This is a genomic window from Paenibacillus taichungensis, from assembly GCF_003287275.1.
Lineage (GTDB): Bacteria > Bacillota > Bacilli > Paenibacillales > Paenibacillaceae > Paenibacillus > Paenibacillus taichungensis_A.
This window is the reverse complement of the sequence record NZ_QEVW01000017.1, coordinates 1-212,322: the sequence shown is the minus strand read 5'-3', so window position 1 is coordinate 212,322 and position 212,322 is coordinate 1. Positions and strand designations below refer to the sequence as shown.

The window sequence follows — 212,322 nt, the reverse complement described above, 5'->3', positions numbered from 1 at the left end:
ATCGTGTCATCCCGATTTTTATTTGCGGGTGTAGTTCAATGGTAGAACTTTAGCCTTCCAAGCTAATAGCGTGGGTTCGATTCCCATCACCCGCTTTATGATTCATTGAAAAGTCTCTGTATATACAGGGACTTTTCTTTTATATATAGAAACAACATCTCATTATAATCCTATCTCCTCTGTATTCGTTTGATAAGTGAAAGAATACCTCGAACCCCTCATTAAATTCTGCTAAAAGAATTAAAAAAATTATAAATACACTCTTTAATTTATTGCGTCACTGTGATAAAGTATACAAAAGCTTGCTTTGCCGGTCATGTTTCTTTATGTTTCGTCTGGTTTGTAATAATGGAAATTCTTGCAGATACGAAACCATTCAGGTGCAGCAAACATTCCCAGTCTAACTGTATATTTATGAATAATATAGAATAGATATGAGTTATTCGGGTAATGAAAAGTACGTGAAAAAGGTATCATTCGACAGCATTTGACCATTAATCGAAGCAGAACAAGAAAATGAATAATAAAGCGTGTTTTTATGCTGTAAATCAGGGTAAATCCCCATTTTTACTAGTAGAAAAATAAAGATTTTCGTACCAATTTATTGTATGATGTTATGAAGGTGTCAAATTTACGTGTACGAATGGAACGATCAGATGGGAGGATAAGCATGACTGAAACTATGGTAACCGCCAGCAAAAGCCAATCCAACAACCTGCTTCGGCGAGACGTGCGGTTCCTGGGCAATATACTCGGAGAAGTTCTTGTCCATCAAGGAGGCACGGAGCTTCTAGATATCGTTGAGAAGATTCGGGAAACGAGCAAATCGTTGCGTGCAGAGTTCTTGCCAGAACTTTATGCAGAGTTCAAAACGATGATCCAGGAATTAGACTCGGAAAATCGCCATCAGGTGATTCGAGCTTTTGCGATTTATTTTCAATTAGTTAACATTGCTGAACAAAACCATCGGATCCGGCGTAAACGGGATTATGAACGTTCTGCAGGGGACGCTGTGCAGCCAGGGTCGATTGAAAAAGCAGTACAAGATCTGAAGGAACGCGGACTGTCTCACACGGAAGTAGAGGATATTCTAGACGAGTTATCGCTGGAATTGGTGATGACAGCTCATCCAACCGAAGCTATGCGTCGGGTTATACTGGACATCCACAAGCGGATATCCGAAGATGTCATGTCACTTGATAATCCTACGCTGACGTTGCGTGAACGTGAACAGTTGCGGGAGAAGCTGCTGAACGAAGTCATTACACTATGGCAGACTGATGAGCTTCGTGACCGTAAACCGACTGTGCTTGATGAAGTACGGAACGGTATGTATTACTTTCATGAAACGTTGTTCCATGTACTTCCGGATGTATACCAGGAGCTTGAACGCTGCCTGAATAAATTTTATCCTGACCATGACTGGCATGTGCCGACGTATTTGCGGTTCGGTTCCTGGATCGGTGGAGACCGGGATGGAAATCCTTCGGTAACTTCAGATGTAACATGGCAGACACTATTGATGCAGCGTAAGCTCGCTTTACGTGAGTATCAACGGATTATGATTGAACTTATGGGACATCTCAGCTTCAGCACGAACATCATCCACGTATCGGATGAGCTGGTGCAGTCGATTGAGCAAGACCGTAGTTGTGTAACGTTGAAAAAAGTGGATATGTGGCGAAATGAAAAAGAGCCATATCGCATTAAATTGGCATATATGATTGCCAAGCTGAACAATGTCCTGGATGAGAACAAAGTAGGACAGCCTGACCGCTATGACAGCGCTCAAGGACTGATGGATGATCTGATGATTATCGATCGCAGCCTGCGTCATCACTTTGCAGACTATGTAGCAGATACGACCATTCGCAAAATGATTCGTCAAGTGGAGCTGTTCGGATTCCATACAGCTGCTTTGGATGTGCGTCAGCACAGCAAAGAGCATGAAAATGCAATGTCAGAGATTTTGGCCAAGATGAACATCGTAGAAGACTATGCTCGTTTGACTGAAGATGGCAAAATCGATTTGCTGGCTCGTTTGCTGGATGATCCTCGTCCGCTGACTTCCCCTTATCACCAATACACAGAGGGGACCAAAGAGACTCTGGATGTATTCCGTACGATCAAACGTGCTCAGAGCGAGTTTGGGGCCGGTTGTATCACAAGCTACCTGATTAGTATGACCCAAGGAGCAAGTGATCTGCTTGAAGTTATGGTATTTGCCAAAGAAGTAGGTTTGTTCCGCAAAGAACATAACGGTGAAGTGGTATCTACGCTTCAAGCGGTTCCATTGTTTGAAACCATTGATGATCTTCATGCCGCTTCGGAAATTATGGAGAAGCTGTTCAACCTTCCGGTATATCGCGCAAGTGTGAGTGGGCGGAATGAACTGCATGAAATCATGTTGGGATACTCGGACAGCAACAAGGATGGCGGGGTTGTTACAGCCAACTGGGAGCTGCGAGTGGCGATGAATGCTATCACTGCTGTTGGTAATAAACACGGCGTTAAACTGAAGTTCTTCCATGGTAGAGGTGGAGCGCTTGGACGTGGAGGCATGCCTCTCAACCGCAGTATTCTTGCTCAACCACCACACACGATTGGTGGGGGTATCAAGATTACAGAGCAGGGTGAGGTTATCTCTTCCCGCTACTCCCTTCAGGGAATTGCATACCGCAGTCTTGAGCAGGCTACATCGGCTTTGATTACAGCTGCACTAAACGGTTTGGAGCCGCAAGAATCGGCATCAGAGCGTCATTGGGATAGCATCATCAAAGATATTTCTGAAGTATCCCTGACGAAATACCAAGATCTCATTTTCCGTGATCCAGACTTCTTTACTTTCTTCAAGGAATCGACACCGCTGCCTGAGGTTGGGGAACTGAATATTGGTTCACGTCCATCCAAACGGAAAAACAGCGACAAGTTCGAGGACCTGAGAGCGATCCCTTGGGTATTTGCCTGGACTCAAAGTCGTTATTTGCTTCCCGCATGGTATGCGGCAGGAACGGGACTGCAAAGTTACTATCAGGATAAAGAAGAAAATCTGGTTGTCCTGAAAGAAATGTATGAAAACTTCCCATTCTTCCGTACACTAATTGATACGGTGCAGATGGCTATTGCCAAAGCAGATCTGGTTATTGCGAAGGAATACTCGGCCATGACTTCCAATGAGGAAGCACGTGATCGCATCTATGGTCAGATTGAATCTGAATTCAAACTTACCAAAGAGCTGATTCTGAAAATTACCGGAGAAGCTGAAATTCTGGATGATGTACCGGTGATTCAAGAGTCGATCCGACTTCGTAATCCGTATGTCGATCCTTTGTCCTACATGCAGGTCCAACTTCTGAGTGAGCTCAGAGATATGCGTGAGCGTGGCGAGGATGACACAGAGTTGCTGCGTGAAGTGCTGCTTACGATTAACGGCATTGCTGCAGGACTTCGGAATACGGGCTGATCATTAACCTGCTTAACAATATATGAAGTGATTTTTCCAGCCATATAGATAGTAAAAGCTTAATTCTTTCCTCAGCTCGAGTGAGAGATGAAACGGGACTCCTTCGGGAGTTCCCGTTTTTACTGTTTTTGGCGGATATTTTCCGGCACAGTCTTGATTTTTGACCAAAGTTGATTTACGATTTGATTGGTGAATTACAAGTGTGGACGGGTATCAGAAGGCGGAAGACCCATCAGCATGTCTGGGGGAATAAGGGTGGACAATTTGGAGAACAGGCTTGTTAAGCTGGTACTGAAGGGTGACCAGCGAGCCTTTGCAGAAATCGTTGAATTATACAAGGACAAGCTGTTTCATCTGGCATACCGGATGCTGAACAATCGTCATGAAGCCGAAGACGTTGTGCAGGAGACGTTTTTACGTGTGTTTCGCAATATGGAGAAGTATGATCCGAATCAGAAGTTCTCAACCTGGATTTATCGGATTGCAACCAATCTGTGTATTGACCGCTTACGGCGGAAGAAACCATCTTACTCACTGGATGCTGAACTAAATGATCAGGAAGGATCTGACGGTTATGCGATGCTTCCAAGTGATGATCGTACACCAGAGAGTGAAGCACTTTTGTCTGAAACACAGACACTAATCCGTGAAGCGATTGACAGTTTGCCGGCCAAGTATAAATCAGTCATGGTTTTGAGATATTTACAGGACTTGTCGCTACAGGAAATCAGTGATGTGACAGGTATGCCCGTAACAACGATTAAGACTCGTGTTCATCGGGGGCGTGATTTTTTGCGTAAAAAACTGGAGTATAAGTTGTAAATGTAAAACGTCTGTATTTTGGGCGAATTTATTTGAAACATATCCGAAACGGATGCGTATGTAATGTATGCAAGTCTTATGCGTGCTTTTTGGCAATGCAAGGACTAAGTGATCTAAGAAAGGATTGGCTCTCATATGGATTGCAACTCGGCCGTCTCTTTAATGCATGAATGTTTGGATGAGTCGTTGTCCCCGGCCCAGAAGGTTGAACTGAAAAGTCATCTTGTGACCTGTCCGGATTGTCGCATGCGCTTTAAAGAGTTGGAACAGACGGAAATGCTACTCTTTGCCATGAAACACTATTCACCGTCTGCCTCGGATGAGCTGACCAATCGAATTATGAATGCTCTGCCCCAGCCCAAGAGACAGCAAGTATGGCTCAAATGGGTCAAAGGACATCCCGCGCTGACGGCGGCAGCCTTCTTTTTGGTCGTGATGCTCTTTAGCGCCTGGAATTTCTGGAATCAGAATAACGAAATGGTCGTTAAGGGAAATAATCTGGACCAGATCGTGATTGAAGGAAACACGGTTATTGTTCCGGAGGGCAAGTCCATTGCTGGCGATCTTACGATAGAGAATGGAACTGCTCAGGTATACGGTGATGTAAATGGCAATCTAACGGTCATCGACGGACAGTTGTATCAGGCTTCAACGGCACATATTTCCGGTCAGGTGAAAAGTATTGATCAGGCGCTGGACTGGTTCTGGTACAAAATAACCAATATGGTAAATGAAGTGGCTTATCGCTAAAACAGGGTAATTTCTTCAATGGTATATACCAAGCAGGGTACCTCCAGATTGCTGGGGTACTCTTTTTTTATCTGATAATTTGTAATTTATGGGATTTGTGTTGTTTATGCGCAGTTTGTGACTCCCGTAACTTGCAACATGAACGTTAACGTTATAACCTAGATACTAAAGAGAACATACTACTACATATAGATAAGCTTTTTGCATAAATTCAAAGAGCGTCTTTCAATCAGCAAAATATAGATCAAAATGATTCTATTCGTCGCTGGTTAAATCAGAGTGCTCGTTTCTGGCCAACTTTTGTACCTGAGAGTGAGTCTGAATGGATTATGTAAATGCGAGAAAAGGATTAATTAAATCCTAATGGGTTAATATGAGAGCAGGGTTTACTCATCAATGGGGATAGCGGGGGCTGGCTTATGAACTATTTTGCTGACTTAACGTGGAAAGAGTCCATTAAGGACGTTATCGATATATTGATCGTTACCTATATTATGTACAAATTGATTTTGCTTGTGCGGGGCACCCGTGCAGTTCAGTTGCTTAAAGGTATTCTGTTCCTTGTAGTGATCTGGGCACTAAGTACATGGCTAAACCTTTACACGCTCAAATGGCTGATGAACCAGATGTTTACGTTTGGTGTCGTTGCGGTCTTTATTATCTTCCAACCGGAACTGCGCCGTGGTCTGGAGCAATTGGGTCGAGGTAAACTGTTTGGACGCTCGGCAGCAGCAAGTGATGAAGAATTAACGGTTTTAATTGGTGAGATTATTAAGTCCGTAAATTATTTGTCACGACGTAAAATTGGTGCACTGGTTGTATTTGAACGAGAAACAGGTCTGAACGATTACACGGAGTCCGGCATTCAGATGCAATCTCTGGTCAGCTCAGAGCTGATGATTAACATTTTTATTCCGAATACACCGCTCCATGATGGAGCCGTCATTATACAGGGCAAACAGATTTCGGCGGCAGCCTGTTATTTGCCTTTGTCCGAGAATCCGTTTATCAGCAAAGAGCTAGGAACGCGTCACCGTGCAGCAATTGGGATTACCGAGGTTGCAGATGCGATCTGTTTGGTTGTTTCGGAGGAGACGGGACAAGTGTCGCTTGCGATGAATGGACAAGTTGTTCGTGATATTAAGGAAGAATCGTTGATTGCCAAACTGTACGAAGAACTGCGTCCAACATCCAATCTAACTAAAAAGAATGGTTGGACTACCTTCTGGAAACGGAAGGGGGGACGTAAAAATGGATAAATGGTTCAATAACAACAATTTTGCCAAGATTCTCGCTTTGGCGGTGAGTTTGTTGCTCTGGTTCATGATACATCTGGATGAAGTACCAACTACGCCAACGATCACGACAGGGACAACTAATAAAGTTGTGGAGCGTACTGTGCCTGTTCAGCCTTATGGACTCGACAGTAACTCCTATGTACTTACTTCATTAAGTACGGATGAGGTACGTCTGGAGATTAAAGGGCAGCGTTCGATGTTAACTTCGATTTTTACGAATGATGATTATAAGGTGCTAGTGGATCTTAGTCAGGTGAAAGATGGGTCCAATACGTTACCGCTAGTACCCGATCTGCCTTCTGGGGTTGAGGTAGTCAGCATGGAGCCTTCCATGGTTACGGTCAACGTGGAGAAATTGGGCACAAAATCCTTCAATGTGAATATTGTACCCGAAGGAGAACCATCAACCGGATATAACGCTGGAACGCCCGTTGTTGAACCTTCAGGTCCAGTTAAGGTAACTCTGCCGGAAGGGCAACTTGACGCCGTAGAGAAGGTTCAGGGCAGTGTGAGCGTGAAGGATGCGAAGGATGACGTAACGCAGAAAAAAGTGAAGCTTCAGGCATATGATGCGGAAGGCAAGGTCATTGAAAATGCGATTGTTACTCCAGAAACCGTTGAAGTTCGTATTCCAGTCAGTCAGCCCTATACAACTGTGCCCTTAAGAATCAAATATTCGGGACAGCTGCCAGAGGGAATGGTGCTCTCCACGGTTGAGCCAAGCGTGAAAGAAGTCTCGGTTTACGGAACAGAAGATGTGCTTGCGGGTATACAGTCCTACGACCAAGTAACCCTTGATCTTACACAGTTCAATGAGGCAGGAACGTCGACAGTTAACGTGGACTTGACGCCGCCTCCCGGTTTTGAGAAAATCGAGCCTAGTTCGATTCAGCTTAAGGTGACGGTATCGCCTTACGATGAGCTTCAGGAGACGACCAAAGTATTTCCGAACGTACCCATTACGCTTACTGACGCGGGGAACGGGCTGGAAGGGACACTGGTTACTCCCAAAAGTGGTGGCTTGAATATTACGCTTAGGGGTTCTTCAACGATGCTTGAAGGTCTAAGTAGCGATGATATCAAGCTGACTGCGGATCTTGCTGGACTTGCAGTAGGTACGCATGAAATAAAGCTTGAGGCTGACCTGCCTCGTTTTGCCAAACTGGATGAATCATCAGTTGATCTTAGCGCTACCGTCAAAATTAGCGAAAAGGCTGATGATACGACGGTTGCTCCAGGCGAGGATCCGAATGATGAAGGAACGCTGGGGCCTGACCCTTCACCAGCCGAAGTCGAGAATGGAGATACCGAAACTGCTCCTGGAGAAGAAGAAACAGAATCGAATACGGACAATCAGGAGCAGAGCCAGCAGGGGAATACCAGTCGAGGCAACTCCAATAACAGCGGTAGCAGTAATAGTGGCTCCAATCCGTAAAAGAAAATGTTCAGATCAGAATTTTAAAAATAACGTTTATGCTCTTATATGATGCGAATAGAAGGAGTTAGATCATGGGGAAATATTTTGGTACAGATGGCGTAAGAGGTGTTGCCAATAAAGAGTTAACGGCGGAGCTGGCTTACAGCATCGGACGTTGTGGTGGTTATGTACTTGCAGGTGGTGTGGAAAGACCAAAAGTGGTTATCGGTATGGATACCCGAATCTCGGGACTTATGCTGGAATCCGCACTGGTTGCAGGTTTGCTGTCCATTGGCGCCGATGTAATTCGTCTGGGTGTTGTATCCACTCCTGGAGTGGCGTATATTGCTCGTCTGCTGAAAGCCGATGCAGGGGTAATGATCTCGGCTTCCCACAATCCGGTTGAGGATAATGGAATTAAATTTTTCGGGGGAGATGGCTTCAAGCTGTCCGATGAGACGGAGAACCGGATCGAAGAACTGATGGATGCAGAAACGGATCAATTGCCGCGTCCTGTAGGTGGTGGTTTGGGGACCGTTACTGTGGATGAAGAATCCCGTTATCGCTATTTGGACTACCTGAAAACAACGGTAAACGAATCGTTCTCAGGACTCAAAATTGTTTTGGACTGTGCTAACGGAGCAGCTTATGAGCTGGCACCCAAATTGTTCAGAGAACTTGGTGCAGAAGTCATTGCCATTGGCGCTGAGCCTAACGGCCTGAATATCAATGAGCAATGCGGATCAACTCATCCGGAGCATTTGAAACAAGAGGTGCTGAAACATAATGCGGATCTGGGCCTTGCTTTTGACGGGGATGCGGATCGTCTGATTGCTATTGATGAGACAGGAGCTGAGGTTGATGGTGACTTCATTCTGTGCATCTGTGGTGATGCGATGAATCGTGCAGGCAAGCTGAAAGACAGTACCGTGGTATCTACCGTAATGAGTAACATCGGATTCTACAAAGCAACGGAGAAACTGGCACTGAAAACAGCAAAGACTGCTGTGGGTGACCGCTATGTCATGGAAGAAATGCGCCGTGGGGGTTATAACCTGGGTGGAGAGCAATCCGGTCATGTTATTTTCCTGGATTACAACACAACAGGCGACGGCATGCTGACAGCGATTCAGCTTGTGGACACGATGAAGGCTTCCGGTAAAAAACTGAGTGAACTTAAGGCGCTGATGACCCAGTACCCACAAGTATTGGTGAACGTGCGTGTTGAAGATAAGAGCAAATACGAGGGCAATTCTGCGATTGAGCAAGCTATTGCTACAGTGGAGCAGCATCTGGGCGATAATGGACGTGTACTTGTTCGTGCGTCCGGAACCGAATCCCTGATCCGCGTTATGGCGGAAGGACCAGATAAGGATGAACTTGAACAATTCGTATCTCAAATTGCAGATGTTGTGCAAAAAGAACTGGTATAGGACCTGATCTATAGGCCTTCCAAGCACGGTTGTTTCAAGGGAATCACTGTCTCATAAGGTTTAATCTAACAGGGTTTATGCCATACAAATCCATATTCCTACGTCCCGGCCTAGTGAGACCATGGGTCTGTTTATCCGGTCGGGATTGTGGGTAAATATGCCGAAATTGTCACAGGTACTTTGCTCCATTGCAAAATGAACCTGACGTGCATATAATGAGTGGAGTCGTCATTCAGACACAGAAAGTGAGGATCGTAAGGTACTAGTTACACAAGCGCCAGAGCTTGAAGTTGCGCGGGAAGGATTTTGATCGGTATGAATCTTGAAATAATGAAGATGCTACTGAGCAAGATCGACGGCAATCAAGCTGACGAGGTGGAGGTGTTCGGATTGTTCGGCGGGGACCTCCCGGTGATGCACCAGAGCCGTGAACCGGATTGCGGAAAATGGATGGGTGACTGTCCACACAACGCGCCGGTAGGTGCAAGATTCAACTAAAATTCAAATGAATGTGCGCGAAGAGCGTGAACAGTGCGCGGACGGGAAAATGATGTACATTCATGATTGCATCTAATAACAGCTTATGACTGCGGAGCGGCAAGAGGCTGCTCTGATCATTGATAATTGAATAATTGAAAGTTTTCATGATACGTTAGGCAATCATTTTCATTTTTTCGATATGCCGTGCCAGCCTGTTTCTCTTCGTGACACAGTATTCATATACAATCGGAGGAAATAAACTATGTGCGGTATTGTTGGATATATTGGTAATAAGAACACCCAATCGGTATTGGTCGAAGGATTGAAGAAACTCGAGTATCGTGGTTATGATTCTGCAGGTATCGCGGTATTTACACCAGAAGGTCTGCAAATCACGAAAGCTCTTGGTCGTCTTGCAAACCTTGAAGCTAAGCTGGATGGTGCACCACTGGTAGGTAATGCCGGAATCGGACACACACGTTGGGCTACTCATGGTAAACCATCGGATGAGAACTCTCATCCACACACGGATGGAAGCCAGAAGTTCTCTGTTGTGCATAACGGTATTATTGAGAACTACCTGGATCTGAAGGACGAATTGATGGCTCAAGGTCACACGTTCACTTCCGAGACAGATACTGAGGTTATTTCTCACCTGATCGCACGTGAATACAATGGTGATATCGTTAAAACAGTGCAAAAAGTGATCACGTTGTTGCGTGGCGCATTCGCACTGGGTGTATTGACAGAGCATGAGCCTGAGAAACTCGTAGCTGTGCGTCAAGCAAGCCCATTGATTATTGGTATTGGTGAAGGCGAGAACTTCATTGGTTCCGACATCCCGGCAATTCTGGAACATACACGTAACGTGTACATTCTGAATGATGGTGAAATGGCTGTATTGACACATGATGCTGTCGAATTGATGACGATTGAAGGTAACTTTATTTCTCGGGAAATGATTCGTGTCGATTGGGATGCTGTAACCGCAGAAAAAGGCGGATTCGAGCACTTCATGCTGAAAGAAATTCATGAGCAACCAAAAGCATATCGTGATACAATGCTGGGTCGCATCGATAATGAAAGCAAAAAGGTTCAACTTCCTGAGTTGAAAATGACTGAAGAACAAATCAAAAATATCCGTAACGTTCAAATCATCGCTTGTGGTACAGCGTACCATGCAGGTCTGGTTGGACGTACTGTAATCGAGCAACTGGTACGTATTCCGGTAGAAACAGATGTTGCTTCCGAATACCGCTATCGTTCCCCGATCGTAAGCAAAGATACACTTGTGATCGTGGTGAGCCAATCTGGTGAAACGGCTGATACACTTGCTGCACTGCGCGAAGCACAGTCGAATGGTGCACATGTACTCGCCATCACTAACGTTGTAGGCAGCTCTATTGCACGTGATGCTGATGATGTGATTGCAACACTGGCAGGACCTGAAATTGCTGTAGCTTCCACTAAAGCGTACACTTCGCAATTGATTGCGTTCAACCTGCTGGGTCTGTACCTTGCACAAGTTCGTGGCACACAAACAGCAGAAGAGATTGCTCACACGCTCGCAGCAATGCAAGCATTGCCTGAGCAAGTGGAATCCATGCTGGAGCAAGCGGAAGCCATTAAAGGATATGCAGAGCAAATTTCCAAACATGAACATCTCTTCTTCATCGGCCGCGGTCTGGATTATGCAGTAGCACAAGAAGGTTCGTTGAAACTGAAAGAGATCTCTTATATCCACTCCGAAGCGTATGCTGCGGGTGAGTTGAAACATGGTACGCTCGCATTGATCGAGGACGGTATCCCTGTCATTGCTCTGGCAACGCAGGAGAACGTTCTGGAGAAAACTGTGAGCAACATCAAAGAAGTGAAAGCACGTGGCGCAGACGTACTGGCAATTACGTACGAAGAGCACGTAGCACCATTGCTGAAATCCGTTGACCAAGCGTTTGCAATTCCTAAGACGTTGCCACTGCTTAGCCCGGCTCTGTCCGTTGTAGCATTGCAATTGCTGGCATACTACGCTTCCCTGGCACTGGGTCACGATGTGGATAAACCACGTAACCTGGCGAAAAGCGTAACGGTAGAGTAAGGGATTTATCCTTAATCTCAACAACGATGTTAAATCATAATATTTAAAAAAGGGTCCTGATGATTAATAGTCATTAGGACCCTTTTTGCTATGCAATAAAATCAAATTATCTGTGTCCAGACCAACTAATATAAAGGCATTGTCCTCTGTGATAAGAAAGCAAAACTTTTGTTGAATATAGGGAGTAAAGGGAGAATAACAATACAGGACTCTCTGATTTAATTGGAATCAATAGAGTACAAACCGTTCTGCAATGAAATGCTCCCAGTTTGCCCAGTTTCAACTTTTACCTCAGTGGCAAATACCCCGGGTTTGCGTCCGTCTGGGAACCAGGGCATCTCTTTGTCAATTACAATAAACATGCCTTCCGCGTCACCGATGGGGGCAAATTGTTTTCCGTCTCCGGCAAAGGGTTCAAGGTGATACTGTCCATTCATTTTGTTTATCGTATTGGGTACATCATCGACAGGCAGGCCGATCTCGCTAATGCATAGCAGCTGCCTGGAATCAAAGGTTTCTTGGACTGCATTATCCAACGAATGGTGAGCGATGAACTCCATCAAATTACCACTCGGGTCATAGAAATAGAAAGCAGTCGCATCCCAATAGGGGAAATAGAACTCATCTTTATCGTCCTTGGAAAGCAAAGGAATGTTTCGATCTTGAACCCACTTCTTGGCTTCAGCAAGTTGGTTTGTCGGAATCGTAAATGCCACATGATAGAAGGGCTTTTCCTGACCAGAAGTTTGCTGAAATGAAAAGAGCGAATTTCCTGTGCGAAACGATATGGACGATGTACTTTCCTCCAGCAGCTCCAACTCCAATAACGTACCGTAAAACTGCTTCATGGCCTCCATTTGATGGGTGAACAAGTTAACCTCTTTTATTTGCATTCAAGTCACTCTCCCTCTGAGCTTATCCTTGATTAAAATAATCAATGGTTTTCTCAATAAATGCTTTGGCAGATTGGGTCAGGTAACGATCGGACCGATGAATGATCTCAAAGTGACGGTAAGGGGCATCGTCCGTGATACGGATGATGCGAAGTGTCGGTTCATTCATTGCCTTGATCAGTGGATAGGGCAGCACTGTTCCGCCAACGTTAGCTTTGACCAGACTAATAATGGAGGTTGCTGAACTTGTCTCCATGATCGTATTCAAGGTAAAGCCATATTTGCGACAATAGCCATCAACCAGTTCTCTGCCTGTGAACCCTTCCGGGAACATTACGGTCTGAATATCGCGCAGTTCCTTAATTCCAATCTCATTTCGTTCAGCCCAAGCGTGGTTCTCCGAAACGACGAGTACGTATTCTTCGCTGCACAAGGGAATGCGGACAAGACGGTCATCAGAAATCGAAGTGAGCTCAATGCCGATGTCGACTTCGTTATCCAGCACTTGATTCAATACATAAATGGAAGAAACAACCTTTAATTTCACCTTTGGAAAATGGGCATGAAAATGAACGAGCAGTGGAGTAAGACGGTAGTCCAAATCGGACGGTAGGACTCCAATCACCAGCTTGCCTCGCTGATCATTACGGAATTCAGCTAACGCATCCTGGGTATTCTGTAAATGACGAACCATTTGTATACAATGCTCCAGGAACAGTGTCCCGGCCTGGGTCATCACAATCTTTTTACCTACCCGGTCGAACAAGGGAACGCCTAACTCATCCTCCAACGCTCGAATCTGTTGACTCAAGGTAGGTTGAGAAATGCCGATTTTATCTGCTGCGCGTGTAAAATGGAGTTCCTCACAAACGACGATAAAGTTCTCCATTTGACGTATTTCCATATGCCTCTCCTCTAATCATTGGTTTTTATAATCATTTTAATAGAAACTATTGTATTGTTCAATCATTCTAATGCTTCTATACTAGTCTTGCACCACAAAAAGATCTACAGCCTGGATCATGAGTGAATGCAACTATATAACAATACATGAGGTGATCCATAGTGAAACTATTTTATATTGTTCTGGCGCTTATTCTGGCTTCATTGAATTTGCGACCACCCATTACATCCATTTCACCACTAATGAGTACCATACAAAGTGATCTGGGTATTAGCGGAATTACCGCAAGTCTGTTAACTACGCTTCCCGTATTATGTATGGGTATATTCGCTCCATTTTCCTTAAAGCTGAGCAGGAGGTGGGGGAATGAGGGCGCGATTGTTTTGGCTCTAATCCTTATTGGAATTGGTACGGCATTGCGGTTGTTCGTGGGTGCAGCGCCTCTGATGATGTTTACTTCATTTCTATCCGGTGTAGGGATTGCATTAGCCGGACCACTGTTGTCCAGCTTTATCAAGCAGTACTTCCCTACGAGAGTTGCTGCCATGGTGGGGCTTTACTCTACAGCAATGGTCGTGGGGGCCAGCTTTAGTGTTGGGCTATCGGTTCCCCTTCAAAATATCCTGGGAGGGTCGTGGAAGGGTTCACTATCGGTATGGGCATTACTTGCAGCAATTGCTTTACCGATCTGGATGAGATTAGCCTTGGTAGCACGAAAAGATCGACAATCGGGGCAGATTTCTACTGTGAACGTAGAAGCTCTTCCAGTGAAAAATATACGAGCGTGGCTGCTGACATTATTCTTCGGACTGATGGCAGCGATTTTCTATTCATTGACTGCATGGCTTGCGCCTGCGATCCAGAGCCAGGGATACACAAAAGAGACTGCCGGCAGCATCCAAACGTTATTTACGTTGATTTCATTGCCGTCTACGTTATTCATTCCAATGCTTGTTCACCGTTACCAAAGACGTGTATTCTGGCTTGTTGGATGTGCGTTAATGGAGTTGATAGGTGTCCTAATGCTGAACCTGTCCGTTAGTCCTTGGCTGGCTGCGATACCACTCGGCATTGGGGCCGGGGGACTGTTTCCGATCGCTCTGATGCTGCCCATTGATGAGACGAATAACGCTCAGGAAGCCAGCGCCTGGTCAGCCATGACTCAATCGGGCGGTTACATTCTGGGCGCCCTCGGTCCACTGGCGATCGGTTGGCTCCATGATACTACGGACAGCTTTGTTCAAGCATTCTATGGTCTGGCTATAATCATCGTGCTGCAAATCATGGTTCAGGTGGTGATAGGCAATAAAAAAAGCTCTCCAGCGGTTCATGATAAATCAGAGTCCAGACTTTGACGATAAAAGATCAATATTGATGTACGATGAGGTCTCTGGAGGATCATCTTCATGCTGGTTCCTGTTGCGGGCACACATTGCAAATGGTTAGTTGGTGGTGGTAGTTAAACATGGTCAAGCAAATCCAGATAGTGCTGTCGTAAGGATTCTTTTAAGTGATCTGGCTCCAAGATCTTAATGGACTTGCCGAAGCTTGCAAGATAACGAATGATGAACTCAAGCTCATGGGCTTCATACGCCCCGACTAAATAGGCGTATCCAGTTTGTCCATTATCAGCTCCAGATTCGTTAATGATCCGCATGGATGGAAACTGTTCTTGCTGGAATAGCTCAACCCCGGCTTCATTGATCAGACATTTAAATGGGATAGCGTTCTCTGATGGTTTCCATAACGAGTGGGCATCCTGTAGATTGAGTTCATTAATACGTGGTATAGGTTCGATATCTGTCGCCTCGGATGAGGTGATTCGGTCACAACGGAATACACGGTACGCCTGTTTATCGAGATCATACGCCTGGCAATACCAGTAGCCTTTCATGGCATAGAGGGCGATTGGCTGAATGGTGCGTATGCTGGGCTGGGGTTTGTCGGGATTTGAGCTGTTATCTGGGGTACTACTACTGCTGCGAATATGTTGATACGTAATCTGTATCACTATATTCGCAGCAGCGGCCATTAATAGAAACTCCAAATGCTCACTATCCCGGATTTGCTCGGTGTGTCTGAAAGAGACCCGATGCTGGATTTGTTCGATAGCCTGTCTCTGGTTTTCGGATAGGGCACTTAGAAACTTCTCGTGAATGGAACGAAAAGAGACCTGAAAGGGCAGGTTGGTAAAGCTGCGCAAGGCCTGCATGGCAAAGTAGAGGGCATGAAGCTCACTCGTATTAAATGAAATGGGAGGCAGCTGCATCTGCTGAAGCAAACGATATCCCCCATAACGTCCATATTCGGTATAAATGGGTGCACCGATTTCCTCCAATGACGCGATGTCTCGTAATGCAGTTCTCTTGGATATCTGAAACTCCTGCATGAGATCTTGCAGGGTGAAGTGCTGTTTTTGATTGATAAAGCGCAGCATCTGGTTCATTCGTTCCGATTTTTTCATAATAGAACCTCTCAATGGTGCCAGAGATTGGCACCTTTATTCGTTATAGTAAACAGTGTAATCCAATCAAACGAAGGAGGCAATACAGATGAATTTTGAAGTGATCCCGTTTCTGTCGATGAATGGTGATGCTGCTGCAGCCATTGCTTTTTATGAGAAGTACCTGGGGGCTGACGTATTATTCAAGAAAAATTACAAAGAGATGAAGGAAATGAATCCAGGGTTTGAGTATCCTGAAGGGCAGGATGAATATATTACACATTCGGTACTCCAGATCGGGGTAAACAAATTGATGATTGCTGAGGAAGAAATGGATACGGGTCGCCCTTGGCAGCTGGGAAACAGCACGTCATTATGCATTCAATCGAAAGATAAAAGTACGATGACAGAGCTGTATAATTCGCTGGTACAACATGAGCAGGTTAAGGTGCTGGTGCCTTATGAACAAAACGAGTTTAGTCCGGGGTATGGAATTGTGCGTGATCCGTTCGGAATCGTCATTCAGCTCTGTGTGACGGTGCATGATTTTTAATGAAGTGAAAATGAATCCGTCATGAGCCTAAAGGATAAATATCCTTTGGGCTCATTTTGAATTATTTGGAAGTTGTGGTTTTCTACTCCCTAAACTTTCTGCAAATGGTTACCGTCCAACTTGGCAAGACGTTTCATCACTTTCTTCAGCATAACGGAGGCTTTGACGCGGAGAGGAAGATCGTTGGATATTTCGATGCTGTACGTACCAGCGAGAATCTGCTCTTTGAGCTCGGCAACCGATGCGCATGGACGATCCAGTACATTGAAGACACTGCCGTATTGCAGGCACTGGTGGGTATCACTTCCGGCTGTGATGGGTTTACCGAGGGACTGGGCGAATGGTTCAACCTGTCCGCGACACGTCTCGATGCCGTATTGGTACAAATCCTTGGCGTTTAGATCAAAGGCATCCAGACGCAGCAACAAATCGCGGTCCAGCTGATGCAGGGGAGTAGACTCTCGGAAAGGGTGTGCGCCAATTTTCAGCAGAGGCCAGGCTTCGGCCATATCCAGCAGTTCTGCAAAAGGAATGAATGAACCTTTGGCTGTATATGGTTCCAGACCGACGCGGACGGCAAGGATATGTTCTTTTTGACCCACCAGCAAAATATGTCCTGTCTCCTGAATGTCCACTTCCATACCGGGAAAAATGCGCAGTCCATCTGCATCGTAGTACTCGCCGTTGTATGGATAGAGACGATCCAGCGTCTCATAGACCTCGTAGAAGTTGCGGGTGTTAAAATGTTCGGTGAGCGCGAGGGCTTCGAGCCCGCTTGCTTTGGCTTCGTTGACCATTTCGGTGAAGTAATCAACCGAGAAATCAGAGTTTTTGGATAATTTGCCGTGTGTATGAAGATCAATGCGCATAGAAGACACTCCTTTATTCCATGAATGGTTAATGGTATGAATAGTTACAGCATTTTATTTTGAATTACAGAATCTCGTAATACCCGCCGACCCAGAACAGCAATGTAACATAGATTACCGATCCGGCGAGAAATCCGAGGTCACGTGAGCTGATTTTCAGATGAGCCAGCTTCAGGCGTTTGGACTCGGGATGCTTCATGCCGTACGAGAATCCGCGTGTCTCCAGTGCTTCCACGGTTGTGCGGGAACGTTTGGCGGTAGCCAGCATGAGCGGGAAGAAAGATACAACGAACAGCTTCATATAATAGACAACGAGCCGCCAGTAGAGCCATCCGTGCCGGGAGGGAACCTGACCCCGCAATCTGTAGGACAGCATGATATTGCGGAATTCACCGAACAGCACCGGCAATATGCGGTAAGCATAAGAGAGGCTGAAGGAGAACGTTGCAGGCATGCCGAGCGCAAGCAACCCATCACCGATCCGTTCCGGGTCCATGCCCGAAAAGACGGTGATACTTGCGAGTGAGACGATCGACAGCTTCAGGGTGAGCAGCAGCAAAGGGAATGCAGATTCCAGATTGCCACCAAAGAACAGTGAGATGATAAACATCCACCCGACCTGGCCGATTAAGCCCAGGCAAAGAATGATAATGATAAAAGGAGCGGCTCTGGACAGTATGGTGGTCGTCACCATCAATAGAAACATGCCGAGCAGCACAGTTCCGTTATGAACAAACCAGGGGACGATGGCGAAAAAGAGATACCAGATCAGCATGACACGCGGATCAATCCGCGACAGGCTGGCATGCCCGCTGCCATATACCGTATTCATCAGCTCAAGCTGAATGCGTTCAATGGATATTTTGTCAAACCAGTTGCGGACGAGCTGCATGATGCATATCCTCCTTGGTGATTGATTGATTCAACAGGCTGTCAACAAAGGCCTCGGTTGTCGGTGAAAGTGTAGGCAGTCCCATCCGATGGGAGAGCTCCATGATCTGGGTAAGTGCAAGCCCGGAGCGGCGCAGAAGGGATTCATCTGCAAACACGTCGGCAGGTGTGCCATCTGCTTCCACCTGGCCATTGTGAAGCACAATAACACGACTGGCCCACTGGGTAACCAGCTGCATATCATGCGTGGCAATGACGGTTGTTTGCACATGCTGATCCAGCTCATTCAGCACACCTATCAGTTCCTCGCGAGTGGCGAGGTCCAGATTGGCGGTAGGCTCATCCAGCAGCATAAGTGAAGGCTTCATGGCTGCACCGATGGCAAGTGTGACACGTCGCTGTTGTCCACCACTGAGAAGCCGGGCACCCCTCTCTTGCAGCGGAGTAAGCCGGAAACGCTCCAATACATGTGCAATTTGCAGGTCAGCTTCCGGGATACGACGGTTCTTCAGGAAATACGCGACTTCTTTGCGGACACTGTCTTCGATAAACATCTCGGAAGAGTTCTGAAAAATATAGGCGACCTTACCCGCCAGCTGCTCCAAAGAGGAACGGTGCGTAACTTCACCCAGAACACTGACACTGCCTTCCTGTGGCAGGCTAATGCCAGCCATCATCTTCAATAAGGAGGATTTGCCGGCACCATTATTGCCAATCAAGGCAATCCGTTCTCCTTCATGGAGTGAAATATTAACACCACGAATGACTTCATGTTCTTTTTTGCCCAGTCCTCTGTAACGTAGCCGAGTTTGATGAAACTGAACGATAGGAATCAATGGTTCAGCAGCGGAAGCAATCGTTAGGCCCTCGGAGTGCATCATCTGATTGGGAACGTCGGGTACCAAATCCAAATAGGATGATGGTTCATTTTGTAAAGAATCGGATGGCATATACGGGTAATGTTCGGCAAAATAAACGTTTGCTTCTTCCACAGTAATTGGGAAGCGATGTCCTGGATCTGAGGGGTTCGCATTTGTTTTTTGGCCCTGAGATATTTCCGCAGCCTGAACAGCTGCCCGTGTCACCTCAGGAGGCTGAATGCCAAGTCGCTCCAGATCGCTAATGCGATTCAAACCTTCCCTAACAGGGAGGTTCCACAAGACCCGGCCCTTGTCCATCAATACCACATTTGCGCAGAAGTTGGCGATAAATTCAGTATGGTGTTCGATGACGATAATCGTCTTGCCATATTCCGTATTCAATCTGGAAAGGCACTCATAGATAAGTCTTGCATGCTGCGGGTCAAGCTGTGAGACAGGTTCATCCACGATTAGGATATCGGGGTCGAGCGACAGAGCTCCGGCCAGGGCGAGCAGATGTTTCTGCCCACCGCTCAATTCCCAGATGTATCGGTTATGAATGGCATCCAGGCCACACATGGCGAGTGCGCGTTCACCGAGCTCCCGATAGTTGGGCAGGCCGTAATTGAGTGGTGCAAAGCAAGCCTCGTCCAAAACGGTGGGCCGCACGAGCTGGTTGTCGAAATCCTGATAGACGTAACCGATCTTTCTGGACAGGTCTGCAACACTCCGGCCTTCGGCTGACATGCCAAGAACATGGACTTCACCGGAGAAGTCTCCTGTGTAGAATTGGGGAATAAGGCCATTAAACAACTTGCACAGAGTGGATTTGCCGCAACCGTTGCCCCCGATAATGGCTGTGAAACTGCCTCTTGGGAGTTCAAGCGAAGCTCCGATCAGGACAGGTTCTTCCGAGCCAGGATACGTAAAGATGACATTTTGAATGGAAATGGCGGAATCCGATGCGGAAACAGGAGCTGATGTGGACATTTCATTATGCATAAGGGCGGTTCTCCGTACCGGGTACCGTTTTATTTTTGCTTCGTTTAGCGCGCATGATCATTAATGTTACCACGGCAACCAATGCAGCAGCCCCGATACTAATCCATATAGAAGCCGAACCATATTGATCTGCATAGTCCGTCTCCCAAACCGCGAAGTTGATATCCATTTCGGATAGGGATTCCGCACCAAAGGCGAGCGCAAGCAGCAGCACACCAATCAGGATCAGTTTCGGACGAAAAAAGCCGATGCCTTCATATTTCATCCCTGGATTACGAGGTTTAATGCCGAGGAGTGGTTCAATTTTGCCATAGAGCAGGGGTACGAGATACAGCGTAGGCAACAGAGCGAATAGGATGCCTGAGAACAACACGTCATTTAAAAAGCCAACCCCTTCAATCAGAACAACACTTTCCGCAAGACCAGGCACGGCTTCCAACTGCTCTACACCAATCCACACTTTACCGATATCCACCAGTGAACTGAGGAACTGATGAATGATGACTCCTGTCATGGCTGCGATTCCGACCTGTCTGCGATTGCGTGGATCACTGACCATACGTCCTGCGACATACATGGCGAAGGAAAAGGTAATGAATTTCTCCAGCTCGCCCAGTCCGCCGAATTGCCCCAGCATCAGCTCTCCGAAGATCACTTCGCCAAGAGCCGCGCCAAGGGCAGCAATCATGGGGTGGAACAAAATGCAAAGTGTCAGCGGAATGAAGGCAAAGTACTCAACAGATAATTCAATCGGTCCAAGCTGGAGCTTGGGAATAAGCTCTGTGAACATGTTGGACAAGCCGTACAGTGACATGGAAAGCACAAACACCATCATTTTCTGTGAAGACGTCAGCGTATAACGCTCAGTCATCTTCTTCATCGATACATACCTCCCTGAAAGTTGGTGATCATCATAGCCACAGTCTAGGGGCAGAGTATTAACGGGAAAGAAGACATTTGTAAATCAAATGTAATTTTTATTACATAATCTAAAATTAATGAAAAAAATATTACATACATAACCCACTCCTTGTTCTCTCAACTGATATACTGAGTGCAGAGCGAGAAAAGGAGTGCATACGGAATGAATTTGTTTACTCATAAAGAACAGCTGTCGCCAGGCCATCTAAAAATTGCTGATTTTGTTGAGCGGAATCCGGAAGATATTCTGTTCATGACGGAACAGGAGATTGCCGACAGGCTGGGAGTCAGTATTGCAACCGTATCCCGCTTCTGGCGGGCGGTTGGATATGATAATGCCAAAGCGTTTAAAATCCGGCTTCGTACATCCGAAGACACTACACCTGCCCTCAAATTAAATAAAACCATATCCCGCATGGATACGGACAGCCTTCCTGTTCAGTTACTAGAGGCCTCTGTTAGCCACTTGCAGGAGACGTTGTCCCATATGAAGCAGGGGGATCTGGAGCACGCAGCAGCCATCCTTGCAGAAGCACGAAGAGTATATGTATATGCTCCAGGGCCCTCCGCAGGATTGGCAGAATTATTGTCCTTTCGGCTATCCCGATTCGGATTGACGGTCATCCATCTAGCCGGAGGTGGTCATGAAATATTGGAAACACTGATGCACATGCAGCGGGAGGATGTTGTGCTGCTGATGTGCTTTACAAGACTCTTGCCTGAAGCAGAAGTCATTCTGGATTATGCCAGAGATACGGGCAGCAAAGCCGTACTTGTAACAGATCGGGAAGACCTCTTATATGGCTTGGCGACGGAGTTATCTTTTTATGTCAGCAGAGGGGAGCTTGGTGAATTTCATTCCATGGTTACTCCGCTCCTCTTAATGGAGCAGTTGGTGCTGGCGGTGGGATTGAGGCAGAAGGAGCAGGCGTTGTCCAAGCTGGAGTTACTCGCTGATCTGCGGATTCGGTATGCTGACAAATTGCCGCGAGGCTGATAGATGAATAGGGCAGCTTAATAGACAGAAACGACTACAGATAACATCAGAAGTATGGAAGGGTATACCATAATTAGGGGCGGTTAATCCGCCTCTTTTTGTGTTAGAATTTGCTCATGAAATATAATGTTTAGACAGTTAGTTTATTGGGTATAAAAAGTCAAACCGCAATGTATTTTTGTTAATTGATTTGGGAGTGATCCAATTGACTGCAATTGGAGTATACAATAATAGAGTCGTCTCTATTCAGTTGAGTACATAATTGCACTACAGCAGGAACTGCCAGAATGAGAACGGTTTAATCATGGGAAGAGTCAGGGAGTGGGGATTGCTTTGCCTATAGTAGATGTGGAAAAAAAAGATGTTGTTACCGATGCGTTGGTCATTAAGGCGATGGAGAAAAGTCTGGCTATCATTCGATTCGATATGGATCGTCGGGTTACTTATGTAAATGAAGTCTTTGCCCAGACGATGGGCTATACCGTAGCGGAGATGTACGGTATGCAGCATGAGCAATTTTGTTTCGACGAGTTCGCGAAAAGCCCTGACTATAACGCATTTTGGAGCAGTATTTTTAACGGTACTAGCTTCCAGGACAAGGTTGAACGCAAGGATGCAAAGGGAAATCCCGTATGGCTTGAGGCGACATATATGCCTGTCTATGATGAGTTGAATCAGAATATTTTGGGTGTGTCCAAAATAGCTACCAATATCACAATCCGTCAAAATAATATTACAGCTGTAGTTAACGAACTGAAGACGATGTCACATGATTTGAATGAACATGCTGATATCGGTATTGAGCGAAGCCGTGAGCTGATGTCCAGTATCACGTATATATCTGAAGTTTCTGCCCACAACCGAGCGACACTGAGTCATTTGCAAGAACAGGCTCGTTCTATCCAGGGAGTTGTTAAAACGATCCGCGAAATTGCGTCGCAGACTCAGCTGTTGGCTCTGAACGCTGCAATTGAAGCGGCGCATGCGGGCGAATATGGGCGCGGGTTCGATGTAGTAGCCAAGGAAGTACGCAAACTATCGGCCATGGTCGAAAATTCCATTAATGAGATTCGGGATAGTGTGAATGGGATAACGAAAGAGATTACGAACATTTCTGGGGGAACACAGAAGGTAGAAGGATATGTGGAGCGAAGCCAGCAGCAGATCGAGGTCGCACTGAATGATTTTACAACCATTGCGGCGTCTGCACATCTACTGGATGAGAAGGCACAGCACGTAACCAAAATCGTATAGACAAGGAAAACTCCATAACCCTGTAGGGAAGCGGGTGCCAATAGAGGCATCTGCTTTTTTGTCGTTCAAAAAAACGGGAATTATTGTGAGCAATCGGGGAAACAATACTCAAAGTTACCAAGAAAGTCTAGATAATGGGGTGAGCCGGATGTGGTCGAAAATACTTGCTTATTTGCCGGAGTGGCCAATTTGGGGACAGGCCTTTTTATTATTTTTGATACCGATATTGTACATGAAGGGGTATCAGTGGTTGCGATCATCCTTAAAGAAAGGAACCTTTACCAATAAAGATCAACAAAATCAGAATGCATCAATCATTTCTTCTTCGGACGAAGAGACTGGAAATTACGCAAATATACGGCTGACCGGGGATTATGCTAAAGATCTGATAAGTGTAAAAACAACGTTTGGGCAAAATTCAGACGTATGTATACGAGAGTTTATGATAAGAGGAACGAATACACCCGCAGCTGTCATTTTCGTGGAAGGGTTAGTTGATCATGATCGGTTAGATACTCACATCTTCACGCCCCTTATGATTAAGGGGGTTCCCGATTCAGAGCGGAATATATTTGAAGTACCAAGAGATGAAAATGAGGTCAAAGCTTACGTGAAAAGTAGTCTTTTGCCTGTTGGTGAACTTCAGGAAGCGGAGACGCTGCAACAAGCGGCGCAAGCGGTTCTTAACGGCAAAAATGCTCTATTTATTGAAGGAGTGGCCAGTGCTCTTCTTGTTGGCTCAGCCAAAGGGAAAAGTCGTAGCCTTGAAGAGCCGGTATCTGAGGCACTGCTTCGTGGGCCAAGAATCGGTTTTACGGAGCGGTTAAGTGATAATACCGGAATATTGCGGCAATTCGGAGGCAATAATGAGTTGTTTATGATCAAACATCAGGTGGGAGCCAGGGTTAAGAGGGATCTGGTTATTGCGTATATCGCAGATATTGCCAATGCCGAGCTGGTCACCGAGGTGGAAAAACGAATCCAGAACCTGGACATGGATATCATGCTTGAATCCGGTTATGTGGAACAATTGATTGAAGATGATGAACTGAGTCCTTTTCAACAGATTCAGAATACAGAGAGGCCCGACCGTGTAGTCAGTGGGTTGTTAGAGGGGCGTGTAGCTATTTTACTGGATGGGACACCATTTGCATTAATAGTACCATCGACCTTTAGCATGCTGCTTCAATCTCCCGAAGATTATTACGAGCGCTGGATTCCGGGGACGTTTCTGCGTATGCTTCGTTTCTTGGCTGCTACGATTGCACTGCTAGCACCTGCTTTGTATATCTCCTTTATTTCATTCCATCCGGGTCTTATTCCGACCAAGCTCGCTTTAACCATTATTCAAACTAGACAAGGTGTGCCTTTCCCGTCTGTTATTGAGGCGCTGATTATGGAAACCTCGATTGAAATTTTGCGGGAAGCAGGCATACGTCTACCCAAGCCAATTGGGCCAGCAATGGGTATCGTAGGTGGTCTAATTATTGGGGATGCCGCCGTACAGGCCGGAATTGTCAGCCCGTTTCTGGTTATTGTTGTGGCAGTCACTGCGATTTCTTCGTTCTCCATCCCTACATATAGTGCCGGGATAACACTTCGTATATTGCGTTTTGTAGGAATGTTCAGTGCGGCGACCTATGGATTGTTTGGGGTAGTCATGTTTTTCTTGTTGCTCTGCAGTCATCTCGTTCGGTTAAAGAGCTTTGGAGTACCTTATGTCACTCCGGCTGTACCTTACAGCTTATCGGATTGGAAAGATTTCTTTATCCGAGCACCTTTAGGAATGATGAAGAAGCGTCCAAGTATGATGCATCCAAAAGACCCTGATCGCAAAAAGTAGGCATATCGGATATTCAGGAGGTGAACCATGAATCGTAAACAAGACCAACTGACGACAGTTCAAGCCGCAGCCTTTATCATCAACTACATGTTGGGTGCAGGAATCCTCACACTTCCTCGAACCACGGTGACGGCTGCAGGTACGCCTGACGTATGGATTTCAATAATATTGTCCGGTCTGTTCGTTATGTTGATGGGGATAATCCTGGTGACTCTGTGCCGACGATTTCCAGGGAAGACGGTTTTCCAATTCACTGAGGAAATTACGGGAAAGTGGATTGCTTATATCTTGGGAGTAATAATCATCGCATATTTCATTACTATCTCTGCCTTTGAAATCAGGGTGATGGCTGATGTCACCGGTTTATATTTATTGGAGGGAACCCCGGTATGGGCCATTGTCATGGTGTTTATGTGGATCGGTTTTTATCTGATCTCAGGTGGTGTCAATTCGATGGCTCGCTTGTATGAGATCATTTTGCCCATTACGCTAATTCTTTTTGTGCTGGCCATTTTTCTGAGCAGTAACCTGTTTGAAATCAATAATTTGAGACCTGTGTTGGGAGAGGGGATTATGCCTGTTATTAAAGGTCTTAAGCCTACGACTTTAGCGTATACAGGTTATGAAATCATGTTTGTAGTGATGGCTTTTATGAGAAATCCGGAAAAGGGAAAGAAGGCCATGGTCTGGGGCATCCTTATTCCTATGGGCATCTACTTGATCACCTTGGTTATGGTCATTGGCAGCTTATCCATTGAAGGCATGAAAACAAGAACGTGGCCAACCCTTGACTTGATGCGCAGCTTTGAAATCGAAGGTCTGGTCTTCGAGCGATTCGAATCCTTGTTGCTGGTTATCTGGATTATGCAGATTTTCTCTACTTCTACCATTACCCATTATGCTGCTTCTCTCGGATGTTCACAATTGTTTAAGAAAAAACTGCTACCATTTATGATCATTTTGCTTCCCATCATTTACATCATTGCTATGCTACCAGAGAATGCGAACGACACGTTCAAACTAGGCGATGCTGTCGGGAATGTATCCATATATTTGTTTGGGGTTGTACCACTTTTGCTTCTGTTGTTGAGTATGATCCGAAAAAAAGGAGGAAAGTACAATTGAGCAGCTTCAGAAGGCAGTTCACCATTTTGTTAACATTGTTGCTGCTATTGTTTACGTCTGGATGCTGGAGCAGTAAAGAAATCGAAGATCTAAGTGTTTATGTGGGTTTAGGGCTTGACGTGGCTGACGAATCAAAATTTGAAAAGAGTATTAATCAACAAGGGGGTCATTATCCCAAGAATAACAATTTTACAGCTACCGTACAGATCGTTCCGCGAATTGGACCCAAACAGGAAAATCAAAAAAATGCCGGTGCTTCCGTGGGGCAGTCTTTTTTGAATGAAAGGTTAACCGGAGATTCCCTGTTTCAGATCTTTCGTCAGTTTGCTCTAAGAAGAGACCGTCCACTTATTGGTCATCATTTAAAGGTCATTGTTGTTTCCCATGAATTGACCAAGAAATATAGCCTGGAGCAGCTACTTGATTTTATTTTGCGAGATAATGATATCCGTCCTAGCTCCCTTGTTCTGGTAAGTCATGGAACAGCCTTGGAAGCTCTTAGCTCCAAGGAGCCGGGTGAGATCCCAGCGTTTTATTTGAAGGGGGTGGTGGCTAACTCATACCGCTCCAACAAGATTCTCCCTCCAGTATCTCTCGCGAAACTTGACGGGAAGATGCAGTCAGGAGCAAGCTTTTTACTGCAAAATGTCCTTACAGCTGAAGGTGAGCATAAATTCTCAGGGGCAGAGATCTATAAAGGAAAAACGAAAAAGTGGATCGGATCCTTAAATCAGATTGAACTTGAAGGATTGTCCTGGATAACTGGTGAGGCCCAAGAAGGAGCGGTGAAATCGTACGCTCCGCCTAAGGGGCATACGGTAACGTACGAAATCAAGTCTAGCAAGAGTAAAATTACGCCAAAAGTTCAAGGCGATAACATTTCTTTTCATGTAAAGATTGAATCAGAAGGCCAACTGATGGAAGATTGGAGTGCTCCAGAGATTCCTTCAACAGATGAGTACATTCAGGGTTTGGAGGTACAGTTTGCGGATACCGTCAAAGAACAAATACATCAGGTTATGGGTAAAATGCAGAATACCTATCGGGTGGAAGTAGCCGGATTTGGAGAGCAGTTAAGGATCAAATATCCTAAAGTATGGACAAAGGTCAAAAAAAACTGGGATGAAACGTTTAGTCAAATTCCCGTGACATATGATGTGAAGTTGAATATTAAAGATTCCGGTTCATCGACGGATTAAAAAAATGAGGGGGAAGTCGAATTCCCCCTCACGAAATGTTAATCTTTTGCCTACGTTTATTCAATAACCAACATACGAGGGGATGCTTCACGAATAACTCTTGATGAGAACCAGGAGCCAAGAGCTGCTGCGCTAATGCTTAGAAAAGCGAACAAAATAATGCCTCCCCAATTTAAAATAAGTGGAAGATATACGATGCCATACCCAGAAAGGACCGTCTCAAGTAGCATAGGTAGTACATACACACCTACTAAGGTACCCAGTACCGCTCCAATGGTGGACAAAATCGTAATTCCCATGGCAACCGACGATCGAATGCGACGAGATGTCATGCCGATGGATTTGTAGATTCCGTACGTTCTGCTTTCTTTGCGGATACTGATCCGGCAGGTACTGAAAATAATAATGAATGTAGCAAGGATAAACAATAACCCAATTAAGCTGATAGGATAGACGAAGATGTCAGCGGCTTCTGCATAGACCGAATCGAGCAGTGTTTTTTGGGTTACGACTGAAGCGGAAGCTTTGAATTGCTCATTTAATTCACCTGCAACCACATCGGCTTGCGCTGGATCTATTAAATTGATGAAAATGGCATCGAAATCACCGTAAGACGGGTTCACCGTTCTCATGGCATCGATGGTAATCCGACCTGATACGGACATGTTGGCGATCGCTTGATAGATCCCGGTGATGATGAAAGTGCGTTTTTTTCCCTCAATGTAAAGTTCCATGAGGTCACCGAGTTCTTTATTTAATGTCTTAGCGACACTTACACCAATGGCAACTTCATTCGCTTGACGAGGATTATCTCCTTTTAGCGTCTCAAACCCAAGCTCCTGATAACTTCCGTCGAGTACACTCAGATATAGGCTGGTGGATTGGCCCTGCATTTCTGATGTAGATTCTGGACTAACTACTCCGGTAATGTTTCCTTGCCACCCTACAGTTCTAATCCTCGAGTCCTTTCCTAACACTTGCTTCAGCTCAGCCTGGGGAAAAGTATTTTTGTTAACAACGACAGCTGCGATATGGGCGTTGTCATAACCCCATTGAGCGGCAGTCTGATAAATTCCAGTAATGCTGGTCAATAGAACATACCCCAGCACCAGTACGGAGGAAGCCATTGTGGTCAGCAGCAGCATCAAAACAGAACTTTTGGTGTTCTTGATCAAATTGCGAATTCCGATGACCACGGTTACAGGCAAACGGGCAAAACCGACCCAATTACCTAATGGCGAATTTATCCGGTTTGTCATGCGAGCATGATCCGTCTCTGACATTCCATAGCGGATGGCTTGAACAGGCTCGATGCTGCGTGTTTTTTTTGCATACAGAATGACAAATAATATTACCAGTGAAAACAGGGACACACCTACTAACATGGCTTCACTAATGCCGTTAATCTCAATATGACGATTGCCTACCTGAAGGGAAGACACGGAGATATTAATGATAAATTTCGATACCACTACGCTCAGTGTGATGCCCGGGAGAATGGCAACAACGGATAGTAAGGAGTACTGCATAACATATGTACATATGGTTCTGTTTGAAGTGAGGCCCAGTGACTTGAGAATGCCGATCGTTTTATAGTTGGCCAGAATAGCATCCGAAATCGTGAATCCGATAGTAATAAGGGCGATTACAAGCATAACAATACCTAGGAATATCATGATGAATCCAATGATTTGGTTGATGATCAGATAGAAAGAGGAGATGCTCTCGAACTCCATCTTGGTTTCCAGGAAAGGAGTTCCCTTCTCGTTCACGTAACGTTCCCAATAGCTTGGATTGGTGCTGTAATCGTCGAAATGGATACCCATCATATAATTGTCTTTACCCGCGATTGAATCGAAATCCGTTTGATAATCTGTGGGATTCATCCACACGCGTGCTGTGTTGGTGAAGGGGGCTCCATATGGCACATCGACCACAATGCCGGATACCTTCAGATCAAGTGTGCTGGAACCTGTCTTGAAGCCTATCGTATCTCCTGCCGAGATACTGTAGGCATTGGCCAATGAAGTCGGAATCCAGACCGTACCTTGCTCAGGAACAGCGCTTGAAGTTCCATATGAAAAAATGAGTTCATCCACATCCCATGGGGGTGGAGGGGTGTCAAGCATGTAAAGATAAACGTTGGGAATATCCGTACCCTTAAGGGCGATGCCTGATAATGTTCGATAGGTCAGTAATGGAGATACTTCGATTCCTTCCTGAGCAGCCCACCATTGATGTACATCGTTGGGATCATTCAACCCTTTCTCAAACGTCAGAATCTGATGAGATCCATTAGCTTGATCATGCATTTCCTTAAATTGATTACCTGTGTTGGTCAGGATGATGACCGCCGTAGATACAAGGAGTGTAGAAAGCAGAATCAGCAGAGCGATAAATAGGTTTTGGATTTTACTTCTGCTCAGGTAAGAGAGGCTCAGTTTCAACATGGCAGCCATAGATTACTCCTTCCCCGACACAAAAGCAAAGACCATCGATTCCCGATCCTGGATCTGATTTTCATCATATTTCTCAAACTCCATAATGCCGCCAACCTTACCATCCCGGATGAAAATAAGCCGATCTGCCCGACAGGCTGCCTTGATATCATGTGTAACCATGACAACAGATTGTCCTTTTCGGTTGATATCGGTCAAGATATCCAACACGGCATTGCCATGTTCATAATTCAAGCTTCCAGTAGGTTCATCGGCAAAGAGGATATCCGGAGAATTGATTAGAGCACGTGCAATGGCAGCCCTTTGCTGCTGACCTCCCGAAGTCTGAGAAGGAAGTCGATTACGCTGACCGTCAATATCCATGGCATTCATTAGTTGAGAGGTTCTTGTTTGTACTTCGTTTTTCTTAGTTCCGGCAATATACCCCGGCAATGCGATATTTTCTTTGATGGAAAGGTCAGGGACCAGATTGATGCTCTGATAGATATATCCGATCCTGCGGATACGGAAGTCGGACATTTTCCGTTCACTGTAGGCGTCAATACGTTGATCCCGAAAATAGACTTCGCCGGCGGTCACATGGTCAAGCCCGCTCATCAGATAGAGTAATGTTGATTTGCCTGAACCGGAATTACCCATGATGACTGTGAAGTCCCCTTCATAAATATCAAGATCGACGTTGCGAATGGCATGATATTGTTCACTGCCCGTATTGTACGTCTTGCACAGATTCTGTGCACGAATGATGGTTTTTTTCGCCACGTATGATCACTCCCGATTGTAATATAGGGTTCATTCTAAAGGAGGGATATTGATGAAGCCTTATCAAATTATGAATAAAGTATTACAGGCACCATATGACCAGACAGGGTCTCTTATTCACTTAGCAGATTGGGAGATTAAACTGAAAGGTTGTCCCCTGTCCTTCTTTGCTTGAAAAGGAGATATGTCCTCCGTGCGCCTCAATAATGCTTTTGCAGATAGACAAACCTAGGCCTGTCCCTTCGTGAGCGTTTCGGTTTGACCAGGAAGTCTGGCCTTTAAAATAACGTTCAAAAACAAAAGGCATGTCCTGTGCACGTATTCCCTGACCTGAATCAGCGATTGTAACGTTGAGTTGGTCGGATTCCAGCTCTACATTTATACGAATGGCGTCTCCCGGAGAAGTATGTTTAAGAGCGTTCGAGACTAGATTGGAAATGACTTGTTCAATTCGAACAGTGTCCATTTGGATTAATACATTAGGAATGTTTTTGGGTGCTTCATAGATCATTCCACTGGTTAGAACAACATGTCCAATCGGTTGTAACATACGCTCAAAGGCGGGGCTGCTATATACTTCATAAGGCTCCACAGAAATCTGCCCCAGCTCCTGCAATGCATGAACAAGCAGGTCCTCGACAAGACGGGCTGTTTTGTCCGTATTGGTCTGCATGACTTTCATATACTCCATCAGAGTTTCTTTATCGGAGCATATTCCTTCCAGAATAGCTTCTATGTAGGCTCTTACTGTTGTAATCGGTGTTTTGATATCGTGAGAAATATTTGTAATGAGTTCTTTTTGCGCAGTTTCCTGCCGGATACGAAGTTCGCTTAAATGCATAATTTCTGTACGCATCAGATCAAACATGGCGTATAGTTCGCTCATCTCATCCATGCGGTTATACTGTATCGGTTCACTATATTTCCCTTTGAGAATGGATTCGGCATGTTGCTTCAACTGATGAATGGGGGAGAGCAGATGTGTCTTAAATTTTCTCTTCATCAACACCAGATAAATGCCAAGAATCAGGGAAGTAATCAAAAGTGTACCCAAAATAAAGAAAGGGAATATCACCGTTTCATTCACCATAACTATTGCCTTAGGAATCGTGAAGAGGGCATTGCCAATCTGGCTTCCTTCGGGACCAGCCATAATAGGGAAAGCGATGTTAAGCGAATCGTTTCCATTCGTGGCCTGTACGGTATGATTCAGATCATAATGCAGGGCTGATCGCAGATTGGCTTGTTTTCCTTCGGAGGTGGGAGAAGAGGATAGCAATATAGTCCCATCCAATCCAACATAGGAAAGCTCAACCCCATTTTCCTTGACGATGGAAAGAAGATGTTCTCGTACTCTTGTTTCCTGCAGGAGATCAATGTTCTGCTCCAAGTTGAGCAGGATGGGGTTAACCCGGAGACGAACTTGCTGGATCGACACTGTAGACTCAGTCGAATTTCGGTTTTCTAGCAGATTAAGAAATAAAACCAGACTGCTTCCGACCAGAATCAACAGGAGGATGAATGTTGTTTTGAGCCATCGTGCGGACCATGTGTTCAGTGACATGTGGCCTCCTCCAAACTTTGCCTATTCATGATTGAATTTGTATCCGACGCCCCAGACGGTCTTCAGAACAACAGGATGGGAAGGGTCCGCCTCAATTTTTTCTCTCAGTCTGCGAATATACACGGTAACCGTATTTTCATCCCCATATGCAGCATATCCCCAGATTGCATCCAGCAATTGAGACTTGGAGAAGACCTGGTTTTTATTGCTCGCCAGATAGTGCAGCAGCTCGAATTCCTTGGCGGAAAGAGAAACCTCGTTACCTTCTAGGGTAACTTTATAGGCTTTCTTGTCAATTTCCAGGTTAGCCAGACGTAGCAGATCTGTTCTGTCCTGCTCGCTCGCTAAAGCTAAACTGTCATATCGTCTAAAGTGGGCATTAATTCGTGCGAGTAATTCACTCAGGGAGAAGGGTTTGGTCATATAGTCATCCGCCCCAAACCCAAGGCCAAGAACCTTGTCTGTATCGCTGCCTCGTGCACTCAATATGAGAATGGGAATGTTGTTTCTCCGCCGAATTTCCCGACATACATCGATCCCGTCGATATCTGGAAGCATGATATCCAGAATAATATAATCCGGCTGCAACATGTCCATCATCTGCAACCCGTCTTGTCCATTGCTGGCCACTGCCGCTTCATACTGATTTTTGGTTAAATAATCTCGCAAAATGCGCGAAATATCATGTTCGTCTTCAATAATTAGGATTTTACGTTTGGTTTCCATTGAAATCTCTCCAAATAGTAGAGTGGTAGAGTATAAGACTAACCTATGTATGAATCTGTAAGAATACTATATTTTAACTATACAGGTTTGTTTTCGTGAAGTCATGGGAACTACAAGAGGTTTTTTTGAAAGAAAGCAGCCGATTGAAAATCAGCTGCTCTCATCATGAAGAAAAAAGAGGATCGAGCCACAACTATATTTATAAATGCTCCAAATCGATGGATTGATGAGCCTGGGATTTGAGATATTCGGCCGGGGACATTCCAAAATGGGATCGGAACACCCTGTGAAAATAGGAATAGCTTGCAAAGCCGCATGTTTCGGCAATATGCTCCAAGGTCATATCACTGTACTTCATACGCTCCAAGGCAGCGTTCAGCCGAATCTCAATCGCATACTGGATCATCGTTTGGCCATAGTGCTCCTTGAACAATCGCACTGCACGAGACAGGCTTAGTCCTGCGTAGCGGGCGGCTTCTTCGAGTTTGAATGTGACGGTGGCATGCTCTTCAATGAATCGTTTTAGCTTCAGTGTCGAGGAAACAGAACGATCCGTCTGGATATTCTCCTTGATGGCTCGATCGATATACAGACACAAACCGCGCAGCAGTGCATCACTCAGTTCTATATTTTCCTCCAGCGGACCACGGCGTTTCTCCAGGAGCATATTGCGCCAGAGGCTGACCAATTTATCATCCAGCCCAATGTGGCTCACAGTAGATCGATGGTGACGCTTCCACCAGCTATCAATCCATTCCCCTTCACAGAACAAATAATAGTCTCCGCTGGATAACCTGCCCTCCTTATGAGGTTCTTCTACCACGAGGTGATAGTCGTCTCCGGGTTTAAGCAGTAGTAAATCGCCGCCAATCATCTTAAATTCTTCATCCTGCACATATACCTTGCAAGAGCCTTCGGTTTGCAGACGGAACAGATAAGTCTGCAATTCGCCCTTCATATTATGGTTAAACGCCTTATAGTGATAGGAATAGTCACAGATCAGTACTGAGGTTTCCAAAAGATGTAATCCTCCAAATTTAAAAATTTGATCAGATAGTTCATGTTCTGACGATATTGTATATGTTCATTCTAGCCTGTTTTGCGTTAGGATGATACCAGATAGAGCAATGAAAGCAAATTTGAGAGCAGAGGTGCATCTATTATGAAAAAACTTAATATTGGTTTGCAATTGTTTACACTCCGTGATGAAACTGCAGCAGATTTCCGTGGAACTTTGCGCAAGGTAGCAGAGCTTGGTTATGAAGGTGTCGAATTCGCCGGATATGGTGACATTCCTGCCGAAGAAATGAAAGCGCTATTGGATGAGCTTGGACTGAAAGGTTTCAGCAGCCACGTTTCATTGCATGCTATGCGTGAAAATCTGCAACAACAAATCGACTACCTCAAAACTATTGGGGCTCAATATATGATCTGCCCTTACCTGATGCCTGAAGATCGTCCAGAGAATGCAGAAGGCTGGACCAAACTGTTCAACGAATTGCAACAATATGGTGCAGAAGCGACTAAACAGGGTCTGATCTTCGGTTATCATAACCATGATTTCGAATTCCACGGTCAGGTTGGCGACGAAAATGCCTTTGATGCAATGTTTGTTCAAACGACGCCTGAAGCGGTTCAAGTGGAAATGGACGTATGTTGGGTACAATTTGCCGGACAAAATCCGATTGAGTACATCAACAAATACGCAGGTCGTCTGCCGTTGCTTCATTTGAAAGACTTCAGCAAAGACGAACAGGGCCAGATGAAGACACTGGAACTGGGACAAGGTTCCGTTGATCTGCCAGCTGTTATTGAAGCGGCTACAAGTGCAGGTGTAGAATGGCTGATCGTGGAACAGGACGTTTGCCAGAATCCACCGCTTGAAAGCGTAGCCAACAGCCATAACTGGCTGAAGCAGAATTACTTGAACCAATTCTAATTTATTTGTCAAAGGAGACATTTGTACATGAGTAAAATTAAAGTTGCTGTATTCGGCTGTGGAGCCATTGCCGAGCGCAGACATATTCCAGAATACGCTGCCAATGAGAACGTAGAACTTGTCGCTTTTGCCGATCCGATCGTGGAGCGTGCGGAGAAGATGGCCGAAACTTACGGCGGTAAAGCTTACTCCAGCTACGAAGAATTGCTTGCAAGCGAAGAAGTGGATGCAGTCAGCGTTTGTACGCCGAACTACCTGCATGCATCGATGGCCATTGCTGCTGCGAATGCCGGCAAACATGTACTAGTGGAAAAACCGATGGCGGTTACAACCGAAGAAGGCGAGCAAATGATTGAAGCTGCCAAGAAAAACGGTGTGTATCTGATGGTTGGACACAACCAGCGCTTGATGCCTCCACACGTGAAAGCCAAAGAAATTTTGGATTCCGGCAAACTGGGTAAAGTCCTGAATTTCCGTACTTCCTTTGGTCATCCGGGTCCGGAAGGCTGGAGCGTAGACGGTGCAGAAAGCTGGTTCTTTCGCAAAGAAGAAGCAATTATGGGAGCCATGGGTGACCTTGGTGTGCACAAGTCGGACTTTATCCGTTATTTGCTGGATGATGAAGTGTCCGAAGTGGCTGGTTTCATCAGCACACTGCATAAGGAAAATACCAAAGTGGACGATAACGCAACTTGCCTGCTTCGCATGAAGAGCGGTGCAATTGGTACACTGGTAGCGAGCTGGACACAATACAGAGCAGGAGATAACAGTACGGTTCTGTGGTGTGAAAACGGTGTGATGAAGATCGGAACGGTAGAAGGCGACGAGGTTATCGTTGAGCTGACTAACGGTACGGTTGAGACATACAAAGTTGGCGCAATGGCTACCAACGAGAAACAAGTACCAAGCGGCGTTATTGATGCTTTTGTAGAATCAATTGTAACGCAAACACCTCCAAGCATTTCCGGCGAAGAAGGTCTGCGTTCCCTGCAAGTGATTCTGGCAGCGTTCGAATCTGAGAAAACGGGTCAGATCGTGAAGCTGTAATCGTAACGATATCATTATCATTAATTTAATTAGTGTGACTATCTCATATTAAAAAGGGGCTTACCTCCAGAGAAATATTTCTGGCGGGTAGTCTCTTTTTATTACTTTTTTCATGACAATCAGCTATACGTAACAGAGGACAGCGGAACCCGGTGTTTGGCGATATGCGGGGCACAACGAGCGACGATTTGTTGTTTTGCAGCATGTTATTATGTTTGAACGGTTAACTGGCATTCCAAAAAGGACTGACCACTCCGCTACATCGCGGAAGAGTCAGTCCCTTAATCTTTAAGCTTGATTCAAAACGTATATGTCCGTATTAGATGCTAGGCTTCACATCACTGCCGAGATCCAGCCATGCGACTTCTTCAGGAGATAGGGTGATACGTGATCCTTCGTCACAGGAGAGCAATTCTGCCTGATTCTGGGCACCTATCAACGCACAGGTTGGAAACGGCTGATTCAATACATAAGCGAGAGCAATCTGGATGGGGGAAGTCTTTTTCGACTCGGCCAGCTGTTCAGCACGGTGCAACCGTTCCCAGTTGCCGTCACTGTAAAACACACGAACCAGATCTTCATTGTCCCGAACTTCAGGTGTGAAACGTCCAGTAAAGAATCCACGGGCTTGGGATGACCAGGAGAGCAATGGAAGCTTAGTGCGTTCATGCCATGCCAGTGTTTCTTCGTCTGCCGATACACAGCCTGCCCAGAACGGTTCGTTCGCTTTGGCAAGACTGAGATTCGGACTGCTGAAAGTGAAACCTTTCAGACCATTGGCAGCTGCATATGCATTAGCTTCTTCTAGCCGCTGCCAAGTCCAGTTGGAGGCGCCGATCGCGCCGATTTTGCCGGATTCAATATGTTCATTCAACGCTTCGAGAATCGCGCCAACAGGGATGTTTGGATCATCCCGATGCAGAGCATAGAGCTCCACATGTTCCGTTTGCAGCCGCTCCAGACTGGTAAGAAGGTCACTACGGATAGCATCAGCATTAACACGTGGGCCGTTCTGGTCATGATGCGCACCCTTGGTCAAAATAACAATCTCGTTACGGTTACCACGTTCCTGCATATAACGTCCGAGCACTTCTTCACTCTGCCCGCCACAATAAATATGTGCGGAGTCAACGGTATTACCGCCAATCGCCAGGAATGCATCCATGTTCGTAGCTGCTTTCTCATAGGAATCATGGTAAAAATAATCAGTTCCTTTAATCAATCGGGAGATAGGTTTTCCTGCACCAGCAATTTCAATGTATTCCATAATTCAGTTCATCCTCTCTTCTTATAGTGTAATACGTGTACGTTCTTCTGCTGAACGAAGACAAGCTTCGAGTACTTTCATATTGGCTATAGCATCGGATGGATCGAAACGCAGAGCCTTACCTTGAAGCACAGCCCGTGCCATATCGTCGCCCTGGAGGGAGTAGTGATTCACCTGTGGGACTTCAATCTCCTTACGCTCACCGTCAACAGTTACGAAGAAGTTGGAGCTGCGATCCCGATTGCTGATAAAGGCAGAAGGAACCTCAATGATGCCATCCGATCCAAGTACCTCCAGTGTGTTGCGGAAGGCTGCCCACATGCTGCTGTCAAAGGTGACGCCAATATGATTGTCGAACTCAAGCAAGCCGGAAGCCATCATATCCACATGACCATGCTCAGGGGAGAACATGCCAATGACGGTTGCCGCCGAAGGCTCTTGGCCAAGCAGCAAGCGTGCAGCACTGATGGAATAACAGCCGATATCATACAGCGCACCGCCGCCCCAATCACGCCGAAAGCGAACATTACCTGTTGAGCCTGAACTGTTGAACGAAAATGTACTATGAATGCCGCGGATCTCACCAATTTCTCCGCTGGCGATAATATCCTTAATCTGATCATATCGTGGATGGTGTCGGTACATGAGAGCTTCAGCGAGATGCACACCAGCGTCTTCGCAGGCTTGCACCATTTCCTGAGCTTCCTGCTCCGTCAGTGCCAACGGTTTCTCACACAAAATATGTTTACCAGCTTCTGCGGCGCGGAGTGTCCACTCCCGGTGCAGATGGTTCGGAAGCGGAATGTAGACCGCATCAATGGAATCGTCAGCAAGCAAAGCTTCATAGCTGCCATAAGCTTGAGCAATGCCGAGTTTGTCAGCAGTTTGTTTTGCTTTTTCTTCATCTCGACTAGCAATGGCAGTCACTTCATTCAACTCGGATTGCTGCAAACCTGGAATAACGGATCCTACGGCAATGCTAGCGCTACCAAGAATTCCCCAGCGCAGTTTTCGATCTGAATTCATTTGTTGTTTCCTCCTATGAATGAATGTATATTGTGATTATAAGTAATAGATGGATGAATGAAAATGATAATATATTGAAATGAGTTAACACAATATTGTTTAGAAAAGAGAATGGGCCATGATGAGACAGACTGTACTGCTAACCTTGCAGGATATTCCATATTTTTGTTATCCAGAATCTGTTGGACTTTATGTTGACCACCCTGAGCACACCGTATTACGTGAGGCTGGCGCACTTAACAACTTCAATATTCACTACGTTGCTGCGGGCAAGGGGTACGTGGAAGTGGAGGGAGTAGTGCATGAGCTACGTGCGGGTCAGGCTGTACTGTACTTCCCACTGCAGCGGCAGCATTACTACAGCAGCGAAGATGATCCATGGGATGTGCGTTGGGTTCATTTTTACGGTGAACGCCTGCATGATTATATGATTGAGCGGGGGTTGCACCGCAATCTGTTGTGGACGCTGCGTCAGCAGGCGCCATGGGAAGAAGCGCATATGGCCCTACTAAATGAAGCCGAGCAGAACCGGATGCTGCGTCCTGCCCAACTATCTACCCTGACCTACGCTGTGCTGGCTGAGTTCGTGCAGCATGCGGTTCCATTGAAAAGCACACGCACAAGCAAGGCTGAGAGTCGTATCCTTGGACTGCTTCCACAGATGCAGCAGGAGGCATGCCAACCGTTTTTGTTGCAGGATTGGGCGGATATGGCGGGTGTAAGTTCATATTACTTTTGCAAAATGTTTAAAAGTGCTGTGGAGATGACCCCGATGGAATTTATAACTCGTTCACGGTTGCAGATGGCAAAGCAATGGCTTCTGGAACGCCCGACGGCCAACATTGGACAGATCGCAGAGGAGGCGGGGTATCCCAATGCCAGTTATTTTAACCGCCAGTTTTTAGCCCATGAAGGCATGACTCCGACGGATTATCGGGGGCTTTACCACAGTTAAATGTAATGATGTCCGTTTGTTTGATTCTGCGGGAATCTTCAACGTTTGACAGAGCGTTCAATCAAGTCTATTATAGATAAATTAAATCCGTATATAATGAGGTGCCCTCATGAAATATTCGAAAGCTACAAACTATGCCCTCCACACCATGCTTTTTCTGGTTGCGACCGAACCGGAGCAACTGGTCAGTGTACATCAATTAGCTGAGATGCAAAAAGTATCTCCAACCTATTTGTCTAAAATATTGACCAAGCTGGTCAAAGCCGGCATGATCGAATCGACTTCGGGTGCCAATGGTGGTTATCGGCTTAGCCGGAAGAATCCGGATCCTTCATTTCTGGAGATTATCCATGCCATTGAGGGACAGGCTTCCCTGTTCGAATGCTCGCAGGATCATAATGAAGGCTGCCTGATTCAGCAGGTGATGGTCCGTGCGGAAGAAGAGATGGAGAGTTATTTGCACAATAAAAAAATGTCTGAGCTGGCTGCTCAAATGAAAGCTGCACATTCCGTATAACCTGAATCGGAGGTCCAGTTGATCCTATCGCTGCGCCCGTTGAAGCGCGAATTATAAAAAAATCCTTCTCTCCCCGTTTAAGGGAGTTGGAGGGTTTTTTTTGCTGTGCATGGATGAGGATTGATCCGAGTGCTTCAACGATAGGGAAGATAGTTAATATACAAACGTATAATATGCCATTGTACCTAATATAAGTGGAATGGTACAATAAGGAAGAAAATTATTAATACATATTTGCTTACATCTTAGATTTCTGGAGGGACAACACATGAGCCAATCAACCATTACAGAACTGGAACAACTGCTTGCACTGGAAAACATTCGGAACACCAAAGCGCGCTATTGCCGTTATATTGATACGAAGCAGTGGGATACATTAGGTGAAGTGTTCGCTCCGGATGCCGTAGCTGATTTCAGTACAGAAGGCAATCCAATCCCGGTATTGACAGGTCGGGACACCATCGTTCAAGTATTCCGGGATTTGGTGGATGTTGCCGTAACTGTGCATCATGTACATAGCGCTGAAGTTGAATTTGTATCCGAGAATGAAGCCAAAGTCATCTCTCCAATGGAAGATTGGGTGACGTTCCCTGAAGGCAAAGACAATAAATCCTTTCATGGATTTGGACATTACCATGAAACGTTTGTCAAAATCGATGGTCAATGGCTCATCCAGCATACTAGCCTGAAGCGTCTTCGTCTGGATCTATTTGAATAGTGTTTGTATTCACATAAAAGAATATTGAAACGATGATAAACAAACCCCCAAGAGCGCTATAGCTGCGTCCTCTTGGGGGTTTGTTTTGTTCAAGCTTTTACGTTCACTCAGTCTTGCATGCGGATTTGCTTAGAGTGAAAGGGTCTGACGTTTTTCTTTTGATAATTGTTGTGTGACAACAAGCATACCTAATGAAATCAGAACAAGGATTAGACATACCCAATAGGAATTCCGATACCCCCACACTCCGGCTGTCCATCCCCCGACCAGACTACCAAATAATCTTCCCAACGTGGAGGCATTGGAATAGAGAGTTGACGCATAGCCGGGCATGGACGGAAGCAGATCCTGCATGTAACTGATTCCGATAGCAGAGATAACGGCAACAAAGAATGCGAGCAATAGTTGTCCGGCCAGCAAGTGCCACAGTTCCGTAGAGAACAAAACTATTACATAATAAGCGGCACCCATAAGGGAACCCCATAACATGAGTGAGCGGTTGGGGTATTTTGAGGCGAGCAGACCCAAACCTAGCATAATCGGAATTTCAAGCCCCGCGCATAAACTGGAGATCCAGCCAACTTCCCGGGTTCCCCCGCCCAGATGGTGAATAATGAACAGAGAAGCATTCAGGTTATTCATCCAATGTGCCATATACAGAAGTGTGGTAATGAGAAAAGGCATATAGATTCTTGCATCCTGATGTAATTTCATGTGTATGCTACCCGAGGATGCACGAATGGAAGAAGGCTCGGGAGCTTTTTTTAACAGAAAGAAAAATAATACCGCATTGATCAGAAAAATAAAACACGTTGAACTGAAAATGCCGATGTACCCAATATACGCAATCAGTAAAGTTCCGATTAAAGGTCCCGTAATAAACCCCAATGAAAATGCGGAGCGCAGGGTTGAATTGGCCACAGCATGATCGACATCTGTTGCGGAATTAACCGCTTCTCTTGCAGCTGCGAACAATTGTGGCATGGCGGGAGATCCGAGTGCAGTCATTATCGTCATATAAATAAATAATAAAGTGAAATCGTGAATCCACAGATACCCTGCAAAAGCAAGAGCGTTGCAAATCATGGCAGACACCAGAATTTTTTTGCGAGCCCCGGGTTGATCCGATCGTCTGGCGATCCAGGAACTGAACAGCACACCCGCCATAAGTGTTACAGCAGTGAATAATCCGAATGTTGCAATGGATACTTCGAGGCGGGTTGTAAAGTAGACCGCAAGAAAGGGCGCGCTGATTGAAATAGCCATACCTTGCAACAACATACAAACGAGGAACAGCCGGTATGTAGGGATACGAAATAGTGAATTAAACTGTTGAAGCTTCATGTGCGAAAGACATCCCCTTGATTTTATCATTTTCAAAAAAATCTATACGATCTGTTTATAATATAAGAATAACAGAGATAAAGTAATACGTATTCATATCTTATAGTCTAATAACAAACAAAAAAGCCAGAGATCAGACCCTATCGGTCCAATCCTGGCTTTCTTATAGAATTTATTATAAGTAAGAACCTGTATAACCTGCTTAATGTGAAGCGACAGTTTCCTTCCGTGCCTGCATTCTCAGATACACCTGGGAAAAAACAATGGATGCCAGAGCAACCACAGTCATACCCCAGAAAATATTAGTGTACGCCGAGGCTAATGGCAATTGCTGCATGGCTGTCAATGCGACACCAGTTACGGCAACACTAAATGCTCCGCTGAAGAACTGGCTAAGCTGGAATAGTCCCATGCCAGCACCAACCTGATCCATCGTCAGATTGCCCGACAACTCATTGGATACACTCGTTGTTAGTGCAGAGAAGCCTACGCTAAGTAGAATGTATACAGCCATAATGGCATAGATGCTGTCGTCTGCAAAAAGAGCAAACAATCCAGCAGCAGCGAGCAGTAACCATGGTGCGAACTTGAGCAGTTGTGTATTGCCGTGCCGGTCAATCATGCGGCCAATTCGATTGGATAACAGCATGGATACAATTGCACCCGGGAAGATGACGAGCCCGGACTGGGCCGGAGTCAGGCCATACAGATGTGCCAGAACTTGCGGCAGCAGGAACAGCGTCGAGAAATTGTTAATATACGATACAATCCCCAGTGAGCTGAGCATCATATATTTTTTGTTTTTGAACAGAGCTGGTTGTACAAAGGGATCAGCCGCACGGCGAATTCGTAACCAGAACAGGACGAGTGCAGCCGCACCAACAACGAGGGTTACCCATTCACGTGAAGTCAGGAATAGCAGGACGCCGGTTGTTCCGATCGCCAGTAACAGCGCGCCTAGCAAGTCGAATGAACCCTTTTGCGGCATCTCACTTGGAAGCAGTTTGAAAAATACAGGGATCAGAAACAAGGTTAGTCCGGTAACGATAAACAGATCATGCCATCCGAGAAACTGTGTAATACTACCGCCGATCACAGGTCCAAGTCCAAGACCCAGTGAGCTGGCCGACATGACAACAGCCATGGATTTACCCCGGCGGTCACTTGGAATGTAACGAGTAATAAGAACGATAGCCAGCCCTGGTACAGAAGCTGCACCCGCGGCCTGAATCAGACGTGCAATGAGCAGAAGGATAAAATGGTTACTGAAGAAACCAAGAACGGATGCTGCACCAAGCAGTGTAAGACCGGTCGTAAACAGGGTGCGAATCGGAACAAAATCCGATAGACGTGAGAACGTGATCGAGGAAATAGCAAAAACGATGGAATAGCCGGTGACAATCCAGGAAGAAGAGACAGATGAGAGCATAAATTCAGCTGCAATTTTGGGCAGGGCCAGATTGAACATCATCGTATTCATAACGACAAGGACAACCGTGAAACCAAGCAGACTTACGATTAACCCTTCCTGTATTCCTGCTGTCCGTTCCCCAGATGATGCAGTTGCGGTGTTGTTCATAAAAACCTCCTAGATTGATGTGCATTTCGCAATATTTCAGAAATGGTGTGTAACATTTGCAAAATGTGGTATAGAGTGAATCCCATGCCTGACAGCAGGGGATACATAAACGAAATAGGTTTGTAAGTTCGATTGGTATCGAACATTAGAAATATATCATGGAACTATGCTAAAATACAATGGATAGTCTGAAAAAAAGGAGACTTCAACGATGAAAATTTTACACCATCCCCAAGTGGAGGATATTGAACTTTCTTCCGTTTTGTACGCTTTAAGTGATCCCATCCGTCTTGGGATTGTAACGGAAGCGGCCAGAAATGGTGAGCAGCCATGCAGTCATTTTCGTGCACCTGTTGTGAAATCCACGATGTCACACCATATTCGGACCCTGCGGGAAGCCGGAGTCATTCGGGTGAGAGTACAAGGTACACAGCATTTCCTGACGCTAAGATCTGAGGATCTGGAAGTGCGTTTTCCTGGTCTGTTACAGCCTTTGTTACAAGCGGCAGCTCAGTCCGAAATACATGATTCCTAAATAATGTCCTTTCTTCAAGTTGAAGAGGGGACATTTTTTTATGTTTGGCCTGTTCCATACTGCTGCGACATTCTATGTCGTACCATGCCCCCTATAATAACGGTGAACACACAAACCATATCGAAAAGAGGTTCACAAACGTTGGCAAAAACAAAAAGAGGACGCGTCCTGTGGAATCTACCATCCCGAGGAAGAGGAACATGCCCGGTGTGCAGCAGCACCCGGATTAAATTGTTGTATTCGCAAACGAAAACAGATGGTACGAGTCTGAAAGTATGCAAGAAATGCTCCAAAGCCGTGCAGTCCAGAGTGGACAAAGTAACCGTATAACATAACAGGCCTGTTCTTCGGAACGGGCCATGTCTTTTGGTATAATACAATTACTAAATACGGAACGAGCCAGGGGGCGGGGAAATGAGCAATATGCATCGTATTCATTGGTTTGACGAGCAGATTCGGAGTGGACGTTTTCCGAACAGCAGCTGGCTGGCACGTGAATTTGAAATATCCCGGCGCCAAGCCCAGCGTGATATTGAATATATGGCGATTTCTCTACGTGCCCCCCTGGTGTATATAGCAAAATATCGGGGGTATTGTTACGAGGATCAGACCTACCGGCTGCCCCATTTATATATGACGGAAGAAGAACAGCAGGTGCTTAAGTATCTGGCACATCGTTACAGGCATTACAATTATGATCAGTCGGATGCGGTGAAGCGTGTGGCGCATTTGCTGGAGCGTTTTACGCTTGAGAAACAGCAGACGGGGAGCAGTCAGCTTCCTGTGTTTAAAGCAGATCCGCAACAGCTTCAGTCCTTTGAGATTTTGTCCCATGCGATTGCCGAATCCCGCAAAGTACATATCCATTACAAAGATCATGCCGGAGAAAGGCAATTTACCTGGTGCCCATTGAAGATGGTGTCCCAGTTCAACGCCGATTATGTCGTTGGCTATGAATTCGACCCTTTACAGCAAACGGCTATCCGGCTGGAGGGCATGATTCATGTGCAGATGACGAACGATACGTTTCAGTGTCAGACAGACGGTTTGCTGGGGGGATGGGAAGAGTCGATGCCTGTCCGTAAACCGTTTGTCGCTAAGATAAGAATGAGAGAAGTGCAGCACACAGAGCTGTGGCAAGGATATCGGATTCGGGAGAATCAAGATCAGGTCCACTGGATTGAATTTTATGATACGGAGGCGTTCTTACAGCATTTGTTCGTTACCGAGTGGGAGGAACTGTTGTCTCCAACGTGGCTTAGACGAAAGCTCCAGCAAAGTGCTGAAGGAATAATCGACAGGCTTGCAATGAGCTCAAGGCAAACCTGAATTGGAACAACCATAGAGAGGAGATTTTTTTTGACTGAAGTTGCGTTAGACAACCTGATCATGAAGCGGGAGTCCAAATCGTATGTGGATAGCCTACACGCTGTATTGACCCATGCGGGTCTGTTTCAGGGTTCCAAGTATGTGCTCGCTGGATATACGGGTATGGCATTCAAACTTTCAGTGCATCGCAGACTGCTGCCCATGTCCGTTACAGCCTATGGTCAATGGGGAGAATCTCATCGCCCTGGGATCGATAACTTGGGGATATTCACGATCTGGGATGGGGGGCGGACACGTCATCCCACATTCGGGTATTACCAGAGGGATGCGGTAAATTGGGTGAAGCGCAGTCTGGATGGGGGCGTAGGAGTTATCTACTGGATTCCGGAATTTGGTGTTATTCATGGGTATGATGACAGTGATCGCATCTTTTATGTGCAAGATGGCTGGAGCAAGGAACCACAGATTATGCTGTATGACAATTTCGGATTAAACTTCACCGGGTTCTGGTACTGTCAGGTCTTTGGTGATCAGGTACATATCCCTGAACAAGAGATGCTGTTGGAATCATTGAGATTGGCGATTGAGGATTGGGATATCCCTTATCGTCTACTGCCTGATCGGAATATCGTTTCGGGCAGAATGGCGTATGATGTGTGGGTAGAGGCCCTTCGGAGTGGAGATTACGATGAATCGGGTGCTGTGTATATTTTGCAATCCTATTGCCAGTCCCGAACTGAAATTCAGTTGTATTTGCAGGATGCGCGGGGGATATGGACCGAGCTGGACCAAGCCCATGCGTGTTATGAACAGCTTGGAGCACTGATTATTCAGATGAAGGGATGCATGATTCAGGAACATAACAGATGGATTATGCAGGCAGACACCACAGAGAAGCTGGCACAGATTTTATTGGAAGCGAAAGCATTGGAAGAGCAGGCTGTTGATTATTTTCGTTTGATATCCCTAAAGTATCCAGATCGTAAACGTACCACTGTGCCACGTTGGGGAGCACATTCGGCAAGGTAGGGGAGGGAGGATAAGGTGATGGGGAGTAAAACTCTGCCGGAGTTGATTCGTTTTGCACAGACTCAGAATTTGGCGGATGAACAACTATACTGGAGCGGCGCAGGCTCGTACCTCGATGCGATGTATCGTATTCTAATACACAAGCAGTGGACGAATTTACCGCGTCACATGATTGCGGGCATGACTGCAAATGTGTTTCGTCTGGTGGTAGATCGGCGTCTAACGACAGAATCGATCTCGGCGTACAATTGGATGGCCGAGAACTTTGTAGCTGCTGATTTCATTGGTGTGACAGCGAGTCAGTCAGGGGGATTTTCGTTCGTGCCAACCTTTCCGCTCTATCAGAAGCAGGCCCTGCTGGATATCAAGGCTTCCATTGACCGGGGTGTAGGTGCTATTCTGTGGCATGATCAGTTTGTTATTTGTGCTGGATATGATGATGGGGAGCAGGTGCTGTTCATTTGTGAGAGTCAAGAAAATGAAGTCATTCGTCTGCCCTATGATTCTTTTGGTCGAAACAGTACACCATACTGGTACTATCAGGTTCTTGAATCTCATACAACCGTAGACATATGGGAAGTGTGCAAAGAATCATTAATTCAGGCTGTGTACAAATGGGAAACCCATGACTATATGCTGCCTCCTCAGGATTACGCATGTGGACCCGCTGCTTATGCAGCCATTGCTGATGCCCTACAATCTGATGCATATGAAACCGATCAAGCTGCCATGGTTCTGCGCTATTATGCTAATTCAAGAAAGGATATGGCCTCCTATGTTGGAGAGCTTAAGCATTTGTCCAATCAGATGAATCAAGTGGTACAGGAGTATGCGTTACTTGCAGACCTATATGCTCAGATGATGGAGAAGGTTAAGGATTCAACAGCGTGGGATGCGAAAGAACCGGGGCATGTGCAAAAGGTGATCTGTCTGATCGAGCAAGCAGGGGAAACGGAACAGCGTGCCATCGATGCCATTAAGCAGGCATTCCCAGAGACGATTGGCAATCGTTTTGAGGATATTGGATTAAGATGAATGGAATAGTGCAATTACTTCAAAATAGAAAAAGTACAGACAAAACCGGAAATGACGCTGAGAGCAGTCGTTCCCGGTCTTATTTGCGTTTATCTTAGCCACATCTATGCCGTAATGACGGTCCACATACAATAGCTGAACTAGCATTCATAATCTCGCATGAGCCTCAATTCGGGTTGGCCCCGATGGATTGCGGCGGAGCCAACATTCTGGCTATATTGTTGAAGCTTTCCTGCCAATCGGCCGTGATGATGCTCCCGATATAACCATCTGGGCGAATCAAGACCAGCGTTTCGCTGGTAATACCGTAGGTACGGGTCAACTTGCCGCTGGAGTCATGGAGGATCTTCTGATCTGATTCGTGTGTGGTACCAACGACGTAGCAGTGTAATTCGGCACCGCTGGTTGGCCAGTTTAACTTAGGGAGTAACTTGGCAGCGTTAGGTCCAAAGGCAAGCAAAGTGAAGTGAGGCCCCTGATAGATGTCGAACAGACGTGGTTCCCCACCGGGTCCATTGCAGGGAGCATCTGGCGCCCGGTCACCAACATGAAGTGTTTTGGTGGCCGTTTCTTCGCTAGACGCGAGCGGCCCACCATGGTAAGAAAGTCTAAGCTGTCGCTCCTCGTCTCCACGCTTGAGGCTAGCCAGGCGATTTTTGTCTAGCTTGGCGTATAGCTCGCTGGATTTGCTGAGGACGCGAGCGGCAATCGGTTGACGCTCAGTCTCATAGCTGTCAAGCAACCTCTCGGGTGCCCCAGCAATGACCTGCCCTATTTTCCAACCGAGGTTATAGGCGTCCTGTATACCCGTGTTGAGACCTTGTGCACCGGCCGGGGTGTGCACATGTGCAGCATCGCCTGCAATGAAGACGCGACCCGACCGATAGTGCTCAGCCAGTCGAACGTTGGGACGAAACAGCGAACTCCAGGTAATGTCGTAGAGACGCAAACCTGTGAGTTTGTGGAATTGAGCGGCGAGTGCGCCTTTGTCTAGGTTAGGCTTTTCTTCCGGTGCCAGCCTGATCATAACTTGGAACTGGTCGGAGTGTGGCAGAGGGCAGGCTCCGACAAACGTGCCACGTGTACGTGGCCACATATGCCACCTATTGCGAGACAGTTTGTCGATCGAGCCGTCGATGATGAGTGTACGGTCAGAGTCGGTAGTCTCTCCAATAAATCGGATATCTGCCCCTTTGCGAACGATGCTCGAACCTCCATCTGCTCCGACGAGATATCTGCTGCGAACCTTCTCCCCGGAAGAGAGAGTCACCGTCACTCCATCAGTATCCTGTTCGAATTGCTCCAACCCGTTGTTAAATTCAATGATTAAGCCGAGTTGTTTCAATAGGCGGTGTAAGATGGCATCCGTTCGGTGCTGCGCCAACAGGAGAATGTTTGGATACGGATCGCTCGGTGTTGGTTTATTTTGCTGCTGCATGCGCCATGGCAAAGTTAACGGTCCAATATGAAAACCGGCAAGCGGGTAAGAACTTCCCTCTGACTGAGCCTCTTCCAGCACGCCGAAGTCCTCCAAAATCTCTTGGGTTCTTGGTTGAATTCCCTTGGCACGGGAACCTTGAAAGGGGTGAGGGGCTTTGTCAACGAGTCGGACACGAAGGCCGCGTCGAAGCAGGTCGACTGCAAGAGCGGAGCCAGTCGGTCCAGCTCCAGCGATGAGTACGTCAATATCGTAATGTTGGGTCAGTTGAATCTCCTCCTGATCACCCATATCGCAATGGATGAGATATCGTGCTTTATTTATTGTTTCTATTGAAACTTTTTAATTTCCTGTGAAACAATAATAAGTTAATTTCTCTTTATTGTCAATATTGTTTCCAGGAAACTTTAATTGTAGGACATACCCTGATATACTGGTAAAAAGCTAACCATCGTTGGAGGAAAATTGAATGATCAACCCATCGGATAATCAAAATAAAGATCACTTAATTCAAGAAGTACTGGAAGCAGTGAAAGATATACAGATCAGATTCCAAACAGAAGAAGACGAAGAAAAACAGTGGCTGATCCAAAATAGTCCTAATCCGGCTGTTGAAGAGCTAATCCAAGAAATGACGGTGACAATGCTGCATGTGCTGGATGCGATCGGTACACTTGAACCAGTAAACGGCATAACCATTTCAAAACAATTCGGATTCTCTAAAGGGACTGTCTCCAAGATTACGAGAAGACTCGTGTCTCAAAAAATCATCGTAACCGAGTCACTTCCGGATAACAAAAAAGAAGTTCTATTCCGTACCACATCGCTCGGAAAAGAGATTTATCGTTTGCATCAGGGCCTGCATCATCAGATTGATCTTGGGGTTCATCATTTCTTGCAACGGTATAACGAGGATGAGTTACAGTTTCTCGTAAACACCCTCCAAAAGACGCTGCATACATCATGGATTCATTCGGAGACAGAGGAGGAGACTTATGAATCCGCCCGAAGAGATGCGCCTACAAACAAGGATTCAAAAGCTTATAAGGCTAATAGCTCTTCGTCATTGACCGAGGAAATGGATGAAATCATGTCTATGCTCAACAAGTTGGATTCCCGGAATTTGAAGAAAGCAAAAACCATATTAAATGATGTTTTTTTTGCAGACTATGAGGACTAGCCGCAACATCAGCATATTTCATAAGAAAATGATTTGAAGCGTTCTACGAACAATAAATTAAGGTATAACAAAATACCGGATAAGGCTGATAAGCCTATCCGGTATTTTTTCGTATTTTGCCACATCCGAGTCCATTGCTCATCCTTATTTCAACCTGTACAAGAAAAAATAACCATAAATTCGATTTTGGGGTAATGTGCAGCTCCCTATGTTCCGAATATTATAATAGATGGTCTTTTTTGGATGAAGCATATTGAAGGACAACAGGGGGCGGGAGTATGGTGCATAATCCGGAAACCATTCAGGAATGTATCGAAAAGGCACGACAGAGGCTCTACCAGATTGCAAATTCTCATAAAGAACTGTGGCATCCGGAGGTCATTCGTCAATCGATGGTTCTGGATGAACTCATTAATCAATATAACAATGCCATTCGCGGAAAGACATCCCGAAGTAAATAACAGCGTGTTACAAACCTCGGGATGAAATGATGCGAATGCATTCAGTATACGAACTCTATTCTTTTACAGCCCCAAGCACAATTCCTTTTACAAAGAAACGCTGCAAGAATGGATAAACGAGCAGGATTGGCAGTGCCCCAATAAAGATCTGGGCTGCGTTAACGGTACGCTGCGACATGTTCTGAAGCTGTGTCGCATCGACATTCATATTGGAGAAATCCTGCTGCACGATAATCGTTTGCATCAATGTAGCGAGCGGATATTTGGCTGCGTCATTCATGTAGATCAAACCGTCGAACCAGGAATTCCACTGCCCCACCATCGTAAATAGGGAAATCGTAGCAATGGCCGGCATGGATACAGGCAGATAGATGCGGAACAATGTGGTGATATGGTTGGCACCATCGATGAACGACGCTTCTTCGAGCTCTTTGGGCACGTTACGGAAGAAGTTCATCATGAGAATCAGGTTCCAGACCGCCACAGCGCCCGGCAAAATCAGAGCCCACATGGTGTTGATCAGTCCCAGCTTTTGAATCAGGATATAGGAAGGGATCAGTCCGCCGCTGAACAGCATCGTGAAGATGAAAAACCACGCGTACAGCGAACGTCCCTTGAAATTCAGACTTTCCTTGGATAAAGGATATGCCGTCAGGGTGACCAGCACCATACTAAGCAGCGTACCGAACACGGTACGTTGCACTGAGATCCAGAGCGCGCTGAGAAAGTTACTGTTACCAAACGTTTTGGTATAGGCATCGACTGTAAAATCAATCGGCCAGAGCGTTACCAGATTGGCGGAAGCTGCCGCTTTACCGCTGAAGGAAACCGCCAGAATGTGGACAAGCGGCAGCACACACAGCAGCGAGACGGCCGCGATGAAGAACAGGTTGAAGCCGTTAAATATACGGTATCCGGTCGTTTTGTGATACACCTTAATTCCTCCTTAGAAAATGCGGTAATTGGCGATTTTGTAAGCCATCCGGTAGGCAGTAATAACGAGGAACATGGCGACAAAGGATTTAAACAAACCAACCGCAGTCGCAAAACTCATTTTGCCATTCAAAATACCCATCCGGTAAACAAACGTGTCAATAATATCGCCTTTATCATATACAAGTGGATTGTACAGGTTGAAAATCTGGTCAAATCCAGCATTAAGAATATTCCCCAGTGACAGCGTTCCCACCACAATAATCATCGGCACGAGTGCAGGCAGCGTAATGTGTAGGGTCTGCTTAAGTCGTGTTGCCCCGTCAACTTCAGAAGCTTCGTACAGAGCAGGGTTAATGCCCGCAAGGGCTGCAAGAAAGACAATGGTACCAAATCCGAATTCCTTCCATACATCACTGATGACCACGGTTACACGGAACCAGTCGCCATCTCCCAGAAAGAAGATCGGTTCAATGCCAACGGCCGCCAGAATCTGGTTAATCAGTCCGCCTTCGGGGGAAAGCATGTCCAGCAGGATGCCGCCCAGTACAACCCAAGACAAGAAGTGGGGCAGGTATACCAGCGTTTGTGAGAACCGTTTGAACGTGGAATTCCGTACTTCATTCAGCAAAATAGCAAATACAACAGGGGCCACGAGTCCGGCCACAATCTTCATGGCGGCAATCAGTACTGTGTTCCAGATGACCTGAACACTGTCCGGATATTCGAACATGAATCGGAAGTTATCCCATCCTACCCATTTGGAGCCGGTGAATCCCAGCCATGGTTTGAAATCCTGAAACGCAATAATAATGCCGCCCATAGGCACATAGGCGAACAGCAATGTGAGCAGTACCGAAGGCAGCAGCATCAGATGCAGCGGCCAATTGCGTTTGAAATTCCAGCGGGTACGTTTGCGTGGATTGTGTGTTGCCTGCCGCACCGGCGTATTGGTCGTTAGTGGTTGTTCCATAGCCATCAGGTCCCTCCTTTATATCGTCCAGCCTCTGCATAATGAGGCCAGTCAGCCTCTGCAAATAGTGGAGCAACTGAATTATAGCAATGGAAACGGGTGGGCTATAGAACAACATTTCAAGGCGGATGTTGATTTATTAACTTGTTGAAAACGTATACCGAATAGTGACTCATTTGAAATTCAGTATAGATATGTAAGGGGTTTCAATATAAAATAGGACTTCGATGTGTATCTTTACTTTAATCCGGGACAGGGTGAAGCAATGAAATTTACAGTATTCTCAAAAACAGTTATGCTGCTTGTCTGCTTGCTTGTACCAATCTTGCTGCTCTATACCTACGCGAATCAGGCGAATGTGGACATGGTTGTCGAGGAGAAGCAAAATTCAAGTTTGAATCAATTCAACTATTTTAGCTCTCAGGTGGATAAAAATATTGAACAGCTCTCCCTTTACGGGCTGACTTTACTACGTGATCCAAGCATTTTGCACTATCGTTACATGACGGAATCGACCAGTCAGTATGAGAAAAACAGCATCTATCTCGATATTCTCGACAAATTGTCGCTGTACCAGTCCACCAGCCGCTGGAAGAATGATATTACCATTGTGTTGCCTCAGGCAGAGCTGGTATTATCCACCATGTCGAACCGGACGGTCTTTAATGAGAAGATGTTGAAATTTCCACAGCCAGGCCGATGGCAGTTGAATGAAGGCAGCTTCACTTATTTCTTTACGGATAACTACGAGTGGAATGAAAAACCTGTGGCCACGGATGTACGGACCGTGATGGAAATTAATTTTGACCCGATGAACATTGTTGCCATGCTGGATGATTTTAAGGAGGCACAGGGAGGAGATCCCTTTCTTCTGGTCCCGGGCAACGAGCCACTATTAAATCGCAGTGCAGACCCCGAGCTCGTGGAAGCCGTGATGCGGGACATGCCGCTAACTGAACTGGATAGTGAAGGCAACCATCAACTTGAGGTGGGGGGCAAGAAGTACTTGGTTAGTTATGTGCTCTCCAAACAGCTGAACGGAATTTATGTTAACCCGGTTGTGCTGGATGATTTGCTCACGCCGATGGACAAGAGCCGGAACATGTTCATTACTTCCATTTTGCTGCTGCTCGTGCTCAGTATTGGCGCTGCACTGTTGTTATATCGAAAGGTACAGGTACCGATACAACGTCTGATGAGAGGATTGCAACAGATTCGCAAAGGACAGCTGTCCACACGAATTCCGGTCGATCACTCCCGTGATGAATTCGCGTACCTGACGCAGAGCTTCAATCACATGGCCGAGCAAATTCAGGAGCTGATCGAAAAAGTATACGAGGAACGCATCCGTTCACGAGAAGCGACGCTGAAGCATCTGCAATCACAGATCAATCCTCATTTCCTGTACAATTGTCTGTTTTATATTAAAAATATGACGCAGCTCGGCAACCGTGAAGCGGTTATTGCCATGTCGCTCAGCCTGGGAGATTACTATCGCTACATCACACGTGATGAGAACGATATGACCACCGTGGAGGAGGAAATCCGGTTGTTGGACAATTATTTGTCCATCCAACAGATGCGCACCAACCGTTTGTCGTATGAGATCGCCGTACCGCAAGAACTGATGCAGCAGCACATTCCGAGGCTGCTGATCCAGCCTATCGTGGAGAATGCAGTCATTCACGGCATTGAACCGATGGAGGGAAGCGGTCACATCGTGGTTACAGGCATGGCAGCACAAGAACAAATTGATGGAAGGGAATACACACGGTATAGTTTGTTTGTCGATAATGACGGTGTTACTTTGACGCCGGAAGAGATTGCCGGTCTTGAACGAGAAATCAATGAACCGATGGGTGAAGAAATAGGCACGGGTACCTGGAATGTACACCAACGGCTCGTTACACGATATGGTCATTCTTCAGGGCTTCATTTTGGAGCGATCCCTTACGGGGGTCTCAGTGTGGAAATACGATGGTTTGAGGAGGAATATCCTAATGATGAATCTAATGGTCGTGGATGATGAACATTCAGCGGTGGAATCGATTGCAGCCTCCATACCGTGGAGAGAGCATGGGATTGGGCACGTATATAAGGCGTACTCGGTGAAAGAGGCATTACAGCAAATGACGGCACATCAGGTCCATATTATCATCACCGATATTCGTATGCCTGGCTTGTCCGGACTGGATCTGGTGAGTCATATTCGTCAAAAGTGGGAACGGACCAAATGTATCATTTTATCTGGACACGCATCCTTTGATTATGCGAAGCAGGCACTCCGGCATGGAACAGTGAGTTATCTGCTGAAGCCAGTTCGGGATGAGGAGCTGATTGAAGCTGTGCAGCAGGCTTCCGTCCAGATTCGGCTGGAGGGAGAGAAACAATTGATGCACCAGCGCGCCATGTATTCGGTGAGGGAACATTTACCGGAGAAGCGGGCGGGATTAATGAAGGATGTACTGCTTGGACATAAATTTGCAGAGAGCGAACTTGTAGAGAAACTGGAGCAATTGGAGATTGGCTTCCGTCCCCAGGATAAAATGCAGCTGCTGCTCATCCGTTATGATGACCCACAGCCAACGCACAAGGCATTTCGTCTGATGAAATACGCCATCTCCAACGTGGTGGAAGAGATCTTTGGCAGCAGCTATCATCTCTGCCATACGGACGATGCGTATGATGATCTCGTCTTCATGGCAAGTCCAAAACAGACACAGTCTGAACCTGAACTGCTGATGGGGCGGCTTGGAGAACGGCTGCTTCACAGTGTGAAGCAGTATTTAAACGCGACGATTTCACTGTCAGTCAGCCGGATAGGCCGTTTTCCAGACCAGGTTCCACAATTGTATCATCAGGCTGTAAGTGCCTTGCGCAAGCAGGCGGAAGCGGGCAAAGGCCTGCACCTCAATGCGGCTGCCGGCTCCCATGGAGCAACATTGAAATCACTTTCAGCACTGTATGAGCCACCCGGACTGACCGCACTGCTGGAAGCAGGACGGATGGAGGACGCGAGTCGCAAGATTGATTCAATTTTCGCCGAGTTATCGGATAGTGTGTTCCCGGAGCATGTCTATGTTGCTTTTCACTATCTCGCAGCCGCGTTCTCCTACATGGCTCATCGGGAGGGCAGACAGTTGTCCGATGTCCTTGGTGAGAAGTATCAGCAATTGCTGAAGGACGGCTACGGCGTGTCACTTCGGAGTCTGGAAGCATGGACCCGGAGCGTGATGGAACAATGGGCTCAAAGCACAACCGATACGGGCCAGGAAAGTGGATCGAACATGATCAGACAGGTCCAGCAATGGATTGACCACCATCTGGGTGAAGATCTGTCCTTGCAGGTTATTGCCGGGGAGGTGCATCTGCACCCGGTATACTTGTCCAAAATGTATAAACAATCGACGGGTGAAGGCATCAGTGACTACATTATCCGTTCCCGAATGGAACGTGCTGTTCACTTGCTGAAACACACGGCTATGAAAATATATGAAGTCGGTCAGGAAGTGGGATATAACAATACGCCTTATTTCATTCAAGTATTCCGCAAACATTATGGCCTGACCCCGCAGGATTTTCGGAACGGTTAACAAATCAATATGAACATTGAAATTGTGATATATGTTTGCTTCCCCGGCTGCACTATCCTTTTCATGTAAGGGCATTCAAAGTGATTGAGGAGGGGTTTCATGTATAGAAAAATGATGACTGCATTGCTTGCACTGACGATGGTTGCCGTAACGGCATGCAGTTCGGGGGCAAAGGAAGAACCATCCAAGGAAGCGGCTGCGCCACTTGCGCTGCAAGACGGCAAGTATGAACCTGCGGTTCAGATGAGCTATTTGCGAGCCTGGAATGATGATACAAAGTTCAAGAACGGAGAGACTGCACAGAACAACGTGCATACCAAATGGGCCAAAGAGCGTCTGGGCATCGACCTGACTACACCTTGGGCTGTGTCCGTGACCAATGATGCTTTTTACACGAAGCTTCGTCTCTCCCTGTCGGCTAACGAAGAGCTGCCGGATATCGTCTCCATCCGTGGTGACTACAATCTGGTGCGTGAGTTGATTGAATCGGGTAAATTCGCCGATGCAGGTGAATTGTTCGACAAGTATGCATCCGACACATGGAAAGGGGCTGCTGAATCCGCACCGGAAGAGTGGTACCCGTACATGTATGAAGGCAAACGCTATGGTATTCCGATCTTCGACTATGCCTACAATGGCGACCCGGTCATGTTTATCCGTGAAGACTGGCTGAAGAAGCTGGGACTGGAAGAACCTAAAACGATCGATGAGCTCGTGACGGTGATGGATGCCTTTACGAATCAGGACCCGGATGGCAACGGTAAGAAAGATACGTACGGTCTGACGGTTGGCATGAAAAATGCCCTCAATACCTGGATGACTGAATCTGGCTGGATCTTCGGAATGTATAACACGATGCCAGGACAGTGGAATCTGAATGCAGAAGGAACACTGGAATACGGCTCGGTTCAACCAGGTGTAAAAGAAGGACTTGCAACGATGAAAGAATGGTTGTCCAAAGGTTATCTGCCGAAGGAAGCTGGCGTATATGACGAGATCAAGGCTGCCGAACTGTTTACAGCAGGCAAAGCGGGAATCATTGTCGGACCACACTGGATGCCGAACTGGCCAATCGATGATGTGAAGAAAAATGTGGACGGCGCTACCTACAAAGCAATCGCCCTGCCAACTGGACCAACTGGCGAAAGCCATCACCACGGTTCGGGTGCAAGTAACGGGGTTGTGTTGATCAATAAGGATATGGTAAACCCAGAAATTTTCTTCACGTATCAAAATTATTTGTTCGATAACTTCGCTAATCCAGAAGTGGGCGGGGAGTTTGAACATGGCTTTGCCCAAGGATATGACTTTGATATTGTAGATGGCAAAGTGCTTGGTGAGGCTGAAGTGAAAGATGGGGTATCCCCCCTCAAGTACACAATTACGTATGACGGTGCACGGATTCCAAACCTGATGATGGATACGTTGGCAGAACTTGCTACAGGCAAGGAGCCTGAAACACCATTTGAAAAAAATACGAAAATTGCCAACAAACCTGAAGTATTCGCTGCGGCACAAGTCGTGGTAGCTCATAAGGATGATGCAATCAAGAACAAATTTACGGGTGCACCTACGGATACGATGAAGATGAAGAAAGATGCGCTCGACAAGCTGGAGAAAGATACGTTCAGCAAAATCATTTACGGTCAGGTCGGCATCGATGAATTTGACGCGTTCGTGACAAAATGGAAATCCATGGGCGGCGACCAAATCACAACGGAAGTCAATGAATGGTTCAAAACAGTTAATTAATACCATGAATGATTCACGAGATGAATCATACTAAAGTAATAAAAGAAAGAAGAACTCTTTCGTGAATACACCGGATTTGGGCGTGAAACCGCCTGAATCCGGTGTTTTTGTTTGGTGTGCGGGGATGCATAGACACGTGCGGAAGGGTTTATCCATTAATTTTCTAGGAATACAACCGTGCGTAAGACTTATTGTTTCACAGATGCGTGAGAGAGTAAGATAATAGGTAATATACGAACGTCAATACGTATTTTTAGCATAGATGGTTTGAGGAATGATCTGATAAATGGGAAGGCGGTCGAAGCATGAGTACACTCTATGATCAGGCAATGGAAGAGATGATTGAGGTCATTGAAGAATGGTTTAGTGAACAGTTGAAGCGGGATGACCTGGAAAAGGCTGTGAAGAGAACAACACTACAAACGGGGATCTTTAATGATATTTTGCTGGATTACAGACCTGGACGGACCACGGTAGATAGTGTGGATCTTGGATTGGATGAGGGATTGAAATCGAAGAATCCTGGTCCCTTTACGGAGGAACAGGTGCGGAATGAGATCCAGCCCAAGCTTGTAGAAGTGGTTCAAGAGAACTTGGACAAGCTGGCGGATACACCGTTGATCGACTATCGGTTTACCTTTCGCGGGAAATTCCCAACGACAGAAGGAAAGCTGCAAGTGACCATGCTCGAGTATATCAACGAAGGGAAAAGGCAGCAGTTGCTTGAGCGCATTCATACATACGTAGACCAGAAGCTACTGAAAGGTTCATATCCAACAAAGCCGTTGGAATCCTTTTTTTTGACGCGTCACCTGCTTGATCCAAAATTGTTCCCTGAACTGGATGTAGCGTGGACTATATCGCAATATGATCGCATACAGGAGTTAAATAAAGGACGTCAGGAAGCTCTGGCGGAGCATCGTGGTGATATTATTCGTGCGATAACGTCTTGGGCGGAGAATCATTTTTTGCCACGGTACTTTGATGTACAGCCTTCTGCATACAGTGCCAATGTATATTCACTTAAGCCAGGTGCCTCTTTGGAGGAAGACCAGCCTCAGAGTGAGCATGGGCAGCATGTGGCACAGCCTATTGATCTCCTGTTGTATGCAGCCGTGATGATTCTTCGTTATGAGCCTAGTTACAGTAAACCGAAAGGACTTACCTTCCTGGAGCTGGCGAAACAGCTTGGCAGTAACCGTGCAGCGCGTATGATGACGGAAGGTAGTGGAACCTATGCCAAGGAAGATATTCATGTGAAAAATGAGCAGGTAGAATGCACCGCGAACGATGTGTTCTCGATCATTACCATCATCATTCGCAAGGAAGAAGCAGCTGCCTACGAACAGGCCATTGCTTTTATCACCCGTTTGCTGAAGCAGGGCTTCCCCAAAAGTTACAAGATCAAGCTCAAATCCAGCGTGAAGCAGTATCTGCCTGTTAAAGGGCTTGCGAAGTCGGATACCCATCGATTTTTCGCAAACGCGCAGGAGTACCCAGAGCTGCGTCCGCTGCTTGAAGAATATGCACGTGCAGCGATCGAAGAGTTCGAATTTTATGCGGATACAGAGGGTGAAAAGAACTGTATGCCAGGCAGCTATGCAACATTCGGACTGGGATTGGCAGATAAGCGGTATTTCCCGTTGGTTGAATATTACATGGGGGAAGTGGACGATGAGCACCAGTTGGTACAGGATAAATTCACCGTTGCCTTTGCTGAGACACATGGTGTAACGGAAAGCACGGTACCTGCTTTAGTTGCTTGCCTACGTTGTTCTACGGATTCCCTGAAGCTGAAGATCCAGCCAGAGCTGGAGGATGAGGAGAAGCTTGAACTTCTGGTCCAATCGCTGCAAGGAATGGAAACCTATGAAGTGGAGCGAGCGCTGTATCCGATCTGGGGCAAGATAGAGAAACTTGCAACGCTGGCACGCAAGGCTGATGGTAAACGGAAAGAGTTACTGTTAGAACTGTTAAAGGCCGCAGGGAAGTAAGGATATGCCCGTGAGGGGCTTTTCAAGGCTGATGTGATGTATGAGGATACAAGTAAAGGTGGGGAGATATGGGGCCATTGAATCGGGATGTATGGGAAGGACTGTCCGCTCAGAAAAAGGAGGAGCGGCTGCGTGATTTGCTCAGAAATTTTCCCACAGGTATGAAGTATGAAGGGCTGGAGACATTTGAACGATTCGGTCAGCGAATCGAGACAGGTGTATTTTCGTATGAGGAGCAGACATTTGTGTTTGTGCCTGGTGATCGGGTGACACTTGGCTGGGATCGCTGGCAGGTTGGGATGAACGAGGAGACTTCCGCGGATTTGCTGGAGACCGTCAGTGAGTATGGCGTGGAGGATGTGGATTCTTTTTTGAGTAGCCAGATGTCTCCGGTCAGGGAAGTACACATTGCTCCCATGCTGGTGGAGTGCAGGAACCATCCACTTGGTTGGTTTGAAGTGACGGAAGCTGAAGCGATGGCGCAAGAGAGTTCCTATTTTACAGAAGAGTTGGAGAAGTTTAAGCTGTCCGATCTGAATCAGTATGAACTGCATCAAGAGTTTCGTTTGGTTCGTCAAGGTGAGGCAATACAGATATTTTGGTTCAATGAAGATTTGACGTTGGAATATTTAATCGAGGAAGAAGCAAAAGCGGGTTTTGGTTTGCTTACTGAAGAGGAGTGGGAGTATCTGTACGGAGGGGGGAGCCGTACGTTATTTCCATGGGGAGACAGCTTCGACTACACGATGAAATTGAAGCATTTTGGAAGCCTCGAAGAGGTGGAGGGAATTGTGGACGAATCGGTAGAGCAGAACCCTTCCCTATTAGTAGAGAATGACCGTCCGTATGATTTGGAGCTGCCCAACTTTTTTGGTGTCCAGTTTGCTGGAGATCCCTATAACTATGAGCTTACGCTTGATGCGTCTGGGAACATGATGCCCAAAGGTGGCGACGGTGGCGCGATGATCTGTGGTGGCATGGGTCCGTTGGTCGGTTTCCTACCCGCTGCGGCCGTATACTATCGTGACGGTAATGCAGGGGAGTTGGAATGGGAGGATATGATCGATTATATGAACTATCGGAGAGTGATTCGTTTAGCGGGTTTGTCGGTGTGATCATATTGCAGACAAGTGGCAACAGAAATTTTAAACGAACCATCCTCGATCAGCTGAGGATACCTATAGTCGTTAGTGAAATTAAGACAAAACACACATCAAATCTGCTTTCATAGGAAGAGCAGAATGATGTGTGTTTTATATATCGTTTTATTTTATTTCACTTTTTGCACAGATACAGCCATTTGCTCCAGCTGTGTGTGAGTCAAGGCATTATTTGCCGAGCTAAGGGTTACATAGCGATCATCCAGTTTGAATGTTAGCATGTCGGTTTGATCCGGTGTGTACCACTTGGCGGTAACGCCGTTTGGCAGTTTAACATTTTTGCCATCATAGCTGAAGGAATAGTCTTTAGGTGACACACTGACATTCATGTGATTGAAAACAAAGTTTACACCATCACCGCCAGCAGCCACACTTTTGAATGAATCCCCAGCAATCATGTGTTGTGGTGCGTAAGCAGTCTCGAATCCTTGGAATTTGGCAAAGGCTTTGCGGATGGCAGCTGACTGCTCTTGGGTATATTTCACATCAGCAAAGCCTGTAACACCCTGATCATTGCCTTGAACCTTTTGCACAGATACAGCCACTTGCTGCAACTGAGCCTGAGACAGCTTATGGTCAGGTGAGCTTATTGTGACATAACGATCATCCAGTTTGAACGTGAGCATACCCGTTTGATCCGGTGTGTACCACTTGGCTGTGACACCATTGGACAGTTTTACGTCTTTGCTATTGTAACCGTCTGAATAATCTCTTGGAGACACATCCACTTTCATATGGTTAAAAGTAAAGCTTACTCCATCGCCGCCAGCGCCTACACTTTTAAAAGTATCACCTGCAACCATCTGTTGAGGAGCGTATGCTGTCTCGAAGCCATCGAACTGTGCAAACGCCTTTTGAATAGCTTCTTTTTGAGCTGCACTATAGGTTACGTTGCTCAATGTGGAAGGATTGCTTGGTGCTTCTCCGATGATCACCTGTCCTTTTTTACCGTCATACGATACAGGTACATGCAGCGCATCAGCAATGGCACGTACAGGCAGATAAGTTGAATTGTTGTAAGTGATTGGAGCCAATTTCTTGCCGTTTCCATCAGTCGGTGAGTACGCCGCACCGTCAACATTGAAGCTGATTCCATGGTTGAGGTATGCCGAGATTTTCTCCAGTTGTGTTCCTGCGAATACGCCCGTTGCTCCTGTTAAAGTCATGCCCAGTACCATCATCGTTGCTGCAGATTTCTTCAAGTTTTTCTTCATGTGTATAACTCTCCTTTAAATTGTGTTATTTATAATGGCTTGCTGTCCTTATGGCTTTATATTACCCACTGAACATATCCAGAATAATTCTGAATTATCTCCAACTTGTAAACATGTGTAAGGATCTTGGCATTTGGATGTTGTTATTCACAGAGGAGAGCATTCACATTATAGATATTGGAGAAGCAAGGAGAGAGAAGTGGGAGAGATTGCAGCTGATTTTGAGCAGGGATACACGCAGGAAGGTAATTCTTTTAACAGGGAAGTTCTTTCTGAACTAATGCATACATGGGTGTTTCCTGGACGCTTGGCCATCATAAGAGAGAGGGGAATGGTTCGCCGAACCATCCCATATGTACAACGAAACCTTGAATTACTCGAAAAGTTCAGACATGTACTTTGCTGACTGAGAGTAAGGGCCATTCAGTTCACTAAATACAGGACGAAACCGCCTATGCCGAGAACTATGGCACCAACGTATACATAAGTAAGTTTGCTCAGATTTTGCTTGGTCCTGCGATCATACTCGGGATTGCTGGTCTGATTCGCTTTTGAATTCCCGATGATCATGGTAGCAATTCCACCGAATAGGGCAATACCAACAATTAAAATATAGGGCAGCAATGTCATGCGATGACCTCCTTCATTGAAATCAATCGTTCTGTTCATTGTACTTCAAGTTTACCTTGGATGTAAGTTTTTAATGATAAATAAAGGAAAATAAAGTCCTTCACTTACAGTATGTATGCAGTGCTGAATGGAGTGGATCACTATAATTTTAAAATTTTAAATTTGAGATAAACCTTGTTGTGGCGCGTATTTGCGGCTTTCCTAAGCGGAGGCAGCAATTTTTTTTGCCCAGAGAGGTGATCCAGATTGAAGAACCCTGCGTTACACCCTATGAAGACGACGACGAGGAAACAAAGGATAAACAAAACTAACCGAGGAGTGAACACGTAATGAAAATGAAGAAATTTATCGCACCCATGCTGAGCTTGACGTTATTGATGCCAGGAATTGCCGGGGCTGCTGCAGCACCACAGACACCGATGACTACAATGAAGGCAAGTGTCAATACACCTGCTGCGGACCTGAGAGCGAGCCTGGATCACCTGTTATCCGAACACTTTGCACTCGCAGTAACCGCAATGGCGAAGGCATATGACGGAGCAAAAGATGCAGACGCAGCTTACAAAGCACTCGACCAAAATGCATTGGATATGCAGCCGGCAATCGCTTCCCTTTACGGTGATGCAGGAGCCAAAGAATTCGAACGGATCTTCCGCGCTCATAACAAATATACAGATGATCTTGTGAAAGCAACTAAAATGGGTAACCAGGCTGGAATCAAACAGGCACAGAATAATATCAACGGTTTTGTAGAAGAATTCTCTACATTCTTGAGCACAGCAACGGAAGGCAAATTGCCAAAAGCAGCAGCCAAAAATGCTTTGAAAGTACATGAAGATCTCGTGCAAAAAGTATTTGATGAATATGTCGCTGGTGACTACACAGATGCATACAAAGCTTACCGTGAAGGTTTCAAAGAAATGTTCGACGTGAGTAAAGCACTTTCCACTGCAATCACAACACAAATGCCTGAGAAATTCGAGAACAGCAAAGCGGACACACCAGCTGCTGATCTGAGATCTGCACTGAACCACTTGGCTTCTGAGCACTTCGCTCTGTCGGCTCTGCAAATGCAAGAGCAATATGATGGCCGCACAGCAGCATCCAATGCACTGGTTACGGCTGAAGCTGGAAACACAGCAGATTTCAAAGCAGCGATCGCTTCCATTTACGGTAATGACGGTGCCAACGCGTTCGAGAAAATTTGGGTAACCAACCACGTGAATGCACAAAGCGACTATGTAACAGCCGTTAAAAACAATGATGCAACGGCTCGTGCAGCTGTCGAGAAACGTATTGATGGATTCACAACGGAGTTCGCGACATTCCTGGATTCCGCAACAGCAGGCAACCTGCCAAAAGCTGCCGGACAACAAGCATTGACTACACATGAGAAGCAAGTACAACAAGTGCTGGATCAATATGCTGCAGCTAACTACGAGGGTTCGTACACCACCAACCGTGAAGGCTTCAAAGTAATGTTTGGTGTAGGTCAAGCCCTTGGTAATGCAATCGTGACGCAATTCAATGATAAATTTCAAGAGCAACCCACTACACCGACAATGCCTGGAACAGATACAACAACTGTATGGATGCAGCTGAACAGCAAAACGCTGAAAATCAATGACAAAACAACCAACATGGACACCACGCCAATGCTCTGGAAAAACACAAGCTACATTCCACTGCGCTTCCTGAGCGAAGGGATTGGTGCAACCGTGAAATGGGATAAAAAAGCACAACAAGTAACTGTAATGGCTGGTAATGATACATTGAAATTCTGGGTGAACAACAACGTTATGGAAGTGAACGGTATGAAGAAAAATGTGGGTGCAACGGTCTTTGTTAACAAAGACGGACGTACACAAGTGCCACTGCGTTTCATCGCTGAACTTCTTGGCTGGGATGTAAAATGGGCACAAAAAGATGGCTCGATCACACTGACTAAATCTATGTAATTACTATTTATAAAAGAAGAACGAAAAAAAGCTGCCCCATACGGCAGCTTTTTTTATTGTCATTTCAGTTTTTTACCTACATCTTATTTTGGGACTCAGCCATCCAATTGGTATCACATGGACGCAAAAAGGCCACATCAAAATATTCAAATATTTGGTATAATCAATGGAGTCAGCAACCTCGCCGCAACGTGTTATTGATCACGGTACGGTGGCGGACTGTACATAATCGTAATCACTAGCCCGTTGGAGTCATGTATGTTGTATTATTATTCGGTATGATCAAACAAGAAGAGGGGGTTCAAGCGGATGGACACAGCTTCAAAGCCAGAGCGACGGGCAAAACATATTGATACCCGTCTGTTTATTGCCTGGGCCGTATCAGTCATTGCGACTGGTGGCAGCCTTTATTTCAGTGAGATTAAGGGATACATCCCCTGTGATCTGTGCTGGTTCCAGCGGATCTTCATGTATCCGTTAACGATTTTACTGGGCATTGCCTACTTCAAGGATGACGTGGGAATTACCAAGTATGTTCTTCCGCTGAGTTTCATTGGAGGCGGGATCTCGTTATACCATGTAACGATTCAGCGCATTTACTCAGCTACGGGTAGTTCAGTGGCATGCGGCCAAATTCCGTGTTATACCGATTACTTGAACTGGTTTGGTTTTATCACAATTCCGTTACTTGCACTGATCGCATTTATCATCATTATTGTTATGCTGTGGGGAATTGGAAAAACACCAAAATCTTCTTCATAAGAAAGGACAGATGATTGATGAGCGGACAAGTCCGTTGGTTCATGCCCTTCATCATTCTGATCCTCCTGACTGTGGGTTGTTCGGAACAGAAGCAGTCCCAGTCAGGTGTGATGCCGGAGATGATCAAGGTGAAGCTCATGGTACCGGACAAGGTGTCCATTAAGGAAAATGTTTCCTTGCAAATCCAGCTAACACAAGGGGGGAAGCCTGTGAATGATGCGGACCATGTGCAGTTTCAGATCTGGAATGAACAGGATGAACCCGAGGCACCATCTCTGGAACAAGGCATGATGAGTGCAGAAGAGCTTGAAGCCAAGGGAGCCATCACCGCGAAATCAACAGGTGAAGGATTATACGAAGCAAGCTACGCGTTTGAGCAATCCGGAGTCTATATCGTTCAGGTCCATGTCACTGCTGGTGCAATGCACACCATGCCCCGAACGAAGGTAACTGTAGAAGAATAAATCGATAAATACAGCCCGATAATGTTTACGTACAAGCCACTTCCGGCTGCGTCGTTTATCGGGTTTTTGCATGTGTAATTCGTAGTTATAAATTTCTCATTTTTATACCTTGACCTTGAAGTATACTTCAAGGTTTATCCTTGATGTATTACAACAAGTTGGAGGTAAGATCGATGAGGATTTTGGAATGGATTTTGGTCATGGTGACGGTTATTAGCGCAGTAGTCATACTGATGGCTCCCAAACGTCAGGCAGTGAAAGTGGGTATGTTGTCGGCACTGGCACTGGTTATTCTATTGCATGGGGTAGTCGATCATTTTCGTGTGCAGCTGCTGCCCACCTATATCGTAGCCCTTGTTTTACTGATTGTATTGGCGATTCAACTACGGAAGTCGGGACGCCGTAGGCAGAACACACAAAAATCGAAACGTCGTTCGTGGTTCAAAACCATCTTGGCATCCTTTCTAGTGCTGGCTCTCAGTGCAGGTTCAATTGTGCTGACGTCGCTTTTTCCTGCATTCACGATGCCCGAACCGACAGGTTCATTCGCCATAGGCACCTTTTCACAGCAGTTAACGGATGAATCTCGGGAAGAGACCAAGACGGCTGAAGCTGGTGATAAGCGAGAACTTATGATTAATGTCTGGTATCCTGTAGATCAGGAAACAGCTAAAGGATTACCGCTAGAGCATTATCCTGCCGAATTGGGAGAGGCGATCAGTCTCGTATTTGGAATTCCACCGGTGGTGTTCAGTTATCTTGATACGATTCCCACGCATGTGGTTAAAGGCGCTGAGGTGTCTGCCGCACAGAGCAAGTATCCAGTATTGCTGTTTTCACCTGGAATACGTTCTGCACGCTTTCAAAGTATGACCGCGATTGAGGAGCTGGTAAGCCACGGCTACATTGTTGTTGGAATTGATCATCCATATACCTCTGCTCAAGTGACATTCCCGGATGGACATGTTGCTTCTTATGAACCGGATCCTGACGATCTAACGTCAGAGGAAGTGTATCAACATAATATAGAAGGTGTTGGTATTCGTGCAGCCGACGCAAGCTTTGTACTGGATACGCTCACCCAATGGAATAAACATGATCCGAATCAACTGCTCGAAGGCAAGCTTGATCTGGATCATATCGGTATCTTTGGCCACTCCTATGGTGGTGCGACAACAGCGGAAGCACTGGCGCAGGATAGCCGTTTCAAAGCAGGACTCAGTTTGGAAGGTGGATTCTGGGGAACCGTATCCACGACAGCCTTGCAACAGCCGTTTATGTATATTATGTCAGGGGAAACAGCCAAAAGTTTGGACCCGAACACCACTGCCAAGGATAAAGTGTTTTATCCCGAGTTTGAAACGGATTTGGATCGGGTGATGACAAGCAGTCTCAATGACACGTATTACTTGACCGTGGATCATTTCTTCCATCAGAGTTTCACGGATATTCCGTTAATTTCACCTATCATGTTTGCCAAAGGCATAACACCAGAGCATAATGTGGACATCACAAGATCATATACGTTGGCCTTCTTTGACCGTTACTTGAAGGGAGAAGAGCAGCAGCCTTTGTTGGAAGGGACGTCAGCACGTTTCCCCGAGGCCACTTATGATACCAAGTACACCAAGCTGCGGAGCAATCAGGAGGATTAACGCGGAGATGGATGGAGGAGTATCATGAAAACCATGACAAGAGGAGAGTTAGCCAAACGTACGGGTGTGAGCATGGCAACGCTCAGGTATTACGAGGACAGTGGAATTCTGCCTGCTCCCCGTCGTTCGTCTAACGGATACCGTGTGTATACCGAGGATTATCTGGTTAAAGTCAAATTCATTAAGGATGCTCAATCACTGGGTTATTCCTTAAAGGAAATACAGGATACGTTGCAACTGCTCAGTCAAGAGGACATGGAGAGTGATGCACTAAAAACACTTGTACGTGACCGAATTGAAGAGATTCAGCTGCATATCGATAACCTGCAGCAGATGCAGACACTTCTTGCGGGGTTACTCCTGACGCCAGAGCATGATATTCACAATTACATTGAATCTTTTCGGATCAACAAGGAAGAAGGCAAATCATAAGATAATCCTTTAACCAATAAACACCTTCGAAGATCATCCCTGACGCGTTTGGCGTGAGAGATATCTTTGAAGGTGTCTTTTATGTTCCCGCCTATTCATCACGATTCAAGCAATTCAAAACAGGCCTGCTTCGCGCAGGAAATGGTGCACAATTTCCGTCTGATACTTGATCCGTTCTGAACGGTTCAGACTCCAGCAGGTCTCCACGGTAACCGAGCGGGCTTGAAGTAGGCGAGCTGCGGCTGTTCGTGCTGAACCGGGCAACTCGTGTTGCTTCAGATTGAAATGCCTGTCACGAATGGGAATCGACCGATTCATTCGCCCTATAATTCGTTTACATACCGGAACAGCTCTGCTGCCTGGATTGGTAATCAAGGTTTGTCCCAGTACCCGTGAGCTGCGTTGGGATAATCCATTGGCTTCATGCAGGTCCAGCCACCAGGCGGGTCCATATTGACGGGCAAGCCGAAAGACTGCGGAAGCAAGCGGATGTTTGGCTTTGCCAGAAATATGCCGCGGGAAGGTGCGATTTAAATCAGGTTTTCCTCGACTTTTGTTACGATAAGCCTTCTGATTCACTCGTGGAATAATAATGAGGAGTCCGCGAACCATGTGTCGCCGCCCTGCCATGCAGTCATTAGCCAGCTTCTGCGCAGCGGCCATGCTCGCGGTTTCATTTCCGTGGACTCCCGATGTAATCATGACAACGGGTCCGGGCTTCGTGCCTCGAACGAGGTAATAGGGAGTGGCGTATGCACTGGATGCAGCAAGTGTGTGTTTGGTAACAAGCATGACACTTCACCTCCGCTATTACAGTACGTCATGTCCTTCCTGCATGTAACGGCATTTGAACAGGCTCTCATCCAGTTCTGAATAAATAGGCAAGTTAGTATACTCGGTGAATAATATCCTCGAAATCCGGTTCTTTCATCTCCACATCCTCAATCTCGCCCCATTGTTCGAGCTGCTTCAGAATGTCCATTGTACTCCATTCTTTTCGGTTCACTTCAACAGTGACGATTTGTCCCTCTACCCCTGTAATTTGAATGGCGGATGATATAGCGTCCGGGATATGAAACGAACCTCGATACGTAACTCGGATAAGTGTTGGCAGACCGATGGTGTCGCGCAGAGAAGGGATCGAGCCGTCATACGTAAGTTGACCGTGATTGATCACCATCACCCGACTGCATAGCTGCTCAATGTCGTCCATGTCATGGGTGGTCAGCAAAATCGTTTTGCCAAACTCCTCATTTAATGTACGAAGAAATTGACGAATGTTTCGCTTCGCGTTTACATCCAGTCCAATCGTCGGTTCATCCAGAAAAAGCAGTTCCGGGTCATGCAGCATGGATGCTGCCAGATCAGCACGCATTCGCTGTCCAAGCGAGAGCTTGCGGACAGGCGTAGCCCAGAATGACTCCAAATCCAGCAGCTCGGCAAACTGGGCTAATCGTTTCGTTTTGTCCTCGGCACGGACTCCGTACATCTCGGCCAAAATATCATACGAATCCTTCACGGGCAGATCCCACCAGAGCTGGCTGCGCTGTCCGAACACGACACCGAGGCGTCCAACCGTGCGGCGTCTTTCCTGGTGTGGATTCATACCACCGAGCAATACCTCACCCGAGGTTGGATGAAGGATGCCCGTCAGCATTTTGATCGTGGTGGATTTGCCAGCCCCATTCGGGCCGATATATCCAACAAATTCTCCTTTGCCAATATCAAAGCTAATGTCTCGAACTGCTTCCTTGGACAGATACTCACGTGAAAACAAGGTGCGAAGCCCGGAGAAACGGCCCTCGCGAACCACAGGGGTTTTGAATTCCTTTTGCAGATGCCGCGCTGTAATCATAGTCATGATGATATTCTCCTCCTTAGCTACCTGTACTTTGATATTTGGTTATACCGAATTTCCAGAAACGCAGACTTGCGGCCAGACTCAGGATGGCTACAACGACAATCGCAACAAGAACCCACGCACCTAGTTCGCCGCGAAGCAGATAGAGTGACGGAACATAGTTCACGAAACCCACCGGGATCAAGGTCAGCAGAATGCCAGACATCCATTTGGGATATAGCGTCAGCGGATATTGGGCAGCCGTACGCGCCGCATCCTCAGTGATGGTTTGCAGCTCCTCAATACGTGTGGTCCAGAATCCAAGCGTTGCCGTGGCAAGCCCAATCGAAAAAAGAATAATGGCTCCGGTCAGGATGACGAGCAGGGAGAAGGGGATGACAGTCCAGCCGATCTGTCCGCTATGCATCATGCCGGCCAGAGACCAACAGAGAATAAACCCGCCTTGTAACACTTCACCAGCCATGATGCGGAAGTTCTGTGGCAGTAAGGCCAGCAATACGGGCATCGGACGGGTTAACAGTTGATCGAGTTCGCCGCCGACCAGATATTTTTCCAAATGATGCACTTCGTTGCCAAACGTTCGATACAGCGTCTTGGATAGGGTCATGATCGCGAAAAGGTAACCGATTTCATGAAGGGACCAGCCTTTAATGGCTCCGAATTTGTGAAGCACCAGAGCAACCATCAGAAATTCGGAGATTTGAATCAAGGCGGCCAGAACGGAGGCCATGATGAAATTGAACTTGTATTGCATCCGGCTGCGGATGCTTGTTCGAATGAGCATTTTATATAAAGTAAACCAGGAAGTTGTTTTCATCCGCCCTGCACCTCCACTTTACGGCGCAGTACCTGGGTTATCGCCAGACAGACAAACGTCATGAGGACGCACCAAATCAAGGTTCCCCATAACAAGGAGCCATTTTCATAACCCAGATAGATTCGGGTCGGGACGTAGAGAAGGAAAGGATAGGGAGACAACCAAGCAATTCGTTCCAACCAGTCTGGCAGCCATTCCAGCGGAATGAAGAAACCAGCAAGCAGATTCATCATGGCGTGATTGCCCCAATGCAGCCAGGAGGACTCCGTAGTCCACATCGCGGTGGCGCCAATAATGTAATTCATACAGATGGATAAATAGGATGCGCCGGCAAGACCAATTGCGGCAAATAGCAGGGTTGAAGCTTCTGAGGGCCATTGCAGAGAAAATACGATGGAGAAGAGCAGGTAAATCGGAATGCTTTTGTACACGAACTGGTAGGCAACCTGTCCCCATTCACGTGCCATCAGGTGGGTGAACAGATGAACCGGCCTCATGAGATCAAGTGCGATCTGCCCTGTCCTGACCGAGAGTGGAATACCAAGTCCATTGGTGAGAAAACCCGAGATCCAGAGAGAGGATTGCGTAAACGCAATGTAACTGATCATCCCCTGTGTCCCGTATTCTCCGAGAGAGTGGTCGGCCCCGATGCCGATCCAGAGACAGGCATACATGTAACCGAACATGGCGCTTGCCAGGTTATGTACCATGTGGGCCCCGCGGTATTGCAGGTTCCGGGAGTAGGCTTTGGAAGCCAGAGTGAAATAAAGCATGTGACACCTCCGATAAGTTGGTTGAACGGCGGTTCCGTTCACTTCAGTCAAGGCGAAAAAGAGAGAAGGACAACAGCATACCAATTAATTCCTTCACAGGCAAGACATTTTTTTGGCATATACCGGAAGAAATGAGGCTGTTCATTAATGCGCCACAAGACAGCGGTTTGTCCGTTCCTTTATAATTGGAGAGCAAGAACGCAAACGTTTACAATATAAACTATTCAAATTTTAAATAATCCGCCGGGCATGTGCCTGACGATTGAGGATACAGCTTCAACAATCCGGCAAGAGAGAAGGTTGGAATGAGGAAAATTGCATGGGTCACCGACAGTACGAGCACACTCGATCCGCTATTTGCTGAGCAGAATCATGTTTACATCGTACCTCTGCGCATCGTTTTTGGAGAGGAATGTTATCGGGAGACAGAAGACATCTCATCGGAATTGTTCTATGAGAAACTTGATGGGGCTTCACGCGCAAGCAGTTCACAGCCGCCGATTGGTGAATTTATTGAGCTGTATGAGTCGTTGAAAGGCCAGTACGATGAGATTATTACCATTCATTGCTCCACTGCGCTAAGCGGAACGCTGCACACATCGATGCAGGCTGCCGAAATTGCAGGTGTGACGGTTACCGCCATTGATTCCAGAGCAGGTGCTTATCCGCTGCGGGAGATGATATTGCAAGGACTGGAATGGCAGAAGCAAGGTCAGACAGCTGCCGAAATCAAACTTCACATTGAACAGATGATTGATAATATGTCCTTTTACCTCATTCCGGCCAGTCTTCAGCATTTACACCGCAGTGGGCGTGTGTCCGGGACCCAGCTTATTCTTAGTCAATTGTTGAAAATTCATCTGCTGCTTCGATTCGAAGAGGGCAAAGTGGTTGTGAATGAGAAAATCCGTACGTTCAAACGGGCCAAACAGCGCATGCTGGATGTGCTCAAGGTGGATATGGGGAAAGTGAAGCATGTATGCATCATGCATGCGAACAATCAGGAAGAAGCCGTTACAATCAAACAGCAGATTGCAGATCTGCTTCCCCGCTTGAAGACGGAAATTATGCCTTTTATCCCTGTGGTAGGCATTCATGCAGGTGCGGGAACAATTGGACTGTGCTGGATACGAAGCGAGACGGTATAAAGTAGTTAATGAGGCCCGGCAGGAGGTTCACTTTGAAACATGAAGTGGCGATCCTGCCGGGTTTTTCGTATTTCATTGCCAATTGATGCAAACTGTGAGGTAATAAAGGAAAACGATCAAGTTGGAGGGAATATCGTGTCAAGTTATCGCTTGCTGCTTGTTGAAGATGATCGGTCAATTAGTGAAATGGTCGGTCCTTATTTGGAAAAAGAGGGCTATGACGTCTCTTATGCATATGACGGACTGGAGGCGGAACGTCAATTCAGTCAATCACCGTCAGTTTATGACTTGGTCATTCTCGATCTGATGCTGCCACATAAAAATGGGATGGAAGTGCTCCAGAGCATCCGTGCCACCAGTCTGGTGCCAGTACTCATCCTGTCTGCGAAGGACGGAGAGGTGGACAAAGCCCTTGGCCTGGGATTCGGCGCTGATGATTACTTGAGCAAACCATTCTCATTGATCGAGCTGACCGCCCGGATCAAGGCGGCTATTCGTCGTGCCAACTATACCGCACAACCTGCAGCTGCAACTACTCCGAAGGCACAGCGCATTCACATTGGCGGACTTGTGGTCGATACGGAAACGTATGAAGTTGAGCGTGATGGCATACCTGTAAAACTTACTTCCAAGGAATTTGGCATTCTCAAAATGTTTGTCACCCACCCTGGCAAAGTATTTACCAAGGCTCAAATTTACGCTTCTGTCTGGAATGATCATTATTATGGCGACGAAAATATCATTAATGTTCATATGCGTCGTCTGCGCGAGAAGCTGGAAGTTGACCCCTCCAACCCCCGGTATATCAAAACATTGTGGGGTATCGGTTATAAGCTTGAGGTGGACCCGGCATGACATTGATCTTTGCCTTTTCTACCGGGATCTTGGCTTTTGTCGTCATTCTGTTGAGCGTAAGGTTACATAAACGTAGTACCCATCTAACTTACATACATGAGAAATTGACCACTATTATAGATAAGAACACATTTGAACGCCTGCTTGTCTTCAACAGTGACCCCCAAATCAGCCAGCTCCTTAAGGACATGAATCAGTTACTGGATCATGCACATCGGGCTGAGGCGGGCTATGCCAATCAGGAGAAGGAGATGCGCAACATGCTCTCCAATATCTCTCATGATCTGAAGACGCCGCTTACGGTTGTGCTTGGTTATTGCGAAACGCTGCTGCACAGCACTTCCCTAACGGATCAGGAACGCGCGATCATGACTAGCAAAATCCAGGATAAGGCGCAGGAAGTGCTGCGTCTGATTCATTCCTTTTTTGACCTGGCGAAGCTGGAGTCGGGGGATAACGAGCTTGTACTGTCCAGGGTCAATGTAAGCGAATTGTGTCGATTGAAGATGATTTCTTTTTATGACATGTTAACGAATCTGGGTCTTCGAGTAGAGCTGTCCATCCCGGAAAGCGATATCTTCGTCAAAGGTAATGAGGAAGCGCTGGACCGTGTGCTGGATAATCTGATTACGAATGCCATGAAATATGGAGCGGATGGCAAGGTGCTCGGCCTTTCACTCGACTATTCAATAGGTGAACGAGTGACTCTTAGCATCTGGGATCGGGGCAAGGGTATTCCTGAACAGGAGCACAGCCGTGTATTTGAACGTATGTATACGCTTGAGGATTCCCGTAATCGTCTCTATCAAGGAAGTGGTCTGGGACTGACCATTACGAAGCGATTGGTGGAGCGAATGGGCGGAAGTATTGAGTTGCAAAGCGTACCTTTTGTACGAACTGTATTTTTGGTTTCATTAAAACCTTGTTAGAAGCAGTTTTGAGCTTTCGCGATAAGCTTAAGGTTTTCGTAAGATTTGATTAATAAAAAAGAAGACTTTTCTCTTTACAATACAGATATAAGAACCCGTCAGGGACGAACGTAAAGGAGAATAAGAACATGACATATATTGCGCGGACGATAGGTGTGACCAAGACGTATGCAGGGGCGGAGGTTGTATCCAACGTCAATATGAGTATCAGGCAAGGGGAGATCTACGGGTTTCTTGGTCCGAATGGAGCGGGGAAAACCACGATGATGAAGATGCTCACTAATCTGGTGAAGCCGACTGTAGGCGAGATTGAATTGTTTGGAGAAAAGCTCACGCCTACCTCTTATGAATTGCTGAAACGAATGGGCAGCATCATTGAGTATCCTTTTTTCTACGATAATCTGTCCGCTAAGGAAAATCTGGATCTTCATTGTGAATACATGGGGTTTCATAACAAAAAGGTCATTAACGACATGATGGAAAATGTAGGTCTCAAGGATACAGGCAAGAAGCCTGTCCGTGATTTCTCTCTGGGGATGAAGCAGCGACTTGGCATTGCTCGTGCGCTTATAACAACACCGGAACTGCTCATTCTGGATGAACCGATCAATGGCCTCGATCCGGTAGGAATCAAGGAAATGCGTGATTTGTTCAAACGTCTCAGTTCCCAATATCGTATTACTTTGCTGATCTCCAGTCATATCCTTGGGGAAATTGAACAGGTTGCAGACACCGTTGGGGTCATTCGAAATGGGCGTCTGGTTGAAGAAGTGTCGATGGACAGCATTCGCGGGAGCCACAGCGAATACATTGAGCTGCAAACGTTGGACCCGCGTAAAGCAACCTATGTGCTGGAACATCAGCTGGGGTTGAAAAATTATAAATTGATCGATGACCATACTGTACGCATCTACGATCCGGGCATTGCTCCATCGGAATTGACAGGCAAGCTGATCGGGCATGGCGTTGAGATTGAATCCATTTTCAAACGGGCACATTCATTGGAAGAACACTTCATGAGCTTAATGAAAGGGGATGGGGACGTTGCTTAAACTGATCCAGCTGGAACTGCACAAACATCGGTTTGCCCGAAATTTCAGAACGGTAGGTATCGCCAATCTCGCCCTTATCCTGTTTCTCATCTTGATTGGATTCACCGATCAGGGGGCAGAAGATTACGCTTTTGCCGATTACCACGTCTCCTTCATGTTAATAGATACGTTTGCTAGAGCTGTATTCATCATCTTTGGCGGTGCGCTGATCGCGAAACTGATTATTAGTGAGTATCGAAATAAAACGATGAACGTCATGTTTACCTATCCGATCAAGCGCCAGAAAATCATTGCTGCCAAGCTGATTATTATCTTTGTTTTTACCTTTGTGATGATTTTGTTTACCGATCTGCTGATGGGAGCCTTGCTGGTTATTACAAACCAATTCTACTCCTTCATTCCCGATACGTTGACGATAAGTGATGCACTGGTACTGTTGCTGAAGTACACCATTAGTTCCTTGTCCGCTGCGGGGATGGCTCTGATCCCTCTATTCTTCGGGATGCGCAAACATTCGGTCACGACTACACTGGTATCATCCATTCTGCTTGTTCTTGTAGTATGTTCTGGATTCAACGGGCCTACGTTCTCCATCAACACGCTTATTGTGATCCCACTGACGCTGGGGGCGGTTGGACTGTGGATTGCTTCACTGTCCATGATTCGTCTGGAGACAAAAGATGTGAACTGATTCCTCTGAAAACCATACTCCGTATGGCTTCACATGCCATTGACATCCGCTCGTACAAGGGATAGGATAATGTCAACTGAAGGATGAAGGAGAATGCAACTACCATGACGATTCCAAAAACATTAACAATCGCTGGTTCGGATACGAGCGGCGGTGCCGGGATTCAAGCAGATTTGAAAACTTTTCAGGAGCTTGGCGTGTATGGCATGACTGTGCTTACTACTGTTGTGGCTATGGAGCCTGATACGTGGGATCACCAGGTCTTTCCTGTGGAATTAAATGTAGTCGAGGCTCAACTGCGCACCGTTCTGGATGGCATCGGTTTTGATGCAATGAAGACGGGTATGCTGGGTTCTGTAGACATCATTGAATTGGTTGCGAAGCACATCCGCCGGAGCGGACTGCCACAGATCGTTATCGATCCGGTAATGGTCTGCAAAGGTACGGACGAAGTGCTGCAACCTGAGAATACAGAAGCAATGATCGAATTCCTGTTGCCGGGTGCTGATCTGGTTACCCCGAACCTGTTTGAGGCTTCACAGCTCGCGAAAAGTGGGCTAATCCGCTCCAAGGAGCAGATGGAGTCTGCAGCAGCTGTCATTCACGATCATGGGGCGAAACATGTCCTGATCAAGGACAGAGGCGTTATTAACCCGGGTAAAGCGATGGATCTTCTCTATGACGGAACGAACTACGAATGGTTTGAAGCCGATGTTGTTGGCTCCGGATATACACATGGTGCAGGCTGCACCACATCTGCGGCAATTACCGCAGGTTTGGCGCGCGGTCTTACTGTGAAAGAGGCTGTTCGTGAAGGCAAAGCCTTCGTGACCAAAGCGATTGCTGGTGGATTCCCGCTGAACCGCTTTGTTGGCCCAACGTTGCATGTAGCACACCGACTGGAGAAGTAAAACTGAGCGGTGCGCACGTGTAGTGTGTAATCGCGGAGAAAAACGTGGTCTCAGCCGGAAGTAGCTGTCAATGAGCAGAAGGTTGCTCGTTGACGGCTTCTTTTTTGTGCGAAAACGTATGGAATTTAGTAACTTTTGGTATATATTAATCGTATATAAGATGGAGTTCATTCCAGAACATGGCTGGACACACGGACGACACACGGAATCGTTATGTTAACAACAGAATGCTAAAAGGAGAGTCGGTCATGGTCAGAACAGTGCTTCTTGTGGAAGACGAAAGCCGCATTCGTGAGATTGTGGCCGATTATTTCATAAAAGAACAATGGAACGTTATTGAAGCAGAACATGGGGTGGAGGCGCTGGAATTGCTGGCACTGCATGAAGTGGATCTGGTCATCCTGGATGTGCTGATGCCGGAAATGGATGGATGGACCCTCTGTGGGCATATTCGTTCCCAGTCGACCGTACCTATTATAATGTTGACTGCCCGATCGGAAGATGATGACAAGATTCATGGCTTCCAGCTCGGCGTGGATGATTATGTTACGAAACCATTCAGTCCTCGTGTACTGGTGGCACGTGCAGAGACATTAATGAAGCGGGTAGAGGGCGCCGTTAGCAAGGAGCAGACTGTGATACGGTTTGGAGGCGCAGCACTCGATCCATGGGCACGGCGGCTTGAGAAGGATGGAATCGAAGTGGAGCTTGCTCCCAAAGAATATGACCTTCTGCTGTATTTAACTCGCAATCAGGGAATTGTACTGTCCCGTGATGCCATACTTAATCGGGTATGGGGATATGACTTTGAGGGCGATTCGCGTGTGGTGGATACCCATATCAAAAAGCTTCGCAGCAAACTTGGGGATGAAGCGAAGTGTATCCGAACCGTTATCGGTACCGGTTATCGATTCGAGGCCGAGGCATGAGACGTAACGGTGTAACGATGAAACTGTTTTTGGTCATGGCTGGATTTCTGCTTCTTCTATATGGAACAACCGTGATTGCCCAACTGGTCTGGTTCCCGGACTTTTACCAACATCAGAAAATCAGCAGCATTAAGAAAAAATTAACAAAATTCGAACAACAATATTCCACGGGACATTGGAACGATGTGCAGCTGGCCAAGGAAACCGGAAAGTTCATGCGGCAGAATCAGTCGCATCTGGTCATCCTGACGAATACAGGTAAGCTGGTCAATGACCCATTCCACATCGTGCTTCTGCAAGAGGATGGCAAGCAGGTGAATATATCTTTGTCGTTGTTTATCAACAGTGAGAACGCAGGATGGCTTGCTACACACTTGAAGTATGGTCAGCAATTGACTGTTACAGGCTCAGCAAGTGGAATGAATGATCCTATGGTTTATCCGCTGAAGATAAAGGATCAGAGTTCTGTGGTCAGCGGAACGGAAGATTTTCAGGAGTTAACGGAGCCGGTAGAAGAATGGTCAGGAACATTGAAGGAAGTTGTTCTTCCCAACCTGGGGACATGGAGCCAGAGACAGGGGCTGCTTGTGCAGGCGCTGGATAGCCGCTTCCCGCTGTCTACGGAAGATCAGCTCAGTCTCGCCAACGGGAAAATGATTAATGAGGAATGGACCGATAGCTGGAGTGGTGTGCGAAATGTGCTTACCATTGCTCCGGTGCACAGCTCCGGACCCCAGCAGCAGCTCATTTTTTCCCTGACATCCCTGCAGGAGATGAGGGAGGCGAGTGAAGCTACACAACTATTTTATGCGTATTTTGGTATTGCTGCATTTGTGCTGATTGTGTTCCTTTCACTGCTCCTGTCCCGAATTGTCACCAAGCCATTGCTTGCCCTTAACCATGTTGCCAAAAAGATGTCGACCCTTGATTTCACGGTGAAATCGCCTATCCGCCGCAATGATGAGATTGGCAGTCTGTCCAACAGTCTCAACGCGCTGTCGACGACATTGGGTCAGACTTTGGAAGAACTAAGACAGGCGAATAGTCAGATGCGCACCGATATGGAGATGAAGCAGCGGATTGAACAGCGTCAACGGGAGTTTTTTGCCGATGCATCCCATGAGCTCAAAACGCCAATCAGCATCATCAAAGGGTACTCCGAAGGGTTGAAAGATGGGGTCAGCGAGAGCAAACGTGAGCGTTACATCGAGATTATTGCCGATGAAGCGGTCAAGATGGAAACGATGGTCGAAGAGATGCTGGATCTGGTACGGCTGGAATCCCAAGCGATTAAGCTAAATACTGATGCAGTGGCTCTTGGAGATATGATTGAAGATATTGCCGGACGTCTGGGTCCACAATTGAAGGAAAAGGAACTGGAGGTCGTATTGGTCTCCACCACCGAGCAGACCATTGAGGGAGACCGCAGCAAGTTGGAGCAAGTCATCTACAATATGATGATGAATGCTATACGTCATGCTGTCCCCAAGACCGATATTATGATTGAGATCAGCAGGCCGGAAGGGCAGGTTCGAATCTCCATTGAGAATCAGGGTGAGCAGATTTCGGAAGCGGAGCGGCAGTACATCTGGGAAAGATTCTACCGTGTGGAGCGCTCGCGTAATCGCAAAATGGGGGGGACCGGGCTTGGCCTGGCCATCGCGAAGCAGATTCTCGATTTGCATGGATGCAGTTATGGCGTGGAGAACACGCCGGACGGAGTCCGTTTTTATATTATTTTTCCTAATGCTTAGTACGAAGGGGAGTCAAGTCTATGAAATCTTTACCGTCCATTCTAACGTTGGGCAACTTAACTTCAGGCATGCTGGCTGTCATTATGGCAATTCATGGGGAGTTTGCATTAGCCGTGACGATGATTTGGGTAGCCATGTTCTTTGATCTGTTTGACGGGTTTGCAGCCCGCAAGCTGCATTGCGAGGGGGAATTCGGCAAAGCGCTGGATTCATTGGCTGATGTTGTTTCGTTCGGAACCGCACCCGTGTTGATCCTATATTTGAACTCCATGAATGAGGTAAGTGCACTGGGTATGGCGCTGACAGCATTATTCCCGGTTTGTGGTGCATTGCGTCTCGCCCGTTACAATTGCCAGAAGACAGCAAGCCATGGTTTTGTGGGCATGCCGATTACGTTTGCAGGCGGTCTTATGTCCTTTTTCGCGCTCTGGAGTCCTTATTTTACTCATGGTGTAGCCTATCTTGTCATTATCGTATTATCCGGTCTAATGGTTAGCCAAATCCGATTCCCGTCTCTAAAACAAGTGCTAGCCCCCCATGAGAAGGATATTGTGGAACCGAAATAAGGAGCGAGTCAGTATGGAATTTGCAAGAGAATTTATTGGTCAATATGGTTATTTCGCAATTTATGGACTACTGGCTCTTGGCGTGATTGGCATGCCTATTCCGGATGAGGTGATGATGACCTTTGTCGGTTATCTCGCCTCCATCTCGGTGCTGAATTATTCGGTGTCCATCGTTGTCAGTTTTGGTGGAGCGTTTACTGGAGGTCTTCTGAGTTACACCATTGGCAAGAAGGCTGGTCGGCCACTGGTTGAGAAGTATGGTAAATGGGTCGGGGTCAACGCCAAACGGCTGGGCAGGGTGGAGTCCTGGTTTTTAAAATACGGGTACTGGTCCATCATACTGGGCTACTTCATTCCAGGCATTCGTCATCTGATGTGCTGTTTCTCCGGGATCAGCCGCATGTCTATAGGACGATACGTTCTTGTCTCCAGCATTGGCGCGTTTATATGGTGTGTTGTGTTTATATCGATCGGTTTTTACGTAGGTGTGTTAACTTAAAATGGGACAGCCTGTTATGAACAGGCGAGGATAAAGACCTCTTGTTAATGGAGTGGTCTTTTTTGTTGTGTTTATTTAACTCCCTTGAAAAATGAAAAGCCCACCGCAACATCACGGTGAGCTGATAATAATTTTATTTACCCGCTTAGATGGGATTCCTCAATGCCTTTTTCAACACGAGTTTCCCCTTTTTTGCGTGCAAAGGTGATTTTGAGTAAAGGTGGCGTAACCAGGGTTGTAACGATAACCATAATGACTACACTGGTGAAATATTCAGAATCGAGCAAGCCGGAAGCAAGTCCGGTTGAAGCGATAATAAGAGCAACTTCACCCCGGGAAATCATGCCTGCACCGATGGCGAGAGAAGATGAGCGATCAAATCCGGTCAGACGCGCTCCTGCTCCGCCGCCCAGAAGCTTGGTTACAATGGCAATCAGACTGATGACGATAATGAACCAGATTTGCGAACCCACGCCGTCAAAAGTCACGTTCAAACCGATGCTTACAAAGAATACCGGGACAAAGATTCCGTATGCGATCGGTTCAAGCTTGGTTTCGACCTCATGTTTGAATTTCGTCTGGGAGATGGCAATACCTGCTGCAAAGGCCCCGATAATCCCTGCAACACCCATCCATTCTGCAAAGTACGAAAAGCCAAAACAAATGATTAATCCGGCTGTAATAACGGTCTCCGTGACCTTCAACGGTGCCATCCACTTCATAATACGTGGAACAAGGAACCAGCTGGCAGCGATAATAACAACAAAGAATAACAGCTTCTTGCCAATGAGCAGCGAGATTGAAGTATCGGATGCACCTGTTCCGAGCAAACTCATCATGACAGCGAGGATGACCACTACGAGTACATCGTCGACGACAGCCGCTCCAAGAATCGTTGTACCCTCACGAGAGCTTAGTTGATTCATGTCTTTTAACGTTTGAACCGAGATGCTGACCGAAGTCGCACAGAACAATAGTCCAAAAAACAAAGCATGTGTCTGCGACATGCCAAAAGCAGCGGCAGCTCCATAACCTCCGATGAATGGTAAAATGATACCACCCACGGCAACAGCAAAGGCTGCCTTCCAATTTTTCTTCAACTGCTCCAGATCCGTCTCAAGTCCGGCTATGAACATGAGCAGCAAAACCCCGATTTCAGCCATGTAATGGACGAAATCACTTTGTTGTACCCAACCGAGCAGAGCGGGACCAAGAATAACACCAACAATCAATTTGCCCAGAACCGACGGCTGACCAAGTCTTACGGACAAATCACCAGCCAACTTGGTGAAAATCAAAATAAGTGCAAGAACCAAAATAAATTCCATAGGTGTACTCCTCTCCAGCAGTAGCGTTTATAGGATTACCAGTCCAAGGGGGGATCATTCCAGGCCTCAGGAACAGAAAAAGGCATAAAACAGCGCTTGTAAAAGTGCCGCTTTATGCCTTAAAAAAGACAAGGAGGGCCCTTGGTGACAGGCTCCTCCAGTTCAACGCGTATTTGATTAATTGCATTAATTATACCACAAATACAGGATGGGGTAAACCAGTGAAGGTGGGCTTTTAATGAAAATGGCCTTATGTGGGCATTTTAAGGGTACCTGACGAGCCTTTTTGTTCAGAGTGTTGTCACTTAACAGTCGAGAAATGGCAAGATATAATGAGATAGAACATAGAAGTTAGGATATGAGGAGGATTTTTCATTGGGCAAACAGGACAAAGGGGACCCGAACATTCAATCCAATCAGATTGCCCCGACCAGTAATAAAAACTTTGCAGGTCTTATTATTACCATTTCCATTATCGCCAATGTCATTATTTTATTGTTGTTCTTTGCTCCGTCCATCGGATACAAAGGCGATGTAGCCTTTGATATTACCGTGTTGCCACGGTTCAACGCCGTGTTCAACAGCTTCACCTTCATCTTTTTGCTTGCGGCCTTGATTGCCATTATCAAGCGGAATGTGAAATTGCACAAACGTTTCATTCTTGCTGCATTTTCAACAACCCTTTTATTTCTCGTTACTTATTTGTCGTTTCACTATCTGTCTCCGGAAACGTCCAAATACGGCGGAGAAGGCATCATTCGTTCCATCTATTTCTTCATTCTGATCACACACAGCATCCTGGCAGCGATTATTGTGCCGCTTGCTCTGTTCACTCTGGTATGGGGCTGGACGAATCAATTGAAGAAACACCGTAAAATTGCTCGCTGGACGATGCCTATCTGGCTCTACGTGAGTTCCACGGGTGTAGTTGTATATCTGATGATGGCACCGTACTATTAATAATTTCACATATCATGGGCATATCCGGCTCGCCTTGCGGGTAATGGTTTCATGGAAGGAGGATTCACGCTTATGTACAGAGTCGTATTGATTCGCCATGGACAGAGTATGTGGAACGTGGAGAACCGTTTTACCGGTTGGACAGATGTGGATCTGACGACCGATGGATACGGAGAAGCGCGTAAAGCGGGAAAGATCCTGAAGGAACAGGGTTTTGATTTTGATTATGCTTATGCTTCGGTACTCAAACGCTCCATTCGAACACTGGATATTGCACTGGATGAGATGGACCGGATGTGGATTCCGATCACGAAGACGTGGAAGCTGAACGAACGTCACTATGGTGCACTACAAGGACTGAACAAACAGCAGACTGCGCTGAAGTACGGCGAGGAGCAGGTGAAGGAGTGGAGACGCTCCGTTAGCGTATCTCCTCCAGCACTAGACGATACAGATGAGCGTTATGTTCAGGATCAGGACAAGTATCAAAGGCTGGGCTGCACCATCCCGCGTACCGAGAATTTGATGGATACATCGAAGCGGGTGCTGGAGTATTGGAATGCAGAGATCAAACCGGTTGTGTCAGCGGGCAAAAGGGTGCTCATCTCCGCGCACGGCAATACGCTCCGTTCACTCGTTATGCATCTGGACCAAATGTCCGAAGCAGACGTAATGGCGCTTAATATCCCAACAGGTATTCCCCTGGTCTATGAACTGGATGAAGATCTGCATCCGATCGGACATTTTTACCTCACTGCGGATGGTTCGACGTACAAACATGAGGAAATGACTCATGTCGCACCACCGTCCGATTAATCGGACGATTGTTATGACCAGCAGGCTATACATTAGTAAAGATGAGTTCGACTTATACATCACGTTAGAAAATGGCTCCTGAATTCTTAGGGGCCATTCTTTATGCTTTAATAGCTATTCTCTAATTTTAGCGATTGCATCTGACGTTTCGTTTTTCTCCTACAGGGTAATCTCAAGCAAGACACGATGTACATTAATCCTGAAGGAGGAACAACATATGTCTAAAAAAAGTGGAATTATTGTAACAGCCATTGGAGCAGGCGTGACTTACTTGATGAGGAACAAACAAGCAAGGGATAAGCTGTTCAGTACGGTGTCTGGACTGATGAAAAGTTCAAATTCATCTTCAAAACCGTCTTATGGAAGCAAAAAAGGTTCACGTGTGATATAAAATAGATTTTAATATAGGTGTCAATTAGCGTGAAAGCCCGGAGCTGGTATGGTCCCGGGTTTTTGTGTGCGCTCATATGTCACATGCGATTTTTGCCAGCAAGAATGATACAATGGAAACTTGCAGAACGTATGGAAGGGGATGTACAACATATGAAGAAAAATCGTCTGGGTTCATCCGAACTCATGGTTGGTGAAATTGGGCTAGGCTGTATGTCACTTGGAACCGAAGTGAAACCGGCCGTAGCTTTGATTCATGAAGCATTGGATCGTGGCGTTAATCTTCTGGATACCGCTGACCTGTATGATGCAGGGTTAAACGAAGAAATCGTGGGCCAAGCCATCCAGGGACGCCGGGATCAGGTCATTGTGGCGACCAAGGTTGGTAATCGTCGCATACCGGGAAAAGAAGGCTGGTCATGGGACCCGTCCAAAACCTATATCAAACAAGCTGTACGAGACAGCCTGAAGCGTCTGCAGACGGATTATATTGATCTGTATCAGCTGCATGGTGGCACGCTGGATGATCCAATCGAAGAGACAATTGAAGCCTTTGAGGAACTGAAGAGGGAAGGTCTTATCCGGTATTACGGAATATCCTCCATCCGGCCTAACGTGATTCGTGAGTATGTGCAGAGAGCTTCCATTGTCAGCGTGATGAACCAATACAGCGTTGCGGATCGCCGGGCCGAAGAGGAAGTATTACCTTTATTAGAGCAAAAGGGGATTAGCGTTATCGCTCGTGGACCCGTGGCAAGTGGGGTTCTCGCCGATTCTGGTGCTGCCAAGGCAGATAAGGGTTATTTGGATTATACTCCTGAGGAGTTGCACATCATACGCCAAGGCCTGAGCCGTCTGGTTACAGACAATCGCAGCATGGCTCAAACGGCTATTCGTTATGCTTTGGCGCATCCGGCTGTTGCCGCTGTCGTGCCAGGTGCCAGTTCGAAAGAGCAGTTGTTGCATAATATTGCTGCTTCGGTATCTGCACCACTTACGGCTGCGGAGATTAACGAAATACGGGAGCTCAGTCCCGCCAATCTCTACAAGCAGCACCGTTAAACGTGGGTAGCCTATTTTCAATTGTAACTATACGAGGTACAATGAAGTTCAACCATAAAGAATCAAATAAGGGAGAGAAGACATATGGAAAGAATTCAAAGTGAACAACAATATCGCGATACAATCAATTCTGACGGACTGACCGTCATTAAATTTGATACAACCTGGTGTCCGGATTGCAAAAACCTGGATCGCTTTATCGGGGACGTTATCGACCAGCATGCCGATAAAACCTTCTATGCTCTGGATGCAGAAGAGTTCCTGCCGTTTGCCGAAGAGAACGGTGTACGCGGCATTCCAAGCCTGCTCGTATTCCAAAACGGCAAGAAAATTGCACATCTGCACAGCAAATGGGCAAAAACGCCTGCTCAAATCTCGGAGTACCTACAGACTTTGGAGTCCAAGGTCTAACCATAATCAGTTCGTTTAGATCGCAGTAGTTATATGGAACGCCTCCTATCCCTGATAGGGGGTGTTTTTGTTGATGAGATTGCACAAATTAAAAATGACGACCCGTTTCCGAAAGGAACAGGTCGCCATTGGCTTTTTTGTTACATGACTTGAAGATAGGGTTACATCATTAAAATGATAAAAAATACAGCTGCCAGCACGAAGCGATAGACGGCAAAGACGGTCAGGCTCAGTTTTTTCAAAATGGACAGGAACGTCTTAATGGCAAGCATGGCTACGATAAATGCGGCAATGAATCCAATCGCGAAGATTGGAAAATCGCTGGTATTCAAATGATCGATACTTTTGTATAGATCATACCCTGTGGCTCCAATCATGATCGGCACAGATACCAGGAATGTAAACTCCGCCGCTGCAACTCGGCTTACCCCTGCGAACAGACCGCCTGAGATCGTCGAACCGGAACGGGAGAAGCCTGGCCATAATGCGAGAATCTGAAAAAGACCCACTACAAATGCCTGTTTATACGTAATATCGTCTACATCATGGGTTGTAATGCGTTCGCTGCGGTGGCTCCAACGTTCAGCGACAATCATCAGAATACCACCAATAACAAGACTGTACAGCACCGTTTGTGCTCCAAACAGATGCGCCTTGATCCAATCCCGGAATACAAGTCCAATGACCACGGCTGGAACCATCGCCAAAAAGATATGTATGAGGTTCAGACGGGAGGTGTAGCTCCTTTTGCCTCCGGTGAAGCGGAACATATCAATGAATTTGTTCCAGTACAGCACAACGACAGCTAGTACAGCTCCGAGTTGCACAACCACCTCAAACGTTTTGACTGACTCGTTGTCCTCCGATAATCCCAGCAAGTGGGCAGTCAGAATCATGTGTCCGGTCGAGGACACGGGCAAAAACTCAGTCAAACCTTCGATGATGCCCATAATAATCGATGATATAAAGTCCAATTCTCTTCCTCCTTGAAATGCAGATGACAGCATACAGGCTGTCCTGCGTGACAATGCCCGCTCATTAGAACAAGGCTATCATCTATTATGATCACAAATGCGCTCAACTTCAACTTATGCTCGCAATGAATTGTTTAAAACCATATTGACAAAAACCTAGTTATCCAATAGGATATACATTAACTGACTGACTGATCAATCGGGAGGATAGGCAAATGTCTAAAAACAATCATTTGGAACCCGGAGAAGAACGCCGGGACCAAATTATACGCATAGCGATGGAACGTTTTGCGACCCAGGGCTACCATCAGACGAAAATTTCCGATATCGTCCGGGAAGCGGGCGTCGCTCAAGGCACTTTTTACTGGCACTTTAAAAGCAAGGAAGCCATTGCCTCGGAGATTGTGTTAACCGGCAGGGAGAAGTTGCTTGAAGCGATTGGACAAGGCTACCGCAAGGATGCCGGATCGGTTGAGGATATGGTTAGAGCTTCGGAACGACTGTTTACCGACTTATTCTCTTTTGCAGAGGACAATCGTTATTTTATGGAGTTGTTGCTTAAAGGCATCGTGTCGGAGGATTCGGTACGCCGTCTGGTCGAGGAGACACGCGGTGCAGTAGAACAGGCGTTTCGCCATAACATGCAGCGGGCCATTGAGCTGGGCATGCTGCCGGATTCCATGAATGTACCGCTCCGTGCTGCGCTGCTGGTTAGCATGATTGAAGGCATGATTACACGCTGGCTGTTTGGCTCGGAGGAGCTTCACAGCAAGTTTTCATCAATGTCAGCAACGACGCTCGCTGCGGAGGCGGCAAGCTTTGAGTTTTACGGACTGCTCGGCACATAAAGATGTGCTGGCCCGAAGCTCTAATTTTCAATAACTGGATTAAATATTCACATGATTAAGCCAGCAGCAGGGAATAATGGGTACAACTGCGGTTTAGGAACACAGGAAAAATAAGTTTCAACAAGACATGACTACATGGATGAGAGGAAGTTAATGACATGAATAAAACATATGGAATGAAATTTCGCAAAGGCTGGACTTTAACAGCCCTGCTGCTAATGACCGTGCTGGTACTCAGCGCTTGTGGCAATAAAACCACGGATAATGGAAGCGGCAATGGAGCACAGGCGAACAATGAACTGGAGCAGATCAAGTCTGCTGGCGTCATCAAAGTGGGCATGATGGGCACGTACGCTCCATACAACTTCCTGAACGATAAGAAAGAAATGGATGGCTACGATGCAGATATCGCACGTGAGGTTGCGAAGCGTCTTGGGGTTGAGATTGAATTTGTATCCCAGGAGTTCTCCGGCCTGACACCAAGTCTGCAAGCCAAAAAGCTGGATGCCATCATCAGCCAGATGACGATTACCGATGATCGCAAGAAAGTACTGGATTTCAGTGATCCGTATATAACGAACCAAGTCAAAATTATTGTGAAAAGTGATAACAATGACATTACCAAGCTGGAAGATTTCAAAGGAAAAACGATTGGTGTAGGCCTCGGTACCAATGATGAGACGTATCTGCGTAACGAAGTGCTGCCTAAAGTCGGCAATTTCACTATCAAGACCTATGATGATGTTATCACATCATTGAAAGATCTGGACGCTGGACGGATCGATGCAACGATCAACAACCTGTACGCGCTGAAACCGATTGTAGATGCTAACGGCTTCAACATCAAAGCCGTAGGTGAACCCATCAAGAGTGATCAGGCAGGTATTGCTGTGCGCAAAGACAATCCGGAACTCGTAGCGGCACTGAATGACGCTCTCAAAGGCATGAAAGATGATGGTACGTACAATACCATCTTCAAAAAATGGTTTGGTGAAGAGCCTGCGCAATAATGAACCTGCAAGGCGAAGGGAAGATTGATCTATGGAATTGGTATTTGAGAATATCCCCTTCTTTCTGAAGGGGGCTTACTATACGCTTTATGTAACTGTGATCTCCATGTTTTTTGCCTTTATTATCGGAGTGCTAGTCGCTATCGCTCGTCTGAAGGGTCCGATGTGGCTTAGGTTGATCGCAAGGTTTTATGTATCCATCATGCGGGGAACCCCGCTGCTGGTGCAATTATTCGTTATTTATTTTGGGTTAGTTGATTATGGCGTAACCTTAGGCTCCCTCACGGCAGCTTGTCTAGGGCTTAGTCTTAATGCGGGTGCATTTCTGTCCGAAACGTTCCGTGGAGCAATTCAAGCTGTACCAAAAGGGCAAACGGAGGCCGCATATGCTACAGGCATGACACCCGCTCAAACGATGAGAAGGATTATATTCCCCCAAGCGGTGCGTATCGCGATCCCTCCAATGGGCAATACGTTTATCGGCATGCTGAAAGAAACATCACTTGTGGCAGCCCTCGGGGTTACGGAGTTGCTTCGCTCGGCACAGCTACTGGTCGCGCAATATTACGTGAATATGCCGTTTTATCTGGCGATTGGCGTGATCTACTGGATTATGAGTATCGGATTCTCGGCCATTCTGGAACAAGTGGAGCGCCGGCTGGCCCGGGCTTACTGATAGGAGGGAGAACCGGTGATTACAACAACAGGACTAACCAAACGTTTTGGGAAAAATGAAGTTCTCACAAATATAGATCTGCATGTCGATGCGAAAGATATTGTTGTTCTGCTGGGACCCAGTGGATCAGGCAAAAGTACGCTGCTGCGCTGTCTCAACGGCCTGGAGGAACTCTCTGGCGGCAAGATTGAAGTGAATGGCGTTGTGGTAGATAGTGCCGACTCGCAGCGAATCCAGCGGGCACGGGTACTGGAAATTCGTCGGCAGACCGGCATGGTATTCCAGCAGTTCAATCTGTATCCGCACAAGACAGTGCTTGGCAATGTGATGGAAGGGCTCGTGACTGTGAAAAAAATCAAGCGGGACGAAGCGGCCGAACGCGGCCGGATTCTGCTGGATCGAGTCGGCCTGTCGGACAAGCAGGATGCATATCCATCTCGTTTGTCTGGGGGACAGCAGCAGCGCGTAGCGATTGCCCGCGCACTTGCCATGGAGCCTGAGGTAATGCTGTTTGATGAGCCTACCTCAGCCCTTGATCCCGAACTCGTGGGAGAAGTGCTCTCTGTTATGAAGGAGTTGGCACAGGAAGGCATGACGATGCTGGTCGTTACACATGAGTTGAAGTTTGCCCGGAATGTGGCGAACAAAATCGTCTTTATGGCGGATGGATCGATTGTGGAAGAAGCAAGTCCACAGGCTTTTTTTGAACACCCGACTCAAGAGCGGACACGTCGTTTCTTGCAGCAAATTACTGAATTCTAAGAAAGAAGGATAAACATCATGAATGTAACAACGGTATGGAAAGGCAAACGCGCGTTTACTTCCGAAGGACCCTCTGGCTACGCGGTTGGCATGGATGCCACGGCAGCCTATGGTGGTGACAGCAAGGGTGCAACACCTATGGAATTGTTACTGGCAGGTCTCGGAGGTTGTATGGGGATCGATATCACGATGATTCTGGACGCTTTCCTGGACAAAATTACAGGCATTGAGATTGAAGCACAGGGTAAACGCAGTGAAGGTATGCCGAAAGGTTTTACTGCCATTGACCTGATCTTCAAGGTAGACGGTGATATCCCGGATTACCGGATCTGGAAAGCCATCCAAATGGCTGAAGAGAAGTATTGTGCAGTCTCCGCTTCGCTTAGCGCAGATATTCATCCCAAACTGATATTGAATGGGGTAGACACACCACGTCCATAACGGCATATGGGTAAATGATATATTGAAGAGGCACTTCCAATCAGGGAGTGCCTTTTTTGGCTGTTTTATTATTTAAACCCTTAGGAAGCAACGTCAAGCTGGTTGTTGAGCAAGGTCCCAGATGCCCATGATTTCCGTGATAGCCTGATCAAGCGTTGCATAAGGGACGCCGTCCCGGGCTTGTGTAGAAATCCCCTGCATAAAGGTATCAAATACGGTGGTCAGCATCGAGACATTTGTGGAGGCGGGTAGTTCGCCGATTTCCACTGCACGTTGGATGCATTCCTGCAGGCGGTTGCGAGTCAGCTTTCTTTTATCGCCGGTAATATCACGGATATGATTGTTTTTGGAAGAACATGTGCTGGCTGACAGCACGATTAAACAACCAGATGGATGTGCGCTGTCTGTTTGCATTTTGGCGGTACTTCTTAAAGTTGTCTCGATCGCTTCTCTTGGAGACAGCGTGACATCCGAGAAACTTTCTGTAACCCGTCCAAACGTACCCATATATCGTTCTACCGCTTCTTTATACAGAGCTTCTTTGGATTCAAAGGCTGCATAGAAGCTGGCTGCTGAAATATCCCCCATGACAGCTCGAAGCTGAAGCAATGAGGTGGCCTCGAATCCTTGTTCCCAAAAGAGCATCATTGCCTGCAACAAGGCTTCATCCCGATCAAAAATGCGCGGACGTCCGGTTCTTGCCATAAGAGATTCCCCCTCGTTTTTCTTAATTATATACTAATCGATCCAAAAGTCGTTGACAAGGTGAGAGAGGGTGGATAATATAAGGAATGATCGATCCATAATTCGATTGTTCATCATATATTATCTAAGAAGGAGCTGCACAGATGTCCGATAATTCTTCTCAACGTTTCCCATGGTTAGGGCTGCTGGCCTTGGCTATGGCTGGTTTTATAGCTATTATGACTGAAACTCTTCCCGCGGGGTTGCTGCCGCAAATCAAGGAAGGGCTTCAAGTCTCTGAGGCAGGTGCAGGGCAGCTCGTCACATTTTATGCAGTAGGATCTCTGATTGCCGCTATACCTGTGGCTGTCCTGACAAGGGGCTGGCGACGCCGTCCGCTTTTACTTCTAGCGATTATCGGTTTTCTGATCTTCAACACCGTTACAGCCCTTTCTTCAAACTATGTATTGACACTTGTCGCTCGTTTTTTTGCCGGTGTTGCAGCCGGTGTCTCCTGGGGACTGATTGGCAGCTATGCACTACGTATGGTGCCTGATCATCTCAAGGGAAGGGGAATGGCTGTTGCGATGATTGGAACACCGATTGCGTTATCGTTCGGTGTTCCTGCTGGTACACTGCTCGGTTCCTTTATGGGCTGGCGCTCGGTATTCTGGCTGATGTCGCTGCTCGCGTTTGTACTGATTTTCTGGGTGCTCTGGAAAGTACCCGATTATCCAGGACAGTCTGCTGATCAACGCATTTCTTCAATTAGGGTGCTGCTGACCCCTGGCGTCATTCCCATTCTGGCTGTTGTTCTGGCCTGGATGCTGGCTCATAATATTTTGTACACCTATATTGCTCCTTTCCTTGCCGATGTCGGTCAGGAATCAAAGGTTGGACTTATGTTACTTGTGTTTGGCCTGATGGCATTGGTGGGCATCTGGGTTACAGGTATTCTTATTGATCGTTGGTTGCGTATGCTGGTTCTCATCAGTCTGGCGGGATTTGCTCTGATCTCTCTGGTATTGGGGCTTTGGAGTGAGCACGCTGCCGTTGTTTTTGGTTCAGTTGCGCTCTGGGGTCTGACATTTGGCGGTGCGGCTACACTGTTGCAGACCGCCCTTGCCCAAGCCGCTGGGGAGCAGGGTGTAGATATCGTTATGCCGATTAATACGACTGTGTGGAATCTAGCTATTGCTATTGGTGGATTGGCGGGAGGTGTGCTTTTGAATCAATGGGGAGCCTCGTCCTTTACTTGGGCCATCCTGTTCCTATCACTTGTGGCTCTGATTGTTGCGCTGCGTGCCAAAGGACATGGTTTCCGCTCAGCACGCAGCAGCTAAGCCACCTGTTTTCCTTCCTATATATTAGAAATAGCTATTCAAGTTTCATATTTGTTTGTTTTATCATTCAGCATACAGCCTTTTTTTGAAGCCCTCTTGCAGGGCTTTTGCTGTTATGTGGTATGATGAATTGGAAGGGCAGGCGTAATATGTACTGACCTTTATATGTAAGCGCTTATAAGCGACGGAAGGTGCAGATATGTTTAGAAGGCTCATTCGAACATCCAACAATCTTAAATTAAAGCATAAATTGCTCATATCCTATGTACTTGTCGTCATGATTCCGGTACTGATTATTGGACTTGCTGTAACCGGATACTTTCGTAAGCAAGCGCTGGACAATGCAATAGGACAGACGATCAACAACGTGGAAAAGGTCAAGAGTCAGACCGCCACACTGCTGCGTGTACCCACAGATATTTCCAACATTCTGATGTTCAACAATGAATTAAAGGAAATTGTGAACAAACGCTACGAGAGCGTTGTGGAGCTGACATCGGCGTACCTCGCATACAAAGATTTTCAGGAATACAAGCGTCTGTACCGTGAGGTTGCAGGCATTCGGTTTTACTCGACCAATCCGACGCTGATCAACAATCTGGAGTTCATTCCGGTAGATAAACAGACTGAGGAGAGCTACTGGTACCAGAAAGCGCTGCAAACGACGAGCATCGGTTGGTTCTACATTCCTGACAAGGGAGATAATCCTGTGCACAAGCTTAGTCTGGTACGCAAAGTGCCTTTTGCCGAATATCGGACCGAGGGTGTACTCATGATTGTAATCAATCAGGATGAGCTGAATGGATTGTTACGTCAGGAACCGTTCGAGACGTTGATTACGGACGAACAGGGTTATGTGGTTGCTGCCAAAAATACCGAGCTTGTGGGCAAGACGTTGGACGAGCTTGATTTTGGTGTAGATCTGCAAAACCAGGCCAAAGGTACAATTGAAGCTGATTTTCAGGGTGAGCCGTCCAACATTATCATTGATGAGATTAGTCCTGGATCGAGCATGAATAGCCTGAAGATCATATCCGTTTTTGCCACCAAAAATATTGTCAAAGATGCGAATACCATTAGCATGATCGGTATGCTCTTTATTACGCTCGTGCTGGTCATTGCACTGTTGCTTGTATATATCATTTCATTCCTCACATCGAACCGATTGTTACGCCTTAGCAAACACCTGAATAAGCTCGCACTGGGTGATCTTAACGTTACTTCCCGAATTGACGGAAATGATGAGATCGGGCAACTGTCCAGGCAGTTCAATTACATGGTGAAGAGCATTAATGAACTGATGACTCAAGTGGTAGAGGCAACGGAACAGAACAATCAATTGGAAATCGCGCAGAAAGAGATTAAACTGAAAATGATGGCCAGCCAGATCAATCCTCATTTTTTGTTTAATGCACTGGAGTCGATCCGAATGAAAGCCCATATCAAAGGTGAGGCGGAGATTGCCAATATTGTAAGGCTGCTAGGCAAACTGATGCGCAAGAGTCTTGAGATTGGAAGCGGCAAAACGACGTTCAGAGCCGAACTGGAGATGGTACGTTCTTATCTGGAAATTCAGAAATTCCGTTACGGCGACCGTCTTGCTTTCCAGATCCATATCGATCCGGAGGTGGAGAAGATATACATTCCTCCTTTGATTATTCAGCCTCTGGTTGAGAATGCGATTGTGCATGGTTTGGAAAATAAAGAGGGTACGGTCCGTGTGAATATAAATATTCGTTTGGTGGAGGATGTTGTCCAGGTATGTGTTGATGATGATGGAGCAGGCATTACGCCGGAGCGTCTGACTGAAGTGATGCAGTTCATCTGTGGACCGGAAGAACAGGAAAAGAGCCGGATTGGCATGCGTAACGTACATCAACGTTTAACGTTGACCTATGGTGAGCCATACGGGTTGCAGATTAAGAGTGTATACGGGAAAGGAACAGAGGTTTCTTTCACCTTGCCAGCAGGAGGAGACCAGCATGTATAAAGTGTTATTAGTAGATGATGAACCGAGCATACGTGAAGGACTGACAACGATCATTGATTGGGAAAAATACGGCTTTCAGGTGATTGCTACAGCTGCGAGCGGGCGTGAGGCCATTACCCGCTTCGAAGAGCTGGAACCGGACCTGACGATCATTGATATACGCATGCCCGGCATGACCGGACTGGATGTCATTGAGGAAGTGCGGCAGCACCATCCGGGTTCGCACTTTCTAATCCTGAGTGGATACGCCGATTTTGATTATGCCAAGAAAGCCATTAGTTTTGGTGTGGATGGGTATCTGCTCAAGCCGGTGGATGAAGAGGAGATTATCAGTGAGCTGGAGCGGATCTCTGTGATGCTGACACGGGAACGTGAGACACTGGCCCGCTATGCTGGTGAGGATACAGCCTACCGGGAGCACCAGATTGAAGCATTGCTTTTTGATAGCCTGGAAGGTACGGAAACGATGGAAGCGAATGCTCTAGGATTGAATTGGTCGCAGTATCAGGTCGTGCTGTTGGAGATGCATGCCGAACCTGATTTACAGCGTGGTAGTGTGGTGAAACGCAGACTGGCGGAAGTTTTTGACCAGAAAGATCGGGGTATCGTGTTTTCGTTCCATTCTGGACTGGGACTGTTATGCAAAGAGCCTGTTTTAACTGAACAATCTGCCCAGCGTTTATATGATGAGTTGGAAGGGCTACTGGAAGAATGGGATATTCACATGTATGCCGCTGCAGGTCAACCTGTAAACTCCACCGCAGACATCGCACATTCCTATAATCAGGCCAACGGTGTATTGGGCGGACGTTTCCTGTTCGTGGAACAACGAATTATGTTATGGAACGAAGACGAAAAGAGCAAGATTTCTTCTGAGTCAATTGTTGTCAATGAAGAAGAAAGTGGTGAACCGGATGAAGCTGAGCTGGCGGACAAGCTGTATTATGCGCTCGATATTCGGAGCAGCGAGTCCGTAATGCGTGTGCTGACCGAGATGGAGGAGCGTCTGATTCCGCATCACCAGACAGAACAGACAATTAAAACGGCGTTCTCCCAAGTGTTCTCATTGGCGATTAACAAACTTGCAGCAACCAATCAGCATATGCAATCCCTTATGCAGGAGCATTCCGTTCTCATTACGGAGGTTTACCATCAATTAACGTTGCTGGATCTAAAAGTGATGGCTGCTGAACACCTCAATCGGCTTATTCAACGCATGGGTGGAGGGAGCAAAGACACGGTACTGAAACAGATGATTGAATTTATCCGTCGTAATCCGGGCGAAAATCTCAAGCTTGAGGTTCTCGCAGAGGTATTTAACTACAATAGCAGTTATCTGGGCAAACTGTTCAAAAATCATACCGGGGAATATTTCAATGCATTTCTCGATAAGGTTCGAATGGAGAAAGCAAAGGAACTGCTCGATGAAGGCTTAAAGGTGCATCAGGTTGCAGCGAGGGTGGGGTATGCCAACGTGGATTACTTCCACGGCAAATTCAAGAAGTATGTAGGGGAGTCACCATCTGCTTATAAACATGCAAGAGAGCTTGCCAGATCACAGCCCAAAGATTCTTCAGGAGAGCCTGAACGAGAGTAGTCCATGTTCAGAGGGGCGTACTTCTATCGTTGGTATTTCTCCTGATTAGGTAAAAAACGTTTTCGAACTTATAGTCTATTGAAAGGACCCCCTGAGGTCCTTTTTCTTTTTGGTATGAATTAAAGTAAACGATTTCTATAAAACGTTTTCGGTAATTTCCATTTTCAAATTGAATTTCCTTTTAATTTCATTAATAAATAATAGACAGCGTCATTATCACTAATTTTATAGATATAATATCGGATTTTATAGGGGGATATCTAATTTTTATATGATTTTCTCTAAAATCCAGCTGGTATTTTGAAAACGCTCTATCAGGTATGATTATTTTATAAATCAGAGGAGGGGGAACGGAGATGGAAACGCTAACAGAAAAATCCGCTTCCGCGAAAAAAAGCAGTGACCCCAATCCGTCAACACAAAAACGGCGGAATAGAATTTGGGACAGCATGAAACAGCAAAAGTATCTCTATCTTATGTCATTGCCATTCGTAGTTTGGGTTTTTGTATTTAACTATCTGCCACTATGGGGATGGACGATGGCTTTCCAAAATTATAAACCGGCCAGATCGTTCGGTGATCAAGAGTGGGTTGGTTTTAAACACTTTGTAGAGCTGTTCAGTGATGATCGCTTCTATCTGGTACTTCGAAATACGCTTGCAATGAGCTTGATGGGACTGGTTGTCGGTTTTATCGTGCCGATTTTCTTTGCGATTCTCTTGAATGAGATGAGAGGCATGTTCTTCAAGCGCGCCGTGCAAACGGTATCATATCTGCCTCACTTTGTATCCTGGGTCGTAGTGGCAGGGATTATTACCAAGATGCTCTCCACCGATGGCGGGATTATCAATGACATTTTGGTAAACCTAAACATTATCGATCAGCCGATCCAGTTCATGGCGAAGGGGAACTTGTTCTGGTACATTGTAACCGCTTCAGATATGTGGAAGGAAACCGGCTGGAATGCCATCATCTATCTGGCGGCCATTACCGGTATTGACCAAGAACTTTACGAAGCTTCCCGTGTAGACGGGGCGAACCGTTGGAGACAAATGTGGCATATTACGCTGCCAGGCATTCGGACTACGATCTCTGTACTGTTCATCATGTCTATCGGGCATCTGATCAGTATCGGTTTTGAGAAGCAATTTTTGCTGCAAAACAGTCTGGTGCTAGACTACTCGGAAGTACTTGATCTATACGCGCTCAATTATGGTTTGAATATGGGACGATTCTCGTATGGTACAGCCATAGGCATATTCAACTCCGTTGTCAGTATCATCCTTCTGTTTACAGCGAACGGATTGTTCAAAAAATTCACCAAAGAAAGCATCATGTAGGGAGGGGACGACATTATGGCGAACAAAGCATTCAATGCTACTCGGGGCGATAAGCTGTTCGATATATTCAACATCCTCGCGATGACCCTGGTGCTGATTGTAACACTGTATCCATTCCTGAACGTACTGGCTATCTCACTTAATAACTCGACAGATACCGTACGTGGTGGAATTTACTTGTGGCCACGTGATTTCACATTGCAAAACTACAAAACGATTTTCCAATACGATGGATTGCTGCAAGGTTTGCAGGTATCCATTCTACGTACCATTGTAGGTACGTTGCTCGGCTTGATCAGTTCCTCAATGATCGCATTTACACTGAGTCGTCCTGACTTTAAGTTGAGAAAGTTTGTTTCCACTGCACTTGCACTCACGATGTATTTCTCCGGTGGTCTGATTCCGGTGTACATCCTGATGCGTGACCTGAACCTGATCGGTACGTTCTGGGTATATGTATTGCCAGGTATGATCAGTGCGTTTAACGTGTTCATTATCCGTTCCTTCATTGACGGTTTGCCGTATGCCTTGCAGGAATCTGCGAAGCTGGATGGCGCGAATGACTTTAAGATCTATTACAAAATCATTTTGCCGCTCTGTAAACCGGTTCTTGCAACCATCGCGTTATTCTTGGCTGTAGGCCAGTGGAATGCTTGGTTCGACACGTACCTGTATAATGGTTCGAAGGCGCATCTGACCACGCTCCAGTACGAGTTGATGAAAGTACTGCAAAGTACACAGCAAGGCTCAGGAGCCGGACGGAATGCCAATGATATGGCACAGCAGATGACACAGATTTCACCAGAATCAATCAAGATGGCGATCACGATCGTTGTTACGGTTCCAATCCTGATTGTGTATCCATTCCTGCAAAAGTATTTTGTGGGTGGTATGACATTGGGTGCAGTAAAAGCTTAAGCAAGTTTGTACAGGCCGCCACATAGATAGAGCGGCTGTATAATAAAAGAAGCATCAGAATGCCCGAAGCGCAGCAATTTGGCCTGCGCTTCACCGTATAGGGCTGCGGAGTGGCATTCATGAAGCTATAGACAGGGACAAAAAAGTCCCGGATAGACAGACATATGAAACGGGAGGATTACCATCATGGCAAGAAACAAAATGAAGATTGCACTGGCTCCAGTGCTTGCGATGTCTTTGCTCGCAGGTTGCGGTGGAGGAAACAGCGGCGAAACGTCGTTTAAGGACACAAGCGGTGATACGTCTCCGATTACTTTTGACTTTTTTAGCGTCGATCCCAGTCCGAACTGGAATGGAATGAAGGATGAAGTGGGGAAGGTCCTTACAGAGAAAACAGGAGTAACCCTTAACGGTGAATTTGCCGTAAGTGGTGGTCAGGATAAAGTATCCTTAATGGCAGCAAGCGGAGACTATCCGGATATCGTGTCACCCAAAGGAGAGCTAAGCAAGCTCGTGGATGCTGGGGCGATGGTCGATCTGACTGATCTGATCGAGCAATATGCTCCCAATCTGAAGAAGCTGTATGGTAATTACATGGACCGGCTGAAATATAGCAACGAAGATCAAGGGATTTATGTACTACCTACCTATTATGCGGTAGATCAGAAGTATTTTGATGCAGGCGGCGGATTTGGGATTCAGCAGCGTGTATTGAAAGAGCTGGGATATCCTGAAGTACGTACACTCCAGGATTATGAAAATGTATTAAAAGCATACAAAGAAAAACATCCAACGATTGACGGTCAACCAACGATTCCGTTAACCCTGGACGCAGATGACTGGAGAATCATGATTACGGTAACGAATCCGGGCTTCCAGGCAACAGGGGCTCCGGATGACGGCGAGTACTATATTGATCCTGAGACATATGAGGCAAGTCTGCATTACAAACGTCCGGAAGAGAAAGAGTATTTCCGTTGGTTGAACCATATGTACGCAGAAGGACTGCTCGATCAGGACAGCTTCGTACAGAAAACGGATCAATACAAATCCAAAATTGCAAGTGGACGTGTTCTGGGTGTCATTGACCAGGATTGGGGTTATTCCGATGCGGAGAACGCATTGAAAGCAGCGGGTAAAGATGAAGCGACCTATTCACACTTCCCGGTAACTCTGTCTAAAGATATCAAGGATCATTCCTTCCAGGACCCTGGTTTTGTATCTGGATGGGGTGTAGGGATTACAACATCGAATCCGGACCCGGTTCGTACAATTAAATTCTTTGATTACCTAGCTTCTGAGGAAGGCCAAGTGCTGATGAACTGGGGTATTGAAGGTAAGCAGTACGAAGTGAAAGATGGTAAACGTGTGATTCCGGCGGATATTCAGGACCAAAAAACGAATAATGCTGCCGTATTCCAGAAAGAAACAGGTATTGGCCTCTATACCAATATGTCTGGTCACTATGGAGATGGCGTTAAAGATTCCACCGATAACTATTACACAACGAATTTCCCTGAGCAGATTGTAGCGGCCTATTCCGATGCAGAGAAAGAGACACTCAAAGCATACGGCGCAACAACGTGGAAAGATCTGTTCCCAAGTGAAGATGAGTTCCCGGTTAAACCATGGGGAGCAGCGTACAATATGCCGACTCCAGGAGACTCGAATTACAACGTTATTTTCCAAAAAACACAGGATATTATCCGTAAACGGATCCCAGAAGCAATCCTCAGTTCACCAGAGCAATTTGATGCCATCTATGACGGTATGATTGCTGAACTTAACAAGGCAGGAGCAGAGGACATGGAAAAACAATACACCGAGCTGGTGCAAAGCCGTGTTCAATTGTGGAGCGGTGAAGAGAGCAAGTAATACGTTTTAGCAGAATACTTTTTCGAAAAAAAGGGCCCAGGAAACTGGGTTCTTTTTCATACCTAAAACGTTTTCCGAAAAACGTTTTCAATTTTATGAATTCGCTATTGACAAGGACTTTTAGAGGGATTATTATTCAATTATGAAAGCACTTTCATTGTTGGTTTAGCAAGGCATGTACACGATTCACTTCAGTCAAATTGGGTATGAATTGGTCCACGAATTACTTTGAAAGAGAGAGTGTTTTTCACTTCTTATAGAAAACGCTTTTTATGTTATTAAATCAAACGTTTTACAATCAGAATCACCCGATTACGGTATGTGCAGGTCAGCCTGTTCTACAATAGATAGCTTCATTTTATCCATAAGGGGGATTACACATGAAGGGCAAAACACCAAAAACATTCGCAATGCTTCTGTTAGCCAGCGCTCTTGCCATTACAGCAGGATGCAGTGGTAGCGGAGGAGGAACTACGGCTTCAGAGACACCAACGGACACAGGGGATACGACCAGTCCAATCACCTTTACGTTCTTTGGTGCTGACGCAAGTCCAAACTGGAACAATATGAAGGACGCAGTCGGCCAAGAAATTACGAAACAAACAGGTGTTACAATTGAAGCGGAGTATGATGTGAATAATGGTGGCGACCAGAAGATACCTTTGATGGCTGCCAGCGGTGATTACCCTGATATTATCTATCCTAAAGGTAACTTGTCTAAGCTTGTGGATGCAGGCGCGATGCTTGACCTGACCGATCTGATTGACCAATATGCACCAAACCTGAAGAAAATCTATGGGGACCAGATGAACCGTCTGAAATACAGTTTGGAAGACCAGTCCATTTACACGATCCCAACGAACATGGGTGTAGATAATGTTGCGTTTGACGCAACAGGCGGATTTGAGATTCAGCAGAAGGTATTGAAAGAACTTGGCTACCCAGAAGTGAAAACGCTTGAGGATTATGAGAAAGTTCTGAAAGAATATTATGCTAAACATCCAACCATTGACGGACAGCCGACCATTCCGCTGACCCTGAATGCAGATGACTGGAAAATTATGATCACTGTAACTAATCCAGCCTTCCAGGCAACCGGTGGACCGGATGACGGTGAATATTACATTAACCCTGAAACGTATGAAGCGGTGCTGCACTACAAACGTCCAGAGGAGAAAGAATACTTCCGCTGGTTGAACAAAATGTACAATGAAGGCATCCTGGACAAAGATACATTTGTGCAGAAGGATGACCAATACAAATCCAAAATCGCAAGCGGTCGGGTACTGGGGCTGATTGACCAGGAATGGAACTATGGCGAAGCTGAGAATGCATTGAAATCAGTCAACAATGGCGAGAATACGTACGCTCACTTCTCCGTATCCCTTAACAAGGATATTGTGGACCATACATTCCAACCAACCGGATTCGATGGATATGGCATCGGTATTTCCACAACTGCGAAAGATCCTGTACGTATTATCAAATTCATGGATTGGCTCGCCTCGGATGAAGGCCAGGTGCTGAGAAACTGGGGTATTGAAGGCCAACACTATAATGTTGAAAACGGCAACCGTGTCATCCCTGCTGACGTGCAGGATCGCAAAGTCAATGACAACTCTGCTTTCACCAAAGAAACAGGTATTGGAATGTACAACATCTTCAGCGCTAGATACGGAGATGGTGTCAAAGATTCCACAGGTAACTATTACACAACGAACTTCCCTGAACAGATTCAAGCAGGTTATACTGCCGCAGAGAAGGAAACATTGAAAGCCTATGGCATTACAACGTGGAAAGATTTCTATCCTTCTGAAGATGACTTGAAGCTGAAAGACTGGGGCGCAGCATATAACATGCCAGTACCTTCGGATACGGATTATAACGTAGCGTTCCAGAAAACACAGGATATTGTCCGCAAACGTATTCCTGAAGCGATCCTTGCCAAACCTGAGAACTTCGACAAAGTGTATGATGATCTCCTCGCTGAGCTTGATAAAGCAGGTGCAGTAGAGATGGAGAAACAATACACCGTTTGGATCAAAGAACGTGTAGCTCTGTGGACAGGTAAAGACGTGAAATAATAATGAAAATAAGGCATAATATATGAACATTTTCATTGCAAGAAAGGTCCCTGGAAAGGGGCCTTTTTTGTTGTTGACGTAAGGGGGCGGATAGCATATAATCGTTAATGTAAGCACTTTCAGTAAGCGTTTTAAATTAATTTACGAAAACGTTTTATGTATTTTGTCAGAGAGTTTATATGAGCTAGGTTTTGAGAAAAAGATTACAAATTTAATTTTTTAGTAAGCGCATACAGAAATGTGTCTTACAGCGGTATCCTCAGGCTTAAAGCCTGTTATACAGATAAAACCTTCATAAATAATAGGGGGATTAGACAATGAGAGGCAAAATGAAAGGCAATACACCCAAGACGTTTGCAATGTTGATGCTCGCAAGTGCTATGCTGGTTACAGCTGGATGCGGAAATTCGGGAAGCAAAGAAACCTCCGAGTCCAGTGGAACCGAACCGGTTACCATTACATTCTTTGGTGCGGACGCAAGTCCAACCTGGAACAAGATGCAGGATGCAGTCGGTAAAGAGATTACCAAGCAAACAGGCGTTACAATTGAGGCTGAATACGATGTGAACAATGGTGGCGATCAAAAAATTGCGCTTATGGCTGCCAGTGGTGATTACCCTGATATCGTTTTCCCAAAAGGTAACTTGTCTAAACTTGTAGATGCAGGCGCGATGCTTGACCTGACGGACCTAATTGAGGAGCATGCTCCAAACCTGAAAAAAATATATGGGGATCAGATGAACCGGCTGAAATACAGTTCGGAGGATCAGGCCATTTATACAATCCCAACGAATATGGGTGTTGATAATGTTGCGTTTGATGCAACAGGTGGATTTGAAATTCAGCAAAAAGTACTGAAAGAGCTCGGATACCCTGAAGTGAAAACACTTGAGGATTACGAGAATGTATTGAAAGAATATGTGAAAAAACACCCAACGATTGACGGACAGCCGACCATTCCATTGACGCTGAATGCAGATGATTGGAAAATTATGATTACGGTAACGAACCCGGCATTCCAGGCAACAGGAGCACCGGATGATGGAGAATATTACATCGATCCTGAGACCTATGAAGCTACCCTCCATTACAAACGTCCAGAGGAAAAAGAATATTTCCGCTGGTTGAATCACATGTACAATGAAGGATTGCTGGACAAAGATACATTTGTGCAAAAGGATGACCAATATAAATCCAAAATTGCAAGTGGCCGTGTACTCGGTTTGATTGACCAAGAGTGGAACTACCAAGAGGCTGAAAATGCACTCAAATCAGCGGGCAAAGATGACAGCACATATGCTCACTTCTCTGTATCTTTGAACAAGGACATTGTGGACCATACGTTCCAGCCAACCGGATTTGACGGATATGGTATCGGAATCACAACTTCTGCCAAAGATCCGGTTCGCATTATCAAATTCATGGACTGGCTCGCATCGGACGAAGGACAAGTGCTGAGAAACTGGGGTATCGAAGGCGAACACTACAATGTAGAAGATGGTCAACGGGTGATTCCTCAAGAAATCCAGGATCGTAAAACCAATGACAACTCTAACTTCACCAAAGAAACAGGAATCGGGATGTATGGCGTGTTTAGTGCTAGATACGGTGATGGCGTGAAAGATTCCACGGATAACTATTACACAACGAATTTCCCTGAGCAGATTCAGGCTGGTTATACTGCGGCAGAGAAAGAAACGTTGAAAGCATATGGCATTACAACATGGAAAGATTTCTATCCTTCTGAGGATGATTTGCAACTGAAAGACTGGGGCGCAGCATACAACATGCCTGTACCTTCTGGTACAGATTACAGCGTAACGTTCCAGAAAACTCAGGATATCGTGCGCAAACGTATTCCTGAAGCTGTTCTGACAACAACTGCGAACTTTGATAAAGTGTACGATGATTTCCTCGCAGAGTTGGATAAAGCTGGCGCAGTCGAAATGGAGAAACAGTACACTGTTTGGGTTAAGGATCGTGTTTCCCTGTGGACAGGTAAAGACGTAAAATAACATAGGTTTAAATTAATAGGCGATTAAACAAAAAAAGGCCCTGAGTAAGGGTCTTTTTTGCTGTTCATGTGATGTTCAACATTGACGCAATTTTCGAAATCAAATATAATTTCCTTACTGTAAGCACTTTCAGATAAACGAAGATCAAGCTATGAATCTAAAAGACTTTGGACCTAATGAAATCAGTAATATATCATTTATTTAGTTTTGTTCGAAAACGTTTTAGTAAAGATTTGAAAATAGCTGATACAGGAACAGGAGTTATCTATGTTATCTATGTCCCCGATTAATGAGAGAACAAAAGAAAATCGTCTGTGGTACCGTCAGCCCGCTACTCGCTGGGAAGAGGCTTTGCCTATCGGCAATGGTCGCCTTGGCGGTATGGTGTATGGCGGAGCAGCTGATGAACAAATCCAGCTAAATGAAGATACTTTGTGGTCTGGATTTCCACGTGACACCATTCAGTACAGTAGTCAGCGTTATCTGAAGCAGACCCGTGAACTGATTATGTCCGGGCAATATAGCGAGGCTGAACAATTGCTGAATCGCGAAATGCTGGGACGTGATGTGGAAGCTTTTCAGCCGATGGGTCACTTTAAGTTGCAGCACACTGAACTGGACGGGATCCCGTACGATGAATTTGAGCGGGAGCTTAATCTCCACACCGGTATTACAACCACGAAGTATTCATATCAAGGCATTCGTTACATGCGTGAAGTATATGCCAGTGCGCCTGATGATCTTATGGTCTGTACCATCACTGCTGATCGTGAGGGATCTGTAAACGTTAGCGTTACGTTGGACAGTCCACATCCTTATAACGTTCAGGCTTCGGGCGATGCACTTACACTGTTCAGTCGCTGTCCAAGTCACGTTGAATCGAATTATTTCCGGGATCATCCGGAGTCTGTCATCTACGAAGAAGATCGGGGAACGGCTTATGCTGTGCGATTGGCCGCAACTGCGACGGGTAAGAATACCGAAATATCGGTTATGGAAGGGAGACTTCATATTCAGGGAGCAGATCAGGTTATTTTTTATCTGACAGCGGCGACCGCCTTTGAAGGCTATGATGTGACTCCTGTTAAAGATGATGTGCTTCTGGATCAGGAGTGCAGTGAGGTAATCAATAAAGCAATCGCTCATGGAATGAAAGCACTTCGGGAGCGACATGTGCTGGATCATGTCGCTTTATTTTCAAGAGTATCTATTGATCTAGGCGAATCACCGAATGAAGCATTGCCTACCGATGAACGGCTGCAAGCTTACCAGGCTGGAGCCAAGGATCATGGCTTGGAGGCTCTCTATTTTCAATATGGCAGATATCTATTGATGGGTAGTTCACGTAAAGGAAGCCAGCCTGCCAATCTGCAGGGAATCTGGAATCATCAGGTGGAGCCGCCCTGGCACAGTGATTATACGATTAACATCAATACCGAGATGAATTACTGGCCGGCAGAAGTATGCAACCTGAGTGAATGCCATGAGCCACTGTTTGGCTTGTTGGAGGATCTAAGCGATACCGGGAGAAGGACGGCACGCATTTTGTACGGAGCGCGCGGCTGGACAGCCCATCACAATGTGGATATTTGGAGGACATCCACGCCTACAGGCGGGGACGCAAGTTGGGCGTTCTGGCCAATGGGCGGCGTGTGGTTGACTTCACATTTATGGGAGCATTATCTGTTTACACGTGATCGGCAATTTCTCGCGGAACGCGCGTATCCAATCATGAAGGAAGCGGCACTCTTCTGTCTGGACTGGCTGGTAGAGGGGCCAGACGGATATCTGGTTACCGCTCCATCAACCTCTCCGGAGAACAAGTTCCTTACTGAGGATGGAGAGGCTCGCAGCATCTCCATGGCTTCGACGATGGATATGACATTGATTCGTGAGTTGTTCGATCGATGCATTGAGGCAACCAAACAACTGGATGTGGATCATCAACTGGCGAAGGAGTGGAGCGAGGCACGTAGCAAGCTCTATCCATTCAAGATCGGAAGCGAGGGGCAGCTGCAGGAATGGTTTAAGGATTTTGCCGAATCCGAACCCGGTCATCGTCACGTCTCCCATCTGTATGGTCTGTTTCCGGGGGAGCAGATCAATCGACTGGATACGCCTGAACTGGTGGAAGCAGCGCGAGTGTCACTAGAACGTCGTATCTCAAAAGGTGGCGGGCATACAGGTTGGAGCTGTGCCTGGTTGATCAATCTGTATGCGAGGCTGCTGGATAGCAAGCTTGCACATCAGTTTGTCCGTACGCTGCTGGCTCGATCCACGCATCCTAATCTGTTCGATGATCATCCGCCGTTCCAGATCGATGGCAACTTTGGTGGTACTGCCGGTATTGCCGAGATGCTGTTACAAAGTCATTTGGGTGAATTACATCTGCTGCCAGCCCTGCCTGAAGACTGGGCCAGTGGTAGCGTGAAGGGGCTTCGGGCACGAGGTGGATATACGGTGGCGATTGAGTGGACAGACGGCAGACTGTCAAGCGCCGAAATCAAGGCTGATCACGATGGTTCGATAACCATTCGGAGTGCGCACCCGCTGCGTGTGGAAGGAAACGATCAGGCCAAGGTGCAGCTTACACCTCAGGGTGATTATGTAGTTATTTTAACCATGACCGCAGGACAGACGATCCGCGTGTCATCATGAGACGGAGGAGTAAACGATGACAATTTTTCAATTTCCACAAGATTTCCGCTGGGGAACAGCAACAGCTTCCTATCAAATTGAAGGTGCAGCGCAGGAAGGCGGACGCGGGGTATCCATCTGGGATACGTTTGCCCGTACGCCTGGCAAAGTATTTAACGGAGACAATGGTGATGTGGCTTGTGATAGCTACCACCGTTACGAGGAAGACATCGAGCTGATGAAAAAGCTTGGGATCAATACCTATCGTTTCTCTATCGCCTGGCCGCGTATTATTCCTGATGGAGATGGCGAGATCAATCGGGAAGGATTGGACTTCTATCATCGATTCGTGGATAAGCTGCTTGAAGCGGGAATCGAACCTTTCTGTACGCTGTATCATTGGGACTTACCTCAGACGTTGGAGGATATTGGGGGTTGGGGCAACCGCAGGACGGTGGATGCATTTGTAAAATATGCTGAAGTTATTTTCAAGGAGTTTTCCGGAAAAATTAATTTCTGGCTGACTTTCAATGAACCATGGTGTATTGCATTTTTGTCCAACCTGCTTGGTATTCATGCACCAGGAAATAAGGATCTGCAAACATCCATTAATGTTGCTCACGGACTACTCGTTGCTCACGGTAAAGCTGTTCAGTCTTTCCGTCGTTTGGGTACAACAGGACAGATTGGTATTGCACCCAATGTATGCTGGGCGGAGCCTTACAGCAAATCTCCAGAAGATCAAGCCGCCTGTGATCGGGCGATTGCTCTGAATACGGATTGGTTCCTAGACCCGATCTACAAAGGGGCTTATCCACAATTTATGGTCGACTGGTTTGAAAAGGCAGGGGCCACAGTGCCCATTCAGGAAGGTGATATGGAGATCATCTCGCAACCGATTGATTTGCTGGGCATCAACTATTACACCATGGGCATTAATCGATTCAATCCTGAGGCGGGTGCATTGCAATCCGAAGAGGTCGATATGGGACTGACCAAGACCGATATTGGCTGGCCTGTGGAATCACGCGGACTATATGAATTTATGCACTATTTGCAAAAATACGGAAATGTGGATGTGTACATCACGGAAAATGGTGCTTGCATCAACGATGATTTGGAAAACGGCAAAATTAATGATGATCGCCGGATTGCATACTATGAGCAGCATTTGGCCCAAATTCATCGGATTATCAACGACGGCATTAATCTGAAAGGCTACATGGCTTGGTCTTTGATGGATAACTTTGAGTGGGCGGAAGGGTACCGTATGCGTTTTGGTCTTGTGCATGTGGATTACCGTTCGTTAGTCAGAACACCTAAAGAAAGCTTCTACTGGTATCAGAATGTGATCAAAAATAATTGGTTGGAAACACGAATTTAGGCTGTAACTTCAATGTTGAGGAAGAAGTGTTTGAACCTGATATAAAATAAGTAATAATGTTAGTTCAATTGTTAAATGCAGGGTAACACCTGTTTAATCAGAAAAAAGACGGTACATCGGAAATCCGGTGCACCGTCTTTTTTTGTTATTTATTTTCAGCAAAGAGTGCACATGTTCATGAAGGTTTCATAAGGCTTGAGCTGTTTCATGTTATGAGAAGAGCGTTTTTGGGTTATAAGAAGTAAGAAGAAGTGATCTGGTCCTTGTCAACAGTTAAAATACAAATAAAGTGTCCAAATTGCGAAAGAAATTTGAACATTTGTTGACTAAAAATCATACTGATGTGGTATATTGGTATAAGGAAAGCACTTACAAAAAGGGAAAAGGAAGTGTTTACTATGGCATCGAAGACAGCAATGGTAAGCCAATTGGAGCGCAAAGATAAAAATATGCGGCGTGCAGTGCTAACGATGACAGTTCTGGCTTGGATTGCCCTCATTACGGGAGTAATCATGTGCCTGATTAACCTGAATGATTTTAATGATCGCAACCTCGGATTAATGGTGGGTATCGGTTTCTTGGTGGGTAGTGTATTTATTTATGTAATTGCCAAATCGATTGGACTAGTTCATACACGCCGGGAAGACGAAGGCGCCGATTAAATAATCTTGCGTTAATTCGTTCATAATAAGACTGGATGAGCACCCGGAATCCCGGTCAATAAAGCCCTTTGCGGATTCGTTGATACTGTTCAACGGGACTGCAAAGGGTTTTATTTTGTGACTTGAAGTGTAAAGATTACAATGAGGAAATATCAAGTATGCAAGCGATTTGTGAGAAAAAATTCACACATTTAAGGTGCAAAATCGACAAATTTGTTAACATGAACAAAAAAGTTGCTCATTTCTGATATCTTTAGAAGGAAGAGAGTAGTATACTGTTTTTTCAGTATGAGCGAATTTAAGGAGAGGGGATCAAGATGAACAAGAAACCTAGGTCGCTAATTCGGATAATCATTCCGGTTGTCCTGACGTTGGTTACAATTGCATTGATTGTCTGGCCAATGCTGGCAGGCGGGCAGTACGTTGTTCTGGATCCGAAAGGGCCTATTGGCGCTTCGCAGAGAGATTTGATTGTCATTTCGACAATTCTGTGTGCAGTCGTTATTGTGCCTGTATTGATTTTGTCTGCAGTAATTGTATGGCGTTACCGCGACAAACCGGACAATAAATCTGCATATGAGCCTAACTGGTCTCATAGCACTAAAGCGGAGGCTATCTGGTGGACCGTTCCGATTATCATTATTGGTTTGCTGGCGATTGTAACCATTCGCTACACCTATGATCTGGAACCTTCGAAGCCAATGGCTTCCGAGAAAGCACCGGTGACCATTCAAGTATCTTCACTGGACTGGAAATGGTTGTTTATGTATCCGGAGCAAGGTATTGCAACGGTCAACACGTTGAATATCCCGGCAGACCGGCCCGTAAAATTTGAGCTCACCGCGGATTCACCGATGAACTCGTTCTGGATTCCGCAGCTTGGTGGACAGATTTATACAATGTCGGGTATGGCGATGACCTTGTACTTGCAAGCTGATCATGAAGGTCAATATTGGGGTTCAGGTGCCAACTTTACCGGTGAACATTTTGCCCAAATGCGTTTTGATGTCAATGCTACATCAGATGAAGATTTCGACAAATGGGTGAATGAAGTGAAACTACAATCCCAACCGCTGACGCAAGAAATGTATAAAACACTGGCGGAACCGGGAACAAGCAATGTAGCTTATTATTCTTCCTTCCCAGAAGGATTGTTCCAGGACATCGTGACCAAGTATGTTGTTGATGGTCAAAGTGCTCACAGTAAACACGGTGAAGCTTCTGGTGCCAAAGAGATTACTACGCAAGACGTGGACAAGAGTGCTAACTAAAGATTCGAAAGGAGGCCCCCAATGTTAGAGAGACTTAAGGAGTTTGCATCGGAGTTTTTCGTTACCGGTGATCCGCTGATTTATGGTGCGGACGTAGCGATCGGAATTACGATGATTACCATCGTAGCGGTGCTGACTTATTTCAAAAAATGGGGCTGGCTCTGGCGTAACTGGTTAACTACCGTCGATCATAAAAAGATCGGTATTATGTATATTATTGCTTCCATTATCATGCTTTTCCGTGGTGGTGTGGATGCACTGATGATGCGTCTTCAGCTAGCTATGCCTAACATGGATTTCTTACATCCCGAGCACTATAATCAGGTCTTTACGACTCATGGTACGATCATGATCCTATTCATGGCGATGCCGTTTATGTTCGGTTTATTTAATGTTATTGTACCGCTTCAAATCGGGGCAAGGGACGTTGCGTTCCCATTCCTGAATGCACTGAGCTTCTGGTTATTCTTCCTGGGAGCAATGCTGTTCAACCTGTCCTTCGTTATCGGTGGTTCACCGGACGCAGGCTGGCTCAGTTATCCACCTTTATCGGAGCTATCGCATAGCCCGGGGGTGGGACAAAACTTCTATATATGGGGTATTCAGATTTCGGGTATCGGTTCCCTGGCTACCGGTATCAACTTCCTGGTTACCATCATTAAAATGCGTGCGCCAGGCATGAAATGGATGAAAATGCCGATGTTTACATGGTCGGTATTCTCCACTTGTATTATCATTCTGTTTGCATTCCCAATCTTGACAGTGACACTTGCTTTGCTCTTCCTCGACAGGTTTGCGGGGGCGCATTTCTTCACACTTGATCTGGGCGGTAATCCGATGATGTATATCAACTTGATCTGGATGTGGGGTCACCCTGAGGTATATATCGTTGTCTTGCCGGCATTCGGTGTGTTCTCCGAGATTGTAAGTACATTCTCGAAGAAAAAATTGTTTGGTTACAAATCAATGGTATTTGCGATGCTGATCATTAGCTTCCTGTCCTTCTTTACATGGGCGCATCACTTCTTCACGATGGGTTCGGGAGCAGACGTTAATGCATTCTTCGCCGTTACCACGATGTTGATTGCCATACCAACAGGGGTTAAAATATTTAACTGGCTGTTTACCATGTTCCGGGGAAGGATACGCATGGATACCCCGATGCTATGGACAATAGCATTTATACCATGCTTTATCGTCGGGGGGATGACGGGGGTTATGTTGTCCGTTGCACCTGCTGACTTCCAGTTCCACAACAGTTACTTCCTGATTGCCCACTTCCACCAAGTATTGATTGGTGGTGTAGTATTCGGATACTTCGCAGGTCTGTACTACTGGTGGCCTAAAATGTTTGGATTCCAACTACCTGAAAAACTGGGTAAATGGGCTTTCTGGACTTGGAATATCGGTTTCTATGTCTGCTTCATGCCGCAGTACGCTGTCGGTTTGATGGGTATGACACGTCGTCTGAGCACCTATGGCTGGGATACTGGCTGGTGGGAACTGAACTTTGTATCCACAATCGGGGCATTCCTGATGGGTGTCGGATTCTTGTTCCAGGTTGCACAAATCGCAGACGGCATTCGGAAATACAAAACACTCAAAGCTTCTGGCGACCCTTGGGGTGGTCGTACGCTCGAGTGGTCGATTCCTTCACCTGCTCCTGAATATAACTTCGCCATTACACCGCGCGGAGATGATATTGATGAGTGGTGGGAAGAGAAAGAACGTCGTGCAAAAGGAATTTATCCACCTGAACAGCCGCTTGAGCCGATTCATATGCCTAAGAATTCCGCGATTCCGTTCATTATGTCTATATTCTGGTTCATCGCCGGTTTCGGCTTTGTATTCGGATGGCTGTGGATGGCGATTCTTGGACTCGCTGGCGTAGGAATTTGCATGATCGCTCGTTCATTCTCATACGATACGGATTATTATATTCCGGTTGACGAAATTAAGCGTACCGAAGCGTCGTTAAGGGGGTCGGTATAAATGGCTCAAGCAGCCGCGAAGCACGGTCATGACCATGCACATGATCATGACCATGGTCACCATGACCCGCAAGAATTGAAAATACTCGGATTCTGGTTCTTCCTGATTTCCGACGTTATCCTGTTCTCCGTATTGTTCGCAACCTTTATTGTGTTGCGTGACAATACGGCGGGCGGACCTGTGTTGTCTGAATTGATCAAAATGCCTGGCGTTATTGCCGAAACATTTATCTTGCTTACAAGTTCATTCACAAGTGGACTTGCGGTTCTTGCCATGAATCAGGGCAAGGTGAAGCAATTGATCAGCTGGCTGGCAGTTACAGCTGTTCTGGGTGCGAGCTTTATCGCCCTGGAAGTAACGGAGTTTATTGAGTTGATTCATGAAGGGTTCAGTTATACAACGAGTGCAGCTTCTGGTGCGTTCTTCACCCTTGTGGGTACTCACGGACTTCACGTATCGCTAGGTCTGATCTGGATGATCGGATTAATGCTGCAACTGAAAAAACGTGGAATTACCGATGTAACTCGCGGTAAAATCAACGTAATCAGCTTGTACTGGCACTTCTTGGACGTCGTCTGGATTTTCCTCCTGTCGATCGTCTATCTGATGGGGGTGATGTAGATGGCAGAGCATAACTCACATGAGTCCCATGGCCACGAACAGCATGGTTCACTCAAGTCCTATGTCATCGGCTTCATTCTGTCCGTTGTCCTGACCATTATCCCTTTGGTAGTGGTTCTGAATGACATGATGGGCAGAACAGCAGCGCTGAGTGTCGTTCTGGTAACAGCAGGACTTCAGTTTGTGGTTCAACTCTTCTTCTTCATGCATATCCGTGAATCGGAGAAGCCACGCTGGAATGTAATGGCTTTGATCTTTGGTCTGTTGATCATGTTGACCATCGTTATTGGTTCCATCTGGATCATGTTGAATAATACAGTTGCGCATTAAGTTTTATGCAATAGCTTAAGGGATCTCCCGACTTTATTAAAAGGTCGGGAGATTTTTTTTACCTATTTGATTGAACGGAATGCGGATAGAATAAGGTAATGGGATAGATGAGTTCCGAAAAGGCGAAAATATTGTCGAAAAAAGTTCTTGATTTTTCTTCTCGAATCCGTATACTCAGAAATATAAGTAATCCGAAACGTTTTGGAGGAAAGCAATTGGCTACAATTAAAGACATATCACAAATGACGGGATTTTCGATTACGACCGTATCCAGAGCTTTGAATGGGTACTCGGACGTCAGCGATAGTACGCGCAAACGGATTAAAGAAGCCGCCGAAACCCTGAATTATAGTCCAAATGGTCTTGCGAGAGGCCTGGTCATGAAGGAAACCAAAACGCTGGGGTTGCTCGTATCAGGCATGACGTACAAAAACATCGATAACAACTTTGTTTTCGAAGTGCTTTGCGGTATTAATGATAGCGCTGCCAATTCGGACTATGATCTGATTTTGTTCAGCACGAATACAGCGAAGCAAAAGATGAAAACGTACACACAGCTGTGTAGGGAACGAAAGGTGGATGGTGTCATTCTTCAGGGTGTGAAGACCGATGATCCGTATTTGCAGGAAGTATTGGATAGTGACATTCCTTGTGTATTGATTGATATCCCCATTCACAGTGAGTATGTTGGTTTTGTATCAACGAATCACAAACAAAGTGCACAAACTGCTGTAGAGCACCTTATTGATTTGGGTCATCGGCAGATTGCCATGGTGAACGGTTACCCAGAGGCTTTTGTTTCCAAAGAGCGCTATGAAGGATATTCCGATGCAATGAGCAGCGCAGGATTGAGCTTAAAGCCTGAATGGATCGTAAACGGGAACTTCACGGAAGAGGAAGCACAGCAGCGAACTTCAGAGTTGTTGAAGGCTTATCCGGAAATTACGGCAATCTTTTGTGCAAGCGACATGATGGCTCTGGGTGTAATGAAGGCTGCGAATGAACTAGGTATCTCTATACCGGATGAATTGTCTGTAGTGGGATTTGATGACATTCCGACAGCCGCTTATTTTCAACCACCACTCACCACCATCGGACAGAACATGTATCAGTTGGGACATGAAGCTGCAAACCTCCTGATGGGCATGCTGAGATCGGAAGACAGCCCCAAATTTAATATTTTGCAAAATGAATTGGTTTTGAGATCCTCGACAGCCAAACCAGGTCGCTGAGTTTAGTTGAGAATACGGTTCACGAGGGCTTGCAAAATGAACGAGTTGAAGAGAGCACCGAAATGTTTTATTAAATCCGAAACGTTTCGGTATTATTTTCACTCGAATCCAAAACGTTTCGGATACATCATAAGATAGACATAGGGGGAATACGCATTGCTGAAATACGACGTAGGACAAGGAGAATGGAGTAACTGGCTGGTAACTGAAACCGGGTTTGATCCCGCTCATCAAGGGAAAGGCGAAGCTGTGCTCTCACTTGGAAACGGCTACATGGGACTTCGCTCTGCAACGGACGAGAATTATGTTGGACAGGTGCGGAACTGGTTCGTAGCTGGAACATTCAATAAGTTTGATGAGCATGAAGTAACAGAACTCCCTAATGCAGCAGATGTGACGGAGCTATCTATCACACTGAATGGGGAAAACTTCAGCTTGGAAAAAGGAAGAACGATCAGCTACAGTCGTCAACTGAATCTCAAAAACGGTGAGCTGACCCGTAACGTGGTATGGCAGAGCCCAACAGGAGAAAGTTTTGAACTTCAATTTCGTCGCTTTGTTTCCTTGAGCAACCGTCATCTGGTTGGTTCATCTGTAAGCATCAAGCCACTGGATGGTCAGGCGCGTGTTCACATTGCATCCGGTATTAATGGACAATGGACGAACTCGGGTGCGCAGCATTTCACAGAAGGCGAAAAACGGATATTTGAAAAGACATATATTCAAATGACGTCAACGACGACACAATCCGCTGTTGATTTTGTAACCAATACGGTGCATAACTGGCAGCTGAATGGTGAAAAGGTTGAGCCGGAATTGCGTCAAACGATGGGACGCCGCAAGGTTGGCATCGAAGGTACAGTAACCGTGGAAGCCGGACAATCGGTAACACTGGAAAAAATCTCGAATGTGCATACCAGCCGCGATCTGGTGTACAGCAACGGTGGATATTCACTGGATCAAATGCGTGAATCTGCACTGACAGAACTGAAGCAAGAGTCGCAAAAAGGGTATGATCAGCTATTTCGTGAAAGCGCTAACGCTTGGGCAGATACCTGGTCCACGTACAACATTGAAGTGGATAGCACAAGTGGGTATGACCAGCTTGCCATCCGTTTCGCCATCTATCACCTCGTCATTATGACACCTGCGCATGATAATCGCATGGGAATCGGGGCGAAAGGATTAAGTGGTGAAGGGTACAAGGGACATTCCTTTTGGGATACGGAAATCTTCATCCTTCCATTCTTCATCTACAGCAATCCCAAGATCGCAAGATCCTTGCTGGAATATCGATATCAGGGGTTGGATGGAGCTAGAAGTAAAGCCAAGGAGAACGGATTCGAAGGAGCTATGTATCCTTGGGAAGCAGCCTGGATCGAAGATGGCGAAGTTACACCGGTATGGGGGGATGTAGATATCGTAACCGGAGAACAGACGAAGATCTGGTCCGGCTTCATTGAACAGCATATTACCTCTGACATCGCTTATGCCGTTTGGCATTACGTCCAGTCTACAGGCGATGAGGCGTTCATGGATCAATATGGCTACGAGATCATTTTTGATACAGCAACGTTCTGGGCCAGCCGCCTGGAGTGGGATGAGTCCAAGGGACGCTATCACATCAATGAGGTTGTTGGACCGGATGAGTATAAGGAACATGTGGACAACAATGCATTTACTAATCACATGGCTCATTTCAATATGGAGTTGGCTATTCAATATTATGAACAGCTTCAGCAGGAGAAACCTGAGTTGCTCAAAGCATTGTCTACGAAGCTTAACCTGACATCTGCTCGGGAAGCGTGGAACAAGCTGGATCAAATGTATCTGCCAGGGCCGAATGAACAGGGACTTATTCCGCAAGATGATACTTACTTGCAGAAGAAAGTCATTGATCTTACTCCTTATAAAAATCAGACCAAAGTTGCCAGCATCTTCAATGACTACAACCTGGATCAGGTTGGTGAAATGCAAATTTCGAAGCAGGCTGACATCATGATGCTGTTCTTCCTGCTTGAGAATAAATTTGAACCCGCTATCAAACGTGCGAACTATGACTATTACGAGGAAAAAACATTGCATGATTCCTCATTGTCCCTGTCGACTCACAGTATTCTTGCCAGTGACTTCGGTGATCGTCCGCTCGCATATGATCTTTTCCGCCGGGCGTCCGAGATTGATCTGGGGCCGCATATGCACTCTTCGGATGCAGGCATCCATTCAGCTTCGCTGGGCGGAATATGGGAATGTGTGGTGATGGGATTTGCCGGAGTTCGCATGTTGGATGGCCAGCTTCATCTCGATCCAAAGCTGCCTGAGTCATGGAGCAGTTTGAAATTCCCGCTCTACTGGCAAAACCAGTTGTTGCATATCACAATCACGTCCGAGGGTATTCTAATCGAGAGTGATGCAGAGGAAGAAATTTCTCTCCTTCTGTCCGGTCAGCAAGTTACTTTCAGTAAACGGTTTCAAACCTTGGTTTAATATAAATCCATGTGGGAGGTCATTCAAATGAAAAAAGGGTCCGCAAGTTTGGTCATGATGCTGATTTTGGTATTAGTGTTATCCGCGTGTTCTTCAGGTGGAAGCAACAGTGCGGAAGGCGGAAAAGGAGAAAAGGTAAAACTCACCTTCTCCGTATGGGGAGATGTCAACTCTGGTGCGGATGAAGTGAAGCTTGCGGAAGAGTTCAATGCTGCACACCCGGATATCGAAGTGAAGTTTGAGCCTATTCCAAGTGAAGGTTACGGAACAAAACTCACTACATCCCTGGCAGCAGGTCAGGCACCAGACGTATTCCTGGTTGGTGAAGGTGACTACTACAAATACGTTGATAAAGGCGTAATTGAGCCGCTTGACGATTATTTGAACAAGGACACTTCGTTTAATCTGGATATTTTCCAAAAAGATCTCATTGAAAATATGAAAATCGAAGGCAAACAATACTACTTGCCTAAAGATTTCAACCCACTCGCTCTCTGGTACAACAAACGTATGTTTGACGAAGCGGGAATCCCTTATCCAACAGATGAATGGACGTGGGATGACATGATTGCAACTGCACAAAAACTGACTAAAAAAGATGGCAATAAATATACTCAATTCGGATTCAACGCAGGCAAATGGGAATATCCGATCTATACGTACCTGTGGGATTACGGTACAGACATCGCGAATGAGGATGGAACAGCTGCAGAAGGCTACATGAATAGTGAAAAAACGATAGCGGCAATGGAGCAATATGTATCCTGGTCTCAAGGAGATAGCCGTGTATCCCCGACGCCACTGGATTCCGAGACGCTTGGCGGAGATTCATCGATGTTCATGACAGACAAGCTTGCCATGATGATTACAGGTCGTTGGATCAAAGGTGATCTCGACAAATCCGATGTTCAATATGGTTCTGCACTTATTCCGCAAAATACAGACGGTACTCGTTCAAGCATCATCGCAAGTGCGGGTTGGGCGATCAACGCAGCCGGTAAAAATAAAGAAGCGGCTTACGAACTGGTGAAATGGCTCTCGGGTACAGATGCACAGAAGCTTCGCTCTGCAAACGGTAAAGTACTGCCAGCGACTGTGAAAGAACTGGACGAAGTCAAAGCCAAAGAAGTAGCAGACAAACCGGTCATCGAAATGATGGATTATGCGAAAAAACCGGTAACTATGCGTTCTACAAACGGACCTGTGTTTGTTGAAGAATTCACCAAGGCGCTGGAAAAAGTGCTGCTTGGCAAACAGGATGTCAAAGGCGCTCTGGATGAAGCTGCGAAGAACGTTGACAGCAAAATCAAGTAAAAACCATGCGGGTGAGTCGGCTGCCATGCTGATTCACCCTCTTCATCAAGGAGGCTGCTATGCGTAATTCTAAATCCGAGCGTGCCGGGTATTGGTTCATATTACCCTGGCTTATAGGCTTGTTACTCTTCACCATTGGTCCAATGTTGTTTTCCCTGCTGTTGGCTTTTAGCAAATGGGATATTATTACCGGCGTACAATCGATTGAATGGGTCGGTCTGGATAACTTCAAAACGATGTTTCATGATGAGTTGTTCTATCAATCGTTGAAAGTTACCTTTATTTTCGCTCTGGTATCCGTACCGCTGTATCAAGTGGCATCACTGCTGATCGCCTTGCTGCTGAATATGCGGAACAGAGGGATGAAATTTTTCCGATTGATCTATTTCATGCCATCCGTCATTCCAGCTGTTGCAGCATCAATGATGTGGATTATGATTTTCAATCCGGAATACGGCATTTTGAACCGGGCGCTTGCCTTTTTCGGCATACAGGGGCCAGCTTGGCTTCAAGATCCGAGCTATGCGCTGGGCGCACTGATTGTCATGGGTTTATGGGGCGTCGGCAACACGATCATCATTTATTTGTCTGGCTTGCAGGGAGTTCCCGAAGAGCTGTATGAAGCTGCCAATCTGGATGGTGCGGGACCGTTTCAACGGTTTTTCAACATCACATTGCCTATGATTTCCCCAACAGTGTTCTTCAACGTAATTATGGGGATTATAGGTGGATTCCAGTATTTCACACAAGCATTTGTTATGACCAACGGGGGACCGCTGAACTCGACCTTGTTCTATAACTTGTATCTGTACAATAAAGCTTTTACCGATTTTGAAATGGGTTATGCTTCGGCATTGTCCTGGGTATTGTTCATCATCATTCTGGCGTTTACGCTGCTGGTTATCCGCAGTTCTTCGATGTGGGTCTATTACCAGGGCGATAACGAAAAGGATTGAGAGGAGGACAAATGATGAATCAAGCAACGACACGGAAACCGGTCTACTCGAAACTATTCTCTATGCTCATGCTTCTTGCTGGTGCGGCCGTCGTGCTGATCCCGCTGTTATGGACGTTTGCAACATCTCTTAAAACACCTGCGGAGGTGTTCAAAGATGATTTTTTCCCGGCTGTATGGATGTGGTCTAACTATAAAAATGCCGTTCTGGCCATCCCGTTTTTTACATTTTTGAAAAATACGCTGATTATTCTGATTCCGGTATTAGTCGGTACCGTATTCTCGTCTGCCCTATGTGCGTATGGTTTCGCCCGGTTTAACTTCCGCGGCAAACGCACGCTGTTCCTGGTGCTATTGGCGACGATGATGCTGCCTTCACAGGTAACGATGATCCCGATGTTCATCATGTTCAAGGAAATCGGCTGGGTTGATACATTTTTACCACTCATTATCCCTGCATTCTTCGGTGGCGGAGCGTTTAACATCTTCCTGATCCGCCAGTTCATGCGCGGTATTCCGCGTGATCTCGATGAGTCCGCTTTTGTAGACGGAGCCAATAAAATGCAGATTTTCACTAAAATCATGCTGCCACTTTCCATGCCGCCACTGATTGCCGTATCGATCTTTACCTTTATGGGCGTATGGAATGACTTCCAGGGACCGCTCATTTATCTGAACTCCAGTGAGAAGTATACGCTGGCACTCGGTTTGTCGATGTTTAAAGGGCTTTATAACGTGGAATGGAACATGCTCATGGCTGCAACGATGCTAATTATGCTTCCGCCACTCCTTGTGTTCTTTGTTGCACAAAAATACTTTATTGAAGGCATTTCTATCTCTTCTGCAATCAAGGGCTAATCGTCCGTATTTAATAGAAGAGATACGCGGTGAGCCAAACCGCAGAGGAGGACAACCATGGCCACATTAACAAGCAGACATCCTTTTAATTTGTATTATAACGCAGGTGAATATGTAAAGATTTGCGGTACCCAGGACGGATACTTTCCCGACTTTGGGCATCATATGGCTAACGAAATGGGCGGTGTATGGCTGCATCCGATCAAGCTGCTGGATGGCTTCTGGCTGAAGGTAACCGATCTGGATCGCAACATTGCGGTATGGGCAAGGGCAGACGGATTCACAAGCGAATCCTGGGGCGGAAGCCGGTTCGATTATGATCACGGATTAAGCCACATTCCGGTATCCATTGAACGCAGTCAGTTTGCCCCCGATTATGAAAAAGGCATGGTCGCAGAATATGAGATCAGTGCATACGGCAAAGGAACAACCCGGCTCAAGCTGGAGCTGCTGTCACGTACCGATCTCCGTCCAGTGTGGTATTCCGATGAGATTGGAATTATCCCAGGAGCGGGTGAAACGGCAGAAGCCATTTCTTCGCGCAAGGTTATCGTCAAAGATGATGCCCAAGACTGGTATGCCATGATTGGAAGTGACCTGCCTGGAACGGAAATGACCGTTGGTCCTGAAATTTACGGACCGGAACTGACGGCAGGCAAGGGCACAGGCATCTCTTTTGTAACCGAATGCACGCTGGAGGAGAAGAATGTGTTCCGCTTCCGGTTATTTGTTGCCGGTTCGGAATCGTCCCGTGAAGCCTGTGAGCAGACCTATAGAGTTATTGAACGTGACTACGTAAGCTTGAAAGAGCAGAAGCTGAAGCTTTACGACAAGCTGGATCAGCGCGCAATGCTGACCATTGAAGGCGAAGATGAGCTGAACGAGCAATTTGCCTGGGTGAAGCGCAACAATCAGTGGCTGGTGCAGCAAGTAGATGGAATTGGTCGCGGATTGACGGCAGGTGGACCCACGTATCCGTGGTGGTTCGGCTGTGACAGTACGTATGCACTTCAGGGTGTACTTGCTACAGGAGACCATCAGCTGGTACGGGATACGCTGAATTTGTTGCTGGAGAAATCCAAGGAAGCAAACGGCAATGGACGTTTTGTGCATGAAGTGACCACAATGGGAGCCGTGTCTAATCGCGGCAACACGCAGGAGACGGCACACTATATTGCTTTTGTATGGGAAATGTTCCTGTGGACCGGAGACGATGCACTTCTGCGTGAGCATTATGACTACTGTGTTCAGGGAATCGACTGGCTGCTGGGTGAGATGGACCCGGATGGAGACCTGTTCCCTTCGGGTTACGGCATCATTGAGATTGCCGGCTTGAATATGGAACTGATCGATAGTGCCGTATATACAGCGAAGGCTCTTCAGGCGCTGGAGCACATGAGTCTCTATTTGGGTGAAACGAAGCGGCATCAGACATATCAAAAATTGGCCGAACAAGCGGTACGCGCAGTGAATGATGTGTATTGGTCTGAAAAAGACAGCCTCTATGCGGATGCCGTTGCACCTATTTCCGATATTGTGCCCAAGGTGGATTACATGGTTTCTCTCGCTGAAAAGCAAGGGATCACAGACTACCGGGAGTACGTAGAGGGATTGCTGACAGATGCAGGTGAGAATCAGAAAGATCGCGGTTGGCTGCTAAACAAAAACTGGGTTATTGTCACGCCAATGGAAGCAGGAATTGCCGATCAGGACAAAGCACAGCGTGCGCTGGAAGCGATGCGAAATCGCGACTTCATCGGTGAATACGGTACGTATCTTGCTGCCATGTATAAACAGGGCACGATGACAATCTCTACCGGGGCCCATGCGGTTGCCGAAGCGGCGTACGGGTATCCGGATCACGCCCTGGATTTACTGCGTCGAATGGGGAAAAGCTTCTCACGTGTACTGCCGGGTTCATTCTCGGAGATGTCCCCGGACTACGGCTGTGTAGTGCAGGCGTGGACAATCTATGCACTGGCTGTACCAGTCGTACGGCATTTCTTCGGCGTTCAACCGGAAGCACAGCATCGCCGTATAACCTTGTCACCTGATATGCCGCAAGCATGGGAAAACAAAACATGCAGTCTGAAGCATCTGACGGTAGGCGATGCGGAGTTTGATATTCATTTTGAAACCCGTGAGGGCAAACGTTATGCGAGCATTTCCAACGCATCGGGCTGGACGGTCGTTCTGGACTGGAAGGGCGAAAGACGGGAAAGCAACGAGAAACGAATTGAATGGCAACTATAATGTTCAACTAAACATTTACACGATAACGGAGAGGGCAGAAAAAACCTGAAGAAACGCAGTGTTCGCCTTTATTCCCGGATTTTCCCTTCTGAAAAGGATATCAAAAAAATCTGGGGATAACAGCGATCGGAAGGTTGTTCTGTCATCGGATTGACCAGTGTAAATATCTTTTAGTTGAACTCAACTAGAGCAATGGCATGGGGAGGAACGGGTAATGAAAGGGAACGGAGCACTTCAAGCCGTTATTTTTGATTTGGATGGTGTCATTACTGACACAGCGGAGTACCATTATGTAGCGTGGAAGAAGCTGGGGGAATCGCTGGATATTCCGTTTGATCGGGAGTTCAACGAGCAGTTAAAGGGCATTAGCCGCGGAGAATCGCTGGCGCGAATTTTACGTTTGGGTGGCAAGGAAGATACATTCTCGGCTGAGGAAAAGGAAGAGTTCGCACAGCGTAAAAACGAACATTATGTCTCGTTGCTGGACTCGCTGACACCGGAGCACACTTACCCTGGAATTCGGGAATTGCTGCTAGAGCTGCAAGCCTCCGGCATTCCTGCGGTAATTGCTTCGGCCAGCAAAAATGCCCCTCAAATTCTGAAGGCGCTGGAGTTGGACTCGCTGTTCCGCTTTGTGGTACATCCGGATTCCGTACCCCACGGCAAGCCAGCACCTGATCTGTTCCTGCGCGGAGCGGAAGAAGTGGGTGCTGACGTTAAAGCCTGCATCGGCATCGAGGATGCGCAAGCGGGTATCGAGGCCATCAAATCCGCAGGCATGATCGCCGTGGGTATTGGTGAAGAAGCTGTACTTAAAGGTTCCGGAGCGGACGTGGTGCTGAAGGATACTAAACAGCTTACGCTGTCATTCCTGGAGCGCACGTTGCAGGAGCACAGCCATTAAGCAGAGAAGGGGAGATGCAGCATGAACCGGGCATGGTGGAAAGAAGCCGTTGTATATCAGGTCTACTGGCGGAGCTTCCTGGATGCAAATGGAGACGGCATCGGGGATTTGGAAGGATTGATGCTCAAGCTCGACTATATTAAAAGTCTGGGTATAGATGTCATCTGGCTTAATCCCATCTATGAATCGCCTGACAAAGACAACGGATATGACATAGCAGATTATTACCGAATCATGGCGAAAGCCGGAACGATGGAGCAGTTCAAGCAATTGCTGGACAAGGTCCATGAACTGGGCATGAAGCTCATTATGGATCTGGTGGTCAATCATACATCAGAGCAGCATGCATGGTTTGAAGAATCACGTTCATCTGTCGATCATCCGAAACGTGACTGGTATATATGGAAGCCGGGGAAACCGGATGGTCCACCGAACAACTGGCGCTCCTATTTTGAACCGTCGACCTGGACATATGACGAGCGAACGGGAGAGTATTATTTCCACTCCTTTGCCAAGGAGCAGCCTGATCTGAATTGGGAAAATCCTGAGCTGCGTCAGGAGATTTATCGAATGATGCGTTTCTGGCTGGATCAGGGCATTGATGGCTTCCGCATGGATGTTATTAATCTGCTCGCCAAGCTGGAAGGTTTCCCGGATGCGGAGCACCCGGAGAACATTGATTATCTGGGCAATAATCCGGGTATTCATGAATATTTGCAAGAAATGAACCGGGAAGTTCTCCAGCATTATGACATTATGACTGTAGGCGAAATTCCGTTTGTCACACCTGAGGATGGACTTCTGTATGTGGGTGACAATCGGAAAGAGTTGCATACGTTATTCCACTTCCAGGTGGCGGATGATATGCCTACATGGGATCTGGCACGGTATAAGGAAATTCAGGAAAGCTGGTATGAAGCATTCCGCCATGAAGGTTGGAATTCCCAGTTCCTGAACAATCATGATCACACCCGACAGGTTTCGAGGTACGGCAATGATGGACAATACCGTGTGCAATCCGCCAAACAACTGGCGACCATGATTCATACCCTTCCGGGAACCCCGTATGTTTTCCAGGGAGAGGAGATCGGCATGACGGGTGTCCGGTTCTCTACCATTGATGAATATCACGATATTGCAATGAAGAACAAATATAAGGAAGAGATCGGTAAGGGCCGTGCGCCAGATGAAGTGCTCCACAGTCTTCAGCCGCTGAGCCGGGATAATTCCCGCACACCCATACAGTGGGATGGCAGCAAGCATGCCGGGTTTACCGAAGGGCAGCCGTGGATGCAGGTGAATCCCAACTATGGAGAGATTAATGTGGAGCGGGATTTGGCCGCGCAGGACTCCATATTTGCATATTATCAGCAGCTGATTGCCCTGCGTAAAACGCACGCGGTTATGGTCTATGGAGATTATCGTGACCAATCGTCAGGGGAAGAGCATGTATATGCTTATAGCCGCAGTCTGGATGGAGAGACATGGCTTGTCATTCTCAATCACTCGGACCGGGAGCAGTCCTATCGTCTGCCTGCTTCATTCGCTGATCGAGCCACGAATGCAAGCTTCGTTATTGGCAATCTGGATCGGTCAACCTCGGATGAGGTTAGAGAAGGCACACTTCGGTTGCGTCCTTATGAGGCGCTCATTTACTCCTTATAATATATAGCAAGATCACCAGAGCCTGGCGGGGATTTTCCCGTCGGGTTCTTTTTTTATCCCAACATTGGGGACACTAGTGTTATATTTTTATCTAAGAAAAATGATTTTAGGAGTTGCAATAATGAAGACTAAGGTTATACGTTATTATCGTTTCGGCGAGCCGAACGAAGTGCTGTGCATAGAGGAGAAGGAGTTAGTGCCCCCTGGACCCGGTGAATTAGCGGTCAGGATGCGCGCTCGGCCTATTAATCCTTCAGATGTCATTCCCGTTCGAGGCGCATATCCGCATCGAACGGCATTGCCAGCTGTACCTGGGTTCGAGGGAGTGGGGATCGTGGAGGCAGTAGGACCTGGAGTATCCAATCAACTGTTAGGCCAACGCGTCTTACCGTTGAGAGGCGAGAACACATGGCAAGAGATGGTGAAAACTTTGGATCGACATGCGATCATTGTGCCTGATGAGATTAATGATCAATCGGCAAGTCAGATCTACATTAACCCAATAACAGCTTGGCTAATTTGTAAGGATATACTTCATCTTACGTACGGCGATACCTTGATTGTCAATGCTGGTGGTTCCGCGATTGGGCGAATCTTCGCTCAATTATCGAAGATTCTGGGATTTCATATGATTGCGCTCACAAGAAATGATCGCCATACGGCTGATTTATATCGACTTGGCGCATTTTCGGTCCTGAATACGATGGAGGAGTTGCTACAGGAGAGAATTGCAGAGTTAACGGAGGGACATGGCGCTACTGCGGCCGTCGACTGCATCGGAGGTGCAGACGGAGAGAAGCTCGTAAGTTTTCTAAGGCCGCATGGCACGGTAATCAGCGTCGGACTGCTCTCAGGTATCTCACCGTTATGGCATGAGATGACCCTCGGAACACAAGTCAACGTTAAACTCTTTTGGCTGAAACATTGGGTAGAACGATGTTCGCAAGAACGATGGGAACAGGTATTCAATGAAGTAATTGAGTTAGTTCGAGAAGGTCGACTACTGATGGCAAACATTGGGGCGACGTTTGGATTGGAAAATGTGAAACAGGCCATTGCAGCCTCTGAATTGAGCATCGAGGGAAAGATTCTTCTATTAAGTTAATGCAATAGATTATAAAAATATTGAAGTATAGGACGCTGTTCGTATTATGAGGTTAGCCAATAAATACTGGTTAACCTTTTTTATTTTCAAAAAAAGGTACACAAAAGATACGAAATGAACTAAAATGAACTTATATGAACATTATCTGACTAACGAAAGGAATGGATTAATGATGCAAAACCGTTATGCTGCACACCCGAATGAAGTGAAAAACTATGATACATCCCGTCTGCGCGAGGAATTCCTGATGGAGCAATTGTTTGCCACAGATGAATTGGTAACCGTTTACTCTCATGTGGATCGTTATATTGTAGGAACGGCTGTACCTCAAAGCAAGGATATTGCACTTGAAGTGAATCTGAAGGATATCGGAACGAACTTTTTCCTGGAGCGTCGTGAAATCGGTATCATTAATGTTGGAGGTCATGGAACTGTGACAGCTGACGGCCAAGGCTACGAGATTGGTGCGAAGGAATGCCTGTACATCGGCAGAGGTGTAAAAGAAGTTGTGTTCAAGAGCAACGGCAACGATCAGCCGGCTCAGTTTTATTTTGTATCTACACCAGCTCACCACACGTATCCAACAGTAAAAGCAACGCAAGAACAAGCTCAGCCGAACCACCTCGGTAGTATCGAAAGCTCGAACGAACGGACAATCTACCGTTATATCCACCAGGGAGAAGGCGGAATCCAGAGCTGTCAGCTGGTGATGGGTATTACGGAACTCGACAAGGGCAACATGTGGAATACCATGCCTGCACATACCCACAACCGCCGTTCCGAAGTATACTTATATTTCAACCTGCCGGAAGATGGTGTCGTATTCCATATGATGGGCGAGCCAAACGAAACACGGCATCTGGTTGTACGTGACCGTCAGGCCATCATCTCTCCTAGCTGGTCCATCCACAGTGGTGTCGGTACGAGCAGCTATACGTTCTGTTGGGCAATGGCTGGTGAAAACCAAACGTTCGAGGATATGGACGGCGTGGCGATGAAGGACCTGAAATAGGTGCGTAAATTCCAAAGAAACAGGAAGTTGATCTGTGATGAATCCATTGAAAAGACATGAAAAAATTATGGAGGCTTTGCTGGAGCGGCAGGAAGTCACCGTGAGTGATCTGAGTGAACTGCTACAGGTGACGGGCAAGACCGTTCGGGAGGATCTCGATAAGCTGGAAGGCATGGGATTGCTCGTACGTGTCCACGGGGGTGCGATGCTGGCTCAGAATGACCAGTATGGCATCCTCACGAGTCGTGGTGCTACGGAAAAGCATCATTCGGAGAAGACGGAGATTGCCGAGCGAGCTCTTGCTTATATCCGGCCAGGAGATATTGTTGCGCTGGACGGCGGAAGCACCACGTTGGAGATGGCGAAGCGAATGGATAATCAACCCATTACCGTGGTCACCAATGATCTGTTCATTATTGCTGAGCTGACCAAAAAGGAGCAGGTGCGACTGGTTGTCCCCGGCGGAGCAAGAGTCCGTAATATGCTGGTAGGAGACGATACGGCGGCCTTCATTTCCGGTCTCAACATTCACAAAGCGTTTATCTCAACGACGGCACTTCATCCGGAATTTGGACTTTCCATATATACAGGAGATCTGGTGCCACTAAAAAAAGCAATGATCTCAGCTTCTCAGCAGGTCTATGGCGTCGTGGATCATTATAAATTTGGACAATTTGCCCTTCGGACTTTTGCGCACTGTTCGGAGTTGGACTGCATCATCAGCGACAGTCGGCTGGATGAGGAAACAGCAGCCCTGTACAGGCAAAATGGCATCGAAGTGGATTATCAGAGCTGACCTTCAGTTCCACAGTGGTTACGTGACTGGCGAGGCTGAAGAAAACGGTTTGCAACCCAATAACCATGCGGAGGAATCATTCATGAACCCATTTGATTTAAGCGGACAAGTTGCACTTGTCACTGGCACATCAGGAGGTCTGGGGCAAGGAATGGCGATTGGCCTTGCTGAAGCCGGTGCGGATGTTGTGCTGGTGTCTTACTCCAATCCATCGGAAACAGCCCGTGCCATTGAGGATCTAGGACGCAATGCGTATGTGATTGAAGCTGATTTGAGCCGTGAGGACGAATTGACCGGGGTGTTTGAAAAGGCATTAGCCTTTCAAGGGAGAATTGATATTCTGGTCAATAATGCGGGAATTATTCGTCGTACACCTGCAGCCGATCACGGTCAGCAGGACTGGCATGATGTCATAGGGCTTAACCTGAATACGGTATTTTTCCTGAGCCAGTTGGCTGGCAGACATATGATTGAGCGAGGAAGCGGTAAGATCATTAATATTGCCTCCATGCTGTCTTATCAGGGCGGAATTAACGTGCCAGGATATACGGCCAGTAAACATGGGGTAGCCGGTTTAACGAAAGCACTCGCAAATGAATGGGCAGGCAAAGGTGTTCAAATCAACGGGATTGCACCAGGTTATATGGAAACAGACAATACGACCCAGATTCGCGCCGATGAAAATCGTTATCGTGACATCACGGCACGGATTCCGGCTGGACGCTGGGGAACACCTGAGGATCTGAAAGGTCCGGTTGTTTTTCTGGCATCGGCGGCTTCGGATTATTTGAATGGTCATGTACTGAATGTGGATGGCGGCTGGATGGCTCGTTAACCCTGTCAGCGATCAGATTGCAAAGGAGACAGTGACATGAAACTTGGTATTCTTGCGCATACGTTTGGCAAACAGCCTACAGCACAGCTTGCACAGACCATCGCGGATAACGGATTTAATTCGGTCCAGCTGGCATTAGCCAAGGCGTTGTCGGATGTGGATTCGGCTAATGGCAAGCTGAGCCCTGGACTGGCGAACGAGATCGGAGATCAATTTGCACAGCGCGGAGTCAAGATTGCAGTACTGGGCTGCTACATCAACCCGATTGATCCTGATCCTGTGGCCCGTCGTGCAGACATTGATCGATTCAAGGAGCATCTGCGTTATGCCCGGGATTTTGGTTGCAGCATGGTGGCAACGGAGACCGGGGGCTTGGATACGTATCGCGACTCTCATCCGGACGGATATGAAGAAAAGGCGTGGACGGTGCTGCGAGAGACGGTAGAGGAACTGGCGGAAGAGGCGGAAAAGTGGGGCGTTCATGCGGCGATTGAGCCTGTATCTACTCATACGCTTCATACACGTGAACATATGATCCGCCTGTTTGAAGAAATTCCTTCATCCAATCTGGGCATGCTGTTCGATCCTTGTAATCTGATCAAACAGCCGCATGTGGCTGACCAGTCTGCATTCCTGCGTGAAGTGATGGAAACGCTATATCAGCGTATCATTGTCATTCATGCCAAAGATGTGGCTTTCAATGCGCAGGGTGAGAAGTTCAATCCGGTGCCGGGTGAGGGCATTCTGGATTATCCGTTATTTTTTGAACTATTGAAGACTTATAAACCACACATTGATATTTCACTAGAAGGGGTCACGGCGGAAGAAGCTGTCCCGGCGGCCAAGCATTTACGTGAGATATGGAGTGGCGTTCGGGTATAAACGGTATAAATTCGCGCAGAAGTTCAGCAGGTGATGGTTGAAAAATATCCGGAAAACCTTTGCGGAAGCAAAGGTTTTTTTGGTGTAGCAGTCTTCATCATACATAATTAATATTTCTCATCGGAAAAATCGGAAATACTTCTTTTCAAAAGCGACATCTTGTGAGAGAATATGGAAAACATACGCCACCATGTCATGACAACTAGGGATTTGCCAAACGTATAAGTTAAGGGAGGAAACAGATTTATGTCAAACGAACGTGAGCTTTCATTTGAAACATTGGCAATTCATGCCGGCCAGGAGATTGATCCGACCACCCATGCACGTGCAGTACCGTTGTACCAAACAACATCCTACGGATTCCGTGATACGGAGCATGCAGCCAATCTGTTTGGATTGAAAGAGTTTGGCAATATCTATACACGTCTGATGAATCCGACTACGGATGTGTTCGAACAACGTATTGCTGCACTTGAGGGAGGCGCGGGTGCACTGGCTACCGCTTCCGGTCAGGCAGCGATTACGTTCTCTCTCTTAAACATCGCAGGTGCGGGAGACGAGATTGTTTCCGCAGCGAGTCTGTATGGAGGAACGTACAATCTGTTCTCAACCACACTACCGAAACTTGGCCTGGATGTAAAGTTTGTTGATTCCAGTGATCCTGAAAATTTCCGGGCGGCGATTACGGACAAAACAAAAGCATTGTACGCTGAAACGATCGGTAATCCGCAAGGCAACGTACTGGATATTGAAGCTGTGGCAGCCATCGCCCATGAACATGGCATTCCTTTGATTGTAGACAATACATTCCCAAGTCCATATCTGCTTCGTCCAATCGAGCATGGAGCTGATATTGTCGTTCACTCGGCTACCAAATTTATTGGCGGTCACGGTACTTCCATTGGTGGAGTTATTGTGGACAGTGGCAAATTCGATTGGAAAGCAAGTGGCAAGTTCCCGGGACTGACTGAACCGGATTCCAGCTATCATGGTGTCGTATATACGGAAGCGGTTGGACCGATTGCTTATATTATCAAAGCTCGTGTACAATTGCTGCGCGACTTGGGTGCAACGATCTCACCTTTCAATTCATGGTTGCTCATTCAAGGACTGGAGACACTGCATCTGCGCGTTGAACGTCATAGCAGCAACGCACTGGCTGTGGCGCAATATCTCGAGAAACATGAGGATGTGGAATGGGTAAGCTATGCAGGTTTGCCGAGTCACCCTTCCTATGAACTGGCACAGAAGTATTTGCCGAAAGGGCAGGGAGCCATTCTGACCTTTGGTATCAAAGGCGGCGTGGATGCAGGACGCAAACTGATTGAAAATGTGAAGCTGTTCTCTCACCTTGCCAACGTAGGTGACTCCAAGTCACTGATCATTCACCCGGCAAGTACGACGCACCAACAGCTGACAGAAGATGAGCAGACCGCAGCAGGCGTTAATCCTGAGCTGATTCGTCTATCTGTGGGCACAGAGAATATTCAGGATATCCTCTACGATCTGGAGCAAGCCATTAAGGCTAGCCAGCAATCCAGCGTTAGTGTTTAATTCATCACGTTAATAATTCATTACCACGAGCCGCTTGTCCTTATGGACGAGTGGCTTTTTTTAATTTTACATCGGCTAAGGTGAAAAACCCATTTACAAATGCAAAGCACAGGCATATAATGAAGCGAAAGTTGTATTGGGTAAAAATAATTGCATAAGTACAAAAATGATTATCATTCTCAATCAAAATGATTTGAAAATCATTCAATAACCATGCTGCTGCGGGATTCCCGCAGCAGCATGTGTCATTTTTAGGGTATTAACAATGGCTCTCATTCTCAATACGACTTTAATTCAGGGGACATGGATGCAGCAAAGCGTAATCCACAACCCGACATTCAGAAAGGATTGTGATTCATATGCAAGCGATACACCAACCCATTCAAACCAAAGCAAAAGCTGAACAGCGTTCAGCCAATACACCTGGCCCAGGCAGGGGGCGCAAACCGGACTTTCGGGTCATGCTGCGCAATAAGGAAATGCAAGCTGCATTGGGCAGTGGACTTTTGATGCTTATCGCCTGGGCAACGGCATCATGGTCTAACCCATTATCCGTACTGCTATATATTGTTGCTTATGCCATAGGTGGATGGACCAAGGCCAAAGAAGGCATAGAGACACTGGTCAAGGATCATGATCTCGATGTGAATCTGCTCATGATTGCAGCATCACTCGGAGCGGCAGCTATTGGCTACTGGAATGAAGGGGCCATGCTGATCTTTATTTTTGCGTTAAGTGGTGCACTGGAAAGCTATGCAACGGAGCGTAGTCACAAGGATATTTCATCATTGCTGGCGCTCAAACCGGAAACGGCGCTGCGTATTGAGGACGGTAAAATGAATCTTGTATCCATCGATGATTTGCAGCCGGGGGATCTGTTGCTGGTGAAGCCGGGCGAACTGGTTCCGGCGGATGGTGTCGTGTACCGTGGTAGCTCCTTTATCAATCAGGCCTCGATTACAGGCGAATCCTTACCTGTAGACAAAGCAGCTGGTGACGAAGTATATGCAGGTACCATGAACGGTGAAGGAGCTCTATATGTGGAGGTAACCAAATCCGCTGAAGGATCGCTGTTTGGCAAAATCATTAAGTTGGTGGAAGAGGCGCAGACGGAAGTGCCGGATTCCCAACGCTTTATTGAGCGATTCGAGGGGATATATGCCCGTATTGTTGTTGCCGTAACGGTGCTGGTTATTGCGGGAACACCGCTATTGCTTGGTTGGACATGGAATGAGGCGTTTTACAAAGCAATGGTCTTTCTGGTTGTCGCTTCACCTTGTGCCCTGGTTTCCTCCATTATGCCTGTCATGTTATCAGCGATGTCCAGCAGTGCACGTCGCGGTATTCTTTTCAAAGGTGGCGCTCATGTGGAGAATATGGCCCAGACCCGGGTGGTTGCTTTTGATAAAACAGGAACATTGACGATGGGTACCCCACAGGTGACCGATATTATAACGGCAGACGGATATGACCGGACACAGTTGTTGGGCGCGGTAGCCGCCATCGAGAACCTTTCGATGCACCCACTGGCTCGGGCTATTGTGGAGCAGGCAAACAAGGAGCACATCAACCTCCCGATTGCTGAACAGGTTCAAGCTCTGACAGGCTGGGGGATTGAGGGGAAAGTAGACGGCGTTCTCTGGAAAATTGGCAAAACGGATGAGTTGGATATGCATCATATCAGTGAGGTAAGTAATGCAAATGATATAGAGAAGCGATTGGGTGCTTCAGATATGAATGGTTTTGCTATGTGGCATGGCATACGTACCCAACTTGAGGGAGAAGGCAAAACTGTATCTGCCATAACAGCGAACGGGGATATGGCCGGACTGATCGCGATGAGGGACACTGTGCGCCCACAAGCGGCCGCAGCGGTGAAAATGCTGGAAGCGATGGGTGTGAAAGTGGCTATGCTGACAGGTGATCGTCCCGAATCGGCAGCAGTGATCGCAAGTGAGACAGGTGTGGGTCTGGTATACGCAGGTTTGCTACCCGAAGATAAAGTGAAGCAGGTGCATCTGCTTCGTGAACAGTACGGGCAAGTGCTGATGGTTGGGGATGGTGTGAATGATGCGCCTGCACTTGCAGCGGCAACGGTTGGCATGGGTATGGGGGTATCTGGAAGCGGCACGGCACTGGAAGTAGCAGACGTTGTACTGATGAATGACAATATTGAAGAGATTGCCTGGGTGATCAGGCAGGCTCGCCGAGCCCAGCGGACGGTGAAGCAGAATATGTTTTTTGCCATCACGGTAATTCTGGCTCTAATCGCGGGCAACTTCCTTCAAGATGTTGCATTACCTTTGGGAGTGGTAGGCCATGAAGGTAGCACAATTCTGGTAATTCTGAATGGACTAAAACTGCTGCGATAACAAGGTTGGATTGTATAAGTTGAACAACGCTTCTAATTCCGTTAAATCACACGGCGTTTGAACCTTGGGTCAGCGGGTAATGAAACGAAGAGACGATTCCAGAGGAACGTTCCTCACGGAAATTGACTTAGGGAACGTTGTTATTGAAACATTCATTACCATGCAGTTCGGCAATTTGCCGCTGCAACGACATGACAATAAAGGGAGCTGTGAAATATGGGACGTTACGTACAAGTGGAACCGAATGTGAGTGTATTTGTTGAAGATATTGGTCAAGGAACACCGGTTGTCTTTTTGCACGGCTGGCCTGTCAATTATAAAATGTTCGAATATCAATTAAATGTACTGCCGAATCAAGGCATTCGTGCGATCGCAATCGATTTCAGAGGTTATGGCAAGTCGGATGCTCCGTCCACAGGCTATGACTACGACCGGATGGCGGACGATGTTCGTGCCGTGATTGATGATCTGGAGTTGACCGACGTGGTTCTGGCAGGCTTCTCCATGGGTGGAGCGATTGCCGTGCATTATATGGCCCGCCATGCGGGACATGGTGTATCCAAGCTGGCGCTATTGTCTGCCGCGGCACCAGTGTTCACGCAGCGTGAGGGTTATCCGTATGGATTGACTCCAGCACAGCTCACCGAGCAGATTATTGAGCCGATCTTCGCAGATCGTCCGAAGCTGCTGGAGACGTTTGGCGGCATGTTTTTCGCGAAGGAGCACAGCCAGCCGTTTATGGATTGGTTCCATGCACTCGGTATGGAAGCTTCGTCTTACAGTACCATTAACAGTGCGATTGCCCTGCGGGATGAGGATTTGCGAGGTGACCTGAGTTCGATTCAGGTACCTACAGCCATTTTGCACGGGAAGAAGGATGAGATTTGCCCATTTGAGTTTGCCGAGGAGATGCACAAAGGCATTGCCGGTTCTCAATTGATTGTTTTTGAAGAGAGCGGTCACGGGGCTTTCTATGATGAATTGGAAAAATTCAATGCCGAATTAATTCGTTTTATCAAATCCGGATTGTGATCGTCATACGACCTTTACAGATCGTTCCAACGATTTCATTCAATCTTCATTTGTGAACAAAAAAAGAACCTGGAAGTTCAGCGAGCTGCTGTCCTTTCAGGTTTTTTGCCGTTCATTAATGTGTTCATATGAAGGCTGTTCTTAGTTCTTTCCATTAAAAGAGTTCAGTCAGACCAATCATCGTGATCAGTCCAAGCAAAAAGGAAACCGTTGCCGCCCGTGCATTGCCGTCGCCGTGGCTTTCGGGAATCAATTCCTTGTACACGATGAACATCATCGCACCCGCTGCAAAGGCCAGACCGTAAGGAACCAGGCCGGACACCAGGCTACTGAGTGTGTAACCAATCATGGCTGTAACAATCTCAACTGCACCCGTCAACGTGGCGATACCGAGCGCTTTGAAGCGACCGATGTTCTGATTGACGAGGAAGAGGGCGACCAGGAATCCTTCCGGCGCATTCTGCAATCCAATGGAAAAGGCAATCAGATTGCCAAGTCCTGCGTCACTGCTTGCGTAGCTGACACCTACCGATAGCCCTTCGGGCAGGTTATGCATGGTGATGGCTGCAATGATCATGAAGGCTTTGGCTTCAATTTTGAAAGGCATCTTCTCGGGATTTTCCAGATCCACATGGGGAATCTTCATCTCCAGCACAAGCAGAACCATGCTGCCCAGCATGATACCAAGGGCAAGTACAAACAAATTGGATTGCCCGAGTGCTTCCGGTATGAGATTGTACACCGAGGCAGAGGTCATGATGCCTGCTGCGTAGGCAAGCAAAATATCACGCAGGCGGTGGGTTACTTTGCGCATAAATAGAATAGGTATGGCCCCTAGGCCGGTAGACATGGCTGAGATAAAGCTGCCAATGAGTGCATCGTTCATGCTTCCATTTTCCCTCCTGATGAAGACTTCTTCATAATCGCTGCCGAGCATTGACACCGTACATAAAAGAGATCATAATGAACAACAGATTAGAATGATTATAAATTAGAATTCCGTTTCTGCATAGGTTAATTGTCATAACGGGCAGTTCATGTGGACATGATGTAGGCTTTCGTTCTAGTGTATGCAAAAGCCTTTGCTTTTGATGCCGGAGAGCCTGACCTTTTTGCAGAACCCGGGGGAGGAACTATACATGTATAAATCAATTATTATTGGAACAGGCCCTGCAGGGCTGACAGCAGCAATCTATCTGGCACGTGCCAACTTGAACCCACTCGTTATTGAAGGACCGCAACCTGGTGGTCAACTGACAACAACAACAGAAGTAGAGAACTTCCCAGGTTTCCCTGACGGCATTATGGGTCCTGAACTGATGGACAATATGCGCAAACAAGCAGAACGCTTTGGTGCAGAATTCCGTACAGGCTGGGTAAACAACATCGATATGAGCGAGCGTCCATTCAAAATTCAGGTTGAAGGCATGGGTGAACTCGTATCCGAAACTTTAATCCTGTCTACTGGCGCATCTGCTAAATACCTTGGTATTCCTGGAGAAGAAACGAATGTTGGCCGTGGTGTCAGCACTTGTGCGACATGTGACGGATTCTTCTTCCGTAATAAAGAGATCATCGTTATTGGTGGTGGCGACTCCGCACTGGAGGAAGCGAGCTTCCTGTCCCGTTTCGGTTCCAAAGTGACCCTGGTACACCGTCGTGAAGAACTGCGCGGTTCCAAAATCATGCAGGATCGTGCACGCAGCAACGAGAAAGTGGAAATGGCATTGAACCGTACCCCTCTTGAAGTGCTGGCAGGCGACAACGGCGTAACTGGATTGAAAGTGCTGAACAACGAAACAGGTGAAGAAGAAATTATCCCTGCTAGCGGTGTATTCGTTGCAATTGGTCACACACCAAACACTGGATTCCTGGGTGGACAGATCACAACCGACGAACACGGTTATATTTTGACTACACCGGGCACATCTGAAACCAATATCCCAGGCGTATTCGCATGTGGTGATGTACAGGATACCCGTTACAAACAAGCGATTACAGCTGCAGGTAGTGGATGTATGGCTGCGATGGATACAGAGAAATATATTGAGAGCCTGGAGCACAGCGCAGTAGCCCTGTAAGGGAACTGCTTTGACCAATAGATTAGCTATAAAAAAACAATATGAGGTGAATAAACATGGAAAACGTAATTGTATACACATCAACCAACTGCCCAAACTGCAAATCGGTAAAAAGCTTCCTGGCTGACAAAGGCATCTCTTATGAAGAGCGCAATATCGAGACAAGCGACGAGTTCGCACAACAAGTATGGGATATGGGCGTACGTGCCGTACCACTGACTGTCATTGGAGAACACCGTATTCTGGGTATGAACAAAACTCAATTCGCCAAAGTGTTGGACGCTTAATTTACCCAATATAGGGTAAGTTCAAGTCACATGCAGCTATTCCGGTTCGCGCGAGCCGTTTGAATATATATTGGAGAAGCCTTAGTCCGAATCAGGACTGAGGCTTCTTTTATTTGCAACATGAAAAATCCCCTTTCACAGCTACAACAGAGCACATGTTTCATGAACTCTTTTGTGGATGTAAAAGGGGATTTGACTTTAAAATCAAACATATTTTATCTTATCTAAAAAAAGATACTCATAAAGGTCTGAAATACTACATACACCAGTACGCCTGACAGCATGTACATGAAACCAGCCTTCTTTTTGCTCTGAAACAATCGAAGTATGCCAAGGCTGAACAGCGGCGCAAGCACGATCAGGAACAGGAGTACGGTGACAAACATTTGCGCCGAGATATCTGAAGTATCCACGTAGGTCACGAATTTTCACTCCGTTTCGTCATCGGAATTAACACAGCGACATTCATGCCGCCATGACAAAAATCACATAACCCTATTATACCTCTGGATTTCTTTAACAAAAAGGGAGGAAATGGGGCGAAATGATGTCAATTTTCATCGGTTATTAGACGGACACTCTTATTTTACCTAGAAATTGGGAAATTGCTGAGTAAGCGGCACCAACACGTGTAGAACGACTGCCCAGAGCAGCCCATTCAATCTGCAAACTTCGGCGGTGATAGGGCAACGTTCGCTCCTCCACCACTTGTTTCATCGCCGTTTCAATCCATGGTCCTGCTTCAGAAAGAGGGCCGCCAATAATGATGCGCTCAGGATTGAAACTGTTGACGATATTAGTGATGCCTACTCCCAGTTTACGGCCGATTTCCTCGTATAACTTCAATACATCTTCATGGCCTTGCTGTGCATAATCAATCAATTCCCGTGTCGTATGTGCTGGCAAAAGCAACTGATGATCCGGGTGCTCATAAGCTTTCTCCGAAGCATATAACTCCCAGCAGCCACGATTGCCACAGGAACAAGGTCTGCCTTCTGCTTCAATGGACATATGGCCTGTTTCTCCGGCATACCCCCAAGCTCCTTTATACAGCTCGCCATCCACCATAATGCCTGAACCAATCCCGATGCCTGCACTGATATAGATCAGATGACGAACTCCAATGCCCGCACCAAAATTCAACTCTCCGTGAGCGCCTGCATTCGCTTCATTATCGATCGTCACAGGCAACTCGAAAGCTTCCTCCAGCATGGCGCGTAGCGGGACCTTCTCCCACCCCAGGTTGGGTGCAAACAGCACCGTTCCTTCTTCGTCTACCATGCCCGGAACCCCGATTCCAATACCAATTACCCCGTGAGGGGAGGGAGGGGCTGCCTGAATCAGATGTTCTGCCGCAAGTTTCAACTGTTCAAATACAGAGGGTACATCATGATGTTCCAGCTTCACGGCGTACTCTGTGATGATATGACCTTCCAGATCGGTAAGCACACCCTTTAAGTGTGTCACGCTAAGTTCCAAACCTACGGCATATCCCGATGTACCGCGAAATAGCAACATCAGAGGTTTACGTCCACCGCTGGACTCCCCAGGGCCAATTTCCTGCAGGAGTTCATCATTGATCAGATCGGCAACCAGATTGGATACCGTTGCTTTATTCAGCCCTGTAATCTCGGATACCCGCGCACGGGAGAGGGGGGCATGACGCCGAATCGTATCCAGTACGATCGACTTGTTTATTTTTTTGACCAGCATCTGGTCTCCGGTAATTTTCATATCGATAAGGCACTCCTATTCTTCTATAAAAGGGTTCAGACCCGCAATCCGTAAACAAGCTATTCGACTATTATAGCGTAAACAAACGTGCAAAAAAAATTTTATTTTTACTTTGTTTAACCAATAGACAAAGTATAACTGATGTGTTAGGATAACGTTGTAAACGATTACTTTCAAAACTATTGAGGAGGCATTTTACATGGCCTATTTTGAATCCGTTAATAAAATTTCGTTCGAAGGTAAAGATTCCACGAATCCATTTGCTTTTAAACATTATAACCCGGAAGAAGTTGTAGCCGGCAAATCGATGGAAGAGCACTTCCGTTTCGGCATGGCTTACTGGCATACATTAACAGCGGGCGGTAGTGACCCGTTTGGTGCGGAGACTGCTGTTCGTTCTTGGGATAAATACTCCGGTCTGGACCTCGCGAAAGTACGCGTGGAAGCAGCATTTGAATTTTTGGAAAAAATGAATCTCCCGTTCTTCTGTTTCCACGATGTGGACATCGCACCAGAAGGCAACAGCCTGCGTGAGTTCTACAGCAACATCGATACGATCGTTGACCTGATTGAAGGCCACATGAAATCCAGCGGCAAAAAACTGCTCTGGAATACAGCGAACATGTTCTCCAACCCACGTTTCATGTTTGGTGCAGCTTCCACTTGCAACGCAGATGTGTATGCTCATGCTGCAGCGCAAATCAAGAAAGGTCTGGAAGTGGGTAAACGTCTGGGGGCAGAAAACTATGTGTTCTGGGGCGGTCGTGAAGGTTATGACACATTGCTCAACACAGACATGCAACTGGAGCAAGACAACATTGCTCGCATGTTCCATATGGCTGTAGACTACGCGAAGGAAATTGGCTTTGATGCACAATTCCTGATCGAGCCTAAACCGAAAGAGCCAACCAAGCACCAATATGACTATGATGCAGCGACTTCCATTGCATTCTTGCAAAAATACGGTTTGGACAAACACTTCAAACTGAACCTGGAAGCTAACCATGCAACTTTGGCTGGTCACACATTCGATCACGAAATCCGCGTTGCACGTACAAACGGCATGCTTGGTTCCCTCGATGCCAACCAAGGCGACATGTTGATCGGTTGGGATACGGATGAGTTCCCGGTTGATATGTACGATGCTACATTGACGATGTACGAAGTATTGAAAAATGGCGGTATCGGACGTGGTGGTGTGAACTTCGACGCCAAAGTACGTCGTGGTTCCTTCGAAGCAGACGATCTGTTCCTCGCACACATCGCAGGTATGGATACGTATGCTAAAGGTCTGAAAGTAGCAGCGAAATTGATTGAAGATCGTGTATTCGATGACTTCATCGAAAAACGTTACAGCAGCTTCAGCGAAGGTATCGGTGCAGATGTGGTTGCAGGTAAAGCAACACTGGCTTCCCTTGCAGAATACGCGCTGAACAACGAAAGCCCACGCAAAAACCAATCCGGACGTCAGGAATTGCTGAGAGCAAAACTCAACCAATACATCCTGGCTGACTAATATTGTGTTTCACCTGTGCAAGGCATGGCATGTGACGACCATGCCTGCCCTGTACAAGCTTGTACCACGGAACGCCTGAACAAGCATGACATTCGGACCGTTCCCGACTTTCCCCTGGGAAGGCGGGGACGGTTTTTTGATTAAACAAAAAAAGCGGTTTTTAAATTTTTGATATAAATGAATAATTTGCATGCAGAACGGAGTGAGCAGAAAGGACCCGAGGAAGCGAAGCTAAAAGCTTTCTGAAAGAAAGCTGCATCGGAAGCATACACTTCGCATTTATCCCCGGATTTCACCCTTGCTAAAGGGGATAAAGGAAATCCGGGGGGAACGGCGATCCGAGGGTTTTCTGATCACGGAGTGGCTTCATGCTCAATCGAACTCCATTTATACAACCATGAAAGAAACGAGGGATATCTATGAGTTACGTAATTGGTGTCGATCTGGGAACAAGTGCAGTTAAAACGGTGCTGGTGAACCGTGAAGGGAAAGTAGCGTTTGAAGCTTCCGAGGCTTATCCGCTGTACCAGCCCAAAGCTGGATACAGTGAGCAGAACCCGGAGGATTGGGTAGAACAGACCATTGTGTCGCTGCGCAAATTGCTGGAGGTGTCCGGCGTACATCCTTCGGAAATCGAAGGGCTGAGCTTCTCCGGACAGATGCATGGATTGGTGCTGGTGGATGCCGAAGGTAAACCTCTGCGCAATGCCATCCTGTGGAACGATACACGGACAACGGCTCAGTGCCGCCGCATTGAGAAGGTACTGGATGGCAAACTGCTAAGCATTGCCCGCAACCGTGCACTTGAAGGTTTTACACTGCCCAAAATTCTGTGGGTACAGGAGAACGAACCGGAATTGCTGCAACAGGCGGCCTTGTTCCTGTTGCCGAAGGACTATGTACGGTATCGCCTGACAGGTGATTATGCTATGGATTATTCGGATGCAGCAGGCACTTTGCTGCTGGACGTTGCAGGCAAGCAGTGGAGCAAGGAAATTGCGGAAGCATTTGAACTTCCAGTATCCTTGTGCCCACGTCTTGTGGAGTCTTTTGAAGAAGTGGGCACATTATTGCCTGAGATTGCCGATCAAACCGGACTTGCAGCGGCAACGAAAGTTTATGCAGGTGGTGCCGACAATGCGTGCGGTGCCATTGGCGCAGGCATTCTGAGTGAAGGACAGACGATGTGCAGTATCGGAACGTCCGGGGTAGTGCTTTCCTATGAAGAGCGTAAGGATCTCGATTTTGAAGGCAAAGTGCACTTTTTTAACCATGGCGAGAAAGATGCCTTCTATATTATGGGGGTAACGCTGGCGGCAGGATACAGCCTGTCCTGGTTCAAGGATACTTTTGCAGCTGACAAATCATTTGATGTGCTCTTGCAGGGCATTGATGCGATTCCAGCGGGAAGCAACGGGTTGTTGTTCACGCCTTATATCGTTGGTGAGCGTACACCGCACCCGGATGCAAACATCCGTGGCAGCTTTATTGGCATGGATGCCGGTCATAAGTTGGAGCATTTTGGACGTGCTGTGATGGAGGGCATTACGTTCTCGCTGCGCGAGTCCATCGATATTCTGCGTAACGCTGGCAAAACGGTAAACGAAGTCATCTCCATTGGTGGTGGTGCCAAAAATGAAGCCTGGCTGCAAATGCAGGCCGATGTCTTCAATGCTACCATTGTGAAATTGGAAAGTGAGCAAGGCCCAGCAATGGGAGCGGCGATGCTGGCAGCTTATGGCTGTGGCTGGTTCCCGTCTTTGCAAGAATGTGCAGCAGCGTTCATTCGTCCTGCCAAATCCTATGCACCTAACCCGGAGACGGTTAAGGTGTATGATGGAATATTCGCGCTGTATCAGGATGTGTACGGGCAAACACGCAGCCTGAATGATCGTCTGGCCGCATATCGTTGAGTGTCCGAAGACCTCTTTCTATATCAAGATCTCAATAGGCCATTAACTATTAAGCCAATGAAATATTACATTAAGGAGGCACCTGCCAAAGCGGGTGCCTTTTTGTCATTGTCCACGAAAAGAAGGACATATCGTATTTTGAAGATTTCTAAACGTCATGAAAGGTTTCCCCGCCAGACATAACCCTGTTCCAGGCGCGCATAGATTAGATATTGAGGTTAACAGGGGTTCTACCATTTTAATCATCCATAGCACATCAGTTATTACGCGTGACAGACTCAGCCTGGAGGTGGGGAGTTGGAAGATCGTGAAGCAACCACGAGGCCGCATGTCACCTTGTCCATGATTGTCCGCAATGAGGAGCACAGGTATCTCAGACAGGCGTTGGAGACTCACCGACCATGGATTGATCGTGCGGTGATTATTGACGACGGAAGTACGGACCAAACCGTAGCTTTATGCCAGGAAATGCTGGAGGGAATTCCGCTTACGTTGATTGTGAACCCAGCCTCCCTGTTTGCAGATGAGGTGAGTTTACGCAAACAGCAGTGGGAGACAACAGTAGCTACCGGACCGGAATGGATCTTGAACCTGGATGCGGATGAAATTCTGACAACGGATTTTGGCATTGTTCGGAATCAACTGTTGAGTGGAACGGAGGACGCCATTTATTTCAGGTTGTTTGATATGTGGAGCGATACACATTACCGGGAAGACCAATACTGGCAGGCTCATGCGTATTATCGGCCATTTCTGGTCCGATACCGACCGGAATGGAGTTATGAATGGAAGGAAACGCCGCAGCACTGCGGCCGTTTTCCGCTAACCATCCAGCATTTTGCCTATGGATGTCATTCCTCTCGGGTGAAGCATTATGGTTGGGCGCGTGCAGAGGATCGGATTCGTAAATACGAGCGCTATCAGACACTGGACCCGGATGCGAGATATGGCTGGAAGGAACAGTACGAATCCATTTTGGATGCAGAGCCAAGACTCCTGCAATGGTTGGAATAAGGGAAGGAGGACATTGGATTTGAAGAAGGAAAAGGAAAAAGGAAAAGAAGTGCCAAAGGAAAAGATTCTTATTGCAAGCCCTGTTCGGCAGACGGCCCCGGTACTACGTGAATTTCTCCAGTCCTTGGAATCGCTTGAGCGAACGACGGTAATGACAGACTATCTGTTTGTGGATGACAATGAAGAAGAAGCGGCATCTAATATGCTCCATGAGTTTGCACTTCGGCATGAAGGCAACTTTTTGGATGCCAATGTAGATGAAGAAGATGCCAATCAGGGAAAAGGAATATACAACAAGGATGAGGGTGGGCATTATTGGCGCGACGAACAGATCTGGCGAGTAGCCGGACTGAAAAATCGTATTTTGGCATATGCCCGTGACCGGGAGTACGATGCCGTGTTCCTGATTGATTCCGATCTTGTTCTGCATCCACGTAGTTTGGAACAGCTCGTATCGAATAGGAAGGAGATCATCTCCAATATCTTCTGGACACGATGGCAGCCGGGCACAAGGGAAATGCCACAAGTCTGGTTGCAGGATGAGTATGCCCTGTTTCGCAAGGGAGGCAAACGTAATCCAGAGGAGGAAGCAGAGGACGAAGGTACACAAACGGATGCATTCCTGAGGCAATTACGTACGCCGGGTTGTTTTGAAGTGGGGGGACTTGGGGCATGTACCCTTATTCGCAGGAATGTATTGGAGTCCGGGGTTTCCTATGACCAGATTCCGAACGTATCTTTCTGGGGAGAAGATCGCCATTTTTGTATCCGTGCTCAGGCATTAGGGTTTCGTTTATATGTGGATACACATTTTCCGGCTTATCACATCTACCGACTATCTGAATTGCCGGGAGTAGCTGCTTTTAATCGCAGAGCCATACGAGGAGAGGAATCGATCAGTATTTCGCTGTGTATGATTGTGAAAAATGAAGAGGCTTCCCTTGCCAGATGTCTGGATTCGGTTAATGGGATTGCTGACGAGATTGTGATCGTAGATACGGGTTCGACGGACCAGACACGTCAGATTGCGGCTCGTTATACGGAACGCATTATCGATTTTGAGTGGGTGGATGATTTTGCGGCAGCACGGAACTTTGCCTTTGAACAAGCAAAAAGTGAATATATATTATGGTTGGATGCAGATGATGTGTTTGAAGCGGATGACCGGGTGAAGCTCATTGAACTGAAGCGTTCCCTGGACCCTGCTGTGGATAGTGTTACGATGGATTATCATCTGTCCTTTACGGCGGAGGGCCAGGTGGCATATAGTCTGAGACGGAACCGGCTGGTGCGCAGGGATCGGAATTATCGCTGGATTGGTGCCGTGCATGAATATCTTGAAGTGGCAGGTCATCTACTGCATAGTGACGTTGCAGTCACGCATAAGAAAGATAAGGAATACACAGATCGCAATCTAAAGATTTATCGTAAACGCGAACAGGCAGGGGAGGAATTTTCTCCGCGTGATTTATATTATTTTGGCAATGAACTCAGAGACCACGGGCACCTTGAAGATGCAGTACAGTACTATGGGAAATTTCTGGATACCGGACTGGGATGGGTGGAGGATCAGATTGCAGCATGCCAGAAGATAGCTGATTGCGAGGTAGCACTTGAACATTCGGAAAAGGAAGTCTCGGCATTACTGAGATCCTTTGCCTTTGATTTGCCGAGGGCAGAGATCTGCTGCCGATTGGGTGGATATTTTGCCGACCGTACCGATTACCGCAAAGCCTTATACTGGTATGATCAGGCGACTCGCGCCGTACGCCCGACCGATCCAATGGTAGTATTGAACGAAGCTGCATGGACATGGATGCCGCATTTACAATTGTGTGTGTGTTATGACAGGATGGGCAATCGGGCCAAAGCCAAAGAGCATAATGACATTGCTTTGATGTACCATCCGACACATCCCAGCATGTTGTATAATGATAAGTATTTTAAAGATCTGGAGAAGAAGGATAATGTGCTGGAAAATGCTTAGAACAAACCTCTCTAATGGAGCAAAGAGGATGAATAATCCCTTTTTCCATGGAGAGGTTTTTGTGTTTCCACTTAACTTTATACCGGAGACATTGATGTACACTCTCTCACAAGAAATTGGATCAAATGATTTCATCCAGGGGACGATATGCTTTACAATAGTGACTAACGGAAAAGCGGTGATAACGAATACTTGTCTTCGGCTGCCGAATCTATGAAACAAGGGGAAGTTGGCATGAATCTGACGGAAGTATTATTGGAATCGAGACTGGTAGCTATTGTGCGTGGGATTAGCCGGGAATCTGCTCAGGCAGCAGGGCAAGGGATGACTGATGGCGGAATCCGTTTGATGGAAGTGACACTTAACACACCTGGAGCACATGATATTATTGCAGACTGGCGCGAACGGCATGAGGGTAGGGCTTATATCGGGGCAGGCACGGTACTGAATGTGCAGATGGCTAAAGAAGCCGTTGCAGCAGGTGCTCAATTTCTCGTTTCTCCTAATGTCGATCTGTCTGTTATTGAATATGCTGTAGAACATGGAGTGGAGATCTGGCCCGGTGCGATGACTCCAACGGAGATTGTGGCTGCCTATGAAGCAGGAGCAAAAGCGGTAAAGCTGTTTCCAATGGCGAGTCTGGGTATTCCGTATTTACGTGAAATCAAGGCTCCATTGAATCATATTCCACTGCTTGCAACAGGAGGAGCCACTCTGGATAACATTGCAGATTATTATGTTGCTGGTGCGGCGGCAGTGGGCCTTGGAAGTGCACTTTTGCCACGAGAAGCACTTGCAGCAGGGAACGATGAGCAGATTGCTGCTTGCACTCGTGCATTTGTGGAAATAGCGAAAATCGAGGGTTGAACATTGAAGCTAGCGGAAGTGGATTAGACATATCAGGGTATATATAAGAAGTGCTTTCGGACCATTATATAATATAAGAAGTGATGTGGATTAACGTCCTGTTAACCTTGCTGTCGTATGATGGAGTTAGACCAGAAAACGGAGAGGAGTGACACCAGTGAAAGCTAAAACGATGATTGGCGGGATGATTGCTGTTGCCGCAGTAACTGCAGGTGGTTTATGGAAGGCAGCGGTGAAGAGTCAGACCCCCAAAAAGATTCCGATTACGCTCACACCGCCCATGCCATTTGAGGATATAACCTTCGAGAGTGGAGGCGGGCGAGTGCATGGCTGGTTCATTCCGGCTGGAGCTCATATGCCGAAGCCTTGGCCGTTGGTTATTATTGCACATGGATGGGGCTCCAACCGATCACGTGTCCTCCGTTATGCACGTCCCATTTGGGAAGCAGGTTACGCACTCTTTATGTACGATGTTCGAAGCCATGGAGCCAGTGATCCGGTTAAAGCGGCGTCTGCCTACCTTTTCCGTGATGATCTGTTGTCAGCATTGCAATATACGTCGTCAAGGCCAGAAATTGATCCTGCTGCAATTGGTGTGCTTGGGCACTCCTTGGGCGGACTCGGGACGATCCTTGCTGTAACGGAGGGCATTCCTGTATCAGCGGTGATCACGGACTCCATGCCATCCCAATTCGAGGTTATTGTCAGTTCGGAGCTGAGACGGCGGCGTCTGCCTCTGTTTCCATTGGCCCAGCTGATTCCGCGAATCTGGTTCTGGCGGCTTGGAGAATCTCTGAAAACGTATCGTCAGCGTGATCCAGTCATGCTGCTGAATGAACGGCGCAAGGGAATGCAACTGCCGATGCTTATGGTACATTCCAAAGGAGATAACTTTATTCCACCAAGCGAACTTGAATATTTTATGTCCAAAGCGGATCCGCCTGTAGAGCATCTATGGGTCAATAGTGGAGGCCATAGCTGTTCAGAAGAAGATCCTGCGTTCTGGAATACGGTGATTCCTTTTTTGAAAACTCATGTACAGGTGCAGGCTCAGTCCAATGAACCAGTTATACCGAACGTCAATAAAGATAAAATTCAGCCCACTTGATGCTCAGGCTGATCGTCGAAACGCCAACCCGGTTGGCGTTTTTTTGCTGTTTCTATAAAATATGCAGAAATTCACATTTGTAAAATTGTTGGGAAAATGACGATTAAAAAGGAAGCTTATGGTATCATAGAATAGACTGGCAATATTCATGCGAGGTTATTTTGCATGCATCCTTGTATGAAATTGAAGGGAGAGGTCCAGATTTGAGTTTTGATTGGAAATTTAATGTACGATTCAAAATGTTTACAGCCAAAGCGGCTACAGCAGCCATGGCAACTTTGCTTCTGGCATCACAGACACCAGGGTTTGCAGGCAGCGCGTCGGCAGCGACAGCGGAGCAGGTAACAGAATCCGCAGCGGGGGAAACAGAACAACAACTTGGATTAACAGACAACGAGGTGCCTGAAGGAGCCAAAATCTCCTCCAAGCAAGCCAGCGAGAATATACTGAAATTATTTCCATTGTTAAAAAAGGCGACGATTTCATACGCACGATTTGATTCACCGAATTCTTTTCCACCACCAGATTACAAGGCGTGGGAGATTGGCTTTCAAATTGTTGAAGGAAACCATACGATGGGATTCGGTGCAACGGTACATGCGGGCACGGGGGAAGTGCTAAGCGTACATATGCCTTCTGAATTACTGGATAAGCAGTCTACTGATTCTGAAGTCAAATTGACCAAAGACGAGGCTGAGAAGCATGCAGAGGCATTACTATTCAAAGCTATTCCCGGATTAAAAGAAAATGAGTATGCTCCTCTTGGAGATCTGTACCAATCCAATGCACAGCAATCTTTGTTTGGTAGAACGGAATATCGATATGGTTACCAACTCAAACATGAAGGGTTGCTGTCTGAGGCAGAGACGGTCTACATAAGTGTGGATGAAAGTGGCCTGGTGACAGGCTATTCAAGAAGTACAACGGGAGCTGAATATCCTTCATCGAAGCCTGCAGCATCGGAAGAGAAAGCCAGTCAACGATTTGAGGAGCAGTTTGATGTACAGCTTGCCTATATCTCGACTGATCGTCTATCCTCGCTCAAAGGACAACAGTATTATCTTGGTTATATGCCGAAAAATTCAAGCATGGTTCCGCTGGATGCAAATACACTGGAGCCGATTAACGAAATGACTGGAAAAGCTATTGGAGCTGAAGATTCTTTACAGCAGAATAAACCTTTAAAAGGAAGTGAAGCTCCTTTTGTCGCAGCGAACGGTCAGAAATTAAATGCACAACAGGCCGAGAACATCATTAAAAAGAACTTTGATATTCCGAAAGGTTACAAGTTGGAGCATAGTCAGTTAAGCAAAGGTGAGTATGCGAGTCCTAACAATCAAGTCTGGAGCCTGAGCTGGAGCAATCGAAATGCGAATGTATCCTACATGTTCATGCGAGATATTTCGGCACAGGTAGATGCGTTTACTGGACAGATTTACAGTTACAGCTTGTATCAACGGGTGGAACCGGGCGCAGCGCAGGAGAAACCGGCGGATCAGAATGAGACTAAGTCCGTAACCCGGACACAAGCCGAGAAGCTTGCAATCAACAAGGTGATTGCATTGGTTCCAGGTGCATCAGATCAATTCCGGTTGTCCAGCGTGCTTGAATTTGAAGGTGCACGTACATTTATGTTCCAGCGCTACATGAACGGAATTGCGGTTATGGATGATACAGTACAAGTACAAGTCTTGAAGGATGGGGCCATCAACGAATTTTATACAAGGATTGCTGCAACTCCTGAACAGTTGCCTGGAAACACCAAACCAGCCATCAGTTATGAAAAGGCAAAGGCGACCTATCTGGAAGCATTCAAGTTAACACTGGCATACTCCCGCTACGGTGGTTATGCCTTGAGTACTGGTCAGGTCGTTCCTTCGGGTGTAAACCTGGTTTACCGGCCTACACGAAATGAAAATTCAATTTCCTCCAGTTATGAAGTACTTGATGCTAACACAGGAGAATGGAAGTTTTTATATGGTAGTGGAAATACCGCAGCGAATGTTCAACCTAGTGATATTTCGGGTCATGTGGCGGAGGCTGCGCTTCGGAATATGACTCAACATGCCGTAATTCTTTCAGATGATCAGGGACGTGTATTCCCAGACCGGGTTATCACCAAGGGTGATTGGTTTACCTATCTCGCAAGAGCAGTTAACCCGAATATGGATATGTATTACAGTGGGAACGGGAGTGAGAAGCTATATGCTGACATTACCCCGGAGAGCCCTTATTACCAAGCTGTGCGGACATTGATCGATCAGCGCTGGTTAGCAGGTGCCGACTCTGAAACGAAGCTAAATCCAGAAGAGGAGATGACTCGTGAAGAGCTGGCCGTACTGCTCGTGCGCATTTTGCGCTATGAGAAACTGGCCGGATTCTACACATTGCCATCGGATCTTCCCAATCTGGCAGATGCCAGTGCAGTCAACAATAAGGGAGCTGTGTCCCTAAGCATCAAGCTGGGGTTGTTGCCGTCGATCGAAGGACGCTTCATGCCTGCACGCAAAGTGACGGTTGCCGAAGCAGCTCAGGTATTGGAACGTCTGGCCAAGCTTCAGGGCAAAACGGATACCTTTATGAGCGGCAATCGTTTATATTGATTTGTGTTTGTTGCATAAATACCCGGAAGAGTCATATGATGAGGATAACGGGTAGGTTAGGTTTGTTTTACTGAAGACAGGGGGACCTTCTGCGGAGGGTCTCTTTTGATGCTTTTCGACAAAACTAGAAGCCTGCCGTCAATCCCTTTTGTGATACAATGAGGCATGAGAACTTTGCAAAGAGAGGTGGTATCCTTTCATGGGCAAGCACGGAAAACGAGTGATAACCCTGCTATTGGCTGGTTGTCTTGTCGCTGTGGCACTGCCACATGCAGTCGATCTGGATCAGCTGTACGCGGCGTCGGGAACATCGGACATATCCACGAATACGGAGCTGCGCGAGACGTTGCTTAATGCGATGTCCCAGCGTACGGAGGAACTTGTTTTTACATACAAAGGTAATGTGAAAGGCCTCAAGAAACAGTTGCAGAGCTCTATTGATGAAGCAATGACCAGTGATCCTTATATTCAATATACCGTTAAAAGTTACGCATTTAATTATAAAGGCTCCAATGTATCCGCAGAGGTACATGTGAAGCTGGCATATCGCGAAACGAAGGAACAGACCGATTATGTGAACCGTAAGGTGACCAACGTGCTCAAAGAAATTATATTACCTGGCATGACAAATCATGAGAAAGTTAAAGTCATTCATGACTGGATTGTACTTAACCTTTCCTACGATACATCCTTGCAGAAATATACTGCATACGATGGACTTGTTACCGGCAGTACTGTATGCCAGGGATATTCATTGCTGGCTTATCGCATGCTGGAGCAGGTGGGTATAGAGAACCGGATTGTGGAAGGAACGGCTGGTGAGCAATTACACGCCTGGAATCTCGTCAAGCTGGATGGTAAGTGGTACCATATGGATACAACGTGGGACGATCCTACTCCTGACCGTAAGGGCAAGGTAAGTCACAATTATTATTTGCTCAGTGATGATGAGATGGCACGTGACCATGTCTGGACAGCTAAAGGCAAGTATCCTGCTGCATCTGCCCCCTATCGTGAAGCTTTGCAAACTTTGGTGAAGGCGGGAGGCAGCAAGGCAATTGCGTATCAAAAGCTGTATCATACGCTGGAATATTCGCTATATGATGAAAATGATGCGGTTAGTGGTCATTCCGCGCTAAAAACAAAAGTTCAGAGTGTGCTCAAGGATGGCGGAACCTCACTGACTTTTAGATACAAAGGTACTGAGACAGGGCTAGTAGAGGATTTGCAGGATTTGTATCAGCTTGGCATGAAGTCGATATCGTATTACGTGTCCAACATGGAGGATACCGTCGATCTGCGTGTGAAGATTACCTGGACCATGTGACAACAGCTGAAATGATGAATTTAAACGTGTTTTAAGACAGGGGCGCTTCGTTGAGAAGCGTTCCTTTTTGTGTTAGAAGAACGTCGATTAGAGCGTTGTCTATTTTTTGTATATGTCTCTTTGCTATTCTTTTTGTTGGTATATGCCAACATTACGCAAGAGGGGGATTTGCAAAAAATGAAGAAAAAAGTGAGCATGGTGATCATCGCTTTGTTGCTGATCACGCAAATGATGCAAGGATGGATGTTTACACCAACCCTGCATGCTCAGGATGATATGACAGCAATTGTAACTATGGATACAGCATCAGAAGAAGGCCCAGTAACGGGGAATGGTGATAATGGAGTGTCAATGGATTCTCCCGAGTCTGATGAATCTGCTGAACAGTCAGATCTCAATTCAGAAGCTAAAGTTGATCCGGGTACTCTGGCAATGGCCAATAATGCTGCGGAAGTCATAAAAGATAATTTAATTACAAGTGTTCAAATGTATAATCAGATACCGGAGTATGATGGGAATGGAAATATTAATTTAAAAGGGGAGCGTATCGAAGATATACGACCTAGCGTTAAGGATGCGGTGGCTGTGGTCTTCACATGGGGGCTTCCAAACGATGCCCATACTTATAGTGATGGTTCCACTTTTACTTTTCGTTTACCAGACAAATTCAAAATTGGATCGCAACTAAAAGGGGATTTGGATGGTGGAGTTGGGGAATATGTCGTCAATCCCGATGGAGAGATCACGTTTACGTTTAATGACCGTATCGTAGGTGAGAAGCTGGAGGGGAATTTCTACGTTTGGATCAAGTTCGATGAGAGCAAGATGGATGGCGGCTTGAGGCAGCCAATAGACTTTAGTTCCGTTGGACAAGACATCATTAATGTGCATTTTCAGAATACAGCCATAGATAAACTCACGAAATCGGGTATCGCAAATAAGAATAATTTCAACTCGGATGAGATTGAATGGACTGTCGATTTCAACCAGGGAGAGAAGAGGATTAACAATGCCGTTCTGAATGATACGCTCTCGGCAGGTCCACTTAAGGGGAATATTGAGATTCGCGAATTGGATATTCAATTAGACGGATCTGTCAAAGAAGGAAATACAGTTAGAACAGAAACTCAGTTTCCAATTGCCTTGGGGAATATTGATAAGGCATACCGCGTGAAGTATACAACGAGTATCAAAGCACCAACAACTGCACCTTTTACAAACGTTTTGTATGAAAATAAGGTGGTTCTTACAGGTGATCAGAGCGAGTATGATGAAACTGATATCGGTAGCGTCAAGGTGAGTTTCAATGAGCCTTTGAAAAAATCCGGTCAAGAGAGTGCTTACAATCCAGTGACCCAGACGATCACATGGAAAGTGCAATACAATTACAATCAACAAGAGATTACGCAGGCGAACGCATGGATTGAAGATCGTTTTGACACAACGAAACATGAGTTGATTGATGGTTCGGTAAAAGTACGTCAAGTCGACATCGACGTTGATGGCAAGCCAGCGGGTTCTGCTTTAGTCGATTCCAACGAATACACACTCACAGGAGTGGGTACAGGCTTTGATGATGGCTTTAAATTACAATTTAAAAATGACATTACCAAGGCTTATGAAATTGAATATCAAACCAAAACGATGGATCGCGTCTATAAAGATGGTACGGTAACAAATACGGTCAATATGTATGACGGTACAGAAAAAGAAGGCAAAAGGGACATTCAGGAAATCATTTTTGCGAAAAGTGTTCAAAGTGAAAATTTTAATACCAAGGAGATTGAGTGGAAGATTGTTCTAAACCGTGATTTGAAAGAGATGACGGACATCGTCATTACGGACAATTACGCAGGAAGACATATGAAGCTCATTCCGGGTAGTCTACAAATTAGTGGCGATCAGAAAGATCAATTCGAACTTGAGCCCGTTGCTGATCCAGATGATATACATTTTGAAAAAGGATTCTCTATTCAGTTGAAGGCTGACGGTAAAATCAATAAAGAGCATGTGATTACGTATAAGACCAGCTTTGATCCAACGGCAGGTATGCCAACAAACAATGAATATCGTAACCAGGCTACTTTGAATTGGAAGGAGTCAAATGTACCACAAGCCTCGATTACCAAATCGGCTGTAGTCAAACCGCAAGATTATACGATACAGAACGGCAACAAGAAGGGAGAATACAGCGCGAAGGACAAAACGATCACCTGGACGATTGATGTGAATTATAATTTATATGATATCCAGAACGCTATTCTCAAGGATGCGTATACGGGTAACCAATCTTTTGTAGATGGCTCTTTGAAAGTAAATAAGCTCACACTAGCGGGAGCGAATAATGTCATTGACATTGGTGATGAAGTTGTACTGACAGCAGGGCAATTCCAATTGAACTCGGACGGTACGGGTTTTGCATTAAACCTCGGAAACATTGGAAAGTCAGCCTATCGTGTTGTGTATAAAACCAGTTTGGATGGGAATTTTGCAGTAGAGGGTACGTATTCCAATCATGCTGTCTTAACGGATGGTGAGGGGGGAACGGTACGTTTTGAGAAGTCAGTGTCGGTCATACCTGAACACGGTGGCGTCTACGTACACAAAACAGGACAGCAACTAGGTTCAAGTGATAAAGCTTCTTGGACTGTAAATATCAACCCAAGCCAATCTTATATAGCCGCAGGTTCCGTATTGACAGATACGTTATCAGATAATCAGATTTTGCTTGCAGATACGTTAAAGCTATATGCGACAGATCTGCCTGCGGACAACTCAGGGAATGTGTCCACCAAGGCTCGTTTGGTTGATGCTGATGAGTATGAACTGATTGTGGAAGGCAATACATTTACATTCACCTTTAAGAATGAGATGAAGACTGCTTTTATATTGGAGTATCAATCCTTTATTAATGCCGATAGCGGGGAGAGAATAGGAAATAAAGTTGAATTCGCAGGACAGTCTTCGTCGGTGACGGGGTCAGATCACCAGACAGGTATTCAGGTTTCCATGGCTGGAGCAGGCGGGGGAGCTTCTACAGGTGTTGGCAAAATCAAGATTTATAAAGTGGATGATACAGGCCGTCCTCTTGAGGGAGCCATATTTGCTATCTATAACGCGTCCGGAACGACGCTTCTGGAAACGTTGAAACCAACCGATGTCAATGGAGAGGTCGAGACCTCCAGAAAATACAGATTTAACGATCAAACCAATGGTCTGCCATACAAGTTAAAGGAAGTTTCTGCACCGAACGGCTATTTGATTGATCCGGATTATGGAGCTTCTACAGGGAAAACAATTGATTTCAAAGACCCTGATCAACCCTTTGAAATTATGAATGAAAAAATTCGACAGGGCTTTGAATTAACGAAAATGGATTCTGTGGATTCATCGAAGACGTTGAAAGGAGCAACATTTGAACTCTATTTGAAGAATGGCCCGTCCCGAGATAAAATTACGGAGTTAACTACAGGTGATGATGGAAGGATCGCCAAAGGAAGTCTCGAACCAGGGGACTATGAATTAATAGAAACTGAAGCACCTGCGTACTATCAATTGGATGCAACACCAGTTCCGTTTACAATTGCAGCGAATCAAACCCGGATACTCTCTCTTTCTCATATGAATGTGCAGGGCTCGGGTGGCAAGCTGGTTGTTACAAAAGTGAATGCCAAGGATCATTCCGTATTAAGCGGAATTGAATTTGAACTGCGTGACAGTAACGCTGATGTGATCGCCAAAAAAGTGACGGATCTAAACGGAGTGATTGAGTTTGACAGCTTGCCGTATGGCCCTTATACATTGGTAGAGACCAAGGCAGAAGGTTTCGTTATTGAACAACCTGAAACGGGTGTACCGATTACCAAACCAGAAACTCTATTAACGATTGAAAATAAAGAAAATGACCGTTCCGTTAAGTTGGTTAAATATAACTCAGGCAAATCGCAACATCTGCAAGGCGCCGTTTTTGAATTACGTGCTCAAAGTGCTCTCATGGATGCCAACGGTGTTTGGGAATTCAAAGTGGTTACAGGCATTGATGAAGCCAAACTGATTACCAATTCAAATGGTGAGATTGTGCTGAAAGACCTGAAGCCCAATAAGTATCAGCTGGTTGAAATAAAAGCACCAACAGGGTATAGACTGGACCAAACGCCGGTTGAATTCGAGATTACGGCTAAACAGACGGAAACCGTAGTGGTGGAAAAGATGAATATCGCCATTCCCGTACCGGGGGGGCCAAGCGAGCCTTATAATCCGGGAACGCCAAGTACAGGAACACCGAATCCTGGGACATCAGTGCCAGATCCATCAACACCAGAACCATCAACACCGGACACAACGGTTCCAGGCACGGTGGTAACGCCTGGAACTTCAGAATCAGAGGATGGGACGGATAATCCAACGGAGCCGGATGCTGGAGACTCTCCTTCCAATCCAGGAGGGTCGACTGTTGATGAAGAAGAGCCTTCAGATGTTGCCAATGCTGGCGATGCTATTAGCCCAGGAGCGGATCAAATCTCCTCTCCTGCAGATACGAATGTCGCAGCAACAGAGGAGGAAAGGAAGGATGGTTCTTTCCTAGGCATGCTGCCTAAAACAGGAGAAGAGAGTACATGGGGACACACTCTTGCAGGGGCTCTTATGATTATTCTCGGTAGTATGGGGTACTTGTATCTTCGTCGAAGACAACAGATGAATTCGTAGACGGGAACATGTAACCTCGGACATGACTTTACATCTACACTAAAACACCCCCAGCATAAGCGCTTCGGAGATTCAGAATCACCGCGCGCATGCCAGGGGTGTTTTTGGTTTCTACAGCATGTTTATGGCAGGTCACGCTGAGCAACCTCTGAAGTCACTTGGACGGCTCTTATAATCAGCCGATGCGTTGGATTTACTAATGGATCACAGGTAATCAAGGTGAGCACCTGTCCCAGATGTGGATCCTCAAGTACGGACAAGTCCGTAGGCTCCACAACGGATATCTGATCCACTTTATATTGGATATGGGTCTGATCTGCCAGAGTGACTTTAATCCAATCACCAATCTCCAATTCTCCCATTCGGTTGAACAGGCGTCCTTTTTTGTGAGCACGATGGGCAGCTATCGCTGCATTTCCTTCAGTTCCGATGCGGGCCGTCTCCACAAGATGCGTTGCTGCAACCTTCATATTGCTTTCGGTTGCATCCTCCAGAATGGGCAGTTGCACATCAATCTCATCAATTGTAATAACCCCCAGTGCATGGGGATAACCTTCCTGTTCTTTGTCTTCGGTCTCATCATCGATTGAGTTGGGATCCAGTCTTGCTTGTTCAAAAGAATCATTGATTTTAGTTAGGTCGAGTTGTAGCTGTTTCAGCTCATCCATGACTTTGGCTTGCTGCCAGTCAAAATACTTTTCTTGCAGAAGAGGCAAGAAAAGAAGTAAGATCCCGAGAACAACAAGCATGGAAAAAAAGAATTTCATCGTACGTGTACCCCTTTTGTCCCAAAATAGATTAACTGTTCTATTGTAAACATAGGGACATATACAAAACCTGGACAAATCAAACAGGCAGCCTTTTCTTTCGTTGAGAGAAGGAAGGCTACCTGTTTGATTTCATGGAGTAACCCCATGTTGATCGATATCATTATCTGGGCATAATTAATCTGGTGATGTTGTAAAATCACATTCCTGTAATGGTACAACTTTTGTTTTCTTAATAAATTTATAACCCAGCCATAAGATCAGGAACAGCGGAACGCTTAAATAGGCGACGAGGGCTCCGCTCCAATCAATTTGATCCCCCGTAAACGCCTGATAGTTCTGTCCAATAATGACGATGATACATAACACAAAAGCAAAGATCGGCCCAAATGGGAACCAGCGTGCACGGTAGGGCAGATCGTTTAAATCCCGACCTTGGGCTACATACGCGCGGCGGAAGCGATAATGGCTGATGGCAATGCCGAGCCAGGTGATAAACCCACACATACCAGATGCATTAAGAAGCCAGGTGTACACAATACCATCACCGAAAAGGGAGGCTAGAAAAGCAAGCATACCCACCGCTGTGGTCAAGAGAAGGGCATTCATTGGAATGCCTTTTTTGTTCAGCCGACCGAGGAAGCGAGGCGCTTTGCCATCCCGGGCAAGAGCATACAGGACACGACTTGAAGCATACATGCCTGAATTTCCGGCAGACAGTACAGAGGTCAAAATAACAGCATTCATGACGGAAGCAGCAATAGCCAGACCCGCTTTTTCAAAGACAAGAGTGAACGGACTAACTCCGATGTTATTCAGATCACCTTTAAGCAGATTCGGATGTGTATATGGAATGATCAGACTGATGACTGTAATCGCCAGAATGTAGAAGATCAGAATACGCCAGAACACTTGCCGGATAGCACGAGGGACATTTTCACGCGGATTTTCGCTCTCACCGGCTGCGACACCAATGAGCTCCGTTCCTTGGAAAGAGAACCCTGCAGCCATAAATACACCGAGAACCGCAAAGAATCCGCCATGGAATGGTGCGTCTCCAACAGTAAAGTTGCTGAATCCTACCGCTTCTCCACCGATAATGCCGAAGATCATGAGCACACCAACGGTAAGGAAGATGATTACTGTAGCGACTTTGATAATGGCGAACCAGTATTCCGACTCTCCATATCCTTTAACGGACAACACATTTAGTGCAAAGATTAATACGAGAAACAACAGACTCCACAACATGGATGAACTGTCAGGGAACCAGTATTTGATGAGTACGGTTGCGGCAGCGAGTTCTGCCGCAATGGTGACGGCCCAGTTGTACCAGAAGTTCCAACCCATCGCGAACCCAAGGGCCGGATCGACGAAGCGGGCCGCATACGTATTGAATGAACCGGAGTCGGGCATGAAGGTAGCCAGTTCCCCGAGACTGGTCATTAGAAAGAAGACCATAATGCCGACGGCAGCATAAGCAATCAGTGCACCGCCGGGGCCTGCATTGGAAATGGCGGTTCCGCTTGCGAGGAACAGTCCAGTACCAATGGATCCACCGAGTGCAATCATGGTCATATGCCGTGCGCGTAGTCCTTTTTTCAGGGTAGGTCCTGTTGTAGTTTGGTTGTTGCGGTCTTGCATGGAAACACTCCTTCTTTCAGCGTACTAATGGGTTCAGAACAATGGAAAATAACACAAAAGACCGCAGGCATTAGCCTGCGGTCTTTATTATCAATCGTCCGCACCTCGTCCCAAATGTTTAAGATAGCTCAACACAGAAGAAATCATACCCTCCGAGGAAGGCACATCATGCATCTGTGACAGTTCTGCACCTTTCGGCAACAGCCCCAGCCGCGCTGGACAACGTAAGGAACCGTCCTGCGGGCTTCGGCGGGTGCACCTTTCGGCTGAATTCATAAGCGGCTCCTTAGCGCCTCCTTCAGCGTACTGATCGCACCCGCGACCTCTACCTCATCATCATGGATGAGGTGTATCTATTGTCTATGAAATTATAAATCACAGAACGTAACACTCAATGTTCTGTTGAGTAAACAGACAATCAGTATAACCCCCATGGTATTCCAGTGCAATAACAATTGTTGGATATGAATCGAAAGGACTACTCCGACGTCTTGTTACGCCCAGCCATCTGCTGCCATACGGTTCCGGCTGCCTGTTCCCCGGATTCAATCCGTTCCAGTGCCATTTTGGCTTGCAGGCTGACTTCAAACTCAGGATCTTCGGCTGCCTTCCGCAGAGCTTGCTCAGCTTCTTCGGTTCCCACTTCGTACAAGAAGCGGGCTGCACGCCAGCGTACAAGCTTGCTTTTATCGGATAACGTAGCTGTCATGGCTACAGTTGCTGCAGGATCCCCGATATCGGAGAGGGTATCTCCGGCAGTCCGACGTACAGCGGGTGAACTATCCTGCAGAGCTTCGTACAGCAGCTCCATCGCTTCCGGTGTGCGGATATCACCTAGATATACAACAGCCAGCCTGCGAATCTGCATTTTATTATCATGAAGTGCATGGGCAACGAGTGGCAGTCGTTCCGCTGTAGGCTCCATACCATCAAATGCAGCGTAGCGAACATTCCAGTCCTCATTATGCAGAGCCTCTTCAAGCTCGGCACCATCCAGCTGACGGCGACGTTCCACGAACTCTTCGGAATTGGTGCCGTGCTCAATAGCTTGTTGAATTACGCGTTCCAGACGATCAGGCGGATATGCTGCTTCCAGCTCCTGTTCAACTTCTCTTGCGATTTCAGGCAATTCCCCGTAGCGGACGCCATAATCACTCAGTTTCCGTTCCTTGATCAGCGTAGCGCTGGCGACTTCAGTAACGGCTTTGACGAACCGATCCGAGAGCGAAATCCGCTCTTCCTTGGCACCGGCTTTGACTCGAATTTGCATCGGCACACCTCTGAAGAATTGGACGAATACCTGTGCTTCACCGAAGTGTTCACCAGAGGCATCTTCAGATTCAATCCAGTCCAGATCAATACCCTGCTGGCCAAGACGGCTTTGAACTTCGCCAAGAATGACGGACCAATCCGCATTTCCCTTGCGATCGAGCGCTACGAAGTCGGTTGTGTGGAATACACTTTTTACTCCGGGAATATGAAGCATCTGGCGAATAAACGCCGGAGCAGACCGTTCGTTATCCAGTGTATATGTTCTGCGGATCCCGTCCTCCAGACGTTCGTCCAGATGCAGCATCATCGTATTGGGACTGGGTGTTGGTTCAATGGAAACAATATTCATCGGTTCATAACCTCCTGTACCGGATTCATTCTTAAAGTTCCCGCAATGGACACGGGCATATCCCTATTTTACATGAATTGACGCAAACTGCGAAATGGGTAATGAACCTTACACAGTTTGTGAAGAAGTACGAAGATAGTTAACACTTCTTTTATGTTCATTCATGAACATTTTTAAATGAAGATTGGCACAATAAGAAGAGAGAATGAACTGGAGGTTATTGCTATGGAACCCATTACCGTACTTTCGGACGGAAGTCGTGGTATTGATTATGACAATATGATTGAATTGTTGAATGAGTGGATAATAGACGAGCAGAGGGAGTCCGCAGTAAACAAAGAAAAGAAAGTGGATAGCAAGGGGGAGGGAGAATGGGGCAAAGCTCACTGCTGTATTGTCGATTATCAGGACGCCGGGCAAGCCGTTTCAGCATCAAATGCCATTCGGGCATTTATGCCTCAGATTCCATTACTGGTGATTACGGATTTTCAATGCCTTATTCGCAAGCGTCATTTGCAGCTTGTTACGGGTACAGGTCTGATGAAGATGATCCTATGGCACGAGAAAGAACCAGATAGGCTGATCATGGAAATCCAAAAATGGTTACATTCTTTTGCATACAAAACAAAAACAGCTCAGCCCTCAACTCAGTCGATGAGACGATGACAGAGAGAGGACATGAGCCATTATTTCATTCCGGCGTGTATTAAATGACGTATTTATATCCCGTTCCCCAAACCGTCTTAATATACCTTGGATTTTTGGGGTCGGGTTCAATTTTTTTGCGAAGACTGGAGATGTGTACATCAATTGTGCGGTCCAGATAAGCTCGTTCTGAGCCTTTAATTCGATCCATGAGTTCATTGCGGGTAAACACTTTGCCGGGATTTCGGTACAATTCCTTCATAATTTCAAACTCAATATGAGTGACCTCGATTTCAATGCCATCTACAAACAGAGTTCTTCTGTACTCATTCACACTGACATGTCCGACAACTTCAGCCGGTTTATCCTCTTTTATTGGCTTGTCCGGGTAAGATATAGCCGATCTGCGCAGTAATGCCTTAATACGTGCATCAAGCTCTTTCAGACTAAAGGGTTTACAAAGAAAATCATCTGCACCATTGTGTAATGCTCGGAGCCGATCATTCAGCATGGTGCTGGCCGAGATCATCAATATGGGTACAGTCGAGTGCTGGCGAAACGCATCAACCAGATCATTACCGTCTGTTTCAGGCAGCATCAAGTCAGTGACTACAATATCGGGCTGGAATCGTGGAAAAAGTTGAAGTGCTTCGCGTGCATGATGAACCCGTTCAGTTATGTAACCCTCCTCCTCAAGAAAGAAAGCAATCATGTCGGCCAGATTTTTCTCATCTTCTATAAGAAGAACTTTGATAGACATTGAGGTCACACTCCTGATGAAATGAATTTGTTAAGAAACTTCTAAAAAAATGGCGTAATTTGTGTGGAAATGCTGCAAAAATTTTAATGTTTGTATTCCAGAATATAGGATGCATATGTAGAAAGTTCTATAGAGTTGAGGCCAAACTTCAGTATTTTACCATGAATGAAGAGCATTTGCCGATCATTCAAAATTTCCCAAAGCTACATTGAGTATTAATTACAGTATAATGTATCAGAACGGTTTGAGGGAAATAAAGTAACTCTTACGAGCTTTAATCCATAGGAGGTACCAACGTTGTTGTTGAATGCAAACGTAGAAATTAATCATAAGGACGGCTGCCTATGGACTACATAAGGGTAAATAAGGTGTTGGAGTGGATAGTAATCAAACTCCGTATTCCGTGGTTGGGTACGGCTATACTTATTATCCTGGGTACGTTGGGAACGATCTTTCCGTTGACTCTTTTTTACGGGGTACAGCTGTTGTTCGGCACAGCAGCAACTTTTATTGCCTTGCGCTTACATGGAGCCATATACGGATTCACTACTTTGATAGCAATCTGTACCTTGGGTGTGTTATTCGCGGGTCTAGTCCCAAATAGTTTTTTTATGATTGGCGCTCATACTATTGAATTAATCTGGATGCTGGGATGGCAGATCCGATGGAAGAATGGAAGTGTCATGAAGGCCAATGCTGCATTCTGGGTCGCGATGTTATTGCCAGTGACCTGTTATGGATACATTATGGGCATGAATCTTGAAGAATTAAAATATACCTACATGCATGTCGCTGTGACCAGTATGGTTAACGCGCTGATCGCAGGTATTGTGGTAGATTTCTGGATTACAAATGGCGAGTTGAAGTCGAAACGAACAGGAACCATTCCGCTCACACGAATTGCATTTAAATACGTCGTATCCTTTGTAGTCGTTGTCTCTCTTGTTCTATTATCGGCCGACAGTCGAAGACAGCTAGGTCAGATCAATAACTCCATTGTATCTAATCTAAAACACGCTGCGAATGCCGTTATCAAGGATTTAAATGATCAATATCTAACCGAAGAGAACATGCACCAGAGCATGGAACGTTATCATCATCTGCTGGATGTAAATGTCATCATTCTGGATCCAAATAATAAGGTTGTAGCTTCTGGACTGGATACGCTTCCGCAGGGAAGTTACCTGGATATCAACAAATATCGTTTTCTCAAGCCAGGGGAGAACAGTATCCTATTTCATTCTGGGGATGCTTATTATAGTGACGTGCTTACTCACTGGAAACAGGCATCGTTTATGTATGAAGCAGATATGACCACAAGTACCCCTTATCGAGTTTTTGTTGAGACCAACTCAGCCAATTATTACAAACGTATTGAGGCGATCTATCTGACTACGCTTCAATCTCTGTTTATCATTTTCGTGGTATCCATGATTGTGGCTGCTCCACTTAGCAAGAAAGTCGTAAGTCCAATGAAACGCCTCACACGGATGACAGGCTCCCTTCCCAGACTATTATTTCGTAATGGTAAGATGGATTGGCCGACCAGCCACGTTACCGAAGTGCAGATTCTAATTGGCAATTTGCGCAAAATGGCCGATGTGCTCCTTGAACAATTCGAGCAGATACGTCAGGACAAGCTTACGCTTGAAGATAGGGTCAGAGAACGAACCAAAGAGCTGAAGAATAGTGAAGAAATCAAACGGGCAATCATAGATTCATCTATTGATGCCATTATTGCTGTGGATTTAAACGGACTGATTATTGAGTTTAATCCGGAAGCCGAAAGAATGTTTGGATTGAAACGGGAAGAGGTTGTATTAGAAAAAGAGGCCCCATCCCTTTTTCAGGGAGCGAGCTGTATGGAAATCAAGGAAATGCTGAACCAATGTGAGTATATCCGGGGGAAACGGCATGTCATCGTCGAAGAGATTTCAGGTATTCGCCGGGATGGTTCCGTTTTTCCGATTGAGTACAAAATAGTAGAAATTCAGCTGGGCAATAACGAAATGCTGTATAACTTATTTATCAAGGATATTACCGAGCGGACAAGAGCTGAAGAAGACCGTGTACGTCATGCGCTGGCTCTGGAGAAGCTGAATGCGGAGTTGTTTCATGAAAAAGTTGCCATTCAGGAACAGCGGGATATCAGCGAGCATTTCATTGAATCGGTTCGGGAAGGACTGGTCATGTCTGATCGTTCCGGCACCATCACGATAGTTAACAGAAGAATTGAAGAAATGTTTGGTCTCGGAGATTTTTCGGGCAGATCTATCGTAGATTTAGCCAATGCCATTGATACCCTTGTGTTAACCGCTGATTTCAATTTGGTGGAGCAGACTCGTGCTTTTCTGAACGGAGAACTGGCCTTTGTGGAAGCAGAATTTATATTCAATGATGTGGAAAAGAGTGTATTTTCCCTATACATGAAGCAAATGGATGTTCCCGGTAAAAACCATGGATTTCTTCTGGTGTTCCGTGATCGTACGGAGGAAGAACGCCTGAATCGGATGAAAAACGAACTGATCAGCGTGGTGTCCCATGAGCTTCGTACCCCTGTAGCGACCATTATGGGCTATGTGGAACTAATGATGATGTATGATCTTCCCGCTTCACAGCGTCAGGACTTCATGGAAACCATTTCTTCGGAAGGTGCACGGCTGAGTAGTCTGCTGGATGATGTACTTGATATTCAACGTCTGGACAATGAAGGCATGACCTACCATAAGACGTATGTACCCTTGCTTGAGTTGGTTGAGGGTGTTGCTGAGCAATGGAATATGCAATCCATTCAGCGCATCTATGTACATGCGTTTAATGGAGACTTTTTTGCTTATGCGGACCAGAACCGGATGGTTCAGCTGCTGCATAATTTGGTTGGTAATGCAGTCAAGTACTCACCTGGAGCAGACCGAATTGATATTACGCTGTGGGAAGAAAAAGAATGGTTATGCATCGATGTACGTGATTATGGAATAGGTATTCCAGAGAATGTGCAGGACCTGCTATTTACGAAGTTTTATCGTGTGGACAATTCGGATCATCGTCAGATTGGCGGGACTGGACTGGGACTTTACATTTCACGCAAAATTGTAGAGGACCACCAGGGAACGCTTACCTTTATATCCGCACCTCACAAAGGAAGCACGTTCAAGGTTCGATTGCCTAAGCAAGACGAACTTTTGTAAGGCAAGAGAAGCCTTTATCTAATAGGATGCTTTTATCCTGAAATAGATAAAGGCTTTTTTTGTTTTTCAAAATTTTCCGGATAAAAAAACAACTTCTTTTGCAAACTGTCTATAGAGCCATAATTTGCATGCCATGCAAAAGGGAGGACGGCAGGTCTATGTTCCGTAAACAAGAGAAAACCCTTATTATCGTCTGCCTGGTGGCAGCCGTGATTGTGCTGTATGCCGTTGTCAAAAGTATTATCCGGATTATGAGTTATTGAGCCATACCGTCACACAGGCGATATGAAGTCGTACATAACGATTAAGTGAAAGAGGAGTGTAACCCCATGTCATCCCTGGACCCTGTTCTGCTCAGCCGGATGCTGACCGGTCTAACCTTGTTTGTGCACATCATTTTTGCCTCCATTGGTGTAGGTGTTCCGCTCATGATCGCCTTGGCTGAATGGCGCGGACTGCGCACCAATGATATCCATTACACCTTGCTGGCGCGCAGATGGGCGCGAGGTTTCGTCATTACCGTTGCCGTTGGTGTGGTTACGGGCACCTCAATCGGTTTACAGCTCAGCCTCTTGTGGCCGATGTTCATGCGGGTAGCGGGGCAGGCCATTGCCTTGCCGCTGTTTATGGAGACGTTCGCTTTTTTTGTGGAGGCGATCTTTCTTGGAATCTACCTTTACACATGGGACCGTTTCAAAAAGAAATATACCCATATGTTGCTGTTGATTCCGGTGGCACTGGGATCCTCTGCTTCTGCGATATTCATTACAACAGTGAATTCTTTTATGAACCAACCTCAGGGGTTTACCCTGATTAATGGCATCATGAAGGATATCCATCCGATTGCTGCGATGCTGAATCCAGCTACCCCGACCAAGGTATCTCACGTGCTCGCCTCGTCATACACATTGAGTGCGGGTATATTGGCAGGCATCGCCGCATTCAGCTTGCTTCGGGGTCGGGATCATGTGTATTACAAAAAGGCACTTAAACTTACAACGGTATGTGCGCTCGTATTTGCGGTCAGCACCGTCATGATCGGAGATTCTTCCGGTAAATTTCTAGCGAAATACCAGCCGGAGAAGCTGGCCGCTGCAGAGTGGCATTTCAAAACGATGACGAAAGCGCCGCTGGTCTATGGGGGGATTCTTGATGAGAACAATGAAGTGAAATATGCCATCGAGATTCCCTATGCACTCAGCATACTGGCGGGAAACAGACCGGATACGGAAGTGAAAGGGCTTGAAGAATTTCCGGCCGATCTGAGGCCGCCGTTGTCCATTCACTATATGTTTGACCTGAAAGTGACGACAGGCGTGATCATTCTGCTGATCCCGGTGCTTTATGTGTTCCGCCGCTGGCTGCCAGGGCGCAAGCCTTATCCCAAATGGCTCTTGCTCGGCATCGTCCTGCTTGGGCCACTGGCCATGATTGCCATTGAGCTGGGCTGGATGTTCGCCGAGGTCGGCAGACAGCCATGGATATTGCGCGGCTACATGAAGGTGTCGGAAGCAGCAACAACATCATCCTCCGTAGGCTGGATGCTGGTTCTGTTTATTTTGCTGTACCTGATCCTTTGCTTCTCAGCGATTCGGGTACTCAGCAAGCTTTTCCGTAACAAGGAAGCAGAGAAGGAACTGGAGTCTCTCGGTCTGGAAGGAGGGATCGTGCATTGAGCTTTGAAATTGCAGGCATCGCGATCTTGTGGACGTTTTTGTTTGGATATCTGATTGTGGCTTCAATTGACTTTGGGGCCGGTTTTTTCAGCTTTTACAGCATATTAACCGGACACGAGAACAAAATTCATAACATTATTCAGCGCTATCTCTCACCCGTGTGGGAAGTGACGAATGTGTTTTTGATCTTTTTTGTGGTTGGTCTGGTCGGATTTTATCCGGATAGCGCTTTTTATTATGGGACAGCGTTGCTTGTTCCGGGTTCATTGGCGATTGTGCTGCTTGCGATCCGGGGCGTGTACTACGCCTATAATACCTATGGGAACCATGGGAACAACAGCCGGATCTACATGGCATTGTACGGAGCGACGGGATTGCTGATTCCCGCAGTGTTTTCCACCATTTTGGCGATATCCGAAGGTGGAATTATTGATCAGGTAGGTGATCAGGTTTTTTTTCGCTGGCGTGAGTTTTTGACGAATCCGTATACCTGGTCGGTTGTATTGCTTGCACTGGTAAGTGTGCTCTATATCTCCGCGATGTTTCTTTCCTACTATGCCAAGCGGGCAGAGGATGAGACTGCGTTTGAGGTTCTGCGGGAGTATGCACTCCTTTGGAGTCTGCCTACGATCTTTGCCAGCTTTCTGGCATTTTTGCAAATTAATAAACAGAATCCCGCACACTTTGAGCAGATGTTAAATATCTCATGGATGTTTATCGCATCTTTTATCTGTTTTGTGATCGCCGTCTCGCTGGTATGGAAACGTAAATATTTGGGCTGGTGTTTTATCGCCGTCATGCTGCAGTTTGCCTTTGCCTGGTACGGCTATGGGCGCTCACATCTTCCATACATTCTGTATCCGTACATTAATATTTACGACAGCTTTACGAACAAGACGATGGGTATTGCGCTCATTACGGCGTTCAGCCTGGGACTGCTGGTGCTCATTCCTTCACTCGTGCTCATTATGAAGCTGTTTCTGTTTGATGCCAATTATGTGCGAGGTAATGCTGGCAAAAAGAAAGGATGAGTCCGTTCATGCTTCCCAACATGCTGTTCGTCATGATTCCACGGTTGCTTCTCAGCTCTGACGCGGGGGTAACGGGTATTCCGGGTATAACGGGATTAAGTTTTTTTGAGACTTTTACGATTATGTACGCCCCACCACTGATTATCGTGGCTGCAATTGCGTTTTTGTTCGTCTACTTGGCGAAATGTAAAAATCCAAAGGATTGATTCGTTGGTACGTACTTTCCAATTCGGGGTAATCTTTTGTTAAGATACGAGGAGGGGAGGAGGGCCCTTTCATGCCGAAAATCCGTTATAACAACATTGATAATGTAAGTACGGACAAGACGCTGAAGGAATTCAAGCAATGGAGGGAGCAACGGCGCAGCAAAGTTAAGGATTATTCCTACACCGTGCCCAAGCACCCACCTGAGCTGGATTATCTGCACGCCAACCGGGCTGAAACCACGATTACCTGGATTGGTCATTCCACGTTTTTCATTCAATATCATGGACTAAACATCGTGACAGACCCGGTCTGGGCCGAAAAAATGGGATTTCAGCGCAGACTCGGTGCCCCTGGCATTCCGATTCAGGATATTCCGCCTCTGGATGTCATTTTGATCTCGCATTCACACTATGATCATTTGCATCTCGCATCGCTGCGGAAGTTGGTCACGGCCAAAACACTGCTCATCGTTCCCGATGGTCTCAAGCGCAAAATGGTGCGCAAAGGGTTCCATCGTTGTCATGAGATGAAATGGTGGGAACATATTACGCTTGGCGGTGTCAAAATAACCTTTGTGCCTGCGCAGCACTGGACGCGCCGAACCCTATTCGATACCAATACGTCCCATTGGGGCGGTTATGTATTGGAACAGAATCACCCGGCAGTCATTCCATCCGAGGAGAGTGCCGCGACGAGTGAAGACCGAGATTATAAAAATTCCCGAGCAGCAGGAACGGATGATCCAATAGAAACATCGGCTGATCATTCTCCTGGCGGTCCGCCAGTGATTTATTTTGTAGGGGATACAGGATACTTTCAGGGATTCAAAACGATCGGAGAACGCTTTGACATCGGAGTTACCCTGATGCCAATCGGTGCGTATGACCCGGAATGGTTCATGACATCCCAGCACGTGACGCCGGAAGAAGCGTTACAGGGATTTGTGGAAACGGGTTCCCAGCTTATGGTTCCCATGCATTATGGAACATTTAAGCTGGCGGATGACACACCCAAGGAAGCACTTGATCGAATGGAAGTGGAACGAGAACGACTGGGAATCAATGCAGAACGCATTCGGGTGCTGGGACATGGCGAGACGCTCCGCATCCGGCACGAAGAAAGTAAACAAGACTAACAAAAGTGATCTAGATATGCTAATGTAAGGGTATACCCGCATGAACGGTACATTTACCAAATCTTTAACGATTAAAAAGCGGCCAATTTTCGAATTTGCCGCTTTTTTGTGTTATAATATGGTGCCAGAATAGGCTTCGGGATATTGAATCCATGATTGATGCAAGTTGCTATTCATGCAGTATGCAGAATATTAAATAAAGGATGGTATGCTTAATGATTAGTACAAGCGGCATCACGCTCCGCTACGGAAAACGTGCACTTTTTGAAGATGTGAATATCAAGTTCACGCCAGGCAACTGTTACGGTCTGATCGGCGCCAACGGAGCCGGCAAATCAACATTTTTGAAAATTTTGTCCGGTGAAATTGAAGCAAACTCGGGAGAGGTGCACATCACCCCGGGCGAACGCATGGCCGTTTTGAAGCAAAACCACTTTGAATATGATGAGTATCCGGTTCTCGAAACTGTAATTATGGGCCACGGCCGTCTTTATTCCATCATGAAGGAGAAGGACGCATTGTATGCCAAAGCGGACTTTACTGAAGAAGATGGTTTGCGCGCAGGTGAGCTTGAAGGTGAGTTTGCTGAACTGAACGGTTGGGATGCTGAGCCGGATGCAGCGGCACTCCTGATCGGTCTCGGAATTGAACGTGACATGCATGAGAAAAAAATGGTTGATCTGAGCGGTAACGAAAAAGTTCGTGTCCTGCTTGCACAAGCCTTGTTTGGTCGTCCAAACAACCTGTTGCTCGATGAGCCTACCAACCACTTGGACCTCGAATCCATTCAATGGCTGGAAAACTTCCTCATGGACTATGAAGGTACCGTTATTGTAGTATCCCATGACCGTCACTTCCTGAACAAAGTATGTACACACATTGCAGATATCGATTTCGGTAAAATCCAGCTGTACGTAGGCAACTACGATTTCTGGTATGAATCCAGCCAATTGGCACTTGCTTTGCAACGTGATGCTAACAAGAAAAAAGAAGAGAAGATTAAAGAGCTGCAAGCCTTTATTCAACGTTTCTCTGCGAATGCTTCCAAATCGAAGCAAGCGACTTCGCGTAAGAAACAACTCGACAAAATCACGTTGGATGATCTTCGTCCATCGAACCGGAAATATCCGTTCATCAACTTCAAGCCTGAGCGTGAAGCGGGCAAACAATTGTTGACCGTTGACCGTATCAACAAAACAATTGATGGTGTGAGCATGCTGAATGATCTCAGCTTTGTGGTGAATAAAGGAGATAAAATTGCCTTTGTTGGCCCAAATGGTAATGCCAAATCGTTGTTGTTTGATATCCTTATGGGTGAAACCGAAGCGGATAGTGGCGAATACACTTGGGGTATTACTACAACTCAGGCTTATTTCCCGAAAGACAACTCCAAATATTTTGACGGAGTAGATATGAGTCTCGTGGATTGGCTTCGTCAATATTCCAAAGATCAGGATGAAACGTACCTGCGTGGATTCTTGGGTCGTATGTTGTTCTCAGGCGAGGAATCCCTGAAAAAAGCAAGTGTCCTCTCCGGGGGCGAGAAAGTCCGTTGTATGTTGGCGAAAATGATGCAAACAGGCGCTAATGCCCTGATTTTGGATGAGCCAACGAACCACTTGGATCTGGAGTCCATTACCGCACTGAACAATGGTATGATTGATTTTGACGGCACTATGCTGTTTACATCCCATGACCATCAGTTCATTCAAACTATCGCTAACCGGATTATTGAAATTACGCCAAACGGCGTTATTGATCGCCAAATGAGCTATGATGAGTATCTGGAAAGTGACGAAATTAAAGAATTGCGTAACAAGATGTATCCGGTAGAAGCTTAAGATAAGCTCATCTGTCTACATTGAGTATGGTTAACCTGGTTAACTATACGTTTCTATAAAAGATAAAAAGAACCACAAGCCTCCTCTGGAGAGCTTGCGGTTCTTTTTTTTGGTCATACATGGCGATCCTGTAGCCATAGAATCAGCTCATACAAGAGCTTTTTGCGGTCTAGGATCCGCCAGTACGGCGGCGCTGATTGTTAGGCTTTTTGTTGTTTTGGCTCTTCATTGCTTTAGGGCCGCCTTCAAAATAGGCACTGGATTGGTTACCCGTGTTTGCCTGTTCTTTCTTCTGTGCCAGTTTCTGGCGTATAGCATCCTGCAAACTGATCTTTTTCGGTTCGTTATTATCGCTCATCGTTATTTCCCTCCCGGTCTTACAGTAAGCCGTCCAAATTGGACGGGATGTACTCATTTTATACGTTTTACAAAAGCCCCACAAGGGCAACCTGATAAAATGCTGAAAACCTTCACTTTTTTGACTGGGCCAACATTTTTTCTCTTCACCTACAGCCCTGCGGTCTGGCAACTTTGTTTCGGCTTCCCTACAGCAATGCAGCTTAGCAACACTGTTTCTGTAGACCCACACAGTACGCATTTGGTAACATGGAACAACCGTAATACGAAACGTTAAAGGAGTGTCGCCCGGTTTGAACGCCTACGAAGAAATACGCAAAGGAGAGCGCGGAGCTTGGGTCAGTATTGTGGCCTACCTGGTCTTGTCTGCTTTTAAATTGATCTGCGGATATTTGTTTGCTTCCAGCGCTTTGCTGGCGGATGGTTTTAATAACCTTACAGATATAGTTGCGTCTGTTGCTGTATTGATTGGACTTCGCATATCCCAGAAGCCACCTGATTCCGATCATGCATATGGTCACTTTAGAGCGGAAACGGTCGCAGCCCTAATTGCTTCATTTATTATGGCCATGGTTGGCCTGCAGGTATTGGTTGAAGCGGTTCGTTCCTGGTATGAAGGGAACTTTGTAGCACCAAACCTTTGGTCAGCAGCAGTTGCCGTTGTCTGTGCGCTTGTAATGCTGGGCGTATACCGTTACAACCATCGTCTTGCCAAACAAATTAACAGTCAGGCTCTGATGGCTGCGGCCAAAGATAATCGTTCGGATGCTTGGGTCAGCATAGGGGCTGCGGTCGGAATCATTGGTGCCCAATTTGGACTTCCTTGGTTGGACAAAGTAGCTGCAATTGCTGTAGGTCTGTTGATTTGTAAGACAGCTTGGGAGATTTTCCGTGATTCAACACATCGTCTGACAGACGGATTTGATCAGAAAGAACTCACAGACCTAAGATCATCTGTGGCGCGAGTTCCTGGTGTAGAAATGATCAAGGACGTGAAAGCACGTGTGCACGGCAGTCATGTACTGGTAGACGTGGTTATTGAGGTGGATGGAAGACTGAGCCTGATCGAGGGGCATCAGATCTGTGACCGGGTTGAAGAGCGCTTGAAACGTTCACATAATATTATGCATGTACATGTGCATGTGGAGCCGAAGATGGAAGAAGGCACGACGGGAAGCCCTTGAAATCGGGAGGGACAAACCGGAAATAAGCGCATTTGAAATGAAAAAGAGGACAGCCGCTGCCTGCGTGCTGTCCTCTTTACTTATCGTTAGAACGATTATACGATACTATTGAATAGCAACGTGGATCCAAGCTTTACCTTTCCACGTATATACTTGTACCCATTGACCACCATCGAATCCATCTACAACTTCACCTGTCGTATCAATGACTTGGGAACCCAGTGCACCGATTGGTTTGCCGTTAGGTGCATCATAGAACCATGTGCGCTCCAGCAGGTTAAGCAGCATCGTAGGGACCAGAACCTCATCTCCTGCTTTCACAACAGGCTCATCAAAGATTTTGTCATCCTTTGTTGAAGTTGTTGTTTCAGTAGTCGTTGAAGTACCTTCAGTACCCGTTGTGTCTACTGTTGTGCCAGTTACGGTCTCAGCTGTGCCTTCTACAGTGTCTACAGCAGGTTTGTTCACTTCAACAGCCGGCGTTGTTGTGGTTGCCTGTGTTCCCGTTTCTGGAGCTACCGTTCCGGTAACCGCTTCCTCAGCACCTGCGGCAGCGGCCATGGAACCCATCAATGTCAGAGCAGCAGCAAAACTTACGATTTTTTTCATTTGTTCTTCCTCCTCGGTTAGGTATGTAGTTTGTTGTCCTGTGTTAAAAGTAACCAAGCAAGCTTACTTATGAATCACAAATTATAACAATATTTTCTTGGATTCTCCAGTGTCAACTGGAGCATATGTGGGTATAAGGAGAGCCTGTAAATATCATACTTCGGTGGGAGAAAACCGGGTTGGCTATGTCATAATGGTCCTGTTTTTATGATGTAATCGGGGAGAAGCGATGGAATAGACCAGAAGGGAGCGTAATACATAATAGAGATAAGTCGTAATGTGCAGGGGGAAGAATTGTTGCAAAAAAGAGATTAATGAACGCACAAAAGCCTACCGGCTTTTGCAAGCGCGATAGGCTTTTGTATGTATCGAATGCTGTTCATAATTGGGAAGTCCCATTCATCGCATTCGGCTGCGTCCCGTAATCAGGGAGATGACGAACAATACAACAAAGATGAAGAAGAGTACTTTGGCAATCGAAGCAGCTGCCTCAACAATTCCGAAGAATCCAAAAATACCTGCAACAAGAGCAATAATTAGAAATAGTACCGACCATTTCAACATGGGTATCATCCTTTCGTTTATAGAACTTTGGTAGCGAGAAGTGTTCGTCTCACTGCCGTGTGTAGTTGTTCTTTAACCGAGGCCTTTCGGGTTGAAACATTGCGATATTTTACCAGGAGGGGTTGTTTTTACAGTTCATATCCTGTTTGTTTCGCCTCCGAATGGGTCGGGTAACTAAGCAATAACAAAACCGATTTATACTGGAAAGTGAGGTTCTTTTATGATCTATCAAATTAGTGTGGCTTTAATTGCAATTGCATTTGCAGTGCTTGTATTCTTTTTAATTCGTACCTTGAAGTCCGCTCAGGGTTCACTCGACAATGTGTCACAGACACTGCAGGAAGTTCAGAAGACCATTGATGAACTTAGTTATGAAGTCAAACAGACGGTAAGGCATGCCAATGATATTACAGTTGATGTGCAGCACAAAATGAAACAAATTGATCCCGTTATGGAATCTGTACAAAACCTGGGAGAAGTGCTGAACGAAGTGACGGAAGCAGCCAAGCAGGTGTCATCCACTCTGATGGCCAAGTTCCAGACGAAACGCAGCAGCACTGAACAGAGCAAACATTCAGAAGTAGCGAATGTAGTACAAACACCGCCTGCTACACCGACAGATCGGACACTGCAATCCTATGAAGCTACATATCATGATGATGCCAAGAACGGAAAAAGCTGGCTGAAATATGTAGATGTAGCCGCTAATGTATGGCAACGTATGCGGAAATAGCATGACCGTTTTGTAATCAATAGACGTCTTCAGAGCGGTGATGAACCTAATGAAAGGGTGAGAATCATGATGAAACTACTGCTTGTTATGTTTAGCGTAATTTCTCCCTTTTCCGTTCAACCGGCAGCGGTACCCGCTGCTCATGATATGCAATGGACGGTAGTGGAAGAGGAGACACCAGAGATCATTCTGGCTGCTGATCGATCCGGACCTGTCCAGCAATTTCGGACTCTGAATGACATTTCTCTGGATGACAGCGTCGATGATATTTTAGCCAATAAAGGCCAACCGGTTCATAAAGAACATGATCCATATCTAGGTTGCCCTGAGTACCAATTCAAAGACGTAACGGTTGGGTTCTGCGAAGATACAGGATTGGTCAATTATGTGCATATTGATGCTTCCGAGAAACGTCTGAAGCTTAATCAGGAATGGATTGATATGAATATTGAGGCCATTCGAGATGTTTTGGGCAAGCCGTATTATGTAGCAGAGGATGGAGAAGTATTTCTTAGAGGAAGTCAGGCGCTGAAGGTATATATGAAGCCAGGCTCCAATCATATTGAAGGAATAGACCTCTTTGATGAATCGGTTTCCTAGGATTGGTTAATCCAGAAACGTTTCAACCCGATATCGTATGGTTATATACTAAGTAGCTCGATAAAGAAGATCAATCAGAGGAGAGTGGAAACGATGAATTCAACCAATGCGCAAGCTTATGCAAAAGTGGTAGAAAACGGAGTCCAAGCGGTAGAAGCGGTGAAAGAGTTGCAGATTACCGGGTACCTTGCTGATCATATCTTCGTTCTAGCCCATGAAAAGGATCGTACAGATCGAATTGCCGATACGGCAGATGCCAAAGAGATTGGCATCAAGGAAGAAGGCGTATTTGATTCCTTGGCGAATCTGTTCCGCTCCCGCGGTGATGAACTACGGGCCAAAATTGTTTCGATGGGCTTCACCGAAGCTGAGGCAGATTTTTACGAGAGTGAACTCGATAAAGGCAAAGTACTTGTGATTGCCAAAAAGAAAGAATAGCTTAGCCGATACAAACACGTAAGCTGGAGCCTTCTGAGAATGGACGAGCTTCAGAATTAAGTATTTTGCATCATTCGAAGAGCTTTCAGGTAATGACGCAGAATGCTTAACCAAAAACATAGATAAGGAATGGGGATATCCCCATTCCTTATCTATGTTTTTGCAAGTTTGGAAGCGGGATCAGAACGCAGCAAAAACAGGGTAACAAAGCGGGGGAATTCTCCTGCGATGGTGCCATTTACTGATAGAAGTTTTGTGATAATACGATTATAGTTATACTAGGAATTATTATGTCTACCGCTGTGTTGTATGCGAAATTTGTATAATTAAGGTTGTTATCCGACCTGATAAGAATCGACAAACCCGGACGCCACAGATAAGGAGATAGAAATGAGAATACTTATTGTTGACGACAATCCGACGAATGTCATTATCATTCGAGAAATTCTGAAAAAAGAAAATTATCGTGACATTGTAACGGCAAGTTCTGCTATGGAGATGTTTGAAGTCCTAGGGATTGGTGAGGAAAACAATGAACTTCGTCCCAAGCCGTCGGATATTGACCTGATTTTGCTAGATATGATGATGCCGGAGATGGATGGAATCGAAGCATGCAGTATTGTGCAAAAATTCGAAAATCTCAAGGATATACCTATTATTATGGTAACCGCGATCGGAGATTCCAAGAAATTGGCCGAGGCGCTGGATGCAGGGGCATCCGATTATGTGACCAAACCCATTAACAAAGTCGAACTGATGGCTAGAATCCGTCTTGCGCTTCGTCTGAAGCAGGAGAAGGACTGGCATAAAGAGCGTGATCAGCGGATTCAGGATGAGCTGAAACTTGCGGCGATGGTACAGAATGCTGTGTTAAGTCCGGCTATTGAAGATCCGTTGTTTCACGTCAATGCCATATATAAACCTTCGTTTGAACTTGCGGGTGATTTGTATTCATGGTACCCGCTTGGTGAAGGCAGATATGGAGTCCTGCTGCTGGATATGATGGGGCATGGGATATCTTCATCCCTATTTACCATGTTCATTGCTTCCGTATTGAAAGATACGGTTACAACGTATGTAGACCCGGAGAAGGTTATTCAGGAGCTGAATCGACGCTTTAATCAGTTGCATTTGGAGAAACAGCTGGTGCAGTACTATTTTACAGCGATATATTTGGTCGTAGATACACGAATGAAGCGGATTGATTATGTTAATGCAGGCCATCCGCCAGCACTCTTTTTCCGTCACGACGGAAGTGTGACAACGTTTGACAGCGTCTGCTGTCCTGTAGGCTTGTTCGACAAGATGGATATTGAACCACAGACCATTCACTACGAAGGCGATGGGCACATTGCACTTTATACGGATGGGCTAACAGAAGCCGTTCAGGGCGATCAGGAAACGCAGCAGGCGTTTCTGAAGGAAAAACTGGCGGGTTCCCACCAATGGGATGAAGCGGCCATGCAGGCTTTGTTCTTTGATGATGAAATTCCACAGGAGCGGGATGATGATAAATGTTTGGTGTGGATTACCTTAAATAAAGGGGTCGAAGCTGAATGAAGATCAGAAATAAACTGCTGATTGGCTTTACCGCTCTGATGGCCATCATGATTGTACTTACGTTTGTGAGTTACGAACGGCTGAATAGCAGCAATCAACAGATCGATCAGATGTATCAGGAACGATACCTCAAAGTCAGATATACTTCTGCTGCACGTGGAGAGGTCAATGATATAGCCAAAGTGCTCGCTAACTTGTTGCTGAATCCCAATAATTCGATTAGTGCCGCAGATGGTGATCTGAAGGAAATGCAGGAAAAGGGCGAACGTTACCTTGAAGAAGTGCGAAATCGGGCGGACAGCGCACCAGAGCATCAACTGGTAGATCGTGTGAATACGGCTTGGGAAGCCTACAATGATTATGCCGCAAAACAGGTCAGTTTTATGTCTCAGAGTCGGGCAGAGGATGCCAATAACTACCGGAATTCAACCGGTTTAGCAGTGCAGAAGGAAGCTGTAGACAGCCTGAATGCCCTATCCCGTTACCAGGACCAGGAGATAGATACCGAGATTAAAGATGCGAACGCAGCCTATATGCGCGCGGTACAGATTACAGTAGCCATCATGATTGCCGGATTGCTACTCGCGTTGGGTGTCATTATGTGGGTACTGCCAAGTATTACACGTGGGTTGAATACCGTATCCATGATGATCACCAGCTTTGGCAAAGGCCGTTATCGAACCATTCGCCGCATACAGGTGAAATCTACCGATGAGATTGGTCAGATTGCCAGTGTGTTCAAGGATGTCTCCAGTGATTTGGAAGAGAAACTGGAAGTCGAGAAAGCTTATTTACAAGCACAGCAAGATCAGAACTGGATGAGTTCCAACATTGCCAGAGTTCCAGAGTTGTTGCGGGGTATAGGGTCGATTCGTCAGATCTCGCAGATGTTTATCAGTGAATTCACACCTGTACTTGGAGCTCAACTTGGTGTCGTATACCTGATCGATGAAGAGAAACATCCGGATGAATTGAGACGTTATGGTGCTTATGCGTTTGAAGAGAATGAAGATGTTGGCAAAGAGGTATACCGGATCGGCGAGGGATTAATCGGACAAGCCGCATTGGATATGACGCCTATTATTCTCGAAAAAACCCCAGAAGATTATGTGAACATCGGTTCAGCAACCGGATCATCGCGTGCTTCTGGTGTGATGATCTATCCTGTCGTATTTGAAGATGAACTGATTGGCGTTGTCGAACTGGCATCGTTTGAAGGGTTTACCAATTTGCATACACAGTTGTTCTCGCAGCTGATTATGAATTTGGGCGTTATTCTCAATAACGTTCGTCGTCGTTTGCGAGTGGAGGAACTGCTTCGTGAATCCCAGGCGCTTACTGAGGAATTGCAGGTGCAATCTGAAGAGCTTCAGACGCAACAAGAGGAGTTACGCCGTTCCAATGAGAATTTGGAAGAACAGACGGGAGCCCTCAAACGTTCTGAAGAGCTGTTGCAGCGTCAACAGGAAGAGTTGGAGCACTTCAATACCGAGCTAATTGCGAAGACTCGTGCATTGGAAGAACAGGTGCGAGAAGTGGAAGAGAAAAATGACGAGATTGAGAAAACCAAAACACAGTTGGAACAGCAAGCCATGCAATTGTCGATGACGAGCAAGTACAAGTCGGAATTTTTGGCAAATATGTCGCATGAATTGCGCACACCACTTAACAGTCTTTTGATTCTGTCCCAATTGTTATCGGAGAACAAGGATGGAAACCTGAGTGTTAAACAGCAGGAATATGCCCAGACGATCTATATGTCAGGTGCGGATTTGCTGAAAATGATTGATGAAATTTTGGATCTGTCCAAGGTGGATGCGGGCAAAATGGATATCAATTATGAAACGGTGCGGATGGAAGAACTGACCAGCTTTGTTCAACAGAACTTTGGCCCAATGGCGAATAAAAAAGAACTTAACCTGAACATTGAGTTCGACAGCAATTTGCCGGAATGGGTATATACCGACAGCCACCGCGTCAAACAGATTTTGCGAAATCTGTTGTCGAACGCGTTCAAGTTTACCAACCGGGGATCTGTAAGTCTGATTGGACGGAAAATGAAAACAGAAGAGCTTCCTGGGTACCTGAATACGAACCAGGAATATGTAGGCTTTACCGTTAAGGATACCGGGATTGGAATTCCATCGGACAAAACGGATCTGATCTTTGAAGCATTCCAGCAGGTGGACGGTACAACCAGCCGCAAATATGGCGGAACGGGCTTGGGATTGTCCATAAGCCGCGAACTTGCCCGCCTGCTTGGCGGTGCCATTCAGGTGGAGTCTTCCGAAGGTGTGGGCAGTTGCTTCACCTTGTTCCTGCCGGATAACCACGAAGCGGAAGTTCAGGTGGACGATGCGGCAAGAGAAGCCGCTGCTTCTTCTGAGGTTGAAAAGTCCGGAAGAGATTCACGGACGATGCGTTCAGGCAGACAGACTGTTCTTACGCCTGACCCGGAAAGCAGTTCGTTCTTGGAACTGCCTCAATCCGACTCACCCGTGCCTGTACAATTGGAGGATGATCAGGAGAACCTAGTGGAAGGTGACAAGATTCTCCTCATCATTGAGGACGATGTGAATTTTGCGCACATTTTGATGGATATGGCGAGAGGCAGAGGATTTAAGGCTATTGTGGCGCTTCAGGGAGACAAAGGACTCGAAATGGCCCGTCAATATTTGCCGGATGCGATCATCCTCGATATTCAGTTGCCTGTCATGGATGGCTGGGCAATACTGGGTGAACTGAAAAGCAGCTCGGCGACACGTCATATCCCGGTACATGTTATTTCGGTAATTGATGATATGAAACAAGGTTTGATGATGGGAGCCATTGCATATCTGAAAAAACCTTCCAGTAAAGATTCGCTGGATAAAGCTTTCTCGCATATCGAATCCTATACGGAAAATCAATTGAAACGTCTATTGATTGTGGAAGATGATGAAATACAGCGGAAAGCAATTATTGAACTGATTGGCCATGATGATGTCGCTATCACAGCAGTGTCCACTGGCAGTGAGGCCTTGAATGAATTACACAGCCAACGCTATGACTGCATGGTTCTGGACTTGATGCTGACAGATATGACCGGATTTGAATTGCTTGACCAGATTCGGGATGATCAGTATCTCAATGATCTGCCGATCATTATTTACACAGGTAAAGAGCTGGACAGCAAAGAAGAGATGAAACTTCGCAAATACGCGGAGTCGATTATAATCAAGGACGTGAAGTCACCTGAACGTCTGCTCGATGAGACGACCTTGTTCTTGCATAGGGTAGAAGCTAATCTGCCGGAAGACAAGCGCCGAATTTTGCAGAAGCTGCATAATAAAGAAACCTTGTTTGAAGGTAAGAAAATACTGCTTGTGGATGACGACATCCGTAATGTATTTGCCCTTTCAAGTGTACTTGAAGGCTATCGCATGGATGTCACCTTTGCAGAGAACGGCCGTGAAGCTCTGGAGATATTGGATAAAAACCCGGAAATCGATCTGGTATTAATGGACATGATGATGCCGGAAATGGACGGTTATGAGGCGATGACACGGATCAGACAGATTCCGAAATTCGAGAAATTGCCAATTATCGCCTTGACTGCAAAAGCAATGAAAGATGATCGTGGCAAATGCATAGAGGCTGGAGCATCTGATTATGTAAAAAAACCGATCCAAACGGATCAATTATTATCCTTAATGCGGGTATGGCTGTATTCGTAACCCGATAGTTTGGGTAATGAAAGACAATACATCTATATGCAAGTAACAAATGAAGAAGTGGAGAGAATATATGACACCGTGGGAACCTACCGAGGCGGAGGCAGAATCGATCCGCATGCCGCAAGATGAAGAGCGTGAACTGATCGAGATCGAATTGCTGTTGGAAGGTATGCACCGTTTATATGGATATGATTTCAGGAACTACGCGTTACCATCTTTAAGACGCAGAATCTGGCATTATGTACATGCCGAGGGGCTAAAGACCATTTCCGGTTTACAGGAGAAGGTGCTTCATGACCGTTCTGTATTTGATCGTTTTGTACAGAATTTGTCCATCCCTGTAACGGAAATGTTTCGTGATCCAACCTTGTTTCGGTTCTTCCGGGAACAGATTATACCTGTACTGAGAACTTATCCATATATCCGGATATGGCATGCTGGCTGTTCTACAGGAGAAGAAGTCTATTCCATGGCGATCATGTTGCATGAGGAAGGACTTTATGACAAGGCAAGAATATATGCAACAGATATGAATGATCGCTCATTGCAGCAGGCCAAGGAAGGCGTATATGGCATTGAGAAAATGAAATTATATACTACTAATTATCTGGAAGCCGGGGGCACCCGCGCATTTTCGGAATATTACACCGCGAAATATAATTCCGTTATATTTCATCCTTATCTACGGAAAAATATTATTTTTGCCGAACATAACTTGGCAACAGACCGGTCATTTAACGAGTTTAATGTGATCTTTTGCCGCAATGTCATGATTTATTTCAATGATGAACTGCGGAACCATGTACATGGACTTTTCCATGAAAGCTTGAGCCACTTCGGCATCCTTGTTCTGGGGTCCAAAGAATCGATACATTTTACGGAATACAGCGATGCCTACGAGCCGTTAGACCGGACGGAAAAAATATACCGGAAGATTAAATAGGGGGTTAGGCTTAGTCATGGGGCTCAATGAACCAATCCACATATTATTGGTAGATGACCGCCCCGAGAACCTGCTCGCTCTCGAAGCGGTTCTGGAATCGGAACAGTACAAGCTCGTCAAGGCAACCTCCGGGGAAGAGGCACTTCGCTGTTTGCTGAAAGACGAATTTGCGGTCATTGTACTGGATGTGCAGATGCCTGGCATGGACGGAATTGAGACAGCAAAACTAATCAAGGCGCGTGACAAGTCCAAAGACGTGCCGATCATCTTCATCTCTGCAAATAGCAGAGAAGCAGAGCACTTATTTGCAGGTTATTCCGCAGGGGCCATTGATTATATGGTCAAGCCGTTTATCCCTCAGATTTTGAAATCCAAAATCGAGGGCTTTGTAGAAATGTTTATCACGAATAAACGTTTGAAAACACAGACGATGCTGCTGCATCAGAAGACACAGGAATTGGAGAAAATGAACCAGCAGCTCGTTCAGGCCAAAGAGGAAGCGGAAATTGCTGCAAACGCGAAGACCGAGTTTCTTGCCATGATGAGTCATGAGATTCGTACGCCGATGAATGGCGTTATCGGTATGGTTGATCTGTTGATGGAAACGGATCTGAAAGAAGATCAGAAGGAATACGCGGACATTGTACGTCGCAGTGCCGATGCACTCGTTACCGTGATTAACGATATCCTTGATTTCACCAAGATGGAATCCGGCAAAATGGAGCTGGAAGAGCATCCGTTCGAACTTGTTTCCTGCATTCGTGAAGTACTGAGACTCTTCGCGGTTGAAGCTGGCAAAAAGAATATTGAGCTGGAATATTTCCTGGAAGATTCGGTACCCGAACTGATCTATGGAGATATGGCAAGGCTGCGCCAGGTTTTATTGAATCTGATTGCCAATGCCATCAAGTTCACGGACCACGGTGGCGTGTATCTAATCGTATCCGTTAATGAGGAAAAAGACGGACGAATGACGCTGGAGTTTGCTGTAAAAGATACAGGAATAGGTATAGCGCCAGACAAAGTAGATCGTCTATTCCAGCCGTTTTCCCAACTGGATACATCCATGACGCGTAAGTATGGTGGAACCGGACTGGGGCTTGCTATATGCAAAACGCTCGTTGAAATGATGGGTGGCAAGATATATCTGGATACGTCGGAGATGCGTGGTGCTACGTTTGTATTTACCATTCAGGCGCAGCGGTATGTTGAGACTGAGCTGACGACAGGTATGGGGGAAGATCAGCTTACGGACATTAAAAAAAATTATGAAATGCATCCAAGCGTATTAATCGTTGATGATCACCCTATTAATCAGAAACTAATGTCTATTATGCTGGGCAAGCTTGGACTCGTCGCAGATATCGCCGAAGATGGCAAGACGGCGCTGGAGATGGTTTTGGCGAACCGTAACTATGATTATATATTTATGGATTTGCAAATGCCCGTGATGGATGGATTGGAGTGTACTCGCAGAATTCGTGAGAGCCTTCCTCAAGACCAGCAGCCGGTTATTGTAGCAATGACCGCTAATGTCATGGATGGTATTCAGCAGCGATGTTCCACTGTCGGTATGGACGATTACATCAGTAAACCTGTGAAAATCGGCAATGTGAAACAGAAGTTGTCCCGATTTCAGGAAGAAAGGCAAGGGTTCAAAACCAACGCATCAGCCATAAATCAGGCCAATTGAAATATTTGCTAATTCGATTACTGTTTCATATGTGCTGTAGATGGGTTATTAGGTAAAGAAACCATTGATCAGGAGAGAGATGTCTAATGAATACAAATAAGAATGAAAAATTCAATGCAAGAACAGAAACACATGACGGCGTGTGCACGGTGTATCTGACTGGCGAACTGGATTTGTCAGTTGCTCCTGAATTCCGTTTGGTAATGGAGCCGCTTGTGGACAACAAGGAACAAGATTTGATCATTAACATGCAAGACTTGAAGTACATCGATAGTACAGGGATTGGTATCCTGTTATCTGTTCTGAAAGCACGGCATGGAATGGAAGCTCGCTTTGAAGTACAGGAAGTTCCTGCGCAAATTCAGAAACTTTTTGATATGACGGGTATTGCCAAATTCTTTGTCTCACAGAAGAATTCCCAATAGGAAAGGATCGAAAAAGGAATGAATGCAGAAGTTCAAAGAGTCACCCTTAATTTACCGGCGACAGCTGATTACGTTGATATTGTAAGACTCAATCTTTATGGTGTTGCGTCCAAAATGGGATTTTCTTATGAGGACATTGAGGATATGAAGGTTGCTGTATCCGAAGCCTGTAATAACTCTGTACTGTATGCTTACTCACACGAAGGCGGCATGGTCGAGGTTGTGTTCGAAGTGGATAATGACACGCTGGCTATTACCGTCAAAGATGAAGGAGCCAGCTTCGAGAACATTAATCCCGCGGTATCCCGTGCAGGCCTTCACGACAAAGAGCTGACAGATGCCCAAATCGGTGGACTTGGTTTCTACCTGATGCAAGCTCTGATGGACGATGTCAGTGTGGAAAGTGAGACGGGCAAAGGTACGAAAGTAGTACTCGTAAAACGTCTTGCAAGAAGTGAGGAGAAAGTATGAATGAAAAAGTGACTCCCCCAGAGTCCATGTCTGAAGCAATAGGTTTGATCTGGGAATACCAGCAAACCCAGGATAACGAAATTGCAACAGTTCTTATCCGCAAATATGAACCGATGGTGAAGATGGCAGCGGGTAAAATTGCTCGGAATCGACCCGATCTGTATGAGGATTTGTATCAGACCGGGCAGATGGCCCTAATTCGTTTGCTTAAGCAATACGATATCAATCTGGGTATTCCGTTTGAACCTTATGCCATGAAGAGCATGATCGGTCATATGAAGAATTATTTAAGGGACAAGTCCTGGTACATTCAGGTGCCCCGTAGAATTAAGGAAAAGGGAGCACTTGTCCAGCATGCTATCGATGAATTAACAGTGAAGCTGGAGCGTTCACCAGGTGTGAACGAGATTGCTGAATATCTGGACTTAACCCCTGAAGAAACCATCGAAGTCTTGGCTGGTCGGGAATGTTATCACTATGTGTCACTGGATTCTCCACTATCACAGGATGAGAGTGCAGCCACTTTAGGCGAACTGATCAGTTCTGATGTGAATGACTTCGATTCGGTTGAGAAGCGGATGGACTTGCAGCAGGCATTGGGACAATTGAAGGAACAGGAACAAAAAGTGCTTATTTTGGCATTTCAGGATGGTCAGTCGCAACGGGCAATTGCTCAAAAATTGGGAGTCTCCCAAATGAGTGTATCCCGTATCCAGAAGCGAGCCACTGAGAAATTAAAACAGATTATGTCGAATGCCTCATTATTATGAGATGTAGATCGGTGACGATATTGAGCACGGCATAGAGAAGGACACGTGATTCCAATGGAATGCATACGTGTCCTTTTTTGGATCAATGATTTTATAATGAACAGTATGAATGCAGGAGTGGATGTTTGTGATTGTGGATAAAGTCAAGCTGGAAGCGCGTCGGGAAAAACTTACATACTCGGACCATTGGGAATGGTGGGATTGGGTGGCACCTGATCAGGAGAGTATGGCTGATGCCTTGGAGGAACTAACGAGCGCATTTCCGGAAATGCAGTACTGGCTTCACAAAATACCAGAGGTAGAGTCCAACTACCTGTCCGTCCGCTTCATAAACGGAACGGCGCCCGTGATATTCGGGTCATTATTATATGCGGTCAAAAATGAAAGAAACGATCAACGTAAAGATAATCAGATGTTTTTCTATGTAGATCAAGAAAGACTGGTTACCCTGAATGTAGACGACAATACCAGAGGTATTATGAATACAGGCGAACGTGCAGCCATGTTACAACAATGCAGTGAAGCAAGGGACGGCATGTTTGTGCTCTTTCGCGCAATATTGCATTATTACCATGTAGGTATGGATCATTTTGAGATGAATCTGAGGGAATTGGAGCGGACGATGGAATCCCGCAATGCTCGCACGTTGATGGATCAGATACTTGCGGCCAGATTTGAGCTGTTGTATTGGAGCAACCTGTTCATTCCGTATTCCGAGTTGATGGCTGCCGCCAGGGAAGCCTATCTGGATGAAATGAAAGAGAATCGCTTTTTCCAGCAGCTTCAGCACCGGATCGAACGGATGGAGCGTTTGTTCAAACATTATGAGACAGAGATTGATACACTGATCTCCATTGATAATGCCATTTCAGGAGTGCGGGGCAATGAGATTATGAAGACGCTGACCCTTGTAACCTCTGTATTCACACCCGCAACGGCTGCAGGAGCCATCTGGGGAATGAACTTCGAAAATTTGCCTTGGATCAACAAAACATGGGGTGTTGTACTCGTCCTTGCACTCATAATCATTAGCATGATCGGCATGTATGTATGGATGATGATGAAAGGTTGGACAGGGGATCTGCTCAAAGTGAAGTCCTCTCAGCCGTCGGCCAAAGAAACAGAGAAGCGTGACAATGGCAAACGAAGGCGCTGACTTTGCAAACCTCACCCTGTGCTTTTTATTTTTTGTAATCTTCAATGTATCCCAGTAAGTCAGCAATATATTGTCCCACAATTGGCATGTTTACGAATTGACTGAGAATAAAAGCGAGCAGACCAAGAACGACAAAGGTTCCTACCGTCAGACCCAGACCACGTGCCATACCAGCGGTGAAGTTGGTAATGATACGTTTTTTGGGACTGCTATAGTTTTCGATAATATCCTTGATTTGAGATTTTTCCAGACTGTCTGCAATCTGATCCAGCCGTGTGTTCAGACGTTTGACTTCATGACGCAATTCAAAAGGGTGTTCGCTGGTATCATACTGTTGTGCGGGTTTTGACCCGGTAATGGGCGTATTGCCGTTCATTGTGATTTTACTCATGTTCTTCCTCCTTTAATCTCACCGTGGATAAAAAATAGCCAGCTGGAATACAGCTGGCTATTGGTCACTCGATCAATAAGCCTTACAGGCTGGTCGAGTTTATTTCTTTACGTGCATCTTCCTTGGCTTCTACGGAAGCAGCAGCCACTTCTTCTGAAGCTTTAGAAGCCTCATTGGCCACGTCAGCGGAAGCCTTTCTCACGGAGTCCATAACGTCATTGCGTCCTTGGTTTACCGTTTTTGCAATATCAGAAGTTTTGGAAGAGACCGTTTTAGCCAGTTCGGAAGCTTTATCACCAACAACTGCTGCAACTTCTTTTGTGCGATCTGTAACGATGCCCACCTTCTCGGAAAGATCACCACGCAATTCGCGTCCTGGTTTAGGGGCAAAAAGTAGTGCTGCAGCTGCTCCCAGCAAACCTCCGATGAAAATTCCTTTTGCCAAAGTGGAACCGCTTTGTACAGGATATTGTTCTTCTGCTTTATTCATGTCAAATCACTCCTTCTTCAAATTTAAGAAACGGATACGAAACAACGAACACCTTGTTGGACCGATCAGGCAGCCTGTCTGAACAGTCTGGACACAAGCCCCAGCAAAAAGACAAAGACTGCTGTTCCAATGATGGCAGGAATTACGGCAAAGTTACCGATGACCGGTCCCCAGTTACCAAGCAAGAGTGCTCCCAGCCAGGCTCCGGCAAATCCGGCAACCATTGCACCGATGATTCCTCCAGGCATGTTATGACCGGCAAGTGCATCACCGATTACACCGATAATGACTGCCATCACAATGCTGATAATGATACCCCACATAACAACCGCCTCCTTATGCTTAATGTAGGATGGTGTCTGTTCGCGTTTGCTTACTTCGTATATAAACGCCGTGCTTCCAGGTGAAACAATCAATGTAAAGAGATCCATACTGGAAATTATAGGATAGTGCAATTCAGACGGAACGTCGAATCCCTTTAATCATACAGAAGATCCAAGCCAGTCCGGCAGCAAATCCGGTGAAAACGTCGGTTGGAAAATGTACACCCAGCATGATACGGCTGAGGCCGACCAGGAATATAAATGTGATTCCGCAAAGGACAGGCAGTGCAACTCCAGACATACGTTGATGTCGTTCAATCGCCCAGATGACAAAGAGCATGCCATAAAACCCCATCGAGATCATCGCATGACCACTTGGAAAACTATATCCGTGAACAACGAGCAGATGTTCCAGATCAGGTCTACTGCGCCTGAATATTTCCTTCAATAAGGTGTTGAGGATCCACATCATGGCAAAACTGCTGAGTAACGCATAACCATATATGAGGAAACGTGGACGACGCTGCCACAAGAAAAGAATTGAAAAACCGATAGCTGCGATGGCAGAAAGTCTGAAAGAACCGAGCGCAGTAATGAATGAAATGAAAGGCAGCAGATAAAGACGTGAATCCGAGTTTAGATAAAACAACTGTTGGATACGATCATCCAATGAAAGGATAACTTCGTTACCCAGTAACTCTCCGAGGGTCGCCAGTAAGAAGACGACCGATACGCTGGCTATAATTCCAACACCTGCCCAGTTGAGCAGCGGACGTACCGAAGTTTTACGAGATGACCCGGAGGTGGGTAAATGCGTTTTGCGCAGCATAAATGAGTATCTCCTTCAGTAAGGGTAGTAGGTAGATAAAGATTGATAAAGGATTACCCGAAATGTCTGTCGAAAAAACTGTAAAAACGTCGCTTTTGTACTATACTATTTAAGATATCCCATGCGGCGTCGTGACGCAAAGCAGAGATGAATTCGGGAGTATAAAGGAGAGAACTCGCATGGAGAGTGCCCTGTTAATTAAAGAATACCGTGCGGGCGTTATGGAATGCGCCCATTACGGACACATAAGCATTACGGATGAGAACGGCAATGTTGTATATTCTGCCGGCGATCCTCATTTTAGAGCGTTTACCCGTTCGTCCGCCAAACCTTTTCAGGCTATTCCGGGAATTCGTGCCGGTATTGCCGGGCATTATGGTCTGACAGCTCAGGAGATTGCCATTATGTCTTCCTCGCATCGTTCGGAGCCGATGCATATTCAGGTGCTGGAGCAGATAGAAAGCAAAATAGGATTGGGGGAAGAGTGCTTGATTTGCGCACCGAGTTTTCCCCTAAATGAAGAAAGCCGGAATCAATGGCTGCGTGCTCAAGGAGAGAAGCGTCGTATTCTCCACAACTGCTCCGGTAAACATCTGGGTATTCTCGCATACACTCAGATGAAACAGGCCGATTTGGGAAGTTATGCAGAACCAGAGCATCCGGTGCAGCGTGAAATTCTTGAGACCATGGCCTATATGGCAGGAATTGAACAGAAAGAGATTGAACTTGGGACGGATGGCTGCGGCTTTCCGGTATTTTCGTTGCCATTATCGGCATTGTCAAACGCCTATCTGAAGCTGGCTTGCCCGGATTTGATCGAGGACCCATCTACACGTTCGGCGGTAGAGACCATTACCGGAGCCATGAACGAATATCCGTTAATGGTAGGAGGAACGCAGCGTGTGGATTCCGTGCTGCTTGAAGACAGCAACATTGTAGCCAAAGGTGGCTTCAAGGGTGTGTTTGGTTTTGCCCTGAAAAAGGAACGCCTCGGAATTACGTTCAAAGTGCTTGATGGTTCGGAAGAAGAATGGGCCTATATTGCCCAATCCATTCTGGAGCAGATCGGATATAGCAATCGAAAAACCATTGAACGACTGGCAGAAGTATATCCTCCTGACATTCGGAACGACGCTGGTAAAGTCGTAGGGCGGGCAGAGAGCGAATTCAAGCTTCACTCACCTGAAGAAAGCGTATAACCACATGTAAGGGGCGTGATTAGAATTCCCGGACCACGGGTAAAGATGACATACCAACTGGTATTGATCTATAGAATTCTAAATATACACGCAAGAACTGCTGTGATCGTGCAGCAGCTCTAAACCCTTTGGAGGTGGATGAACATGATTAAAGTAGTGACATCGGAAGAAAGGCACACGTCGGATCGAGGTTGGATACACAGTGAATTCAGCTTTTCCTTTGCGGACTATGATGATCCAAGCAATGCCCATTTTGGTTGTCTTTTGGCTCATAATGACAACACACTGATGCCGCAGGAAGGCTTTAAGCGACATCCACATCATGACCTGGAGATTGTTAGTTATGTAATATCAGGTACGTTGAAACATACGGACAGCATGGGAACGGAGCAATTGTTGGAACCGGGAACGGTTCAGGTCATGAGTGCAGGTACCGGGGTAGAGCATTCAGAGACTAACCCGTCCGAGGATGAACCTGTACGCTTCCTACAGATGTGGTTTCTACCATCCCAGCGCATGTTGAAGCCCTCGTATACTAATCGTCGTGTAGAGGCTCAGGAGCATCTGAACCGTCTTTGTCCGATTGTATCGGGGCAAGGGGGAGAAGGAGCAGAGGGAGCATTGCCTATTTCACAGGATGTAACTTGCTATCTATCCCATCTGGAATCCGGTCAAAAATTAATGTACCCTCAACATGAAGATAGGCGTACACATCTCTTCCTGATTAGTGGCCATATCGAGATTGTATGTTCAGATGGCAGCTTCAATCTCAAGCCGGGTGATGCTGCACGAATCCGTAAAAGCTGTGATCTGCAAATTACAGGTACAGGCAGCGAGACTGCTGAATTTGTATTGGTGGATTTGCCTTGACGAAAAAACAAACGTAAGAGGACCTGTCTCCACTTTGATGTGGAGAACAGGTCCTCTTTTCCATGGGCAATATCGCCCTAGGATTTGCGGAGATTACCCAGTTCGGAAGCCACAGCTTCCACTTCAGAGATACTCAGATGTTCCTTACTCAGGACCATCTCATACAGGTCAAACAAATCTTCATACTTGTCGAGTGGGAAAGCCGAAGCCTGCATGGCAGCTCCACTGGCCATCCGCAGCTTCGTTTTGATCGCTTCAATCATATATTCCATGTTGGCTGCGCTTGCTTGCGTTAAATCCATCGTTATGTCCATCCCTTCCGTATCGGAAACTGTTGTCATTGTATCATGATTGGACAGGCCCAGGCCAATGCTTTTGCGGCGAATTCGAGCATCGGGTAAAATGAGGAATATAACAATAGAGCCTCAGGTAGGGAGCACAAGTGGAAAGGAGGTAATTAGATTGGCAACATATAAGCGGGAATTAGTTCGTCATCAAAGTAGGGAAGCCCGCCAAAATGTGCAGGGAGAAGACCTGGTATTATTTTTCAAGCACATCTATAAGCTTCATTCACCGGATGAAATCACCTTTGTCTGTATCGGGACGGACCGATCCACCGGAGATGCACTGGGCCCATTGACAGGCAGTCTGCTGCAGGAGGCTGGAGTGAATCACGTTGTAGGGACGCTGGCTTCTCCTTGTGATGCTGATACGCTGGAGAAGAGGCTGGCGCTTGTCCCGTCACATCACGCCATCATTGCCATAGATGCTTGTCTGGGTCCAAAACAGGCAACTGGTACATACTATCTTGCGGAACATCCACTTATTCCGGCAAAATCGGTTGGCGGCAAGCTGCCACCGGTTGGTCACTACAGCGTGGCTGCTGTAGTGAATGCTAATGGACCGAGACCTTATTCCATTCTACAGATGACCTCGCTTCATTTCGTTATGGGCATGTCCCGAACGATTGCAGAGGCGGTCGCCGAAGCAGTGAAATACAGATAAACGTTTCATTAATGATATGCAGGCTTAATAATATACAACTTGAATTAATTTAATTCGCGCAGAGAGAGGGATTTATATGGAAAAAGTGATGTGTGACGGAACGACGATTTGTTATGCCGAACAGGGTAAGGGAGAAGCACTCATTTTGCTCCACGGATACTGCGGCAGTTCATCCTACTGGGATGAAGTAGTGCCTGAGCTTGCACGCAGCTATCGTTGCATCGTACCCGATCTGCGTGGACATGGCAAAACGGACGCGCCTGTAGGTAGTTATACCATTGATCAGATGGGCAATGACGTATTGCAATTAATGGACGAGCTAAAGGTGGAGAAGGCTGTCCTGCTTGGACACTCCATGGGCGGATATATCGCACTTTCTATCGCACAGCGCCACCCAGAACGATTGAATGCCTTCGGCTTGATTCATTCCACAGCGTATCCCGATAGTGAAGAGGGCAAGGAAAAACGCCTTCGCGCAGTATCCACCATTCAGACGGAAGGGATTGTTCACTTTGTAGATGGGCTGGTTCCCGGTTTGTTTGCACCAGAACATGTGGAATCGCTATCGACGCAAGTGACACGTGTGAAGGAAATTGGTTACCAGACAGCGCCGCAAGGGGCAACCGGAGCTGCACTGGCTATGCGTGAACGCCCGGACCGCCGTGATGTATTATCAGCTACACCGCTTCCGGTCCTACTGGTTGCCGGCGAGAAGGATGCTGTCATTCCACCGGAACGGACATTCACAAGTGACAAGCCACATATTACACAAGCCGTGATTCCTGGAGCAGGACATATGAGCATGTATGAAGCTCCGGAAGAATTAATTCAGGTCATTAAACAATTTTTGACGGGATTATCGAAGTAATAATGGAGCATGAATAGATTATCGGATGATTTCGCCTCCTTGGCGGAGCGCCGGTACCTTGCTAAACCCCTGCAACGTTCGCTCAAGAACGGCAGGGGTTTTATTTGTTCAGGGCCAGAGCATAGGACGAGCTATAGACCATGTTTTGGCTTTTTGTCATGGCATGAATTAAAATGATGAGAATGGATCATGCAAGTGAAACTGGAATGTACACGATCGAACGATGAGGGGGCACATAGCATGTTCAGGAAAGATTATCTGCTCCGCATGATGGAGGAAATGACAGAAGCGATCGGCAAAGTATTTACACTTAAACAACAGCGAAAACACACGGAGGCTCTGTCCGAGCTGGACGAGCTGCTGCGTAGGCAGTTTGGACTGAATTTATCTCTGCTGAACTCACTGCCTGCCGAAGATGTCATTGAAATGTTCCGTTTTCGCGGCGTCATTGAAGTGGACAATCTGCAACAAGCCGCCAGGCTGATCGAAGAAGAGGCGTACATTTATAATGAAAAGGCCAAAGTAGAGGGCATAGATGACCAAGAAAAAATGGAGTCAGAGGATGAAGCACTCATTCGTCTGATGAGATCACTTCATTTTTACTTATACGCACTGAATAATGGGGCTAATCCGAGGCTGCTGGATGCTCCAGATCGTGTGGAGGGAATATTGGAGCAGACGAAATCATATGAACTTCCGGCACGAACGGAAAAGCAGCTTGCCCTGTATCGTGAACAGCAGGGGCGTTATGATCAGGCTGAGAATAGCTGGTACAGACTGCTGCAGGTAGACGAAAGCCATCCCATTCAGTATCGGGATGAGGTACAGGCTTTCTATGAAAGGTTAAGACAACTGGAAGATGAGCAATTGCAACAAGGTGGCTTGCCTCGTGAGGAAGTGGAAGAGGGGCTTGCCGAGCTGAACCGTTAAACCGATGAGGCCCGTTAACTTGGAGAGGGAACGGAATTGTGTTATGGTAACGGTTGACCAAACCAAACCGAAAGTGAGATGTACCCCCGTGGATTCATTGCGAAAGCTTATACAAGACATCTTTGAACAGAATTCGCTGATTACAGCGACCTGGAGCCAGCTGCGCAGACGGGACAATGTCTCGTATACGAAAGTGCAAGTCAAGCCGGTAACGCTCAAGAATCAGCTTCATTATCAATTCGCATTTCATTATACCAACAAAGTGCTGCACGAGAATTTGACTCCGGATGAAGCGGTAGAGCGCATGACTTTGCTATGCGAAGAGACGTTTCGTCAAGGACTGCTCTGTACTACAGACGCAGATTATCAAATTTTGATCAGCAAAAAATATAAAGTGTCCATCTTGACCAAGTCGCCTTCCAAGACTGCGGTGGACCTCTCGCATAATCGCAAAAAGCAATATGTGCTGGAAGATGGGGTTCCCGTTTCATTCCTGGTCGAGCTGGGAATTATGAGCGAGGAAGGCCGCGTTTTGGCTCGCAAGTACGACAAGTTTAGACAGATCAACCGTTTCCTCGAAATGGTACAGGATGTCATCCCGCATCTGCCCGAGGGCCGTCCATTGACCGTTGTTGATTTTGGTTGCGGAAAGTCTTATCTCACCTTTGCTTTATATCATTATTTATCCGTACAGCAGCGCAGATCGCTCAAAATTATTGGCCTCGACTTAAAAGCCGATGTTATTGAACATTGTAATGATCTGGCAAACAAATTGCATTACGGTGACCTGAAGTTCCTCGTTGGAGACATCGCTGACTACGACGAGCTGAATGAAGTGGATATGGTCGTAACGCTGCATGCCTGTGATACAGCAACTGATGCTGCTTTGGAGAAAGCTGTTCGTTGGGGCGCTTCTGTCATCCTATCTGTACCGTGCTGTCAGCACGAGCTGTTTGACCAGATTGAATCCAACGTAATGAATCCGTTGTTGTCACACGGTATTTTGAAGGAACGCTTCTCCGCTTTGGCAACCGATGCTATTCGCGCCAAGTTGCTCGATCTGATGGGATACAAAACGCAGTTACTCGAATTTATCGACATGGAGCATACACCAAAAAATATTTTGATCCGTGCCGTACGAGGCCAGGCTGGACAGACTGCTGACATGTGGAATGAATATACTGCATTCCGTGATTTCATTCACGCAGATCCTTATTTGGAGCGGGCATGTTCGGACTTGCTTCCAGGTGACGGCAAGCTGAAAGAAGCTGCGTCGAACCTTGGGGCAGATGCGAGCCAAGAGAATTCAAATGAGGAATCAATCAAAGGTGTCACCCCAGATGCCAGCCACTGTGATCATTGTTGAATGTGAATGCCTATGGAACGATGAAGAGTGATGCATAATGATTGACGACAGATGGCAAAAAGGATGATACATGATCGAGTTGCTTGATCCTTTGAAACGATACAGTTCGTCTGCCATCGCCGTTGACGGGACATACTGATAATAGGGTCCCGTAAAAATATATATAATGTGCCAAAGGCAAGTAATCAGGCAGAAGACCCTATCGGGAGCTTCTGTCTTTTTTTGTTTGGAATTGATTTGGGAGAATATGGGGATGGGAGAAAGGAGAGGAGCGCATGAAGGGAGGGAAATTAGATGAGAAGACTAAGTGGAGTTCAGAATCGGCACTAACGGCAATTCTTGGTTTAATTGCAGTGACGTTACTCTTGGCAGGGTGTCTATGCAGGGGATTGTTTTATGCTACGGACGTATATCCCATGGTACTCGTGGCATCAGGAAGTGTACTTATTTGGTTTGTCTTGTTTATTATGTGCTTCAATGAACCGAAGACGAGAGGGCAGTCAGGGATTGCTCAGTGGTCGAATTACCTCAAACGACTATACGAGGCCATTATGCAGCATGCTCATACCCGCTGGATGCTTTGGCCCTTGGCTATGGCAGTTTGGTTTGGTCTGCATGTATGGATAGGTCCTGTCAACGTACAGGGAAGCTTGGATGAGATGCTGCGCTGGAGCCTTCTGGCGATCTTTGCGTTGTTAACCGTCATGCTGGCCTCGCGCATGAACGGAACGCGATGGTTTGCCTGCGGCTGGCAATGGGCAGGCGGCCTGCTGGTGCTAAGCGGAGTACTTGCCGCGTGCGGTGTGCTGCCGCTGCCTTATGGGGTCATGCGAACCGCTGACCCTGAGATCAGCTCCGCCGGAGCCCGGCTCGGCGGATTGCTGCAGTACCCCAATGCGTACGGTGCCATCATTGGCATGTACGCATTGGAGCGGCTGGCTGCAGCCGCGCGCGCCATAGCCCGGCCGTTGTCGGCCGGGCGGCTCATCGCGGCATTGCTGCCGCTCATGCCCGCGCAAGCCGCGCTGCTGCTGAGCGAGTCGCGCGGCGCTTGGCTGGCGACCGGCTGCGCCGCGGTCGCCGCCTTCGCTTTGCAGCGGCGCGGTGCCCGCCTGCTGCTGCTGCTGGCCACGGCCGCGCCACTGGCGTGCGCGGCCTGGCTCTACAGCCAGCTGGCTGCGGCCCAGCTGGCGCCTGCACCCGTGCCCGGCCTGCTGGCCCTGGCCGGGGCATGGGCAGCTGCGCTGCTCGGCACGCTGCTGCTGTGCCGTTTGTGGCACAGCGGCGCTCGTGTGCGCGCTGCTGCCCTTACGGCCACCGTGCTGGCGGGAATCACCGCCGCCACGGTGGCCGTGGCCTCCACCGCCGACCGCATGGCGGCTGGTGTCGGCACAGGGCTGTCCCGCCTTCAGATGTGGCGGGACGCCCTGAAGCTCTGGACCGAGGCCGCATGGCTGGGCCACGGGGGAGAGACATGGCGCGGCATGTTTCGCGCCATCCAATCCTCGCCTTATGTTGGAGGCGAAGTACATAACGGTTTCCTTGATCTCGCCCTCGATACAGGCGTGATCGGATTGATGCTCATCGCCGGATGGTTCTTGTCCACCTTGCGTACGATGTGGAGGCGTGCACCTCATTTGCTGCCCTCGGTTATTGTTTTTGTCCTCCATGGCGCAATGGACTTTGACTGGAGCTTCACCTTTCTTTGGATGATGTTCATTTGGCTGGGGGGCTGGGCTCGCTCGTCGGCAACTCTACAGGAATTCGCGGCTGTTAAAAAGCGGCCTCGTTTTCTCCGTCCGTTAAGCCCATGGCCTCAATGGATATTAACCGGACTGTTCGTCATGTTTTGGCTTGGCGGCACAGTCTGGCTTACTGGACAACAGGTGGCGGCAGAACAACAATATCGTCTAGCCATGTCAAAAGATTCAGGAGATACTGAGCGTAAAGCGCTACTTACTGCGGCGTACAAGTTCAACCCCTACAGACCGGATATCGCCATCTCCCTGTCCCGTACGCTTCAAGTGGAAAAGGCTGAATCCATATTGGTGCAGAGCTTGTCCTTTTCCCCTGTTTCACCCCAACTCTACGGAGAGCTGGGGCGGTTGGCAGCTCAATCGGGTAGAGGAGAGCTGGCCGGGAACTATTTTGAACATGGCCTGGCCCTGAATCGCTTTGACGCGTCCAGCCAGTCCCAAGCCCTGTATTGGATGGAACAGGCATCACGGAGGGAACTGGCGGCAGGGTATGCTGAACGAGGGAGGCAGACCGCTGCTGCTGGAGTAAGGATGTACGAACGTTATAGACAACTGGCGGAAGAAGTGGCAGCAGGGGAGGAGAGAAATGATCGGCGTTTTGAGCTTAGAGAAGAAGCATCGCGTTATGGGGGGAATCTACGCCTCCTTGCTTTTGGTCCACTTGCTTCAGAAGTGACCAGAAAGAGTCCCTGAATATCTCACCTTTATCCAACGCTTAAAGTGGACGAGTACCATGAAAACAATGATTTAATAATTAACGTGATGAACGATCTGGCATGGATCCAACGAAAGTATTGCTTTTCGCCTCAGTTCAAGGTTATACAACATCGAATAATATGCTGCACCATAGGATGTTCGTCTACCTGTCCAGTACGCCCAACCTACAGACGATATCCGCCAAACGCATTCTTAAAGGCAGCTTGCAGCGGTTCTACCTCCACACCCCATAGAGTTGCGATCTCAGCGCTGACATCCGCGTTCCACCACTCGCATAATTTTTTGCGGTTATCCCGATTTTCTCCGATCCAGAGCAGATTGGCGATGACCTTCCCGTAATACAATTCTTCCGCCTGCTTCATCAGCTCGGGATATATATATACCTTTAGCTTTTTGGCTGTTCGATACAGCTCCTTGCTGCACGCTCTTCGGATACCTCGGGCAGAAGGCAGTTTCTGGCCTGGGGTATTATGTTTGACCGGGGGAGTACCGGGTGCTGATTTGAATGACATCTTCTCACGCTCCTCTCCCGATACCATATGCAAAGGACTGCCTCCGGGACACTCCCCCAAACGGGTGAAGTAGCAACAGCTACAGGCCTGTGATAAAATAGGGACGAACATCCATGGTGCGGAAGGGCACTGCCAATCAGGATGAAGAAAGAGGGTCGAGATGGACGTTATTCATAACATTGTCAATCAATTATTCGATTGGATTCAGAGTCTTGGATACTTTGGAATTATGCTTGGACTAATGCTTGAAGTTATTCCGAGTGAAATTGTACTGGCATATGGAGGTTTTCTCGTTTCACAAGGCCATATTAATTTTTTCGGTGCAATGATTTTTGGTACCGTGGGCGGTGTCATAGCCCAGCTATTTATTTACTGGATTGGCCGTTATGGTGGAAGACCTGTACTTGAACGCTACGGAAAATACATATTGATCCAGAAAAAGCACATCGACCATTCCGAAGAGTGGTTCCGCAAGTATGGGACGGGTGTCATTTTCACGGCGCGTTTTGTTCCGGTCGTAAGACATGCCATATCGATTCCTGCCGGTATATCCAAAATGCATACGGGTCGATTTATTTTGTTGACAACCCTCGCTGTTATACCTTGGTCTGCATTGTTTATATATTTAGGGATGATACTTGGAGATCAATGGCAACATATCAACGAGAAAGCGGCACCTTATATTATGCCGATTCTGCTCGTTGCTCTCGCACTTATGATTATTTATGTACTTATTAAATGGATGAATGCTCGTAAAAAGAAGGGAAGTGTCTAGTTATGGGAAAACCAAACTTGTCTCACAAATTCGGTAAAGGTCTGCCACCGAAAGAATTCATTGAGAGCATGACGAAGAACCAAAGTGAGTTTCAGGCAAACTATGACAGCTTTGCATGGCCAAGCGAGGATGATCGTGAATTTTTCGAAAGCTTGAATCACCGCGATGATTTGCGTGTGTTAATTTTGGCTGCTGACTGGTGTGGCGACGTGGTACGTAATGTTCCGGTCGTATTCCAGGCGCTGGAAATCTCCGGGATTCCGACAGAAGTTCTTATTTTGGAAAATCACCCTGAAGTGATGGATGAGTTCCTTACGATGGGCGGACGCTCTGTCCCTGTCGTTATTTTTGCAGATACGGGCGGACATGTACTGGGTCAATGGGGACCTCGCCCGCAACATGTGCAGGAAGTTATGGTTGAATTTAAACGTCTCAACCCAGACCGTGAAGCAGCAGATTATCAGGATAATTTGGCTGTTGCACGTCAAGAGATTGGTAAACGTTATGGGGAAGGAACGGAGTCAAATGCAGCTATTATTCGTGAGCTGCGTGAACTGATTTCGGGTTACTGAGCCGATATGCTTAACATTCGTACATTTTCTTTGGGTCCGCTCCAGACCAATGCGTATCTGTTGCAGGGCGATGATCCAGGTAAAGCCGTAATCATTGACCCTGGAATGAATCCGGGCCCATTGCTCAAAGCCATTCAGGACCTGGAGATCGAAGCGATTCTGCTTACTCACGCGCATTTTGATCATATGGGCGGCGTGGATGAAGTTCGCAAATTGAAAGGTTGTCCCGTTTATTTGCATGACTTGGAGAGCGATTGGCTCACGACGCCAAAATTGAATGGTTCTTTGAACTGGCCGCAGGCTACCCCGCCGCTATCGACAGATCCAGCTGAATATGCCTTGGATGAAGGACAGACTTTGAACTTTATTGGCCATACGTTCAAAGTGTATCATACACCAGGACACTCACCAGGCAGTGTAAGTTTACTATGTGGTGATGATCTGTTTGCAGGTGATGTTCTGTTCCGGATGGGTGTAGGCAGAACGGATCTGACCGGAGGCCGTGAACGGGATCTGATTGATTCAATCCAGAACAAGTTGTACACCTTCTCGGATGAGGTCAAGGTGTATCCAGGTCATGGTCCCAAAACGACAATCGGTTATGAGAAGAAGAACAATCCATACGTGTCTGCAAGATGATCCGACAATTTATGTGAAGAATGTCTGGACAAGTGACAACTTTTTCATTAGAATAGCAATTAGTTGTTACAAACGTTAAAGCACCATCTAACTGAAGCAGTACAAAGAAACACCCTAACTTGCGAAGCACGCAGACTGTGGTCTATACCCGGTTTGCGTTCTTTTTTTGTTTTCAGCCACTTTTTTATCAAAGTTACACCCCGTTTAGCCCTACATACAGATCGTTGACAAGTATCTACAGAAGATCGTTCTAGTCCATTTAGCAAGTCGAATTATAATAAGATTGAGATGATAAGAGTCGGAAGAATTATGAAACAATAGCTAATGAGAGCGAGGAATTAGAAGTGGAGAAAAAGCGAGTGATTCAGTTGGGACAACGTGCCGAGAACCTGATCATCGAAGAGAACCGTCGAGCAATGGAAAGTGGCAGAATAGAAGCAGTTACCCAACGTCCTCAACTACATAACTACATGAACAATGAGATGAATCCAATCAAGGATCAACAGCAGAATATATGGAGAAGTCATTTATTAAGCAGCGGAGCTCGCAACCAACCGTGGTTCGACAAACTGCAAGATTACCGAAATGAAGTCTGATTGCCCGGGAAATTGTCGGCTTCAGATTTTTTTTGGATTGAATTGAACGTTTTTGCAGAGCCTGTCGTAATAACATAAGACTGAGCGGAGAGCAGGTGATGATTCAGATGGAGGCAGCCGAACTGGAAGAGGTACAGAGAGCGATACAGGGGGATGACAGTGCACTGGCAGAACTGCTGCAACGTCACTACGCCTTTGTGTATAAGTATCTTGTCAAAGTAACGATGGACCCCAACGTTGCTGAGGAGACAGTGCAGGATACGATGATTCGATGTATGGAAAATATTCATAGATACGATGGCTCGTCTGCCTTTTCGTCATGGATGATTACAATTGCCACCCGTATATATATCGACAAGACTAGGCGCAGACGAAGAGAACAGATTTGGCTGGAAGCAATTCGTAATCAGGCTGTACGGAAATTGCGGTGGCAATTTGAGAGCCGGAATGAAGAATGGACAGATGTCATGGATGCCATGACAAGGTTAACCCCAGAACATCGTATTGCCGTCCTGCTGAAGCATTATTATGGTTATGGCTATGATGAAATTGGTGAAATGCTAGGTATTCCATCCGGAACGGCGAAGTCTCGAACTGCCTATGGTCTTCGTCAATTGAGAAAGGAGCTGGGTTGAGCATGAGCAGATCTGAGGAACAGGATGAACAAGAGATTCTGATGCGAATGCAACAACAGATGAAAGTGCTCGATGATGCGTATGAGCCTGTAAACATTCCTTCCTTAGCCTCCATTGAAGCCCAAGTTAAGGAACGAAAACAAATGAAACGACGAGCCAATCGGATTGAAATGATTTTGTTCTGGATTGTGGGGCTGTTCATTATCGCTTTTGGTGTCTTGCTGTTCCATTCGGCTCCAGCTCTATATTTGGGTATCCAGGCGATCAACTTGTGCGCAGCGATTGCCGTGGCAATAATCTGGTCAGGGCGACGCCGGAAGGAGACTCATCATGAATGATCTGCATTATTCTTTAAATGAGATTCCACTCGTATGGCTTATTCTGATTGCCGTTCTTTTGCTAATACAGGGAACATGGATCTTTCAGGATGCACGCAGGCGTGGCCGTTTCCCCTGGTTATGGGGATTGTGGGGCATCACCGGATTTCCAACACCTTTGATCATATATTGGTTCATTGTGGTGCGAGCAGATCGCAGACCTCCTAAGCGAACATCGGACAAATGATAGAGTTTACGGTTTGGAAAAAAAGATTTTGCACAAATGTTTTGTTTAATTCTAGTAATCGTAGACATCGCTATTCTTTTCTAGTAGACTATACAAATAATAAAAAGATAGACTACCAGGAGGTTAGACGATGCTGCGATTAGGAGAGAAGGTTGTCATCGTCGCGGATGCGTTTGAGCAGAATCTTCCTGTGGGGGAATATGGTTTCATCATCGCTTATGACCGGAATCCGGACAATGCGTTCGATTACGTGCTTCGAGTGCCGCAGGTGAATCGGAACTTTTTTGTTCCATCCGGCGACGTCGATCTAGAAGAGGTTCTGCTGAAGCAGGAAGCTGAGCGGGTCGAGCGAGAAGCGTTGATAGATTACGCCCTTGCGACACACAATGAGAAACTGTTTCATCATCTGATGAACGGAGATTTTCAAGCTGTGGAAGAGGAAGAGGAAACCGCGAACGATGTTATGTCACAGGCGGATTTTATAAAGCAGGTTAACCTGCGTGCATGGATTTAAAATTTGAAGAGTCGGCTGATGCCGGCTCTTTTTTGATTAGATTAGAAAGTCTGAACGTTAAAGCCCTCATTATCCTAGTTATGCGTGTAAAAATTCAGTTGATTAGGTTTCAAAATGTGTCTAAGGGAAGACTCCATCGTTTGGGGTTATTTTGCATATTCGGTAACTCGGGTCATTTGCATTGAATTGTCGAACTATCTCACCTATAATGAAAAAAGTTATCTTGGGACTTTAGCCCGTTAAACGGACGATTCGTTTTCGGCGGTTTCAGGAATTAGAACGAATGAAGGAGGCATCCGGAAATGAGTATTTCGAATAATGACGTTCAGCATGTGGCCAAGCTGGCCCGGCTTAATTTGACTGCTGAAGAAGAGCAGACCCTGACAGGACAGCTGAACGCGATTTTAAAATATGCTGAGAAGCTGAATGAACTGGATACAGAGAACATTGAGCCAACCACTCACGTGCTGCACGTCAGCAATGTGATGCGTGAAGATGAGACGAAGGAAAGTCTGTCGATTGAACAGGTCATGCGCAATGCACCAGATGAAGAAGACGGGCAATTCAAAGTGCCTGCTGTAATGGAATAACGGATAACCGGAAGGAGGACGAATTACGTGAGTTTATTTGAACAATCGTTGCCGGAGATACATAACAAGCTGCACGCCAAGGAGCTGTCGGTCAGCGATCTGGTGAATCAGGCATATCAGAACATTGGTGAACGGGATGAGAAGGTTAAGGCTTATCTGGCACTGGATGAAGAGCAGGCGCGTGCACGTGCACGTCAACTCGATGATCGTCTTGTCAGCGGTGAGGAGAAGGGTTTGCTTTTCGGTCTGCCTGTCGGCATTAAGGACAACATCGTTACGAACGGACTGCGCACAACATGCGGCAGCCAGTTTTTGCGCAATTTCGACCCGGTGTATGATGCAACGGTTGTCGAGAAGCTGAAAGCGGCGGATACCGTGACGATCGGGAAGCTGAACATGGACGAATTCGCCATGGGCGGCTCCAATGAAAATTCAAGTTTCTATCCGGTACGTAACCCTTGGGCACTCGATCGTGTTCCAGGCGGTTCTAGTGGTGGATCTGCTGCGGCTGTTGCGGCAGGAGAAGCTTATTTCACATTGGGATCAGATACAGGGGGCTCCATCAGACAGCCTGCTTCCTATTGCGGTGTTGTCGGTTTGAAACCTACCTACGGACTCGTTTCCCGCTTTGGTCTGGTTGCATTCGCATCTTCCCTGGATCAAATTGGACCTTTGACGAAAAATGTCGAGGACTCTGCCTATGTGCTGCAAGCCATTGCTGGCTATGACGCCAAAGATTCGACATCCGCGAAAGTGGATATCCCGGATTACTTGAGTGGACTGACCGGGGATGTCAAAGGACTTCGCATTGCTGTTCCGAAGGAATACATTGGTGAAGGCGTTGATCCTCAAGTTAAAGAAACCGTCCTGTCTGCTCTGAAAGTCCTCGAAGGACTCGGCGCAACATGGGAAGAAGTATCCCTTCCGCATACCGAATATGCGGTAGCTACGTATTATCTTCTCGCTTCCTCGGAGGCTTCTTCGAACCTGGCTCGTTTTGACGGTGTGCGTTATGGTGTTCGTGCAGACAATCCGGAGAACTTGCTGGATCTGTATCACCAGTCTCGCAGTCAAGGTTTTGGTCCCGAAGTGAAACGACGCATCATGCTTGGAACCTATGCGCTCAGTTCAGGTTACTACGATGCGTATTATTTGAAAGCCCAAAAAGTGCGTACGTTGATCAAACAGGATTTCGACGACGTATTTGCCAAATATGATGTCATCATTGGGCCAACTGCGCCAACAACGGCATTTAAACTCGGTTCCCAGGTCGATGACCCACTTACGATGTATCTCAATGATATTCTGACTATCCCTGTCAGCCTGGCTGGTGTACCTGCAGTTAGCATCCCTTGCGGATTCTCGGACGGACTGCCTGTTGGTATGCAGATTATCGGTAAAGCCTTTGATGAAACGACCGTACTGCGCGTAGCGCATGCGTTTGAACAAAATACGGAATTCCACAAGCAGCGTCCGCAGCTGTAGACTGCCCGGAACGGAGGAATATAGAAATGTCCGCATCTAAATATGAAACGGTCGTTGGACTTGAAGTCCATGTCGAGTTGCATACAAACTCCAAAATCTTTTGCGGCTGCTCCACTGCCTTTGGAGCTCCGCCCAATACACATACTTGTCCGGTCTGTCTCGGACATCCAGGCGTATTGCCTGTGTTGAATCGCCAAGCTGTAGATTATGCGATGAAAGCGGCCATGGCCCTTAACTGTACCATTGCTGATGTCAGCAAGTTTGACCGCAAAAACTACTTCTATCCCGATTCTCCGAAGGCTTATCAGATCTCACAATTCGATCAACCGATTGGTGAGAACGGCTGGATAGATATCGAGGTCAACGGTGAAACAAAGCGAATTGGCATTACGCGTCTTCATCTGGAAGAAGATGCAGGGAAGCTTACCCACGTGGATGGCGGCTATGCTTCATTGGTCGATTTCAACCGTGTTGGTACTCCGTTGGTAGAGATTGTGTCCGAGCCGGAGATTTCTTCTCCGGAGGAAGCACGTGCATATCTGGAGAAATTGCGTGCGATCATGCAGTACTGTGATGTATCCGACGTGAAGATGGAAGAAGGCTCACTGCGTTGTGATGCCAACATTAGTTTGCGTCCGCATGGACAGGAGAAGCTGGGAACGAGAGCCGAACTGAAAAACATGAACTCCTTCCGGGGCGTTCAACGTGGTCTGGAATATGAACAGTATCGCCAAGCGGAAATTTTGGACGATGGCGGCGAAGTAGTTCAGGAAACTCGTCGCTGGGATGAGGCTCAAGGGAAAACATTGTCGATGCGTGGTAAAGAGCAGGCGCATGACTATCGTTATTTCCCAGATCCGGACTTGGTGAAGCTGCATATTGATTCAGCCTGGAAAGAACGGATCAAAGCTTCCATACCGGAGCTTCCTGACGAGCGTAAAGCCCGTTATACCGCTGATTATGGACTGCCTAATTATGATGCGGAGGTTATTACCTCTTCCAAAGCCGTCGCTGATCTTTTTGAAGACAGTCTGAAATACACCAAGGATGCCAAAGCCGTATCCAACTGGATTATGGGTGATTTGCTTGGTTATTTGAATACCAGCAACCTTGAATTGACCCAGGTACCACTGACTGGCCAAGGTCTGGGTGAGATGATTGGACTGCTCGAAAAAGGTACAATTAACAGTAAAATCGCCAAAACAGTATTTAAGGAAATGCTCGAGAGCGGCAAGCTTCCACAGCAAATTGTCGAAGAGAAAGGTCTGGTTCAGATTAGTGACTCAGGTGCCATTCTCGCCATTGTGGAGCAGGTTGTTGCGAACAACCCGCAATCCGTGGAAGATTACAAGGCTGGTAAGCAGAAGGCTATTGGCTTCCTCGTTGGTCAAGTCATGAAAGAAAGCAAAGGCAAAGCCAATCCGGGACTAGCCAATCAACTGCTTACAGATGTACTGAACCGCTAATCCATCCGGTGAGGCCGGACAGAAAGAGGCTCGTCCCTGTGACAGCCTCTTTTTGTTAGGGGCATAAGTTTGATTGCATTGTCCGGGATTCAGTGACATACAAAGGAGATGAGGTAGGTTATGAAGATTCAATCTTTGTCATTGAGTGATCTGGAGACAGTAGGGCAGCTCTGGCGACTGCAGCATGTAGCTTATCGGCTCGAGGCCGAAATCATCGGATTTCAGGAGATTCCGCCTTTGATGGATACGATGGAGACGCTGCAGAACTGTGGGGAGACCTTCTATGGCTACTTGGACACGGATGGTGAATTGCTTGGTGCGGTTGCAGTGGATGAGGAAGAGATCAACACGCTAACGATCACACGAATGATGGTGCACCCTGATCATTTTCGTAAAGGAATTGCTGCTGCGTTGATGACACATGTATTTGAACAGTATCCGGATCTTCCGCGTTATATCGTTTCCACAGGAACGTTGAACCAGCCAGCCGTGAAATTGTATACCAAATTCGGATTTAAACCCGTGGAAGTTGTGCAGATTGCACCAGGAGTGGAATTAACGACATTTCATAAGAATAAAGATTAATGATGTGAACAACTTGGAGGAGGAGTACCGGCTTTGGGCAATCCCTGGTTCATAGATGAGTGGCACATTTTATTACGATTATTACTGGCTATGCTGCTTGGAGGGCTTGTAGGTCTAGAGCGGGAGCGTTCCAATCATGCTGCCGGTCTGCGTACCCATATTCTGGTATGTCTTGGATCTGCACTAATTATGATGTTATCTGTTTATGGTTTTAAAGATTTTGCAAATGAATTAAACGTAAGGATTGATCCGGCCCGTCTGGCTACAGCCGTTATTACTGGCGTAGGTTTTCTCGGAGCGGGTACGATTCTTTTTACCGGCAAGTCGATTACCGGACTGACAACAGCAGCTTCCATTTGGGTTGTCGCAGCCATCGGACTGGCAACAGGCGCGGGATTCTTTTTTGCCTCCATCGTGTCAACAGTCTTGGTATTACTTAACCTCTGGGTATTCAATAAGTTGGAGCTTAGGTATATCCGTGGAAACAAACTGCATGTGGTTACCCTTCATACCTTGTCTGAGCCCGGTTTTCTGGAACAGGTATCTTCATTTATGGAGCAGGAGAAGATCAAAATCCGTAAAATAACGGTTAATGAACAGGATTTGGCTTATGCAGAGATGATATCAGTTGAACGCAAAATTGAAATTGTGTTGCATGTCTACATGCCTCATGAGTTCAGTGCAGTGCAGCTTGTATCCAAGTTAAGACAGTGGGAACATGTAACGAAAGTGTCAGTCGAATAATTGAATTAAACCCTCTGAGGCCTTTAGTGTCGGAGGGTTTTTGCTCATAACCATATTTCTTCCAGTTACTCTCCTGGCTCTTTAGGGTACTATCTAACCAAATGCATGAAGAGCGGGAACATCCCCGGAAGAAAGGAGTCGTTTATGAAACGGAAACGTCAGTCGAACAATAATTCCAGCGGAAAGCGTGGAAAACCTGTCCGCAATCGGACCCACAAGTTTATTGCCGGGTTACTAAGTGCGGTTATTCCGGGTCTGGGCCATATTTATCTCCGGCTATACATGAGAGGTCTGACTTTCATGATGCTTGTGCTTCTGGACCTGTCAGCACTTTTGTATTTCTCAACTATTGGAATACAGATCAATGTACCATTGCTTATCCTGCTGGCATTGTTTATTCCCGTGATTTACTTTTACAATGTATTCGACGTATTGCAATCTGCGGACTGGGTGATGATGCGCAGGAGAAGAGCGGTTACGCACAATAGCTCGGACAAGCCCATCCCTAACGAACGTTCTGCAGGGGAAGCTATGATGGTGTGGGAGAGAGGCATTTCGTTTGGACTGCTTCTGATTGTAGGAGGGTCGTTGCTGGTATTGTTCTTTCGCAAACCACGTTGGTTTAAAGAGCTAATCGCTGTGTATGGCGGATATACATTTGCTGTTCTGATGATCATAGGAGGACTAATCCTTTTCGGACGGGAAATCTGGGTCATGCTTCGCAAGAAGAAAATCTAGTGTGAACTATTCAAGGAGGGATAGCCATGAACCGTAAAGTCCGGGTCGGCCGCTATACGGCTGCCGCCTTAATCGTAGCTGTCGGTGTGCTGTTGATTTTGGATAAACGGTGGGGAACGGACTATGTATATGAGATGGTCGATTGGTGGCCCCTCTTGCTCATTGTGTTAGGTGTGGAATACATACTGTTGTTCTTAGTGACACGTCGAAGAGGGAATGTAGATGCAAACAACCAGGGTGAGAAAATTAAAATGCGTTTCAGACCCGATGCTAAGGGCATCCTGACGTCCCTTGTCCTGACGGCTTCTGTATTTATCGTTTCAGAGCAGGATCACTATATGCATTTGTGGAACAGGGTGAGTCTCAATCTGGGGGCTGCATCCATGGACTACAGTCAGGCAGCTGGATATATGGAAGATAAGGGCACGATTCGGGTGCCTGTAGGTATGGATACGTCGGACCTAGTTGTTGAGGGCGTGAACGGGGATATCTCGGTACAGCGGGGGGACACGGAAGAGATTGAAGTGCGCACGGTAGTTTGGGTGGATCAGACAACTGAAGTACAGGCCAAAGCAGTGGCAGACGCTTCCTTTGTTGAGGCAGACGGTACAAAAGTGATTCATATCAAGACTACAGGCAAAACGTATGGAGAGAACGAGAAAACACAGCCGCGGATGAATATCACCATAACGATTCCGGATGATCGTCGTTTCAATCTCGATATTCGAACGTCCAATGGAGCCATATTGTTGAATCGTCCGGAAGCTATTAGTACCATTTTGGCTGAGACCGGAAATGGACGAATTCGAATTACGAATGCAGTAGGTGATATTTCGGGTAAAACGCTGAATGGTGATGTCGTTGTGGCAAACGCGATCGGAAATGTGGACTTGAACAGTAATCGAGGAGACATGAAGGCCCGTGGGGTTTCTGGAAATGTGAACCTGACTACACAAGTCGGAAGTATTAACATCACGGACTCCGTCGGAGAGATCACGGCGGATACCCGAAACGGAAATATCAGTGTAGACGGCGCAAGTTTGGCAGTTAAAGCTCAATCCCTCAATGGCAGTATAAGTATTGTATCCGCCAAAGTAGGCGGTGACTGGGACGTTTATAGCGCTGTAGGTGCTATTAACATTTTGATTCCGGAGCGGGGGGATTATAGTCTCAGTGGTTCCAGCAGTTATGGAGATCTGCAAACGGATCTGCCGTTTAAAGTGAAGAATAAAACGATTGAGGGTCAGCTTGGTGAAGGAGAATATACGGTTAAAGTTGAAGGTAACAGCGACCTCACTATTGATCGTAATCCTGCAGTGCCTCCTGTTGGAACGAATTCGCTGGATCCGGAAAATACGGATGATAACTTGGAACAAATGTCCGAAGAAGGACAGAATTCCCAAGACCAAACGTCCGAAGTTCCCTGACTGACGCGTTGACAATAAACTTGCAATCGCCGTACAATAAATATAAACTGGCAAGGTTACACGGCAGGGAAAATGTATAGTCGTTGTTCCAGCCGAGGATCAACTCTGAATGAAGAGCACATGTGATCATACATTCTGTCTCTGCAGAGTAATGAAAGGTAAGGCGGTGGGTTTTATGGCAACACGTGTCCAACATGCGTTGGAGCATCTGAAAACGACCGGTGTCCGTATTACACCCCAGCGTCATGCCATATTGAACTATCTGATGGAATCCATGGGGCATCCAACAGCCGATGAAATTTACCGTGCGCTTGAACCCCAGTTTCCCAGTATGAGCGTGGCGACTGTATATAACAATTTGAAGATGTTTCTGGAAGCCGGCATGGTTAGGGAATTGACATACGGAGATAATTCAAGCCGCTTCGATGCCAATGTGACGGATCATTACCATGTTATTTGTGATAAATGCGGCAAAATTGAAGACTTCAGTTATCCTTCTTTAAAGAGCGTGGAGCTCCAGGCGGAGTCAAGTACAGGATTTGAAGTACATGGTCACCGATTGGAAGTATATGGAGTTTGTAAAAGTTGCAGGGATTAAGAGAGTTGAATTACAATATTAACGTGCAGAATTCAGTTTGGATTCTTCACGTTTTTTGTTTTTAGGACGATAGAATGTATATAGTCTCAGCAAATTAGCTATTTCATGATTCAGCATGATTAACGGAGGTAGACGTTTGAGTAGAAAAAGCAGATATACACGTCAGAAGCGCCGCTCGTTCTGGCCTGGATTTTTAGCTGCCTGTGTTGTCGCAGGTGGTGCTTATTGGCTAATAACGAATGTTTGGCTTAATCAGATTCAGGAAGACCCCGACTGGATTGGCATGAATCAACCTATTTTTGTGGACGGACAGCTGATGGATGGTGAAGCCTCAGGGACGGGAGATCAGCTTAAGTTGCCTGTATCAGTGCTGCAAGAGGCGATCGATTCCGGAATACGATATGAAGCTGACACAGGAGATATCATACTTGCAACACCGCAGCGAGTACTCCATATGAAGGAAGGCAGTACGAAGGCGGAACTTAATCATCGAGATTATCCCATGACGGTTAAACCGGAGGTGGTTGGCGGAGAAACTTATATTCCGCTCAAACCATTGAAAGAAGTGTATGGAATAGCTATACAAGAAGATGCTACAACGGGTGCGGTGCTGCTGATGCGTGGAGGTGACACCATTCAGTATGCGGAGATTAATACATTGTCTTCCAAGGCGGACAAAACGGTTCCATTGTACAAGCGCGGGGGAGAATCTTCTTCTCCCATTATTGCCGATATGGAGCAGGACGCACGAGTAAGGGTATGGCAGACTGGTGATGACCAGAGCTTTGTTCAGTTGGATAATGGTTATGCCGGATACGTGGCTAATAAGTATGTCACTCTTACGGAGAAAAAGGAACTGGACAAGCCTAAATTCACCCTGACCGCGGCGGAGAAAAAGTGGCAGAATAAACCGGTCAACCTGGTTTGGGAAGCCGTATACAATCGACAGCCTGATGTGTCTTCGATTGGCAAGATGCCTGGAGTCAACGTGGTCAGTCCCACGTGGTTCCATATTACAGATGGACAAGGCAGCGTAAAAAGCAAAGGGGACAAAGCATACGTTAACTGGGCTCACCGTTCTGGCATGGAAGTGTGGGGCTTGATGGATAACAGCTTTGATCCGGATATTACGAAAGAAGCCGTATCCTCATATGAGACACGTACGCATATTATTGAGCAGATGCTGGAGTATGCACAGACCTACCATTTAGATGGCATTAACATAGACTTTGAGAACGTCTATACAGACGATGGACCGAATATCACTCAATTTGTCCGCGAAATCAAGGCGATGGCTCGCATTCATGGCTTGATGCTCTCGGTTGATGTAACACCGAAATCGAACAGTGAGATGTGGTCCGCTTTTCTGGATCGCCGCTCGTTAGGCTCTTTTGCCGATTATATTGTCGTTATGGCGTATGACGAGCACTGGGCTGCGAGTCCAAAGGCCGGTTCGGTTGCTTCGCTTCCTTGGACGGAGTCTTCTATGAGAAGGATCCTGGAAGAGGATGAAGTACCATCGAACAAATTGATTATGGCTGTGCCGCTATATACTCGAATCTGGACGGAAGAGACCAATGATCAAGGAGAAGTGAAGGTGTCTTCCAAAGCAGTAGGCATGAACACCATCACAGACCTGATCAAGGATAAGAAACTTAAACCTGTTCTGGATAAACAAAGCGGACAGAATTATGTGGAATATTCCGAAGATGGGGCTACTAAGAAAATTTGGATAGAAGATGCCGTTTCGCTTCAGGCACGTGTTGATTTGGTTGCTTCGTTGAAATTGGGTGGAGTAGCTGCATGGAATCGAAGCTTCGCCAATGCATCGGCATGGGAGACGTTAAAACAAGCAGGGTATTCGAAATAAACATGAAATAACTCTATTGAACTTATATATTAATTAATTAACTAATTTAATGTCTTTCTGAAATTCAAAAAAAGGTCCGGTGAAGATACCGGGCCTTTTTTCTGTCTCTGGGCTTTGATGAAAAAGAGCATCTAGCTGTTGGAACTCATGCCATGATCTGTGTCGGAAGGGGATGGAGATGTGGAATGCGCTTTCAGTTGTGGACTGGTTGTATTGGCCTGATTAGGGTCCAGGGTAAGGATGGTATGACAAAACATACAACGATCCGTCTTGCCGAGCATTTTGGTTAACTTGCCACATTCCGGACAGTCTACTTGTACAGCGCTTGTGGATAGCATACCAGCCCAGAAATAAATGGCCAGACTAGCCATCATGGCAATCAGGCCGATGACGAGTCCCACAGCGGCAAATACTTTGCCCGCGTGTCCCCAGAACACAATTCCGGCAGTTCCCAGTACCATTAGGCCCATGCCTAGCATGGTAAGTAGTAGTCCCCAAGTGCGAAAAGCATTAATTTTTGCTGATTTAAAAATCATGAAAAATGCTCCTATCGTATGAGTAGTATCGGACCTGGATAAGAAGGAAACTTCAGTCTGCATGTAGAATTACATTATAACTGACTTGGCGCTTATCTGCCATGAATTGTATGGAGGGAATCGTGGAACTAAAGAACCTTGCTTTTTTGTCCGAACAGTCGGAAGAGACAGGGGCAGTTGGGGCTATCGCTTATTCCCACCCGGGAGATCGATTCCACGGCTCCCTAATCCAGGATTTTGAATTGCTCGTACTTGTCGTTCATAATACAGACCAGTTAATCTCCAAGGTTGGACACTACAAATATGGTGATCTTCGTTATCAAATGATCTATGTCAGCCGACCTGAACTGCAGAGCAGTGTAATTACGGGGGATAACAATAACATCATGCAGTGCCTGATTGAAGGTGAAATTATTTGGGAAGCGGATAATGCCTTAAGCAATTTACGTGAGGAACTGTCTGCTTTTGGAACTGAATTACGTGAGCAAAAGCTGCTGCATGAATTCGCCAGTTTTTTGAGAATGTATGTGGAAGCCAAACGTTACATTCAAGAGGGACATGTGGTTGATGCTTATTACAATGTGCTAGAAGCTCTGGGGAACTGGGCTAGAATTGTACTTATTGAACAGGGGATCTACCCGGATCATGCCGTCTGGACACATGTGCAGAGTTTGGATCGCGCCTTGTGGAAGCTATATCAGGAGCTTACAGTAAGTTCAGAGACGCTGGAACAGAGAGTCGAGCTTGTGCTGCTTGCTTGTGAATTCTCAGTGATGTCCAAAATGAGTGATTGCTCAGGCTTGCTTCTGCGTGTGCTTGGAAGTCGAAGAGAACCGTGGAGTATGGATGAACTTGTTCATCATCCACAGTTGAGATTTGTACGGGAGGATTTGCCTCTTATCCTTCGCAAACTGGTGTTTCGTTCTATAGTAAAAGAATCGGCAGGATGGCCATCCTTTATAGGAGGAGATGGACGAGAAATCCGCTATTGGATTGAGGCGTAGTTACCCGTGAAGTCTGCCGTTACATGGCTTATGAAGTAGGAGGGGAAACCTTCCTTTTTTGTTTGTTTAATAATTTATAAAAAGAGGTTGACTCTTATTCAGGAAATATGATACATTATATTTCGTTCCTCAAACGAGCTTATCGTCAACAAATGATAAATTCTGCAAAGGAAATAGTGAAGAACGAAAGCCTCAAAAAAGAAATCAAAAAAAGTTCTTGACGAAAACAAACGAAATGTGATATATTATTTAAGTCGCCGCCGAAAACGCGGTTGAGACGAAAAAGAGTAACACAAATCGAGTTTGATCTTTGAAAACTGAACAACGAGTGAGTAACGATCTTGCTTGCAAAATCGACGCTGAGAAATTGGTACAAGTCTTCGGACTGTATGATTTGGAAGCAAAATATATGAGATTTTTAATTTCGTCAGTTTCAAAATGAGCT

188 protein-coding genes, 1 tRNA gene, 1 pseudogene and 1 riboswitch are annotated in these 212,322 nt (G+C 46.5%); of the genes and pseudogenes, 145 read left to right on the top strand and 45 right to left on the bottom strand.

Annotated features, from left to right (window positions below):
* Positions 1-24 precede the first annotated feature (24 nt).
* The 9 genes from DC345_RS24985 (at position 25) to glmS (ending at position 11,758) form a co-directional block, all read left to right on the top strand.
* Positions 25-95: transfer RNA gene (locus DC345_RS24985), tRNA-Gly, on the top strand.
* 575 nt (positions 96-670) lie between these two features.
* Positions 671-3,463 carry a phosphoenolpyruvate carboxylase gene (gene ppc, locus DC345_RS24980; protein ID WP_113055488.1) on the top strand — a complete coding sequence of 931 codons (2,793 nt, stop codon included), beginning with the start codon at positions 671-673 and terminating at the stop codon, positions 3,461-3,463.
* Between the two features lie 255 nt (positions 3,464-3,718).
* Positions 3,719-4,285: an RNA polymerase sigma factor SigW gene (gene sigW, locus DC345_RS24975; protein ID WP_113055487.1), complete on the top strand. Its 567-nt coding sequence runs from the start codon at positions 3,719-3,721 to the stop codon at positions 4,283-4,285.
* 135 nt (positions 4,286-4,420) lie between these two features.
* Positions 4,421-5,035 carry a zf-HC2 domain-containing protein gene (locus tag DC345_RS24970; protein WP_062329949.1) on the top strand — a complete coding sequence of 205 codons (615 nt, stop codon included), beginning with the start codon at positions 4,421-4,423 and terminating at the stop codon, positions 5,033-5,035.
* 419 nt (positions 5,036-5,454) lie between these two features.
* Positions 5,455-6,294, top strand: coding sequence for a diadenylate cyclase CdaA (gene cdaA, locus DC345_RS24965; RefSeq protein ID WP_063567044.1), 840 nt, complete (start codon positions 5,455-5,457; stop codon positions 6,292-6,294).
* Positions 6,287-7,768 (top strand): CdaR family protein, encoded by a 1,482-nt coding sequence (locus DC345_RS24960; RefSeq protein WP_181586722.1) that lies wholly within the window; start codon positions 6,287-6,289, stop codon positions 7,766-7,768. Before cdaA ends, DC345_RS24960 begins: the two co-directional genes overlap by 8 nt.
* A 74-nt stretch (positions 7,769-7,842) precedes the next feature.
* A complete protein-coding gene (gene glmM / locus DC345_RS24955; RefSeq protein ID WP_076291156.1) occupies positions 7,843-9,183 on the top strand; it encodes a phosphoglucosamine mutase in 1,341 nt (446 codons plus the stop codon).
* A gap of 315 nt (positions 9,184-9,498) precedes the next feature.
* Complete coding sequence (locus DC345_RS24950; RefSeq protein WP_063567047.1) at positions 9,499-9,681, top strand: hypothetical protein; 183 nt, start codon at positions 9,499-9,501, stop codon at positions 9,679-9,681.
* 244 nt (positions 9,682-9,925) lie between these two features.
* Positions 9,926-11,758, top strand: a complete 1,833-nt coding sequence (glmS, locus tag DC345_RS24945) for a glutamine--fructose-6-phosphate transaminase (isomerizing) (RefSeq protein ID WP_076291158.1) — start codon at positions 9,926-9,928, stop codon at positions 11,756-11,758.
* A 218-nt stretch (positions 11,759-11,976) separates the two neighbouring features.
* On the opposite strand, the gene DC345_RS24940 is transcribed toward glmS, so the two are convergent.
* Complete coding sequence (locus DC345_RS24940; protein WP_113055485.1) at positions 11,977-12,651, bottom strand: VOC family protein; 675 nt, start codon at positions 12,649-12,651, stop codon at positions 11,977-11,979.
* Between the two features lie 22 nt (positions 12,652-12,673).
* Entirely contained in the window at positions 12,674-13,555 is an 882-nt protein-coding gene (locus DC345_RS24935; RefSeq protein WP_113055484.1) for a LysR family transcriptional regulator, read from the bottom strand.
* Between the two features lie 161 nt (positions 13,556-13,716).
* Here DC345_RS24935 and DC345_RS24930 point away from each other — a divergent pair, with 161 nt between their 5' ends.
* A complete protein-coding gene (locus tag DC345_RS24930) occupies positions 13,717-14,910 on the top strand; it encodes an MFS transporter (protein WP_113055483.1) in 1,194 nt (397 codons plus the stop codon).
* Between the two features lie 104 nt (positions 14,911-15,014).
* Here the strand turns inward: DC345_RS24930 and DC345_RS24925 are convergent, their stop codons facing one another.
* A complete protein-coding gene (locus tag DC345_RS24925; protein ID WP_113055482.1) occupies positions 15,015-16,019 on the bottom strand; it encodes a helix-turn-helix transcriptional regulator in 1,005 nt (334 codons plus the stop codon).
* An 88-nt stretch (positions 16,020-16,107) separates the two neighbouring features.
* Between DC345_RS24925 and DC345_RS24920 the strand changes: the two genes are divergently transcribed.
* Positions 16,108-16,551, top strand: a complete 444-nt coding sequence (locus tag DC345_RS24920) for a VOC family protein (protein ID WP_113055481.1) — start codon at positions 16,108-16,110, stop codon at positions 16,549-16,551.
* Positions 16,552-16,640: 89 nt separating this feature from the next.
* Here DC345_RS24920 and DC345_RS24915 read toward each other — a convergent pair whose 3' ends face one another.
* The 4 genes from DC345_RS24915 to DC345_RS24900 all read right to left on the bottom strand — a co-directional run bounded on the left by DC345_RS24915 (position 16,641) and on the right by DC345_RS24900 (position 21,053).
* Positions 16,641-17,420 carry a PHP domain-containing protein gene (locus DC345_RS24915; protein WP_113055480.1) on the bottom strand — a complete coding sequence of 260 codons (780 nt, stop codon included), beginning with the start codon at positions 17,418-17,420 and terminating at the stop codon, positions 16,641-16,643.
* 64 nt (positions 17,421-17,484) lie between these two features.
* Complete coding sequence (locus tag DC345_RS24910) at positions 17,485-18,312, bottom strand: energy-coupling factor transporter transmembrane component T family protein (protein WP_113055479.1); 828 nt, start codon at positions 18,310-18,312, stop codon at positions 17,485-17,487.
* Positions 18,287-20,173: an ABC transporter ATP-binding protein gene (locus tag DC345_RS24905; protein WP_258530791.1), complete on the bottom strand. Its 1,887-nt coding sequence runs from the start codon at positions 20,171-20,173 to the stop codon at positions 18,287-18,289. Before DC345_RS24905 ends, DC345_RS24910 begins: the two co-directional genes overlap by 26 nt.
* Complete coding sequence (locus DC345_RS24900) at positions 20,166-21,053, bottom strand: DUF8171 family membrane protein (protein ID WP_113055478.1); 888 nt, start codon at positions 21,051-21,053, stop codon at positions 20,166-20,168. Before DC345_RS24900 ends, DC345_RS24905 begins: the two co-directional genes overlap by 8 nt.
* A 204-nt stretch (positions 21,054-21,257) precedes the next feature.
* Between DC345_RS24900 and DC345_RS24895 the strand changes: the two genes are divergently transcribed.
* The 5 genes from DC345_RS24895 to DC345_RS24875 all read left to right on the top strand — a co-directional run bounded on the left by DC345_RS24895 (position 21,258) and on the right by DC345_RS24875 (position 27,512).
* Positions 21,258-22,091 carry a MurR/RpiR family transcriptional regulator gene (locus tag DC345_RS24895; RefSeq protein ID WP_113055477.1) on the top strand — a complete coding sequence of 278 codons (834 nt, stop codon included), beginning with the start codon at positions 21,258-21,260 and terminating at the stop codon, positions 22,089-22,091.
* Between the two features lie 393 nt (positions 22,092-22,484).
* Complete coding sequence (locus tag DC345_RS24890) at positions 22,485-23,345, top strand: methyl-accepting chemotaxis protein (protein WP_113055504.1); 861 nt, start codon at positions 22,485-22,487, stop codon at positions 23,343-23,345.
* 148 nt (positions 23,346-23,493) lie between these two features.
* Positions 23,494-25,188, top strand: a complete 1,695-nt coding sequence (locus tag DC345_RS24885) for a spore germination protein (protein ID WP_113055476.1) — start codon at positions 23,494-23,496, stop codon at positions 25,186-25,188.
* 27 nt (positions 25,189-25,215) lie between these two features.
* The gene (locus DC345_RS24880; protein WP_113055475.1) at positions 25,216-26,313 is read left to right on the top strand and encodes a spore germination protein; all 1,098 of its coding nucleotides are present in this window, start codon (positions 25,216-25,218) and stop codon (positions 26,311-26,313) included.
* Positions 26,310-27,512, top strand: a complete 1,203-nt coding sequence (locus DC345_RS24875) for a Ger(x)C family spore germination protein (protein ID WP_113055474.1) — start codon at positions 26,310-26,312, stop codon at positions 27,510-27,512. Before DC345_RS24880 ends, DC345_RS24875 begins: the two co-directional genes overlap by 4 nt.
* A 56-nt stretch (positions 27,513-27,568) precedes the next feature.
* Here the strand turns inward: DC345_RS24875 and DC345_RS24870 are convergent, their stop codons facing one another.
* The 5 genes from DC345_RS24870 to DC345_RS24850 all read right to left on the bottom strand — a co-directional run bounded on the left by DC345_RS24870 (position 27,569) and on the right by DC345_RS24850 (position 34,041).
* On the bottom strand, positions 27,569-29,971 hold the full coding sequence (locus DC345_RS24870) for an ABC transporter permease (protein WP_113055473.1): 2,403 nt from the start codon (positions 29,969-29,971) through the stop codon (positions 27,569-27,571).
* Positions 29,972-29,974: 3 nt separating this feature from the next.
* Entirely contained in the window at positions 29,975-30,733 is a 759-nt protein-coding gene (locus tag DC345_RS24865) for an ABC transporter ATP-binding protein (RefSeq protein ID WP_113055472.1), read from the bottom strand.
* A gap of 121 nt (positions 30,734-30,854) precedes the next feature.
* Positions 30,855-32,297, bottom strand: coding sequence for a sensor histidine kinase (locus tag DC345_RS24860; protein ID WP_113055471.1), 1,443 nt, complete (start codon positions 32,295-32,297; stop codon positions 30,855-30,857).
* Positions 32,298-32,318: 21 nt separating this feature from the next.
* Positions 32,319-33,023 carry a response regulator transcription factor gene (locus DC345_RS24855; RefSeq protein WP_113055470.1) on the bottom strand — a complete coding sequence of 235 codons (705 nt, stop codon included), beginning with the start codon at positions 33,021-33,023 and terminating at the stop codon, positions 32,319-32,321.
* A 199-nt stretch (positions 33,024-33,222) separates the two neighbouring features.
* Positions 33,223-34,041 (bottom strand): helix-turn-helix domain-containing protein, encoded by an 819-nt coding sequence (locus tag DC345_RS24850; protein WP_113055469.1) that lies wholly within the window; start codon positions 34,039-34,041, stop codon positions 33,223-33,225.
* A gap of 144 nt (positions 34,042-34,185) precedes the next feature.
* On the opposite strand from DC345_RS24850, the gene DC345_RS24845 reads away from it, so the two are divergent.
* Together DC345_RS24845 and DC345_RS24840 are read left to right on the top strand one after the other, a co-directional pair.
* The gene (locus DC345_RS24845) at positions 34,186-34,962 is read left to right on the top strand and encodes a sugar phosphate isomerase/epimerase family protein (protein ID WP_113055468.1); all 777 of its coding nucleotides are present in this window, start codon (positions 34,186-34,188) and stop codon (positions 34,960-34,962) included.
* 27 nt (positions 34,963-34,989) lie between these two features.
* On the top strand, positions 34,990-36,009 hold the full coding sequence (locus DC345_RS24840) for a Gfo/Idh/MocA family protein (RefSeq protein WP_113055467.1): 1,020 nt from the start codon (positions 34,990-34,992) through the stop codon (positions 36,007-36,009).
* 319 nt (positions 36,010-36,328) lie between these two features.
* Here the strand turns inward: DC345_RS24840 and DC345_RS24835 are convergent, their stop codons facing one another.
* Together DC345_RS24835 and DC345_RS24830 are read right to left on the bottom strand one after the other, a co-directional pair.
* Positions 36,329-37,276, bottom strand: a complete 948-nt coding sequence (locus DC345_RS24835) for an aldo/keto reductase (RefSeq protein ID WP_113055466.1) — start codon at positions 37,274-37,276, stop codon at positions 36,329-36,331.
* A 21-nt stretch (positions 37,277-37,297) separates the two neighbouring features.
* Positions 37,298-38,302 carry a Gfo/Idh/MocA family protein gene (locus tag DC345_RS24830; protein ID WP_113055465.1) on the bottom strand — a complete coding sequence of 335 codons (1,005 nt, stop codon included), beginning with the start codon at positions 38,300-38,302 and terminating at the stop codon, positions 37,298-37,300.
* 118 nt (positions 38,303-38,420) lie between these two features.
* On the opposite strand from DC345_RS24830, the gene DC345_RS24825 reads away from it, so the two are divergent.
* The 3 genes from DC345_RS24825 to DC345_RS24815 all read left to right on the top strand — a co-directional run bounded on the left by DC345_RS24825 (position 38,421) and on the right by DC345_RS24815 (position 40,492).
* Positions 38,421-39,257: an AraC family transcriptional regulator gene (locus DC345_RS24825; protein ID WP_072735596.1), complete on the top strand. Its 837-nt coding sequence runs from the start codon at positions 38,421-38,423 to the stop codon at positions 39,255-39,257.
* 109 nt (positions 39,258-39,366) lie between these two features.
* Positions 39,367-39,774 (top strand): Rrf2 family transcriptional regulator, encoded by a 408-nt coding sequence (locus DC345_RS24820; protein WP_076291179.1) that lies wholly within the window; start codon positions 39,367-39,369, stop codon positions 39,772-39,774.
* A gap of 268 nt (positions 39,775-40,042) precedes the next feature.
* Entirely contained in the window at positions 40,043-40,492 is a 450-nt protein-coding gene (locus tag DC345_RS24815) for a nuclear transport factor 2 family protein (RefSeq protein ID WP_113055464.1), read from the top strand.
* Between the two features lie 129 nt (positions 40,493-40,621).
* Here the strand turns inward: DC345_RS24815 and DC345_RS24810 are convergent, their stop codons facing one another.
* Positions 40,622-41,836 (bottom strand): sugar efflux transporter, encoded by a 1,215-nt coding sequence (locus tag DC345_RS24810; protein WP_113055463.1) that lies wholly within the window; start codon positions 41,834-41,836, stop codon positions 40,622-40,624.
* A 202-nt stretch (positions 41,837-42,038) separates the two neighbouring features.
* The gene (locus DC345_RS24805; protein WP_113055462.1) at positions 42,039-43,415 is read right to left on the bottom strand and encodes an MFS transporter; all 1,377 of its coding nucleotides are present in this window, start codon (positions 43,413-43,415) and stop codon (positions 42,039-42,041) included.
* A 211-nt stretch (positions 43,416-43,626) separates the two neighbouring features.
* Here DC345_RS24805 and DC345_RS24800 point away from each other — a divergent pair, with 211 nt between their 5' ends.
* The 5 genes from DC345_RS24800 (at position 43,627) to DC345_RS24780 (ending at position 47,343) form a co-directional block, all read left to right on the top strand.
* A complete protein-coding gene (locus tag DC345_RS24800) occupies positions 43,627-43,950 on the top strand; it encodes an ArsR/SmtB family transcription factor (RefSeq protein ID WP_053780179.1) in 324 nt (107 codons plus the stop codon).
* A 141-nt stretch (positions 43,951-44,091) separates the two neighbouring features.
* Positions 44,092-44,280, top strand: a complete 189-nt coding sequence (locus tag DC345_RS24795; protein ID WP_072735590.1) for a hypothetical protein — start codon at positions 44,092-44,094, stop codon at positions 44,278-44,280.
* Between the two features lie 84 nt (positions 44,281-44,364).
* Positions 44,365-45,279, top strand: coding sequence for a helix-turn-helix transcriptional regulator (locus DC345_RS24790; RefSeq protein ID WP_113055461.1), 915 nt, complete (start codon positions 44,365-44,367; stop codon positions 45,277-45,279).
* A 30-nt stretch (positions 45,280-45,309) separates the two neighbouring features.
* Positions 45,310-46,308 (top strand): cysteine peptidase family C39 domain-containing protein, encoded by a 999-nt coding sequence (locus DC345_RS24785; RefSeq protein ID WP_258530790.1) that lies wholly within the window; start codon positions 45,310-45,312, stop codon positions 46,306-46,308.
* Positions 46,309-46,326: 18 nt separating this feature from the next.
* Positions 46,327-47,343 carry a hypothetical protein gene (locus tag DC345_RS24780; protein WP_113055460.1) on the top strand — a complete coding sequence of 339 codons (1,017 nt, stop codon included), beginning with the start codon at positions 46,327-46,329 and terminating at the stop codon, positions 47,341-47,343.
* Between the two features lie 166 nt (positions 47,344-47,509).
* On the opposite strand, the gene DC345_RS24775 is transcribed toward DC345_RS24780, so the two are convergent.
* On the bottom strand, positions 47,510-49,072 hold the full coding sequence (locus tag DC345_RS24775; protein WP_258530789.1) for an FAD-dependent monooxygenase: 1,563 nt from the start codon (positions 49,070-49,072) through the stop codon (positions 47,510-47,512).
* Between the two features lie 178 nt (positions 49,073-49,250).
* Here DC345_RS24775 and DC345_RS24770 point away from each other — a divergent pair, with 178 nt between their 5' ends.
* Complete coding sequence (locus DC345_RS24770) at positions 49,251-49,961, top strand: MarR family transcriptional regulator (protein ID WP_113055459.1); 711 nt, start codon at positions 49,251-49,253, stop codon at positions 49,959-49,961.
* A 278-nt stretch (positions 49,962-50,239) separates the two neighbouring features.
* Positions 50,240-50,422 carry an aspartyl-phosphate phosphatase Spo0E family protein gene (locus DC345_RS24765; RefSeq protein WP_113055458.1) on the top strand — a complete coding sequence of 61 codons (183 nt, stop codon included), beginning with the start codon at positions 50,240-50,242 and terminating at the stop codon, positions 50,420-50,422.
* A gap of 55 nt (positions 50,423-50,477) precedes the next feature.
* On the opposite strand, the gene DC345_RS24760 is transcribed toward DC345_RS24765, so the two are convergent.
* Both DC345_RS24760 and DC345_RS24755 read right to left on the bottom strand, forming a co-directional pair.
* Positions 50,478-51,356 (bottom strand): carbohydrate ABC transporter permease, encoded by an 879-nt coding sequence (locus DC345_RS24760; protein ID WP_053780174.1) that lies wholly within the window; start codon positions 51,354-51,356, stop codon positions 50,478-50,480.
* A gap of 12 nt (positions 51,357-51,368) precedes the next feature.
* Entirely contained in the window at positions 51,369-52,328 is a 960-nt protein-coding gene (locus tag DC345_RS24755) for an ABC transporter permease (RefSeq protein ID WP_397333744.1), read from the bottom strand.
* Positions 52,329-52,593: 265 nt separating this feature from the next.
* Between DC345_RS24755 and DC345_RS24750 the strand changes: the two genes are divergently transcribed.
* The 5 genes from DC345_RS24750 to DC345_RS24730 all read left to right on the top strand — a co-directional run bounded on the left by DC345_RS24750 (position 52,594) and on the right by DC345_RS24730 (position 60,782).
* A complete protein-coding gene (locus DC345_RS24750; RefSeq protein WP_146752158.1) occupies positions 52,594-54,354 on the top strand; it encodes a sensor histidine kinase in 1,761 nt (586 codons plus the stop codon).
* The gene (locus DC345_RS24745) at positions 54,329-55,921 is read left to right on the top strand and encodes a response regulator transcription factor (RefSeq protein WP_181586721.1); all 1,593 of its coding nucleotides are present in this window, start codon (positions 54,329-54,331) and stop codon (positions 55,919-55,921) included. Before DC345_RS24750 ends, DC345_RS24745 begins: the two co-directional genes overlap by 26 nt.
* 99 nt (positions 55,922-56,020) lie before the next feature.
* Positions 56,021-57,673 carry an extracellular solute-binding protein gene (locus tag DC345_RS24740; protein ID WP_113055454.1) on the top strand — a complete coding sequence of 551 codons (1,653 nt, stop codon included), beginning with the start codon at positions 56,021-56,023 and terminating at the stop codon, positions 57,671-57,673.
* A 305-nt stretch (positions 57,674-57,978) separates the two neighbouring features.
* The gene (locus DC345_RS24735; RefSeq protein WP_113055453.1) at positions 57,979-59,667 is read left to right on the top strand and encodes a DUF6138 family protein; all 1,689 of its coding nucleotides are present in this window, start codon (positions 57,979-57,981) and stop codon (positions 59,665-59,667) included.
* A 68-nt stretch (positions 59,668-59,735) separates the two neighbouring features.
* Positions 59,736-60,782 carry a hypothetical protein gene (locus DC345_RS24730; RefSeq protein WP_113055452.1) on the top strand — a complete coding sequence of 349 codons (1,047 nt, stop codon included), beginning with the start codon at positions 59,736-59,738 and terminating at the stop codon, positions 60,780-60,782.
* Between the two features lie 155 nt (positions 60,783-60,937).
* On the opposite strand, the gene DC345_RS24725 is transcribed toward DC345_RS24730, so the two are convergent.
* Positions 60,938-62,041, bottom strand: coding sequence for a stalk domain-containing protein (locus DC345_RS24725; protein WP_113055451.1), 1,104 nt, complete (start codon positions 62,039-62,041; stop codon positions 60,938-60,940).
* A gap of 423 nt (positions 62,042-62,464) precedes the next feature.
* On the bottom strand, positions 62,465-62,671 hold the full coding sequence (locus DC345_RS24715) for a hypothetical protein (RefSeq protein WP_113055449.1): 207 nt from the start codon (positions 62,669-62,671) through the stop codon (positions 62,465-62,467).
* 329 nt (positions 62,672-63,000) lie between these two features.
* On the opposite strand from DC345_RS24715, the gene DC345_RS24710 reads away from it, so the two are divergent.
* The 5 genes from DC345_RS24710 (at position 63,001) to DC345_RS24690 (ending at position 67,942) form a co-directional block, all read left to right on the top strand.
* Positions 63,001-64,629, top strand: coding sequence for a copper amine oxidase N-terminal domain-containing protein (locus DC345_RS24710; protein ID WP_113055448.1), 1,629 nt, complete (start codon positions 63,001-63,003; stop codon positions 64,627-64,629).
* Between the two features lie 309 nt (positions 64,630-64,938).
* On the top strand, positions 64,939-65,391 hold the full coding sequence (locus tag DC345_RS24705; protein WP_076291195.1) for a disulfide oxidoreductase: 453 nt from the start codon (positions 64,939-64,941) through the stop codon (positions 65,389-65,391).
* Between the two features lie 17 nt (positions 65,392-65,408).
* A complete protein-coding gene (locus DC345_RS24700) occupies positions 65,409-65,855 on the top strand; it encodes a FixH family protein (RefSeq protein ID WP_113055447.1) in 447 nt (148 codons plus the stop codon).
* 173 nt (positions 65,856-66,028) lie between these two features.
* Positions 66,029-67,510, top strand: a complete 1,482-nt coding sequence (locus DC345_RS24695) for an alpha/beta hydrolase family protein (protein WP_113055446.1) — start codon at positions 66,029-66,031, stop codon at positions 67,508-67,510.
* A gap of 24 nt (positions 67,511-67,534) precedes the next feature.
* Complete coding sequence (locus DC345_RS24690) at positions 67,535-67,942, top strand: MerR family transcriptional regulator (protein ID WP_113055445.1); 408 nt, start codon at positions 67,535-67,537, stop codon at positions 67,940-67,942.
* A 114-nt stretch (positions 67,943-68,056) separates the two neighbouring features.
* On the opposite strand, the gene DC345_RS24685 is transcribed toward DC345_RS24690, so the two are convergent.
* The 4 genes from DC345_RS24685 to DC345_RS24670 all read right to left on the bottom strand — a co-directional run bounded on the left by DC345_RS24685 (position 68,057) and on the right by DC345_RS24670 (position 71,393).
* Positions 68,057-68,734, bottom strand: a complete 678-nt coding sequence (locus DC345_RS24685; RefSeq protein ID WP_113055444.1) for a succinylglutamate desuccinylase/aspartoacylase family protein — start codon at positions 68,732-68,734, stop codon at positions 68,057-68,059.
* 94 nt (positions 68,735-68,828) lie between these two features.
* Positions 68,829-69,797 carry an ABC transporter ATP-binding protein gene (locus DC345_RS24680; protein ID WP_113055501.1) on the bottom strand — a complete coding sequence of 323 codons (969 nt, stop codon included), beginning with the start codon at positions 69,795-69,797 and terminating at the stop codon, positions 68,829-68,831.
* A gap of 22 nt (positions 69,798-69,819) precedes the next feature.
* Positions 69,820-70,620, bottom strand: coding sequence for an ABC transporter permease (locus DC345_RS24675; RefSeq protein ID WP_113055443.1), 801 nt, complete (start codon positions 70,618-70,620; stop codon positions 69,820-69,822).
* Entirely contained in the window at positions 70,617-71,393 is a 777-nt protein-coding gene (locus DC345_RS24670; protein WP_113055442.1) for an ABC transporter permease, read from the bottom strand. The genes DC345_RS24675 and DC345_RS24670 overlap by 4 nt, the downstream gene beginning before the upstream one ends.
* Positions 71,394-71,698: 305 nt before the next feature.
* On the opposite strand from DC345_RS24670, the gene DC345_RS24665 reads away from it, so the two are divergent.
* The 10 genes from DC345_RS24665 to DC345_RS24620 all read left to right on the top strand — a co-directional run bounded on the left by DC345_RS24665 (position 71,699) and on the right by DC345_RS24620 (position 80,727).
* Positions 71,699-72,541 (top strand): DegV family protein, encoded by an 843-nt coding sequence (locus DC345_RS24665; RefSeq protein WP_113055441.1) that lies wholly within the window; start codon positions 71,699-71,701, stop codon positions 72,539-72,541.
* 135 nt (positions 72,542-72,676) lie between these two features.
* Positions 72,677-73,396 carry a response regulator transcription factor gene (locus DC345_RS24660; RefSeq protein ID WP_309304348.1) on the top strand — a complete coding sequence of 240 codons (720 nt, stop codon included), beginning with the start codon at positions 72,677-72,679 and terminating at the stop codon, positions 73,394-73,396.
* On the top strand, positions 73,393-74,325 hold the full coding sequence (locus tag DC345_RS24655; protein WP_113055439.1) for a sensor histidine kinase: 933 nt from the start codon (positions 73,393-73,395) through the stop codon (positions 74,323-74,325). The genes DC345_RS24660 and DC345_RS24655 overlap by 4 nt, the downstream gene beginning before the upstream one ends.
* Before the next feature lie 128 nt (positions 74,326-74,453).
* Entirely contained in the window at positions 74,454-75,377 is a 924-nt protein-coding gene (locus tag DC345_RS24650; RefSeq protein ID WP_113055438.1) for an ABC transporter ATP-binding protein, read from the top strand.
* Entirely contained in the window at positions 75,370-76,068 is a 699-nt protein-coding gene (locus DC345_RS24645) for an ABC transporter permease (protein ID WP_181586720.1), read from the top strand. Before DC345_RS24650 ends, DC345_RS24645 begins: the two co-directional genes overlap by 8 nt.
* Positions 76,069-76,172: 104 nt before the next feature.
* Positions 76,173-76,979 carry a bifunctional hydroxymethylpyrimidine kinase/phosphomethylpyrimidine kinase gene (gene thiD, locus DC345_RS24640; protein ID WP_064640632.1) on the top strand — a complete coding sequence of 269 codons (807 nt, stop codon included), beginning with the start codon at positions 76,173-76,175 and terminating at the stop codon, positions 76,977-76,979.
* 248 nt (positions 76,980-77,227) lie between these two features.
* The gene (locus DC345_RS24635; RefSeq protein WP_113055436.1) at positions 77,228-77,908 is read left to right on the top strand and encodes a response regulator transcription factor; all 681 of its coding nucleotides are present in this window, start codon (positions 77,228-77,230) and stop codon (positions 77,906-77,908) included.
* Positions 77,857-79,662 carry a sensor histidine kinase gene (locus DC345_RS24630; protein ID WP_181586719.1) on the top strand — a complete coding sequence of 602 codons (1,806 nt, stop codon included), beginning with the start codon at positions 77,857-77,859 and terminating at the stop codon, positions 79,660-79,662. Before DC345_RS24635 ends, DC345_RS24630 begins: the two co-directional genes overlap by 52 nt.
* 20 nt (positions 79,663-79,682) lie before the next feature.
* Positions 79,683-80,228 (top strand): CDP-diacylglycerol--serine O-phosphatidyltransferase, encoded by a 546-nt coding sequence (gene pssA, locus DC345_RS24625; protein ID WP_063566539.1) that lies wholly within the window; start codon positions 79,683-79,685, stop codon positions 80,226-80,228.
* Between the two features lie 13 nt (positions 80,229-80,241).
* Positions 80,242-80,727 (top strand): DedA family protein, encoded by a 486-nt coding sequence (locus tag DC345_RS24620; RefSeq protein ID WP_113055434.1) that lies wholly within the window; start codon positions 80,242-80,244, stop codon positions 80,725-80,727.
* A 137-nt stretch (positions 80,728-80,864) separates the two neighbouring features.
* On the opposite strand, the gene DC345_RS24615 is transcribed toward DC345_RS24620, so the two are convergent.
* A complete protein-coding gene (locus DC345_RS24615) occupies positions 80,865-82,055 on the bottom strand; it encodes a cation:proton antiporter (protein ID WP_113055433.1) in 1,191 nt (396 codons plus the stop codon).
* A gap of 375 nt (positions 82,056-82,430) precedes the next feature.
* Between DC345_RS24615 and DC345_RS24610 the strand changes: the two genes are divergently transcribed.
* The 5 genes from DC345_RS24610 (at position 82,431) to DC345_RS24595 (ending at position 85,694) form a co-directional block, all read left to right on the top strand.
* Complete coding sequence (locus DC345_RS24610; protein WP_170867957.1) at positions 82,431-83,015, top strand: DUF420 domain-containing protein; 585 nt, start codon at positions 82,431-82,433, stop codon at positions 83,013-83,015.
* A gap of 72 nt (positions 83,016-83,087) precedes the next feature.
* Positions 83,088-83,831, top strand: a complete 744-nt coding sequence (gene gpmA, locus DC345_RS24605; RefSeq protein ID WP_113055432.1) for a 2,3-diphosphoglycerate-dependent phosphoglycerate mutase — start codon at positions 83,088-83,090, stop codon at positions 83,829-83,831.
* A gap of 217 nt (positions 83,832-84,048) precedes the next feature.
* Positions 84,049-84,222, top strand: coding sequence for a hypothetical protein (locus DC345_RS31845; RefSeq protein ID WP_181586725.1), 174 nt, complete (start codon positions 84,049-84,051; stop codon positions 84,220-84,222).
* 152 nt (positions 84,223-84,374) lie between these two features.
* Entirely contained in the window at positions 84,375-85,283 is a 909-nt protein-coding gene (locus tag DC345_RS24600) for an aldo/keto reductase (protein ID WP_113055431.1), read from the top strand.
* An 84-nt stretch (positions 85,284-85,367) separates the two neighbouring features.
* Positions 85,368-85,694 (top strand): thioredoxin family protein, encoded by a 327-nt coding sequence (locus tag DC345_RS24595; RefSeq protein WP_024631432.1) that lies wholly within the window; start codon positions 85,368-85,370, stop codon positions 85,692-85,694.
* A gap of 161 nt (positions 85,695-85,855) precedes the next feature.
* On the opposite strand, the gene DC345_RS24590 is transcribed toward DC345_RS24595, so the two are convergent.
* Entirely contained in the window at positions 85,856-86,644 is a 789-nt protein-coding gene (locus DC345_RS24590) for an undecaprenyl-diphosphate phosphatase (RefSeq protein ID WP_064641143.1), read from the bottom strand.
* Between the two features lie 239 nt (positions 86,645-86,883).
* Between DC345_RS24590 and DC345_RS24585 the strand changes: the two genes are divergently transcribed.
* The 5 genes from DC345_RS24585 to DC345_RS24565 all read left to right on the top strand — a co-directional run bounded on the left by DC345_RS24585 (position 86,884) and on the right by DC345_RS24565 (position 90,405).
* Positions 86,884-87,516: a TetR/AcrR family transcriptional regulator gene (locus tag DC345_RS24585; protein WP_113055430.1), complete on the top strand. Its 633-nt coding sequence runs from the start codon at positions 86,884-86,886 to the stop codon at positions 87,514-87,516.
* A gap of 176 nt (positions 87,517-87,692) precedes the next feature.
* Complete coding sequence (locus tag DC345_RS24580; protein WP_113055500.1) at positions 87,693-88,526, top strand: substrate-binding periplasmic protein; 834 nt, start codon at positions 87,693-87,695, stop codon at positions 88,524-88,526.
* Between the two features lie 31 nt (positions 88,527-88,557).
* Positions 88,558-89,202 carry an amino acid ABC transporter permease gene (locus tag DC345_RS24575; RefSeq protein ID WP_076291212.1) on the top strand — a complete coding sequence of 215 codons (645 nt, stop codon included), beginning with the start codon at positions 88,558-88,560 and terminating at the stop codon, positions 89,200-89,202.
* Between the two features lie 15 nt (positions 89,203-89,217).
* Positions 89,218-89,964 carry an amino acid ABC transporter ATP-binding protein gene (locus tag DC345_RS24570; protein WP_024631427.1) on the top strand — a complete coding sequence of 249 codons (747 nt, stop codon included), beginning with the start codon at positions 89,218-89,220 and terminating at the stop codon, positions 89,962-89,964.
* An 18-nt stretch (positions 89,965-89,982) separates the two neighbouring features.
* Positions 89,983-90,405, top strand: a complete 423-nt coding sequence (locus DC345_RS24565; protein ID WP_113055429.1) for an OsmC family protein — start codon at positions 89,983-89,985, stop codon at positions 90,403-90,405.
* A gap of 93 nt (positions 90,406-90,498) precedes the next feature.
* Here the strand turns inward: DC345_RS24565 and DC345_RS24560 are convergent, their stop codons facing one another.
* Positions 90,499-91,110, bottom strand: coding sequence for a TetR/AcrR family transcriptional regulator (locus tag DC345_RS24560; RefSeq protein ID WP_113055428.1), 612 nt, complete (start codon positions 91,108-91,110; stop codon positions 90,499-90,501).
* A 143-nt stretch (positions 91,111-91,253) separates the two neighbouring features.
* On the opposite strand from DC345_RS24560, the gene DC345_RS24555 reads away from it, so the two are divergent.
* From DC345_RS24555 to DC345_RS24405, 31 genes are all read left to right on the top strand, one after another.
* On the top strand, positions 91,254-92,432 hold the full coding sequence (locus tag DC345_RS24555; protein ID WP_113055427.1) for an MFS transporter: 1,179 nt from the start codon (positions 91,254-91,256) through the stop codon (positions 92,430-92,432).
* A 199-nt stretch (positions 92,433-92,631) separates the two neighbouring features.
* Positions 92,632-94,422 carry a sensor histidine kinase gene (locus tag DC345_RS24550; RefSeq protein WP_113055426.1) on the top strand — a complete coding sequence of 597 codons (1,791 nt, stop codon included), beginning with the start codon at positions 92,632-92,634 and terminating at the stop codon, positions 94,420-94,422.
* On the top strand, positions 94,415-96,019 hold the full coding sequence (locus DC345_RS24545; protein WP_113055425.1) for a response regulator transcription factor: 1,605 nt from the start codon (positions 94,415-94,417) through the stop codon (positions 96,017-96,019). The genes DC345_RS24550 and DC345_RS24545 overlap by 8 nt, the downstream gene beginning before the upstream one ends.
* Positions 96,020-96,375: 356 nt before the next feature.
* Entirely contained in the window at positions 96,376-97,359 is a 984-nt protein-coding gene (locus DC345_RS24540) for an ABC transporter permease (RefSeq protein WP_113055424.1), read from the top strand.
* Positions 97,360-97,374: 15 nt separating this feature from the next.
* A complete protein-coding gene (locus DC345_RS24535) occupies positions 97,375-98,277 on the top strand; it encodes a carbohydrate ABC transporter permease (RefSeq protein WP_076291217.1) in 903 nt (300 codons plus the stop codon).
* Positions 98,278-98,463: 186 nt separating this feature from the next.
* The gene (locus DC345_RS24530) at positions 98,464-100,152 is read left to right on the top strand and encodes an ABC transporter substrate-binding protein (RefSeq protein ID WP_113055423.1); all 1,689 of its coding nucleotides are present in this window, start codon (positions 98,464-98,466) and stop codon (positions 100,150-100,152) included.
* A 380-nt stretch (positions 100,153-100,532) separates the two neighbouring features.
* Positions 100,533-102,236 carry an ABC transporter substrate-binding protein gene (locus tag DC345_RS24525; protein ID WP_076291219.1) on the top strand — a complete coding sequence of 568 codons (1,704 nt, stop codon included), beginning with the start codon at positions 100,533-100,535 and terminating at the stop codon, positions 102,234-102,236.
* Between the two features lie 317 nt (positions 102,237-102,553).
* Positions 102,554-104,251: an ABC transporter substrate-binding protein gene (locus tag DC345_RS24520; protein ID WP_397333741.1), complete on the top strand. Its 1,698-nt coding sequence runs from the start codon at positions 102,554-102,556 to the stop codon at positions 104,249-104,251.
* Positions 104,252-104,527: 276 nt separating this feature from the next.
* Entirely contained in the window at positions 104,528-106,909 is a 2,382-nt protein-coding gene (locus tag DC345_RS24515; RefSeq protein ID WP_113055498.1) for a glycoside hydrolase family 95 protein, read from the top strand.
* Between the two features lie 16 nt (positions 106,910-106,925).
* The gene (locus tag DC345_RS24510; RefSeq protein ID WP_113055422.1) at positions 106,926-108,272 is read left to right on the top strand and encodes a GH1 family beta-glucosidase; all 1,347 of its coding nucleotides are present in this window, start codon (positions 106,926-106,928) and stop codon (positions 108,270-108,272) included.
* 398 nt (positions 108,273-108,670) lie between these two features.
* Positions 108,671-108,934, top strand: coding sequence for a hypothetical protein (locus tag DC345_RS24505; protein WP_091000449.1), 264 nt, complete (start codon positions 108,671-108,673; stop codon positions 108,932-108,934).
* 317 nt (positions 108,935-109,251) lie between these two features.
* Positions 109,252-110,205, top strand: a complete 954-nt coding sequence (gene cyoA / locus DC345_RS24500; RefSeq protein ID WP_113055421.1) for a ubiquinol oxidase subunit II — start codon at positions 109,252-109,254, stop codon at positions 110,203-110,205.
* Positions 110,206-110,226: 21 nt separating this feature from the next.
* Positions 110,227-112,197: a cbb3-type cytochrome c oxidase subunit I gene (locus DC345_RS24495; protein WP_090904681.1), complete on the top strand. Its 1,971-nt coding sequence runs from the start codon at positions 110,227-110,229 to the stop codon at positions 112,195-112,197.
* Complete coding sequence (gene cyoC / locus DC345_RS24490; protein WP_064640614.1) at positions 112,198-112,818, top strand: cytochrome o ubiquinol oxidase subunit III; 621 nt, start codon at positions 112,198-112,200, stop codon at positions 112,816-112,818. It abuts the gene before it with no gap.
* Entirely contained in the window at positions 112,819-113,148 is a 330-nt protein-coding gene (cyoD, locus tag DC345_RS24485; RefSeq protein ID WP_076291225.1) for a cytochrome o ubiquinol oxidase subunit IV, read from the top strand.
* Between the two features lie 215 nt (positions 113,149-113,363).
* The gene (locus DC345_RS24480) at positions 113,364-114,380 is read left to right on the top strand and encodes a LacI family DNA-binding transcriptional regulator (RefSeq protein WP_113055420.1); all 1,017 of its coding nucleotides are present in this window, start codon (positions 113,364-113,366) and stop codon (positions 114,378-114,380) included.
* Between the two features lie 156 nt (positions 114,381-114,536).
* Entirely contained in the window at positions 114,537-116,867 is a 2,331-nt protein-coding gene (locus tag DC345_RS24475; protein WP_113055419.1) for a glycoside hydrolase family 65 protein, read from the top strand.
* Between the two features lie 27 nt (positions 116,868-116,894).
* Complete coding sequence (locus DC345_RS24470) at positions 116,895-118,181, top strand: ABC transporter substrate-binding protein (protein ID WP_113055418.1); 1,287 nt, start codon at positions 116,895-116,897, stop codon at positions 118,179-118,181.
* Positions 118,182-118,240: 59 nt separating this feature from the next.
* Positions 118,241-119,137 carry a carbohydrate ABC transporter permease gene (locus DC345_RS24465; RefSeq protein ID WP_113055417.1) on the top strand — a complete coding sequence of 299 codons (897 nt, stop codon included), beginning with the start codon at positions 118,241-118,243 and terminating at the stop codon, positions 119,135-119,137.
* A 14-nt stretch (positions 119,138-119,151) separates the two neighbouring features.
* On the top strand, positions 119,152-119,994 hold the full coding sequence (locus DC345_RS24460) for a carbohydrate ABC transporter permease (protein WP_076291229.1): 843 nt from the start codon (positions 119,152-119,154) through the stop codon (positions 119,992-119,994).
* A 57-nt stretch (positions 119,995-120,051) separates the two neighbouring features.
* A complete protein-coding gene (locus DC345_RS24455; protein WP_113055416.1) occupies positions 120,052-122,247 on the top strand; it encodes an alpha-L-rhamnosidase-related protein in 2,196 nt (731 codons plus the stop codon).
* A gap of 214 nt (positions 122,248-122,461) precedes the next feature.
* Complete coding sequence (pgmB, locus tag DC345_RS24450; protein WP_113055415.1) at positions 122,462-123,151, top strand: beta-phosphoglucomutase; 690 nt, start codon at positions 122,462-122,464, stop codon at positions 123,149-123,151.
* Between the two features lie 21 nt (positions 123,152-123,172).
* Entirely contained in the window at positions 123,173-124,816 is a 1,644-nt protein-coding gene (locus DC345_RS24445) for an alpha-glucosidase (protein ID WP_113055414.1), read from the top strand.
* A 121-nt stretch (positions 124,817-124,937) separates the two neighbouring features.
* A complete protein-coding gene (locus tag DC345_RS24440) occupies positions 124,938-125,921 on the top strand; it encodes a zinc-dependent alcohol dehydrogenase family protein (protein WP_113055413.1) in 984 nt (327 codons plus the stop codon).
* A 172-nt stretch (positions 125,922-126,093) separates the two neighbouring features.
* A complete protein-coding gene (gene kduI, locus DC345_RS24435) occupies positions 126,094-126,933 on the top strand; it encodes a 5-dehydro-4-deoxy-D-glucuronate isomerase (RefSeq protein ID WP_076291293.1) in 840 nt (279 codons plus the stop codon).
* Between the two features lie 37 nt (positions 126,934-126,970).
* A complete protein-coding gene (locus tag DC345_RS24430; protein ID WP_167434846.1) occupies positions 126,971-127,729 on the top strand; it encodes a DeoR/GlpR family DNA-binding transcription regulator in 759 nt (252 codons plus the stop codon).
* A gap of 82 nt (positions 127,730-127,811) precedes the next feature.
* Positions 127,812-128,564, top strand: coding sequence for a 2-dehydro-3-deoxy-D-gluconate 5-dehydrogenase KduD (gene kduD / locus DC345_RS24425; RefSeq protein ID WP_113055497.1), 753 nt, complete (start codon positions 127,812-127,814; stop codon positions 128,562-128,564).
* A 36-nt stretch (positions 128,565-128,600) separates the two neighbouring features.
* On the top strand, positions 128,601-129,446 hold the full coding sequence (locus DC345_RS24420) for a sugar phosphate isomerase/epimerase family protein (RefSeq protein ID WP_113055412.1): 846 nt from the start codon (positions 128,601-128,603) through the stop codon (positions 129,444-129,446).
* Between the two features lie 246 nt (positions 129,447-129,692).
* On the top strand, positions 129,693-131,000 hold the full coding sequence (locus DC345_RS24415; protein WP_076291235.1) for a homocysteine synthase: 1,308 nt from the start codon (positions 129,693-129,695) through the stop codon (positions 130,998-131,000).
* 359 nt (positions 131,001-131,359) lie between these two features.
* Positions 131,360-133,372 carry a heavy metal translocating P-type ATPase gene (locus DC345_RS24410; RefSeq protein ID WP_113055411.1) on the top strand — a complete coding sequence of 671 codons (2,013 nt, stop codon included), beginning with the start codon at positions 131,360-131,362 and terminating at the stop codon, positions 133,370-133,372.
* A 216-nt stretch (positions 133,373-133,588) separates the two neighbouring features.
* Positions 133,589-134,404 carry an alpha/beta fold hydrolase gene (locus DC345_RS24405; protein WP_113055410.1) on the top strand — a complete coding sequence of 272 codons (816 nt, stop codon included), beginning with the start codon at positions 133,589-133,591 and terminating at the stop codon, positions 134,402-134,404.
* Between the two features lie 154 nt (positions 134,405-134,558).
* On the opposite strand, the gene DC345_RS24400 is transcribed toward DC345_RS24405, so the two are convergent.
* Positions 134,559-135,290, bottom strand: coding sequence for a ZIP family metal transporter (locus DC345_RS24400; RefSeq protein ID WP_053779008.1), 732 nt, complete (start codon positions 135,288-135,290; stop codon positions 134,559-134,561).
* A gap of 253 nt (positions 135,291-135,543) precedes the next feature.
* Between DC345_RS24400 and trxB the strand changes: the two genes are divergently transcribed.
* Positions 135,544-136,485 (top strand): thioredoxin-disulfide reductase, encoded by a 942-nt coding sequence (gene trxB / locus DC345_RS24395; RefSeq protein WP_113055409.1) that lies wholly within the window; start codon positions 135,544-135,546, stop codon positions 136,483-136,485.
* 56 nt (positions 136,486-136,541) lie between these two features.
* Entirely contained in the window at positions 136,542-136,772 is a 231-nt protein-coding gene (locus DC345_RS24390; protein WP_113055408.1) for a glutaredoxin family protein, read from the top strand.
* Positions 136,773-136,996: 224 nt separating this feature from the next.
* On the opposite strand, the gene DC345_RS24385 is transcribed toward DC345_RS24390, so the two are convergent.
* Positions 136,997-137,194 carry a hypothetical protein gene (locus tag DC345_RS24385; RefSeq protein WP_053779005.1) on the bottom strand — a complete coding sequence of 66 codons (198 nt, stop codon included), beginning with the start codon at positions 137,192-137,194 and terminating at the stop codon, positions 136,997-136,999.
* A 145-nt stretch (positions 137,195-137,339) separates the two neighbouring features.
* A complete protein-coding gene (locus DC345_RS24380; RefSeq protein ID WP_113055407.1) occupies positions 137,340-138,506 on the bottom strand; it encodes an ROK family transcriptional regulator in 1,167 nt (388 codons plus the stop codon).
* Positions 138,507-138,705: 199 nt separating this feature from the next.
* Between DC345_RS24380 and xylA the strand changes: the two genes are divergently transcribed.
* The 10 genes and pseudogenes from xylA to DC345_RS24330 all read left to right on the top strand — a co-directional run bounded on the left by xylA (position 138,706) and on the right by DC345_RS24330 (position 155,548).
* A complete protein-coding gene (gene xylA / locus DC345_RS24375; RefSeq protein WP_063566575.1) occupies positions 138,706-140,022 on the top strand; it encodes a xylose isomerase in 1,317 nt (438 codons plus the stop codon).
* Between the two features lie 419 nt (positions 140,023-140,441).
* Positions 140,442-141,935 carry a xylulokinase gene (gene xylB / locus DC345_RS24370; protein WP_113055406.1) on the top strand — a complete coding sequence of 498 codons (1,494 nt, stop codon included), beginning with the start codon at positions 140,442-140,444 and terminating at the stop codon, positions 141,933-141,935.
* A gap of 297 nt (positions 141,936-142,232) precedes the next feature.
* Positions 142,233-142,949 (top strand): glycosyltransferase family 2 protein, encoded by a 717-nt coding sequence (locus DC345_RS24365; RefSeq protein ID WP_258530788.1) that lies wholly within the window; start codon positions 142,233-142,235, stop codon positions 142,947-142,949.
* Positions 142,873-143,433: pseudogene (locus DC345_RS32480) on the top strand (hypothetical protein); the annotation flags it as partial. The gene DC345_RS24365 and the pseudogene DC345_RS32480, both read left to right, overlap by 77 nt.
* 429 nt (positions 143,434-143,862) lie before the next feature.
* Positions 143,863-144,936, top strand: coding sequence for a glycosyltransferase (locus DC345_RS32475; RefSeq protein ID WP_220095255.1), 1,074 nt, complete (start codon positions 143,863-143,865; stop codon positions 144,934-144,936).
* A 234-nt stretch (positions 144,937-145,170) separates the two neighbouring features.
* The gene (locus DC345_RS24350) at positions 145,171-145,803 is read left to right on the top strand and encodes a bifunctional 4-hydroxy-2-oxoglutarate aldolase/2-dehydro-3-deoxy-phosphogluconate aldolase (protein WP_113055403.1); all 633 of its coding nucleotides are present in this window, start codon (positions 145,171-145,173) and stop codon (positions 145,801-145,803) included.
* A 157-nt stretch (positions 145,804-145,960) separates the two neighbouring features.
* Complete coding sequence (locus DC345_RS24345; protein WP_258530786.1) at positions 145,961-146,911, top strand: alpha/beta hydrolase; 951 nt, start codon at positions 145,961-145,963, stop codon at positions 146,909-146,911.
* Between the two features lie 203 nt (positions 146,912-147,114).
* Positions 147,115-149,514, top strand: coding sequence for a YcdB/YcdC domain-containing protein (locus DC345_RS24340; RefSeq protein ID WP_113055402.1), 2,400 nt, complete (start codon positions 147,115-147,117; stop codon positions 149,512-149,514).
* Positions 149,515-149,713: 199 nt separating this feature from the next.
* The gene (locus DC345_RS24335; protein WP_113055401.1) at positions 149,714-150,841 is read left to right on the top strand and encodes a transglutaminase domain-containing protein; all 1,128 of its coding nucleotides are present in this window, start codon (positions 149,714-149,716) and stop codon (positions 150,839-150,841) included.
* A gap of 177 nt (positions 150,842-151,018) precedes the next feature.
* Entirely contained in the window at positions 151,019-155,548 is a 4,530-nt protein-coding gene (locus DC345_RS24330) for a collagen binding domain-containing protein (protein WP_113055400.1), read from the top strand.
* Between the two features lie 122 nt (positions 155,549-155,670).
* On the opposite strand, the gene DC345_RS24325 is transcribed toward DC345_RS24330, so the two are convergent.
* The 3 genes from DC345_RS24325 to DC345_RS24310 all read right to left on the bottom strand — a co-directional run bounded on the left by DC345_RS24325 (position 155,671) and on the right by DC345_RS24310 (position 159,580).
* A complete protein-coding gene (locus DC345_RS24325; RefSeq protein ID WP_113055399.1) occupies positions 155,671-156,315 on the bottom strand; it encodes a class D sortase in 645 nt (214 codons plus the stop codon).
* 177 nt (positions 156,316-156,492) lie between these two features.
* Entirely contained in the window at positions 156,493-157,959 is a 1,467-nt protein-coding gene (locus DC345_RS24320; RefSeq protein ID WP_113055398.1) for an amino acid permease, read from the bottom strand.
* Positions 157,960-158,075: 116 nt separating this feature from the next.
* A riboswitch (Lysine riboswitch) is annotated at positions 158,076-158,295 on the bottom strand.
* Between the two features lie 142 nt (positions 158,296-158,437).
* On the bottom strand, positions 158,438-159,580 hold the full coding sequence (locus tag DC345_RS24310) for a virulence factor (RefSeq protein WP_113055396.1): 1,143 nt from the start codon (positions 159,578-159,580) through the stop codon (positions 158,438-158,440).
* A 225-nt stretch (positions 159,581-159,805) separates the two neighbouring features.
* On the opposite strand from DC345_RS24310, the gene DC345_RS24305 reads away from it, so the two are divergent.
* On the top strand, positions 159,806-160,246 hold the full coding sequence (locus DC345_RS24305; RefSeq protein WP_113055395.1) for a hypothetical protein: 441 nt from the start codon (positions 159,806-159,808) through the stop codon (positions 160,244-160,246).
* A 40-nt stretch (positions 160,247-160,286) separates the two neighbouring features.
* Here DC345_RS24305 and DC345_RS24300 read toward each other — a convergent pair whose 3' ends face one another.
* Entirely contained in the window at positions 160,287-160,985 is a 699-nt protein-coding gene (locus tag DC345_RS24300; RefSeq protein WP_113055394.1) for a response regulator transcription factor, read from the bottom strand.
* Between the two features lie 344 nt (positions 160,986-161,329).
* Here DC345_RS24300 and DC345_RS24295 point away from each other — a divergent pair, with 344 nt between their 5' ends.
* The 6 genes from DC345_RS24295 (at position 161,330) to DC345_RS24270 (ending at position 170,063) form a co-directional block, all read left to right on the top strand.
* Positions 161,330-164,173 (top strand): ATP-binding protein, encoded by a 2,844-nt coding sequence (locus tag DC345_RS24295; RefSeq protein WP_113055393.1) that lies wholly within the window; start codon positions 161,330-161,332, stop codon positions 164,171-164,173.
* Positions 164,174-164,502: 329 nt separating this feature from the next.
* Positions 164,503-165,849: a cytochrome ubiquinol oxidase subunit I gene (locus tag DC345_RS24290; protein ID WP_076291251.1), complete on the top strand. Its 1,347-nt coding sequence runs from the start codon at positions 164,503-164,505 to the stop codon at positions 165,847-165,849.
* Positions 165,846-166,880, top strand: a complete 1,035-nt coding sequence (locus tag DC345_RS24285) for a cytochrome d ubiquinol oxidase subunit II (protein WP_113055392.1) — start codon at positions 165,846-165,848, stop codon at positions 166,878-166,880. Before DC345_RS24290 ends, DC345_RS24285 begins: the two co-directional genes overlap by 4 nt.
* Before the next feature lie 8 nt (positions 166,881-166,888).
* Positions 166,889-167,086 carry a cytochrome bd oxidase small subunit CydS family protein gene (cydS, locus tag DC345_RS24280; protein ID WP_113055391.1) on the top strand — a complete coding sequence of 66 codons (198 nt, stop codon included), beginning with the start codon at positions 166,889-166,891 and terminating at the stop codon, positions 167,084-167,086.
* A 71-nt stretch (positions 167,087-167,157) separates the two neighbouring features.
* Complete coding sequence (locus tag DC345_RS24275) at positions 167,158-168,222, top strand: MBL fold metallo-hydrolase (RefSeq protein WP_113055390.1); 1,065 nt, start codon at positions 167,158-167,160, stop codon at positions 168,220-168,222.
* 215 nt (positions 168,223-168,437) lie between these two features.
* On the top strand, positions 168,438-170,063 hold the full coding sequence (locus DC345_RS24270; RefSeq protein ID WP_113055389.1) for an ABC-F family ATP-binding cassette domain-containing protein: 1,626 nt from the start codon (positions 168,438-168,440) through the stop codon (positions 170,061-170,063).
* Positions 170,064-170,232: 169 nt separating this feature from the next.
* Here the strand turns inward: DC345_RS24270 and DC345_RS24265 are convergent, their stop codons facing one another.
* Positions 170,233-170,421, bottom strand: a complete 189-nt coding sequence (locus tag DC345_RS24265) for a hypothetical protein (RefSeq protein WP_113055388.1) — start codon at positions 170,419-170,421, stop codon at positions 170,233-170,235.
* Between the two features lie 292 nt (positions 170,422-170,713).
* On the opposite strand from DC345_RS24265, the gene DC345_RS24260 reads away from it, so the two are divergent.
* Positions 170,714-171,604 carry a cation diffusion facilitator family transporter gene (locus DC345_RS24260; RefSeq protein ID WP_090904714.1) on the top strand — a complete coding sequence of 297 codons (891 nt, stop codon included), beginning with the start codon at positions 170,714-170,716 and terminating at the stop codon, positions 171,602-171,604.
* A gap of 105 nt (positions 171,605-171,709) precedes the next feature.
* Here the strand turns inward: DC345_RS24260 and DC345_RS24255 are convergent, their stop codons facing one another.
* Together DC345_RS24255 and DC345_RS24250 are read right to left on the bottom strand one after the other, a co-directional pair.
* The gene (locus DC345_RS24255) at positions 171,710-172,213 is read right to left on the bottom strand and encodes a hypothetical protein (RefSeq protein ID WP_113055387.1); all 504 of its coding nucleotides are present in this window, start codon (positions 172,211-172,213) and stop codon (positions 171,710-171,712) included.
* Between the two features lie 399 nt (positions 172,214-172,612).
* The gene (locus DC345_RS24250) at positions 172,613-172,777 is read right to left on the bottom strand and encodes a DUF1328 domain-containing protein (protein ID WP_017692264.1); all 165 of its coding nucleotides are present in this window, start codon (positions 172,775-172,777) and stop codon (positions 172,613-172,615) included.
* Positions 172,778-172,997: 220 nt separating this feature from the next.
* Here DC345_RS24250 and DC345_RS24245 point away from each other — a divergent pair, with 220 nt between their 5' ends.
* The 11 genes from DC345_RS24245 to DC345_RS24195 all read left to right on the top strand — a co-directional run bounded on the left by DC345_RS24245 (position 172,998) and on the right by DC345_RS24195 (position 185,282).
* A complete protein-coding gene (locus DC345_RS24245; protein ID WP_113055386.1) occupies positions 172,998-173,510 on the top strand; it encodes a DUF948 domain-containing protein in 513 nt (170 codons plus the stop codon).
* A 66-nt stretch (positions 173,511-173,576) separates the two neighbouring features.
* Complete coding sequence (locus DC345_RS24240; RefSeq protein ID WP_113055385.1) at positions 173,577-174,110, top strand: hypothetical protein; 534 nt, start codon at positions 173,577-173,579, stop codon at positions 174,108-174,110.
* Between the two features lie 93 nt (positions 174,111-174,203).
* Positions 174,204-174,548 carry a YflT domain-containing protein gene (locus DC345_RS24235; protein WP_064640589.1) on the top strand — a complete coding sequence of 115 codons (345 nt, stop codon included), beginning with the start codon at positions 174,204-174,206 and terminating at the stop codon, positions 174,546-174,548.
* A gap of 390 nt (positions 174,549-174,938) precedes the next feature.
* The gene (locus DC345_RS24230; protein ID WP_113055384.1) at positions 174,939-176,108 is read left to right on the top strand and encodes a PP2C family protein-serine/threonine phosphatase; all 1,170 of its coding nucleotides are present in this window, start codon (positions 174,939-174,941) and stop codon (positions 176,106-176,108) included.
* Positions 176,105-179,824 (top strand): response regulator, encoded by a 3,720-nt coding sequence (locus DC345_RS24225; protein ID WP_113055383.1) that lies wholly within the window; start codon positions 176,105-176,107, stop codon positions 179,822-179,824. Before DC345_RS24230 ends, DC345_RS24225 begins: the two co-directional genes overlap by 4 nt.
* A 70-nt stretch (positions 179,825-179,894) precedes the next feature.
* The gene (locus tag DC345_RS24220) at positions 179,895-180,767 is read left to right on the top strand and encodes a CheR family methyltransferase (protein ID WP_181586718.1); all 873 of its coding nucleotides are present in this window, start codon (positions 179,895-179,897) and stop codon (positions 180,765-180,767) included.
* A gap of 16 nt (positions 180,768-180,783) precedes the next feature.
* Positions 180,784-182,460, top strand: coding sequence for a response regulator (locus DC345_RS24215; protein ID WP_113055382.1), 1,677 nt, complete (start codon positions 180,784-180,786; stop codon positions 182,458-182,460).
* Positions 182,461-182,546: 86 nt separating this feature from the next.
* Entirely contained in the window at positions 182,547-182,885 is a 339-nt protein-coding gene (locus DC345_RS24210) for an STAS domain-containing protein (protein ID WP_053778980.1), read from the top strand.
* 18 nt (positions 182,886-182,903) lie between these two features.
* Entirely contained in the window at positions 182,904-183,356 is a 453-nt protein-coding gene (rsbW, locus tag DC345_RS24205) for an anti-sigma B factor RsbW (protein ID WP_063566601.1), read from the top strand.
* Complete coding sequence (locus tag DC345_RS24200; RefSeq protein WP_024631358.1) at positions 183,353-184,126, top strand: sigma-70 family RNA polymerase sigma factor; 774 nt, start codon at positions 183,353-183,355, stop codon at positions 184,124-184,126. Before rsbW ends, DC345_RS24200 begins: the two co-directional genes overlap by 4 nt.
* A gap of 127 nt (positions 184,127-184,253) precedes the next feature.
* Positions 184,254-185,282: a magnesium transporter CorA family protein gene (locus tag DC345_RS24195; RefSeq protein ID WP_258530785.1), complete on the top strand. Its 1,029-nt coding sequence runs from the start codon at positions 184,254-184,256 to the stop codon at positions 185,280-185,282.
* A gap of 25 nt (positions 185,283-185,307) precedes the next feature.
* On the opposite strand, the gene DC345_RS24190 is transcribed toward DC345_RS24195, so the two are convergent.
* From DC345_RS24190 to DC345_RS24175, 4 genes are all read right to left on the bottom strand, one after another.
* On the bottom strand, positions 185,308-185,673 hold the full coding sequence (locus DC345_RS24190) for a DUF5665 domain-containing protein (protein ID WP_113055381.1): 366 nt from the start codon (positions 185,671-185,673) through the stop codon (positions 185,308-185,310).
* 82 nt (positions 185,674-185,755) lie between these two features.
* Complete coding sequence (locus DC345_RS24185) at positions 185,756-186,163, bottom strand: YtxH domain-containing protein (protein WP_113055380.1); 408 nt, start codon at positions 186,161-186,163, stop codon at positions 185,756-185,758.
* A gap of 65 nt (positions 186,164-186,228) precedes the next feature.
* Positions 186,229-186,486, bottom strand: a complete 258-nt coding sequence (locus DC345_RS24180) for a GlsB/YeaQ/YmgE family stress response membrane protein (RefSeq protein WP_063566604.1) — start codon at positions 186,484-186,486, stop codon at positions 186,229-186,231.
* Between the two features lie 133 nt (positions 186,487-186,619).
* Positions 186,620-187,315 carry a phosphatase PAP2 family protein gene (locus tag DC345_RS24175; RefSeq protein ID WP_113055379.1) on the bottom strand — a complete coding sequence of 232 codons (696 nt, stop codon included), beginning with the start codon at positions 187,313-187,315 and terminating at the stop codon, positions 186,620-186,622.
* Between the two features lie 179 nt (positions 187,316-187,494).
* Between DC345_RS24175 and DC345_RS24170 the strand changes: the two genes are divergently transcribed.
* Both DC345_RS24170 and DC345_RS24165 read left to right on the top strand, forming a co-directional pair.
* A complete protein-coding gene (locus DC345_RS24170) occupies positions 187,495-188,514 on the top strand; it encodes an asparaginase (protein ID WP_113055378.1) in 1,020 nt (339 codons plus the stop codon).
* A 144-nt stretch (positions 188,515-188,658) separates the two neighbouring features.
* Entirely contained in the window at positions 188,659-189,384 is a 726-nt protein-coding gene (locus tag DC345_RS24165) for a pirin family protein (RefSeq protein WP_113055377.1), read from the top strand.
* 77 nt (positions 189,385-189,461) lie between these two features.
* On the opposite strand, the gene DC345_RS24160 is transcribed toward DC345_RS24165, so the two are convergent.
* Positions 189,462-189,686 (bottom strand): DUF1128 domain-containing protein, encoded by a 225-nt coding sequence (locus DC345_RS24160; protein ID WP_113055376.1) that lies wholly within the window; start codon positions 189,684-189,686, stop codon positions 189,462-189,464.
* Between the two features lie 160 nt (positions 189,687-189,846).
* Here DC345_RS24160 and yyaC point away from each other — a divergent pair, with 160 nt between their 5' ends.
* The 5 genes from yyaC to DC345_RS24135 all read left to right on the top strand — a co-directional run bounded on the left by yyaC (position 189,847) and on the right by DC345_RS24135 (position 196,003).
* Complete coding sequence (gene yyaC, locus DC345_RS24155) at positions 189,847-190,389, top strand: spore protease YyaC (RefSeq protein ID WP_258530784.1); 543 nt, start codon at positions 189,847-189,849, stop codon at positions 190,387-190,389.
* A gap of 76 nt (positions 190,390-190,465) precedes the next feature.
* Positions 190,466-191,257 (top strand): alpha/beta fold hydrolase, encoded by a 792-nt coding sequence (locus DC345_RS24150; protein WP_113055375.1) that lies wholly within the window; start codon positions 190,466-190,468, stop codon positions 191,255-191,257.
* A gap of 240 nt (positions 191,258-191,497) precedes the next feature.
* A complete protein-coding gene (locus DC345_RS24145) occupies positions 191,498-192,187 on the top strand; it encodes a DUF6483 family protein (RefSeq protein WP_113055374.1) in 690 nt (229 codons plus the stop codon).
* Between the two features lie 88 nt (positions 192,188-192,275).
* A complete protein-coding gene (locus tag DC345_RS24140; RefSeq protein ID WP_258530783.1) occupies positions 192,276-193,553 on the top strand; it encodes a class I SAM-dependent methyltransferase in 1,278 nt (425 codons plus the stop codon).
* 275 nt (positions 193,554-193,828) lie between these two features.
* Positions 193,829-196,003: an O-antigen ligase family protein gene (locus DC345_RS24135; RefSeq protein WP_113055373.1), complete on the top strand. Its 2,175-nt coding sequence runs from the start codon at positions 193,829-193,831 to the stop codon at positions 196,001-196,003.
* Positions 196,004-196,191: 188 nt separating this feature from the next.
* Here DC345_RS24135 and DC345_RS24130 read toward each other — a convergent pair whose 3' ends face one another.
* A complete protein-coding gene (locus tag DC345_RS24130; protein ID WP_113055491.1) occupies positions 196,192-196,539 on the bottom strand; it encodes a dehydrogenase in 348 nt (115 codons plus the stop codon).
* Between the two features lie 160 nt (positions 196,540-196,699).
* Between DC345_RS24130 and uptA the strand changes: the two genes are divergently transcribed.
* The 17 genes from uptA to DC345_RS24040 all read left to right on the top strand — a co-directional run bounded on the left by uptA (position 196,700) and on the right by DC345_RS24040 (position 210,337).
* Positions 196,700-197,314, top strand: a complete 615-nt coding sequence (uptA, locus tag DC345_RS24125) for an undecaprenyl phosphate transporter UptA (RefSeq protein ID WP_113055372.1) — start codon at positions 196,700-196,702, stop codon at positions 197,312-197,314.
* 2 nt (positions 197,315-197,316) lie between these two features.
* The gene (locus DC345_RS24120; RefSeq protein ID WP_113055371.1) at positions 197,317-197,886 is read left to right on the top strand and encodes a thioredoxin family protein; all 570 of its coding nucleotides are present in this window, start codon (positions 197,317-197,319) and stop codon (positions 197,884-197,886) included.
* Between the two features lie 6 nt (positions 197,887-197,892).
* Complete coding sequence (locus DC345_RS24115) at positions 197,893-198,525, top strand: MBL fold metallo-hydrolase (RefSeq protein ID WP_113055370.1); 633 nt, start codon at positions 197,893-197,895, stop codon at positions 198,523-198,525.
* Positions 198,526-198,869: 344 nt separating this feature from the next.
* A complete protein-coding gene (locus tag DC345_RS24110) occupies positions 198,870-199,121 on the top strand; it encodes a hypothetical protein (RefSeq protein ID WP_146752156.1) in 252 nt (83 codons plus the stop codon).
* 107 nt (positions 199,122-199,228) lie between these two features.
* Positions 199,229-199,756: an RNA polymerase sigma factor SigY gene (gene sigY / locus DC345_RS24105; RefSeq protein ID WP_113055490.1), complete on the top strand. Its 528-nt coding sequence runs from the start codon at positions 199,229-199,231 to the stop codon at positions 199,754-199,756.
* 2 nt (positions 199,757-199,758) lie between these two features.
* On the top strand, positions 199,759-200,094 hold the full coding sequence (locus tag DC345_RS24100; RefSeq protein ID WP_113055368.1) for a YxlC family protein: 336 nt from the start codon (positions 199,759-199,761) through the stop codon (positions 200,092-200,094).
* Entirely contained in the window at positions 200,087-200,320 is a 234-nt protein-coding gene (locus tag DC345_RS24095; RefSeq protein WP_113055367.1) for a hypothetical protein, read from the top strand. Before DC345_RS24100 ends, DC345_RS24095 begins: the two co-directional genes overlap by 8 nt.
* A gap of 130 nt (positions 200,321-200,450) precedes the next feature.
* The gene (locus DC345_RS24090; RefSeq protein ID WP_024631336.1) at positions 200,451-200,834 is read left to right on the top strand and encodes a hypothetical protein; all 384 of its coding nucleotides are present in this window, start codon (positions 200,451-200,453) and stop codon (positions 200,832-200,834) included.
* Positions 200,835-201,136: 302 nt separating this feature from the next.
* Positions 201,137-201,424: an Asp-tRNA(Asn)/Glu-tRNA(Gln) amidotransferase subunit GatC gene (gatC, locus tag DC345_RS24080; protein WP_063566618.1), complete on the top strand. Its 288-nt coding sequence runs from the start codon at positions 201,137-201,139 to the stop codon at positions 201,422-201,424.
* 27 nt (positions 201,425-201,451) lie between these two features.
* Positions 201,452-202,909, top strand: coding sequence for an Asp-tRNA(Asn)/Glu-tRNA(Gln) amidotransferase subunit GatA (gene gatA, locus DC345_RS24075; RefSeq protein ID WP_064640573.1), 1,458 nt, complete (start codon positions 201,452-201,454; stop codon positions 202,907-202,909).
* 26 nt (positions 202,910-202,935) lie between these two features.
* Positions 202,936-204,375: an Asp-tRNA(Asn)/Glu-tRNA(Gln) amidotransferase subunit GatB gene (gatB, locus tag DC345_RS24070; protein ID WP_113055365.1), complete on the top strand. Its 1,440-nt coding sequence runs from the start codon at positions 202,936-202,938 to the stop codon at positions 204,373-204,375.
* Between the two features lie 120 nt (positions 204,376-204,495).
* Positions 204,496-204,960 carry a GNAT family N-acetyltransferase gene (locus tag DC345_RS24065; protein ID WP_113055364.1) on the top strand — a complete coding sequence of 155 codons (465 nt, stop codon included), beginning with the start codon at positions 204,496-204,498 and terminating at the stop codon, positions 204,958-204,960.
* Between the two features lie 33 nt (positions 204,961-204,993).
* Positions 204,994-205,704 (top strand): MgtC/SapB family protein, encoded by a 711-nt coding sequence (locus tag DC345_RS24060; protein WP_113055363.1) that lies wholly within the window; start codon positions 204,994-204,996, stop codon positions 205,702-205,704.
* Positions 205,705-205,848: 144 nt separating this feature from the next.
* Positions 205,849-206,442, top strand: a complete 594-nt coding sequence (locus DC345_RS24055) for a hypothetical protein (protein ID WP_113055362.1) — start codon at positions 205,849-205,851, stop codon at positions 206,440-206,442.
* A gap of 26 nt (positions 206,443-206,468) precedes the next feature.
* The gene (locus DC345_RS24050) at positions 206,469-207,869 is read left to right on the top strand and encodes a DUF4097 family beta strand repeat-containing protein (protein WP_113055361.1); all 1,401 of its coding nucleotides are present in this window, start codon (positions 206,469-206,471) and stop codon (positions 207,867-207,869) included.
* 175 nt (positions 207,870-208,044) lie between these two features.
* Positions 208,045-208,467, top strand: coding sequence for a peroxide-responsive transcriptional repressor PerR (gene perR / locus DC345_RS24045; protein WP_024631328.1), 423 nt, complete (start codon positions 208,045-208,047; stop codon positions 208,465-208,467).
* 136 nt (positions 208,468-208,603) lie between these two features.
* Positions 208,604-210,337 carry a glycosyl hydrolase family 18 protein gene (locus DC345_RS24040; protein ID WP_113055360.1) on the top strand — a complete coding sequence of 578 codons (1,734 nt, stop codon included), beginning with the start codon at positions 208,604-208,606 and terminating at the stop codon, positions 210,335-210,337.
* 131 nt (positions 210,338-210,468) lie between these two features.
* Here DC345_RS24040 and DC345_RS24035 read toward each other — a convergent pair whose 3' ends face one another.
* Positions 210,469-210,873: a YgzB family protein gene (locus tag DC345_RS24035; RefSeq protein WP_113055359.1), complete on the bottom strand. Its 405-nt coding sequence runs from the start codon at positions 210,871-210,873 to the stop codon at positions 210,469-210,471.
* 122 nt (positions 210,874-210,995) lie between these two features.
* Between DC345_RS24035 and DC345_RS24030 the strand changes: the two genes are divergently transcribed.
* The gene (locus tag DC345_RS24030; RefSeq protein WP_258530781.1) at positions 210,996-211,877 is read left to right on the top strand and encodes a nucleotidyltransferase-like protein; all 882 of its coding nucleotides are present in this window, start codon (positions 210,996-210,998) and stop codon (positions 211,875-211,877) included.
* Positions 211,878-212,322 lie beyond the last annotated feature (445 nt).

Bases quoted from the DNA above. Each gene is read 5' to 3' on its own strand.
- DC345_RS24950 (WP_063567047.1), top strand. From the start codon at position 9,499: ATGAATCTTGAAATAATGAAGATGCTACTGAGCAAGATCGACGGCAAT.
- DC345_RS24200 (WP_024631358.1), top strand. From the start codon at position 183,353: ATGAATGAAAAAGTGACTCCCCCAGAGTCCATGTCTGAAGCAATAGGT.
- DC345_RS24565 (WP_113055429.1), top strand. From the start codon at position 89,983: ATGAATGTAACAACGGTATGGAAAGGCAAACGCGCGTTTACTTCCGAA.
- glmM (WP_076291156.1), top strand. From the start codon at position 7,843: ATGGGGAAATATTTTGGTACAGATGGCGTAAGAGGTGTTGCCAATAAA.
- DC345_RS24165 (WP_113055377.1), top strand. From the start codon at position 188,659: ATGATTAAAGTAGTGACATCGGAAGAAAGGCACACGTCGGATCGAGGT.
- DC345_RS24430 (WP_167434846.1), top strand. From the start codon at position 126,971: ATGAATCCATTGAAAAGACATGAAAAAATTATGGAGGCTTTGCTGGAG.
- DC345_RS24190 (WP_113055381.1), bottom strand. From the start codon at position 185,673: ATGAGTAAAATCACAATGAACGGCAATACGCCCATTACCGGGTCAAAA.
- DC345_RS24560 (WP_113055428.1), bottom strand. From the start codon at position 91,110: ATGGCAAGAACCGGACGTCCGCGCATTTTTGATCGGGATGAAGCCTTG.
- DC345_RS24330 (WP_113055400.1), top strand. From the start codon at position 151,019: ATGAAGAAAAAAGTGAGCATGGTGATCATCGCTTTGTTGCTGATCACG.
- DC345_RS24925 (WP_113055482.1), bottom strand. From the start codon at position 16,019: ATGAAAAAATCGGAACGAATGAACCAGATGCTGCGCTTTATCAATCAA.
- cyoC (WP_064640614.1), top strand. From the start codon at position 112,198: ATGGCTCAAGCAGCCGCGAAGCACGGTCATGACCATGCACATGATCAT.
- DC345_RS24745 (WP_181586721.1), top strand. From the start codon at position 54,329: ATGATGAATCTAATGGTCGTGGATGATGAACATTCAGCGGTGGAATCG.
- DC345_RS24920 (WP_113055481.1), top strand. From the start codon at position 16,108: ATGAATTTTGAAGTGATCCCGTTTCTGTCGATGAATGGTGATGCTGCT.
- DC345_RS24870 (WP_113055473.1), bottom strand. From the start codon at position 29,971: ATGGCTGCCATGTTGAAACTGAGCCTCTCTTACCTGAGCAGAAGTAAA.
- DC345_RS24470 (WP_113055418.1), top strand. From the start codon at position 116,895: ATGAAAAAAGGGTCCGCAAGTTTGGTCATGATGCTGATTTTGGTATTA.
- DC345_RS24770 (WP_113055459.1), top strand. From the start codon at position 49,251: ATGATCAACCCATCGGATAATCAAAATAAAGATCACTTAATTCAAGAA.
- DC345_RS24405 (WP_113055410.1), top strand. From the start codon at position 133,589: ATGGGACGTTACGTACAAGTGGAACCGAATGTGAGTGTATTTGTTGAA.
- DC345_RS24575 (WP_076291212.1), top strand. From the start codon at position 88,558: ATGGAATTGGTATTTGAGAATATCCCCTTCTTTCTGAAGGGGGCTTAC.
- trxB (WP_113055409.1), top strand. From the start codon at position 135,544: ATGTATAAATCAATTATTATTGGAACAGGCCCTGCAGGGCTGACAGCA.
- pssA (WP_063566539.1), top strand. From the start codon at position 79,683: ATGAAATCTTTACCGTCCATTCTAACGTTGGGCAACTTAACTTCAGGC.
- sigY (WP_113055490.1), top strand. From the start codon at position 199,229: ATGGAGGCAGCCGAACTGGAAGAGGTACAGAGAGCGATACAGGGGGAT.
- DC345_RS24270 (WP_113055389.1), top strand. From the start codon at position 168,438: ATGATTAGTACAAGCGGCATCACGCTCCGCTACGGAAAACGTGCACTT.
- DC345_RS24220 (WP_181586718.1), top strand. From the start codon at position 179,895: ATGACACCGTGGGAACCTACCGAGGCGGAGGCAGAATCGATCCGCATG.
- gatC (WP_063566618.1), top strand. From the start codon at position 201,137: ATGAGTATTTCGAATAATGACGTTCAGCATGTGGCCAAGCTGGCCCGG.
- DC345_RS24115 (WP_113055370.1), top strand. From the start codon at position 197,893: ATGCTTAACATTCGTACATTTTCTTTGGGTCCGCTCCAGACCAATGCG.
- DC345_RS24420 (WP_113055412.1), top strand. From the start codon at position 128,601: ATGAAACTTGGTATTCTTGCGCATACGTTTGGCAAACAGCCTACAGCA.
- DC345_RS24650 (WP_113055438.1), top strand. From the start codon at position 74,454: ATGACATATATTGCGCGGACGATAGGTGTGACCAAGACGTATGCAGGG.
- DC345_RS24820 (WP_076291179.1), top strand. From the start codon at position 39,367: ATGAAATATTCGAAAGCTACAAACTATGCCCTCCACACCATGCTTTTT.
- DC345_RS24680 (WP_113055501.1), bottom strand. From the start codon at position 69,797: ATGATTACAGCGCGGCATCTGCAAAAGGAATTCAAAACCCCTGTGGTT.
- DC345_RS24390 (WP_113055408.1), top strand. From the start codon at position 136,542: ATGGAAAACGTAATTGTATACACATCAACCAACTGCCCAAACTGCAAA.
- kduD (WP_113055497.1), top strand. From the start codon at position 127,812: ATGAACCCATTTGATTTAAGCGGACAAGTTGCACTTGTCACTGGCACA.
- DC345_RS24735 (WP_113055453.1), top strand. From the start codon at position 57,979: ATGAGTACACTCTATGATCAGGCAATGGAAGAGATGATTGAGGTCATT.
- xylA (WP_063566575.1), top strand. From the start codon at position 138,706: ATGGCCTATTTTGAATCCGTTAATAAAATTTCGTTCGAAGGTAAAGAT.
- DC345_RS24325 (WP_113055399.1), bottom strand. From the start codon at position 156,315: ATGAAATTCTTTTTTTCCATGCTTGTTGTTCTCGGGATCTTACTTCTT.
- DC345_RS24055 (WP_113055362.1), top strand. From the start codon at position 205,849: ATGAAACGGAAACGTCAGTCGAACAATAATTCCAGCGGAAAGCGTGGA.
- xylB (WP_113055406.1), top strand. From the start codon at position 140,442: ATGAGTTACGTAATTGGTGTCGATCTGGGAACAAGTGCAGTTAAAACG.
- DC345_RS24895 (WP_113055477.1), top strand. From the start codon at position 21,258: ATGAATTTGTTTACTCATAAAGAACAGCTGTCGCCAGGCCATCTAAAA.
- DC345_RS24940 (WP_113055485.1), bottom strand. From the start codon at position 12,651: ATGCAAATAAAAGAGGTTAACTTGTTCACCCATCAAATGGAGGCCATG.
- DC345_RS24805 (WP_113055462.1), bottom strand. From the start codon at position 43,415: ATGAACAACACCGCAACTGCATCATCTGGGGAACGGACAGCAGGAATA.
- DC345_RS24210 (WP_053778980.1), top strand. From the start codon at position 182,547: ATGAATACAAATAAGAATGAAAAATTCAATGCAAGAACAGAAACACAT.
- DC345_RS24225 (WP_113055383.1), top strand. From the start codon at position 176,105: ATGAAGATCAGAAATAAACTGCTGATTGGCTTTACCGCTCTGATGGCC.
- DC345_RS24215 (WP_113055382.1), top strand. From the start codon at position 180,784: ATGGGGCTCAATGAACCAATCCACATATTATTGGTAGATGACCGCCCC.
- DC345_RS24290 (WP_076291251.1), top strand. From the start codon at position 164,503: ATGTCATCCCTGGACCCTGTTCTGCTCAGCCGGATGCTGACCGGTCTA.
- DC345_RS24090 (WP_024631336.1), top strand. From the start codon at position 200,451: ATGCTGCGATTAGGAGAGAAGGTTGTCATCGTCGCGGATGCGTTTGAG.
- DC345_RS24130 (WP_113055491.1), bottom strand. From the start codon at position 196,539: ATGTCATTCAAATCAGCACCCGGTACTCCCCCGGTCAAACATAATACC.
- DC345_RS24695 (WP_113055446.1), top strand. From the start codon at position 66,029: ATGAGGATTTTGGAATGGATTTTGGTCATGGTGACGGTTATTAGCGCA.
- DC345_RS24690 (WP_113055445.1), top strand. From the start codon at position 67,535: ATGAAAACCATGACAAGAGGAGAGTTAGCCAAACGTACGGGTGTGAGC.
- DC345_RS24515 (WP_113055498.1), top strand. From the start codon at position 104,528: ATGTCCCCGATTAATGAGAGAACAAAAGAAAATCGTCTGTGGTACCGT.
- DC345_RS24510 (WP_113055422.1), top strand. From the start codon at position 106,926: ATGACAATTTTTCAATTTCCACAAGATTTCCGCTGGGGAACAGCAACA.
- DC345_RS24845 (WP_113055468.1), top strand. From the start codon at position 34,186: ATGAAAAAACTTAATATTGGTTTGCAATTGTTTACACTCCGTGATGAA.
- gpmA (WP_113055432.1), top strand. From the start codon at position 83,088: ATGTACAGAGTCGTATTGATTCGCCATGGACAGAGTATGTGGAACGTG.
- DC345_RS24970 (WP_062329949.1), top strand. From the start codon at position 4,421: ATGGATTGCAACTCGGCCGTCTCTTTAATGCATGAATGTTTGGATGAG.
- DC345_RS24035 (WP_113055359.1), bottom strand. From the start codon at position 210,873: ATGATTTTTAAATCAGCAAAAATTAATGCTTTTCGCACTTGGGGACTA.
- DC345_RS24095 (WP_113055367.1), top strand. From the start codon at position 200,087: ATGAATGATCTGCATTATTCTTTAAATGAGATTCCACTCGTATGGCTT.
- DC345_RS24440 (WP_113055413.1), top strand. From the start codon at position 124,938: ATGAAGACTAAGGTTATACGTTATTATCGTTTCGGCGAGCCGAACGAA.
- DC345_RS24180 (WP_063566604.1), bottom strand. From the start codon at position 186,486: ATGTGGGGTATCATTATCAGCATTGTGATGGCAGTCATTATCGGTGTA.
- DC345_RS24380 (WP_113055407.1), bottom strand. From the start codon at position 138,506: ATGAAAATTACCGGAGACCAGATGCTGGTCAAAAAAATAAACAAGTCG.
- perR (WP_024631328.1), top strand. From the start codon at position 208,045: ATGGCAACACGTGTCCAACATGCGTTGGAGCATCTGAAAACGACCGGT.
- DC345_RS24755 (WP_397333744.1), bottom strand. From the start codon at position 52,328: ATGGAACAACCACTAACGACCAATACGCCGGTGCGGCAGGCAACACAC.
- DC345_RS24135 (WP_113055373.1), top strand. From the start codon at position 193,829: ATGAAGGGAGGGAAATTAGATGAGAAGACTAAGTGGAGTTCAGAATCG.
- DC345_RS24835 (WP_113055466.1), bottom strand. From the start codon at position 37,276: ATGGAATACATTGAAATTGCTGGTGCAGGAAAACCTATCTCCCGATTG.
- DC345_RS24900 (WP_113055478.1), bottom strand. From the start codon at position 21,053: ATGAAGAAGATGACTGAGCGTTATACGCTGACGTCTTCACAGAAAATG.
- cydS (WP_113055391.1), top strand. From the start codon at position 166,889: ATGCTTCCCAACATGCTGTTCGTCATGATTCCACGGTTGCTTCTCAGC.
- DC345_RS24635 (WP_113055436.1), top strand. From the start codon at position 77,228: ATGGTCAGAACAGTGCTTCTTGTGGAAGACGAAAGCCGCATTCGTGAG.
- cyoA (WP_113055421.1), top strand. From the start codon at position 109,252: ATGAACAAGAAACCTAGGTCGCTAATTCGGATAATCATTCCGGTTGTC.
- DC345_RS24725 (WP_113055451.1), bottom strand. From the start codon at position 62,041: ATGAAGAAAAACTTGAAGAAATCTGCAGCAACGATGATGGTACTGGGC.
- DC345_RS24750 (WP_146752158.1), top strand. From the start codon at position 52,594: ATGAAATTTACAGTATTCTCAAAAACAGTTATGCTGCTTGTCTGCTTG.
- DC345_RS24740 (WP_113055454.1), top strand. From the start codon at position 56,021: ATGTATAGAAAAATGATGACTGCATTGCTTGCACTGACGATGGTTGCC.
- DC345_RS24535 (WP_076291217.1), top strand. From the start codon at position 97,375: ATGGCGAACAAAGCATTCAATGCTACTCGGGGCGATAAGCTGTTCGAT.
- DC345_RS24655 (WP_113055439.1), top strand. From the start codon at position 73,393: ATGACATTGATCTTTGCCTTTTCTACCGGGATCTTGGCTTTTGTCGTC.
- DC345_RS24880 (WP_113055475.1), top strand. From the start codon at position 25,216: ATGAATCGTAAACAAGACCAACTGACGACAGTTCAAGCCGCAGCCTTT.
- DC345_RS24775 (WP_258530789.1), bottom strand. From the start codon at position 49,072: ATGGGTGATCAGGAGGAGATTCAACTGACCCAACATTACGATATTGAC.
- DC345_RS24960 (WP_181586722.1), top strand. From the start codon at position 6,287: ATGGATAAATGGTTCAATAACAACAATTTTGCCAAGATTCTCGCTTTG.
- DC345_RS24230 (WP_113055384.1), top strand. From the start codon at position 174,939: ATGAGAATACTTATTGTTGACGACAATCCGACGAATGTCATTATCATT.
- DC345_RS24910 (WP_113055479.1), bottom strand. From the start codon at position 18,312: ATGCAGCTCGTCCGCAACTGGTTTGACAAAATATCCATTGAACGCATT.
- DC345_RS24455 (WP_113055416.1), top strand. From the start codon at position 120,052: ATGGCCACATTAACAAGCAGACATCCTTTTAATTTGTATTATAACGCA.
- DC345_RS24615 (WP_113055433.1), bottom strand. From the start codon at position 82,055: ATGGAATTTATTTTGGTTCTTGCACTTATTTTGATTTTCACCAAGTTG.
- DC345_RS24415 (WP_076291235.1), top strand. From the start codon at position 129,693: ATGTCAAACGAACGTGAGCTTTCATTTGAAACATTGGCAATTCATGCC.
- DC345_RS24665 (WP_113055441.1), top strand. From the start codon at position 71,699: ATGAGGAAAATTGCATGGGTCACCGACAGTACGAGCACACTCGATCCG.
- DC345_RS24100 (WP_113055368.1), top strand. From the start codon at position 199,759: ATGAGCAGATCTGAGGAACAGGATGAACAAGAGATTCTGATGCGAATG.
- DC345_RS24175 (WP_113055379.1), bottom strand. From the start codon at position 187,315: ATGCTGCGCAAAACGCATTTACCCACCTCCGGGTCATCTCGTAAAACT.
- DC345_RS24555 (WP_113055427.1), top strand. From the start codon at position 91,254: ATGTCCGATAATTCTTCTCAACGTTTCCCATGGTTAGGGCTGCTGGCC.
- DC345_RS24335 (WP_113055401.1), top strand. From the start codon at position 149,714: ATGGGCAAGCACGGAAAACGAGTGATAACCCTGCTATTGGCTGGTTGT.
- DC345_RS24765 (WP_113055458.1), top strand. From the start codon at position 50,240: ATGGTGCATAATCCGGAAACCATTCAGGAATGTATCGAAAAGGCACGA.
- DC345_RS24905 (WP_258530791.1), bottom strand. From the start codon at position 20,173: ATGCATAATGAAATGTCCACATCAGCTCCTGTTTCCGCATCGGATTCC.
- DC345_RS24310 (WP_113055396.1), bottom strand. From the start codon at position 159,580: ATGAATATTGTTTCCATTGAACCAACACCCAGTCCCAATACGATGATG.
- DC345_RS24505 (WP_091000449.1), top strand. From the start codon at position 108,671: ATGGCATCGAAGACAGCAATGGTAAGCCAATTGGAGCGCAAAGATAAA.
- DC345_RS24305 (WP_113055395.1), top strand. From the start codon at position 159,806: ATGGAACCCATTACCGTACTTTCGGACGGAAGTCGTGGTATTGATTAT.
- DC345_RS24915 (WP_113055480.1), bottom strand. From the start codon at position 17,420: ATGCGCATTGATCTTCATACACACGGCAAATTATCCAAAAACTCTGAT.
- DC345_RS24890 (WP_113055504.1), top strand. From the start codon at position 22,485: ATGGAGAAAAGTCTGGCTATCATTCGATTCGATATGGATCGTCGGGTT.
- DC345_RS24685 (WP_113055444.1), bottom strand. From the start codon at position 68,734: ATGCTTGTTACCAAACACACACTTGCTGCATCCAGTGCATACGCCACT.
- DC345_RS24810 (WP_113055463.1), bottom strand. From the start codon at position 41,836: ATGAAGCTTCAACAGTTTAATTCACTATTTCGTATCCCTACATACCGG.
- DC345_RS24400 (WP_053779008.1), bottom strand. From the start codon at position 135,290: ATGAACGATGCACTCATTGGCAGCTTTATCTCAGCCATGTCTACCGGC.
- DC345_RS24145 (WP_113055374.1), top strand. From the start codon at position 191,498: ATGTTCAGGAAAGATTATCTGCTCCGCATGATGGAGGAAATGACAGAA.
- DC345_RS24520 (WP_397333741.1), top strand. From the start codon at position 102,554: ATGAGAGGCAAAATGAAAGGCAATACACCCAAGACGTTTGCAATGTTG.
- DC345_RS32475 (WP_220095255.1), top strand. From the start codon at position 143,863: ATGATTGTGAAAAATGAAGAGGCTTCCCTTGCCAGATGTCTGGATTCG.
- DC345_RS24800 (WP_053780179.1), top strand. From the start codon at position 43,627: ATGAAAATTTTACACCATCCCCAAGTGGAGGATATTGAACTTTCTTCC.
- cyoD (WP_076291225.1), top strand. From the start codon at position 112,819: ATGGCAGAGCATAACTCACATGAGTCCCATGGCCACGAACAGCATGGT.
- DC345_RS24185 (WP_113055380.1), bottom strand. From the start codon at position 186,163: ATGAATAAAGCAGAAGAACAATATCCTGTACAAAGCGGTTCCACTTTG.
- pgmB (WP_113055415.1), top strand. From the start codon at position 122,462: ATGAAAGGGAACGGAGCACTTCAAGCCGTTATTTTTGATTTGGATGGT.
- DC345_RS24495 (WP_090904681.1), top strand. From the start codon at position 110,227: ATGTTAGAGAGACTTAAGGAGTTTGCATCGGAGTTTTTCGTTACCGGT.
- DC345_RS24295 (WP_113055393.1), top strand. From the start codon at position 161,330: ATGGACTACATAAGGGTAAATAAGGTGTTGGAGTGGATAGTAATCAAA.
- DC345_RS24540 (WP_113055424.1), top strand. From the start codon at position 96,376: ATGGAAACGCTAACAGAAAAATCCGCTTCCGCGAAAAAAAGCAGTGAC.
- DC345_RS24830 (WP_113055465.1), bottom strand. From the start codon at position 38,302: ATGAATTCAGATCGAAAACTGCGCTGGGGAATTCTTGGTAGCGCTAGC.
- DC345_RS24855 (WP_113055470.1), bottom strand. From the start codon at position 33,023: ATGGAAACCAAACGTAAAATCCTAATTATTGAAGACGAACATGATATT.
- DC345_RS24410 (WP_113055411.1), top strand. From the start codon at position 131,360: ATGCAAGCGATACACCAACCCATTCAAACCAAAGCAAAAGCTGAACAG.
- DC345_RS24815 (WP_113055464.1), top strand. From the start codon at position 40,043: ATGAGCCAATCAACCATTACAGAACTGGAACAACTGCTTGCACTGGAA.
- DC345_RS24670 (WP_113055442.1), bottom strand. From the start codon at position 71,393: ATGCTTTATTTCACTCTGGCTTCCAAAGCCTACTCCCGGAACCTGCAA.
- DC345_RS24160 (WP_113055376.1), bottom strand. From the start codon at position 189,686: ATGGATTTAACGCAAGCAAGCGCAGCCAACATGGAATATATGATTGAA.
- DC345_RS24705 (WP_076291195.1), top strand. From the start codon at position 64,939: ATGGACACAGCTTCAAAGCCAGAGCGACGGGCAAAACATATTGATACC.
- DC345_RS24590 (WP_064641143.1), bottom strand. From the start codon at position 86,644: ATGGGCATCATCGAAGGTTTGACTGAGTTTTTGCCCGTGTCCTCGACC.
- DC345_RS24860 (WP_113055471.1), bottom strand. From the start codon at position 32,297: ATGTCACTGAACACATGGTCCGCACGATGGCTCAAAACAACATTCATC.
- DC345_RS24460 (WP_076291229.1), top strand. From the start codon at position 119,152: ATGAATCAAGCAACGACACGGAAACCGGTCTACTCGAAACTATTCTCT.
- DC345_RS24710 (WP_113055448.1), top strand. From the start codon at position 63,001: ATGAAAATGAAGAAATTTATCGCACCCATGCTGAGCTTGACGTTATTG.
- rsbW (WP_063566601.1), top strand. From the start codon at position 182,904: ATGAATGCAGAAGTTCAAAGAGTCACCCTTAATTTACCGGCGACAGCT.
- DC345_RS24120 (WP_113055371.1), top strand. From the start codon at position 197,317: ATGGGAAAACCAAACTTGTCTCACAAATTCGGTAAAGGTCTGCCACCG.
- DC345_RS24840 (WP_113055467.1), top strand. From the start codon at position 34,990: ATGAGTAAAATTAAAGTTGCTGTATTCGGCTGTGGAGCCATTGCCGAG.
- DC345_RS24550 (WP_113055426.1), top strand. From the start codon at position 92,632: ATGTTTAGAAGGCTCATTCGAACATCCAACAATCTTAAATTAAAGCAT.
- DC345_RS24320 (WP_113055398.1), bottom strand. From the start codon at position 157,959: ATGCAAGACCGCAACAACCAAACTACAACAGGACCTACCCTGAAAAAA.
- DC345_RS24700 (WP_113055447.1), top strand. From the start codon at position 65,409: ATGAGCGGACAAGTCCGTTGGTTCATGCCCTTCATCATTCTGATCCTC.
- DC345_RS24170 (WP_113055378.1), top strand. From the start codon at position 187,495: ATGGAGAGTGCCCTGTTAATTAAAGAATACCGTGCGGGCGTTATGGAA.
- DC345_RS31845 (WP_181586725.1), top strand. From the start codon at position 84,049: ATGTCTAAAAAAAGTGGAATTATTGTAACAGCCATTGGAGCAGGCGTG.
- ppc (WP_113055488.1), top strand. From the start codon at position 671: ATGACTGAAACTATGGTAACCGCCAGCAAAAGCCAATCCAACAACCTG.
- DC345_RS24530 (WP_113055423.1), top strand. From the start codon at position 98,464: ATGGCAAGAAACAAAATGAAGATTGCACTGGCTCCAGTGCTTGCGATG.
- DC345_RS24265 (WP_113055388.1), bottom strand. From the start codon at position 170,421: ATGAGCGATAATAACGAACCGAAAAAGATCAGTTTGCAGGATGCTATA.
- DC345_RS24525 (WP_076291219.1), top strand. From the start codon at position 100,533: ATGAAGGGCAAAACACCAAAAACATTCGCAATGCTTCTGTTAGCCAGC.
- DC345_RS24600 (WP_113055431.1), top strand. From the start codon at position 84,375: ATGAAGAAAAATCGTCTGGGTTCATCCGAACTCATGGTTGGTGAAATT.
- DC345_RS24730 (WP_113055452.1), top strand. From the start codon at position 59,736: ATGGGGCCATTGAATCGGGATGTATGGGAAGGACTGTCCGCTCAGAAA.
- DC345_RS24790 (WP_113055461.1), top strand. From the start codon at position 44,365: ATGAGCAATATGCATCGTATTCATTGGTTTGACGAGCAGATTCGGAGT.
- DC345_RS24620 (WP_113055434.1), top strand. From the start codon at position 80,242: ATGGAATTTGCAAGAGAATTTATTGGTCAATATGGTTATTTCGCAATT.
- DC345_RS24050 (WP_113055361.1), top strand. From the start codon at position 206,469: ATGAACCGTAAAGTCCGGGTCGGCCGCTATACGGCTGCCGCCTTAATC.
- DC345_RS24465 (WP_113055417.1), top strand. From the start codon at position 118,241: ATGCGTAATTCTAAATCCGAGCGTGCCGGGTATTGGTTCATATTACCC.
- DC345_RS24240 (WP_113055385.1), top strand. From the start codon at position 173,577: ATGATGAAACTACTGCTTGTTATGTTTAGCGTAATTTCTCCCTTTTCC.
- DC345_RS24825 (WP_072735596.1), top strand. From the start codon at position 38,421: ATGATGAGACAGACTGTACTGCTAACCTTGCAGGATATTCCATATTTT.
- DC345_RS24675 (WP_113055443.1), bottom strand. From the start codon at position 70,620: ATGAAAACAACTTCCTGGTTTACTTTATATAAAATGCTCATTCGAACA.
- kduI (WP_076291293.1), top strand. From the start codon at position 126,094: ATGCAAAACCGTTATGCTGCACACCCGAATGAAGTGAAAAACTATGAT.
- DC345_RS24235 (WP_064640589.1), top strand. From the start codon at position 174,204: ATGAATTCAACCAATGCGCAAGCTTATGCAAAAGTGGTAGAAAACGGA.
- DC345_RS24245 (WP_113055386.1), top strand. From the start codon at position 172,998: ATGATCTATCAAATTAGTGTGGCTTTAATTGCAATTGCATTTGCAGTG.
- glmS (WP_076291158.1), top strand. From the start codon at position 9,926: ATGTGCGGTATTGTTGGATATATTGGTAATAAGAACACCCAATCGGTA.
- DC345_RS24580 (WP_113055500.1), top strand. From the start codon at position 87,693: ATGAAATTTCGCAAAGGCTGGACTTTAACAGCCCTGCTGCTAATGACC.
- DC345_RS24595 (WP_024631432.1), top strand. From the start codon at position 85,368: ATGGAAAGAATTCAAAGTGAACAACAATATCGCGATACAATCAATTCT.
- DC345_RS24350 (WP_113055403.1), top strand. From the start codon at position 145,171: ATGAATCTGACGGAAGTATTATTGGAATCGAGACTGGTAGCTATTGTG.
- DC345_RS24275 (WP_113055390.1), top strand. From the start codon at position 167,158: ATGCCGAAAATCCGTTATAACAACATTGATAATGTAAGTACGGACAAG.
- DC345_RS24780 (WP_113055460.1), top strand. From the start codon at position 46,327: ATGGGGAGTAAAACTCTGCCGGAGTTGATTCGTTTTGCACAGACTCAG.
- DC345_RS24935 (WP_113055484.1), bottom strand. From the start codon at position 13,555: ATGGAAATACGTCAAATGGAGAACTTTATCGTCGTTTGTGAGGAACTC.
- DC345_RS24250 (WP_017692264.1), bottom strand. From the start codon at position 172,777: ATGTTGAAATGGTCGGTACTATTTCTAATTATTGCTCTTGTTGCAGGT.
- thiD (WP_064640632.1), top strand. From the start codon at position 76,173: ATGACGATTCCAAAAACATTAACAATCGCTGGTTCGGATACGAGCGGC.
- DC345_RS24545 (WP_113055425.1), top strand. From the start codon at position 94,415: ATGTATAAAGTGTTATTAGTAGATGATGAACCGAGCATACGTGAAGGA.
- DC345_RS24065 (WP_113055364.1), top strand. From the start codon at position 204,496: ATGAAGATTCAATCTTTGTCATTGAGTGATCTGGAGACAGTAGGGCAG.
- DC345_RS24150 (WP_113055375.1), top strand. From the start codon at position 190,466: ATGGAAAAAGTGATGTGTGACGGAACGACGATTTGTTATGCCGAACAG.
- DC345_RS24885 (WP_113055476.1), top strand. From the start codon at position 23,494: ATGTGGTCGAAAATACTTGCTTATTTGCCGGAGTGGCCAATTTGGGGA.
- gatB (WP_113055365.1), top strand. From the start codon at position 202,936: ATGTCCGCATCTAAATATGAAACGGTCGTTGGACTTGAAGTCCATGTC.
- DC345_RS24445 (WP_113055414.1), top strand. From the start codon at position 123,173: ATGAACCGGGCATGGTGGAAAGAAGCCGTTGTATATCAGGTCTACTGG.
- uptA (WP_113055372.1), top strand. From the start codon at position 196,700: ATGGACGTTATTCATAACATTGTCAATCAATTATTCGATTGGATTCAG.
- DC345_RS24300 (WP_113055394.1), bottom strand. From the start codon at position 160,985: ATGTCTATCAAAGTTCTTCTTATAGAAGATGAGAAAAATCTGGCCGAC.
- DC345_RS24255 (WP_113055387.1), bottom strand. From the start codon at position 172,213: ATGAAAAAAATCGTAAGTTTTGCTGCTGCTCTGACATTGATGGGTTCC.
- DC345_RS24715 (WP_113055449.1), bottom strand. From the start codon at position 62,671: ATGACATTGCTGCCCTATATTTTAATTGTTGGTATTGCCCTATTCGGT.
- DC345_RS24585 (WP_113055430.1), top strand. From the start codon at position 86,884: ATGTCTAAAAACAATCATTTGGAACCCGGAGAAGAACGCCGGGACCAA.
- cdaA (WP_063567044.1), top strand. From the start codon at position 5,455: ATGAACTATTTTGCTGACTTAACGTGGAAAGAGTCCATTAAGGACGTT.